Origin of the sequence: Paraburkholderia flava (assembly GCF_004359985.1) — a bacterium.
In the GTDB taxonomy this organism is placed as follows: domain Bacteria; phylum Pseudomonadota; class Gammaproteobacteria; order Burkholderiales; family Burkholderiaceae; genus Paraburkholderia; species Paraburkholderia flava.
The window spans coordinates 113,697-344,382 of sequence record NZ_SMRO01000001.1 but is presented as its reverse complement, the minus strand read 5'-3'; the positions used below and the strand labels follow the sequence as shown (position 1 = coordinate 344,382).

The following is a 230,686-nucleotide window of genomic DNA, read 5'->3' as shown; positions in this document are numbered from 1 at the left end:
TCGTGAAGCGGACCTGATAGCCCTTGTTGTTTTTCGCCAGTTCGTGAGCGAGCGTGATGTTGATGTTCGTCAGATCCCCACGAATCGCCGACGACTGGTTCACCGCGCTGGCGATCGTCGCGCCGGTGTCCACGTCGACCAGTTCCGCGTACAGCGTCACGTACGCGCCGCCGCCTGCGCTCAGATCCTGCGGCGCACCCGGGCAGTTCGTCACGAACGAGTCCGTCATATGTGCCCACGAATAGACGACGATGTTGCCGTTGCGCGGCATCTGCGGCACGTTGCGCGTGACGACGGATTGCCAGTAACCCATCGCGTTGTTGAACACCGGCGCGCCGGACGGAGCCACGGTACAGGGGAAATCGGAGGTGCCGGGCTGACCCACTGCAATCGCGCAGGCGGAATCCATCGGTACCGACGTCGGGTTGATTTCCGACTGCGTCTGCCATGTGGGACCACCGCCTGACAGAGTGCTTGTGCAGGTGAGTACGCGGCCGGTCGCATCGGTCGTCACTTCGGTGGTGCTGGTCGAAGGCTGCGGACACGGCGCGCCAAGCGTGCCCGAATTGCCGAGCTGAAGATTGCCGTTCTGATCCACCGCGAGCGCCTGCCAGTTCGCGCCGTCGTAGCGGTATGCGCGGTTTGTGTCGGTGGCGATGACGATGTCGTCGGCATAGAGCGACTTCGGGTCGACGTTCGCGAGGTCCGCCTCTTTTGCGACCGTGCCGCGCCAATGGAACGACGCCTGCGGCATCCATTTGCCGGTTCCGCTGAGGCAGGTCACGACGTTGCCCGCGCTGTCGGCGGCGACCGCTCCGGTATTCGCGCATGCCGCGTAATCGGTCTGTACCGACAGGATGATCGGCACCTGCATCGTGTTCGCTGCGAGATCGTTCGGCACGGAAACGCGGTACAGGTAGTCGGAATTCTGCACCTGGTTGCCGTTGTAGTAGACCTCGCTCGCGAGATGCCCCGTGCCGGTTTTCGTCGTCGTGCACGATGCGCCCGCCGGGTTCGGCGACGTCAGCGTCCATGCACCGAACGCGCCGATCGCAGAACCTGCCGCATTGTTGGTCGCGGGAATCGAACCGCCGCCCTGTCCCGAGTTCGCGGCGATGTAGCCGAGTTCCGAATCGGCGATCGTCGTACCGCCTTCAGTGACGAGCAACCCGACCAGCGCGCCGTTCGAGTCGGTGTAGACGAGCAGACAGGGAGTCTGTCCGTACGGATTGGTTGTCCGCATCGCGGCGGGCAAAAACTTCGACAACTGATACGCGCCGCCGCTGTTGAACGGCACCACGACAGGAACAGTCGGCGAGGCCTGTTGCGACAGCGTCGCTGCATTCGTCTGGATCAGTTGCTTCGCGGCCACGCCGATCTGCTGCTGGTACATCGCCGTCTGCTGTCCGCGCATGTCCTCAAGCGACGAGTTGATCATCGCGACCACGCCGGTGACCATCAACGCGGAAATCGCGAGCGCGGCGAGAATCTCGATCAGCGTGAAGCCGCGCATCGAACCACGCATGCGGACACGCGAGAGATCTCCGCTCGTACCGATGCGCACAACGCGACCGGTCCACTTCCCTGCCTTCAGCTTTCGCATACCCGTCTTTGTCCGCTGCATCACGCGGACCCGCCGTGTCCGTTCTGCCCGTACAGGAATGTCTCGTGCGTCGACGCGTTCCTGTATCCGTTCGTCAGCGGTCTGAAATCAGGATCCGTCAATTGAAATGCATGCCGGACATCCACCGACTACTCATGGTCTTTACGGCAGTAAAAGCGCTTCCTTTAGTAAAAAAATCGTTGCGTCGATTGATGATTTTCGCTTCTCATGCAGCCACGCAAATGCGTTAGCAAACGGTCGAAAAATGTATTGCCGTCAATACGAAAATTCAGCTTGAAAAGCGAAGCGATAGGGAATGAATGGACGCGACGATGCTATCCGCCGAATTACAGCGGATAGCATTCGAAATCCGGAGATCACTCGCTCAGGACGTGAAGCCGCCGTCGGTGAGAATCGTGCGACCCGTGACCCAACGCATATCATCGGATGCAAGCGATGCGATCACATCCGCGACATCGGCCGGTTCTGCGAGACGTCGTAGCGGCGTCTGTTCGGCAAGCGTTGCGCGGACCGCGTCGGGAATATGTGCAGTCATGTCGGTACGCGTCACGAACGGAGCCACCGCGTTCACGCGAATGTTCCGCGGCCCGAGTTCGAGCGCGAACGCACGCGTCAGCGTCTCGACAGCGGCCTTGCTCGCCGAATAGATGCCGTTCTCCGCATGCGGCGCGCTCGCAAGATTCGACGACACATTGACGATTGCACCGCCGCCGGCGCCGAACAGCGGCGCGAACGCCTGCGTCATCAGCACGACGCTGAGCGTGTTCTGGTTGAACTGTTCGGCAAAAAACGCGGCATCCAGATCGCCGATCGCGCGCTCACCATAGACACCCGCGTTGTTCACGAGCACATCGATCGTACCGAAGCGCTGCGCAACCGCCGCCGCGAGCGCGCGTACCGACGCAGTATCGGACACGTCGGCCTGAAACGCTTCGGCGCGTCCCCCGGCGGCCGCGACTTCGGCGACCACCGCTGCTGCGGCCTCGCGCTGCTTCCTGTACACGACCGCGACGGTCGCGCCGCGTGCGGCAAGCGCGCGTGCGGTTGCCTTGCCGATACCGCGCGATGCGCCGGATACCACCGCTACTTTCTGCTGCAGATTCATCATGACTCTCCGTTGACGGGCGGCTCACCTGCCTGCCCCTTGAGAGTCAATGTAGCGATGCACCCCGCGAACGTCGAGACGTGGCCGCGGAACGCGGCGTGCCGCAAATGGAACGCCGATGGGGAACGTTTATCGGGCTGTCGTGAGAGGTTCGGTACCGGCGGTCGGCCAGCGTGCCTGCAGAAAATCGAGCAGCACGCGTGCGGCCTGCGTCATCCCGCGACGCGACGGATACATCGCATGAATCGTCACCCCTTGCGAGCGCACATGCTCCAGCACGCGCACCAGACGGCCGTCGCGCTCGGCGGCTTCGCACAGATTGCACGGCAGTTGCGCGAGACCGGCGCCCGCCATCGCGAGTTCATGAATCGCGAGCAGATTATCGACGGCGATGACCGGCACGACGCGCACCTCGACCGGCTCGCCCGCTTCGCCGACAAACTGCCATGGCCTCGGCGCAACCAGCGTGCCTTGTGCGAGGCACGGAAAATCGGCGAGTGCGTCGAGCGACTGGGGTGCTCCAGCGGCGAGCAACGATGGATGCGCATAGACCGCAGATCGGGAGCGAGCAATCGATCGCGCAACGACATCTTCCGATGCGAGCGGCGCCGCCGACGCGCGAATCACGATGTCGATACGCTCTTCGGTCAGATCGACGAAGCGGTTCGACAGCGACAGTTGCACACGTACACGAGGGTAGGTTCGCGCGAATTCCGCGAGCAACGGCGGCAGTATCGTTTCGCCGAGCAGTAGCGAAGCGTTCAGGTGCAGGATACCGCTCGGTTCGTCGCGTGCGTGACTGGTCAGTTCGCGAATCTGTTCGACCTTTGCGAGCGCTTCGCGCGCCTGCGCGGCGACTTCCTCGCCGACCGGAGTCAGGCCAAAGGCATGCGTGGAACGATGCAGAAGCCGCACGCCAAGCGCCGTTTCAAGCATCGCCACGCGACGCGACAGCCGCGACTTCGCGATACCCGTGCTGCGCTCGGCCGCACTGAAACCGCCGGCATCGACGACCTGCACGAACAGGAAGAGATCATCCAGATGTTCCATGAGCGGCACCGCCCTCGCGTGTCGGCGAACCTGTCGGCCACCGCGCGCCAGGACGCGTTATTCGTTTTCGTCGAAGTAGTGGCCGAACTTGGCCTGCTTGGTGCGGATGTAGCGCTCGTTTTCCTCGCGCATCGGAATCGCGAGCGCGACCCGTTCGCAAACCGGAATGCCGTGCCGCACGAGCGAATCGAATTTCTCCGGATTGTTGCTCATCAGCCGGACCGACGTGACCTTCAGTAGACGCAGGATGCCTGCGGCCGAATTGTATTCGCGCGCATCGTCGGGCAGGCCGAGATCCAGATTCGCCTCGACGGTGTCGCGCCCCTGCTCCTGCAGCGCATATGCACGGATCTTGTTGCTCAGACCAATGCCGCGCCCTTCATGGCCACGCAGATACAGCAGCACGCCGCAGCCCTCGGCCGCGATGTAGCGCAGCGCGAGATCGAGCTGTTCGCCGCAGTCGCAGCGATACGAACCGAACACGTCGCCGGTCACGCATTCGGAATGCAGACGCGTCAACACCGACTGCTGGTTCTCGATGTCGCCCATCACGAGCGCGAGATGTTCGGCACCGCCATCGACGACGCGAAACACGTAGGACTTGAAGGTGCCGTAGCGCGTGGGAAGCGTGGCGGTGGCATCGAGAACGACGCATTCGCCGGTGGAGCAGTCCGCGATTGACGGATCTTGAGACGTGGGCATGGCGTTGAATGGTGAAGCGGACATAAACCGGCGAGTCGCCGGGTACCGTTGGGAACTGGAGTGTACCGCTAATCGATCGGACGCACCGCCCGGCCGCGCGGCCCCTGCCTTAATGCACGCGACAGGCACGCGACGCGCGCGCCGCTGCCGCCTATACTGGAGCCGTCTGTCCTCACCACGGCGCGTCACACGCTGGCGTGCTGCACTGCGAAAACGGAGCCGCCCCATGACTAGCGTTTCCCAGGTACTCAAGTCGAAGCCGAACCATGACGTCTACACGATCGCCGCATCGGACTCGGTGTTCGACGCGATCAAGCTGATGGCCGACCGGCAGATCGGTGCGCTGATCGTCACCGACGGCGACGCGATCGCCGGCATCGTCACGGAGCGCGACTACGCGCGCAAGGTCGTACTGATGGAACGCTCGTCGAAGGACACACCGGTGCGGGACATCATGAGCAAGGCCGTGCGCTTCGTACGGCTCGACCAGACGACCGACGAATGCATGGCGCTGATGACCGATCACCGGATGCGTCATCTGCCTGTCATCGATCGGGAGAAACTGGTGGGGATGGTATCGATCGGCGATCTGGTGAAAAACATCATCGCCGAGCAGCGATTCACGATCCAGCAGCTCGAGCAGTACATCTCCGGCGAGCACACCTGAACCGTTTCGCAGCAAAAAAAGCCCAAGCCGTGATGGTTGGGCGAAGCCACCTTGCGGCGGCGGAGGTTCCTGGAAACTTGTAGCGGCTGCGGACAACGTATGAAGCAACGTCCGCCTGCCGTGCATGAATGGTCAGCGCGCATGCGTCGCGCGAGATCCAGCGGGGCGCCATTCATCCGACGCGCCCGCTGGAAACCTGTATCTGCTTACCTGAGTACTTCGCTGGTTACTTCGCGTGCACTGCGTACGCGACGGACATCAACCTGCCCGCCGCATGGCTGCGCCAATCAGTTACCGAAGTAGATCGAGCGTTGCGGGCTAGCCGGTTGCACGGCACCCGATTGCGACGAACCGTTCGTCGACGAACCATAGCCGCTCGTGTCCGCGACCGGCAGTTGCGCTTGCGCGATACCGGATTGCACATCGACGCGATGTTCGGCGGCCTGGATGTTAGCGGGGTATTGCGCGTCCGACGATTGCGCCGGGTTGTAGCCGGCCTGTTCGACCTGAATCAGCTCCGAACGCACTTGAGCACGCGTGAGGCCTTGATCGGCCGATTGAGCGAACGATGCAACCGGAGCTGCAAGAACGGTGGCGATGAGTGCTGCCTTGATGAACGTCTTCATGATAATTACCTCCAGATGTTTTTTCTGCTCTGCTTCTCACACCATGTGGAAGCGAGTGACTTCAGTGTAGGAGGCAGAGCATCAAGGGAAAACCCTTAATCGGGAGAAACATATTTGCCAGATCGGCAACAATGCTTGAAGAGTGAGCCTATCCGCCGGATAGCAACGCAGCAGCGCGCAATAATTGCAGAGATGTCAGACGAAGGAAAATACTGCCGAACCGCGACCGCGTCGGGCATTCATTCGTCGAGCGAAGCACCCGGGGGCGGCGGCACGAGCAACTTGCGCGGCCCGCTGACGAACGGACTCCCCACTTCGTAAAAACGCAGCAGCCGATGCATCTCGCGCGACAGACCGATCCGTTTCGTCGCGCCCACCTCCGGCACGCTTGCGGGATTCGTCGCGAGCCTGCCGATCCACAAGCCGTGTCCCGCACATAGATCCGTATCATCGAACGACGGACCGATGCCGAACGCCATCGTCAGGCGGCCGGGGCCGCGCGCGAGATCGAGACGCTTGATACCGGGACGGCGTGCCTCCATCGCGGCGATGCCCTCGAGCGGCTCGACCGCTCGAATCAGAATCCCCGCGCCTACGTCCTCAAGCTCGCTCGACATATTGAGCATGTACGACAGCCCATACGTAAGCCGCACATACGCATGACCGCGCGCGAGAAACATCGAACCGTTGTACGGGCGCCGCCCTTGAAACGCATGGCTCGTCGAATCGCCGAGCGGGTACGCCTCGGTCTCTACGATGCGTCCGCTCAACCGTCCTTCGGGCAGATCATGAACGAGATACTGGCCGACCATGAAGCGCGCCAGCTCGACGGTATCGATCGGGAGATCGTCGCGGGTCAGCGCGACGATGGGAAGCAGCGAAGCATTCATGCGGATCGGATCGGTGAAGAAATACGGCGGACGATTCAATGAAACCTGGCAATACATACCAGCGGCAAACCAGCGGCAAACCAGCAACCCATCGATGCACCACATCAATACGCTCACAATACCCGAGCGCAATGCTCGAATCGAAGCACGCGTTTGCCGATTGGAGTATCTTTATTCGCGGCCCGCAACGGTAGACACCGCAAGCCTCTCACGTCGATCGCAGTTAGCTGCAGTAGCACTCGCTGTGGCGACATACAAGAGGATTGCCGTCGACCCACGCGGCGCGCGAACCGCTTCGCGCGCATCGGCATGCAACAGTATGCCGTCGGTTCAGCTGCAGTTTCCCCGTGGTGTAGTGCACCGGCCCACTGAAGGGTCCTCGCGACGCATGACAAAGGAGAAAACAGATGAAGGTAATCAACGCAGTCAAGATCGTCGGTAGCGCGCTCGTCGTGCTGGCATCGCTCAACGCGTATGCACAAGCGAGCGACACTGACGCCGCAGCGTCGGCGACGCCTGCCGCTTCGGCGAAGGCTCAGAAGAAAGCAGTCCGTTCCGAAAACCGCGCACTGCAACACAAGGTGCGTACCGCGCTGACCAAGGCAGGTGGCATCAGCACGTCGAACATCACGGTCCGCGCACGCGGCGGCGACGTGACGCTGCAAGGCTCGGTGCCCGAACAGGGACAAAGCGACAAGGCCACCGAAGCCGCACAAGGCGTGGCCGGCGTGAAGTCCGTGAAGAACGCACTGGCGATCCGTCCGCAAGGCCAGTAATCCATCCTCGGCATCACAGGCTGCCGCCGTTCGCAACGAACGGCGGCAGCCTCTCTCTCCCTTCTGCGTCAAACTATCCGCCGAACGTCCGCAGCAACTCGCGTGCGATCACGATCTGCTGGATCTGCGTCGTGCCTTCGTAGATGCGAAACAGCCGCACGTCGCGATAGAACCGCTCGATCCCGTACTCGCTCATGTAGCCCGCGCCGCCGAAAATCTGCACTGCACGGTCCGCGACCCGCCCGCACATCTCCGTCGCGAACATCTTCGCGCACGATGCCTCGCTCGTGACCCGCTCGCCCGCATCGCGACGCTTCGCCGCATCGACGATCATGCAGCGCGATGCGTAGATTTCCGCCTGGCTATCCGCGAGCATCGCCTGGATCAGCTGGAATTCGGCGATCGGTTTGCCGAACTGCTTGCGCTCGAGTGCATAGCGCACGGCATCGGAGAGCATCCGCTGCGCGGCGCCGGTCGCGACCGCCGCGATATGCAGACGTCCCTTGTCGAGCGTCTTCATCGCGGTCTTGAAGCCGACACCTTCCCGCTCGCCGATCAGGTTTTCCGCCGGCACCCGGCAGTTGTCGAAGATCACGTCGCAGGTATGCGCGCCCTTCTGACCCATCTTGCGATCGGTCTTGCCGAGCGACAGCCCCGGCGTACCCGCCTCGACGACGAACGCGGAGATCGCGTCGGCACCCTTGCCCGCCGGATCGGTGCGGGCCATCACGGTGAACACGCCGGCCTCGGGCGCGTTCGTGATGAAGCGCTTCGTGCCGTTGAGCACGTAGTGATCGCCGTCGCGTACGGCGGTCGTGCGCAGCGATGCGGCGTCCGAGCCCGCTTCCGGCTCGGTCAGGCAGAACGAGCCGATCAGTTCGCCGGACGCAAGCCGTGGCAGGTATTTTTCTTTCTGCGCGGGCGTCCCGTCGAGCACGATGCCGGTCGACCCGATACCGTTGTTGCTGCCGATCGCCGAGCGAAACGCCGGCGACGTCATCCCGAGTTCGATCGCCGCGAGCACTTCTTCTTCCATCGTCAGGCCGAGTCCGCCGTATTCTTCAGGCAGGCAGAGCCCGAACAGACCGAGTTCGCGCATCTCGTCGAGCAGCGCGGCGGGGATCTGGTCAGTCTCGGCGACGAGTTCCTCGTTCGGGACGAGTCGCTCCCGGACGAATCGCGAGATGCTGTCCAGCAACAGGTTCAAGGTTTCCTGGCTACGAATCACAATGGCTCCTTCGATGTCTTTCCCACCCGCCCCGGCGAACGGTAAAAAACAAATATTCCTTTTATTTTAATATATTAGCGTCGATTCTTGAGATAATAGATCAACTCTGTTTCGCCGCTTCCACTTCTTCACCCGAGTCACTTCAACCCAGGACATTCCGATGACAACGACCTCGACCGCGCTGCCTCGCTGGACGATCGCCGTGCCGATCGCCGCATGGATCGTCCTCGGCGTATCGCTCGCACTGCCCGGCAACGGCTGGCTGCTCGCGCTGGTCGCGCTCGCGCTGGCCGGCTCGGTGTTCGCGGCGGTCCATCATGCCGAGGTCGTCGCGCATCGGGTCGGCGAGCCGTTCGGCACGCTGGTCCTCGCGATCGCGGTCACGGTGATCGAGGTCGCGCTGATCGTGTCGGTGATGCTCGGCGCGGGCCCGGAGAAAGCCGGGCTCGCACGCGACACCGTGTTCGCGGCGGTGATGATCGTGTGCAACGGCATCGTCGGGTTGTGTCTGCTGGCCGGTGGTCTGCGGCATCGCGAGCAGGACTTCCAGATCCGCGGTGCGAGTGCCGCGCTGTCGGTACTCGCGGTGCTGTCCGTGCTCACGCTCGTCATGCCGAACTATACGAGCACCGAACTCGGCCCGGTGCTCACGCCGTCGCAACTGGCGTTCGCGGGGATCTCGTCGCTGGTGCTGTACGGCGTGTTCGTGTTCGTGCAGACCGTCCGGCATCGCGACTTCTTCCTCGCCGACAGCGTACGGCCCGGCGACGAAAACGCGCACGCGGCGCCGCCCAGCAATACCGTGACGACCCTCAGCAGCGTGCTGCTGGTGGTGTGTCTCGTCGCGGTCGTGGTGCTCGCGAAGCTGCTGTCGCCGGCCGTCGAACGCGCGGTACTCGGCGCCGGCTTGCCCGAAGCCGTGGTCGGTGTCGTGATCGCCGCGCTCGTGCTGCTGCCCGAAGGGCTCGCCGCGTTGCGCGCAGCACGTGCCGACCGCCTGCAGACGAGCCTGAATCTCGCGCTCGGCTCCGCGCTCGCGAGCATTGGACTGACGATCCCGACCGTCGCGGTGGTCTTCCTGTGGACCGGCCAGCCGCTCGCGCTCGGTCTTGGTGGCAAGGAAACGGTGCTGCTGTTCCTGACGCTGCTGGTCGGCACGTTCACGCTGAGCACCGGACGCACCAACATCCTGCAAGGCGCCGTGCATCTGTCGCTGTTCGCCGCGTATCTGTTTCTGTCGCTTGCACCTTAGCGCGTCAGCAAGCGCGGGTACGCTCGCTAATCCGCCCAGTGCGCGGCAATCCAGTCGTGGAACAGCCGCACCTTCTGCTGATGCGCGACCGCATCCGGATAAACGAAGTAGTAGCGCGCGCCGGTCGTCAGTACCGCGTCGAACGGGCGCACCAGCCGCTTCGCGGCGACGTCCTCGTCGATCAGCGCGAGATCGCTGATCGCGACGCCGAATCCCTGTAGCGCCGCATTCGTCGCGAGATCGAGCGTATCGAAGCTCGGGCCGAGCGACGCGTCGATATCGCTGACGTCGACGTAATCGAGCCACATTTTCCAGTCGCGATGATCGCGTGTCGGATGCAGCAGCGTGTGACGCGCGAGATCCGCAACCGACGCGAGCGGCTTGTCCCGCAACAACTCCGGCGTGCAGACGGGCGTCAGGCGTTCCTCGAACAGCGGCACCGCCTGGACGTCCACGCCCGGCGACGTGCCGTAGATGATCGCCGCATCGAACGGCTCGCCCTGGAAATCGACGTCGTGCTGCCACGTCGTCGTGATCTGCACGTGCAGTTCCGGGTTGCCCGCCTGGAAGCGCATGATCTTCGGCAGCATCCAGCGCATCACGCAGGTCGGCACCTTCAGCGCGAGGTCGGTGCGCTGTCGTGTGAGACGCAGCGAAATTTCCTCGATGCGCGCAAAGCTCTCCTTGACTGCGGGTAGCAGCAGTTCGCCTTCGGCGGTGAGCGTCAGCCCTTTCGCGTGCCGCTTGAACAGCGGGAACCGGTAGTACTCCTCGAGCGCGAGAATCTGCCGGCTGACCGCGCCTTGCGTCAGACACAGGTGATCCGCCGCGCGCGTGAAGCTGCGATGGCGCGCGACCGTTTCGAAGATCTGTAGCGCGTTTAGTGGAGGAAGTCGGCGCATGGCGAGCGGGGCATCGGAGTCTCAGGTATCAGGAAAATTCATCGCGACGCTGAGCAGGGGAGATCTGAGTGCGCGGGCAAACACACCCGCAACGCCGGCTGACGGCCAGCCCCTGCGAGGCCGGATCACGATCAAGCATACGCGAACCGAAATCCCGTCGCGACCGGCACATCCCCGACGTGCCATGCGCAGCGCTCATGTCAGACGAAAAACTTCCCGCGCGGATATTGCGCCAACACGCATGAGCGCTCGTCATGCCCCCCATGCGCAGATTTCGTTTGTTCGTCGATTTTGGCAAACCTAGAGTGCACGCACGCGTCACCTGAACACTCAGGCGACACCGAAGAAACCCACCTCTCACGAAGCCCGAGGACCGACCGATGCGCTCCCCTTCTTTGATCCGACGTGCCCGTCGGTTTGTCCCGGCGGCCACTGCTGCTGCCGTGCTGTTGTCGTCCTTCGTGCCGATGGCTCACGCGGACGCACTCGATACGATCGCGAAGTCCGGCGTCGTGCGCATCGGCGTGTTCGAGGATTACCCGCCGTTCGGCTCGATCGGTCCGGACATGAAGCCGCAAGGCTATGACATCGACGTCGCTGACCTGATCGGCAAGGGGCTCGGCGCGAAGGTCGAACTCGTGCAGGTGACCGGCGACAACCGGATGGCCTACCTCGCCGACCACAAGGCCGACCTGCTGCTGTCAGTGGGTCAGACGCCCGAGCGTGCGAAGGTCATCGATTTCTCGCAGCCGTACGCGCCGTACTACCTCGCCGTGTTCGGTCCGAAAACACTAGCAGTGAAGAACGCGAACGATCTGGCCGGCAAGACGATTTCGGTCGCGCGTGGCACGCTTGAGGACCTGAGCGTCAGCAAGATCGCGCCCGCCACCGCGACGATCAAACGCTTCGACGATCCGAACGGCGCCATTTCTGCATTTATTTCTGGTCAGGTACAGTTGCTCGTGGTCGGCAACGACGTCGGCGCGACGATTCTGGCGCGTCATCCCGCCAACGATCCCGAGCAGAAGTTCTCGCTGTTCAGTTCGCCGGATCACGTCGGCCTGAACAAGAACGAGCCGCGTCTGCTGCACAAGGTCGACGACACCATCGCGCGCGCCCGCAAGGACGGCACGATGAACGCGATCTCGCAGAAGTGGCTGCGTGCGCCGCTGCCGGCCGACCTGTAACTCCGCGCACCCCGACTGGCCCTCTGACGATTTTTCCAACATGACGTACGCGTTCGACTTCAGCGGCTTCGGCCCCTATGCAGGCATGCTCGTGCGCGGCGCGGGCGTGACGCTCGGCCTGACCGCGATCTCGACGGCGCTCGGCGGACTCGTCGGTGTGGCCGGCGCGAGCGTCGCGGTGGCCGGCCCAAAGTGGGCGCGTGCGCTAATCGCGGCGTACGTCGAGGTGATCCGCAACACGCCGTTTCTCGTGCAGCTGTTCTTCGTGTTCTTCGGGCTGCCGAGCCTCGGCATCCATATCGACGAAATCCAGGCTGCCATCCTCGCGATGACCGTCAATCTCGGTGCGTACGCGATCGAGATCGTCCGCGCGGGTATCGATTCGATTCCGCTCGGCCAGGTGCAGGCCGCGCATGCACTCGGGCTGCAGGGGCGCCAGGTGTTTCGCTACGTCGTGCTGCCGCAGGCGATCGCCAATGTGTTCCCCGCGTTGCTGAGCCAGGTGCTGATCGTGATGCTCGGCTCGGCGGTCGTGTCGCAGATCTCGGTGCCCGATCTGACCTACGCAGCGAACTTCATCCAGTCGCGCAATTTCCGCTCGTTCGAGAGCTATCTGATTATCACGGTCGTCTATCTCGTTCTGTCGATCGTGCTGCGGCAACTGATGAGCCGGCTCGGTCGGGGACTGTTCGCTGGCCGTGCGGCGCGTGTTTCGTCTACGGGTCCGGGCGCATCGAGAAGCCCGTTCATGCGACTCATCATGCGCAACAACGGCGCTCAACCGCTGCCCACGACGGAACGCCCGCAATGATCGAATTCACGCTGTGGGACATCGCCCGCAACCTGCTGCTCGCGGCGCGCTGGACATTGCTGCTGTCGTTGATCGCGTTCGTCGGTGGTGGCGTGGTGGGTCTCGTGCTGCTCGCCGCGCGCGTCTCGCCGGTCGCGTGGCTGCGTCGCGCGGTGATTCTCTACGTCGAGCTGTTTCAGGGCACGCCGCTGCTGATGCAGCTGTTCATCGCGTTCTTCGGTTTGCCGCTCGTCGGCATCGACGTGTCGCCATGGCTCGCGGCAACGGTCACGCTGACGCTCTACACGAGCGCGTATCTCGTCGACATCTGGCGCGGCTGTGTCGAAGCAGTGCCGCGCGGCCAGTGGGCCGCAGGCGCGAGTCTCGGGATGACGTTTGGCCAGCAATTACGCTACATCGTGTGGCCGCAGGCGTTGAAGATCGGCGTTGCGCCGACCGTCGGCTTTCTGGTGCAGGTCGTGAAGAGCACGGCGCTCACGTCAATCATCGGCTTCACCGAACTGACGAAGACCGGCACGATGATCACCAACGCAGCGTTCCGGCCGTTTCCGATCTACGGGATGGTCGCGCTGCTGTACTTCGCGATGTGCTTCCCGCTGACGTGGTACGCCCGCGTGCTCGAAAAACGGCAGAAGGTCGGGCAGCATCGCTGACGCTACCCGACCTGTTTCCGAAGCACCGCCTTATCGCGCCGCCTGGGTCGACTTGCGCAGCTTCGCCACATCCCCCGCCGATACTGCCGGCGCATGGTTGTTCCACCCCGCGCGGATGAAGGTCAGCACGTCGGCGATCTGCTGGTCGTTCAGCACCGGTGCGTACTTCGGCATCGGGTACGGCGCCGGAATGCCCTGAATCACCAGATCGCCGGTACCATTCAGCGTCACGTTGACGAGCGACGACGGATCGGTTTCGAGCACGTTCGGATTGCCCGCGAGCGGCGCGAGCATCGGCGCGAAGCCGCGTCCGTCGACACCATGGCAATGCATGCAGTACGCGGTGTACACACGGGCGCCCGCATCGTTTGCCGGACGCGCGAGCGACACCTTCGTCGCCTGCGCATCGTACGTGTACGGCGCCGCGCCGTTGCCGCCCACCGGCGGCAGCGACTTCAGATAGCTCGCCATCGCGGTGACGTCGGTATCGTTCATCGCCTGCGTGCTGTTGTTGATCACGCTCGTCATCGAACCGAACGCCGACGCATGCTGGTTCGCACCGGTTTTCAGGAACAGCGCGACGTCCTGCTCGGACCAGCGCCCGAGCCCGGTGTTGTGCGCGCCGGTGAGGTTCGCCGCGAACCAGCCGTCGAGCAGGCTGCCGCTCAGATAGCTGCTGCCGGTTTCGTCGAGTGCCTTCTCCTGGAACGCGACGCCGCGCGGCGTATGACATGAGCCGCAGTGGCCGAGCCCCTGGATCAGATACGCGCCGCGATTCCACGCAACGTCCTTTCCGGCCTTGTCCTGGTACACGCCCTTGTCGAGGAACACCATGTTCCACAGCGCAAGCGGCCAGCGCATGTTCATCGGCCACTTGATGTCTGACTCGCGGTTCGCCTGCTTCACGGGGGCTACACCGTGCATGAAGTACGCGTAGAGCGCGCGGGTGTCGTCGTCGTTGACCTTCGCGTACGACGGATAAGGCATCGCCGGATAGAGGTTGTGACCGTCCTTCGCGACGCCTTCGCGCAGCGCGCGCGAGAAGTCTTCCTCCGTGTAGCGGCCGATGCCCGTGTCCGGATCCGGCGTAATGTTGGTCGTGTAGATTGCGCCCATTGGCGTGGTCATCGGCAGGCCGCCCGCGAACGGCTTGCCGCGCGGCGCCGAGTGACATGCGACGCAATCACCGACCTTCGCGAGATACGCGCCGCGCTGGACGAGCGCATCGTCGACCGATGCATTGCCGTTCTGCGCAAACGCGGGCCATGCGGCGCACGCGATGACAGCAGCGAAGACAGCCGAGCCCGCAAGCTTGAATGTGCGATTCATGTCTGTCTCCTTCACGCGGTTTTCAACTGCGCACCGACCGGCAGATGATGCAGCCGCGTGCCCGTCGCTGCGTAGATCGCGTTCGCCAGTGCCGGCGCGAGCGCGGAGGTGCCCGGCTCGCCGATGCCGCCCGGCGCCTCGCCGCTCTTCACGATATGCACTTCGATCGGCGGGGTCTGGTCGATCCGCAGCATCCGGTAGTCGGTGAAGTTGTTCTGCTGCACGCGGCCGTCGGCGATCGTGATCTCGCTGTACAACGCAGCCGTGATGCCGAAGATGATGCCGCCCTGCACCTGCGCCTCGATCGTGTTCGGATTGACCGTCATCCCGCAGTCGACTGCGCAATAGACGTGGTTCACCGTCACTTCGCCCTGATCGATCGTCACGTCGACGACCATCGAGAAGAAGCTGCCGAACGCATGCATCACCGACACGCCGCGCCCTTGCCCCTTCGGCCGCGCGGTGCCGTCCCAGCCGGCCGCTTTCGTCGCGACGTCGAGCACATTGAGCGCGCGCGGCGATTTGCCGAGCAGATCGCGCCGGTACTTCACCGGGTCCACCTTCGCCTGCGCGGCCAGTTCGTCGACGAAACTCTCGACGACGAACGTCCCACGCGTCGGTCCGACGCCGCGCCAGAACGCGGTCGGGATCGTCGCAGGTTCCTGGCGCACATAATCGACCAGTTGATTCGGCAGGTCGTACGGCAGATCGGCGGCGACTTCCACCGCATCCGGATCGAGCCCGTTCTTGAATGCCGGCGGCGCGAAGCGCGCCATGATCGACGAGCCAACGATGCGGTGCTGCCACGCAATCGGTTTGCCGTTCGCGTCGAGCCCCGCCGAAATCACGTCGTAGTAGTACGGGCGGTACATGTCGTGCTGGATGTCTTCCTCGCGCGTCCACACGACCTTGACCGGCACGCCGATCACCTTGCCGATTTTCAGCGCCTGCGTGATCGCATCCACTTCGAGCCGTCGCCCGAAGCCGCCGCCGAGCAGAAAGTTATGCACGATGATCTTGTCGGCCGGCAGCCCGGTGACGGCCGCGCCTGCATCGCGTGCGCGCGTCGGCACCTGCGTGCCGACCCAGATTTCGCACTGATCCGGCTGCACGTGCACCGTGCAGTTGATCGGCTCCATCGTCGCGTGCGCGAGGAACGGCTGCTGATACACCGCATCGACGCGCGTCTTCGCGTTCGAGAACGCCTTGCCGACATCGCCTTCCTTGCGCGCGACCGCACCGTTGCGCTGCGACGCCTGCGCGAGTTCCGCGACGATCTGCTTCATCGACAGATTCGCGGCCGCGCCTTCGTTCCATTTGATGTCGAGCGCAGCGGCGCCGCGTTTCGCGGCCCACGTGTGATCGCCGATCACCGCGACCGCGTTGTCGACCTTCACGACCTGACGCACGCCGGGGATCTTCTTCGCGTTCGTATCGTCGACGCTCGCGAGCATGCCGCCGAACACCGGACAGTTCACGATCGCCGCGTAGACCATCCCGGGCAGCCGCACGTCGAGTCCGAACTGCGCCGAGCCGTCGACTTTTTCCGGCGAATCGAGCCGCTTCACGGGCGTGCCGATCAGCTTGAAGTCCTGCGGTTTTTTCAGCGGCACGTTCTGCGGTGCCGGCAGTTTCGCAGCGGCATTGACGAGCTGGCCGTAGCCGATGCTGCGATTGCTTGCCGAGTGGATCACCTGGCCGTTTTCCGCGTGGCATGACGCGGGATCCACCTGCCACTGCTGCGCGGCTGCGCTGACGAGCAGCACGCGTGCGGTCGCGCCGGCGCGGCGCATCGGTTCCCACGCGTAGCGGATCGACGTCGAGCCGCCGGTCAGCTGGCCGCCGAGGTTCGGGTCCATGAACAGCTTTTCGTTCGGCGGTGCGTGGTCGATCGTCACGTTGTCGAGCGACACTTCGAGCTCTTCGGCGATCAACATCGGGATCGACGTGTACACGCCCTGACCCATCTCGACCTTCGGGATCACCATCGTGACCTTGCCCGCCGTGTCGATCTGGATGAATGCGTTCGGTGCGAATACGCCGTTTTGCGGCGACTCGTCACCGTCGCCGCCGATCACGCTCTTGCGTGCGGCCCCTGTGGCCTGGTCGCCCTGACTGAGCGCCGGCAGGCTGAAGCCGAGCAGCAGACCGCCACCCGTCGCGACGCCTACCGTGACGCCGAATTTGAGGAAAGTGCGCCGCGTAATGCTTGAGCCGCGTGAGCCGCGCGAGTCGCCGTTCTGTGCGTCGAGGAGTCCCTGAGACATATCAGGCCTCCTTCGCGGCTTGCTTGATCGCCGCGCGGATGCGGTTGTACGTGCCGCAGCGGCAGATGTTGCCCGCCATTGCCGCATCGATGTCCGCATCGGAGGGGTTCGCGTTCTGCGCGAGCAGCGAGGCCGCCGACATCACCTGCCCCGACTGACAGTAGCCGCACTGCACCACGTCGAGTTGCCGCCATGCCACCTGGACTTTTTTGCCGGACGGCGTATCGCCGACCGCTTCGATGGTCGTGATCTTGCGATCGCCGACCGCAGCGACCGGCAGCACACACGAGCGCACGGCCGCACCGTCGAGATGCACCGTGCATGCGCCGCACTGCGCGATGCCGCAGCCGAACTTCGTGCCCGTCAGGCCGACGATGTCGCGGAGTACCCACAGCAGCGGCATATCGGGAGGCGCGTCGACGGTGTGAGTCTGACCGTTGATGGTGAGCGTTGTCATGAACTGCTCCGATTGTGGGTTATGGGTTGTTGTTGGGTTGTTATCGATCGAATGCCGCGACTCAGTGAAGTCCGATGCATTCGATACCGGCTTTGTACGCCGGACTAAACTAAAACTCGGCGCCTCGCGATTTTTATTCCGCGAGAAATGCCAATGGACGTATCGCGCCGAATTACTATCGAGATACCGTGCATACCGCGAAGAGGCGCGATGATTGTAGCGCTGCGGGAAAGATAACGTCGACCGCTCTCGCATATCGTGTGCGGCGTGGCGTTAATGCGGCACGCTCGGACGCGTATCCGGATGCGTTACCATCGGCAAATGATGTCGCATGCATCGACGTCGCGCGAGCATCGGCCGTCGATGAAAAATTGTTGCTTCGCTGTCGAAGCGTTTCGTTTTATCCGCACGGAGTCCGTCATGAACGCATCCCACGCCACGCAGTTTCTCTCGGACGTTCGCAGGCCGCTGCTGACGCTGCACAAGTCGATCCTCGATCACGAGCGCGCGGCCTACGAGAAGGAATTCGGTCCGACGACGCCGGCTGCATTCCTGCAGGTGCTCATCAATGGGTCGGGGTTTCGGTGGATCGCGCCGCTATCGACGGTGATCGCCAACGTCGACGAAATACTCGACGACCGCGAAGCCACCGACGACGATCGCCTCGCCGCCGCGCAGGGCGTCGCCGCGCTGTTCGATCCAAACACGCCGCAGAATGCGTTTCTCGAACGCTACCTGCCGCTGTTGCAGGCAAGTCCTGCGGTGCTGCATGAACACGGCATCGTCACGCAGGTGTTGCGCACGATTCAATAGCGTTTTGGTGGCGTTTCAAGCGCGCTTTAGAGCAGTCGATACGCGAGCCGTGCCGCCGCGCGTGCGGTGAGGCGGTCGCGATCGTGTAGCGGGTTGTATTCGGCGATATCGGCTGCGCGCACTTTGCCGGATGCCTTCAGACGTCGCACCATCGCTTCGACCACCGACAGCGGCACGCCGAGTGCCGCCGGTGCCGACACGCCCGGTGCGATCGCGCCGGGCAGGACGTCGAGATCGATCGTCAGGTAGATGTTGTCGGCTGCTTCGATGAATTTTTCCAGTTGCGCGAGGCGCTGCGGCAGCTGCGGTTCCTGCATGTCCGTGTCGAGCATGTACTGAACGTCGAGTTGCTGCGCACGCGCGAACAGCGAAGCGGTATTCGCGAGATCGCTGATGCCGAAGCACACATAGTCGAACGGCACGCCGCGCGATGCGCAATCGCATGCGATCTGATCGAACGGTGTGCCTGAATTCGCTGGGCGCTTCTGGCGTAGATCGAAGTGCGCGTCGAAGTTGACGATCAATAGACGTTGCGTGGGCGCTTCATTGTCGAGGTGCCTGCGCAAGCCGCTATACGTGCCCCACGCCACCTCATGACCGCCGCCGAACACCAGCGGCGTTGCACCGCTCGCGAGTACCTCGCCGACGACGTCTGCCAGTTCGGCCTGCGCGTGTTCGAGTTCGCCGTCGTCGCAGAGCACATCGCCCGCGTCGGCGATGTGCAGTGTTTCTTTCGCCGGCAGACTGGCCAGCGCGCGCCGCAATTCCTTCGGCGCGTGTGCGGCGCCCACCCGTCCCTGGTTGCGACGCACACCTTCGTCCGAACAGAAGCCGACGATCACCGGCCCCGCGCTGTGATCCGAAGCCGCATCGAAACGCACCACCTGATCGAACACCCGTCGCGTATCGCCAGGCTCGCCGTCGTCGCGACGGCCGCTCCAGATCGTCTGGTCGAACGGAACTCTCATGCGCGCGACAGCACCGCCTGCAAGAACGCCCGCGTACGCGGTTGCGTCGGCGCCGAAAAGATCTCCGTCGGCGGCCCGGCTTCGACGATCGCGCCACCGTCCATCACGACAACCACGTCGGCGACCTCTTTCGCGAAACCCATTTCGTGCGTGACGACGACCATCGTCATCCCTTCGCTCGCGAGCAGCTTCATCACCTGCAGCACCTCGCCGACGAGTTCGGGATCGAGCGCGGACGTCGGCTCGTCGAACAGCATCACGCGCGGCTGCATTGCGAGCGCGCGCGCAATCGCCACGCGCTGCTTCTGTCCACCGGACAGACTCGCGGGCATCGCGTGCGCCTTGTGCGAGAGCCCCACTTTTTCCAGCAACGCGAGCGCCGCCGCTTCCGCATCGGCCTTGCTCAAGCCGCGCAGCATCCGCGGCCCGACTGTGATGTTATGCAGCACGGACAGATGCGGAAACAGATTGAACGACTGAAACACCATCCCGACTTCAGTACGCAGCGCATTCAGCGAGCGCTCCTTGAGCATCGCGCCGTCGTCGACGAGCCGATGGCCGCAGATATCGACAGTGCCGCCCTCCGGCTGTTCGAGCCCGTTGCAGCAGCGCAGAAACGTGCTCTTGCCGGACCCGCTCGGCCCGATCACGACAACGACCTGCTGCGGCTCGATGTCGAAGTCGATACCGTTCAGCACGACGTGCTCGCCAAACGATTTGGTCAGCCCGCGAATCCTGACGATGGGTTCGGACACGGCATTCATTGCACCATCCCTCCTACGCGCAACCGGCGTTCGACCCGGTGCAGCGCGTAATTGGTCGCCTGCGTCAGCACCAGGTACACGAGCGCGATGGCCAGATAAACTTCGAGCGAACGGTACGACACGCTGATGATTTTCTGACCTTCATGCATCAGGTCGTCGATGGTCAGCAGCGACACCAGCGCCGAGTTCTTGATCAGCGCGATGAACTCGTTGCCGAGCGGCGGGATCATCCGCACGATGGCCTGCGGCAGGATGATCGTGCGCATCGCCTGCCCCGACGACATGCCGATCGACCGCGCCGCTTCCATCTGCCCTCGATCCACCGACTGAATCGCACCACGCACGATCTCCGACACATACGCGGCCGAATACAACCCGAGCCCCAGCATCCCGCACACGAAAGCGGGCAACAGGATGTTGAATTGCGGCAGGCCGAAGAACAGCAGGAACAGCTGCACGAGCAGCGGCGTACCGCGAAAGAACGTCAGGTATGCGGTACACAGCCCATAGACGATGCGCCGCTTCGGCGCGAGCCGGCCGATGCCGATCAGCAGGCCGAGCGCACAGCTCAATGCGAGCGCAGCGGCGGTGACTTCGACCGTTACCACCGTGCCGTGCATGATGTCCGGCCAGCCGGCGATGACCGGTGAAAAATCGAGTTCCATGTGCGTGTCTCAACCCGTTAGCAGTTATCGAGCGGGTTATTGCGCGTCGGCGCCGAACCACTTGTGCACGATCGCTGCATACGTGCCGTCGGCCTTGATCTTCGCGAGCGCCGCATTGAGCGCGGTCTTAACCTGCGGATCGTCCTTGCGTACGGCGATACCGTAGGCCTCGGTGGTCAGCTGCTTGTCGAGCACGCGGAAACCGCCACGCGTCTTCACCAGTTGATACGCAGCCGGCTTGCCCGTCACCGCTGCATCGGCCCGGCCGATGCTGACCAGATCGAACATCTCCTGATTCTTTTCGACTTCGACGCGGTTGATCTGCGGGAAGTTGTCGCGCAGGAAATTGACCGACTTCGTGCCGACCTGCACGGAGACCTTCTTGCCGTTCAGATCCGCAACCGACTTGATCGGCGAATCGGCCTTGACCAGCACGACGAGGCCGCCAGCGAAGTACTGATCGGTGAAGTCAACGACCTTTGCACGCTCGGGCGTGATGTAGATCGCGGAAATCGCCGCGTCGAAGCGATGCGCGATCAGCCCCGGAATCAGGCCTTTGAAATCGATGTCGGTCCATTCGACACGCTGTCCCATGGTCTTCGCGAGCGCGTTCATCACGTCGATGTCGAAACCGGTGCGCGCGCCGTTCTCCGTGTATTCCATCGGAGCGAACGTGGCGTCGGTGGCGACGCGCAGCACGCCTGCGGATTGCGCCGATGCGGTCGTGGAAAAGCCGGCGAATGCAGCAGCAAACGCGATGCACGACACGGACAAAAGTTGTTTCAGCTTCATCGTGGGTCTCCTTGTGATTCGGTTCGGGAAGTAAATCGAAACCGGCAACGCGACATCAATCCGTTAATCGGCCTGCATGTGTGCGGAAATCGCGCGGGCCGTGCGTAACGCCCCGTCGATAAACTGTCTTTCGTGTCCGGCTGCACGCGTCGACGGCGCCATGAGTGTGATCGACGCGCTGCTGGCCGCGCCGCGTCCGCCGCGATGAAAGATCGGTGCGCTGACACCCCACACGCCGGGATCGACTTCGCTGTCGCTGACCGCGTAGCCCTGCGCGCGAATCCGTTCGAGTTCGGCTTCGATCGCCGTGCGGCCGGCTGCGTCGTGTTCGAACGCGCTGTCGAGCGCTTCGGCGCGCGCCTTGTCCCCCATGAACGCCAGCAGCGATTTCGCGGATGCCCCCGCCTTCAACGGCACCGCACGCCCCTTCTCGAATGAGCAGCGCAGCGAATGCTGGCTGTCGACCATCTCGAGACACATCACCTGATGTTTTACCGCGACGACGAGACCGATACTCTCCTGCGACGCGTGCGCGAGTTGCCGCATCTCGTTGCGGCTCGCTTCGACGAGCAGCGAATTGACGTCGAAGCCGAGCGCGAGCTGCAGACTGATCGGACCCGGCGCATAGTGCCCGGCGTTTTCGGCGACGAAGCCCCAGCGCTTGAGCAAGGCGATCTGCCGGTAAAGGGTGCTTTGCGCGAGCCCGGTGACGGCCAGCAGATCCTTCACCGACATCGCCTTGCCATGACTGGCTAGCGCAGCGAGGACAAGCAGCACGCGCTCTGCTCCGGTAACCATCGGTTCCGCGTTCACGATGAATCCATGCACAATGAATAACGCAATCAAGAATGCCAGAACGTTCCCGATTTTCAAAAATCGATTTCCCGCACGATGGGAATAAGGCGAGAGGGTTTTCCCGAGTTTTTTTGTCAGGACCTCTGGCATGCGGGCGAGCGTTGCGCCGGCGCATGTCGACACACAATGCCCGCGACTGCTAACGTCAGTCCGTGATCTTCTTGCCGGAGCCGTTCACGATGAAAGACTGGCCGCTCGACCAGCATTACCAGTTCCGCAACCAGACCGTCCGCTATCGCGTCGAAGGCAGCGGACCGCCGCTCGTGATGGTCCACGGCACGCCGTTCTCGTCGTATGTGTGGCACCGGATCGCGCCGCATCTCGCGCGCGTGCGCACGGTCTATCTGTACGACCTGCTCGGCTATGGGCAATCGGAAATGCTCGCGGGCGAGGACGTATCGCTCGGCGTGCAGAACGTGCTGCTTGCCGAACTGCTCGCGCACTGGAAGCTCGACGGCAGCGAACTGCCGGATGTCGTCGCGCACGATTTCGGCGGCGCCACCGTGTTACGCGCGCATCTGCTGAACGGCTGCGACTACCGTTCGCTGACGCTGATCGATCCGGTCGCGGTCGCGCCATGGGGTTCGCCGTTCGTGCGTCACGTGCGCGATCACGGTGCTGCGTTCGAAGGATTGCCGCCGTATATTCACGAGGCCGTCGTACGCGCGTATGTGCGCGGCGCGGTCGCGCGAACGCTTCCCGACGACGAACTCGCGCCCTACGTCACACCATGGCTCGGCGAAACAGGACAGCCCGCGTTCTATCGGCAGATCGCGCAGATGGACATGCGTTACACCGACGAGATCGAATCGCGCTACCCGCAACTGCGCTGCCGCACGCAGATCCTGTGGGGCGAAGACGATGGATGGATTCCGCTCGAACGTGGCCGTCATCTGGCGAGTGTCGTGCCCGATGCGCGCTTTCTGCCGGTGCCGCATGCGGGTCATCTGATGCAGGAAGATGCGCCTGAAGCGATCGTCGCTGCGGTGCTCGATTTCCTGCGCTGAAACGCTATACGTTGCTGCGTTAGCCGGCCGCGCGTACCGCGCTCAGCTTGCGCCACATGGTGGTCTTACTGATGCCGAGCGCGCGGCACGCGGCATCGCGATCGCCACCGCATGCGTCGAGTGCTGCGCGGATCTGGTCGGCCTCGACGTGACGGCTGCGCTGACGCAGCGTTTGCTCTGCGTGCGTGTGCGAGTGTGCGTGCGTCGTCGTTTCGACGAATACCTCAGGCGCAATCGCGCGCAACGTGTCGTGCGTCAAAACCGGTAGCGCCGATGCAGCGGATAACTCCACGTCCGCGAGTTCGACGGCAATGCGTTCGATCACGTTCTGCAGTTCGCGCACGTTGCCGGGCCAGCGATAAAGGCACAGCGTTTCGCTCACTGCGTCGAGCACGCTTGACGCATCGTCATGCGTCCGCAGACGGGCGGCGAGCCGCGGTTCGCGTCGCGCCGCCTGGACCAGCAATTCCGCCGCCAGCGGCGCAATATCCGGTAGACGTTCGCGCAATGGCGGCAACGCGAGGTTCAGAATGTTGAGCCGGTAGTACAGATCCGCGCGAAACGTGCCGGCATCGACGGCAACGGTCAACGCGCGATGTGTCGCCGCAATCACGCGAATGTCGACACGCATCGGTTCCGTCGAACCGAGCCGCACCACCTCGCGCTCCTGCAACACGCGCAGCAGCCGGCTCTGCAACGGCATCGGCATCTCGCCGATTTCATCGAGAAACAGCGTGCCGCGATGCGCCGCCTCGATCAACCCTGCCTTGCCGCCGCGTCGCGCGCCGGTGAACGCCCCCTCTTCGTAGCCGAACAGTTCGCTCTCGAGCAGCGCTTCCGGAAACGCACCGCAGTTGATCGCAACAAACGGAAAGTCGTGCCGCGCGCTCAACCGGTGGATCCCCTGCGCGACCATCTCCTTGCCCGTCCCGCTCTCGCCGTGCACCAGCACCGTCGCATCGGATTTCGCGTAGCGGCGCGCGAGCTGCCGCACGCGCTCGATCGCCTCGCATTCGCCAACCAGATCGTCGAGCCGGTAGCGTGCGGCGAACTGCTGAAGACGCGGCCGCGAACGCAACGTCCGATCGAGCCGTTCGACCGCGCGCGTTTCGTGAAACGTCAGCACGCTGCCGGCGGTCGCATCCGGGCCCATGCCGACGAGCGGTCCGCGATGCACGATGTAGCCCGTGCCACGCACGGTCGCAAGCGCTTCGCCGTCCGCATCGGGCATCGCGGCGGCCAGATCGGGCGCGACTGCGGCGAGCGGTCGACCCACCGCAGCGCTTACGTCGATGCCGAACGCGAGCGCGAGCGGCTGGCTGATTGCTTCGATGCGACCTTGCGCGTCGAGTGCGACGACGCCGTCGCGCAGATGCTGCAGCACGTTGTCGAGCCGTTCACGACGCAGCGCTTCGCCGCGTGTCGCCTGCACGACTTCGAGCGCGGTATCGAACGCGCCGCGTACCGATGCGCGCGAGTAGAGAAACACCGCCTCCATCCCGGCCTTCGTCGCGAGATCGGTGACGAGACCCGAGCCGACGACCGTGCCGATGCCGCGATCGCGCAGATCGAACACGCAGGCCTCCGCATCCTGCGCGGACCGGTACGACGCAAACACGACGTCGATGCCATACGCGGCGACGAAGCGGCGCACTTCAGCGGGCGTCTCGCCGTGCGTGACGAACGCAACGGGCGTCTCGTCGCGACGCGATCTCGCTCGCGCGAGCGCATGCATCACGTCGAAGCCGGTCGAATGCACGAGCACGACCGGCACGTCGACGCGCCCTTTCAGAAACGTGCCGTTCAATCCCGCCGCGACCACGACGTCCGGTCGCTGGGTGCCGGCTGCCGCGATTTCGTTGACGGCATCTTCGAAACCGCGCGACACGATCTGCAGATCGGCGCGGCCGTCGTATTCGCCGACGATATCGCGAAACAGGTCGCGCAACCGGCTGATGCCGATCGCCCAGATGCGTGGACGCGGCGCGGTGTCCAGAGGTCGGTTCATGGCGTGCTGCCGGGGAAATGGGAGATGCCGCGATTATGAACCATCTTCCATAAACGAAACTCTTGATTTCATTTTTGAAACCACACAGAACGACCGGCCCCATACATATCCCGTCAAATCAGGCACTTACAGGCGCAACACTCATTGGCCCGGTCCTTGCACTAACAGGCCAGATCATCAAAGGAGACGTCATGAGCACAGCACATCGATCCCCGGCCAGCGCCGGCGCGCAGTTCCGCAAAGCCGTCGCCGAAGGGCAACCGTTGCAGGTCGTCGGCGCGATTACCGCGTACGCGGCGAAGATGGCCGAAGCGGTCGGTTTCAAGGCGGTCTATCTGTCGGGTGGCGGCGTGGCCGCGAATTCGCTCGGCGTGCCGGACCTTGGTATCAGCACGATGGACGACGTGCTCACCGACGCGCGCCGCATCACCGATGCGACGAACCTGCCGCTGATGGTCGACATCGATACGGGCTGGGGCGGCGCGTTCAACATCGCGCGCACGGTCCGCTCGTTTATCAAGGCCGGCGTCGCGGCCGTTCATCTGGAAGACCAGGTCGGACAGAAGCGCTGCGGACATCGTCCGGGCAAGGAATGCGTGCCGCTCGAAGAAATGGTCGATCGCGTGAAAGCGGCCGTCGATGCACGCACCGACGATCACTTCGTGATCATGGCGCGCACTGATGCCGCAGCGGTCGAAGGCATCGATTCGGCGATCGAGCGCGCGGTCGCGTACGTCGAGGCCGGCGCGGACATGATTTTCCCCGAGGCGATGCGCACGCTCGACGACTACCGCCGCTTCAAGGCCGCCGTGAAGGTGCCGATCCTCGCGAACCTGACCGAGTTCGGTTCGACGCCGTTCTTCACGACGACCGAACTGCGCGAAGCGAACGTCGACATTGCGCTGTACTGCTGCGGCGCGTATCGCGCGATGAACGCCGCCGCGCTCAATTTCTACGAGACCGTGATGCGCGACGGCACGCAGAAAGCAGCCGTCGACACGCTGCAGACACGCGACGATCTCTATCGTTATCTCGGCTACCACGAGTACGAGCAGAAGCTCGATGCGCTGTTCGCCGCACAGAAGTAATCGGCCCTACCGTTCAACACCTGCAGCAGGAGACATCATGAGCGAAGCAGACAACAACACGCCGGCCGCCGGCGCATTCAAACCGAAAAAATCCGTTGCGCTGTCGGGCGTGACGGCGGGCAACACCGCGCTGTGCACGGTCGGCCGTACCGGCAACGATCTGCACTACCGTGGCTACGACATTCTCGACCTCGCCGGTGCGTGCGAATTCGAGGAGATCGCGTATCTGCTGGTCCACGACAAGCTGCCCAACGCCGCCGAACTCGCTGCGTACAAGACGAAGCTGCATGCACTGCGTGGCCTGCCCGCGAACCTGAAAGCCGCACTCGAATGGCTGCCCGCATCCGCGCATCCGATGGACGTGATGCGCACCGGCGTCTCGGTACTCGGCACCGTGCTGCCCGAAAAGGACGACCACAATCTGCCCGGCTCGCGTGACATCGCCGACCGCCTGATGGCCTCGCTCGGCTCGATGCTGCTGTACTGGTATCACTACTCGCACAACGGCCGACGCATCGAGGTCGAAACCGACGATGAATCGATCGGCGGGCACTTCCTGCATCTGCTGCATGGACGTGCACCGTCGAAGTCGTGGGTCGATGCGATGCATGTGTCGCTGAACCTGTACGCAGAGCATGAATTCAATGCATCGACGTTCACCGGTCGTGTGATTGCGGGAACGGGCTCGGACATTTACTCGGCGATCACCGGTGCGATCGGCGCGCTGCGTGGACCGAAGCACGGCGGCGCGAACGAAGTCGCGTTCGAGATCCAGTCGCGCTACGCGAGCCCCGATGAAGCCGAAGCCGACATCCGCCGTCGCGTCGAGAACAAGGAAGTCGTAATCGGCTTCGGGCATCCGGTGTACACGATCTCCGATCCGCGCAACAAGGTGATCAAGGAAGTCGCGAAGAAGCTGTCGAAGGAAGCATCGGACACGAAGCTATTCGACATCGCCGAGCGGCTCGAGAAAGTCATGTGGGACGCGAAGAAGATGTTCCCGAATCTCGACTGGTTCAGCGCGGTGTCGTATCACCAGATGGGCGTGCCGACGGCGATGTTCACGCCGCTGTTCGTGATCGCGCGCACGGCCGGCTGGAGCGCACACATCATCGAGCAACGCATCGACAACAAGATCATCCGACCGAGCGCGAACTACACCGGTCCCGAGAATCTGAAGTTCGTGCCGCTGTCGCGTCGCGGGTAATCGCGGGCAATTCCATGCGGCACGCTGTTGCCGTTTATACGACGGCGTTGACACCTCTGTGTCGCGCCGCTGCTTTCTCTATTTCACATCATTCGCCATGAGCCATATCTCCAACGTTCGCCCCGAACCCGATCAAGTACTCGTCGATATCGTCGATTACGTGCTCGGCTATGCAGTCGACAGCACGCTTGCGCTCGAAACCGCGCGCAACTGCCTGATCGACACGCTCGGCTGCGGACTCGAAGCGCTCTCCTACCCCGCCTGCACCAAGCTGATGGGCCCGATCGTGCCCGGCACGATCGTCCCTCACGGCGCCAAGGTCCCCGGCACGCAGTTCCAGCTCGACCCGGTGCAGGCCGCTTTCAACATCGGCGCGATGATCCGCTGGCTCGACTTCAACGACACGTGGCTTGCCGCCGAGTGGGGTCATCCGTCGGATAACCTCGGCGGCATTCTCGCGACCGCCGACTGGCTCTCGCGTAACGCCGTCGCCGTTGGCAAGAAGCCGCTCGCGATGAAAGACGTGCTCGTCGCGATGGTCAAGGCTCACGAAATTCAAGGCTGCATTGCGCTCGAGAATTCGTTCAACAAGGTCGGCCTCGATCACGTGCTGCTGGTGAAGCTTGCGTCGACGGCAGTGGTCGGCCAGCTGCTCGGCCTCACGCGCGACGAGCTGATCAATGCGGTGTCGCTGGCGCTGGTCGATGGCCAGTCGCTGCGCACGTACCGTCATGCTCCGAACACTGGCTCGCGCAAGTCGTGGGCCGCAGGCGATGCGACGTCGCGCGCCGTGCGCCTCGCGCTGATCGCGAAGACCGGCGAGATGGGTTACCCGTCGGTGCTGACCGCGAAGACCTGGGGCTTCTACGATGTGCTGTTCAAAGGCAACGCGTTCAAGTTCCAGCGCCCGTACGGCAGCTACGTGATGGAAAACGTGCTGTTCAAGATCTCGTTCCCGGCCGAGTTCCACTCGCAGACCGCAGTCGAAGCGGCAATGACGCTGCACGGCCAGTTGAAGGCGAAGGGCAAGACGGTCGAAGACATCGCGAAGATCACGATCCGCACGCATGAAGCGGCAATCCGCATCATCGACAAGCAGGGGCCGCTGGCCAATCCGGCCGACCGCGATCACTGCATCCAGTACATGATCGCGGTGCCGCTGATCCACGGTCGCCTGACCGCTGCCGACTACGAAGACTCGATCGCGCAGGATGCGCGCATCGATACGCTGCGCGCAAAGATGACCTGCGTCGAAGACCCGCAGTTCACGAAGGATTATCACGACCCCGAGAAGCGTTCGATCGCCAACGCGCTGACCGTCGAGTTCACCGACGGCACGACGCTCGACGAAGTCGCAGTCGAATACCCGATCGGCCACCGTCGTCGCCGCACCGACGGCATTCCGCTGCTGGTCGAGAAATTCCGCACCAACCTCGCGCGGCGTTTCCCGGTCAAGCAGCAGCAAGCCATTCTCGACGTCTCGCTCGATCAGGCACGGCTCGAAGCCATGCCTGTTCACGAGTATGTCGATCTGTATGTGATCTGATCGCCGCTTGCGTGTGAAGAACCCCTGCCTCGGTGTGCGCGTCGCTTAGCCGCGCCGAGGCAGATAAGGCATCGGATCGACCGGCTTGCCGTCGCGGCGCACTTCGAACAGCACCGCGACGCGCGAGTTGTTCTCGTCGCCCATTTCGGCGATCTGCTGCCCTTGTCGCACGATGTCGCCGGTTTTCACCAGCAGCCTGCGGTTGTGCGCGTAGGTCGTCAGGAAGTCCTTGTTGTGCTGGACGATGATGAGGCTGCCGTATTCGTTGAGACCGGTGCCCGCATACATGACCTTGCCGTCGGCGGCCGCGAGTATCGGGTCGCCTGACTTGCCGCTGATCTCGATGCCGCGCGTCTCGCCCGGCTGGAACGACTCGACCACCTTGCCCTGCGCGGGCCACGTCAACGCAACGCCGTTCGCGTGACGAGCGGCCTGCGCCGCGACTTGCCGCGCGAGCGCCGGGTCGGTTTGATCAGCGGATGCGGAGGTGTTTTCGGTCGTAGTGGGCGCCGTTGCATGGCTCCCGTTCGCATCGTTGGCCGACGCCACGGCCGTCGCATCCGGCGACGATACCTTGAGCGTTTGCCCTGTCTTCAGTCGCGCCGAACGCTTCAGACCATTCCACGTCTGCAGGTCCGCGACGCTGCAACCATGGTTCTGCGCAATGCGGCTCAACGTGTCGCCGCGTCGCACCTTGTAGATTTGCGGGGCGATGGGTGCCGCTGCCTGGCTTGTGGCGATGGTCGTGGTCGCACTCACCGCACTCCCACTCGATGCCGTCGCGGACGATCCCACCGATACGCCCGACGCAGGCACCGTCGCACCGGTCTGCGCATTCTGCTGCCCGACGTTTGCGCAGCCGCTCAATACCGTCGCGACAACCGCGACACCTATACCTGCTACCCGCCACTTCGTGATGTCGAAACGACTTCTCACCATGTTCGACTCCTGCTCAATTCATCGGACCGGCCGAAATCCGGACGCGCGAAAAAGCGCGGCCGCGGTCGGTCGTCGTCATGCATCCAGTCCACTTCTTCGAAGAAAACGACGTTAACTCGGACGTTCCTCGTTTAAAGGGCCGGACTGGGATCTCACATTCCGGCGCCATTGTAAAATGCGTTTCACAAAAGTCTGGGCCGGAAAAACACTCTGATACAAATTGCCCGAATCCCGTGATCGCGTCGGACGCCGGGTTGCCGTGTGTCGCGGGCGTGACTTGTCACGGGTTTGCCTCGTATTTGTCTCGTTATCGGCAAACCCGCACTGCAACTTGAAAAGGCCTGAAGAAATCAGCTGTAGTACTGCCCGTGGTAGAGCACGTAGCCGACCGGATGATGGGTGAAATGCAGCACGGGCAGGATCGGATTGCTGTTGTCCTCGGTCGGGTAGGCGCTGGCTTCGGAGATGTATTCGCCTTGCGCCTCGATCGGTTGACCGGCCTGCAAGCCGGGGATTTCCTGTGCGAGCCCTTCGTTGTCGCCGAAGCGCACCGCGAGGAACACCTCCGTGCCGACGAGGTTCTCGTTACCCCCTTCGAACTTCACGACTTTGTCGATCTTCACGACGAAGTGTTGATGGTTCGCGCCGTGGTGATTCTCCGGACTCGCGAACACGCGGCTGATGGTGCCTTGAATACACGCGAGCGGCGCGCCGATCGAATGGACATAGCGATGATGCGGAAGAATCTGGTCTGCGCGATTGCTCATGAGGTCGTTCTCCGTGAGAAAGGAAGGTGGCACGTCGGGGTCCGGTACTACGACCGCTCAATTGCCGGATCGATCCCGATGATCGTGAATTGCGCGCGGCGTGATGTTCGGTACGTACCGGGTTTGCTGTCGAGATGTGACATCGGCGTGTTTGCGTGGTTGCAGGTCACGCCGTCTCGCGATCGCATTCGGTGGGATCACCTATTTGAAGTACGCGAGTTCAATGACCAACGTATGCGCATCGACAAGCTGCGTGAAACGGTGCGCGTCGATCGACGACATGACTCGCGAGATCAGGCGGATCGTAACCCCGCGAAATATTCCGTTCGGCCATGTCCCGTGCGCCAACGGAACTCGCGAACCGGCCACAGGTCACTTATGACAGCCTTGCGAACGACGTTGCCTCCGCGTCGTCGTTTGCGTCCGGTAGTGTGTCGCCCCCCGACGTCCCCGCTGTGCACTGCCCGCTTGCCACGTTGCTATAGTTATCGACCGGTTCGTGCCGGTGTGCTGCGCGTTTTCGCGCACCGCCACAACGAGCCGCTTTTGTTTGCCTCAGTTATCGCGCATGAAAACGTCGTCGTCACGCCTCGTCGAACTGGATTTTTTTCGCGGACTCGTACTGCTCGTCATCGTGGTCGATCACATCGGCGGCAGCATCCTGTCGCGCTTCACGCTGCATGCGTATGCGCTGTGCGATGCAGCCGAAGTGTTCGTGTTCCTCGGCGGCTTCGCGACAGCAACCGCGTACGCAGCGCTCGCCGAACGGCGCACCGAGGCCATCGCACGCCAGCGTTTCTTCGTGCGCGCGCTCGAGATCTATCGCGCGTTCCTGATCACGGCCGGCCTGATGCTGATCGTCAGCGCGATCCTCCTCGCGCTCAGCATCGACGCGCCGAACATCACCACCGACGACCTCGACGAATTCATCGCCGCGCCGCTCGCGGGCCTGCGCGACATCCTGCTGTTCCGCCGCCAGCCGTATCTCGCATCAGTGCTGCCGATGTACACCTTCTTCGCGTTGACCGCGCCGGCCGTGCTGCCGCTCGCGCGCCGCAAGCCGTGGTTGTTGCTGGCCGGCAGCGTCGCACTGTGGGCGGTCGCGAAGCCGTTGCAGGGTTATCTGCCGGCAGTCGAAGACGCGCACTGGGACTTCAATCCGCTCGCGTGGCAATTGCTGTTCGTGCTCGGCGTGCTGGCGCGCTGCCAGCCGGTGTATCAGCGCGTGAGCGCGCATCGCTTCGGCTGGCTCGTCAGCATCGCGGCACTCGGCCTTGTCGCGGTGGCGGCCTGGTACAAGCTATTCGTCGAGACCACGCCGCTCGACGGCGAGTTCAAACAAAATCTGGCGTGGTTCCGCGCGCTGAATTTCGTTGCGATCGGCTGGCTGGTTGCGAACCTGATCCGTATCGGCATCGCGAAAAAACTCGCGTTGCGTCTGCCGTGGATCGGTCTCGTCGGGCGCAAGGGCTTGCTGTGCTTCGTCGCGGGTGCGGTGATCTCGCTGGTCGTCGACTCGCTGCTGTACGCCGCGACGGACGGTTACCTGAACATCCCGCTCGGCCTGCTCGCGGATGCGGTTGCGATCGGTGCGTTACTGATGGTCGCGCGAGCGTCGGAGCCGTTGTCGCGTGTGCTGTCGTTCCGGTTGCGAGTGCCTGCGTAGATTTTGCGGCGTCTGCCGCCGGCGCGTTTATTTGCATGCGGGTTTCTGTCGACGCAAAGCAAACGGCACGCACGATGAATCGCGGCGATCGCGCCTCGCCCGCGAAATCAAGCCGACAAACTCGCTGCCCGCCTTCCTCTCCGCCGCCACCGAACTCACGCAGATCAACGCACCCAGTCGTTCCACAGCACGACCAGCACCGTCATCAACGCGGGCCCGATGAAGAGTCCGAGCAGCCCGAACGTCTCCGCGCCACCGAGAATACCGAACAGCACGAGCAGGAACGGCAGGCGCGTCGAGTTGCCGATCAGCACGGGCCGCACGAAATGTTCGGCGACAAACACGACGACAAAGCCAAACGCCGCGACGCCGATCGCTGCGGCCACCGCGCCCTGCATCATGAACAGCCACAACGCCGCGCAGCAAAACACGATCGGCGCGCAGAACGGCAGCATCGCGGCGACTGCGGTCACAAGCGCGAGCAGGGTCGCGTGCGGCACGCCCGTGACTGCGTAAGCAACGCCAAGCAGCGCGCCCTCGCCGAGTCCGACCACGACGAGCCCGGTCACAGTGCCGCGTACCGCGCCGGCCATCCGCTGCATCAACTGTGCGCCGTCGGCGCCGAACGCACGTCGCGCGCCCTTGATCAGCGAACCCGACAGCCGCGGCCCGGCCTGGAAAATCACGAACAGCGTGACCAGCATGAAGCCGAACAGCACGAGCCCGTGCGCCGCGCGCGCGCCGAAGTGCCGGCCGAACGTGACGACCGCCTGACTGTGCAATCCCTTCATCGCCGGCGATGCGCTGAGCGGCTGCGCGAGATTGGCCTGCCACCACGCGCCGATCTGTTGCGACGCGAACGGCAGATGCTCGATGAAGGTCGGCAGCGGAATACCGTTTTCCTGGATCGTCCGGAGCCAGATGCGCAGGTCGTGCGCTTCACCCGCGGCCTGCGCGATGCCAAGACCGACCGGCAGCACGACCAGCAGCGCAACCGCCACGGTCAGCAGCACCGAGATCAGCGTCGTGCGTCCCTGGAACCACCGATGCCCTTCGATCGCGCGCATCGCCGGCCACAGCGCGATCGCAATCACGCACGCCCAGGCGACGGCCGGAATGAAGTCGTGCACGATCCACAGCGCGAGCACGACCAGTACGCCGTACAGCACGGCCGATGCGATCTGCTGCATTTTGAGGCGGTCGGGATTGGCGGAGTCGTGCGACGAAGGACGGTGGATCATGAAGCCTCGGGTGATGTGCGTAACTGGCGGCACCGGTTTGCGAAGGCGCGGTACACTCCGCTTCGCCTGACGCATGACGGCAAGAGCGCCCATCTTAATGGAAGCGCCGCCCTCATCCTAACCGCTGGCGTACCCGCCGACCGTCTGCCTCCCAGCCGGCCGCAACTAGTCGTTACCGGCAGAACACTCTGTTGCGAAAATCCGATCTAATGCAATTAGTGTTCCCGGAGACCCGCATTCCTTCGTAGCCCGCCACCCGTTCCATCCCATTATTGCTATTTGGGGAACGGTGTTTCAACTCGCGCGCAATGGCTCTCCGTCTCCGGCAGGAATACATTCGGCACACCACACATATCCCCCGGAGCCGAACGATGAAGACCAGAGAGTCCATTCCCTTGACCGGCGCCAACGGCGTACGCATTGAGATTCTCGAACGCTCCGACACCACGCTTGTGATCCGCTGGGTCGAACCCGGCCGTTGTCATTACGGCGAACAGCGCTGGCGGCGCCGCTCGGCACATACGTCCGGCACCTGCGCGGTCTCGCGTCGCAAGATCCGTCGCGGCGACGCGGTGTTTCGACCGGCCGAACGTCCGGCGCCGTCGAATGCATCCGCGATGATCTCCGCTGAAATTCTCTGCGCGCTGACTGCCGAAGCCTGATTCTTCTTTTGCTGCGTGCGTGACTACGCTTGGTCCAGCCTCGTCAGTCGCGCCGTAGCACCGTCTCTATCTCGCGCTCCGCTTGCCATCACAAGCAAAAGGCCCGCTTGCACCATCGGTGCAAGCGGGCCTTTGAAACTGCCAGGCGTTCAGGCTACAGCAGACGCGCTCAGTTCACCTTCAACTGACCGCCGCGACCCAGCCCGCCCTTCACGTCCTGCGCCTTGTAGCTCTTCAGCGCGACGACCATCTTGTTCCACGCATCGATGAACGCAGAAACGGTTGCCTTGCCTTCCGGCGTTTTCGAGAAGCCACCGAGGGCGCCGCCCGCGCCGCCGCCGAATCCAGCCAGCACCGCACCGTAGCTGGTCGCCGTGGAGCTGCCTTCGGCCGCCGCGATCTGCACCGCCGAACGCACGTCGAACAGCGTCAGCGTCACGACCGATGCCTTCACCTGAGCGCTGCCGGCGATCGCCGCTATCGCCGCCCCCCCAGGGATCAGTCCGCCCAGCGCACCGGCCATCCCGCCGATCGGCGAGTTGCTGATGACGATCGACGGTTCCATATAGTAGTCGGCAGCGACGCGCTGACCTTTCTGCTGCTTCGAACCCGCGCGGTATTCGCCGGAGTTGCGCTGCAGATCGGTGATGCGCGACAGTCGCGCGTCCGTTTTCTGATTGCCGATCGACGTGATCACGAAGCAGTTCGACTGCTGCACCGCGAGACGCAGCAGCGGGTCGATGCTCGTGATCTGGGTCGCGCTGCCGAACGGCCCGAACCAGTCGGCGTTGCGACCGTCGTCGACCGCAATCGTGCCGAGCGGTGCCGCGCAACGTTGCAGCTGGTCGTCCGCGCCGGCGCTGGTCGCCCCGCCCGCCGCACCCGTGACGCCCAGATTCTGGTTCCCCGTGGTTACCATGCCTCCGCATCCAGCCAGAGACCCGATCAGGCCGATCGTGAATACGGCCTTCAAACCCGAATTTTTAGATAGGAGGTTCATATATTGATTGATGTAGTGATTGATCTCGATCTTCGACTTACTCGTCCTGCCAAGCCGAAATAAGCCCCTGTTGAAACGCAGCCATGGTCGTGGCCGCCTCCCGCCGCATGACGGGTACCGTCCGGTCGAGGATCAGTACCAGTACCACGCCGTCTGACGCCAATAGCCCTGGTACGCATAGCCCGAATACCAGTAGCCGGAATACAGCTCACGTTCTTCCTTGCGCCATTTGTAGTCGTCGGCGTCGGCCTTCTTGTCGGCTCTTGCCTGCTCGAGCAACTTCTTCGATTCCTGATCGCCACGGCCTGCGGCGAGCATCAGCCACTTTTCGGCTTCGCGCGGATCCGGGCCCATCTCCTCGAGACCGAACAGATAGAAGCTACCCAGTGCTTTCTGCGCAGGCAGGTTGCCGCGCTCTGCAGCCTTGCGCATCCAGACGAGCGCCTGATAACTGTCCTGACGCACGCCGTCGCCGCGGAAATAACGCAGGCCGAGATCGTAGGCGGCACGTGGCTCGGTATTGGCTGCCGTCTTGAGCGCGACGATGCGCGGATCGCTGGCTTCATCGGGTTCGTCGCTCGGCTGACGCGTCACCTGGTCTTTCGGACGATACGAGCATCCGGTGTCGTCGCACATCCGGACGAGATTGCTCGGCGGAGGACCTTGCACACAGGCGGTGAGAAGCAGAACGACGCACGATGCGAGAACGCGATACTTCATTTCTATCCCCGTTTCTTGTTGGCAATGCACGCCGACATTGCATCCAATACAAACATGACCTGCCGATGAACACGGACCACTATTTCCCGATCACCGGCGAATGCATTCACCACAGACGAGCTAAACCGGCAGACGCCGTACCGGTTTTGACGGTCGTCAGCTAATGTTTCCGGTGAAGTTGTCTACCCGTTCTTTCCTGATCCAAACCTGTTCAACTTATTCGTTTTTAGGCCGAAGACCGCTTCGAGATAGCGCGACAGTCCATGCACAATTCGCCATGCAGGCGAAAGGCCCGATATCGCACACGTCCAGCGGTTTTCCTCCGACTCCCCTTTTCAAGTTTTTCGCGTTTCGCTGCCCATCACTACAGGTATCGTGCATTCACGTTTACCAGCACTTCAAGCCTGTAGACCGTTTATTATCTTTTCAATTTGCCGCGAGAGTCTGGACCGTCATGCCTGCATCTATCGCAACTGGTGGACATCCGTCCCAAGCGTGGACGGATGTCCACCAGTTGCGGCCGCAAGCGTTGGAATAATTCCCAGCCTTATGTAGGACGGGATTGTACAGAATAATTTTAATTTTCAACATCCCGGAGAGCGAGATTTAATGCCTCTCTCCGTAAAGAACGTGTAGACATCCGAGCGCCACGTTTCCGCAAAGAAACCCGCCGTAAGGCGAGGCATCCTGCGCTTTTCTGGAGTTGATCCGTCAGTGCGCTGGCCAACCCATCGACGATAGAAATTAAATCAGTTGACCGAACGCATTCGCCAGGTGGAAGCGAAACACGATAACCGTTTAAAACCGTACGAATCCGGTTACGGATATTGAACGCGATCCGGCTCACCGAATAAACCTGCAACGCGCACACATTCGAACGATCGCGAGAAAACGGGACAGGGGAAAATACGCGGCACGACTCAATCGCTGATGCGACACCTGCCATTGCGACAGAAGGCATCAAGAGAACCTCGCACAACGCGCGAGGTCTCGATATCGAGCCGAAAGAGAAGATCGAAGGCTTCGATGCGCAAACGATTCAACGGCCCGTCACGCGTATCGCATCACGCGCGAGCGCGCGCCGCATCGAGCAAAAAACGGCAGACCTCATCGTGCATTCGCTGCACACCCGGGCTCATATCGATCGCGCGCCAGCATCCATGCACGAGGCCCTCGCCGATCCAGCTTCGCGCATCGCCACCCACCGCGCGAATGCGTTCCGCGAATACACGCGCATCGTCGCGCAACGGATCGTGCTCGACGCCGATCGACAGCACCGGTGGCAAGCCGTCGAAGCGATCCGCATCGAGCGGAAGCATCCACGTCGGCGGCAGCTGGTCACGAGGCAGATCGCCCCAGTAGTGGTGACGAAACGCATGAACGTCGGCGAGCGTGAGCATCGGTGCCTGCGCTTCGGTATCGCGTGCGGGGCGCTGTGGCTCGTAACCGAGCATCGGGTAGACGAGCGCGACGCCGGCAACGTGCCGCGTCGCGTGTGAGTCGAGATCGCGCAGCCGCATCGCGACGCTTGCAGCGAGGTTACCGCCCGCGCTGTCGCCGGCGAGCAGCAGCGGCGTGTCCGCAGAGAGCGACGCAAATGGCAGGCGCCCTTCGAGCGCCGCGCGCGTGATCTCGATGCAGTCTTCATGCGCAGCAGGCGACGGGTGTTCGGGCGCGAGCCGGTAATCGACTGCGATGACTGCAAGGCCGGTGTCCGCGGCGAGACGCGCGGTCACGACCTGATGACTGTCGAGCGACCCGAGCACAAAACCGCCGCCGTGAAAATAGAGCAGCGTGCCACGCGTCTGCCTCTCATTCGCAGCAGCCAATGATCGATACAACCGCAACGCAATCCGATGCCCGGCGCTCGCATCGAACATTCGATCCTCGACATGAACGCCGACAGGCAACGGCGGCGTAAACGCAGCGGCATAGCGATCGTAAACAACGCGTTGTTCAGCAGGCGACAACGTCGTCGCATGCGAGGGATAGATCGCCGCGGTACGCGCGATGAAAGCGGCGATTTCAGGTTCGAGCATGGCGTGACGTACTGGCGTACGTAACGTCAAACGGACCGCGCGACCGGCAACGCGATCGTACGACCCGAGTATTGCGCGGGCGGCGACGCAGCATCCGCATCCGCGAGCACCTGCACGTGCGCCGCCACGTCCGCATCGAACGCAACCGAACGCGGCCCGCTCGTATCGACGTGCAGCAGCATCTGCTCGCTCGCCGCGACCGGCTCCGCACGCTCGTCGGCAAACATCTCGAGATACAGATGCAGCCGCTTCGCATCGTGCGCCAGCAGCCGCGCGACGATGCGAACCTGCGCGCCGAGCTTGATCTCGTGCAGGTAGTTGATGTGCGCTTCGAGCGTGTAGATCGAGCGCTTGCGCGCAGTGCGGGTCGCGTCGTCAAGACCGATGTGATCGATCAACGCATCGGTCGCGAAGCTGAAGATCAGCATATAGAACGCATCGCGCAGATGGCCGTTGTAGTCGACCCATTCCGGCCGCACGGTATCGCGATAGATCTCCAGTCCAGACATCGGCGACATGCTCCTGTGGCGTAATCAGAAAAAATCACTCGTCGACGGCAATCCCATGACGCGCTTTCGCATCGCGGATCGCAGCAAGCACGCTCGTGATGCAGTCGTCGCGATAGCGTTCGAGCTGCTTGATCGAGCGCGGCCCGACCTGCTCTGCCGTGCCGTCGACCACACGCTCGATCAGTTCGTCGGTGAGCTGCGGCGCGACGAGCTTCGTCCACGGTAGTTCGAGCGCGGGCCCGAACTGCTGCATGAAGTGTCGCATGCCCGCATCCCCGCCGGCCAGCGTGTAGGTCAAAAACGTCCCCATGAACGACCAGCGGATGCCCGCACCGAAACGGATCGCGTCGTCGATCTCGCCGGTCGTCGCAACACCATCGTTGACCAGATGCAGCGCCTCGCGCCACAGCGCTTCGAGCAGCCGGTCCGCGACAAAACCCGGCACTTCCTTACGCACATGCAGCGGTCGCATGCCGAGCGAGCGATACACCTGCTGCGCTGCATCGATCGTCGCAGGCGACGTGCGCTCGCCGCCGACCACCTCGACGAGCGGCAACAGGTACACCGGATTGAACGGATGACCGACGACACAGCGCTCCGGATGCGCGGTACGCGCGTAAAAATCGGTCGGCAGCAGACCCGACGTCGACGAACCGATGATCGCGTCGGGTTTCGCCGCGAGTCCGATCTGCTCGTGCAGCGCGAGCTTCAGTGATTCGCGTTCGGGCGCGCTCTCCTGGATGAAGTCGGCGTCGGCGACGCACGCTTCGATCGTATCGACGAAGCGCAGTCGCGCCTGCGATGCCCCTTCAGCCAACCCGATCCGCTCAAGCGCGGGCCACGCGTTCGCGACGTTGTCGCGCAGTTGCTGCTCGGCGCCCGGCGCCGGGTCCCACGCGACGACGTCGAGTCCGTGCGCAAGCGCGCGCGCCACCCAGCCGCTACCGATCACGCCGGCCCCGATTGCCGCAAATGTCTTGATATCGACGATCACTGCCATGACTTTCCCGATCCTGTTCGAAGAGTGTTCTGACGCAACTTACCTATGCAAACTGCTCGACCGGCCGCCGCTCCAGCTGCCGCTCGCCACGCGCCGGCAACCCGAGCTTGCGACGCCCTTCGGCCGGCGTCAGCACACGGCCGCCCAGCCGCTCGATGATCTCCGCCGCGCGCTGAACCAGCGTGCCGTTGGTCGCGTGCACGCCCCTGTCGAGCCAGATGTTGTCTTCGAGACCGACGCGCACGTGACCGCCGAGCAGCATCGCCTGCGCGACCATCGGCATCTGCATCCGGCCGATGCCGAAGCCGGCCCAGTGCGCGCCCGGCGGCAGGTTGTCGGCCATCGCCTTCATCGTCGTCGTGTCGGCGGGTGCGCCCCATGGAATGCCGAGACAGATCTGGAACAGCGGTGGCGCATCGAGCAAACCTTCTTTCAGCAACTGCTTCGCGAACCACAGGTGGCCGGTGTCGAAGATCTCCAACTCCGGCTTCACGCCAAGTTCCTGGATGCGCTTCGCACCCGCACGCAATTGCGCGGGCGTCGACACATAGATGTAATCGCCGTCGCCGAAATTGAGCGTGCCGCAATCGAGCGTGCAGATTTCCGGCAGCAGCTCTTCGACGTGCGCGAGCCGCGTTAGCCCACCGACCAGATCCGTGTTCGCGCCGAAGCGCATCGGATCCTCGCCGGCACCGATCTCGAGATCGCCGCCCATGCCGGCGGTCAGATTGATGATCACGTCGGTGTCCGCCGAACGGATGCGGTCCACCACCTCGCGGTACAGATTCGGATCGCGGCTGCCGCGTCCGGTCAACGGATCGCGCACGTGGCAGTGCGCGACCGTCGCGCCCGCCTTCGCAGCTTCGATCGCCGCTTCCGCGATCTGCTTCGGCGTGACCGGAATGGCCGGATGCTTGCCGACCGTATCGCCTGCGCCGGTCACGGCGCAGGTCACGATGACTTCGTGGTTCATGCGAGAGATTCCTGTGTGTGCGTGTCTTGTCTTTTGAGAGCCGCTGAAAAACTCAGAGCCCGAGATACGTCTTCACCGCCGGCAATCCATCCTTGCCGTCGTACGTCTTCACGCCGGCGAGCCAGCTGTCGAGCACCTGCGGGTTTTTCTTCAGGTACGCCTTCGCGGCATCGGCGGGCTTGTCCTTGTTCATCACCGACTGCATCACGACGTTCTCCAGCTGCGTCGTAAAGCGCAGATTGCTAATGAGCTTGCCCGCGTTCGGGCAACGCGTGAGGAAGTCCGGCGCGGTCAGCGTATAGACGCGCGCTTCACCGTCGTTCGGACCGAACACGCCGTCGCTGCCGGTCAGATATTTCATGTCGAGCTGGATGTTCATCGGATGCGGTTCCCAACCGAGGAACACCACCCACTTCTTTTCGCGCACTGCGCGGTCCACGGTAACGAGCATCCCCGCCTCGCTCGATTCGATCAGCTTGAAGCCGCCGAGCCCGAACTTGTTCGTGTCGATCATCTTCTTGATCGCCGCGTTCGCACTGCTGCCCGGCTCGATGCCGTAGATCTTGCCGTCCAGTTCCGCGCGATGCTTCGCGATGTCGGCGAACGTCTTGAGCCCTGCGTCGTATTCGTAGGTCGGTACCGCGAAGGTCGCCTTCGCGCCGGTCAGGTTAGGCGGCTGCAGCACGTCGATAGCCTTCGCGTCGATGAACGGCGTGATCGCTTTTTCCTGCACCGGCCACCAGTAGCCGAGCGACACGTCGAGCTGTTTGCTCTTCAGCCCCGCGAACGAGATCGGCACCGACGCGACCGTCGTCACCGGTTGATAGCCGAGCCCTTCGAACACCGTGGACGCAAGCGCGGTCGTCGATGTGATGTCGGTCCAGCCGATGTCGGCAAAGCGCACGTTGCGGCAGCTGGCCGGGTCCTGCGCGAAGGCCGGCTGCAGCAACGCGGCGGCACACAGCAGACCGGCAGACAAGGCGGACAAAGTTCTGGCGCGTGGTTTCATGACGTTTCCCTCTGACACGTTTCGAGCGTGTTTCGAATCGGCCTACCGGACAGCAGACCGGTCGGATCGGTGATTGCGTGGTGTGCAGCAAAGGTACAAGGGCATATTGCCGCCAAAGCGACCATCAGCGACCCGTTCTTGCTCGCTTGCGACCATGAGGGAAAACCAGCATGCATCGCGCGAACCGCCTTCATCGAGGCACGCCGCCAATATTGACGGCGCTTGCGGGCATGCGCGCCGCTTGCTACGCTCGCCCCACTCCCCGCCTGGCCACCGCCGATCGCACCTGCCGCACGATGCCCGAAGACATCTCGTTCCTGCTGCTGCCGGGCTTCTCGGCGATCGGTTTCATGTCCGCCGTCGAGCCGCTGCGCGTCGCGAACCGCTTCCGCGAGAATCTGTACCGCTGGCACATCCTCAGTATCGACGGCGCGCCGGTCGCCGCGAGCAACGGCATCTCGCTGAACGCCGAAGCCGCGTTCGACGCCGCCGATCCCCGCACCGTCTTCGTCGTCGCGGGCTTCGATCCGCTCGCGTGCCACAGCCGCGCACTCGCCACGTGGCTGCGACGGCTCGCGCGTGCGGGCGCGACGCTCGGTGGTATCGATACGGGCAGCTTCGTGCTCGCGGAAGCGGGACTCTTCAGCGACTCGGACCGGCTCACGCTGCATTGGGAAGCGCTGTCGGCATTTCACGAGCGCTATCCGTCGCTGCATGCGAGCCAGGAACTGTTCGAGATTGGTGAAAGACGGATCACGTGCGCGGGCGGTACTGCTTCGATCGACATGATGCTCGACCTGATCGGCCGCAGTCATGGTGCGACGCTGGCGTCGGCGGTGTCGGAGCAGTTCGTCGTGAGCCGTATCCGGCAGCGCTCGGATCATCAGCGGATGGAGATCGCCGCGCGCTATGGCGTGCACAACCGCAAGCTGATCCAGGTGATCGGCGCGATGGAACAGCACATGGAGGAACCGCTCGCGCCCGATGCACTCGCGCAGGAGATCGGCGTCACGCGCCGGCAGCTGGAGCGGTTGTTTTGTTCGGCGTTGAAGGACACGCCAACGCATTTCTATCTGCAGCTGCGCCTGAACCGCGCACGCGAACTGCTACAGCAGACCGACATGACGATCACATCGATCTGCGTCGCATGCGGCTTCGAATCGCCATCGCATTTCTCGCGCACGTACCGCGCGAAGTTCGGGATGAGTCCGCGACGGGACCGGAGCGCGGTGCGGGTGGCGACGTAGAGAAACGTGCAGTGCAGCGATGTGCTTTTGATCTAAAAAAGCAAGCGGACGCCCATCGCGTCCGCTCACCTCATCAGGCATCAAACATCAAGCATCAGAACGAATGCCGCATCCCGACGCGCACATCGGCCTGGGTGCTCGTCGTCGACGGCGTGAAGCTGTAGCCGATCACCGCGTTCACGCCTTGCGACGCCTTCAGATAATCGCCGGAGATGTACACATCGGTGCGCTTCGACAGCAGGTAGTGAAAGCCCGCCGACACCTGGTTCCAGTGATGCCCTTCGAAGTTCGTGTACTGATAGCCGCCGATCGCGCTGAACGCCGGCGTGACCTGCCAGTCCGCGCCGCCTTCGAGCACCTTCATGTGCGACGACACACCGAATCCCTTGATCGTCGTGTACGTGAAATTGCCGTTCAGCGTGACGTTGCCGATCGCGTAGCTCGAACCGACGCCGAACGTGCCCTGCTTGTCGACAGCGAACGACGAGCTCGAGTACAGATCGGTGACCGCGCCGGTCGTCGCGTTGACGCTAACCGTCGGGCGGCCGAGGAACGTGCTCGTGCCGATCATCGCGTACGGGTCGAACGCGTAGATGCCGCTCGGGTTGTTCAGCTGCGTGTACGCTGCGCCGACCGTGAACGGACCGTTCGCGTAGTGCGCACCAAGGCTGTATGCGCTGTTCTGATGGAAGTTGCCCGCCACGTTGCCGAACGAGTACATACCGCCGAACATGAAGCCGCCGAATTCGTTCGACAGGAACTTCACCGAGTTCGGCAGACGGTCGCCGTTGAAGCGGTCGAAGTCGCCCTGGTGGATCGCGTAGCCGCTTCCCCAGCTCGAGATGTTGTACAGATAGACCATCTCTTCGGTCATGTCGAGCTGATCGCCGAACGACAGCGTGCCCCACGAATTCTTCAGGCCGACATAAGCCTGGCGGCCGAACTCCGCGCCGCCGAAGCCGAGCTGCCCGTTGCCGAGGCGGAATCCGCTTTCGAGTGCGAACACGGCGGACAGGCCGCCGCCGAGATCCTCGGTGCCCTTGATGCCCCACCGGTTGCCGTACGACACGCCATCGTCGAATTTAACGACGTGCGAGCCGCCGGTGTTGTTCACGTAGGTGATACCTGCATCCAGAATGCCGTACAGCGTCACGCTGCTTTGCGCGTGGCTGACGGCGGGGACGCTGGCGAGCACGAGGGCCGCGCCGGAGAGTGCTGCGGCATTCAGTCTTTTCATTGTGTGGTTCTCTCTTGCCTGCTGGATGGAAAGAGGATTCCGCCTCCAAACTCGCGGAACCGCCTGTCTTGCTGGAATGACGCGCTATCGGTGAAGCGGGTGAAGCGCTCGCCACGGGAAGCCACCACGCATAACCCACGGGCGATGACGCACAGTACAAATTCAAATTCCGGGCAATGCGACCGTAAGCGACGCCGATTGGTCTGATTGCGACAAGCGTGGTGAAAACGCATACGGACACCGGGCACATGAGCGCCGTCGCCCTTCGAAAAGCCGATGAAAAATGCCGCGTCACGGGGCAATGCGTGCCCGCGACGCGGCATGAGGATGCAGCGCTGCAGCGATACCGGATTAACGTATCCCGAGCTGCGTCTGTACCGCCTGCAGACCGTCCGCACCAGACGCGGTCGTCACGCCCTTCAGCCACCCCGACACGAGCGCCGGGTTGCCCTTGAGCGCCTGCAACGCAGCCGCATTCAGATCGACCTTGTTTTGCAGCACGTTCGCGATGATCTGGTTCTCGATGTCGACGTTGAACGTCATCTGCTGGAACAGACGCGCGACGTTCGTGCACTGGCCGGCATAGCCCGCGCGCGTCACGGTGTTGACGGTCGCGCCGCCGTAGTTCGGTCCGAAGTACGCGTCGCCGCCGGACAGGTACGTCAGGTGAAACTTCGTGTTCATCAGATGCGGCTCCCACGCGAGGAACACGATCCACTTCTTGTCACGCACTGCACGCTCGACCTGCGTGAGCATCCCTGTCTCGCTCGATTCGACGATCGACCAGCTGCCGAGTCCGAACGCTTTATCCGAGATCATCTTCTTGATGTTCTGGTTCGCAGGCGCACCGGGCTCGATGCCGTACACCTTGTCCTGGAACTGGTCCGCGTGCTTCGCGAGATCGGCGAACGTGTGAACGCCCGCGGCCGCCACATAGTCGGGCACCGCGAGCGTGAATTTCGCGTTGCTCAGATTCGCGTGCAGCACGTCGATCGAATGCTCGTCGACGAACGGTTTCACGAGCGGCCCCTGCGCCGGCATCCAGTTGCCGAGGAACACGTCGATTTGCCCTTTCTTCAACCCCTGATACGTGATCGGCACCGACAGGTTCGACACGTTCTGCTTGTAGCCGAGCGCTTTCAGCAACACGCCGGCCATTGCGTTGGTCGCGTCGATGTCGGTCCAGCCGGGATCGGCCATACGGACGTCGGTGCAGCTCGGTGGTTCGGCGGCGGACGCTGCGGGCACAAGACCCTGCACCAGGCACAGCGATAGCAGTGGCGATAACAGCGCGGTCCATCTTTTTTTCATCATGGCCTCCGGTTCGTAGAGTAATAGCGTGACATGCGGGATGGAAACTGCCTAACGCGTCTGGCTCACGACGCGCGGAAACCGCGCCATCGCTTCGAGCGTGTCGAGTTCGATGTGATTGCGCATGTAGCGCTGGCTCGCGTCGGTGAACGGCTGCCAGTCCCACGACTGGATGCGCCCCTGAGTCGTCGCCTCGAAGTGGAAACGCCGACGCCGCTGACTCGCGAGTACCGCTTCGTGCAGCGCCGGCAGATTCCAGCGACGCGCCGCTTCTTCGCGGAATGCGTCGAGTACGGCGGTTGCGTGCGGCTGTGTCGCGAGATTGTCGAGTTCGCGTGGATCGGCTGCGAGATCGTAGAGCTGGTCGGGATCGCTCGGCGTGTGGATGAACTTGTAGTTGCCGCGCCGGATCATCACGACCGGCGCGATCGCGCCTTCCGCGAGGTATTCGCCGATCGCTTCGTCGTGGCCGCCATCGTTGTTCAGATGCGGCACGAGACTGTGGCCGTCGACCGGGTCCGGCCATTCGCTGCGGCGCGTGCCCGTCGCGAGTTCGACGAGCGTCGGCAGCAGATCGACGTGCGACACCGACGCGGCCACGCGATGTGCGTCGAAGCGCTGCGGTGCATGGACGATCAGCGGCACGCGCACGCCGCCCTCGAAGCACGTCATCTTGTACCAGAGCCCGCGTTCGCCGAGCATCTCGCCGTGATCCGACGTGACGATCACGATCGTGTCGTCGGCGAGACCGGTCGCATTGAGCGCGTCGAGAATCTGCCCGAACTGCGCATCGACGTACGACAGCGCGCCGTAGTACGCATGCCGCGCGTTGCGCACCTGCTGCGCGGTCGGCGGCGTCACGTCGGCTTCGTAGACGTCGCGCAGCCGGCGCGAATGCGGATCGCTCGCGTCGCGCGACAGCTCGACCTGCGGCATGTCGATCTCGTCGTCGCGATACAGGTCCCAGTATTCGCGCGGAATCGCGTACGGATCGTGCGGATGGGTCAGCGACGCGACCAGACAGAACGGCCGGTCGTCGCCGCCCGCCGCGCGTTCGCGCGCGATGTCGTAGAGTTTCTGACGCGACGTGAACGTGACCTCGTCGTCGAAGTCGAGCTGGTTCGTCCGCACGCATGGGCCCGCGTCGAGCACCGAACTCATGTTGTGATACCAGCTCGGCCGCACGTCGGGTTGCGACCAGTCGGGCACCCAGCCGAAGTCGGCCGGATAGATGTCGGTGGTGAGGCGTTCCTCGAAGCCGTGCAACTGGTCCGGGCCGCAGAAATGCATCTTGCCCGACAGCATCGTGCGATAACCGGCCGCACGCAGATAGTGTGCGAACGTCAGTGTTTGCGCGGGAAATTCGGCGGCGTTATCGTATGCGGAGATCGCCGACGGCAGCTTGCCGGCCATCATCGAGAAGCGCGAAGGCGCGCACAGCGGGCTCGCACAGTACGCCGAATCGAACACGACGCCATCGCGCGCGAGCGCGTCGATGCGCGGCGTGCGCGACACGCGATGACCGTATGCGGCGAGCGCAAATGGCGTCATCTGGTCGGCCATCAGGATAAGGATATTCTGCTTTGTGTTAAGGCTCATGGGCGGGGTCGATTAGAATCGGAAGATCGTTTGACGGCTTTTTGATGTGTGCACGCGCGGCATGTGCACCGTGCGAAAGCGTCCTCACCGTCCTCACTATTGCCGCTTAATAAAGCGCTGGGTAGGCGTCGAACGCTTATGGGTCCATAAGGGGGGGTTATGCCGAGACAGGAGCGACTGCCGTCGATGCAGACGCTGTCGGCGTTCGAATCCGCTGCGCGGCTCGCGAGCTTCACGGCGGCCGCGCGCGAACTCGGCTCGACGCAGCCGGCGGTCAGCCAGCGCGTCGTGCAGTTGGAGACCGATCTCGGCGCGCCGCTCTTCGAGCGCGGTCCTCGCGGCGTGACGCTCACCGCAGAAGGCGCGCGGCTGTTCGAAGCGGTGCATCAGAGTCTCGACGCGATCCGCGTCGCGACCACCGACATCCGTACGCGCCGCGCGTCGGGTGCGCTCACGCTGCTCACCGATTTCGGTTTCGCTACCTACTGGCTGATGCCGCGACTGTCGCGTCTCAAGCATTCGATGCCCGACGTCGATGTGAAAATCGTCACGTCGCAGGAAGGCTTCGACCCACAACGCGATCACGCGGACATCGCGATTGCATTCGGCAGCGGCGACTGGTCGCCGTGCACATCGACGCGGCTGTTCCCGGAAGAAGTCACGCCGGTCTGTTCGCCTGCGTTCGCGGCCGCGCATCCGCACATCGCGAATGCCGCCGATCTCGCGTCGCTGCCGCTGCTGCACGTGCAGGCGACCGAACCCGAGCGTTGGCTCGCGTGGGATAGCTGGTTTGCTGCGCAAGGTGTCGAGCGTGCGCCTGCGGGCACGCTGAGTGGCAGCGGGTTGACGTTCAACAGCTATGCCCTCGTGATCCATGCCGCGCTGATGAACGAAGGCGTCGCGCTCGGCTGGACACCGCTCGTCGACGAACTCGTGAACAGCGGGCAGCTGGTGCGGCTGCTCGATACGCCCGTCGTCACGTCGCGTGGATATTTTCTGGTGTGTCCGCTGGCACGGCCGGAGGCTGCGGCGGTGCCGCTGTTTCGTCGGTGGTTGTTCGATGAGTGTCGGTGAAGCGCGTGCCGTTCGAGCAAGGCTCTGCTTTTACCGTTACGCAGTGACTGATGCGGTCGCCAGGCCCCTGTCGCGACACCCCAAACAAAAGTGCCGGGCAATACGTCACCCGGCACGCTTTCACGTCACCGCAGGTTTAAACCCCGCAGCAAACAGCTTCAGTTCGACTGCGTGAACTGAATCGCGGGCGCTGTCGTGCTCGTTCCTGCGGAAGCGGTACATCTGCCAAGCGTCAGATTATTGGTTTCGCCGGTCGTGCCGCCATTGCTCGGGCCGGCGCACGTCGGCGCTGCGCTGGACCCATCGGTCAACGCGACGTTCACGCTCATCGACGAGCCGCGATTGAAATCGGCTTGCGATCCGCCGGCATTGCCCACGACGTTGAACTCCGTCTGCGTCCAGCCGTTCGCGATATCCGAAATGGTGTCGTCGGTGGACGAGCTAAAAGCCTGCGTGCCGAACGTGGCCGTAGCCGTATCCCTTCCGTTCGCGTTAGCCGTGCCCGACAGTTTCAGACTGGCGAGGTCGGTAATCGGCAGGACCCGGTTCGAGACGACGGCGGCAGGGCTGTTCTGGTAGCAATCGTCTCCCGGACCGCTTTGATCGGGGCCACCGGAATTCCACCCAGCCGGGCAGGCATTGCCGGACTGGTCGGGATCGTTGCCGTAATTTTCCAGCCAGGTCTGGATGAATACGTCGGTCGTTCCGGTTTGTGCGGTGCCTGCCGCGTTGACGTCATTCGACACCAGCACATACTGCTGCCAGGAGAAGCAGCCCGACGTGTCGCCGGTCGCATAGCTCCCGCATGCGGCAGAGGCGAAGTCGAAATTCGTATTGAGCTGCAACGTATATTGATTCGTTCCGGCGTTGCCCCCCACGCCGCGTTCGGTCGTCACCCCGCTGACCGAAGGAAAGCTACCGACCGCCTCGCTGATGAGCGTCCCGGACGGCGCCTGAGCGGCATAGTCGGTTCCGTTCCCGACCACTTGCGTGCCTCGCGTGCCTGGCGTGCCATGCGCACTGCTCGCAAGGTCTCGCACTGCCGCATGGTCTACTGACCGCCGACCTGACCGGTAACCCGACACGGGACCGCATGCCACCTTGTCCCATTTCAGGCTCGGAAAGGATGCGCTATAACATCCCCCTCCTCGCGGCGCGTACTGTCTGACGTTTTCGCGCCAGCTCTCATGTGCCTGCGATTCGGCCTGAACCTGAGCCTGATCGACGAAACTGCTGGCTGCCTGCCCGGCAAAGGCGGACGACAGCGGAATCGCACTGATGAACAGACCCGCACCGGCGACGACGGCGGCGCGGACCATACTGTGCGTGACAAACCCTATCTTCGAGCGCATCTGTTTCTCCTGTAGACCACGACAAATTGCGGCTTTTTTTCCTGGACGAGCCAGGTCTCTCGACCTTCCAGACAACGCTCTGCCACAGAAGCCTCACGATAAGGATCTGGCCAGATAACGCAATTCTTTAAGGTCGATTTCTTGAAAACTTTGGAATTCGCCATTGCATTGCATGGCGATTTTTGGCAATACGGGACCTGCCGTCGTTATTCAGAAACAACGACGCGGGTGAATTTCGGTACCAGTTTTTCGATCCGCCCGGCATAGTCAGCCGAACCGTCACGCTGTGTATGCGTGACATGTGCTAATGATGCGATTCCATCGTTTTTTAGCGGGTCATTCGGTCACATACGCGCGCGGGTAATCAAGCAATCTTGCGTTAATCACGAGCTTCAATATCGCCTTTAATTGATACGACATTTATTAGTAAAATACAATTAATGTAAATCAACAATTCTCATTATACGAAATACAAACGAATTATTTGGTAAGTAATTTGTTTGAATTTTCTCCATGAATATAAGAAAATTCCCTGATGGGAAAGTTAGCAATAAAAGAAATCGGGCGTCAAACATTTTTAGATCGACGGCAAAACCACGAGTTGACGTTTCCCTGACAGATCACGAGGAGCAGCACGATCTCGACAGCGCTTTTCGGATCAAGAAGGCGTGAGGTCAGCGCCGGGAATTTACGATAAGTATCTCGTTTTATTTTTATGAGAATCAACAAGTTGATGCGCCGGTGTCGTCATCGGCCGGATGAAAAATATTCAGAAGAAAGGAGCGGCAACGCACCCATGAGCCGGCGATAGTCCCGGATCAAAAATCAACGGCCCCTTACAATCCCAAAATGGTCCCTATCCGGTTGGATAGGCCGGATCTACGCAGAAAATGAAGTGGGTTCTCGCCCGTTCCGGGCTCCGGAATTGACACCCAGCTACACAAAGCCGACACGAAACTCCCCTGTGAGATGCTGCATCACACGCATCTGTCATCTGAAGCCGCCACCATTCGGCGAGGACCGTACGGCCTCCCCCCGCAGTTCTGTCCACCACGATATTTATGAGACGAGCTCACCGATCCGAGCAACGAACTGTTCCAGTTGCGGCATCGCACAACGGGCGCCGGACAGAATAAGATAGCGGGGCCTCTGGATAACGAATCGACCAACAAGGAGTACGCATGAAAGAAGAACAGGTGCGCTCGAAGGCTTTCGCGATGCCGCTCACGAGTCCCGCATTTCCGATCGGTCCGTACCGTTTTGTCGACCGCGAATTCCTCATCATTACCTACCGCACCGATCCCGAGCTTCTGCGCGCAGTCGTCCCCGAGCCGCTGAAGATCAAGGAACCGCTCGTACATTACGAATTCATTCGCATGGCGGACTCCACCGGTTTCGGCGACTACACCGAAAGCGGCCAGGTCATTCCGGTCGAATTCAACGGTCAGGCGGGCGGCTATACGCTCGCGATGTACCTCGACGACCATCCGCCGATCGCCGGCGGCCGCGAACTGTGGGGCTTCCCGAAGAAGCTCGCGTCGCCCACGCTGCACGTGAACACCGATCACCTGCTCGGTACGCTCGATTACGGCAAGGTGCGCGTCGCGACCGGCACGATGGGCTACAAGCACCGCACGCTCGATATCGCGAAAGAACAGCAGCGCCTCGCGGGCCCGAACTTCCTGCTGAAGATCATCCCGCACGTCGACGGCACCGCGCGCGTCTGCGAACTGGTCCGCTACTATCTGCAGGACATCCAGATGAAGGGCGCATGGAGCGGCCCCGCGTCGCTCGAACTGGCGCATCATGCGCTCGCGCCGGTCGCCGAGCTGCCGGTGCTCGAAGTCGTCGAGGCGCGGCACGTCATCGCCGACCTGACGCTCGGCCTCGGCGAGGTCGTGCACGATTATCTGGCACAGTAGTTGGCCTGGTAGTCACGCCCCTCCACTCTTTCACTCGAAAACAGGAACACTACTCATGAGCAATCTGAACGGAAAAGTGGCAGTCGTCACCGGCGCCGCAAGCGGCATCGGCAAGGAAATCGCGCTGACGCTCGCCAGAGCCGGCGCAGCAGTCGCGATCGCCGATCTGAACCAGGACGGCGCAAACGCAGTCGCAAACGAAATCGTTGCCGCAGGCGGCAAAGCCATCGGCGTCGCGATGGACGTGACCAGCGAAGAAGCGGTGAACAGCGGCATCGACAAGGTCGCAGCCGAGTTCGGTTCGGTCGATATCCTCGTGTCGAACGCCGGCATCCAGATCGTCAACCCGATCGAGAACTACTCGTTCTCCGACTGGAAGAAGATGCAGGCGATCCACGTCGACGGCGCGTTCCTCACCACCAAGGCCTCGCTCAAGCACATGTACAAGGACGATCGCGGCGGCGTGGTGATCTACATGGGCTCGGTGCACTCGCATGAAGCGTCGCCGCTGAAGTCGGCGTACGTCACCGCGAAGCACGGTCTGCTGGGTCTGTCGCGCGTGCTGGCCAAGGAAGGCGCGAAGCACAACGTGCGTTCGCACGTCGTGTGTCCGGGCTTCGTGCGCACGCCGCTCGTCGACAAGCAGATCCCCGAGCAGGCAAAGGAACTGGGCATCAGCGAAGACGAAGTCATCAAGAAGGTCATGCTTGGCAACACGGTGGACGGCGTGTTCACGACGGTTGAAGACGTCGCGCAAACGGTGCTGTTCCTGTCGGCATTCCCGAGCGCCGCGCTGACGGGCCAATCGTTCGTCGTCAGCCACGGCTGGTACATGCAATGAAGCCACGCGCCCGCACCGAAAAGCAGGCTGTCGATCCGACCGACCTGCATAACGAGGTCGGGACGTCGCCGGTGCGCGCGCTGCCCTACGAGACCGTCGCGCTCGTGCTGCAGGGTGGCGGCGCGCTCGGCGCGTATCAGGCCGGCGTGTTCGAAGGCCTGCACGAAGCGGACATCGCGCTCGACTGGATCGCCGGCATTTCGATCGGCGCGCTGAACACCGCGCTGATCGCCGGCAATCCGCCGGAGCGGCGCGTCGCGCGGCTGCGCGAGTTCTGGGAAACGATCTGCCAGCCGGCGTTCTTCCCGGCACTGCCTGCCGCGTTCGAGTTCGCGCTGTTCAACAGCCACGAAGCGATACGGTCGATGTTCACCGCGTCGCAGGCGACGAGCGCGATCATGCAGGGGCAAAAAGGCTTCTTCGTGCCGCGCTTTCCGCCGCCGATCGGCTCGCTCCCCGCGGAGCCCGGCAAGGTCAGCTGGTACGACACGTCGCCGCTGCGCGCCACGCTGCTCGAACTGTGCGATTTCGACCGGATCAATTCGGGCGAGACGCGCGTGTCGGTCGGAGCGGTCAACGTCAGCACCGGCAACTTCGTCTACTTCGACAACACGCGGATCGAACTGCGTCCCGAGCATTTCATGGCATCGGGTGCGTTGCCGCCGGCGTTCGCGCCGGTCGAGATCGACGGCGAGTTCTTCTGGGACGGCGGCGTCGTGTCGAATACGCCGTTGATGGAAGTACTGCGCAGCACGCCGCGTCGCGACACGCTCGCGTTCCAGGTCGATCTGTGGAGCGCACGTGGGCCGGTGCCCGAAACGATGGCGGGTATCGCCGAGCGGACGAAAGATGTCCAGTACTCGAGCCGCACGCGTTTCGTCACCGACATGCTGCAGCGCGACCAGCGCTACCGCAACCTGCTGCGCCACGTGCTCGAACAGGTGCCCGAGGAACAGCGCCGCAATAACGGGTGGTGCAAGGAAGCCGAGGCGCTGTCGTCGAGCAAGCGCTACAACGTCCAGCATCTGATCTACCAGCGCAAGAACTACGAGCAGCACTACAAGGACTACCAGTTCGGCGTATCGACGATGCGCGACCACTGGGCCGCGGGTCTCGACGATATCCGTAACACGCTCGCAGTCCCTGACACGCTCGCGCTGCCGCAGAACGATGCGGGCTTTGTCACGCACGACATCCATCGGCGTAAGTAAGAGCCGGCCGGGCGCGTCGGCAGCCGCTGACGCGCCCATACCAGCGGCACGGCGCATCGATTCTATCCGCGGGCAATTCGGGCTGCTTTACTGTGGCATCCCCGCCTGCGCGCTACATACTCGCTATCGCAACACGGCCCAGGCGGGCACTCTCACGTGAAGCCGAGGACCGCATGCCCGCCATCGAACGCCCCCATTCCTTCGTGCTGACGCTGTCGTGCCCAAGCGCCGCCGGCCAGGTCGCCGCCGTCGTCGCACTGCTCGACCGCCGCCACTGCTACATCGACGAACTCACCGTATTCGACGACGACCTCAGCGGACGCTTCTTCGTGCGCTGCGTGTTTCATGGCGTCACCGATCACGCAGGCAGCGCGCAACCGCCGCTCGACGTCGATGCGCTGCGTCGCGAGTTCGTGCCGATCGCCACCGATTTCGGCATGACGTGGGCGATCCACGACGTCGATGCACGGCCCAAGGTGTTGATCCTCGTGTCGAAGCTCGAACACTGTCTCGCCGACTTGCTGTTCCGCTGGCGAATGGGCGAACTGAAGATGGACATAGTCGGCATCGCGTCGAATCATCCGGATTTCGCGCCGCTTGCCGAACAGCATGGGCTGCCGTTTCATCATCTGCCGGTCAGTGCGGACAATCGTGCGCAACAGGAAGAACAGGTGCTCGATCTGTTCGACTCGTCGGGCGCCGAGCTGATGATTCTCGCGCGCTACATGCAGATTCTCTCCGACGAAACGAGCCGCAAACTCTCCGGCCGCGCGATCAACATCCATCATTCGTTCCTGCCCGGCTTCAAGGGCGCGCGCCCGTATCACCAGGCGCATACGCGCGGCGTGAAGCTGATCGGCGCGACCGCGCACTTCGTCACCGACGATCTCGACGAAGGGCCGATCATCGAGCAGGTGGTCGAGCGGGTCGATCATTCGTATAAACCGGAGCGGTTGCTCGCGGTGGGGCGCGACGTCGAGTGCATCACGCTGGCGCGCGCGGTGAAGGCGTTTGTCGAGCGACGCGTGTTTATCAATGGGGATCGGACGGTGGTGCTGTAACTGCCGCTGTCGTCGACAAAAAAAGCCGGCCGGAGTCTATCCGGCCGGCTTTTTTTCAGCTTCCGCTCGCGGCTAGTTGTTCGAGAAAGCCATCCCATGCCGCGCTTTCAGGAAGTGCCTGAAATCGTCGAAGCTGATATAGCCGCTGCCGGTGCGATCGATCTGCTGGAAGTGATCGGCGATAAAACCCATTCCATGATCTTTCGCGGCCTGCTGCGTCAGCAGATGCGTCGACGGATCGGCGGCTGCGTCGAAACGCTGCTGCATCTGGTCGAGCACATGCTGGTGCAGCGCCTGCCCGCGTAGTTCAGGCGTGTCGTTGGTGGGTGGCGACGGTGGGGGGCGCAGCATGTCGCCCACTCTGACCATATGCGCATCGATCGACGCAGAAATCGGCGCTATCCCAGCCGCATGCGTCACCACCTGCGCGACCGCGCCCTGCGAGGCCAGCGACGCCACCGCGCAGACCATTGCAACCCGAGCCCATACCTTGTTCATGTTAGCGCTCTCCATGGTTAGCGCGACGCCACGTCGGCCACAGCAGCGGCCGGTGTAGCGGCGAAGAAGTTGTCGATCGCCTGCTTCATCGGGGCCCGTGAACTCTTCATCAGATAGATCATGTGGCCGCCGGGGAATTGCTGGAACGGCACCGACTGCGCAAGGTTCGCCCCCTGCAGGTCGAGCTCGGTCTGATGAATCGGGCAGACCAGATCGTCGTAGCCGCCGAACACCTTCATTTTCAGCGACGGATCGAGCGTCAGCACATCGACGATATCGCCCAGCGAACTTGGCCGACCCGACGTATCGGAACCATGCGAGAAGTTCCAGTCGTTGATGATGACCGACGGTTCAAGCGCATACGCGGACGCGTTCTTGTAGCTCAGGAAGTTAGGCAGATAATCGTTGATCGCGTTCTGGAACGCCGTGTCGTTGTACGAACTTCCATCATAGTTCGCTCCGGCGGGCGCGGCGACCAGACCGTTGTACATATCGATCGATCCTACGCCGTTCAGCAGGAAGTTCGCGAAGACATCGGGCTGCATGTTGAAGTTGCGCTTCCAGTTCGTCGCGGACACCGCCGTCCAGCCGTTGAGCGCAGTGGTCACGCTCGCAGGCGGTGTCGTGCCTCTCGTCAGATAGGCCTGGTTGGCCGGTGCGTACGTCTGGTCGGTGAAGGTCTTCATCCCGCTCACGTAGTCCGCCAGCGACAACTGACCCGGGTTGCTGATGTTCGCACCGCGTCCGTACGCGACGCCTGCATAGGAAGGCAGAAATCCGTTACACGTCACGCTGCCCGTCGAGCCGTATTCGTAGCAGTTCGTCTTGTAGCTGAGAATCGGCGAATTCAGCATCACGCCCGTCAACGCAGGGCCGCCCTGTCCCGGACTGCCCTGCTGTTCGAGCAGATCGGCGACGATCGGCGTGCGGATACCGCCGTACGATTCGCCGTACAGATACTTCGGCGACGTCTGTCGGCTGTTGACCTGCACATAACGGTTGATGAAGTCGCGGAACACGCCGGCATCCTTGTCCGTCGTCCAGAAGTCGCGATTCTTGTGCGGCGCGACGGCTTCCGAATAGCCCGTTCCCGTTGCGTCGATGAACACGAGATCGCTGTCGTCCAGCATCGTGACGTCGTTGTCGATCATCGGGAAGCTGGTGGGTTCGGTCGTGCCGAGCTTCAGCGAACCTTCGTCGATATCGAGCGTTCTCGGGCCCCATGAGCCGAGGTGCAGCCAGATCGTCGACGAGCCTGGGCCACCGTTCCAGAAGAACGTCACCGGCCGCGTGCCCGGCGGCTTGCCGTCGAGCGTGTAGGCCACGTAGAACACCGACACTTCCTTGTCGCCGGCCGACGTGATCGCAGTCAGGTGGCCCGCCGTTGCCGTGTAGTTGGCCGAGGTGCCGTCGAGCGATATCGTGTGGTGGGTGATGGCCGCTTTATCGAACGCGGCGGTCGAAGCCAGCGACGCCGTCGCGCTCGAACTGTAGCGGTTTGGATCGGTATACGGTTGGTCCGCAGCCAACGCGCCTGCGGCCGGTGCAGCCGCATTATCCTTCGCGCTGGCATTGAGTTTCGCGGCACTGGTGGAACTGCCCGAGTCTCCGCCACACGCGGACAAGCCGACGCAGGATGCCGCGATCAGCATCGCCAGACATTGGTTGTATTTCATTGGACGCTCTCGACGAGGCACGGTTGAACAAGGTCCTGCAGGCTTACAGCTTGCAAGATAGTTAGCCATCCAAATTGTTATTGCCGGGGTTTTTTATTGATTACGCGCGGTCGTGGCTAATCGAATCGTCATCTATCTGTGCAGTCGATGATTCGCCAGCAAGCCCACGTACACCGTTTATAGATTGCCGATTATGGGGACGCAAGGCGGATCACAATTATTGAGGATCGTTATGCTGGATCGCCGTGGATGGTGCGCCTGAATCCGAACCGGAAGGTCTTATGCCTTCCGGATGGATATCGCAGCGGGCTGCTGGCAGGCGCAGCCCGTGCGTTGAGTTTTACTGCGCGTTGTATTGCGAACCGTACTGCAAAAAGCCTTAATAAAACGGCTTCGCCAGATGATGCGACAGCCACACCACCAGCACGGCCAGCATCAACGCACCATACGGCAGCAACCGGCGCACGCCCGACGCTCCGTTCCCCGGCTGCATCTCCATGTCCTGCGTCATCCGTGCAGGGAAGCGGCCGCGATCCTGCCAGTAGTGGCGATACAGAAACACCGGCACGATCAACAGCATCGCGATCAGACCGTTGCGTAACGTGCCCTCGCCTTGCAGGTCCGCACCCGCGCCGATGAACGCAAGGTCGAGATAGCCGCACAGCGCGCCCGCTGCAAGCAGCCACGTCGGACAGCGGAACGGCCGGTCCGCGTTCGGCCGATCCATCCGATGAATCCAGCCCGACTGCAGATTCAGAAACACGAAGATCATGTAGCAGACACCCGACACCGACAGCACCGTCATGTAGTCGGACATCATCAACAGGATCAGGTTGAAGCCGAGATCGGTCCACATCGCGCGCGTCGGTGCGCCGTGTTCGTTCACGTGCGACAGGTAGCGCGGCAGCCAGCCGTCCACCGACGCCTGGTACAACGTGCGCGACGAGCCCATCATCGACGTCATCACGATCAGCAGAATGGACAGCATCAGCATCACGACGATCACGTTCGCGACGACCGCCCCACCGCCGACCATATGCGCCATCGCCGCGCCGACACCGGTGCCGTCGACGATCTTCGGATTCAGCATCCCCGCCGTGCCGAGCGCACCCTGAAACGCGAGCGGCACGAGCGTCATCACGACGAGACACAGCGCACCCGACCAGAAGATCGCCTTGACGGTATCGGTACGTGGATCGCGGAATTCGCGCGTGTAGCAGACGGCCGTTTCGAAGCCATACGCGGCCCAGCCCGCCATGAACATCGCGCCGAACGCCATCGTCACGCCGGTGCCGTTCCATGAACCGAACGCGGTCGCGGTCAACGCACCGTGCGAATCATGCGCGAGCGGCAACAAAGGCCACAAATGCGCAGCAGGCACGTCGCCAGTAACAAACGGCACGATGCCGACGATCAGCAGCGGCGACAGCGACGCGATGCCGAGCAGGCGCTGCGTTTTCGCCGCCTTCGCGGCGCCACTGTGCTGCAGCCTGAACGTGATGAGGAGAAATACGACGGCGATCACGAACGTCGCATTGATGCGCAGCGTGAGACCGTGTTTGACGAAACCGAGATCGAGCAGCGTGAGTTGCCACGTGTTGATCAGCGCGTCGGGCGCGAACAGCGTGGTGAGCGCGTAGTTCGCCGCGAGGCCGGTGCCGAGCGCGAGCATCGGCGACCACGCGACCCAGTTGCACCACACCGAGACCGGCGCGATCAGTTTGCCGTAGCGCACCCAGCCCATCGCGCCGTACACGGATGCGCCGCCGGACTTGTGCGGAAACAGCGCGGAAATTTCGGCGTAGGTCGCGCTCTGGATCAACCCCATCGAGATCGCTGCGATCCAGATCGCCCATGCAGGCTGACCGATCGTCGCGCACACGCCGCCTATCGTGAACAGAATGCCGGCTGGCACGCCGCTCGTCACCCAGAACGCGTCCTTCCACGTGAGGCCGCGTTGCAGCGTGTGGCCTTCGTCATGAGCAGTGCCGCGTTCGACACCCTGCGTGCTGCGCGCGCGCAGTCTTGCCTGTTCCATCCACGAGCCTCCTGTAAGCGCCTGTGCCCGGGCTGGAACGCATGCATCGCATGCAGCGGGGAGGATCCCGCTGCATCACAACGTCATCGGTTACTGCGCTCCGGCCACCCAGCTATCGACGCGATCCTTGTGTGCGGCGATCCACGCGTCGGCTGCGGCAACAGGCTTTTCGCCGTTCTGGGCCGCCAGCATCACGCTGTCGATCTCACCCGGCTTCCATTGAAACTTCTTCAGAAATGCGACCACGGGCGCGGCCTTCGTTTCGAGCCCAGGGTTGATCACGTTGTCGACGTGCTCCGACTCGCCGAATACCTTCTTCGGATCGTCGAGGAATTTCAGCTTCCACTTCGCGAACATCCAGTGCGGCACCCAGCCGGTGACGATGATAGGTTTATTGGCATGCATCGAGCGCGCAAGTTCCGCGGTCATCGCGCTGCCGGAACTCGGCATCAGTTGAAAGCTGAGGTTATAGGCCTTGATCGCTTCGTCGGCTTTCTTCATTACGCCCGCGCCCGCATCGATCCCGACGATGCGTCCGCCGAAGTCCGCCTTGTGCGCTTCGAGGTCGGCGATGCTCTTTTCCGGCAGGTCGGCCGGCACGATCAGGCCGATCTTCGCGTCGTTGAAGTTCGCGCCGAGGTCGGTCACCTTGCCCTTGAACTGTTCCCAGTACGCACCGTGCGTAACCGGCAGCCACGCGGACAGCGTCGCATCGAGGTCGCCGCGCGCGACGCCCTGCCACATGATGCCGGCCGCAACCGGCACCAGCTGTACCTGATAACCGAGACGCGTCTCGATCACGCGTGCCGCGACGTTCGACGTCGCGACGCTGTCGTCCCATCCTTCGACATAACCGATCTTGATCGTCGGTTTGGTGTCCGCGGTTGCGGTCACGCTCGCGCCCATCGTCGCGATCAGTGCGGCGCCGAACGCCCCGCACAGCAAGAGCTTTTTCAGGCTTCTCATGGTCGATCTCCTTGTAGCCGCAGCAGCGGTGGAGTAGTCAGCATCGCCAGCCAGAAATGACAAGGGATTATCGATTACGACATTCGCTTGTGGAAATGCGACGCGTCACTTTTCGACGACGAGGTCCGTCAACGGCTTGCTGCAGCAGAGCAGCACCATGCCCTGATCGATTTCCCGCTGACGGATGCCGCCGTTGTGCTTCATATCGACTTCGCCGGACACCAGCTTGACCTTGCACGTGCCGCACATCCCCTGCGTACACGATGCAGGCAGGCGCACGCCGGCCTGACGCGCGGCTTCGAGCACGTGCTGGCCGCTGCCGCACGTGATCTCGCGATTGCTGCGCGTGAAGCTGACGGTAAACGTCTGCTGTGTGACGTCGGCAGAGACGTCGCCGCTGGCCGGCGTATCGATCACCACTTCAGGCGCCGATGCGGTCAGAGTCTCGAACGAGAAGCTTTCCTCGTGATAATGCGCGACGTCGAAGCCGCCGTCGGCAAGGAGCGCGCGCACCGCCTGCATGTACGGCGCCGGGCCGCACGTGAAGATCTCGCGTTCGAGAAAGTCCGGCGCGATCGCTTTCAGCAAAGGCAGCGTCAGAAAACCGGTCACGCCATGCCAGTTCGTGCGTGGCCCGACGCGCTCGCACACAAACGACGTGCGGAAGTTGCTCTGGTTCGACGCGATCAGATCGAGTTCGCGCGAGAAGATGATGTCGTCGGGCGTGCGTGCGCTGTGCACGAACACGATGTCGCGGTCTTCGCTCAGTTCGTGATGCGCGCGGCTCATCGACATCAGCGGCGTAACACCCGACCCTGCCGACAGAAACAGATACTTGCGCGCTGGATGCCGCGCGCAGGTGAATTCGCCGGACGGTCCCAGCACGCGCACCGAGGCGCCCGCCTGCAGATTGTCGTGCAGCCAGTTCGACACCTTGCCGCCGGGCACGCGCTTCACGGTGATCGAGATCGTGTGCGGCCGCGTCGGCGACGACGAAATCGTATAGCAGCGGTTGATCGTCTCGCCGTCGATCTCGAGTTCGAGCGTGATGAACTGGCCCGGCTCGAACGCGAACGCGCGGCCTTGCGGCGAGCGGAAAAAGAAGCTCTTCACGTCGTGCGTCTCCTGACGCACCTGGCAGCAGACGAGCGTTTCCTCGACGTCGCTCGTCCAGCGCTCGGGGACCGAGGCCCAGAATTGCGGCTTCGTCAGCCTGCTCTCAACGGGTTCGAAAGTTGCCGCATCCCGCATCATCGTTTGCTCCACCTGTTCACGCTTCGATCTGCGCAGCAAGCCGCCGCACGTACCAGTCGCTGAATTTCTCGACGAGCCCTTCGGTGAACGGCGAGTACGGGCCCGGTTCATACGCGCTGCTCGACGCGCCGCGCTGCGAATATTCGACGAGCGCGCGATCCTGGTCGTTGGTCGCGTTCCACACGGCGGTCAGATTCTTCACGTCGTAGTCGATCCCTTCCTTCGCGTCCTTGTGCACGAGCCACTTCGTGCGCACCAGCGTTTCGCCGGCCGACAGCGGAATCACCGAGAACGTCACGATATGATCGCTCATGAAGTGATGCCACGAATTCGGCTGCGTCCAGAACGATAGCCCACCGAGATCGGCCTGACGGAATTCGCCGAGCAGCTTCTTCGATGCGACCTTCGCGTCGAGCGTCTGCGATTCGCCATCGCGGTCGAGCGGCAGACGCTGCGTGCGAAACCCGCTGACGTCCGACAGACGATCCACTTCGACCGAAGGCAGATCCATCGCTTCCCACTGCGCGGCGCGCTCGATGCACGTGCGCTCGAACGCGGCCATGCCCTCGGCATTCGCCGCCGACGGCTGATAACCGAAGCCGTATTCGTACAGCGAGATGGTCAGCTCCGGATGGTTCGCGACGCAGTGATAGCACTCGCGATTGTTCTCCATCGTGAGCTTCCAGTTGCCCTGCTCGATGATGTCGATCGTCGCGGCCACTTTGGTGTTCGGCAGATCGTGCGGCAGCAGATACGGTTCCATCGCGGCGCGCATCGCTGCGAAATCGGCGGGTGGTTCGTCCGCGAGGCAGATGAAGATCAGCCCGGCCAGGTTCTGCACGTGCACGCTCTTCAGACTGTGCTTGCAGCGGTCGAATTTCTCGCCCATGTGCTCGGCGAACATCAGCTGGCCTGTGAGGTTGTAGGTCCAGCTGTGATACGGGCATACGATATTGCCGACCGAACCCTTGTCCTCGTTGCACAGCCGCGCGCCGCGATGGCGGCACACGTTATGGAATGCGCGTACTTCCATGTCATCGTCGCGAACGATCAGGATCGAGTCGTGGCCGAGTTCGACCGTCACGTAATCGCCCGGCTCGGGGATGTCCGGCTCGACTGCGACCTGGATCCAGTGCTTGCGGAAAATCGCTTCCATGTCGAGCGCGAAAATCTCTTCGCTCGTGTAAAACGGCGCGTCCAGGCTGTAGCCCTGCTTGCGCCGATCGACCAGCGCGTGAATATCTGCCGATACTTTCATCGTGTGCTCCGGAAAGCTCAATGTAGTGTGTGCGTAGAGCAAAATCAGTAATCGATGAGCTGATGCTCGCGCAAATAGCCCAGAATCGCTTGTGCTTTTTCGACCGAACTCCCTTCAATTACGACGCTTCCGCCGCGGCTTTCGGTCGTGGTCGCGGACATCATCCGCGCATGGCCGGAGCGCTTTTCCGGCGCGGCGAGGCGCACGGGTTTGCGCTGCGGCGCGGCCAGTTTCCATTGACTGGCTTCGGGGTCGGCTTTCGTTGTGGCTATCGTGGCTGTCGTGGCCGCGTCGACCGAGCCCGCGCGCAGTCGCGCATACGCATAACGCGGTTGCGCCGGTGCGAGCGGATGCACCGCGACCACCGCCGGCAGCGGCGCCTGCACACGGCGGCGCACGCCCTTCGGCAGGAATTGCCGGACCGTCACGTGGCCGGCTTCGACGCTTGCGTCGACGGCGGCTCCGACGAGCGGATAACCAAGTGCATCGGCCAGGCGGTATGGCAGCATGCCGGTGTCGAAAGCGCCTTCCGCGCAGGTGCCGGTCAGCACCAGGTCGTAGCCCTGCACGCGTTTCGCGAGCGCGGCCGTCGCGTCGTCGTGCTCGCCGCACGCCAGCACTTCGACACGCGCGGCACCGAGCGCCAGATAGTCGCGCAACGCCGGGTTCGATGCATCACCCGCATGCAGCACGTCGAGCAGCGCGCCGTGCTGTTGCGCGAGCGCGAGCCCGGTTTCGAGCGCCGCTGCGTCGTTACGGCTGTAGCGTGCGACGCCGCTGACCGGATGACGACCCACCGACACCAGCACAGCAATCCTTGTGAGCTTGCCGTTCATGCGGCGACTCCTTCTGCAACGTTGGCGGTGGTCGCTTCGGTAGCAGACGCGCCGCGTGTGGACCGTGCCCGCGCCACTTCGTCGATCAACGCAGCGATGGTCGCCTGCGTATCGCCGACGATCGTCAGGTTCGCACGCTTCACGATCGGCGCGCTGCCGTCGAGATTCACCGCGATCACGTGACGGCAGTCCTTGATCCCCTGCAGATGCTGGACCGCCCCGGAAATGCCGAACGCGATGTAGACGCTCGCCTCGACGGTCTTGCCGGTTGCGCCAATCTGCTTGTCGCGCGGGAAAAGGCCGTTGTCGACCGCGACGCGGCTCGCTCCTACCGCCGCGCCGAACGCGCCGGCGAGTTGCTCGAATGCGGCGACGTCCGCGACGCCATTGCCTGCCGACACGATGAAGTCCGCTTCTTCGAGTGCGACCTGCGCGGCGTCGATTTCCTCGATGCCGAGATCGAGACACGCGCTGGGCGCATCTGAAAGCGCCTCAGCCGGCAGTACGAGTTCGATCCGATCGCCGGCGCCGACGAACGGCAGACGCGGATCGACCGCACCTGCCGCGAGCAGTACGAGGTCGGGCAGCGCGCCGGTCGCGAATGCCTGCTTCGCGTGCGCATGGCGGCCAACATGGGCGGCGTCGATCTCGACGACCTGCGTCGCGACGCTCGCACCCGCATAAGCCGCGTAACGCCGACCGAGATCGCCGTCGCCCGTCGCGTTGTCGGGCATCAGGATGCGCACCGGCGCAAGCTGCGCGACGCATGCGGCAAGCGCATGCAGTTCCCGTTCGGGCGCAAATGCACGTCGATCGAAACCCGTCAGCTCGACGATGCGGTCCGCACCGAGCGCAGCCGCATCGTCCTTCAGTTCGCCGAATACGACGAGCGCGACTTGCGTCTGGGCATCCGCGAGCAACGCGGCGGCGGCCAGCACCTGACGTGCGTGTTCATCGAGCGAGCCGCGATCGCTATGCGTCGCGACGAGGATCGTGTGCTGCGCAGGTTGCGTCGTACGCAACGCCTTTTTCACTGCGCCATGCGCGAGCGGCAAGCCGTGATGGTCGTCGTTCGATGCGCCGGCTTCGGCCTGCTCGCCGAGCGTGATCCGCCGCAAACCCTGCGCGGTGATCGTGTACGGCCTGCGCGGATCGATACGTTTGGGGGTCGTGTTCATCGCTTCACTCCAGCGCCGCTGCTACGAGTTCGGCCACGTCGAGCACTTCGGGACGCGGACCGACCACGCCTTCGAGCATCGCCGTGCAGTTCGGGCAGCCCACCGCGACGATGTCCGCATTGATCGCATTGGCGTCCGCGATACGGATATCCGGGATGCGTTGCTTGCCGGGAATGTCGGTCAGCGGCGCACCGCCGCCACCGCCGCAGCAACGGCCGCGCTTGCCGTGACGTTCCATCTCGACCACCTGAATGCCTATCGACTTCAACAGCTTGCGCGGTGCTTCGGTCTCGCCGTTATAGCGGCCGAGGTAGCACGGATCGTGATACGTGACGCGTCGGTCGCGCAGCGCTTCGACCGCTTTCGGCGCGAGCTTGCCGGATGCGACCAGTTCCGCGACGAAGGTCGTGTGATGCAGCACGTCGAAACGCGTGCCCAGCGACCGGTATTCGTTACGCAGGCTGTGCATCACGTGCGGGTCGGCGGTGACGATGCGTTTGAAGTTCAGCGTCGCGAGCGTGCCTGTGAGTTGCTTCGCCATCTGCTGAAACGTCGCTTCGTCGCCGAGCCGGCGTGCGACGTCGCCCGTGTCGGTCTCGTCGCCGCCCAGCACCGCGTAATCGACGCCCGCCTTGTTGAGCACCGTGACGAGCGCGCGCAGCGTGCGCTGGTAGCGCATGTCGAACGCGCCTTCGCCTGCGACGAGCAGCACGTCGACCGGTTTGCCCGGCTGTGCGACCGGTGCGTTCAGATCGACCGACCAGTCGTAGCGCGCAGTCTTGTCGTAGCCGCCCGCCGTGCCGGTTTCGCGCAGATTCGCGAGCACTTCGGGGCCCTTGCCCGGCACCGTGCCGAACACGAGCGTCTGGTTGCGGCGCATGTCGACGATCGCGTCGACGTGCTCGATCAGCATCGGGCACTCATGCACGCACGCCCGGCACGTCGTGCACGACCACAGCGTATCGGCTTCGATCAGGCTCGACACGATCGGCCGGTCCGGCTCGCCCCTATGACGACCGACCGGCAGACCCGGTGTCGGGCTGCCCGCATACGCGGCATCGGTGCCGCCGACCATCCCCGTGACGAGATCCTGAATCAGCTTCTTCGGATTCAACGGCTGCCCCGCAGCGAACGCGGGGCACGCGGCCTCGCATTTACCGCACTGAACGCACGCATCGAAACTGAGCAACTGGTTCCAGCGGAATTCGACCGGCTTGCCGACACCGTATTCGTTCTGTTCGAGCGACGGCGTCTTTAGCGCGGTGGGCGGAACGGCGTTCGCGGCGTTTGACCTACGCACGTCCCCGGGCACAGAAGACGAAGCAAAGCGCTCTTGCCGAGGATGAAATGCCAGATGCAGCAACCCCGCCAACGCGTGCTTCATCGGACCGCCACGTGCGGCGCCGAGCGTCATCGCGAACGCGCCGGCCGCGATCAGCAGCGCAAAGATGACTGCCAGCGCACCGGACATCGCACTGGCCGGCACCATCACGAACAGCACGAGGCCTAGTGCAAACGAACCGAGCAGCCAGGGCAACGTGTCCCACGGCCCACGCGACAACCGCGCCGGCACCGCCTTCGCACCGTGCCGCCGACGCCACACGAACACCACACCAACCAGCATCACCAGCGCCGCGAGAAAGATCAGGCGATCAAGCCACGGCGAGTACAGCGCGAGCCCGTAATTCAGGAACACCAGCGCGAACGCAGCAATCGCGCCGCCCGCAGTCGCAACGTGCGTCTTCGCGATGTACGGATCGCGTGCGACCACGTGATGCAGATCGACGAAATAGCGCTTCGGGATGGTCAGCAGATTCGTCCAGCCGAACGCGCCGGCCGGCGTCGCGCGGCCGAGGCGCCAGTACGACGCGCGCTTCGCGACCGCGAACGCGAGGCCACCGACCGAGACCCACAGCAATGCGGTGATGAGAAACGCCGGGCTCATCGTCAGAAGTCCTTGCAGAGACGCAGCGCATCGTAGATCGCGCCGTGGATGTTGTGCATCGAAATACAGTCGCCGACGCGGAACAGCAGGAAGCGGCCATTACCGAGTTCTTCCGACAGCGACGGCTGCGGTTCGGACGCGAACAGCTTGTGCACGTCCACCTGCCCGCGATTCACCGATTCCGCCTTGAGCTTCCAGTACAGTTCGTCGTTCGGCGTGCTGCCGTTTTCGATCACCACCTGATCGACGACGCGCTCCTCAAGCTCCTCGGTGTACTCGTTGCGCAGCACCGCGATTTTCTTGCCGTCTTCGTCGTACACGCGATCGAGCCAGTAATTCGGCGTATGGATCACGCCAAGCGCATACAGCCGCCGGTAGAAAATCGGGAACGTCGTGCCGCCGACGTCGTCGGCAATCTTCACGTCGGGCGTGACGATCTCGACCTTCGAGCCACGGCTTGCGATGAAATCCGCGACGCCTGCACCGGCATGCGTGCTGACGCCGTCGTAGACGAGCACATTCTGCTTCGGCTCGACGCGTCCCGCGAGAATGTCCCACGAACTGACCGCGAGCCCTTCGTCGACGCCCCACGCCGGAACCTGCTGCGTGAAACTCGAACCGCCGGTCGCGAGCACGACGATGTCCGGCTTTTCGGCCATGATCGTCTTGTCGTCGGCAGCGACGCCGAGACGCCGGTCTACACCGAGACGCTTCGTTTCCATATCGAACCAGCGGACGATGCCCGCCATCTGCTCGCGCTGCGGCGCCTTCGCGGCCAGCATGATCTGCCCGCCGACCGCATCGTTCTTCTCGAACAGCACGACGTCATGACCACGTGAGCGCGCGACGCGCGCCGCTTCGAGCCCTGCCGGCCCCGCGCCGACCACGACCACCTTGCGGCGCGGTCCGCGCGTTTTCTCGATCACGTGCGGCATCGTCGCTTCGCGCGACGTCGCTGCGTTCTGCACGCACAGCACGTCGAGCCCGTTGTACTGACGGTCAATACAGTAGTTCGCGCCGACGCACTGCTTGATCTCGTCTTCGCGGCCGTCGCGAATCTTGATGACCATGTGCGGATCGGCGATCTGCGCACGCGTCATGCCGACCAGATCGACCATTCCGTTTGCGAGCAGCCGCTCGGCCTGACCTGCATCGCGGATGCTTTGCGCGTGCATCACCGGCAGCTTCACGACTGACTTGATGCCGGCCGCGAGATGCACGAACGGTTCGGGCGGCAGCGCCATCGGCGGCATGCAGTTCGCAAGCGTGTTGTGCGTGTCTGCACCCGAGCCGATCACGCCGATATAGTCGATCAGACCGCTCTCGGACATCGCCTGCGCGATCTCTTTCAACTGCTCGTGATCGAGACCGTCCTCGTGGAATTCGTCGCCGCACATCCGCAGGCCGACGCAGAAGTCCGGACCGACTGCTTCACGCACCGCCTTCAGCACTTCGGTGCCGAAACGCAGACGATTCTGCAGCGAACCGCCCCACTCGTCGGTACGGAAATTCGTGCGCGGACTCCAGAACTGATCGATCAGATGCTGGTGCGCAGCCGAAATTTCGATGCCGTCCATGCCTGCCTGCTGCACGCGTTTCGCGGCCGCTGCGAAATCGGCGATGATGCGGCGGATTTCCTCGACCTCGATGATCTTCGCGTTACCGCGATGCACCGGTTCGCGGACGCCCGACGGCGTCATCAGATGCGGCCAGTGCTCGCCGTGAAATGCGGAGCGGCGACCCATGTGCGTCGCCTGAATCATGATCTTCGCGCCGTGGCGATGCATTGCTTCGGCGAGTCGCGCGAGCGGGTCGACGATCTTGTCCGTCGACAGGTTCACCGATTTCCACCAGCCCTGCGGACTGTCGATCGATACCGGGCTCGACCCGCCGCACACGGCGAGGCCGACACCGCCCTTCGCCTTCTCTTCGTAATAGCGGATGTAGCGGTCGCCGGGCAGACCGCCCGGCTCGGCATAAACCTCCGCGTGCGCGGTACTGACGATGCGGTTGCGCAGCGTCAGCTGATTCAGCGTCAAGGGTTTGAACAGATTGGGGTAACGCATCGCGGACGACCTCGGGCGTGAACGGTATGAGCCTGGACGATCAGGCGAGCGGCGACACTTCGAACACGCAATGCGCGTGATCTTCGGCCGCACACTGCACTTCTTTCGACTGCGAGCGCGGCGCGCTCTTACCTGCATCGCTAGTGTCATTCACCCAGTCCATCGCGCCGGCGAACCAGCCCGCGAACATGTAGCAGAGCTTGCCGTGCTTGCCAGGCTGTGCGAGCACGAACGACGAATTGCGCAGCTCGATGCGTGCATGCGCGCGTGCCGGGTCCGCTTCGATGATCGAGAAAAGACCCCAGCCGCGTTGCGACAAACGCTTCAAGTAATGCTCGAACACCGCCATCCCGGCGATGCCGTGCTGCTTCGCTTCCTTGTCGCACCAGTGATACGCCGACTTGTAGCCCGCCTTGTACAGGATCTCGGCATACGTATCGAGGCCGAGCGCTTCTTCGACCGCCGTGTGATTGTTGGTGAAGAAATGACGCGGCACGTACAGCATCGGCAGCGCGTCGGTCGTCCAGACGCCGGTGTCCTGATCGACATCGATCGGCAGTTGCGGTTGCATGGCGGGGTTGCTCCGTGGAAGCTAAAGCGGATTCATGAGGACTCGATGCGCGTCATACGCAGGCGCTGCGAGTCCGGTCCTGTGTTTTTTAGTGTTGGTACTGGCTATGCGTTTTCGCTGGAGGCTCAAGCGCCCCACACATCGCGGAACACGCGCACCCAGTTCTCGCCCATGATCTTGCGGATGCGCGTGTCGCTCCAGCCGGCGCGTTCCATCGCGGCCGTCAGGTTCGGAAACTCGCCGATCGTGCGGATGCCTTCCGGATTCACGACCTTGCCGAAGTTGGTCAAACGGCGATAGCGGCCCTTGTCGTGCGTGATCCAGTCGAAGAAATCGACCGTATAACCCTGCGTGAAATCGCTGCCGATGCCGACCGTGTCTTCGCCGACCACGTTCACCACATGGTCGATCGCCTCGACATAGTCTTCGACCGTCGCGTCGATGCCGCGCTTCAGGAACGGCGCGAACATCGTCACGCCGACGAAGCCGCCCGCATCGGCGATTTCCCTCAACTGCTCATCCGACTTGTTGCGCGGATGTTCCTTCAAGGCGGACGGCAGGCAGTGCGAGTAGCACACCGGCTTCTTCGAAAACGCGATCGCTTCGGAAGACGTATTCGCGCCGACGTGCGACAGATCGACCATGATGCCGACGCGGTTCATTTCGGTGATCACTTCGCGACCGAAACCGGACAGGCCACCATCGCGTTCGTAGCAGCCGGTGCCGACCAGGTTCTGCGTGTTGTAGCAAAGCTGCACGATACGCACGCCCATGTCGGCGAAGGCTTCGATGTAGCCGATGTTGTCCTCGAACGCGTGCGCATTCTGGAAGCCGAGAATGATGCCGGTGCGGTTCTCTTTCTTCGCGCGCAGGATGTCGTCGGTCGTGCGGACCAGCGTCAGCAGTTCGCTGTTCTCGCGGATCTGCTGCTTCATCAGCGCGATGTTGTCGACCGTCTTCGCAAAACTTTCCCACACCGACACCGTGCAGTTCGTCGCGGTCACGCCGCCTTTCTTCAAATCCTCGAACACCGAGCGGTCGAACTTCGAGATGTTCAGACCGTCGATGATGATGCTGCTTTGGTGCAGATTGCTCATGATGTGGGGCTCCGTATGCGTGTGGCGAGTGTCTAACCGGCGCGTATCGATAGTGTTATCAGTAAATCGGGAAGCGCTCGCACAGCGCGAAGATCTCGCGGCGCACGCGCTTTTCAGTGGCCGCGTCGCCTTCCGGGTGCTCGCGCAGCGCGTCGAACACTTCGAGGATCAACCGACCCACTTCGCGGAATTCAGCGACGCCGAACCCGCGCGTCGTGCCCGCCGGCGTGCCGAGACGGATGCCGGACGTGACCGTCGGCTTCTCGGTGTCGAACGGAATGCCGTTCTTGTTGCACGTGATGCCCGCGCGTTCGAGCGCCTGCTCGACCTGCGCGCCCTTCAAACCCTTCGGCCGCAGATCGACGAGTAGCAGATGGTTGTCGGTGCCGCCTGTTACGAGATCGACGCCGCCGGCCTTCAGCACGTCGCCGAGCGCCTGCGCATTCGCGAGCACGGCATCGATGTAGGTCTTGAAGTTGTCTTGCAGCGCTTCGCCGAACGCGACCGCCTTGCCGGCGATCACATGCATCAGCGGACCACCCTGCAGGCCGGGGAACACGGCGGAATTGATCTTCTTCGCGATGTCTTCGTCGTTGGTCAGCACGAAGCCGCCGCGCGGACCGCGCAGCGTCTTGTGCGTCGTCGACGTCACAACGTGCGCGTGCTCGACCGGATTCGCATGACGTCCAGCCGCGATGATCCCGGCGATGTGCGCCATGTCGACCATCAGCTTCGCACCGACGCTGTCGGCGATCGCACGGAAGCGCGCGAAATCGAGCGCACGCGGATAAGCCGAGAAGCCCGCGATGATCAGCGACGGCTTGTGTTCGTGCGCGAGCGCTTCGACCTGGTCGTAGTCGAGACGCAGCGTGTCGCGGTTCACGCCGTACTGCACGGCGTTGAACCACTTGCCGGACAGCGCGGGCTTCGCGCCGTGCGTCAGGTGACCGCCCGCGTCGAGCGACATGCCGAGCACCGTGTCACCCGGTTTCGTCAAGGCAAGCATCACCGAACCGTTCGCCTGCGCGCCCGAGTGCGGCTGCACGTTCGCGTACGCGGCGCCGAACAGCTGCTTGATACGGTCGATCGCCAGTGTCTCGACTTCATCGACGAATTCGCAGCCGCCGTAGTAGCGCTTGCCCGGATAACCTTCCGCGTACTTGTTGGTCAGCACCGAGCCCTGCGCTTCGAGCACCGCGCGCGACACGATGTTTTCCGACGCGATCAGCTCGACCTGCGACTGCTGACGTTCGAGTTCCTTGAGCAGCGACGAGCGCACGGGCGCGTCGCGCTCCGCGAGGGGCTGCGAGAAAAAGGGATTGGAGTTCGACATGGGGTGTCCGGGGTGTCCGTTAATCATGAAAAGCGGGGGCTGCACGGGTTGCCTCGACAGGCCCGGCAAGTGCGCGCTCGACTGCTCCGCTTCCCTTTACCGGCCTGCCGGCAAAGGCTGCCGACGGCTCTATTCTTCTCCGCCGTCATGCGTGTCAATTTACGAATTCAGACGCGTTCTTTGCCTTTTCCGCCATCCAGGTCCGTTTTGGACAAGTCGGACGATCGATGCGCGGGGGTTCGGACCCATGAGCATGGAGATCGCCTGCCGCGCGATACGCTCGTGTTGCGGTGCAATGCGATCGCACTGCCGATGTGCGTCCCGCTCCCGCGAACAGTGCCGCGACCGCACTTCGGAGGTGCGGCATCGAGGTCTCCGTATTCGGCAAGTCAGGGTTTAGCCGTATGGCATGCTTGTTGCCCTCGATCCCAGAATAGTGCCGCCGTCACCCCCACGTCGGCTGCAACAATCGAGACTTCAGTCGAAGGAACGCTCGTCCCCATGTCGCCCGACCGCACCGCGTCGCTGTCGCACTTTGCGTTCATGCCGCTGCCCAACTTCACGATGATCGCGTTCACGAATGCGATCGAAGTGCTGCGCATGGCCAACTACCTCAGCGGGCAAACGCTTTATCGCTGGTCGATCGTCAGCCCGGACGGCGGCCTCGTGTCCGCGAGCAACGGCCTCGCGGTCGACACCATCGCGGCCGATACAACCGACCATCCCGACATCGTGTTCGTCTGCGGCGGCATCGACGTGCAGCGCGAAACCACGCCGGCTCATCTGTCCGCGTTGCGCCGCTTCGCACGCGCGGGCGTTGCGCTTGGCAGTCTGTGCACCGGCACCTATGCGCTTGCAAAGTCCGGGCTGCTCGCGGGCTATGCGTGTGCGATCCATTGGGAAAACATGTCGGCGCTGAAGGAAGAATTCCCCGACACGCGTTTTCTGAAAGAACTGTTCGTGATCGACCGCGATCGCGTGACCTGCACCGGCGGCGTCGCGCCGCTCGACATGATGCTGAACCTGATCGCCGCGCGCGTCGGTACGCCGCGCGTCACGCAGATCGCCGAGCAGTTCATCGTCGAACACGTGCGCGATACCAGCGCGCAGCAACGCATGCCGCTCGTCGCGCGCCTCGGCTCGGCGAACAAGTCGCTGTTCGAAGTGATCGCGCTGATGGAGAACAACATCGAAGAGCCGCTGTCGCGCGAAGAACTTGCGCGGCTCGCGAACATGTCGCAACGTCAGTTGCAACGGCTCTTTCGCGAACACCTCGGCATGACGCCGACGCACTACTACCTCACGCTGCGTCTGCGCCGCGCACGCGAACTGCTGCTGCAGACCGACATGTCGATCATGCACATCACGATGGCTTGCGGGTTCCAGTCCGCGTGCCATTTCAGCAAGAGCTATCGCGACGCGTTCGGCACCGCGCCGACGCGCGAGCGGCGCAAGCAGGTTGCGCCATTGGCGCATGCGTTGACGGGCGGCATGGTCGCGCCTGTGGGGTTGATGCCGGCCTGACGGTTATCGTTCAGGCCGTGCCCATCACGTGCCTTTTCACGCAAAAGAAATCACCAGCCTCTTGCCGCACGCGACTGCGTATTTGCGCAGCGTCGCGAGCGACGGCGAATGGTTTTCGCTGGCAAGCGACGCTTCCAGACGCGACACCGCAGACGCGGTCGTTCCCATCCGTGCGGCAACTTCCGCTTGCGTCAAACCAGCCTCGGCGCGCGCGAGGAGGATTGCGCGCAGGGCTGTGTATTCGTCGCTCGATGCGTCGTAGGCTGCCTTGACAGCAGGCTTGCGAAGCGCCGCTGCGGTGTCCTGCACGGTGTGCGGCACCGGCTTGAATCCTTCGGCTTGCGCGCGTTTCGCTTTCGCCTTGACGTTGGTTCGGGTCATTGATTTATCTCCTTCAGACGTGTGCGGCCAGTGCGCAATTCGCTCAGCGGCGTTTCTCGGGTTTTCTTCACGAACGAGTGCAGGACGATCACGCTCCGGCCCACCTCGGTGCAGTACAACACCCGGCCGATGTCGCTGCCCTCCGGACGCAGTTCGAACAGACCGTCGCCCATCGCGCGCGAGTAAGGCATGCGCAAATCGGCGCCGAACTCCTGCATCAATTCAAGCAAGCGCAAATAGCTCGCGAGAATGCTCGCCGGAACATCAAGAACGGCGCGCTTGACGCGTTCGTTGTAGTAGTAGACGGTCCAGTTCATGCATGGAAAAGGTAATGGCAGATTTGCTAATGTGCCGCAGACGCCTGCCGTCGCGCAAACGCTGTCCCGTAGCCTGCCGCGGCGTGCTACGAATTCTCCGGACGACCTCATTGCGTGCTGCAGCGCCGACGCTCCTGGATGACCTCAAACTGCCCCGGAAAGATGCCCGGCATCGCGCTATAGTGGTGTGAACGACGCTCCGTTTTTCACCCGCTGACATCCTTTCCGCCCGAGGTCTCCATGGCAGAAACCGACACCGTCATCGCTGCACGCGCCCTCCACGTCGCCCCGCAGCAATTCTCACTCGACGTTCTGCTCGAGAAGTACGCGAAGGGCGACGAGCAAACCGTCGACGATGTATATCGGCGCGTCGCACGCGGCGTCGCGCAGGCCGAGCCGCCCGCGTTGCGCGATGCGGTCGAAGCCCGCTTCGCCGAGCATCTGCGCAACGGCGCGCTCGGTGCGGGCCGCATCATGAGCGCGGCCGGCACCGGCATCGCGGCGACGCTGATCAACTGCTTCGTGCAACCGGTCGGCGACAGCATCCAGGGCGTCGACGAGAACGGCCTGCCCGGCATCTACGTCGCGCTATTGCAGGCGGCCGAAACGATGCGTCGCGGCGGCGGCGTCGGCTACAACTTCTCCGCGATCCGTCCGAAGGGTGCACGCGTGCACACCACCAGTTCGTCGGCGTCCGGGCCGTGCAGCTACATCGATGTGTTCGACGCGTCGTGCCGCACCGTCGAAAGCGCAGGCTCGCGACGCGGCGCGCAGATGGCGGTGCTCGACTGCACGCATCCCGACCTGCTCGAATTCATCGAGGCGAAGCATTCGAAGGGACGCTGGAACAACTTCAACGTGTCGGTGGCGGTCACCGACGAATTCATGCGCGCAGTCGAAAACGACGAACCGTGGCAGCTCGTGCATCGCGCGGACCCGTCGCCGTCGGCACGCGCGGCCGGCGATCTGCGGCAGCGCGAAGACGGCCTGTGGGTGTACGCGGAAAAAAGCGCGCGCGCGATCTGGGATCGCATCATGCGCTCGACGTACGACGTCGCGGAGCCCGGCGTCGTGTTCATCTCGCGGATGAACGAGGACAACAATCTGCGCGCGGTCGAATCGATCCGCGCGACCAATCCGTGCGGCGAGCAACCGTTGCCCGCGTACGGTTGCTGCAATCTCGGTCCGTTGAATCTGACACGCTTCGTCGTCGATCCGTTTGCGCAGCGGCTCGGCGGCACGCCGTCTTTCGACTGGGACGCGCTCGCCGAAGCGACACGCACGCAGGTGCGTTTTCTCGACGACGTGCTCGACGTGACGCTGTGGCCGCTCGACGAACAGCACGCGGAAGCACGCGCAAAGCGCCGCATCGGCGTGGGCCTGACCGGCCTAGGCGATACGCTCGTGATGCTCGGGCTGCGTTACGACCGCGAGGAAGGCCGCGATTTCGCTGCACGTATCGCACGATTGATGCGCGACGAGGCGTACCGTGCGTCGGTCGAACTCGCGCGCGAACGCGGCGCGTTTCCGCTGTTCAACGCGGCGCAGTATCTGGAGGAAGGGACGTTCGCATCGCGATTGCCCGACGACATCAAGGATGCGATCCGACGTGACGGCATCCGCAACAGCCATCTACTGTCGATCGCGCCGACCGGCACCGTGAGCCTCGCGTTCGCGGACAACGCGTCGAACGGCGTCGAGCCCGCGTTTTCGTGGACCTACACGCGGATGAAGGTGATGCCCGACGGCGGCCGCGAATCGTTCGCGGTCGAAGATCACGCGTACCGTGTGTACCGCGCGCTCGGCGGCAACGTCGATGCGCTACCCGAGTACTTCGTCAGCGCGCTCGACATGTCCGCGCGCGACCATCTCGACATGATGGCGGCAGTGCAGCCGTTCGTCGACACATCGATCTCGAAGACCGTCAACGTGCCCGCCGATTATCCGTTCGACGCGTTCGAAAACCTCTACTTCGATGCGTGGAAAAACGGTCTGAAGGGACTCGCGACCTATCGCCCGAACGAGACGCTGGGCGCGGTGTTGAGCGTGACGCCTTCAGCAACGGTAGACGATGCGCTGACCGAAACCGACGTCGATCCACTGCGCGTCGCGATCGATCATCGTCCGAGGGGTGAGTTGCCGGCGATCATCGAGAAGGTCGAATACCTGACGCAGGCCGGCAAGAAATCGCTGTACGTGGCGGTGTCGTTCATCGAGGTGACAGGACGCGTCGGCGGCGAGGACGTGACGATCGAACGGCCGATCGAGTTCTTCATCCCGGTCGGCCAGCGCGACGAATCGCAGCAGTGGATCACCGCGACGATGCGCTCGCTGTCGTTGGCCGCGCGTGGCGGGTTCGTCGCGCGCAATCTGCAGGATCTGCGTAAGGTGTCGTGGGATCGAGGTCAGGTGCGGCTCGGCGACGTGCAGCGGCTCGACGGGCATCGCACGCCGCGCTGGCACGACTCGGAAGTCGCCGCAATCGCGTATGCGATCCAGCAGATTCTGCATCGGCGCGGCTTTCTCGACTCGGAAGGCGATCAGGTGCCGTCGCGGTTGCTTGCGAGTTTGCCGCGTGGGCAGTTGGTCGCTTCGCCAGTAACGCCGAACGACAGCGTACCCGCTGCTCACCACCAGCATGAACAAACACCGGCACAAGGCGCAGGCCCGCTCGAACTGCGCACGATGCTTGGTCGAAAATGCGGCACGTGCGGTGCGAATGCGGTGATCCGCAAGGACGGCTGCGATTTCTGTACCGCGTGCGGTGAAATCGGTGCGTGCGGATAGTTTCGGCCTACATACGCGGGCGTGCCCGCGCACGCCCGACGCGTGTCATTGCGAAGCTGGCATCACATTGAAACGCGACCCCGCGAGCGGCGATCCGTAACCCCCTGCCTGGGTGTTATTGGGCAGGCCATTTATCAGCTGCGCACGTGGATCGGTTGGGTTCAGCGGTAGCTCCCCGGCCTGGCGGTTACCGTGCGTCGGGTATTCGCTTCCGAGTGCCGCGTGCGGCATAAGCACGGGATTGTTCTGCTGCGCGTTGACGTTGTCCTGTTGAGTGAGACCCTGTGCGCGGGTCGTTCCCATGCCCAATGACAGGACGAGCGCGGCCGATACGCTCAGCGTGGCGGTGATGAATTTCATGGTGTACTCCTTCGATATGAAAAGGCCCAGGCTATCCGTCGCCGTTCGACGGATAGCAGACCCGAACCCCGTTACCTGTTTCGTCACTTCGGCATCAACACCTTGTCGACCACCATGATGACGCCGTTGCTCTGGTAGACGTCATAGGTAGAAATATCGGCGGTGTGCCCTGCCGCATCCATCACGACAATATTGTGCGGACCGTTCTCCGAGAACGTCAGCATCTCTCCATTGACGGTCTTCAGCTCCGCTTTGCCGCCCCCTTCCCTGATCGCCTGGTCGAGCTTGCGAAAATCGTAGCGACCCGGCAGCACGTGATACGTGAGGATGCGGGTCAGCGTCGCCTTGTTTTCAGGCTTGACGAGGTTGTCCACGGTTCCGGCCGGCAGCGCCGCGAACGCTTCGTTAGTCGGTGCGAAGACCGTAAAGGGTCCGGCGCCTTTTAGCGTGTCGACAAGCCCCGCAGCCTTTACCGCAGCAACCAGTGTGGTGTGGTCGGCGGAATTGACGGCGTTGTCGACGATATCTTTTGACGGGTACATGGCCTGCCCGCCGACCATCACGGTCTGGTCCGCGGCAAGTACGTTAGTCGCAATGACCGACAGTGCGACGGCGGCAAAGAAAGCGGTACGTTTCATCACAGGTCTCCTCAGCGCGCAGCGCTCGATTGCGCTGTGTCTGATTCATATACGGTGCGCCGCGTTTACTGGATTCATTCGTTCCGACAAAAAACGTAGAACCCATCCGAGTGTCTACGCATGTTCAATGTCCTCATCTTTCGTGGCGTGGAAGATTCCATCGATCTCCTGATAATTTTTTGAAACAGACTGCATCCAACGATTCACCCGATTCGTAAAGGCCGTTGAGGACTCGCTTTCCCTACGCGGTACGTTTTCGTTCTGTGCTGAACGGGAGGGAGTCTTTGCGTCCGCGATTTGCGTCATTGCATCGCGCTTGCTGTCCCGTTGTCTCCGCGCATGCATGTTGATCGTGAGTCTTGCGGCCTCTCTTGCGAAGTCTCTGAGGAGCATCGTCATGTCTGATGTCAAAACCGATTCAGCAGCGCTTATCGATGTGTTTGACCGCCGTGTGGAGCGTCGTTTGCAGCGCCGGCAGTTTTTCAGGAACGCAGGCGGGCTTGGCCTCGGGCTGGTGGGAGGCACACTCATCAGCGCGTGCGGCGGCGGCTCCGGCGTCGACGCGGCCGCCGCAGCAGCGCCCACCGATGCGGAAATTCTCAACTTCGCATTGAACCTCGAATACCTCGAGTCGCAGTTCTACTCGTACGCCACGACAGGCAGCGGTTTGCCGGCCACCATGATCACCGGTGTGGGTACACCGGGTGCGGTGATTGCCGGGCAGCAGGTCCCGTTCCAGGACCCGGTCGTTCAAGCCTATGCGAACGAAATCGCAAAGGACGAACGCGAGCACGTTACGTTCCTGCGCAGCGCGCTCGGATCGGCCGCCGTTGCGCAGCCGGCGATCGATATCGGCGGCACCGATCCGAACGGCGCCTTCTCGGTTGCGGCGCGCGCTGCCGGACTCGTCGGTTCAGGTACGGCGTTCAATCCCTACGCAAGCGACAACAACTTCCTGCTCGGCGCATTTATTTTCGAGGACGTCGGCGTGACGGCCTACAAAGGCGCGTCGCCGCTGATCACCAACAAGACCTTCCTCGAGGCCGCAGCCGGCATTCTCGCTGCGGAGGCGTATCACGCCGGCCTCGTGCGGACGGTGCTCTACTCGAAAGGCATCAACATGACGAGCCTCGTCAGCGCGGCCAATGCGATCTCTGCTGCGCGCGCGAGCCTCGATCAGGTCGGCAACGACGATCAGGGGATCACCGGCAGCACGCCGGGAACCTCGAACATCGTGCCGCTCGACAGCAACGGTCTGGCCTATAGCCGCGGCTACGGCAACGTGCTCAACATCGTGTACCTGACGAGCACCGCAGCGATGAAAGGCGGCTTTTTCCCGAATGGCGTGAACGGTTCGCTCAACATGAGCGCCTGAACGACGCGCACGCGGAACGCGCGGCGCCGGCTCGATGCGCCGCGGTTCCGACACTGCACCGGACAAGGTTGACGACGCACAGGAGCAGTCATGAACGAAGCGATGAGCCAGGCCGTCGTGCCCCAGACGCTGACCGAGCGGACCTGTTTCGACATTCGCGAAGCGCTTGCGGGACGCGGGCGTGGAGCCCGAACGGTGTTGTCGTTTGCCGGACCGGCGGTGGTCGCGTCGATCGCTTACATGGACCCCGGCAACTTCGCGACCAACATTCAGGCGGGCGCGGGTTACGGCTATACGCTGCTATGGGTGGTGGCGCTCGCGAACCTGCTCGCGATGCTGTTCCAGTCGCTGTCGGCAAAACTCGGGCTCGTCACCGGACGCAATCTCGCGGAGTTGTGCCGCGACTCGTTGCCGCGTCGCTGGGTGATCGCGATGTGGGGTATGAGCGAAATCGCCGCCATGGCGACCGATCTGGCGGAGTTCGTCGGCGGAGCGATCGGCGTGTCGCTGTTGCTGCATCTGCCGATGATCCCGAGCATGCTGATCACCGCCGCCGTCACCTACGGTCTGCTGCAATTCGAGAAGCTCGGCTTCCGGCCGCTCGAACTGGCGATCGCCGCGCTGGTCGGGGTGATCGGCCTGTCGTATCTCGCGGAGCTGGTCATTGCGCCCGTGCACTGGTCATCGGTCGCGTTGCACACGGTGACGCCGCGCATACCGGACAGTAATGCGCTGACGATCTCCGTCGGCATGATCGGCGCAACGATCATGCCGCACGTGTTGTTCCTGCACTCCGGATTGACGCAAAACCGGGTAAGACCGCGCAACGATCGCGAGTGCAAGAAACTGCTTGCATTCTCGAACGTCGAGGTCGCGGTAGCGCTCGGCGTCGCGGGGCTGATCAACATGGCAATGGTGATCATGGCGTCTAGCGCATTTCACGTCGGGCACGCGGACATCGCGAGCATCGAAACGGCATGGCGCACGTTGACGCCGCTGCTCGGCGGCGCGGCTGCGGGACTCTTTCTCGCCGCATTGATCGCGTCGGGTGTCTCGAGTTCAGTGGTCGGCACGATGGCCGGCCAGATGATCATGCAGGGCTTCGTCGGGTTCCGCATCCCTGTGTGGGTAAGGCGGCTCGTTACGATGACACCGGCCTTCGCGGTAGTGGCATGCGGCGTCGATGCGACGCGCGCGCTGGTGTTGAGTCAGGTGATGCTGAGCATCGCGTTGCCCGTTCCGATGATCGCGCTCGTATGGTTCACGTCGCGCGGCGATCTCATGGGGCGCTACCGGAACCGTCGCGTGACGACAATCGGTGCCGTGCTCGGGACGCTTGCCGTGCTGATGCTCAATGGCGTGTTGCTGGTGCGGCTGGCGGTGGGATGAGCGTGCGTGTGCGTCGAGACGCTTCTGTTTCGGCCATCGACAGAGAGGCGGCGGTTACGTTGAAATTTCCGGCGCGAGCAGGCTCAGGTTGAAGAGCGGGCGAGGATTTCTCGTTGCATCGCACGGCCGCCACCGCTCGCACAAGCAGCGGCAACGGCCTTGCGACATCAATACCGCTTACGCCGCCTTCAACAACCCATGCGGGTCGATCACAAACTTGCGCGGCGCCCCACCGTCGAACTTGCGATAACCGTCCGGCGCTTCATCGAGCGACACGACCGTCACGTTGACGATGTCCGCGATCGGCAGACGGTCCCACAGAATCGCCTGCATCAGATTGCGGTTGTACTTCATCACCGGCGTCTGCCCCGTATGCAGCGAATGCGACTTCGCCCAGCCGAGCCCGAAGCGGATGCTCAGGCTGCCCTTGCGCGCGGCAGGATCGGTCGCGCCCGGATCGTCGGTCACGTACAGGCCCGGAATGCCGATTGCGCCGGCCACGCGCGTGATGTCCATCAGCGAATTCAGCACGGTTGCGGGCGCTTCCTCCTGGCTGCCGTGACTGCCGTGGCCGTGCGCCTCGAAGCCCACGCAATCGACTGCGCAATCCACTTCGGGCTTGCCGAGAATCGCCGCGATCTGTTCGCCGAGCGTTGCATCGCGCGAGAGGTCGACCGTTTCGAACCCGACCGCGCGTGCATGCGCGAGACGTTCCGCGTTCATGTCGCCGACGATCGTGCACGCGGCACCGAGCAGCCGTGCCGATGCAGCCGCCGCCATCCCGACCGGACCCGCGCCCGCGATATACACCGTCGAGCCCGGCTTCACGCCGGCCATCACCGCGCCGTGATAACCGGTCGGCAGAATGTCGGACAGGCATGTGAGGTCGGTGATCTTTTCCATCGCGCGATCGCGGTCCGGGAATTTCAGCAGATTGAAGTCCGCATACGGCACGAGCACGTATTCGGCCTGCCCGCCGATCCAGCCGCCCATGTCCACGTAGCCATACGCGCCGCCCGCACGCGACGGGTTCACGTTCAGGCACACGCCCGTGTGCTGTTCCTTGCAGGTCTGACAGCGTCCGCACGCGACATTGAACGGCACCGACACCAGATCGCCGACCCGCAACGTCTCGACGTCGCGACCCACCTCGATCACTTCGCCGGTGATTTCATGGCCCAGCACGAGGCCGACTTCGGCGGTCGTGCGGCCGCGCACCATATGCTGGTCGGATCCGCAGATGTTGGTCGACACCACCTTCAGGATCACGCCATGGCCGATCGCGCGTCCGCGCGGATCGACCATCTTCGGATAGTCGATTGACTGGACTTCGACCTTGCCCTGCCCCAGATAAACGACACCGCGATTGCTGCTCATTGTTTCGTCTCCATGTTCGTCTGACGTCACGCATTGCGTCACGGCATTCGGCGAACGCCGCTCCTTCGAGCGTAGCCCGCGAGCGGGCGCCCTCAATGTGTGAAACCCGACATCGACCTGGCTCAAACCGACACAGCCCCGAAAACACGGTTTTTTGTTGATTGATCGATCAATAAAAAACCGCTAGCCTACGGTTTTCCTGCTGTTCGGTTCCTAACAGGGTTCGACACCATGCCCAAACTCGGCATGCGCGAAGTACGCCGCGCACAACTGATCGACGCCACGCTGCTCACGATCGATCAGGCGGGCCTGTCGGGCACGACGCTCGCTTCGGTTGCACAGCGCGCGAATATTTCGACGGGTATCGTCAGCCACTATTTCGGCGACAAGGATGGGCTGCTCGAAGCGACGATGCGCCACATCCTGCGCGATCTGTGGGCCGCGACGACGCGCCGCCGTATCGCCGCGAAAGCGCAGCCTCGCGCGAGGCTGCGCGCAATCGTCGCCGCGAATTTCGACGTGTCGCAGGTCAGCGGCCCGGTGATGAAGACGTGGCTCGCGTTCTGGACCGAGAGCATGCACGAGCCGACGCTGCGTCGCTTGCAGCGCGTGAACACACGGCGCCTGTATTCGAATCTGTGCGCCGAATTCGCGAAGGAATTGCCGCGCGGCGCGGCACGTCGTGCGGCGAGCGGTCTTGCCGCGATGATCGACGGGTTGTGGCTGCGCGGCGCGCTGTCCGGCGATCCGTTCGACACACGTGCGGCATTGCGTCTCGCGAACGATTACATCGACATGCTGCTTGTGCGTACTGCCTGAATCGATCACAGCCGCGGGCTCGCACACCGTACGCGGCCCACATAAGCGCGACAAGACCCGAGCAAGTGTTAAAGCCCTAACCCAGAGAACCACGATGCCCATCCACGACCTGCAACGTCTCTACATCGGCGGTGAATACGTCGATGCCACCGGCGGCGACACCTTCGATACCTTCGACCCCGCCACCGGCGAAAAACTCGCCACCGTGCAACAGGCGAGCGCAGCCGATATCGATCGCGCAGTAGCAAGCGCACGCGAAGGCCAGCGCGCGTGGGCCGCGCTCACGGCGATGCAGCGCTCGCGCATCCTGCGCCGCGCAGTCGATCTGCTGCGCGAACGCAACGACGAACTCGCGGAACTCGAAATGCGCGACACCGGCAAGCCGATCGCCGAAACGCGCGCGGTGGACATCGTCACCGGCGCGGACGTGATCGAGTATTACGCGGGCCTCGCGACTGCAATCGAAGGCCAGCAGATTCCGCTGCGCGCCGAGTCGTTCGTCTATACGCGACGCGAACCGCTCGGCGTGACGGCCGGCATCGGCGCGTGGAATTACCCGATCCAGATTGCGTGCTGGAAGTCGGCGCCCGCGCTTGCGGCCGGCAACGCGATGATCTTCAAGCCGAGCGAAGTCACGCCGCTGTCCGCGTCGAAGCTCGCGGAGATCTATGTCGAGGCAGGCGTGCCGCCGGGCGTGTTCAACGTCGTGCAGGGCGACGGCCGCGTCGGCGCGTTGCTCGCGAATCATCCAGGCATCGCAAAGCTGTCGTTCACCGGCGGCGTCGAGACCGGCAAGAAAGTGATGGCCGCAGCGGGCGGCTCGACGCTGAAGGAAGTCACGATGGAACTCGGCGGCAAATCGCCGCTGATCGTCTTCGAAGATGCCGATCTCGATCGCGCCGCCGACATCGCCGTCACCGCGAACTTCTTCAGCGCGGGACAGGTATGCACGAACGGCACGCGCGTGTTCGTGCATCGCTCGGTGCAGCAGGCGTTCGAAGCACGCATCGTCGAGCGCGTGAAGCGCATCCGGATCGGCAAGCCGTCCGATCCGTCGACGAACTTCGGCCCGCTCGCAAGCGCCGCGCAACTCGACAAGGTGCTGGGCTACATCGACAGTGGCAAGCGCGAAGGCGCACGCCTGGTCGCAGGCGGCGCACGCCTCGTGGACGGCGAATTCGCGCGCGGCCAGTACGTCGAGCCGACCGTGTTCGCCGATTGCCGCGACGACATGAAGATCGTGCGCGAAGAAATCTTCGGCCCGGTGATGAGCGTGCTCGCGTTCGACGACGAAGAAGAAGTAATCGCACGTGCAAACGACACGATCTACGGCCTCGCCGCCGGCGTCGTCACGGAGAACCTCGCGCGTGCGCATCGCGTGATCCATCGACTCGAAGCGGGCATCTGCTGGATCAACACGTGGGGCGAGTCGCCGGCGGAAATGCCGGTGGGCGGCTACAAGCAGTCGGGCGTCGGTCGCGAGAACGGCATCACGACGCTCGAGCACTACACGCGCATCAAGTCGGTTCAGGTCGAACTCGGCCGTTATCAACCGGTGTTCTGAAGGAGACCAGCATGGCGGCGAACGAGTACGACTACATCATCATCGGCGCGGGATCGGCGGGCAACGTACTCGCGACGCGGCTCACCGAAGACCGCGACGCAACCGTGCTGCTGCTCGAAGCAGGCGGCCCCGACTACCGTTTCGATTTCCGCACGCAGATGCCGGCGGCACTCGCGTACCCGCTACAAGGCCGGCGCTACAACTGGGCATACGAGACCGATCCCGAGCCGCACATGAACAACCGGCGGATGGAATGCGGGCGCGGTAAAGGACTCGGCGGTTCGTCGCTGATCAACGGGATGTGCTACATCCGCGGCAATGCGCTCGATTACGACGGCTGGGCGCAGCGTAAAGGTCTGGAAGACTGGAGCTATCTCGACTGTCTGCCGTATTTTCGGAAAGCCGAAACGCGCGACGTCGGCGCGAACGATTATCACGGCGGCGACGGCCCCGTTCACGTGACGACCAGCAAGCCCGGCGCAAACCCGCTGTTCGAAGCGATGGTGAGCGCAGGCGTACAGGCCGGCTACCCGCGCACGGAAGATCTGAACGGCTACCAGCAGGAAGGCTTCGGCCCGATGGACCGTACCGTCACCGCTAACGGCCGACGCGCGAGTACTGCGCGCGGCTACCTCGATCAGGCGCGCGCGCGGCCGAATCTCACGATCGTCACGCACGCGACCACCGATCGCATCCTGTTCTCCGGCAAACGCGCAAACGGCGTCGCGTACCTGCACGGCGACAAGGCCGTCACCGCGCACGCGCGCCGCGAAGTGCTGCTGTGCGGCGGCGCGATCGCGTCGCCGCAGATCCTGCAACGCTCCGGCGTCGGTCCGGCCGCATGGCTGCGCGAACTCGACATCCCCATCGTCCACGATCTGCCCGGCGTCGGACAGAATCTGCAGGACCATCTCGAGATGTACATGCAGTACGCGTGCAAGGAGCCCGTGTCGCTGTACCCCGCGCTACTGCTGCACAACCAGCCGGCGATCGGACTCGAATGGATGCTGCGCGGCACCGGCATCGGCGCGAGCAATCATTTCGAAGCGGGCGGCTTCATCCGCACGCGCGACGACGATCTGTGGCCGAACATCCAGTATCACTTCCTGCCGGTTGCGATCAACTACAACGGCACCAACGCAATCAAGATGCACGGCTTCCAGGCGCACGTCGGTTCGATGCGTTCGCCGAGCCGTGGCCGCGTGAAGCTGCGTTCGCGCAATCCGCACGAGCATCCGTCGATTCTCTTCAACTACATGGCCGAAGCACTCGACTGGCGCGAGTTCCGCGACGCGATCCGGATCACGCGCGAGATCATCCGGCAGCCCGCGCTCGATCGTTTTCGCGGCGAAGAACTAAGCCCTGGCGCCGCGCTGCAAAGCGACACGGAAATCGATGCGTTCGTACGCGCCCGCGCGGAAACCGCGTACCACCCGTCGTGCTCATGCGCGATGGGCTACGACGATATGGCGGTGGTCGACGGCGAAGGCCGCGTGCATGGACTCGAAGGGTTGCGCGTCGTCGATGCGTCGATCATGCCGCTGATCACCACCGGCAACCTCAACGCACCGACGATCATGCTCGCCGAAAAAATCGCCGACCGCATTCGCGGACGCACGCCACTCGCGCGGGTGGATGTGAAGTACTTCGTCGCGAATGGCGCGCCGGCGCGTGGCGCGTCGATGAAGCCGAACGCACCGCTGCGTGCGGGAGAAGCGGTTCACGCCGCAACCTGAAGCGCAGGTATGGAGGCGTCCATGACGCCCCCATACCATCCCGATGCCGGTTCCGTTCTATGTCTGCCAATAATGGTCGCTTCTACTGACTGGACTTGAGCCTCGACGCGGTCTGCGTTCGTGGCCCGTTTCACGTCCATCAGAGGATGCCATGCCGACCGCCGCTCCCCCGCCTCGTTCAACGTCTCCCCGTCCCACTGCCGCCGCGCGGCTCGAACGACTGCCGTTCTCCGGCTATCACCGCACGATTTTTCTGATCATCGCGGTCGCGTTCTTCTTCGACTCCGTCGATCTCGGCACGATGACCTTCGTGCTCGGCTCGATCCGCACGGAGTTCGGGTTATCGAGTGCGACGGCGGGTCTCGTTGCGAGCGCGAGCTTCTTCGGGATGGTGATTGGCGCAGCAGTGGCGGGCCTGCTCGCCGATCGCTTCGGACGACGTCCCGTGTTCCAGTGGAGCATGGTGCTGTGGGGTGCCGCGTCGTACCTGTGCTCGACCGCGCATTCGGTGGAGGCATTGATCGTCTACCGCGTGCTGCTCGGCATCGGCATGGGGATGGAGTTTCCGATCGCGCAGACGCTGCTGTCCGAGTTCGTGCCGACCGCTTCACGCGGCCGCCTCGTCGCGTTGATGGACGGCTTCTGGCCGCTCGGTTTCATCACGGCCGGCGTCGTGTCGTATTTCGTGCTACCGCAGTTCGGCTGGCGTAGCGTGTTCGCGCTGCTCGCGATTCCGGCTGTGTTCGTGCTGATCGTGCGGCGCATCGTGCCGGAGTCGCCGCGCTGGCTCGAACATCGTGGCCGGCTGCATCAAGCGGATTCGGTGCTCGCGCAGATCGAAGCGAAAGTGATGAAGTCGGCAGGCATTGCATCGCTGCCGGCGCCGTCAATGCTTGCCGAAGCGGTCGTCACGCGTACGCAAGGTGCGTTCCGCGAAATCTGGAGCGCCGCGTACCGGCAACGCACGATCATGGTGTGGGCGTTGTGGTTCTTCGCGCTGCTCGGCTTTTACGGCCTCACGTCGTGGCTCGGCGCGCTGATGCAGCAGGCCGGCGTCGCGGTGACGAAATCGGTGCTGTACACCGTGCTGATCTCGCTCGGCGGCATTCCCGGTTTTCTGTGCGCGGCGTGGCTCGTCGAGCGCTGGGGCCGCAAACCGACCTGTATCGCGTCGCTCGCAGGCGGTGGAGCGATGGCTTACCTGTACGGCCAGTGCGCATTGCACGGTGACAGCGTCGTCCTGCTGATCTGCACCGGCCTCGTGATGCAGTTCTTCCTGTTCGGCATGTGGGCCGCGCTCTACACGTACACGCCCGAGCTGTACGGCACCGGCGCACGCGCGACCGGCTCGGGGTTCGCGTCGGCGATCGGACGGATCGGCTCGCTGATCGGACCATATGCGGTCGGTGTCGTGCTGCCGGTGTTCGGTCAGGGTGGCGTGTTCACGCTCGGTGCGCTGTCGTTCGTGGTGGCTGCGCTCGCGGTGTGGATGTTCGGGATCGAGACGAAGGGGCTCGCGCTGGAGTCGCTGGCGTCGGAGGCGCAGGAGGAAGGTGCGCTCGCCGGCTCGACGAGTGTCGGCGTCGTGAAGCCGGGCAATCTTCGCTGATCTATCTAAGCCCATGGGTATCCACGATGTAGTGGACCATCGACGCAGCGCTCGATTGAGCGCTGCGTTCCGCTATCGCGCGGATATCTGCTGCATGACCCTCTGCCTACCCGCCCGATTCCCGACGGGCCCAGCGGCTTCTTCGAGTTGCCGCATCCCTGCGCTACGTTCCTGCAAGACTGCATAGAAACGATTTAATCGCATTCGGCGACTTATCCTTCAAATTGAAAGGCACCTTCTCGCTTTCAATCGGATTTATTTAATACTTTCCTAATCATCCGATCAATATTCGCCTGCCCATTAAAATATTCACTAAAAGCGAAGAAAATAGACTCGATAAATAGATTTTTCAAAATTTCACGTTTCACCAATAATGATTTTACATTCATTGAAAGATTAATAAATCTATAAAAAATAAGATCGCTCCCACGTCGTTGACCGCCCTGTTTCGGGGCATTGATCCTAAACACACCGCTCTTGCGTGTTGTTTAAGCTCGGGGAGAAGTTTCTGTTATGAACCGCACATACCGCTCCATCTGGAATGCGGCGCTCGGCGCTTGGGTTGCTGTTTCAGAACTTACATCCAGCCGACGAAAGTCGAATAAATCGGTTATAGCGACCGCGGTTCTGGCGATTATCTCCACTACCAATATTGCGCACGCCCAATATACGGCGGGCGGAGCAACGACAGCGACAGGATCCGGCGCGGTGGCGATTGGAACAGGCGCCGTTGTGAAGAGCGGTACTGCTTTTGGCGGTGTTGCGCTCGGGCTGAATGCGCAAGTCCAGAACACGACTTCCGGCGCCCCGGATGCGGGTGTCGCGATTGGTGGAAACTCACAGGCGAACAGCACGTCGTCCGCGGGTTCTTCCCCAGTCGCTATCGGTACGAGTACCAACGCCAGCGGTACCGGCTCGCAGGTTGCGATTGGCGACCAGGCAGTCGCCACGGGGAAGAATGCGGTTGCGATCGGCGGCAATGCATATAGCACCGGCACCTCGTCCACGGGGGACTACGCCGTTTCCATCGGCGCGGGATCGGCGGCATCGGGCGCCGGCGCACTGGCGTTTGGTGGCGATGCCACTGGCGGGGCCAACGCAGCGGGACAGAACTCTATCGTGTTCGGCGCGGGATCGAGTGCGACCACGGCAGGAACCAATGCCGTTGTCATCGGCCCGCATTCCACGGCGACCAACGCAAATGCGGTGGCGTTGGGCTCCAATTCGGTTACGGCTGCAGCCGTGGCGACGACCAGCGCGACCATCAATGGCGTGAGCTACGGGTTTGCCGGAACGACACCCGGGTCGACCGTCAGCGTTGGGTCGGTCGGAGCGGAGCGCACGATAACGAACGTGGCTGCGGGTCGCCTTTCGACCACCAGTACGGATGCGGTTAACGGATCGCAGCTCAACGCGACGAATCTGGCGGTTGGGTCGGTTGGGTCGAGTGTGGCTAGTTTGTCTAGCTCTACGTCGACAGGGATTAGCTCGTTGTCCACGTCGACGTCGACTGGGGTTAGCAGTTTGTCGACGGGGTTGAGTACGACGAACAGCAACGTCAGTAGCTTGTCGACTGGCTTGAGCAGCACGAATAGCAATGTGACGAGTCTTTCGAGTTCTGCGTCGACGGGGATTAGCTCGTTGTCTACGTCGACTTCGACTGGGGTTAGTAGCTTGTCGACTGGGTTGAGCACGACCAACAGTAACGTGGCCAGCCTGTCGAGTTCTGCATCGACGGGTATCAGCTCATTGTCCACGTCGACTTCGACTGGGGTCAGCAGCCTGTCGACTGGTCTAAGCACGACCAACAGTAACCTGGCGAGCCTGTCGAGTTCTACATCGACCGGCATCAGCTCTTTGTCCACGTCGACTTCGACTGGTATCAGCAGTTTGTCGACTGGTTTGAGCACGGCCAACAGTAACGTGGCGAGCCTGTCGAGTTCTACATCGACGGGTATCAGCTCGTTGTCCACGTCGACTTCGACTGGTATCAGCAGTTTGTCGACTGGTTTGAGCACGGCCAACAGCAATGTGAAGAGCCTTTCGAGTTCCACGTCGACGGGTATCAGCTCGTTGTCTACATCGACGTCGACTGGGGTTAGCAGTTTGTCGACGGGGTTGAGTACGACGAACAGCAACGTCAGTAGCTTGTCGACTGGCTTGAGCAGCGCGAATAGCAATGTGACGAGTCTTTCGAGTTCTACGTCGTCAGGCATCAGCTCGCTGTCGACGTCGACCTCCACTGGTATCAGCAGTCTCTCGACAGGTTTGAGTACCACGAACAGCAATGTCGGTAGCCTGTCGACTGGCTTAAGCAGCACGAATAGCAACGTAACGAGCTTGTCGAGCTCTACGTCGACTGGCATCAGCTCACTGTCGACGTCAACCTCGACGGCCGTTAGCAGTTTGTCGACGGGGTTAAGCACGACCAACAGCAACGTCGGTAGCCTGTCGACCGGTTTGAGCAGCACGAACAGCAACGTAACGAGCTTGTCGAGTTCCACGTCGACAGGCATCAGCTCACTGTCGACGTCAACCTCGACGGCCGTTAGCAGTTTGTCGACGGGGTTAAGCACGACCAACAGCAACGTCGGTAGCTTGTCGACCGGTTTGAGCAGCACGAACAGCAACGTAACGAGCTTGTCGAGTTCCACGTCGACGGGCATCAGCTCACTGTCGACGTCGACCTCGACTGGTGTCAGCAGTCTGTCGACGGGTCTGAGCACGACCAACAGCAGCGTCGGTAGCCTCTCTACAGGCATGAGCTCGCTGTCCACATCGACTTCGACCGGCGTTAGCAGTCTGTCGACGGGTCTCAGTTCGTTGTCGACGTCGACCTCGACCGGTATCAGCAGCCTGTCGACTGGTCTCAGCACGACCAACAGCAACGTCACAAGCCTGTCGAGCTCCGCATCGACCGGGATCACCTCGCTGTCGACCGGCCTGAGCACGACCGGCAGCAGCGTGTCGAGTCTGTCGACGGTCGTATCGGCCACACGCACGCACTACTACAGCGTGAACGACAACGGCACGCAGCAGGGCAACTACAACAACGACGGCGCGACCGGCGTGAACGCCCTCGCGATGGGCACGAACGCGAGCGCGGCGGGTGCCAGCAGCGTGGCGGCGGGCAACGCGGCGAGCGCGAGCGCGCAGAACGGAGTCGCGATCGGCAATGGCGCGACCGCGGCCGATGCCAACAGCGTGGCGCTGGGCAGCACCGCGAAGACCGCACCGTCGAACCCGACGGCGACGGGCACGATCGGCGGCCAGACCTACAACTACGCGGGCTCGACCCCGACCGGTGTCGTGTCGGTGGGCGATGTGGGCGCCGAACGGCAGGTGACGAACGTGGCCGCGGGCCGCGTCACGAGCACGAGCACCGATGCGGTCAACGGCTCGCAGCTGTTCGCGACGAATACGGCGGTCAATTCGCTGTCGACGGGTGTGGGTAATCTGTCGACTGGGATTAGCTCGTTGTCGACCGGGTTGAGCACGGCGAACAGCAACGTGACGAGTCTGTCGAGCTCCACGTCGACGGGGATCACCTCGCTGTCTACGTCGACTTCGACGGGTATCAGCAGCCTCTCTACTGGTCTGAGCACGACCAACAGTAACGTAGCGAGTCTGTCGAGTTCCACTTCGACCGGCATCAGCTCGTTGTCGACTGGCGTGAGTTCGCTGTCTACTTCGACGTCGACTGGCATCAGTAGCCTGTCGACTGGCCTGAGCACGACCAACAGTAACGTAGCGAGTCTGTCGAGCTCTACTTCGACGGGCATCAGTTCGCTGTCGACTGGCGTGAGCTCACTGTCCACTTCGACCTCGACCGGTATCAGTAGCCTGTCGACCGGTCTGAGCACGACCAACAGCAATGTAGCGAGTCTGTCGAGTTCCACTTCGACGGGCATCAGTTCGTTGTCGACTGGCGTGAGTTCGCTGTCTACTTCGACGTCGACTGGTATTAGCAGCCTGTCGACTGGGCTGAGCACCACGAACAGCAATGTGACCAGCCTTTCGAGCTCGACGTCTACAGGTATCAGCTCGTTGTCGACCTCGACCTCGACTGGCATCAGCAGTTTGTCGACTGGCCTGAGTACCACGAATAGCAACGTGACGAGTCTGTCGAGCTCTACATCGACAGGTATCAGCTCGCTGTCCACCTCGACCTCGACAGGTATCAGCAGCCTGTCGACGGGTTTGAGCACGACGAACAGCAATGTGACCAGCCTTTCGAGCTCGACGTCTACAGGCATCAGCTCGTTGTCGACTGGTGTGAGTTCACTGTCCACTTCGACCTCGACTGGCATCAGTAGCCTGTCAACGGGCCTGAGCACGACCAATAGCAACGTGACGAGTCTTTCGAGCTCGACATCTACAGGTATCAGCTCGCTGTCCACCTCAACCTCGACTGGCATTAGCAGCTTGTCGACGGGTTTGAGTACAACGAACAGCAACGTCACGAGCCTTTCGAGCTCGACGTCCACAGGCATCAGCTCTCTGTCGACTGGCCTGAGCACGACCAATAGCAACGTAACGAGTCTTTCGAGCTCGACATCTACAGGTATCAGTTCGCTGTCGACCTCGACTTCGACTGGCATCAGCAGCCTGTCGACTGGTCTGAGTACCACGAACAGCAACGTGACGAGCCTGTCGAGCTCAACGTCCACAGGCATCAGTTCGCTGTCGACTGGCGTGACTTCGTTGTCCACCTCGACCTCGACCGCCATCAGCAGCTTGTCGACTGGCCTGAGCACCACGAACAGCAACGTCACGAGCCTTTCGAGCTCTACATCGACCGGCATTAGCTCGCTGTCCACCTCGACTTCGACTAGCATCAGCAGCTTGTCGACTGGCCTGAGCACCACGAATAGCAACGTGACGAGTCTGTCGACCTCAACCTCGACTGGCATTAGCAGCCTGTCAACGGGTTTGAGTACAACGAACAGCAACGTCACGAGCCTGTCGAGCTCGACGTCCACAGGCATCAGCTCTCTGTCGACTGGTGTGAGTTCGCTGTCCACTTCGACCTCGACCGGCATCAGTAGCCTGTCGACGGGCCTGAGCACGACCAACAGCAACGTGACGAGTCTTTCGAGCTCGACGTCTACAGGTATCAGCTCGCTGTCCACCTCGACCTCGACAGGTATCAGCAGCTTGTCGACTGGCCTGAGTACCACGAACAGCAACGTGACGAGTCTGTCGAGCTCAACGTCTACGGGCATCAGCTCGCTGTCCACCTCGACCTCGACCGGCATCAGCAGCCTCTCGACCGGCCTCAGCACAACGAACAGCAACGTGACGAGTCTGTCGAGCTCGACGTCTACAGGTATCAGCTCGCTGTCCACCTCAACCTCGACAGGTATCAGCAGCTTGTCGACCGGCCTGAGCACCACGAACAGCAATGTCACGAGCCTGTCCAGCTCTACATCGACCGGCATTAGCTCGCTGTCGACTGGCGTGACTTCGCTGTCCACCTCGACCTCGACCGGCATCAGCAGCTTGTCGACCGGCCTGAGCACCACGAACAGCAACGTCACGAGCCTGTCGACCTCAACATCAACGGGCATCAGTTCACTGTCGACGGGTCTGACTTCGCTGTCCACGTCCACCTCGACCGGCATCACCAGCCTCTCGACCGGCCTGAGCACAACAAACAGCAACGTCACGAGCCTGTCGACCTCAACATCAACGGGCATCAGTTCACTGTCGACGGGTCTGACTTCGCTGTCCACGTCCACCTCGACCGGCATCACCAGCCTCTCGACCGGCCTGAGCACAACAAACAGCAACGTCACGAGCCTGTCGAGCTCAACATCAACCGGCATCAACAGCCTGTCCACCGGCGTCGTCTCCCTGTCGACTTCAACCTCGACCGGCATCACGAGTCTGTCGACCGGCTTGAGCACAACCGGCAGCAGCCTGACGAGCCTGTCCACGTCGACATCGACCGGACTGACCTCACTGTCCACCGGCTTGAGCTCGACCAACAGCAACGTCACCAGCCTGTCGACCTCGACCTCGACCGGCCTGACCTCGCTGTCCACTGGCCTGAGCACAACGAACAGCAACGTGTCGAGTCTGTCGACCGGTCTCTCGACCGCGACCAGCGGCGTATCGAGCCTGTCGACGGTCGTGTCGTCCACACGCACGCACTACTACAGCGTGAACGACAACGGCACGCAGCAAGCGAACTACAACAACGACGGCGCGACCGGCATCAACGCACTCGCGGCGGGCACCAACGCATTCGCGTCGGGTGCCAGCAGCGTGGCGGTCGGCAATGGCGCAACAGCCAGCATCGCCAACTCGGTCGCCCTCGGTGCCGGTTCCGTGGCGAACGCTGCAGCCGTACAGGTCCCCTCGGTCTCGTTCGGTTCGATGACGCTCGGCCCGTTTGCCGGCGCAGCGCCGGTCGGCGTCGTGAGCTTCGGCGCGCCGGGCGCCGAGCGGCAGCTCACCAACGTCGCGGCCGGCCGGATATCAGCCAGCAGCACCGACGCGATCAACGGTAGCCAGCTGTTCCAGATTGCCAGTCAGTTGAGCACGACCAACAACAACCTGGCCAGTCTGTCGACTTCGACGTCGACGGGTCTCAGCAATCTGTCGACGTCGACCTCCACAGGTCTCAGCAGCCTGTCGACCGGTCTCAGCACGACGGCCTCGACGCTGAGCCCGGGTGGCCCGAACCACAACCAGAACGGCGGCGACACATCGACGCAAGGCCGCACGTTCAACAACACGTCGGTCACCACGGTGAACGCCGGCAGTTGCGGTACAGCCAACGGCGTCGACACGACAACGTCGGGCACCTGCGCGCAGGCCGGCACGATCGCCGGTGTGAACGGCGCGACCACGACGACGGTCGCGAACGGCGCGACGGCAATGGGTTCGCAGTCGCTGGCGCAGGACACGAACACGACGGCGATCGGCTTCCGGGCGACCGCGCAAGGTCAGGGTTCGACGGCGATGGGCTTCCAGTCGCAGGCGACCGGCACGCAATCGACGGCGCTCGGTGCGAACTCGATCGCCAGCGGCGCGAACTCTGTAGCGATCGGCTCGGGCTCGGTCGCGAACGAGGCGAACACGGTGTCGGTGGGTTCGGCCGGTAGCGAGCGGCGCATCACGAACGTCGCGCCGGGCGTGAACCCGACCGACGCAGTGAACCTGCAGCAGTTGCAGAGCGTGCAGAGCAACGTCAACAACGTCGCGCGCGTCGCGTACTCAGGCATCGCGATGAGCATGGCGATGGCCGGAACCTACATGCCGACGCTGGCGCCTGGCGAACAGGAACTGGGTGTCGGTGTCGGCGGATTCCAGGGGTATGGCGCGCTCGCGATCAACTTCAAGGCGCTCTCCGACAGCGGAAGATGGTCTTACGGCGCGGGTCTCTCGACGACGGGTGCTCAGGTCGGAGTCAACGCCGGCGTAGGCTGGAAATGGTGAGGCAAAAGCGAATGTCGCTATGTCCGTGTCCGGATCTGGACCGCGGATGATCCGATAGTTTGAGAACGCATCGCTGTCCCGGCGATTTGAAGTAACGCCGGGACAGTGACTCAACATCCGGACTGCGACGCGCGACAAAAAAACCGCTGGCTCCGTTACGTCAACTCACCCGTCAGAAACTGCGCGCGTCCCCGGCCAAACGACCAGTCCGCGTCGTCGTTTTCGACGATGGACACGACCACGTCGTCCGGTGAGATACCGCATTTCGCTTGCAGGTTCTCGACGAGCAACCGATAGAACTCGACCTTCTGCGGCTCGGTACGCTTGCGGCTCACGGCAGTCAGCAGAACGACGTCTTTCGAACGCGGATACCCGAGCCCGGTGTCTTCGATCACCAGTTCGTTCGGTCGATGCTGTGCGACGCATTGATAGCGGTCGGTCACGGGGACGTCGAATGCCTGCACCATCGCCTGATGAGCTGCATCCAGCAGTGTGCGCAGCTGTTCGTCGGTGCGGCCTTGAATGATGTCGAATTTAAGCATCGGCATGTGAATTTTTCCTTGAATAAAGCGGTGTAAAGGCGACACGCCGCGATTCGATTCGGGTTCGTCTACTTCTCTACCCCGCTACTTGCGCCAGTAGTCATTCGCTGCGGCAATCGTCTTGAATTCGATCGCCACGACGTGGCCGACCTGTAAAAGCATGCTTGCGTCATTGGCGTACACGGCGCGCAGTTTCTCGCGGACAGTCTCGTCCGGCTGTGTGGCCTTGACGATTAACCGGGCCATCTTGACGGCAAGCTGCCGCCCTTCTTCAGGCGTTTCCGTGATGAGGGAATTGCCCGGTACGAGTGTGGTGTTCATGGTGACGTCTCCCGCGTGTTACCCATAATCGAACTACGTCGAGACGGCGAGGCCGCCTCGACCGCTAACCGCTATTGCTGACGACGCGCAAACGAAACCGGATAAGCAGCGGAACGCGCATTGATCATCGGATCTTCCACTTCGATACCGGGCGGCAGCGCATTCGGCATGAACAGCAGATGACGCTGCGCAAGCACGTTGTCGGCCACCGCCTTCGTGATCGAGATCGTGCCGAGTTCCACGGTGCGATGCGTGCTGGACCATGCGATCGACGGATCGTCGAGCTTGTCGCCCGGTTGCGCGATCTGCAGAACCAGCCGGAACCGGACTGGCCTGTGTGTCACACGCTGACGGATCTCGGATTGAAGAAAGTCCGGCGCGACCTTGGCCGCCGCCGCATCCGACAGATAGTGATCGCCGTCCATCGGCAGAAACTGATAACGCCCATACGTCACGACGCCTTTCGCATCGATGAATCTGAACGTGTTGACGCCGAAGTACGGCAACGTCGCATAGCTGGTAGGAAACGGCTTGTGCGCGGTCAGAAACGCCTTCGCTACCGGATGACTCGCCAGATAACCATCTAGCGGCGTGGGCTTCGGCGCGTTCGGGCCACTCGTTCCGATCGCGATCAGCAGGTCGCGGAAATCGTCCGCTGTGGGGGACGGAAAACCGTTGAACGAGTGCGCGACGATATCGCTGTCGCTGCCGTCGGGGAGCTTGAACTTGATCGCAAACCCACGCGGCGAAGCGAGTGTTTGATTGTCGGGAATATCCGGAATGCCGGCAAAGTTCGAGAACCGCACGATCACCGGAACCGCCGCCTGAAAATGCGGCGCCTTGCTCACCGTGCGTGCTGCAGCGCTCGGCGTAAAGGTGCCCTCGAGCACGATCCCCTTCGCGTGCACGGCGCGCGCATCCGGGTGTTTGCCGAACACGCCGTTCAACGCGTCGACGAGTTGCACGGGGGTCGATTTCTGAACAGCGGGGGAATTCGCGGTCTGGGCAGTCGCCATCTGCCCTATCGCAAGGGCAAGCAGAATGGCTAACGAAAAGCGCGGCACGGAGGGTCTCATGATCGGGACTCGTCAGGTGTATTGAGGGGGGACGGCAAGCGAAGTCTAGGGCACAACGACAATAATGACAATACTATTTGTCATTATTGTCGTTGTGCATCGCTGTGAACCCCCGCGGGCTATAATCGAAACCCACGCCTGCTGAACCACACCCCTTTCCCGTGACTACGAAGAGTGACGTCTTACGCGCGCTGCAACGAGAACCGCTGACTGTCGTGCAGCTCTGCGACCGTCTCAACGTGACGCGCACCGCAATCAATGTCCAGTTGAAACAGCTGGAAGCGGAAGGTCTCGTGCGGCGGCACAAGCCGCTGCAAACCGGCACTCCCGGCAAGCCGGCGGTCGTGTACGAAGCGGCTCAGGGCAGCGAGGACACGTCATCGAGTGCGTATCGCGTCTTTTTGATGGGGCTTCTCGCGACGCTTCGTCACCAGCTCGACGAGTGTCAGCTGAAGAGCGTGCTCACCGAAACCGGACGCGCCCTCGCCCGCGAAAACAATCTGCCCGCATCGACCGATTTCCAGACCAATCTTGCGCAGGCCATGGCGATCGTCGACGCGCTAGGCGCGCACACCGAAGCCGTTGCCGACGGCAACGCGATCATGGTGCGCAATTACAGTTGTCCGGTAGCGGGCGCGGTGCGCGAAAACCCCTGCGTTTGCAGTGCGATGGCCGCTTATTTTTCTGAAGCGACCGGGCGGCCGGCGAGCGAGCATTGCTTGAGGGATGGCCGGCTGATCTGCCGGTATCGAATCAAGAACAAGTAGCTTTCTGCGAACGCTATTCGTCCGCAGTGGTGGGATTCAGATCGGCGTCAGCACCGGCTCGCCCGCGAAATGCCGCTGGGCGTTCGCAAGAAAATGGCCCACCGACGCGCCGATCGCTTCCGGCGACGTGCCGCCCACATGCGGCGTCAGCACGACGTTCTTCAAATGCACCAGCAGTTGCGGCGGATGCGGTTCGCCTTCGTACACGTCGAGTCCCGCGCCGCCGAGCGTGCCCGCTTCGAGCGCCGCAGCCAGCGCCGCGGTATCGACGACACTGCCACGCGACACGTTCACGAGAAAACCCTGCGGACCGAGCGCATCGAGCACCGCGCGATCGATCAGATGCTGCGTGCCGGCGCCGCCCGGCGTCGCGATCACGAGGAAGTCGCTCCACGCGGCGAGATCGCGCACGTTGTCGAAATAGCGTAGCGGCGAGCCTTCGCGCGGCTTGCGGTTGTGATAACCGGTTTCGATGTCGAAGCCCGCCGCGCGACGCGCGACTTTCATCCCGATGTTGCCGAGACCGACGACGCCGAGCCGCTTGCCCGACACGTTGGGCCGCAGCGGCAGCTTGTCCCGCCAGATGCCTTCGCGGGTCGCGCGGTCGCGCTGCGGGATGTCGCGCACGACGGCGAGCAGCAACGCGAACGCGTGATCGGCGACGCAGTCGTCGTTGGTGCCCGCACCGTTCGCGACCACGATGCCGCGCGCCTTCGCATGATCGACTGCGATGTTCTCGTAGCCTGCACCGAGCGCACTGACGAATTCAAGAGCGGGTAGCCGGTCGATCTCGTCGGCCTTCAGACCGGTCGTGCCGTTGGTCAGCACGGCGCGGACCGACGCGCCGTTGGAAGCATCGAATGCCTGCGCGCGTTGTTCGGGAGTCGGCGCATAACGGATGTCGTACGCAGCGTCGACGCTTGCGTAGCTGTCTTCGTTCAAGGGAATCAGAACCAGCAGAGTAGGTTTCATGACCGGGACGCGTGAGCCAGGGAAAGGAGACGGCGATGCACGCCAGTGTAGCAAGGCGGTGCTTCATTGCGCTTTCATCGGGCAGCCTCACGTGGGTCACGGCGCCCAAATAGGCCAGCCCATCAGGGTTCGCACATTGCGTGCTGGCCCATCGTTGCAGCCGCGTTCGCCCCGATGCGTTTCTTCACGCCCTTAACCCCGTTTAACCCCTATTCCCAGCCCCCGTCGAACGCGCCTTAAAATAGATGACCTTCCTTTCGCGGACCGCTCCATGCCCGATACCTCCTCCGCCGCACACGAACCGCCTCCCCGCTCGGCGGCCGGCGACGACTCCGAAATGTTCGATCTCGCGCCGGTCTCGCTGTGGCTCGAGGATTTCAGCGGCGTACGGGAGCTGTTCGACGTATGGCGCGCGGCCGGCGTGACCGATCTGCGCGCGACCATCCAGCAGGAGCCGCATCGTGCGGTCGAATGCGCAAGCCGCATCCGTGTCGTGAAGGTCAACCAGAAAACGCTGTCGCTGTTCGAGGCCGCGAATCTCGACGTACTCACGGGGAATCTCGCGGCGGTGTTCCGCGACGACATGCTGGTCACGCATCTAGAGGAGCTTTGCCAGCTGTGGGAGGGTGCATCGAACTTCATGAGCCAGACCGTCAATTACACGCTCGGCGGCCGGCGGCTCGACGTACTGCTGAAGGGCCACGTGCTGCCCGGCCATGAAGCACAATGGGATCGCGTGCTGGTATCAGTCGAGGACATCACCGAACTCGAAGGCGCGCGGCGCCGCATCGGGCAGGCGGAACAGTACACGCGCGGGCTCTTCGAGAATTCGCCGGTGTCGCTGTGGGTCGAGGACTTCAGTCCGATCAAGCGCCTGCTCGACGATGCGCGCGCAGCCGGCATCATGGATTTTCGGGTGTTCACCGACGTGCATCCGGAATTCGTCGATCGATGCATGCAGGAGATTCACGTGATCGACGTGAATCAGCACACGCTGCAGATGTTCGATGCACCCAACAAGAAAACGCTGCTCGCACGGCTGCCCGAAGTGTTCCGCGACGAAATGCGCCCGCATTTTCGCGAGCAGCTGATCGATCTGTGGGACGGCAAGCTGTTCCAGCAGCGCGAGGTGCTGAACTATTCGCTCGAAGGCCACGAGGTTTATCTGCATCTGCAGTTCTCGGTGATGCCCGGCCACGAGCATACGTGGGACCTCGTGCTGATCGCGTTGACCGACATCACCGCACGCAAGAAGGCCGAGGCGTACCTCGAATATCTCGGCAAGCACGACGTGCTGACGAAGCTGCACAACCGCTCGTTCTACGTCGACGAGCTGAACCGGCTGGAGCGCAAGGGGCCGTTCCCGGTCACGGTCATCATGGCCGATCTCGACGGGCTGAAACGCGTCAACGATCAGCTGGGCCACGCGGCCGGCGACACGCTGCTGCGGCGCGCGGGCGAAGTGCTCGCGAAAGCGATCGAGGCACCGGTGCAGGCCGCGCGGATCGGCGGCGACGAGTTCGCGCTGCTGCTGCCCGCCACCGACGAACGCGGTGGCGCCGCGATGATCGATGCGATCCGTCAACTGGTCGAGCTCAACAACCAGTTCTACCCGGGCACGCCGCTGAGTTTTTCGATGGGTGTGGCGACATGCCAGCGCGGCGACCGGCTGGAACTCATCGTGCAGCAGGCCGACATGCTGATGTACGAGGACAAGCGTAACCGCTACGCGGACGACACGCCGCCCGCCTCCGACGCATAACGCGTCGCCTGCTTCGATATAGTCAGGCGGGCTGCGCCGGGAAGCGCAGTTCGAAGCGCGTCACGCCCGGCTGCGGACACGACACGTGCGCACTGCCGCGATGCAGGTTCATGATTGCCTTCACGATCGCAAGACCCAGGCCGCTCGATTCGGTGAACTGGCTGCGTGCCGAATCGGCGCGATAGAAGCGATCGAAAAGCCGCTGCAACTGTTCTTGAGGAATCGGCTCGCCTTCGTTCTCGACGACGATCGTCGCACCGTGCACCTCCTGTCTACCCGTCAGACGCACGATGGTATCGCGCGCGCCGTAGCGCACCGCATTCACGACGAGGTTGTTGATCGCGCGACGGCACAGCATCGCGTTCGCCCACACGATGCCGTCGGCGGTCACCGCGAAACGCATGCCGCGCTCGTCCGCGAGCCCTTCGAAGTAATCCGCGATCTTGTGCAGCTCGTCGCCGAGCGCGACCGGCGCGCATTCGACGGATAGCGCTGCATCGTCCGCCTGCGCGAGAAACAGGATGTTCTCCGCGATGTGGCCGAGCCGGTTCAGCTCCTCGAGATTCGATTCGAGTACGTGCTGATATTCGGCGACGTCGCGCGATTGCGCGAGCGTGACCTGCGTCTGCCCGATCAGCACACCGACCGGCGTGCGGATTTCATGCGCGAGATCGGCGGAGAACTGCGACAGCCGCTGATATCCATCCGCGAGCCGGTCGAGCATCGCGTTGAACGCATGCGTGAGTTGCCGCAATTCGACGGGTGCGTCGTCGCTGTTCAATCGCACCGCGAGATTCGCGGGGCTGATCTGCGCCGCGTGCGACGCGATGTGCCGCACGGGGCGCAAGCCGCGCCGCAGCACCACGTACGCGAGCAGCGTCGCTGCCAGCATGCCGGCGAGCGTCGAAAAAAGGATGCGGTCGCGATACGCGGCGAGCATGCGCACTTCTTTTGTCATCGGATGGCCGGCAATGATCTCGACTTCGGTACCATCCTCGCGCGCGGACGCGGACGCGACCGCCCACTGCACGGTGACGCCGTCGGGCAGCTTCGTGTACTGGATATCGCCGAGCGTCGGCAGGCGGTTCGCGGCCAGCACATGCAACGGCGGCACTGCGATGGCACCGGGATTCACGTCGATGAACGGCGGATCGCCCGGCCGCCGGAACAGCAGTACGTCCTGCTCCGCGCCGAGCATCGACTCGAACAGCAGCGGTCGGTCCTTCAACTCGCTCACGGTGTACATTTCGCGAGTGAGCCGGCTGAAATGCTCGACGCGGCCAAGCAGCATCACGTCCGCATAGCGTTGGAGCGACAGTTCCGCCGAGCGATAAAAGTACGCGCCCAGCATACCCGTCACGACGCACGCGATCGCCGCGAACAGGATGGTGGTGCGCGTCGTCAGCGAGCGCGACGTCCACAGTTTCATGCGTCGGGGCCGAACGTATAGCCGATGCTGCGCACGGTGTGGATCAGCTTCTTTTCGAACGGGTGATCGATCTTCGCGCGCAGCCGCTTGATCGCGACGTCGACGACATTCGTGTCGCTGTCGAAATTCATGTCCCACACTTCCGACGCGATCTGCGTGCGCGACAGCGCTTCGCCCTGCCGCTTCACGAGCAGATGCAGCAGCATGAATTCCTTGTTGGTCAGTGGGATTTCGATCCCTTCGCGTGTGACCCTTCGGCGCAGCACATCGAGTTTCAGATCCGCGACTTCGAACACGTCGGCCTCGCGCACCACGCCGCGACGCAACAGCGTGCGGATGCGCAGTACGAGTTCGGTGAACGAGAAAGGCTTGACGAGGTAGTCGTCCGCGCCGAGTTCAAGGCCGTGAATCCGGTCGCTGACGTGATCGCGCGCGGTCAGAAAAATGACTGGCAGGTCGCGCCGCGTGCGCAGCGTACGCATGATTTCCCAGCCGTCGATGCCGGGCAGCATCACGTCGAGCACCACCAGTTCGTAGGGATGCTCGAGCGCCATGTGCAGACCGTCCGTACCCGTACGCGCGAGATCGACGGCATAGCCGCTCTCGCGCAGACCCTTTCTCAGGTAGTCGCCGGTCTTCGGATCGTCTTCGATGACGAGGATGCTCATGGTGCCAAACCGTTCGGGAAAACGCGTTATTCAATTCGCACTGCTTCGCCGCATTCTAGCCGTTGCCGCGCGGGCCTCGGCGAATCATGACGTTTTTGTCATCTGGCCGTCAGACGCATGAGCGCTTCGATCGCTAGTCTAGGGTCATCCTCCAACACCGGGAAATAGCCCATGAAGCTCGCTGCACACCGTTTTCTGCGCGCAGTTGCCGTTCCTGCACTGATGGCCGCTGCGCTCGCCGCGACCGCGCCCGCCGCTTTCGCTCAGGCCAAGCCGACCGGCGTGCGTGGCACCGTCACGGCCCTCAACGGCGACATTCTCAAGGTTCATGAGAACAGCGGCCAGGACGTCGACGTGAAGCTCTCGAAAGACACGCCGATCCGCGGCGTGACGCTCGCGAACATCGCCGACATCAAGTCGGACAGCTACATCGGCACGGCTGCGATTCCGCAGGCCGACGGTTCGCTGAAGGCGCTCGAAGTGCACGTATTCCCGGCCAGCATGCGTGGGTCCGGCGACGGCCATCGTCCGTGGGATCTGGGCGCGAACAGCTCGATGACGAACGGCACGGTAGGCAGCGTCGTAGTCAGCAACGGCCGCACCGTCACGATCAAGTACAAGGACGGCGAGAAGAAAGTGCTGATTCCGCAGGACGTGCCTATCGTCAACCTGACGGATGGCGATCGTTCGCTGCTGGTGCCGGGTGCGCACGTCGTGCTGTTCGCGCATAAGGAAGCGGATGGTTCGATGGCTGCGAACTTCATCTCGGCCGGCAAGAACGGCGTCGTTCCGCCGATGTAATGCCCAGCGCCGCTGCATCCCGCAGCGGCGCATTTCTCTTTGTTCCGTTCCATCATGGCAGCCCCCATCGAGCGTTTCGTCGCTCATCCGCTCGTCGTTCGCATCACGCACTGGATCAACGCATTCGCGACGGTTTGCATGATCGCGAGCGGCTGGGCGATCTACAACGCTTCGCCGATTTTTCCGTTTCGATTTCCTGTTTGGGCAACCGTCGGCGGCTGGCTAGGCGGATCGATCGCGTGGCATTTCGCCGCGATGTGGTTGCTGTGCGCGAACGGACTCATGTACCTGACCTACGGGCTCGCGAGCCGGCATCTGCAGCATCAATTGTTGCCGGTGACGCCGCGCGCCGTTGCACGCGATGCGCTGCTCGCGCTGCGTTTCAAACTGCCGCACGAAGCGGGCCGCTATAACGCCGTGCAGCGCGCGCTGTATCTGTTCGTGCTGCTGCTTGGCGTACTGCTGGTTGCATCCGGCCTGTCGATCTGGAAGCCGGTGCAGTTCTCGTGGCTCACGTCGCTGTTCGGCGGATTCGACTTTGCACGGCGCGTGCATTTCTGCGCGATGGCGGGCATCGTCGGCTTTGTCGTCGTGCATCTCGCGCTCGTGCTGCTCGTGCCGCGTACGCTGCTGCCGATGTTTACCGGCCGCGCGACGCGTCATATCAAGCACACCGATACGCAACAGGAACACCGGGCATGAGCGAACGCAATTCTCCTCTCACCACGGTCGAGCCTCGCGAACCTGACGAGCAGTCCAGCAAGCTCATTCAGCCCGCTACCGCCGATTCGATCCGTAACACACGCATCTCGCTTGCCGAGCACCGTCCGCAGCTCGAACGTCTGCAACGAAGGCTGTTTCTGCGCTCGACGCTATCGGCCGGCGCGCTCGCGATGCTGTCGGGCTGCAACATGCAGGACGGCGATTCAGTCGACAAGGTGCTGTGGGCGATGTCGCGCTGGAATGATCGCGTGCAGGCGTGGTTGTTCAGCGGCACGCGGCTCGCGCCAACCTATTCGGCCAGCCAGATCACGAAGCCGTTTCCGTTTAACGCGTTCTATCAGGAATTCGACGTACCCGAGATCGACGGTGCATCGTTCGCGCTGGAGGTGTCGGGGCTCGTCGCCGACAAGCAGCCGTGGTCGCTCGCACGATTGCGCACGCTGCCGCAGGTGTCGCAGATCACGCGGCACGTATGCATCGAAGGATGGAGTGCGATCGGCGAATGGCGCGGTGTACCGTTCCGCACGTTCCTCGAACGGATCGGCGCGGACACGACCGCGCGCTACGTCGGCTTCAAATGTGCGGACCGCTATTACTCGAGCCTCGACATGGCGACTGCATTGCATCCGCAGACGCAGCTCACGCTCGACTTCGGCAGCGAACCGTTGCCGCCGAAATACGGCTATCCGCTGAAACTGCGCGTACCGACCAAGCTCGGCTTCAAGAACCCGAAGCACATCGCCGCGATCTTCGTGACGAACACGAATCCCGGCGGTTACTGGGAAGACCAGGGGTATAACTGGTTCAGCGGGTTATAGGCCTTCTCAAGCAGGCCTTCTCAAGCGCTGCGATGCAAGCCTCCCGCTGCCAACGACACCTCACGCCGCCGTCACGTACTGCCGCTGGGGCGTCGTGCTGCGCGGCGGCGGCGCTTCGATCACGGGGCGCACGCGCCGTACTTCATCGACCGGGCTCCGACCGAACAGACGCTTGAACTCCCTGCTGAACTGCGACGCGCTTTCGTAACCGACGCGCGCCGCGGCCGCACCCGCACTCAAGCCGTCCTGCACCATCAAAAGCCGCGCGTGATGCAGACGCGTGGTCTTCACGTACTGCATCGGCGACGTCGCCGTCACGGTCTTGAACTGCGCATGAAACACCGCGACGCTCATGCCCGCTTCGCGCGCGAGCAGGTCGACGTCAAGATCGCCCTCGTAATCCGCGTGAATGCGCCGCAGCGCCTTCGCGATGCGGCCAAAATGATGCTGATGCGTGAGCGCCGCGCGAATCGCGTCGCCCTGCTCGCCCGTCAACACGCGGTAACAGATCTCGCGCACAATCGCCGGACCGAGGATGCGCGCATCGAGCGGCGACACGAGCGCTTCGAGCAGACGCTGTACCGCATCGCCGAGCGTTGGGTCGAGCGGCGTCGAGTAGATGCCGCGCGGTTCGTCGTGTGTCGCGCCGCGCGTGTCGTTGAGCATCAGCAGCAGTTCGGCGATCACGCCCAGATCGACACGGATCGAGATGCCGAGAAACGGCTCTTCGGCGCTCGCCTCGGTTTCGCATTCGAACGGCAGCGGCACCGACATCACGAGGTACTGCTGCGCGTCGTAGTGGAACGTCTTGCCACCGAGATAGCCGCGTTTGCGCCCCTGACACACGATCACGATGCTCGGCTCGTACATCACAGGCATGCGCGGCCTGGGCTGGTTCGAACGGATCAGTCGCACACCGTCGAGGCTCGCATGCGTAAAGCCTTCGGCAGGGGCGAGCGCGTCGAACAGTTTGACCATCTGCTGTTGCGCGGCCGCTGCTGGCGCAGGCGTGGTCGAAGGATTCAAACTCGGGGTCGAGGTCATCGCTAAATCTTCATGCACATAGAAACAGGCTTGAAATCTAGCATTAAATGCGTTGCATTGCCGCCCCATCGTAGAAATAGGCAAATCTTCAAGACATTCAGGTATTTCCCTGGTAGGACCCGCTCCCTACAATGGGAACCCTGTTGAGAAGCACTTTTCCTCGCCGCCACCGACACTCCAACGTTCCCTCGAACGCCGACGCTGATGCGTCCGGTGCGGCTCGTCTACGCCCTTTTCTTTTAACCCATCTGCCGGAGCAACCATGACCACGACCCAGGCCTACGCAGCACACGACCCTAAATCGAAGCTGGTGCCGTTCACTTTCGAACGCCGCGCGCTGCGCGAAAACGACGTGCAGATGGAAGTCCTGTTCTGCGGCGTCTGCCACTCGGACCTTCACCAGGCCCGCGACGAATGGAGAAACTCGGTGTACCCGGTGGTGCCGGGGCATGAAATCGTCGGCCGCGTGACGGCGGTCGGTGCAGGCGTCACGCGTCATCACGTCGGCGATCTCGTCGGCGTCGGCTGCCTCGTCGACTCGTGCCGCACGTGCCCGAGCTGCGAAGAAGGCCTCGAGCAGTATTGCGAGAACGGTTGGGTCGGCACGTATAACGGCGTCGATCGCGTGAACGGCGACATCACGCTCGGCGGCTACTCGACGAACCTGGTGGTCGACGAAGCGTTCGTGCTCGGCGTGCCGAAGAATCTCGATCCGGCCGGCGTCGCACCGCTGCTGTGCGCAGGCATCACGACCTACTCGCCGCTGCGTCAGTGGAAGGTCGGTCCGGGCCAGAAGGTCGGCATCGTCGGGCTCGGCGGCCTCGGGCACATGGGCGTGAAGTTCGCCCGCGCGCTCGGCGCGCACGTCGTGCTGTTCACGACGTCGCCGTCGAAGATCGAAGACGCGAAGCGGCTCGGCGCACACGAGGTGGTGATCTCGAAGAACGCGGAAGAAATGGCAGCGCACGCAAACAGCTTCGACTTTCTCCTCAACACCGTCGCCGCGCAGCACGACCTGAACCCGTTCCTCAACCTGCTCAAGCGCGACGGCACGATGACGCTCGTCGGCGCGCCCGAGCACGATCACCCGTCGCCGCAGGTGTTCGGTCTGATTTTCAAGCGCCGCCGGCTGGCCGGTTCGCTGATCGGCGGCATCGCGGAAACGCAGGAGATGCTGGATTTCTGCGGCGAGCATGGCATTACGTCGGATATCGAAGTGATTCCGATGCAGCAGATTAACGACGCCTACGAACGGATGTTGAAAAGCGATGTGAAGTATCGCTTCGTGATCGACCTCGATTCGCTCAGGCAGTAAGACCAGGTAGCCGGACACCGCAACACTCGTTTTTTTTGCAGGCCGTGCATTCGCGCGGCTTGCGTCCCGCTCCACGCCTTTACGTTGACTGCTGCGCCGGCGCGCCTCCCTGATGGGACGGTCCGTCGGCCGCAAGCCGTGTTTCTTTTCACTGGATGGCGCGACCGTTTCGCGCCGCGTGCCCGATGCATCGACATCGCGTGCATGCCGCTCAGTATTTCGCTTACCTGATTATTTGTCTGGTTTTGTCTGTTTCGTTCGCACAGGAGATGTCCCGTGATCGACCGCATTCAGGCGATGCGCACGTTTGTCCGCATCGTCGACACTCATAGTTTTACCCGCGCCGCGCAATCGCTCGACATTCCGCGCGCGACGGCCACCACCGTCGTCCAGAATCTCGAGGCGTTGCTCGGTACCGCGCTGCTCACGCGCACCACACGCAGTCTCAGCCTCACGACCGAAGGCGCCGCGTATTACGAGCGCTGCGCGCAGATTCTCGCCGACATCGACGAACTCGAAGCCGGTCTGCGCGGCACGACCGACGCGATCAGCGGACGTCTGCGCATCGAGATGCCCGGCGCCGTCGCGAACGCGCTGGTGCTGCCCGCACTCGACGATTTTCATCTGCGCTACCCGCAGGTCGATCTCGCGATCGGCATCGGCACCCGCAACGTGGACCTCGTCGCTGAAGCGGTCGATTGCAGCATCCAGTTAGGCGAGCTGCCCGACTCGGGGCTCATCGCGCGGCGGCTCGGTTCGCTCGATCACGTGACGTGCGCGAGCCCGGCGTATCTCGAACGTCGTGGCGTGCCGGTCGAACTCGATGACCTCGCGACGCATGTCGCGGTGAACTGGTTGTCGCAGGACAACGGCCGTGCAGCCGACTTTGATTTCGAGGTCGGCGACAGCGTGATCCGCGTGAAGGTAGATGGCTTCGTGAAAGTCAGCGACGAGCAGGCGTATCTGACCGGCGGCCTGCAAGGGCTCGGACTGATCCAGCCATCGCGGATCGCCGCGCAGCCTTACCTCGATTCGGGTCGGTTGATTGAGGTGCTGCCGCAATGGACGCCCGCGCCGATGACGGTGTCGGTTGCGTATGTGAAGAGCCGGCGCGTGTCGCCGCGTGTGCGTGCGTTCGTCGACTGGCTGGTCGAGTTGTTCGATCAGGCTGGGCACGTCGAGCGGGATATGTCGCGCGTGCGGCAACTGATGCGCGGCGGGTTGCACGCGGCTTGATTGTTTTGAATTGAATGTGGCTCACGCGCGCCGCGCTGCTTGCTCGGCGCGCGCGTGGTTCAAGCTCAGTTCGGCAGCTTCACCGGCACGGGCCGCGTCAGCAGATCGACGTAGTAATCGAAGAAGCGCACGTTGTCGAAACGCTTCACGATCGTCATTTTCTGCAGCCCCGCCGGCGGATTGCTCGCATAACCGGTGGCCTTACCATCATTCGCACCGACGCTCGTGTCGACGTCGACCCATCTGTCGACCGTCTGCGTCGCGAACGTCGGGTCCATCAGGTACGCGATGGTCAGCGTGTCCCAGATGTCCGTCGTGTAGTTCGGATTCGTTTCGAAACCGTTCTTGCCGTCGAATCCATAACCGTTCAGCTGCTTGAAGATCTGCGTGACGATGGTCTGCTTCGCCGGATCGTGCGTGACGCGATCGTACGTGGCCTTGTCCATCTTCACGGTATTGGTCACGTCGAGCGGCACGACGACCTGTTTGATCGGCAGACGCAGCACCGTGCGCGCCGCCTCCGGATCGAACCACCAGTTGAATTCGGCCGTTGGCGTCGTGTTGCCGGGCACGTCGATCGCGCCGCCCATGTAGATGATCTGCTTGATCATCGGCACGATTTCCGGATGCTGACGTGTGGCGAGTGCGATGTTGGTCAACGGCCCGATCGCGAGAATCGTCACTTCACCTGGGTATTGCTTCACGCTGTCGACGATGAAGTCGACCGCGCTCTTGCTCTGCAGTTTCGTCTGCGTCGCGAAGCCATCGGGTGGTGCGACGAGATCGGCATCGGACTTCGGCTCCGGCGAATTCCATGCACCGAGGTAACCGTCGCCGCCGGGGAATTGCGCGAGCTCGCTCTGGATCGTCGCGAAGTCGTGCGACAGCGCGTAATTCGCGCCCGAGTACACGCCGATGCGATCGCCGACACCCAGACGCTCGACTGACTTCAGCGCATCCGCGACGCCCTGCTTCAGCCACTGGTTGCCGGACACGACAGAGATGCCGAGCACCTGAATCTTCCCTTGCGCCTGCAGCTGAGCAGCCATCACGCCGAGCTGGCCGTCGTCGCTCATCGTGTTGTAGTCGCTGTCGATGATGACCTTCGGGGCCGATGCCGTTTGCAGCGTGCCGCCGCATCCCGCTATCGTCGCGGTCAGTCCCGCCACGCACGTCAACGCCACGATCAATTTCCTCACTCACGCCTCCTGTGTTGTCGTTACTGTTCGCGCGCACACCGCTCGAAGCGAATCGCGTGCGCGCGACAGGAACGTCCATCATAGACGTAATCGTCGCGCAAGCAAATCGTCATGCGATATACATCGGAGAGCATCGCAGTGCGATCGAATTACGCTTCGATGCGAGCGGAAAAGTAGCGGAGAGAAGAAGGCGGAATGCGCGCGAACGGCGCAAAGAAAAAGCAAACAGGTAACGCGCCCCAAGCGAGCGCTAAAGGAGTAAAAGAACGATCAGGGCTGGCGTGTTTGCGACGCGCTCGGACACGCAGCGTCCTTGCCCCAGTGTCCGTCGCACACGCGCCAGCGGCAGAACTGCTCCTCGAAGAAGCCCTGCTCGCTGCACTCTTTCACGCGTTGTGCGAGCGACGCAGTGGCCGGCGCAGGCGTACCGGCCCGCGATGCATGCGGAGCCGACTTGCCCGTCGCGCCGTTGTTTTTCGTGGGCGCGGGTTTCGCGTCCGCGGGCTTGGTGCGCGCAACGAGTGCCGCGAGCAGATCCGCATCCGAATCGTCGCGCGTCGCACCTGCCTTCGCATCGTGCGTCGACTTCTTCGCCTGTGCGACCGTCGTCGATGCGCCCGCATGATGTGCGTTCGCCGCTTCGTGCTTTGTATGCGACGCGTCGTGCTTCGTCGCATTGCTCGCAACCGTCGTCGACTTATCGTGCTTGACCACCGCCGTAGTCGCAGTCGTTGCCGCAGCGGACGCAGCAGGCGCCGTGTCGCTCGCATCCTGTGCGCCGCTCGCGAGCGCACGCGACAAACGACTGTCGTCGCCCGCACCGGATGCAGCGGCATCGGTGGAAGCTTTGGTGTCCTTGTCAGTGCTGTCGTCGGCGATGATCGTTGCGGCCTGCGATGCGGAAGCAGCGCTATCGGGCGCTTTCGCCGCGACCTGCGCGGTGCCGCTGGCAGGTGTCGCGACAGCCTTGCTCGCAGCGGTCGGCGCAGGCGTTGCAGTCGACGCACTACTCGCGACGACCTCGCTGTGACCCGCACGATGCTGAAGCTGCCATGCACCCCAGCCGCCCGCGGCAATCACCAGTAACGCGACAATTGCGATCGGTGCGCGCGAACGGCGCGGTTTGTCCGTCGGCGGCGCAACGCGGCCCTCCAGATTGGCGAGGATGCGCGAGCCATTGGCTTGCGCGCCTTTCTCCGTATCGGAAAGCAGGCTAGGCGGGGCTTTGGAATTTGAGTTGTCCGGCGCACTCATTCACTGTCTCTTTGAAACCTGCTCATTGAATTCAGGCTTATTTCGCCGCGATAATAGCGCAACCCCCAACTTCGGGGTGGCCTGATTCTAAGAGCAAGCTTTACAAAATACAATTGTTTCGAATTTCCCCGGGGGCCCTTTGATTGCCGTAGCACTCGTCGCTTATTTTGCCATTGCTGTCGCAGTGGCAGCCATTCTGCTATTACCGGCGGTGCGGGCATCGGTTTTCGGTGGCGTACTCAACCTGCATAATCTGCTCACCCGACGCGCGGCAAAAGGCGCTGCACAGGCGCGTAGTCAATTAGCAAAGTCGGCAAGAATTTCGCAATCGACACTTGGCGATATGCAAAATTTACTGGTGCGTCGGCGCTTGCTGATTTTTACGACCACAGGTATTCTTGCGACGCCGCCATTAGTCGCAATTGCATTACGCGGTAAACAGTTGTTATTTCAATATGACGACACCATCAGGGTGCCCGACGAAAAAATCGCCGCACTGTTGAACGGCGAGCAGCTCGTCCCGCCGCCGCCGTTGCCGCCTGAGGTTTTTGCGACCCAGGAGGTCGAACAGGTCCGGCCTGCGCTGAAGGATGCGAGTCGCGACTGGAACCTGCTCGACGCCGACTTCAGGACGCGTTTATTGCTCGTCTACAAAATGATGCGCGAGCAATACGGTTATGAGATGGCTTTGCTGGAAGGTTATCGCAGTCCGGAGCGGCAAAACCGGCTGGCGCAAATGGGGGGAGTCACCAATGCCGCCGCGTTTCAGAGCTACCATCAATATGGGCTTGCAGCGGACAACGCGTTTTTGCGCGACGGCAAGCTTGTCATTACCGAAAAAGATCCCTGGGCCATGCGAGGCTATCAGTTATACGGGCAGTGTGCCGAGCAGGTCGGCCTCGTTTGGGGCGGCCGCTGGAAATTGATGGACCTCGGACACGTCGAATATCACAAACCCGGCTTCGTAATGGGACGTAAAGGTTAAATGGCTAATCATCCGAAGCGGACAATAATGAGGTGAACATGGGGCGTTCATTCATTTTCCCCAGCGACGTGCAAAGCCCGCTCGCGACACCCACCCTTCGCAGATCCATGTGACGATGGCCGCCCATTCCGACGTCCACGCAACCAGCAGGCTTCTGCCTGCGCATCATTCTTCCAGGCGGCCGTGTGCGCCGGGCATGCTTTGGGGCATTGCATATTTCTCCCGCACTTTCGTCTATACGCTACGCGCGCTGCGTATTTCGCGCGTGACGATGCGTGATGACGTCCTGCGCGGACACGTATTCGCCACGCAAACCCGCTACGCTCGCGCGCGTGTCCACGCGAGCATCGTGACGGCAACGAGCGCCGTCCGAACGACAACGCGACCGCGGATGCACGCGGCACCCGGCGCCATCAAGAACAGCAACAGCACTTCCAGCACCAGGACCTGAACGGCATATGCGACGCTTTCTCAACGTGTTGACCCACCCCCGCACGCTTTCGATCATCGGGCTGCTCGCACTCGCGGCCGTGCTGTTCATCGCTGCCGACGCCCTGGACATTCCGCCGATGTGGCCCGCCGCGATCCTCGCGGCGATCATCGTGCTGTGGCTGCTGGTGTGGGTCGTCAAGCGGCTGCGTACCCGGCGCGCAAATCGTAAGCTCGGCGACATGCTCGAGCAGCAGGCGGAGGCCGCGAAGGTCGCGCCCGTCGCGGAACAAGGCAAGCAGGTCGAACTCGATGCGTTGCGCACGCGCCTCGTCGATGCGGTCAAAACGATCAAGACGTCGAAGATCGGCCAGATGTCCGGCGGTTCCGCGCTGTACGAAATGCCGTGGTACATCGTGATCGGCAACCCGGCCGCCGGCAAGAGCAGCGCGGTGCTGAACTCGGGCCTGCAATTTCCTTTCGCGGACAAGAACAGCGCGGTCATCCACGGCATCGGCGGTACGCGTAACTGCGACTGGTTCTTCACGACCGAAGGCATCCTGCTCGATACCGCCGGCCGCTATTCGGTGCACGAGGAAGATCGCAGCGAATGGCTCGGCTTTCTCGGGCTGCTCAAGCGGCATCGTCCTAAAGCGCCGATCAACGGCATCATCGTCACCGCGAGCATCGCGGAGCTGACGGGCAATCGCCCCGAGTTCGCGATCAATCTCGCGAAGAACCTGCGCCAGCGCGTGCAGGAACTGACAGAAAAACTCGAAGTGTTCGCGCCGGTCTACGTGATGTTCACGAAGGCCGACCTGATCACCGGCTTCACCGAATTCTTCAGCGGCAGCGATCGTCAGGAATACGACCGCGTGTGGGGCGCTACCCTGCCCTACGAACCCGACGAGCGGCGCGACGTCGTCGGCTTGTTCGACGAACGCTTCGAAGAGCTGTACGAAGGGTTGAAGGAAATCAGCATCGCGCAGATGTCGATCAATCGCGGCAACAAGCTGTCGCCGGGACAACTGAGCTTCCCGCTCGAATTCTCGACGATCAAGCCCGCGTTGCGGTCGTTCCTCGCGACGCTGTTCGAGACCAACCCGTTCCAGTACAAGCCGATTTTCCGCGGCTTCTATTTCACGAGCGCGTTGCAGGAAGGCGAAACCAACAGTGCCGCTGCGCAGCGCATCGCGACGCGCTTCGGCCTGTCGACCGATAGCCTGCCGAAAGGCAACAGCACGTTCTCGAAGAACGGCTTCTTCCTGCGCGACCTGTTCTCGAAGGTGATCTTCGCCGACCGGCAAACGGTCAGGCAGTTCGCGAGCCCCGCGAAGACGCGTATGCGCTACGCGACCTTCTTCGGCTTCGTCGCGGCACTCGCGCTCGCACTCGGCGGCTGGACATGGTCGACGATCGGCAACCAGCAACTCACCGCGAACGTGCAGGCCGACCTCGACAACGTCGTGCGCCTGCAACAGAACCGCAACGATCTGCAGTCGCGTCTGCAGGCGATGGACATTCTCGAGGACCGCATCGAACAGCTCGAACAGTTCCGCCGCGACAAGCCGCTGTCGGTGTCGCTCGGACTGTACCAGGGCGATCGCCTCGAACAGCATCTGTTGACGCAGTACTACAGCGGCGTAAAACAGATCCTGTTGACGCCGGTGTCGCAGAACCTGTCGTCGTTCCTGAAGGACGTCAACGCGCACCCCGACCAGCTCGCGCCGATGACGCACACGCCCGATTCCGGCGCGGTGCAGGTGTCCGCGCATACGGCGATGTCCGCGAACAGTCAGGGCGGGCTCTATAGCGATGCGTCGCCGACCAACGTCGAGGACGCGTACAACGCGCTGAAAACCTACCTGATGCTGTCGGACAAGCGTCACGTCGAAACTGCTCACCTGACCGACCAGATCGCGCGCTTCTGGCGCGGCTGGCTCGAAACGAATCGCGGCAACATGCCGCGCGACGAGATGATCAAGAGCGCGGAACGGATGATTACGTTCTATCTGTCGCGCGTGTCCGACGACGACTGGCCGATGATCGAGTCGAATCTCGCGCTCGTCGATCAAACTCGCGAAAACCTGCGTCACGTCGTGCGCGGCATGCCGGCGCGGCAACGCGTGTACGAAGAAATCAAGGCACGTGCATCGACCCGCTTTGCGCCGATGACGATTGCGCGCATCGTCGGCGAAGGCAATACGTCGCTGATCGCGGGCAGCTATGCGATCCCCGGCACGTTCACGCGCGACGCGTGGTTCAGCTACGTGCAGCCGGCGATCCGCGACGCCGCGACGAAAGAACTGCAGGCGAAGGACTGGGTGCTCAACACTTCGGCGACCGACGATCTGACGCTCGAAGGCAGCCCCGAGCAGATCCAGAAGACGCTCGTCGCAATGTACAAGACCGAGTACGCGCAGCACTGGCAGAAGTTCATGCAGGGCATCGCGGTGCAGAGCTTCGGCAGCTTCAATCAGGCGGTCGATGCGATGAACCGTCTCGGCGATCCACAGGATTCGCCGATCCGCAAGGTGCTCGAAACCGCTTACGACCAGACCTCGTGGGACAACCCGTCGCTCGCGAACGCGACGCTCAAGCGTCTGCAGCCAGGTGTGACGAACTGGTTCAAGCAGTGGTTCTCGCGCGCGCCTACTGGTCAGCTAACCTCGAACATCGACATCAACGGCAATCCGGTCGAACTGCCGGTCGGTCCGATCGGCCAGGAGTTCGCGGGCCTCGGGCGGATCGTCGCGGTGCATGACAACGCGTCGATGCTGCGCGGTTACATGGACACGCTGTCGAAGGTGCGCACGCGCTTCAACGTGTTGAAGAATCAGGGCGACCCTGGACCCGGCGCGCGTCAGCTGATGCAGCAGACACTCGACGGCAGTGGCTCCGAACTGTCCGACTCGCTGAAGTTCGTCGACGAACAGATGCTGACGGGTCTCACCGATTCGCAACGCAAGGCACTGCGTCCGCTGCTCGTGCGGCCGCTGATGCAGGCGTATGCGGTCGTGATCCAGCCGGCCAGCGTCGAAGTCAACAAGGTGTGGAACGCGCAGGTCTATCAGACGTTCCAGAGCTCGCTCGCGAACAAGTACCCGTTCTCGGGCGACGCGAAGATCGAAGCCGGCGCAAGCGAAATCGCGCAGGTGTTCGGTCCGGACGGCTCGATCGCGAAGTTCGTCGGCACGACGCTCGGACCGCTCGCGGTACGTCGCGGCGATACGCTGACCGCGCGCACGTGGGGCGACATGGGTCTTGCACTGACGCCTGACTTCACGAACGGCTTCGCGCGCTGGGTCGCACCGCTCGCGGGCGGTGCAGCAGCAGGCGGCGGCGCGGGTGGATCGAGCGAACCGCAGACCGTGTTCCAGATCCTGCCGCAACCGAGCACGGGCACGACCGAATACACGATCGCCATCGACGGCCAGCAGCTGCGTTATCGCAACACGCCGCCGCAGTGGACCAACTTCGTGTGGCCGAATCCGTCGGGTTCGCCGGGCGCGACGCTGTCGGCGACGACCTTCGACGGCCGCACGATCCAGCTCGTCAACGAGCCGGGCCGCTACGGTCTCGAGAAGCTGATCAACTCGGCGCAACGTAAACGTAGGCCGGACGGCACGTTCGATCTCGTGTGGACGCAGGGTGCCGTCACCGTCGAGGTCAGCATGCGCATCATCAGCACGTCGCAGGCATCGGGCAGCACCAGCGCCAGTGGCAGCGGCGATGCACCGCAGCAGCAGAGCCTGCGCGGTCTGCGTCTGCCGTCGTCGGTTGCTGATGTGAGCGCCGCGGCGAACGCGGCCAATGCGACGCCGGTCAGTGCACCGGGCCTCGCGCCGGCGCCGGTCAATACCGCTGCAAAACCAGGGAGCGCGCAATGACGCAGACCGTTCAGGCGCAGATCGCCTACTTCGGCAAGATCCCGTCGCGCGGCGACTTCGTGAAGAGCGCGCACAACCCGCAGCTGCTGCAGACGCTCGATCGCTGGATCGCGCAGGCGATGGAAATGCTCACCGACGATCCGCGCTGGAAGATCGTCTACGAGAGCGCGAAGCCGATGCACTTCGCGTTCCTCGGTTCGCGCAGCAAGCTGGCGATCGCGGGTCACATGGTGGCGAGTCACGATCTGTCGTCGCGACGCTTCCCGTTCCTCGCCGCGACCGCGCTCGAAGTCGACAAGCCGCTCGCGTTTCTCGCGCGCAGCCCGCTCGCGTTCGCGCGGCTCTGGTCGCGCGTCGCGTCGCAGATGCGGCCGCTGCTCGCCGCGACGGAACCGGCCGGCGCGCTGCAGGCGCTCGGCGACACGCAGGTGCCGATCGATATCGGCGGCGCCGGCAATCCGCACGACGGCACGTTCAACGATTTCGTCGAACACCAGACGTTGTCGGGCCTCGAACAGATGTTGCTCAACAGCGGCCATCCGGTGCGGCTGCGCGGCGCGATGCTCGCGCTCGGCTCGCTGCTGCGACCGGTGATGCAAAGCGGCTCGTCGCACCTTGAGCGCGGCCTCACGCTACCGCTGCCGGTCGATCCGTTCTATCGCAGTCTCGTCGCCGCGTTCTGGCTCGAACTGATCGCGCCGTTCGTATCGCAGGCCGATTTCGAACTGGCGATCTTCATCGGCACGATCGCGGAACGCGAGCGCCTCATCATCGGCTTCAACGGCGCATCGGCGAAAACGCTGCACAGTGTGGTCGATCCGCAGGCGTACGCGGCCCACAACATCGATATCGACGACCCCGAGTGGGTCAACGATCACGCACAGAACGACCATGGCATCAGCAAGCTCGTCAGCTACCTCGATCAACCGCAACTGTCGCTGCGCGTCAGCATCGACACGTTCCGCGAAGTCTTCATCGGAGAGTGATGCGATGACGACCTATCGACACCGCCCGCTGCGGCTCACTGCCGCTGCCCTGCTCGTCGCGAGTCTCTTCGCGGGCTTCTTCGCGAGCGGTGCAGCCTTCGCCGACGATGCGGGTCCGGCGCGCGTCACGCCCGTCGACAATAGTGGCGTGCAGGTACATACGACGATCCTGCCCGCAACGTCCGCGCCTGCCGCCGCGAACCCGGCCCCCGCGACCACCGAGATACCGCCTGCTGCGAACGCAGTCCCCGGTCAGGTTGTAGTCGGCGGCAAGGTGCCCGACGAAGCGACCAAGGCCGCCGTGCTCGCGCGGTTGCGCGACACGTACGGCGCAGGCAACGTGGTCGATCAGATCGAAGTCGGCGACGTCGCAACGCCGCCGAACTGGGCGAGCAACGTGCAGAAGCTGATCGGGCCGCCGCTCAGGCAGATCAAGAAGGGGCAGTTGAAGATCGATGGCACGCAGATCGACGTGAAGGGTGAAGTGCAGAACGAGTCGCAGCGCCAGCAGCTCGCGAGCGACATGGCGAACGCACTGAACCCGACCTACACGATCCGCAACGGGCTGCGCGTCAGCGCATCCGAACAGGGCGTGCTCGATCAGACGCTCGCGAACCGCACGATCGAATTCGAAACCGGCAGCGCGACGTTGACGCCGCAAGGCCGCGCGATTCTCGATCAGATGGCTGCGGTGCTCGCGAAGCTGACGACGAAAACCGTCGAGATCATCGGCCATACCGACAATGCGGGGAATCGCGCGTCGAACATCGCGCTGAGTCAGGCGCGCGCCGACACGGTCAAAGGTTATCTGGTCGCGAAGGGCATTTCGCCGCAGCAGTTGACGACGACCGGCGTCGGTCCGGATCAGCCGATCGCGTCGAACGATACGACCGATGGTCGCGCGCGTAACCGTCGCATCGAATTCCGCGCGGGATCGTAGAAAATCGTCCTGGCGGGCAACGCGCCCGCTCAGGCTTTCTCGTCAGGCTTCACACCGAGCAGCTCGCGAATGTGCGCGAGCGAGCCATCGTCCTTCACCACCGTCGACAGCCACTGGTGCAGCGGCATGTCGGCCCACTCGGCGGCTTTGTCTGCGAGATACGCAACCGGGCTGTGCGGCTCCGTCGCGCGAAAGAACTTCGCGACTGCGCGCAACTGGTCGACGGCTTGTGCGCGGGTCTGAATGCCGGCTACGGTCACGGTCGGAGCAGCGACGGGCGCATGTGAAGCGGATGTGTGCACGGTGTCCTCCGCGAGCGGCGTCTTGAAGCTGGGCTCATTGCGTTCCGCGATCTCGGGTTGTTTCGGCGCGGCCTTCTGCACGACGGCATTCGCATCGACACCGACGTCGCGTGCGAAACGCTCGGCGAGCCGATAGACGCCGTCGTACGCATCCTTGATCTGGCGAAAACTCGGTGCGGCATCGCCCGCACGCTTGTCCAGTTCCTGTTCGAGTCCCTGCAGCGTCGCCTCGAAATCCTTCAGGCCAGCTAACAGCGTCGTGTAGAACGATGCGGGCGTCGCGCGTTTAGACGCCTCGATCTGTTCGACCGATGGCTTGCCGCGCGCGATATCGTCCGCGTGCTCGGGGTCGCGCTTCACGGCCTGCGCAACGTGCGTCGCTACTTCCCAGTCGATCGTGCTGTACAGCGCACCCGACGCATGCGTGACCGGCATCGCACGCAACAGCTCCGCCGAACGCCCCACGAGCCATCCAACATTGCCGAGCCGGTACTCGGTGTCGTCGCCTTCGGGCAACGGATGCACCTGCTCCCAGAAGCGCTCGCACAGACCGGTCAGCAGCGCGTAGCCCTGCGTGAGCCCGGCAACGCCATCCTCGATCGCCCACGCTTCGGTGAGCCATACCGCGAGCCGCAGATCCTTCGTCTGACTCTGCAGCAGCGCGGTGCTGCGCTCGGCGACGAACGACCAGTCCGCTTCCTTGATGTCGGTCACCCACTCGCCCTGATCGAGCGACGGGTCCTCGAAACGCCGCGCGTTCTGGATCGCGTCGAAGTCGGACGAGAACAGCAGATCGTCCCCGCACGGCGAGGTTTCGTTGATGGGCGCGAGCAGCGCAGTGAGATCGGTCGTCATGACGGAGGCCATAGAAATCGGTTGTAACGTCAGCGGTTGTAACGTCGGGCCGGCGCGTGCGTCAGGCCACCGTGTACTGGAACGCGCCGGACTCGTCCGCGCGCACCGAGATGCGCGCGATCGCCGCGCCCTCCGCGATGCGCTCCAGCACTTCCTGCGCGACTTCCGGCAACAGCGTGCCGTTCAGGATGTGATCGACATTGCGCGCGCCCGAGTCGACTTCCGTGCAGCGTGCGAGCACCGCATCGACCAGCGATTCGTCCCAGTCGAACACTGCCTTGTGATTCGCCTCGATGCGACGGCGGATCCGTTCGAGCTTCAGTTCGATGATCTCGACGAGCACGTCATCGGAAATCGGATAATACGGCACGACCTTCATGCGGCCGAGAAACGCGGGCTTGAACGCCTTGTACAACTGCGGACGCAGCGTTTCGGTCAGTTCGTCGGCGTCGGGCAGTTCCTCCGCGCTCTTGTTCAGACACGCCTGCATGATCGCCGTCGACCCCACGTTCGACGTGAGGATGATCAGCGTGTTGCGGAAGTCGATTTCGCGACCTTCGGCGTCGTCCATCGTGCCCTTGTCGAACACCTGGAAGAACATTTCGAGTACATCGGGGTGGGCCTTTTCGACTTCGTCGAGCAGCACGACCGAGTACGGATTGCGCCGCACGGCTTCGGTCAGCACACCGCCCTCGCCGTACCCGACGTAGCCCGGCGGCGAGCCCTTCAGCCCCGATACGCTGTGCGCTTCCTGATACTCGCTCATGTTGATCGTCACAAGCTTGCGTTCGCCGCCGTAGAGAATGTCGGCGAGCGCGAGCGCGGTTTCGGTCTTGCCGACACCCGACGGTCCGACGAACATGAACACGCCGCGCGGTTTGTTCGGGTCTTCGAGATTCGCGCTCGCGGTGCGCACGCGTTGTGCGATCGCGTCGAGCGCATGGTCCTGGCCGATCACGCGTGCAGACAGCAGCGACTGCAGATTCAACACGGTCTGGATTTCATTCTTCACCATCCGGCCGAGCGGGACGCCGGTCCACGCAGCGACGATTTCCGCGACCACGTGACCGTCGACCTGCAGCGGCACCATCGGTTGGCCTGCCTGCAATGTTTGCAATTCGGCTGCGCGCGCCGCGAGCGTTTCGCGCGCACGCTCCGCTTTCTGTGCGGCTTCTGCGTCCGCGCTGCCACCGCGTGCCGCGTCGATATCCGCGCGCAGTGCGCCGATTTCCGTCACCAGCGCGCGTTCCTTGTCGTAGCGCGCTTCGTCGGAGGCTACTTTCTGCAGATCGGTTTCGCGCAGCGCGCGCAGTTCGGTCAGGCGTTCGTCGTGTACCGCACCGCTCGCCTCTTCACGGTCGAGCGCAGCGATTTCCGCATCGATGCGTTCGATGCGCTTTTTCGTGTCGTCGATCGCACCCGGCGTCGAACTGTGCGCAAGCGCGACTTTCGCGCACGCGGTGTCGAGTACGCTGATCGCCTTGTCCGGCAGTTGCCGACCGCTGATGTAGCGATGCGACAGACGCACGGCCTCGGTGATCGCGTCGTCGAGCACGCGTACGTTGAAGTGTTTTTCCATCAGCCCGGCCATGCCTCGCAGCATCGCGGCCGCGAGCGTTTCGCTCGGCTCTTCGATCTTCACGACCTGAAAACGCCGCGCGAGCGCCGCGTCTTTTTCGAAGTACTTCTTGTACTCGCTCCACGTCGTCGCGGCGATCGTGCGCAGTTCGCCACGCGCGAGTGCCGGCTTCAGCAGATTTGCCGCATCGTTTTGTCCAGCCTGTCCGCCGGCACCGATGATCGTATGCGCTTCGTCGATGAAGAGAATGAGCGGGTGCGCGCTCTTCTTCACTTCGTCGATCACGTTCTTCAGGCGGTTTTCGAACTCGCCTTTCACGCTCGCGCCCGCCTGCAACAGTCCCATGTCGAGCACGTGTAGCGCGACGCCGCGCAATGGTGTGGGGACGTCGTCGGCAGCGATGCGCAGCGCGAGCCCTTCGACGACCGCCGTTTTACCGACACCCGCTTCGCCGGTCATGATCGGATTGTTCTGGCGACGGCGCATCAGGATATCGATAGCCTGACGGATTTCCGCTTCGCGGCCGATCACCGGATCGATCTTGCCTTCGCGTGCACGCTGCGTGAGGTTCGTCGTGTACGTGTCGAGCGCGGGGGTCTTTGTCGGTCCTTTTTGCGCGGCGTTTTCGCCGCTGGGGACGGACGCGTCATCGCCGTTGCTCGCGGTTGTGTTTGCATCACCGCCGCGTTCGACTTCCGCAGAACCCGCCGTCAGTTCATCGAACTTGTGCTTCAGATCGGTCACGCGCACGCGCGTCAGCAACGGCGACATGCGCTGCGCGAACTGCGCGAGATCAGGTGCGGTCAACAGTGCGAGCAGCAGATGCCCGGAGCGAATGCGACCGATCTGCGAATCGAGCGACGCGATCAACCATGCCTGTTCGAACAGCGCGATCAGATGCACCGAGAACACCGGCGTGCGCGTATTGCCGGTCTTCAGGTGTTCGAGTTCGCGTTCGAGATCGGCGCGCAGCGCGTGCGCGTCGATGCGGCTCGCGGCGATGACGAGCGATACGTCGCTGGCCGATTCGTCGAGCAACGTCAGCATCAGGTGCTCGAGGTCGACCTCGTAATGCCCGCGCGACAGGCACAGACTCGCGGCGCGTTCGGCCGCCTGCCGGCACGTGGTGTTCAGTTTCGCGATCAGGGTTTTTAGCGGCGTGCTCATGTCGTGCGATCCAGGGTCCGGTCCAGCATGAAGATCAATGAATGACGTGCAATTCGTAGCGTGCGTCGGCGCGGTCGCGATCGGCGTCCTGCGTGCAGAGGAACGCATCCCATCCGAGTCGCGCACCGGCGCCCAGATGGCTCGGTCCGACTTCCACGCGCCGCAGCACCAGCGATACTTCGTATTCGAGCGTCACTCCGGCGAGCAGCGTCAGCATGCGCTCCAGTGCAACCGCGCGCTCGGCGCCGGGTAGAAACGCCTCGTAGTCCTTTTTCGATAGCGGGCCGATCACCAGCCGCGCGCGCATGTCGCGTTGCCATACGCGCTCGCCGGCAAGCGCGGTCGCGCCCAGCACCGCATTCACCTGGCCGAGCACGGTCAACTGATCTTTCGGCACCTCGTACCATTTGCCGACGAACTGATCGACGCGCACGGGCACCATGAAATAGTCCGACAGCGTGCGCTGCAGATACGCGGCCGACACCGGACGATGCCGCGCCGCAAGCGCGTAGCCGGCAATTGCCTCGTCGAACAGCGCACCCGTGCCTTCCTGCAGACTGTCGCGCGACTCGTCGTTCGCAACACCGGCAAGCGACAGCAGCAACGGCAGATAGCGTTCGTCGCGATCCAGCTCGTAGTGAAACGGCAGGCGATACTTCTTCCACGCGGCGTAAAACAGCGCAGTCGCGCGATTCGAAAAGATGTCGAAGAATTCTCGCGCGGCGCGGTCGCGCTTCAGTTGCTCGCGCGCGACCACCTGTTCGGTGTAATGCAGCGGCAATGCGCCCTGCCCGCCAAGCAAACCGAAGAACGCGGGCGTCAGGTCGACACGTGTGATTTTGCCTTCTGCAAGCGCCTCGAGCCGCTTGCCCTGATCTTTCAGCGCGATGCGGTCGTCGCTGTACGACTGCGCACTTTCTATCTCACTCGGCGGAAAACCGAGCGACAACGTGTTGCGGAATCCGATACGCCGCGCGACGACGTCGCCCGGACGCGTCTGTCCGGCTTGCGCGTCGTCGGTGAACCAGCGCTCGAGCATCCGCACCGCCTGAAAAAATTCGAAGCGGTACGGCTCGTCGAGCAGCCGCTCGATTACGCCAGGATCGATTCGCCGCTGCGGGGCTTGCATCGAAGGATTTCCTCACCAGTGCGTTGGGACAGCACGATCAGTTGCACAAAACTGTTCAGGTGAACATACAGCCCGAAGAACATATCGATCACGCGGACGAACGCGCCGAGACTCGTGCCGACGAAATGCTCCTCGTCGATCGTCAGGCGGATTTCGATGCCGCGCACGAAGGTCGCGAACGGTTTGCCGGGCAGCCACTGTACGGCCGCGTGCTGCTCGATGCCGGTGATGCCGTCGATGTGCCGCGCGGACACCGCAGTGCGGCGCAGGTCGTACAGCACCAGCATTTCGCGCAGCGCGGCGAGACCGCTGCTCGCGAGCGACACGTGGTTCAGCGCGAGATGCGAGATCAACCGCCAGTGCGCGGCGCGGCCGCGCTCGAAGCGCACGCTCGGCGTAGGCCTGCGCAACATCGTAATGTTGCCGGTCAGCGAACCGCCTTCGAGAAACAGATCGCCGCCTTCGAGTCCCACCGCGAGTCCTGCCGGCAAATCGCGATTCGTGCAGGTCAGGTCGATGCTCAGCGTGTCGGTTTGCGGCGACGACGGCTCGAAATCGATGTCGACGATCGAGATTTCCGTTTCGTAGCCGGGACTTTTCTGCGCGACCCAGTCGTTACGCCGTGCGAACCAGTAGTGGCCTGCGCGCGACGCCTCGCCGTGATGCAGCGAATAGAACGGCCGGAACTCGATCACCGATTCCTCATGCGCCTGCTGCCGCACGAGCTTCACCGAATCGATCGAATAAACCTCATAGGCAAACGCACGACGCGCTTCGGCAATGACCGGGTACGAGATCGACTGATGGCTCACACGAATCGGCTCGCCGTGCTGCTTGAACAGATTGACGACCGGCGTGCAGAAGAGCCGGAAATGATGCGCCGACAACCCATCGAGCAACCGCGCAACGTGCGAATCGCTGCGAACTTCTTTCAGCACGATGTGCAGCGTCATGCGCTGACAGCGACCGCTCGCGCGCGTCATCGCGGGCAGATCGAAATCGATGAAGTTGAATTTGTCGGGAAACGCGAAGTATTCGGTCAGCAGGCGGTACGCCGGGTGCGACTTCGCCGGATAGTCGATCAGCGCGTCGGCCTCGTCGTAGCCGGCCTGTATGAACGGCAGTCCGCGCAGCGGCGTCCATACGCCGCGCCGGTCACCTTCCACGTACGCGGCTAGCGCGTTGACGAACAGGCAATCGGACAACGCAGCGATAAACGACTGCTCGCCGTGCAGGTGGGTACGCAACTGATCCACTTTCATCGCGGACAGATCGAGTTGCGGCGACGTCGATTCGAACGTCACGGAGACGATCGCCGTCGCGTTGCCCGGCAGAACAGTCGCGCTCGGCGCCATCGCGACCGACGTGTACTTCGCCTCGGAAATGCGGATCGGCGCGAGCGTCACATCGTATGCGGTGCGAAAGCGGCACTGCACGCCGCGAATCGGACGCGACTTGAATTCGGTATCGCGTTCGATCGTCACCGGTTCGGTGAGATGGCTCAGCGCCGCCGACGTACCCAGCTGCGCGATCGAACACGAAGGAAACGGCCGCAGATAGTGCGGATAAAGCACTTCGAGCAGTGCTTCGGTGAACTCAGGGTAATCGTCGTCGAGCTTCTTGTTGATGCGCGCGCCGAGCAGCGCGAACGATTCGATCATGCGCTCGACGTGCGGGTCCTCGCAGTGCTCGCCCGACATCGCGAGACGGGCCGCGATCTTCGGATAGCGCTCGGCGAAATCGCGCGAATAGCGGCGCAGAAAGGCAAGTTCGCGCTCGTAATACGGCAGCAGTTCTTCCATCAGTCGTCCCCGAACCCCCGAACCATCCCGGTCGAACCCGCCGCCGCTGCCGTGGCGCGGAGTGCAACCGGCGGAATTAAAGCTTCGCGCGCGAGCGCGTCACCGAATACTGCAGCGTCGACGGTTGCAACATTGCGTCGAAACTGACCGGCTCTTCTGCCGGATGTACGACCAGCAGCGCCTGGATCGCGAAATTCAGCGCGTTGGTGGATTGCTCGTTCAGCTCGAGCGTCACCGCGACCTGCTGCAATCGCGGCTCGTGCCGCTCGATGGCCTGCTGGATCGACTTGCAGATGAACGTGCGGTCGTAGTGACTCGCGAGGCTCAGCCCGGCAAAGTCGTTCAATCCGTAGGTCAGCACCGAACGCCGGCACTCGGGCAATGCCGCCAGATCGTGCTCGGTCAGTGCGATCCGCGTGTTCAGGATCGCTTCGACGTCGCGAGCGACGGTGCTCTTCAATTCTTCCAGCGACAATTGCCGCATGGCCGGGGATGCCGGCAAATGCGGTTCATCGTCGAACAGCTTGTCGAGAAAACTCGGTTCGAATCGCTTCATCTGGCGGTGCAGAACCGGTGCGACACAATACGGCCGCGACGCACTGCGAGTGTACGCGGCGGCCGTCTATGCATCAGACCGCGTAGGTCTTGTCGTTCTTCGTGAGGCTCCACGCGCCTTGCGCGTTGCCGCCCTGGTTGCCGCCGATCTTCTGCTGCGTGTACTTCCACTGAACGGCGGCGTACTTCAACGCGAACTCTTCGCTCGGCAGTCCTTCGCCGACGACGCTCGGAGCAATGCTCGAAATGATCACGTATTTCAGCTTCACTTCGAGGTACTTGATCCGGTTGCCTTCGCCGTCCGAACGCATGAAGTCGATCGTCACTTCGTCGAACGTCGTGCCGCCGGAAGCATGCTGATACATCAGCGGGCTGACCACGTCGATGTCCTTCGTGAAGCGCATATCGCTGTGTTCGCAGCGTTCGGCCGTATGTCCACCTGCCGTCGATGCGGTAGCGGAACGCGGTTGCAGGATCAGATGGCTAAACGAATCGAGTTCGATCCAGCCTGCGTGGTCCTTGTCCTGCGACTCGCCCTTGATAGCCGGATTGCCGAATTTTAAGTAGAGATCCTTCATAATGCATCGACTCCCCAAAGAGGTGGTTTTGACAGCCCGCCCGGGCGGCCGGCCCGGGCTTATTGACTTCGTTTAACAACAATCAGGCGTTCGCCTGCTTCGGCAGATCGGCAACGAGCCGAAGTGAAATCGACAGTTCGTCGAGCTGGAAATGCGGCCGCAGGAATGCGACCGACCGATATGAACCGGGCTTGCCCGGAATTTCCGATACCTGAATCGACGCCTCGCGCAGCGGGAATTGCGCCTTCTGTTCCTGCGTCGCGTTGTCGTCGAGCAGAACGTATTGCGAAATCCAGCGGTTGAGGAACACCTCGACGTTTTGCGCGGACGCAAAGCTGCCGATCTTGTCGCGCATCATCGCCTTCAGATAATGCGCGACGCGCGACACCGAGAAGATGTATTGCAGCTGTGCCGACAGCACCGCATTCGCGTTCGCGCTGTCCGTGCTGTACTTCTTCGGCTTCTGCACCGACTGTGCGGCGAAGAACGCGGCGTAGTCCGAGTTCTTGCAATGCACGAGCGGGATGAAGCCGAGGTCGGCCAGTTCTTTTTCGCGGCGGTCGGTGATCGCGATTTCGGTCGGGCACTTCAGTGCGATCTCGCCGTCGTCGGTCTTGAACGTATGCGTGGGCAAATCTTCGACAAGACCGCCGCCTTCGACACCGCGAATCGCCGCGCACCAGCCGAAGTCGTCGAACGCAGCTGTCAGACGCGCGGCAAACGCCCAGGCCGCGTTGCACCACAGGTACTTGCTGTGATCGGTGCCGTCCACGTCCTCGACGAAATTGAAGCCTTCAGCAGTCGCACCGTCTTTCGGATTGAACGGCAGACGGCCGAGGAAGCGCGGCAGCGTGAGGCCGACGTAACGCGAGTCTTCCGCGTCGCGGAACGACTTCCACTTCGCGTATTCGACGGTATCGAACACCTTGCCCATGTCGCGCGGCTTGCCGAGATCGGCGAACGTCTCGAGGCCGAGCAGTTCGGGCGAAGCAGCGCTGATGAACGGTGCGTGCGCAGCGGCCGCGACGTGCGACATCTGCTCGATGAAGTAGACGTCCTCCGGCTGACGCGTGATCTCGAAGTCACCGATCAGCGCGCCGAACGGCGCGCCGCCGAACGTGCCGAATTCTTCTTCGTACACCTTCTTGAACAGTGCGCTCTGGTCGAATTCGATCGCGGTCTTGAAGTCGCGCACGATGTCGCGCTTCGGCGCGTGCAGCGCCTTGATCTTCACGGTCGCGCCGGTATTGCTTTCCTTGCACAGGTAATCGAGCCCGCGCCACGTGCTTTCGAGTTTCTGGAATTGCGGCGCATGCATGACCGCGCTCAATTGCGCGGAGATCAGGCGGTCGAGTTCGGCGACGCGTGCATCGATTGTCGCCGACAGGTTGTCCGATACCACCACGGTGCCGTCGAGCACCTGATGCACGAGCTCGCCGATCAGATCTTTTGCGCGCGCGTGTTCGGAATCGGATTTCGCGACCTTGCTTTTCTCGACGATGTCGTCGAGCAGCGAGGTTCCGGCGCTAGCCTCTTGTGCGCCAGCTGCCTGGGTTGCCGCCGTTTGCTGAGTCATCTCACACCCCGTGCCTATTCGCCCTGCTTGTCATGATCCGGCTTGTCGCCGTGCTGGTCGTCCGCGCCGCTTTTCGCAAGCGCCTGCAGTTGCTGCGTATTCGACAGCACTTCGCTCAGCAGATCTTCGAGCTTGTCGTTGCCGGCGAGCTTGTTGCGCAGATCCGCGAGCTTCGAACGCGCGTCGAGCAGACGCTGCAGCGGTTCGATCTGCGCGACGACTTCATCTGGGCTGAAATCGGCGATCGAGCGGAATTTCAGATCCACCGCGAACTTGCCACCGCTTTCGCTCAGCCGGTTTTCGACCTGGAAAGCAGCGCGCGGCTCGATGGCCTTCATCACGTCGTCAAAATTATCGCGATCGATATTGACGAATTTGCGGTCGCGCAGTTTCGGCTGCTCGACCTCCGACTGACCGGCCAGATCGGCAACCACGCCGACGACGAACGGCAGCTCCTTGATTTCGATGGCATCGCCGCGCTCGACCTCATAGGTCAACTGAACGCGGGGCGGCCGCACTTTTTGCAAGCGCTTCTGAATGCTTTCTTTCTTGGCCATCGTCGGCTCCCCTGCTGCAAGTAAACTAACTAGCGTGTGATATCAGCGATGAAACTCAACGAAGCGCGCTGAACGGATCGGATGCACCGCCGCCTTGCGCTGCCTTCGGAGGCGGCGCAGCCGGCGTCGGCGGAGCGATCGGCACGGTTGCCGTGGTGGCGGGCGCAGTGGTCGTCGCGGGCGACGTAGCGGCCGCGGTTTCTTCGGGCTTCGCGCCCCTCACGACGTGACGCACGATGCGACGCTTCTTGACCACCGGCTTCTCGGTCTGATCGGGCGGGAACAATGAAGCTTCGCCGAGCGTGTCGCGCAGCTGCTTCGCGAGCGCCTGCGCATCCGACTTCGCATCGCCGGCAAGCGACGCATCCTGACGCAGTTCGCCGAGCGATTGCGTCGCGACTCTCAAGCCGGCAACCGCGAGCACGCTCTTCGCCTGACGATCGGTCTGATCGCGTTGCAGCGCTTCCTGCGCGGCAACGATCGCCTGTCCGTAGTGACCTTGCGCAAACTGGATCTGCGCGATGCGCGACCACGGCTCTTCGCGCGTGGGATCCGATTTTGCCAATTGCTGATAAAGCCCCATTGCGCGATCCTGATCGCCGCCCTTGGCGACCGTATCGGCATCGGAGAGACTCTTATTGAATGCCTCCGGCGTCGGTGGCGTATTGTTTGCCTGCGTTGCACACCCGGCCATCACCGCGCATGCCAACACTGCCCCAGATACTTTTACAAAAAGACGCTCTTTCATCGTTTTTCACCGACGTGCGATTTTTTAATTCAAGGAAAAACCAGAGTTTTGCTTTGCTAGAAGTGCGCGGGTATAGTACAGGCCAATTTTTGATAATTCAACTTTCGTGTGAACCGGGTCGAAGCTCAAAAAAATCAGGTTCAGGTTAACTGGCGATGTAAAGAAGAAATAGTTTCCGGAAACAAAACTCCGTGATTGCCGATCACGGAAAAAATTTCCGGCAACTTTACCGGACGGTGCTGCCAAGCATGCAATTTGCATCAACGCCCTCCTTTCCTTCTGCATGAAGACGAAGCTTTCCGTTTGCTTTTCTAACGATCTTTAACGCCTTGACGGGAGACGACAGGCCCGACACGCCTGTCGATATAAATGAATCTGGCTTTAATCCGTTATACAGCGCGTTATGCGACGATCCTCGTGGCGAGCGTGCCGCTTCTCGCGGGCTGCGCCGCAGCCATTCCAGCACTCGGCACCGCGGCGCAGGCGGTGATGCAGGCTACCGGCCTCACCAAGCCGGATTTGCCCGACGCGCAGAAGCCGCCGCGCAATATAGGCTTGACGCTCTATGCGGCGCCGAACCTGAATGCAGCCACCGACAACAAACCGCTTGCATTGGTGGTCCGCCTCTATTCGCTGAAAGACCCGACCTCGTTCCAGCAGGCCCCATTCGATACCTTCACCGATCCGAACAAGGAAAAGACGACGCTCGGCGCCGATCTGCTCAATGTCCGCGAGGTGACGCTGATTCCCGGCCAGCGTTACAACGTGACCGAAAAGGTCTCGCGCGAAGCGCAGGCATTCGGTATCGTCGCGCTGTTCCGCGATCCGGCGATGCAGCGCTGGAAATTCGCTTTCGATCCGGCGAAGTCGGAGAAATCCGGCATAATGATTGGCCTTCATAACTGCGCAATGACCGTAACCAGCGGCACGGTGATACCGGTCGAACAGGGAATGCCGGCACAACCGCTCAATTTGCTTTCTTCGGTCAGTTGCGGTTAAAGATGTCGCTGTAATGTCATTTAACACTTTTTGCCGATTCATCGTTCTATGTATGGATCGGCAGTTGGCCCGACGCATATAACAGGTTTGAGATGAGTTATTCAGCCAAGGTGCTCTGGGGGGAAGGCCTTTTTCTCAGGCCGCAGCATTTTCAGCGTCAGGACGCCTATCACGAAGCTCGCCTGTTCGAGTCGATTCAGGCGATCCAGCCGTACAACTGGGGCGTGCGTTCGGTGCGCCTCGATCGCGACGCGCTTGGCAGCAACGTGCTGCGCGTCAGCGAGCTGTCGCTGGTGTTTCCGGACGGCGCGCTCTACTCCGCGCCGCAGGCCGACGAGCTCCCCCCGCCGATCGCGCTCGATACGCTGCCCGACGGCATCAACGAATTCACGTTCTATCTGGCGCTGCATCCGGTGCGCGAAACGGGCGCCAACTATTCGGCCGACCGCAACGCAGGTTTCGTGTCGCGCTACGTTAGCGAGCAGTCGCCGGTCGCCGATCATTTCACCGATGCGGCCGAAGCCGACATCACGTTCCTCAAGACCAGCGTCAAACTGATCGCGCACAGCGAACCGCGCGACCAGCTGTTGTCGGTGCCGCTCGTACGCGTGCGCCGCACCGCGACCTCGGGCTTCGAGATCGACGATGCGTTCGTGCCGCCGTGCCTCGCGATCGACGCGTCGCCGATCCTGCACCAGCGTCTGCGTCAGCTGATCGATGCGCTGCAGGCGAAGGTCAATGCGCTGTACGGCTTTCACCGCGAGCCGACGAAAAACATCATCGAGTTCCGCTCGGGCGACATCGCGTCGTTCTGGCTGCTGCACACCGCGAGCGCGGCATTCGCGTCGCTCGCGCATCTGTACCAGCACGCCGCACTGCATCCCGAACGGCTCTTCCAGGAACTGCTGCGCCTGGCCGGCCAGCTGATGACGTTCTCGAAAGGCTACGCACTCGCCGATCTGCCGCCGTACCGGCACGACGATCCGGGCCCCGGTTTCGCACGGCTCGACACGATCCTGCGCGACCTGCTCGAAACCGTGATCTCGACGCGCTACTTCGCGATTGCACTGGAAGAAGTACGGCCGTCGTTCCATACGGGCCGTCTCGACTCCGGCAAGATCGACGACAAGACGATGTTCTACATCGCCGTCTCGGCCGACATGCCCACCGTCGAACTCGTCGAAGCCGTGCCCGCGCGCTTCAAGGTCGGTGCCCCCGACGACGTCGACAAGCTGGTGCTGTCCGCGATGCCCGGCGTGCGCCTCGTCTATACGCCGCAAGTGCCGCCCGCGATTCCCGTGCGACCCGGCGCATGCTACTTCTCGTTCGAAACGCGCGGCGCGCTGTATGACCGCATGCTGCAGGCCCAGTCGGCGATGATCTACGCGCCGTCCGGAATCAACGATCTCAAACTCGAACTGATCGCCGTCACATCATGAGCTACGCGCCCTCCCTGTTCGGCGACGGCAACCAGCCGGCCCCGAATCCCGCCTCCGCCCCGCTCGCCGAGCCCAGCTACCAGGTCCGGTCGCTGCTCGACCTGCTGTATGACGGCTTCTTCATGCTGTTCCTGCTGAAGAACGGCCGCGAGCCTGGCGACGCTGCCGAGTTCGGCTCGCGCATCCAGCAGTTTCTCGGCGACTTCGAACGCGGCGCGAAAAAGCTGAACGTCGCAGCCGAAGATGTCTACGCGGCAAAATTCGCGTTCTGTGCGGCGATCGACGAATCCGTGTTGTCGTCCACGTTCCGCATTCGCACCGAATGGGAACGGCGTCCGCTGCAGCTCGTGCTGTTCGGCGAGCAGCTGGCCGGCGAGAAGTTCTATCACTACCTTGAAGAGTGCCGCGCGCAGGGTGCTGCGCGCCTGCAGTCGCTTGAGGTGTTCCACATGTGTCTGCTGCTCGGTTTTCAGGGCAAGTATCTGCTCGAAGGTCCGGAGAAGCTTGCTTACCTGACCGCGCGGCTCGGCGACGAAATCGCGCACATGAAGGGCAAGCGCGCGCCGTTCGCGCCGCACTGGCCGCTGCCCGATCAGGTCGCGCACCGGTTGAAGCGCGAAGTGCCGTTGTGGGCGATCGGCGCCGTGTTCGCGCTCGTCGGGATGCTCGGGTATCTCGGGCTGAATACGTATCTGCGCGACTCGACGCTGCATGCGCTCGCGCCGTATTCGCAGGTCGTCAAGCTCGGACCGCAGTCCGCGAATCTGACGATCTCGCTGCCGTAAGCGTATCAAGCAAAGGCGATGCGCAAGCCGCATCGCCTTTTTCATTCTCCGCACTACCCCGTGCGCCACACCTCCCGCAGCATCGCGAGTCCTTCGCGAATCTCCGTCTCGTCCACGCCGCCGTAACCGAAGCCGATGCCGCTGCGTGCGCCTGCGCCAACGCTATAGGCCGACAGCGCTTCGAAGCGCACGCCGCGCTCGAACGTGCGTTGCAACAGCCGGTCGACGTCGCGCCGTCCTGGCCGCGCGAACGCGGAGAGATGCAGCCCCGCATCGGATGCGATCGGTTCGAGCAACCCGTCGAAATCGCGCTGCAAGATTTCCAGCAGCAACCGCCGACGTGCACCATAAACGTCGCGCATCTTGCGCACGTGCCGCGCCAGATGCCCTTCCGCGATGAAGGCCGCGAGCGTGTCCTGTGCGGGCACCCCTGTATGCCATTCGGTACGCAGCTTCAATGCGATCAGCGCAGGCTGTGCCCACGACGGCGCGACCACATAGCCGAGCCGCAGCGACGGCAGCAGACTCTTCGAAAATGTCCCGACGTAGAACACCGAGCCCGAGCGATCGAGCGTCTGCAATGCATCGAGCGGCCGCGCGCCTAATCGAAACTCGCCATCGTAGTCGTCCTCGACGATCACTGCGCCGTGCGTCCTCGCGAAGTCGAGTAACGCCACGCGTCGCCGCATCGACATCGCCGTGCCCAGTGGAAACTGATGCGACGGCGTCACGCATATCACTCGCGCATCGGCAGGCAGACGGTCGACCACGAGCCCTTCGTTATCGACCGGCACCGGCACCACGCGTGCGCCCGCGAGCGCGAACGCCGAGCGCATCGGCGGGTAACCGGGGTTCTCGATCGCGACGGTGGTACGGCCCGACGTCACGAGAATCCGTGCGAGCAGATCGAACGCCTGTTGCGCGCCTGCGGTGACGATCACGTCGTCGGGCCGGCACGCGACCGCGCGTGCGAACGCGACGTGCGCGGCAATCGCTTCGCGTAGTGCCGTGCGGCCCTGCGCGTCCGAATAGATCGCAGGCGCACGCGACAGCGCACGCAACGCGCGCCCCGACAAACGCTGCCAGATGTCGAAGCGAAAAAAGCGTTTCTCCGGCACGCCGAACTGAAAGTCGTGCGGCTTCGGCGTCGGCATCGGTTCGTAGGCCGGCAGCGACTGCGCACGCCAGTACGCGTTGAGTCGTGGATCGCCCCGCCCGGTTGTGCGCGTCGCAGTCGGAGCAGTCGATCGCATCGCGCGCTGCGGCAACGCATCCGCGACAAACGTACCGGCCTTCCGACGCGTGACCAGATAGCCCTCGCTCAGCAACAGATCGTACGCAGCGACCGCCGTATTGCGCGAGATCCCGCACGCGTCGGCGAATGCGCGCGTCGCGGGCAGCCGCAGACCGGGCGCAAGCCGCCCATCGAGGATCGCCGTGCGCAGTTGCCGGTGCAGTTCGCGCAGCAGGTTGCGCGAATCGCGCGGCGGCAGGGTCAGCGGGAACTCGAACGGCCCATATTCTGGTTCCATAAAATTTCCCATTTATGGTTCTTTATGCATACCAGAAGAATGCCTATTGTGGAGCCGTGACACAAGCTCTGATCCCCCGAAACAACACCGAGGAGAACAACCATGAAGCGCACCGATCTCGCCACACTAATCGGCGTCGCCGCGTTGTGGGGCGCGTCGTATCTGTTCATCCGCATGGGCGCCGGACAGTTCGGCGCGGTGCCGCTCGCAGGTGCCCGTGCGGCACTTGCGGCTCTGCTGCTCGCACCGGTGCTGGCACTGCGCGACCGCCAGGGTCTGCGCGATCTGCGCAAGCACTGGAAGCCGATCGCACTCGCGGGCATCACGAATTCCGCGCTGCCGTTCGTGCTGTTCAGCTTCGCCGCGCTGACGATTCCCGCCGGCCAGTCGTCGATGTTCACGGCCGCGACGCCGCTCTTTACCGCAGTGATCGCGCGCTTCTGGCTGAGCGAAAAGCTCGATGGCATGCGCATCGCAGGGCTCGCAGTCGGCTTCGCGGGCGTGCTGTGGCTCGTGTGGGACAAGGCGGGCTTCGGCCATTCAGGACACGGCGCACACGATGCGCACGCGCACGCCACCACGCTCGCCATCGGCGCATGCCTGTGCGCGACGCTGCTCTACAGTTTCTCGGCGAACCTGAGCAAGCGATACCTCGACAACGTGTCGCCGCTCGCGATCGCAACCGGTGGCCAGATCGTGTCGGCGATCGTGCTCGCGATACCGGCCGCCGTGCTGTGGCCTGCTACGTCGCCGGCGCCGCGCGCCTGGGCCGCATTGTTCGTGCTTGCACTCGCGTGCACGGCATTCGCCTACGTGCTGTTCCTGCGATTGATCGCACGGGTTGGCCCCGGCCGCGCGATGACCGCGCTGTTTCTGATTCCTGCGTTCGGAGTGTTGTGGGGCGCGCTCTTTCTCGGCGAGACGCTCACGCTTACCATGATTGCCGGCTGCGGCATCGTGCTGATCGGCACTGCGCTGACGACGGGTGTACTGCGCACATCGTTTCGCAAGCCTACGACTGCTAAACCGCGCACACTGCGCAACGATCAGCCCACATGCCCCGCATCCGGCACATGAAATACCGCGCGCGCAATCTCATCCACTGAGTCCCCTGCGCACTCGACGTCCCGCACGCGCCTCGCGCGTGCACGCGCTTCACCGACCACACGAGCCAGCGTCGCCGCACTCATCCGTGCGGCGACGCCGCGTACATAGTCGTGATGCCGCGCATCGAGCGGCGCATGCAGATGTTCGGCCTGCAGATAACGGATCAACGCGATCCGCCGGTGGCCGAGCGCCATGCTTTGTTCAAGCAGCGTAATCGCGGCCTGTGCATCGCCCGCGTCGTACGCACGTCTGACGAGTTCGGAGGTGCGGGCGCGCGGCATCGAACGAATCAGTCGGACGACAGAAGCGCGCCGCGTGCGCACCACGCATCGTAATCCGCGCGAGTCCAGTCGAGTTCAACGCCGAGCCTGCGCGTCCTCTCGCGAATCTTCGGCTTATGCAGCGCAAGCGTCAGCGCATCGAGCGCGGGCCATTCGCGAAACGACAGCACTGCGAGTTCGACCACGAGCGTTTCGAGCATCCGCGTGTGCGGTTTCGTCGCGAGAAATGCGGTGACGCGTTCGCAGTAGCGTTCGTAGTCGATCATCGCGTGAACGTCGCCCTCCGACGGCTCGCAACGATACGCGAGGCTCGCATCGAGCACGACCGGCTGAGGTGCCTCGTACTCGTGCGGATAGAGCCCGATGCGGGTCGACACCTCGAGCTCGTCGACGAACACACGCCAGCCGCGTCCCCGGCCCGCAGCAGGCGCGAGCCGATCGCGCGACGCCATTTCGACGCGCGGTGCGTCGACCGGCTTCACGACATCAGCGGCGCGGCCGCGTCGAGCATGATGCGCACGAAGTAGTCGGCGAAGCTGCGCCGCACGACGAGTTCATACGCGTTGTCGCCAGCCGGAATCAGCACGATCGACGCCTTGAAGTAGTGACTCTGCGCACAGCTACCCTGGCCGAACACGCGCGGATGCAGATCCAGCGGACAGCCGCGCGCGAGCACATCACGCACCTTCTCGCCGCTCACTTCGAGCACGGTATAGCCGCTGCCGATATCGACCGCCGACGCAAACTGCCCGGCCAGCGCCGCAGCCAGCCGCTTCTCCAGCGTCGACGCCTGTTGCTGCTGCGAACGCACGAGCCATTCGTCCGGCCCGAGCCACAGGATGTCGTAGCCGTTGCCACGCGCGACCGTGTTCGGCTTCGCGGGCGGCCGGCAACCGGTCACGCTTTCCACCGCGCTCGCGAACGCTTCGTCGGATGCATCGCCGCGCAGATTCACGAGATCGCGGAACGGCCGTTCGTCGAGACGGAATTTCTTCGATGCGGCCGTGTGATGCGCCTTCATCAGATCGTCGACACCGACGAGCGGCGACTCCGACCACACGTCGCCTGCCGCGCGCTGCACGACGGCCGAAGCCGCACCGGGCGCATTGCTTCTGGTTTCATTCCACATGTTGACGGACTCCTTCGGTGTCGTAGAAAACCGGGCTCGCGATCTTCGCGGTGACCTGCCGGCCGCTCGCGAGCGGAATCGTCACGCTCTCGCCCATTTTGTCGAGGCCGCCCTTCACGACCGCGAGGGCGATCGAACGCTTCAGGATCGGGCTGTAGTAGCTCGACGTCACGTGCCCGAGCATCGGTACCGGCACGTTAGCGGCGCCCGCTCCCAGCCCCTGCGGCACGATCTGGCTGCCTTCCGGGATCACGAATTGCGCGTCATCCGACAGCAGGCCGACGAACTGCTTGCGGCCTTCCTTCGCAGTATCGGAACGCGTGAGCGAACGCTTGCCGAGAAAGTCCTTCGACTTCGCGACCAGCCCGCCCATCCCGAGATCGTTCGGCGTGATCGAACCGTCCGTGTCCTGCCCGACGATGATGTAGCCCTTCTCCGCCCGCAGCACGTGCATCGTTTCCGTGCCGTACGGCGTGATATCGAACTCGGCGCCTGCGGCCATCAACGCTTCCCATACGCCGCGACCCAGATTCGCCGGCACGTTCACTTCGTACGCGAGTTCGCCGGAGAAGCTGATCCGCATCACGCGCGCACCGACGCCCGCCACCGTGCCTTCGCGATACGACATGAACGGGAACGCAGCGTTCGCGAAGTCGATATCGCTGCACACCTTCTGCAATACCTTGCGGCTCTTCGGGCCGACCACGGCGAACGTCGCCCAGTGATCCGTGACCGATGCGAGCCGCACTCTCAGGTTCGGCCACTCGGTCTGCAGCCAGCGTTCGAGCCATGTCAGCACGCGCGCGGCACCGCCGGTTGTGGTGGTCATCATGTAGTGCTGGTCGGCGAGCCGTACCGTGACGCCGTCGTCGAACACCATGCCGTTCTCGTCGAGCATCAGCCCATAACGACACTTGCCGACTTCGAGCTTGCTCCACGGATTCGTGTAGACCCAGTTCAGCAGTTGCGCTGAATCGGGGCCCTGAATGTCGATCTTGCCGAGCGTCGACGCATCGAGAATACCGACGCCGTTGCGCACCGCAAGGCATTCGCGCGCAACCGCCGCGTGCAGATCCTCACTGCCCTGCGGGTAATACCAAGGACGCTTCCAGTTACCGACGTCCTCGAATGCCGCGCCGTGCTCGACGTGCCATTCGTGAATGCAGGTCTTGCGGATCGGATCGAGCAGATCGCCCAGCTCGCGGCCCGCGAACGTGCCGAACGTAACCGGTGTGTAGTTCGGCCGGAACGTGGTCGTGCCGGTTTCGGGAATCGTCTTGCCAAGCGCATCGGCGAGAATCGCCATCCCGTTGATGTTGCCGAGCTTGCCCTGATCGGTGCCGAAGCCCATCGCGGTGTAGCGCTTCACGTGCTCGACCGATTCGAAGCCTTCGCGCGCAGCAAGCAGGATGTCCGCCGCCGACACGTCGTTCTGGAAATCGACGAACTGTTTCGGCCCACGCGGCGCTGCATCGCGACTGCCGACGAGCCACAGCGGCTGCAACGGTGCTTCCGCGATCTCGGCTGCGTGCGGCGCCTGCGGACGCGGTGCGTCGAAGCCGGTTGCCTTCGCTGCCTCGACACCTGCATCGACCGCGAGACGCAGTCCACGCGCCAGACCAAACTCGCCTGCCGCCGCGCCGATGCTCGACTCGGCCTGCATCGCCTTGCCCGGCACGAAGCACACCTTGTCGTCGTTCCAGTGCGCCTTGCCGCCCGACTGCGCGAACAGATGCAGCACCGGGCTCCAGCCGCCCGACATCGCGAGCAGATCGCACGGCAGATCCGCCGCGCGTGCGCCGACCTTGCCGTTCGCGTACGCAGCAACTTCCACGGATGCGACCCGCAGCTTGCCGTGCGCGACCGTCACGACCGAACCGTTCAGCACCTTCACGCCGTGACGTCGCGCGGCAACCGGCAACGCACCCTTGCTTTCACCACGCGGATCGACAACGGTGACTTGCGCGCCGCACGCCTTCAGATCGAGCGCGCATTGATAGCCGTCGTCGTTGTTCGTGAACACGACCACCGTGCGACCCGGCAGCACACCGTAGCGATGCACATACGTCGACACCGCCGACGCGAGCATCACGCCCGGCAGATCGTTGTTGCCGAAGACGATCGGACGCTCGTGCGCACCAGTCGCAAGAATCACGCGCTTCGTGCGGATTTTCCACAGCACTTCGCGCGAGCCCTTGCGCATCGACACCGGCAGATGATCGGTCAGACGCTGCGTGACCGTAACGAGGTTGTGATCCTGATAGCCGAACGCGGTGCTGCGCGAAAGGATCTTCACGTCGGGCATCTGCGACAGTTCCGACTCGACTTTTTCGACCCATTGCAGCGCGGGCCGTCCGTCGATTTCCGCGCGGCACGACAGCAGGCTGCCGCCGAGTTCGCGCTGATCGTCGACGAGGACGACGCGTGCACCGGCGATCGCCGCCGCATGCGCCGCAGCGAGTCCCGAAGGTCCGCCGCCCACCACCAATACGTCGCAATGCGCGTAGCACTTGTCGTAGCGATCGGCGTCGAGCGCTTCCGGTGCCTTGCCGAGACCCGCGGCTTCGCGGATCTTCTCTTCGTACTTCGGCCAGAACTTACGCGGCCACATGAACGTCTTGTAGTAGAAACCGGCCGGCAGGAAGCGCGAAAACTTCTGGTTGATCGCCATGCGATCGTGCTCGATGCTCGGCTCCGCGTTCACGCTGCTCGCGACGAGCCCCTGGTACAACTCGATTTCGGTCGCACGCGCATTCGGCACCGTGTACGCGCCGCGCTCCAGCTGCACGACGGCATTCGGTTCCTCGACACCGGCCGTGACGATGCCGCGCGGCCGGTGGTACTTGAAGCTGCGCGCAACGAAGTGCACGCCGTTCGCGAGCAGTGCCGACGCGAGCGTGTCGCCCTGAAAACCCTGATACGTGCGGCCGTTGAACGTGAACGTCAGCGGGATCGCGCGGTTGATGCGCCCACCGGCGCCGAGGCGGTCTTTCTGGCTCATGGTGTGTTGCCTTTGGGAGCGTCGTGGGTAGCAGAATCTTCGGCGCCGCCGCCGAAGGTTTCGTAGCCGTGGAACTGGTAGGACACCGTGTCGCGCGTCGCCATGAACCAGCGACGGCAGCCCTGCGTATGCAGCCATTGCTCGCGGTGCACGCCGCGCGGGTTCTTGCGCATGAACAGGTAGTCGCCCCACTCTTTGTCGTTGAGCTTCTCCGGCTCGAGCGGACGCATGATGTCCGCTTCGCCGCCGCAGCTAAATTCGGATTCGGCGCGCGGTCCGCACCACGGGCATTCGATCAGCAGCATGGGTTATCTCCGTTGTGCGTGGGGTTAGTGGGCGACCGCGGCGGCGCCGTGTTCATCGATCAGATGGCCGGTGTAGAAACGGTCCAGCGAGAACGGCGCGTTCAGCGGATGCGGTTCGTCGCGAGCGATCGTGTGCGCGAATACCCAGCCCGAGCCCGGCGTCGCCTTGAAGCCGCCGGTGCCCCAGCCGCAGTTGAAGTACAGCCCCTTCACGTCGGTCTTGCTGATGATCGGGCACGCGTCCGGCGACACGTCGACGATGCCGCCCCACTGCCGGTTCATCCGCACGCGCGAGAACACCGGGAACATCTCGACGATCGCCTGCAGCGTCCCTTCGATGATGTTGAAACTGCCGCGCTGGCCGAACCCCGTGTATTGATCGACGCCCGCGCCGATCACGAGATCGCCCTTGTCGGACTGGCTGATGTACGCGTGCACCGCGTTCGACATGATCACCGTGTTGACCACCGGCTTGATCGGCTCGGACACGAGCGCCTGCAACGGATGGCTTTCGAGCGGCAGCCGCACGCCGGCCATGTCGGCGAGCGTCGACGTGTTGCCCGCTGCGACCACCGCGACCTTCTTCGCCTTGATGAAACCCTTCACCGTATCGACGCCAGTCACCGCGCCGCCCGAGCGGCGAATGCCGGTGACCTGGCAGTTCTGGATGATGTCCACACCGTGTTGATCCGCACCGCGCGCGAAGCCCCACGCGACCGCATCGTGACGCGCGACGCCCGCGCGTCGCTGGATCGATGCGCCGAGCACCGGGTAGCGGCTGTTCAGGTTGATCGTCGGTTCGATTTCCTTGATCTGCGCGGGCGTCAGGAATTCGGCATCGACACCGTTGAGCCGATTCGCGTTGACGCGCCGCTCGGTGTCGCGCACGTCCTGCAGCGTGTGCGCGAGATTCATCACGCCGCGCTGGCTGAACATCACGTTGTAGTTCAGATCCTGCGACAGCCCTTCCCACAGCTTCATCGCTTTCTCGTACAGCGCGGCCGATTCGTCCCACAGGTAGTTCGAGCGCACGATCGTCGTGTTGCGCGCGGTGTTGCCGCCGCCGATCCAGCCTTTCTCCAGAATCGCGATGTTCTTCACACCGTGTTCCTTCGCGAGGTAGTACGCGGTCGCGAGACCATGCCCGCCGCCGCCGACGATCACGACGTCGTATTCCTTCTTCGGCTCGGGGCTACGCCATTGCCGCTCCCAGTTCTCGTGATACGACAACCCGTTGCGGAACAGACTGAATATCGAATAGCGGCTCATGGGGTGCATCCTCTCGTTAGCTTCAGCATTCGATGACGTTCACGGCGAGACCGCCGCGCGACGTTTCCTTGTATTTCGTCTTCATGTCGGCGCCGGTTTCGCGCATCGTCTTGATCACGTTGTCGAGCGACACGTAGTGCTGGCCGTCGCCCTTCAATGCCATCCGCGACGCGTTCAACGCCTTGATCGCGCCCATCGCGTTGCGCTCGATGCACGGAATCTGCACGAGCCCGCCGACCGGATCGCAGGTCATGCCCAGGTTGTGTTCCATGCCGATCTCGGCGGCGTTCTCGACCTGCGTCGGCATGCCGCCCATCACGGCGGCCAGCGCGGCGGCAGCCATCGAGCACGCGACGCCGACCTCGCCCTGGCAGCCCACTTCGGCACCGGAGATCGACGCGGTTTCCTTGTAGATGATGCCGATCGCGGCAGCGGTCAGCAGGAAGTCGACGATGCCGGCATCATTTGAGCCGGGCACGAACTTCACGTAGTACTGCAACACGGCCGGGATCACGCCGGCTGCGCCATTGGTCGGCGCGGTGACGACACGGCCGCCGGCCGCGTTTTCTTCGTTGACCGCCATCGCATACAGGTTCACCCAGTCGAGCATCGACAGCGGATCGCGCAGCGATTCTTCGGAACGCACGCGCAGTTGTGTCGACAGATCGGCCGCGCGACGCTTCACGCGCATCGGGCCCGGCAATTCGCCGTGCACCTTGCAGCCCCGCTCGATGCAGGCCGCCATCGCGCGCCAGATCGCGAGCAGCGCGTCGCGCACTTCGTGCTCCGGACGCGTCGCACACTCGTTGCGCAGCGTGACCTCGGCAATCGACAGACCGCTTTCGCGGCACACGCGCATCAGATCGTCGCCGGTGCGGAACGGGAACGGCACGTCGCCGCCCGCGCGGACGCCGTTCACACGATCGCCGTCGCGATTCACGACGAACCCGCCGCCGACCGAGTAATACTCTTTCTCGACCAGCAGCTGGCCGTTTTCGTCGAACGCCTGAAAGCGCATGCCGTTCGGGTGGACGACACCGGTACCGGCCATCAGCTTGCGGTAGAACGTCAGATGCTCGCGCTCTTCAAACTGCACCGGCTGCTTGCCGAGCAGGTTCAGCGACTTCTGCTCGCGGATCTGCACGAGGCGCGGCGCGATCAGATCGGGATCGATCGTGTCGGGCAGATGCCCTTCGAGGCCCAGCAACACCGCCTTGTCGGTGCCGTGGCCCTTGCCGGTCGCGCCGAGCGAGCCGTACAGCTCGATCTCGACGCGGCGCACAAAACCGAGCAGATTCGCATCCTCGACGTGCGACGCGAAGCGGCACGCCGCAATCATCGGACCGACCGTATGCGAACTCGACGGTCCGATGCCGATCTTGAACAGATCGAAGACGCTGACGTTCATGGAAACTGCCTCGCGAGTATGGGTGGACCGGCAGCGCGGCAGGCCTGGTGGGACACCGCACGCGCATTTACCAATGTGGCGCCAGTACACCAAAGCGTAAAATCCACCGATAGAACAAAAACGGCATCGACGTGGGACGGCACCGCCACCGCGCCGTTCCGGCGGCCCGCCGTTCGTTTCCGCGATGGTTCGCGGCGGAAATGCGCAAGTCGCGGCGGGCCCGATCGGCGACGCTAGGACCATCGCGCGCGCGTACCTGCGTGCGCGCGACGACAGCCCCGACTTCGTACAGGTTTAACCCCGCTGGCTCACCCCGGCCCTCGCTTCACGATGAAAACCGCAGAATCCTTACCGCTGACCTCGATCGACGCCGCCCCGAAGGAGCGCATCCGCTTCGGCATCGTGCTGCTGCCGAACTTCACGCTGACCGCGTTCTCCGGTTTCGTCGACATGCTGCGGCTGTCCGCCGACGAAGGCGACTACAGCAAGCCGGTGCGCTGCTCGTGGAGCGTGATCGGCGACACGCTCGCGCCGGTGCGCGCGAGCTGCGGTATCCAGATCACGCCGTGGGAAACCTTCGCGAACGCGGAGCCGTTCGATTACGTGGTGGTCGTCGGCGGGCTGCTGCATTCGGGTCCGCAGGCCAGCGACGAAACGCTGCAGTTCATCCGCCAGGCCGCGCGTCACGACGCGACGCTGGTCGGCATCTGCACCGGCGTGTTCGCGCTGATGCGCACGGGTGTGCTCGACGGCCACCGGATCTGCGTGAGCTGGTTTCACTACTGGGATTTTGTCGAGCGCTTTCCGGCGCTGAATCCGGATGCGCTGATCGCGGACCGGCTGTTCGTGATCGACCGCAGGCGTATCACGTGTTCGGGCGGCCGCGCGTCGATCGACGTCGCCGCCGCGATCCTGCTGCGGCATTTCGAGCACGCGACCGTGCAGAAGGCGTTGCGTATCCTGCTCGTCGGCGAGATGCAGAAAGGCAACGCGCCGCAGCCGCATCCGCCGGGGCTCGAACCGGCCACGCATCCGAAGGTGAAGCGCGCGATCCTGCTGATGGAACAGCACGTCGGCCGCTCGTTGCCACTCGAGGAACTCGCGCACAAACTCGATCTGTCGCCCCGGCAACTCGAACGCTTATTCAAGGCCGAAACCGGCAAGAGCCCGCAGACCTTCGCGAAGCAGGTTCGGCTGCGCACCGCTTCATGGCTGCTGACGAGTTCGGATCGCACCGTCGCCGACATCGCATCGAGCTGCGGATTTTCGGATGCGTCGCATCTCGGCCGCGAATTCCGCAAGCAGTTCGGCGTGCCGCCGGTGATGTACCGTGAACAGCAAGGCGCGGCCGCCGTCGAAGAGACGGCGGCGTTCAACGAGACGTTTCCGGGGCGCGTCGACGTGTATTGAGGTGCTGTTTAGAAGCGCGGTCAGCCCGCGCGTGCGGTGTAGGTATGCTGGCCGCGTTCGGCCGGCACCATCAGACTCTCGACAAAGCGTGCGATCTCCGGATCGGTGACAAAGCTCGCTGCCGATTGCGCCGCGAGAATCGCCCCGCTTTCCTGCGGCCGCGCGATCGCGTAACCCTGCACATAGTCGACGCCGATCTCTTTCAACGCGGTCAACGTACCAAGATCCTCGACCCATTCCGCGATGCTGCGCATGCCGAGGTTGCGAGCCAGCGCGACGATCGCCTCGACGATCGCGGTATCGGCCGGATGCGCACACATCGTGCGAATGAATTCGCCGTCGATCTTCAACGCATCCGCCGACAGCTCCTTCAGATAACGGAACGACGTATAGCCCGCGCCGAAATCGTCGAGCGCGATCTTGCCGCCCATGTCGTGCACGCGCGCGATGAAGCGCCGCGTGTTCTCGAGATCGTGCAACGCGACGCTCTCGGTGATCTCGAGGCACAGGTAATGCACGATCGCGCTATAGCGGCCAAACAGCGCGAAGATATCCTCGACGAACTGCTCGTCGTTCAGCGAACCGCCGCTCAGATTCACGCAGACAAAGCGCGTGTTCGCGAGCTGCGCGGCGTTCGCGTCGAGCCATTCGAGCGTCGTCGTCATCACCCAGCGATCGATCGCCGCGATGTTGCCCGACTCCTCGGCGGCGACGATCACCTTGCCGGCCGGCAGCGTCGAGCCGTCCTGTGCACGCAGCCGCAGCAGCACCTCGAAATTCAGCGATGCTGTCGGCGTACTCAGCGACATGATCGGCTGCATCACGAGAAAGAGCCCAGCGGGCACGCGGTTCTGTCCGAGCGATTCGACCAGCAGCCGCTCCTTCGCGCGCTCCTCGAACGCGGCGGCGCCCTTGCGATACGTGACGAGCCGCGCATGCGCGACGCGCTTCGCCTCGCGGCATGCGCGGTCCGCGTGCGACAGCGCGTCCTGCACGCGCACGCCCGGCGAGCATTCGATCAACCCGATCGACGCCTTCACCTGGAACGAGCGCCGCCCGACCTGATACGGCGCCGCGCTGAGCGCCGCGATCAGTTCGTGGCATTTCGCGATCGCGTCGTCGATCGGCGTATCGGTCATCACGCAGACAAACTCGTCGCCACCGATCCGACCGACCGGATAACGGTTCTGAAACAGCCCGCGCGTGCGCGCGGTGACCTGCTTGAGCACTTCGTCGCCGGCGCGATGGCCGAACAGATCGTTGATCAGCTTGAAGCGATCGAGATCGATATACGCGAGCGCCCACGGCTTCGTCTGCGCACCCTGCGCGGCGATCGCCTTCTCGACGCCGCGACGGTTCAGCGACGCGGTGAGCGGATCGTGCTCGGCGAGGAAATGCAGCTGCTCGATCGCCTTCGCGCGTTCAGTGACGTCCTGCAGCGAGCCTTCGATCCAGCCGTTCGAACGCGTCGCCTTCAGCGAATAGCGGCGCACAGCACTGTCGTTTGCGCCACTCGCCGCGCCCGCAAGTTCCAGTTCGCCTTCGCTGCCCTGATGCGCGAGCGTCTGCAGCGCGGCCCACGCGCCGGCTTCGAAATAATCGCCCCAGTGGCGCGTGCCGTAGTCGGTGCGGTGCAGATCGAGCATCGTGCGCAGCGCCGGGTTCGCGCGGACGAAACGGCCTTCGCCGTCGAGCGTGAAGAGACCGATCGGCGTGACGTCGTAGGTATTGCGCAGTTCGGTCTGCACCTGGCGGCGACGCTCACGCTCGGCGCGTACCTGCTCGGCGATCGCGAACGCAGCCATCATGCTCGACGACAGCGCGGTGATCACCGGATTGATGCCGCCGAACAGCAGCTTGATGCCGAACGCGGCGCCCAGTACCTCGGAGAACGTCGCGAACAGCACCACCGCCATCGACGCGACGTACCACATCACCGTGCGCGAACGCGCCATCCAGACGAGCCGCGTCAACAGGAAGATCAGCACGCTCATGCCGAGACTGCTCAGCACCCACAGCACCGGAATGAAATGCTCGTAGCTCAGCACGCACGACGCGATGAACAGCAGCACGCCGTTGTACTGGACGATGCGCAGCGTCCACCGGTAGCCGACTACTTTCAGTTCGCGGCGGAACAGCCGGCCGAACAGCGCGACCGTCAGCAGGTAGTAGATCGCGAACGTGATCTGCCGCAGCAGATGCATCGCCTCCGGAGGAATCTCGCGGCCGATCCACTCGGTGTCCCAGCCCATCGCGTTCGCGCACAACCGCAGGTTGCCGACGAGCCACACGGAGAAGATCACATAGGTCAGTTCGCGATTGATCAGCGCGGTGACGAACACGAACACCGCGAGCGTCAGCAGACCGCCGGCGATCAGCGCGGAGCTTTCCTGGAAATCGAGCGCGGAGCCGGCCAGACTCTGGCTGTCCCACGCGAAGGCGTTGATGTACGCGGGACCGGAAAAGGTGCCGCGGCAAAGAATGGGCTGCGCGACGCTCAGCGTGCCGAGTTCGAGCGAGAAGCCCGCCTTGACCGGGCTGATGCGACCGCTCGTCGCGAGCCGGTCGGCGGTACCGAGCGGCGTTAGCGTCGTCGCATCCCAGCAGGCCAGGGTTTGCGCATGACGCGACGGCAACTCGATGAAAACCGGACGCGCCGGCTGCAACGCCGGCGCGTCGAACGTGAACCAGATCGGGGTTTCGGCGAGCTGCGTGCTATAGCGGCGCGTCGGCCCGGCCTGTTGCAGTTGCGCGAGCGCCGCGGCCGGCGCCAGCGCCGCGTGCTCGTCGTGGACGGCGCGCAGCGTGACGGGCAGCGCGCCGCTCGACTCGAAACGGTGCGGCGACCACACCAGCACCGCTAACGTGGCGGCCGCGATCAGCAACGGCACGAGATAGATCGAGAAGGCATACAGCAGCCTGTCGGTCCCCGCACGCATGTCCCTCGATCGCGAAAAAAGTGCCGCCGCTTTCATTAGTGGTGATCCCCTGATTCGCCGTGGGCGTCGCGGGTGCCGCGACAGCGGCAGCGAAACCGCTTCGGTTTCGCCGTCGCCGCGCAGGGTTGGCCGACATTCCGGGTTATCTCGTTCTGATTGGCTGGGCAATTTCCGAATCCCTTGGGCATCGTACCGTTTCCGGCTCCAAAGATAAATGCATAGGATTTAGATCGATATCCGGATGCGAAGTTTGAAACACGAACCGGTAAAGCGGATGCCGCACTTCTGCCCAGCGTTGTCGAGCGACTGCCACCGGCTTTGCCATCACACGATGATGTAATCCGCCCACATGCGCCATCGGCAAAAACTCCTCTTTACCAAAAACATCGACGAATAACATGGCTTCGTATTCCCGGTCTAGTGGCGAACGCGCGGTGATGACCATCCAGTCGATCTGTTCCTGTCCGCAGTACATGAACAGTGCCTTGCACAACGCGATCTTCACCATCCGGCCGATCGTGCCGCCGGCGACGCCGAGCCGCGTCGCTTCCGCGAGCCGGGTTCCGCGCAGCCAGTCGGGCAACGTGACGGACTGTTCGAGCGCGAGCGGTGCGAACTCGTTGGTCTGGATACGCATCGTGCCGAGCGGGCCTCCATCGAGCTTCGACTCGGCAAGCAGCACGATCGTGCCTGGTTCACGATCGCTGCGTTCGATCGCCATCTTCTCGGCGAAATCGGGTAGATGACGGCTATAAGCGAGACGACGCATCTGCACTGCTTTTTCAAGGCCGTTGTCGTCGGCGACGATACGGACGGTGAACGGCATTCTTTCCTGTTGCAGTGACGCGGATGAGGATTCAAGCTGTCCGGCGTCGGCGTGTTCGCGACGAAATTCGGCAGGTAAAACTGCAGGATTAAGGCGATCCATTATGTGGCCTCTTTTAAGTGACAAGATAGTAGAAACGCCATGCCACACGCTATAAAACGCGTAAAAGCATGACGGGCCTAGCCTCTCACGAAGTCGGATAATGGGGTGAGCGCTACCGAATTTTTCGAAGCAAATTTCTACGGTTACGTAAAACGCGAACTGCGCTAATCGTGCTCAAAAGGAAAGCCGCCAATTAATCTGATAAAAAGGCCCAGAAAAATGAGATGCGAAAAATGAGACGCCGAAAATGAGAAATGGGGCGCATCCAGCCGGCAGATTCGCCGGCGGCATGCGCCCCATTTGCTTGCGGCAGGCGGGCTAGCGTCTAGCCGGCCCGCGTGCCTGCTTGCGGACTCAGGACTCTTCCGCCCAGACCGAGTTTTCGCGTGCCATCAGCGTGGTCGACGCCGACGGCCCGAAGGTGCCCGCCGTGTACGGACGCGGCTTGTCGGCCGACGCTTTCCAGCCGGCCAGAATCGGATCGGCCCACGCCCACGCGGCTTCCAGCTCGTCGCGCCGCATGAAATGCGTGAGACGGCCGCGCACCACGTCGATCAGCAGACGCTCGTACGCTTCGGCGCGGCGCTCGGTGAACGCCTGCTCGAGATCGAGATTCAGGTTCACCGGCAGCATGTGCATGCCGCTGCCGGGTTCCTTCGCGAGCATCTGCAGCTGGATCGACTCGGCCGGCTGCAGTGTGATGACGAGCCGGTTGCCGTAGCTGCGCGGACCGCTCGGGATGATCGAGAACGGCAGATCGGCGAACTCGATGACGATCTCCGACACCTTCTTCTGCATCCGCTTGCCGGTACGCAGGAAGAACGGCACGTGCGCCCAGCGCCAGTTGTTGATGTGCGCACGCAGCGCGACGAAGGTTTCCGCGCGGCTGTCGGGCGGCACGTTGTCTTCCTGCAGATAACCCTTCACCGGCTCGCCGCCGACCGCGCCCGCCGTGTACTGCCCGCGCACCGTGTCACGCGCGATGTCTTCGGGCGTCATCACGCGCAGCGAGCGCAGCACCTTCAGCTTCTCGTCGCGGACTGCGTCCGGGTCGAGCGATACCGGCGGTTCCATCGCGACGATGCACAGCAGTTGCAGCAGGTGGTTCTGCACCATGTCGCGCAGCGCGCCGGTTTCGTCGTAAAAACCCGCCCGGCTGCCGACGCCGACCGTCTCGGCCACGGTGATCTGCACGCTCTTGATGTACGGCGCCTGCCACAGCGGCCCGAAGATCGCGTTGCCGAAGCGCAGCACCATCAGGTTCTGCACCGTTTCCTTGCCGAGGTAGTGGTCGATCCGGTAGATCTGCTGCTCGTTGAAATGCTGACCGACCGACGTGTTGATGGCCTGCGCGGATGCGAGATCCGAACCGAGCGGCTTTTCGAGCACGACGCGCGAATGCTCGTCGATGAGCCCGGCAGCCGACAGGTTGTCGCAGATCGTCGTGAACAGGTTCGGCGACGTCGCGAGATAGAACACGCGGCGCACGTTGGGGCGCGAGACCTGGGCGAGACGCGCGTAGTCTTCCGCCGAGCCGACGTCTACACGCACGTATTCGAACAGCGCGAGAAAGCGGTCCCACGAGGCTGCGTCGAACGCCTTGTCGCCGACGAACGGCTTCGACTGCTCTTCCATGAAACCCAGATATTCGTCGCGCGACCACGGGCGGCGGCCGATGGCGAGGATGCGGGTATCGGCCGGCAGGTTGCCGTGCTGGTGCGCCATGTACAGCGCGGGCAACAGCTTGCGGGCCGACAGATCGCCGCCGCCGCCGAAGATGATCATGTCGAGCGGCAGGTCGGGCGAAGCAGGAGCGGTCTGGTTGGTCATGGTGCGGTTCGCGACGTCGTGGGAAAAGGAGCAAAGGGCTGCGCAGAGAGCGACCACGCGAGAACCGCCACGGGCCGTTTTTGCAAGACGCCTATGGTGCAACGTTTTGAGAATGTTTGCACGGCACCAGACGCTATCCGGGCAATACTTTTTGCCCGGAGTGGGGCCGATTCTCTCGTTGTACTGTCTTTTCCTTTTCCTTCGCCTTCGCGTGTTCCCGCGTTACCTCACGCGCCGCCGGCTGAGAGCGTCGCGTGCGCGACGCGGCAGGCGGCAAGATCCCACGCCGCACAGCCGACCGATTTGAAGACGACCGGCCGGTCGGCTGGTTGTTTAGTCGCGTCCGAGATGCCCGTCACCGTGTTCCAGTCGATGCCCGCCTGCAGAAAGTCTCCTGCCTCGTGACGCGCGCCCGCCAGATCGTCGACGAACAGCGCGCTGCCGAGCACCGTGCGTGCGCCCAGCTCGATCATCTCCGGCGTGAACGCGCCGACGCCGATCACGAGCCGGCCTGCGCGCGGTGCTTCGTCGTAGACAGCGGCACGGCTCGTCGTTAACGCGATGACCAGATCGATCGACTCCGGCGTTACTTCGCCATTGCCATCGCCTGCGAGCGGTTCGAGGTTCGGCGCCTGCGCGCGATGCGCGTCGCAGAACGCCTGCGCGCGAGCCAGCGTGCGGCTGCTTACGCGCAGGCGAGCATCGGGATACAGCTCGGCGAGCGCCGCTGCGTGATTCGCCGCCTGCGTGCCGGTGCCGATCAACAACACGTCGCGTGGGGCCGACTGACTTAACGTCTCGATGCCGAGCATCGACATCGCGGCGGTGCGTCGTCCGGTGACGGTCGGGCCGTCGAGGATGAAACGCGTCTCGCCGGTGTCCGCATCGAACGCCATCACCTGACCGTGGATCGTCGGCAAGTCCCGCTCGCCGTTGCGCGGGCAGACGTTGACGAGCTTGTGGATCGCGAGATCGGGCGCGGTGGCCGGCATCGACAGCAGGATGCCGCCGTCGTTCAGCGGCACGACCAGACGCTCGGGGCTGACGATGCGGCCGGCCGCGTAGTCGGCGGTCGCGGTGCGCAAAGCGGCGACGAGTGCCGGGTACGGCGTGACGCGCGCGGTCGCGGCGGCGTCGTGGATCTGTACGGTCTGGCGGGTCATACGGAGGTGCTCCTTGTCTGTTCTGTGGTGCGATCGTCAGGACCGGCGATCGATGCGCCAGTCTCCACGCTCACCGCACCAGAAACCCATACGTCAACGGATCGCGTTCATCGACGATCCAGTTCGCGAACCCGCAGATATGCGCGTCGCCTTCGATCTCCGGGATCACCGCATCGAACCGATCGAGCTTCGTCTCGCGCAGCACGCGACCGCGAAACACCGTGCCGATCACCGATTCGTTGACAAGCGTCGCGCCCATCGCGAGTTCGCCGCGCGCATACAGTTGCGCGACGCGTCCCGCCGTCCCGGAGCCGGTCGGCGAACGATCGACCTCGCGGTCGGCAAAGATGCAGCAGTTCGCCTGCGTCGAGCCGGGGTGGCGCGGCGCGTTGTCGACAATCGTGCCGTAGATGTGATTGATCTCGGGAATCAGCGGATGCTCGACCTTGAATGCTTCGTTCGCCGCGCGCTTCACTTCGGCGCCGAACTGGATCAACCGGTCGACCATTGCTTCGCGGATCTCGAGTCCGAACGGCTCGCCCGACGCGTAGAAATAGAACGCGCCGCCGAACGCGATGTCGCCGCGCACCTCGCCGAACGATGGCGTCTGCACGCTCACGTCGCGCTGCCACACGAACGACGGCACGTTGACGAAGCGCACGCCGCCCGTGTGATCGCCGTCCCAGCGGACGAATGCTTCGATGAACCCGCACGGCGCGTCGATGCCGACGCGCGTTTCCGGCTCGGTGCGCTCGACCCAGCCGAGCGCGACCGCCGCCGTGGCGAGCGCGATCACACCGTGGCCGCAATGATCGCTGTAGCCCTCGTTGTGGACGAAGATGATGCCGAAGTCCGCGCCTTCGGAGACCGCATCGGTCAGGTAGCCGCCGTACATGTCGGCATGGCCGCGCGGCTCGAGCATCAGTGCGCGGCGCAGATGGTCCGCGTGCTCCTTCAGCCACGCGCGGCGCTCGACGATGGTTTTGCCCGGCATCTTCGGCAATCCGCTCGTGACGATCCGGAACGGCTCGCCGCCGGTGTGCACTTCGACCGTGCTGATCACGCGATTCAGTTTCATGGCGCTTTCATCCCCTCGCGCGTCCCGACGATTCAATCATTTTGTTCTCCTCGCTGCTGTCTTATACTGGACCCAAATCTAGACCACATTGGATTAATCAGCAACCAGTATCAAAATAATCGCGGCGATCTGGTTTCAATCCGGATCGGCCGGGGTCCCCCGTTCTGCAAACCAGGCGACATGGTCATGACATCCCCTGCGCTCGACGGCGCGTTTCGTCCGAAGCAGATCTACGAGCAGGTGTCGGAGCGCATCCGCGCCGATATCCGCAGCGGCCATTTCGCGTCCGAAACGCGGCTGCCGTCCGAGCGCGAGCTGGCCGCGCGCTTCGGCGTCGGCCGGCCCGCGGTGCGCGAGGCGATCGGCGCGTTGCAGAACGAAGGGCTCGTGCAGACGCGGCGCAACTCCGGCACCTACGTCTGCGCGGACGCGTTGCAACGGCTCGCGGCCGCGCCACCGGAAGGTTCGCCGATCGCCGATCCCGACTTCAGCCCGACGTCGACGCTCGACGTCCGCTTGATCCTCGAACCAGCGATCGCCCGACGCGCCGCCGCGCACGGCCGGCGCGATCCGCTCGCCGAGCACTATCTCGCTCAGATGGATTCGATTGCGGACGTGTCCGACGCGGGGCAACGCGCGCTCTGGAACGATAGCGACCGGTTGTTTCATCGACAGCTCGCGGTAATGACCGGCGACGCGCTGCTCGTGAAGATCGCCGACGAGGTCGCGAAGACGATGGACCAGCCGCTGTGGAAACGCCTGAAGGACGACGGCATCGACGATCCGGGCCGGATCCGTCTGTATGTGTCGGAGCATCGGCTGATCTACGAGGCGATCGTCGCCGGCGATGCGGATGCGGCGGCCTTTTATGTCGAGCAGCACATCATGCGGGTGCGGCGGGATATCGCGCCTAAGTAGCGCTCACAGGCGCCGTAGAGGGTGGCCGAGGTTTTGGGTCGGTTATAATGGTTAACACCTAGGTAATAACCCTCTCATACCCATTATGTCCAGCCAGCCCGTTTCGCCCACCACTCTCGTTCCTGCGCGCTCTGCCAGAACGTCGTTTTCCACCATGCTGCGCAACGTCGCTCGTGACATGTGGCACTCGTATCAACGCCACAGCCAGTATCAGGTGATGCTGGCCGCGGGCCGCGATCATGGCGTGCCGGACGATGCGGTACACGGTCGTCGCAGCCGCTGAATACCACTAACGCTCAAGCCCGCGTGAGCGTCATCCCACGCCGCGCGTAGAAGCGCCCGAACGTGTCGAACGGCAGCCACGCATCCGCCTGATACGGCGCGACACCGGATGGATTGTGGAACCACACGCCGTTGTCGTCTCGTCCGTGCAGTAAAACCAGATGACCGCCGCGCCTTTCGTTCCGCCGCTCCGGATAGCGAATCTCCGGACTCACCGAAACGATCGCCAGCGTGTCCCGATCGAGCCGCGCCGCGATGTCTTCGATCGAAATCTCCGTCAGCACATCGACGCGCACGCCGAATGCCGTGCGGACCCAATCGGCGAACGGCCGATAGATCAGCCCATCGACACCCCCATCGTCGCGCATCCGGTAGATGTCATGACGCAGCGCTTCGTCGAGCAGCATCGCGCGCGATGGATGCGCGATGTGCCAGTAGTCCAACACCGATTCGAAACAGGTCAGCCCGCACAACCGGTCCGCCCAGAAGCGATAGCGCTCGGGATCGGTGAAGCCGCTTCGCTGCCACTCGGGATCGTCGCAGGGGTCCGCGTCGTCATCGACGATCGCGCGCACCCAGCCGGGGCTGCCCCACTGCGTGTAATAGGGGACGTCGGTGTGACGCAGTCCGACATCGTCAACAGTAGATGCGGAAGGAACCGCACCCGCTGCATCGTTCATTGCATTCTTCATTCGTCGTGGTGTTCCTGAATCGCGAGCCGCGTGTCGCTCCATTCTGCCTGCAACCACTCACCACTTCTCCGCAAACGGTCGGATCGTGTAGTCGAACGTCCACGCGGACGGATGCTGATGAGCGATATGAAACACCTCGTCGGCGATCGCATCCGGCTGCGTGAAATACTCGTCGCGCGAGAACGGCCAGCCGGGCGGCGGCTCCGCCCAGGCCGGCCGGGTCCGGCCGCTCTCTTCGAGCCACGCGGCGTCGATCACCGCATCGATCATCAGATAGCCGACGTGAACGCGTTTCGGTCCGAGGTCGCGGGCCAACGCCTCGGCGAGCACGCGTTGCGCGGCCTTCGTCGGCGCGAACAGCGCGTAGTTCGGCTTGCCGCGCACCGACGCCGTGTTGCCTGTTACGACGATCGCGCCTTCACGGGCCGCGATCATGTCGGGCGTACAACGACGCGCGAGTTGAAGCAGCGCCGTCGTGTTGACGCGGAAGTTGCGCTCGAGCGTCGCCGCGTCGCCATCGACAAACGTCGCGAACGTCTCCGACACTGCGTTGTGAATAACAACCGAGGGTGCGCCCATCTCCGCACGAACCGCATCGAGCGTACAGTCCAGCGCATCGAGATCGCCGACGTCGCACACGTACGCGCGGCTTCCGTCGATCTGCGCTTCGAGCTGCGCAAGCCGCTCGCGATTACGCGCCAGCATCGCGACACGATAGCCATCGCGTGCAAACCGGCGCGCGATCGACGCGCCGGTCGCGGCTCCCACTCCGGTAATCAGACACACGCGACTCATGCTGCGACCGATACCGCCAACGTGTGGATCTGACCGAACTGCGTGCGGATATCGACCTTCTGCCCCGCTTCGAAATCCCGCCGCAGACTGTTCCGGGTATCGGTACGCGGCACGCCCGGCCAGTCGATCGTCAAACGATTTAGACCGCCGCGCACGACGCCCGCGCCCGCCTGAACCCGCAGCGAGCCCCACTGGTCGTCGAGCGTTGCCTGCGTGACCGGTTGACCGTTCAGCTCGACCGCGATCTGGCCGGTGCCGACCGCGTTCGGAATCCGCGCGGTGAGTTCGATCGACAGATCGAGCGGCGACGTGCACGAGAACGTGAACTCGCTCGTCAGACCGTAGGACGCCGAATACGCGCGGCGATACCAACGATTGCGGTCCGTCAGCTCGGTCCAGTGCGATTCCAGCAGATCGATTGCCTCAACCGCGCCGAGCGACAGATCGGGATCGGCGGGCTGTGCGTCGAATTCGGGAAAGACTTCCCCAATCGCGGTGAGCAGCACCTGCTCCTTGATCACGCCGCGCGCGAGCGGGCTGTAACCGACGAGGCACACTTCGGCGATATCGTTCTTCACCAGTTGATCGAAGGTCGGCAGCAGAACCGGCGGCGTCTTGCGGCTATACGCGTCGTAGACGAGCTTCACGCCGGTCTGCGCGATCGACGGATCGTAGTCCTTCGCACGTTGCAGGTGATGGCGGCAGATCTCCGGGTTCTGCCCCCAGTGCGCGTTATGGATCGCGGCGAGCAGATGCGCCCACGCTTCGTGCTCGGGTGCGGGCTTCGACGCCGCGTCGATCAGATCGTCGAGATGCGCGGTGCGGTTGAACAACGCCGGCAGCAGTTTCTCGGCAGTTGCCGCCATCGCGACACGCATCCCTTCCGACGTGTGATGGCAGAAGTCGAGGTACAGACGCCGCCCCGGAATCTCATGCTCGTAGCGATCGCCGAACAGCTGCGGCAAGTCCACGATCGTCGCGCCGCGCTGCGGAGCGACGCGGCGGATCGTCTCCGCGACATTGACGAAAATGCCCGGTACGACGCGCGTATCGTCGATGATGTCGCGGCTCTGGCGCAGCGTCCGGTACACGTCCTGGTTGCGTTTGCCGGCGCCCTGCTGCGCGCGCGCAAGCAGATCGAGACTCGCCGACGACGTGCCGCCGTCGAGATCGATTGCCGTGCGGATCGACTGCTCGGCAGCGGTGAAGTCTTTGTTTTGCAGCGCGTCGGTTGCGGAACGGTACGCGGCTACCCAGCGTTGGGTGTCGTCTGCCGACATCAGCGGAACGTCGAGCGCGCCGACCGGTGCGCTGGCCCAGTCCGCAACGTTGATCTCGGGAATCACGAACACGACCGGCACCTTCAATTGCATCAGCGACGACGTCAATTGATCGACGACCTGCCCCGCGAAATGTTCGAGACTCGCCAGTTGGCGATTCAGCAGCTTCGAGAAGCCTTGGGGTTCCTCGATCAATTCACCGTCGGCGATGAATGCTTCCGTCGACGTGCTGGCCAGCGACCCCACACGCCAGTTATTGCCGGCGAACACGACGACAGCATCCGGCTCCAGCAGATGCGCCGACGCGGCGAGCTTCGACAACCACCACGGATCGCAGTTGCTTTGCGCGAGGTCGATGATTTCGACCGGCTCAGCAGATGCTGTGATCTGCTCGCGCAACACTTTCGCCGGGCTGTACACCGGGTCGAAGAAGAAGCCGCGCGCGACCGATTCGCCGAGCAGCACGATGCGCTTGCTCGCGCCCTTAGGCGGAATCCGTTCGACGTCGGCACAGAAGCGCCACAAGTCGATGTGCTTGCGGGCGCGCACGAATTCACCCGAGCCTTCGACCTCTTCCTCCCAGATCCCGACCGAGCGCTTCGCCGAGTGCTGTCCCTTCAGGCTCGCGAAATCTTCGGCGAGCGCTGCGAACGGACCCGACCAGTGATCTCCGCCGGGCGCGTCGTTGGGCTTCGTCTCTTCGCCGAGCAACTGCAGCACGGAGAGCGCTGCGTTGTCCTGTTTGAGCAACGCGGCAAACCGGTCGCTCAGTTCCTGTCGCATCGAATTGTCTTTCATGGTTGGAGCTCCTGAGTTTGCAAGACCACAAAGGGGTACTTCCGGTACGGGAACCGACCGTTCAGCAACAGCCGGCGAAATCCAGCGACACATGAAACAGCACGGCGAACAGGTACCTCACGCCCAGCCCGACGCCAGCAACGGACGATCGACCGGGTCCGCCTGTTCATCGAACGGCATGCGTCGACCTTCGACCAGCGTCGCCGCCGGACGACGCGACGCGAGCAGCGACAGAAACGCGGCGCTTCCTGTGCTGTAGTCGTCGGTGTCGCGGCGCTCGAACATGCACAGATCGGCTTTCATGCCCGGCGCCAATGCACCGACGTCGGCAAGTCCCAGCGCGCCCGCTGCGGACCGGGTCAACGCGTCCGCATAGCAGTCGAGCTGCGCGGCCGGCGCATGCGCGACGACACGCGCGAGCAACAACCGCACCGCTTCGCGCGGCACGTGCAACGCGGCGCGGCGTTGCGTGAAGAGCGGCGCATGCGCACGCCAGCGGCTCGCAAAACTGCCGACACCCGGCTCGCCGAACGACACGGTGCACTGCGCGCGTGCCAGCACCGACGCTTCCCGTCGATCGATGCGCGTCGCGTCGAACACCGTCACGTCCTGCTCCTGCGGCAGCAGGTACGCGATCAGCGCGCTTTCCGAGCAATAGAAACGGCTGCGGAATTCGAGCGCTTCGTCGGCGTTCGTCGACAGCCGGATGCCGATGCGCGTACCCAGCATCTTCGCGAAGCGCGCGACCTCGACAATCTCGGTCGCCGACATCAGACGGCCGCTCGCGAGCACGGGCAACACCTTGATCGGACCGGCGGGATTCACCGCAGCGACTGCACGCCCGGCCCGTCCGCGCGACGCGGTCAGCGACCAGTCGAGCAACCCGTTCACCTGCTCCAGGTTGCTGCCGTCGAACTTCAGCAGCGCGACCGTGCGTGCCGACGTCGCGGGCCAGCGGCGCGTATCGCGTGTGCTTGCGCAATACACGCCGACGGTCGTCATGCACGACGGCAGCGAATCGATCGCGGCGGGCGCGGAGCGATCACGCAGCGCCTCGATCCCGACGATGCCCGGCGTGCAGACGAACGCTTCCCCATCCAGCCCGTCGTCAAGTGTCGACGTGCCGGCGGGCAGCACCGCGCGAATCCGCGAGCCCGCGATCTCGACGTCGCGACGCCGGAACGTATGCGTCGCGCTGTCGAAGCTCAGGGTTCGCCGGATGACCCAGGACCGGTCGCCTGATGGAATCTGGATGGACATGGTGGCCGCCCGATGCGCCGGATTACAGGAACGTGTAGACGTTGACCGATTCCGGCGCGACGCGCTTCTTCGCCGAACGCGCGCTGAAGATCTCCTTCAGCTTGCCCCACGTCTCGAGCTTGAAGCCGCGATCGACGATGTAGTCGCCGATCACGAGCGCATCGATGTCGGACACGACGAAGCACCAGATTGCATCGACCGGATCGAGCACGATCGCGTCGCCGCGCATGTTGAACGACGTGTTCAGCAGGATCGGGCAATCGGTCAGTCGGTCGAATTCCTCGAGCAGCGCGTGAAAGCGCGGATTGCTGTTCTCGTTGACCGTCTGCACGCGCGCGGACCCGTCGACGTGCGTGATCGCGGGCAGCGTCAGCTTCGAGATCACCTGGCAGGTTTCGAGCATGAACGGCGACGCGTGGTCGAGTTCGAAATGCTCGGCCGCTTTCGATTCAAGCACGGCGGGCGCAAACGGCCGGAACGCTTCGCGCATCTTGACGAGCGCGTTGATCCGGTCGCGCATCTCCGGACGTCGCGGGTCCGCGATGATCGAACGCGAACCGAGCGCACGCGGACCGAACTCCATGCGCCCCTGGAACCAGCCGATCACCTTGCCGTCGGCGAGACGCTTCGCGGTTTCGGCAATCAACGCATCGGGTTGCTCGGTGCAATCGACGATCGACGCCTCCGGAAAAATCGCGCGTACCGTCTGGCTGATTTCGTGATTCGAGTAAGCCGGTCCGAGATAAACGTGCGGCAGCGTCTTCAGCTCGGGACGCTGCCCCGTGAGCCGCGTATGTGCGACGGCGGCCGCGCCGAGCGAGCCGCCCGCGTCGCTCGCAGCCGGCTGCACGAACAGTTTCTTGAATGGGCCTTCGCGCAACACGCGGCCGTTCGCGACGCAATTGAGCGCGACGCCGCCGGCCATGCAGAGATTGTCGACCGGATGCGTGTCGTGCAGATAGCGCGCCTTCGCGAGCAGGATGTCTTCGAGCGTGCGCTGCAGGCTCGCGGCCACGTCCTTATGGAATGCTTCGAGATCCGATTCCGCTTCGCGCGGCGGTTCGCCGAACAGCTCGGGCAGAAGATCCGAATACATCCGCTCGCCGTTGAGAAAATCGAAGTACTCCATGTTCAGCCGGTACTGTCCGCGATCGCTCATGTCGAACAGACGGCGCATCTGCTCGACGTACTTCGGGTCTCCATACGGCGCGAGCCCCATCACCTTGTACTCGGCGTCGTTCACGTCGAAGCCGAGATACGCGGTGATCGTGCTGTAGAGCAGACCGAGCGAGTTCGGAAATGCCACCTCTTCGAACAGTTCGATCGACGCATCCTTGCCGTGACCGTAGGTGGTCGTCGCCCATTCGCCGACGCCGTCGACGGTCAGCAACGCCGCTTCGGGAAAACCGGAGAAGAAGAACGAGCTGGCCGCATGCGACAGATGGTGATCCACGTATTCGATCGGACCGTCGAAACCGAGGCTCTGGCGAATGTCGCGCTCGGGGCGCGCCGGGTCGATCTTGAAGCGACGCTTCGGATTGCGCAGCAGGTCCATCACGTTCGTCGCGATCTGCCGGGACGCCTTCTTGTACGGGTCCTCGTAGTACGCGATGCAGTCGATGTCCTTGATGGTCACCTTCGCTTCGCGCAGGCAATAGCGGAATGCGCCGGTCGGAATGCTGCTGTCGTGCTTCACCTTGGAGAAACGCTCCTCTTCGGCGGCGGCGATCAGCCGGCCATCCTTGATGATGCAGCACGAAGCGTCATGGTAGTGCGCGGACACGCCAACGATTATGCTCATGAAGTCACCAGTCTCGTGTTTTGAAAAGATAAAGGAACCGCGACGTGCGCCCGGCTAGCGGCCGGTGAAACTGTCGGCGCGTGCGCCGCGGCGTGATCGCCTCGCGGCGAAACTCAGGACCCGAGCTTGTCGAGTGCCTTCTGCAACGACCCGAAAATGCGCGGCACGTCGGCCTCTGACGTGCGCCAGTTCGTGAAAGCGACCCGCAGCCCCCACGTTCCGCCATACACCGTGCTCGTGATGAACACGTCGCCGAGATCGCGCACCGCACGCACGTATGCGTTGATGCGCGCCTCGTCGGGCCGCTCGGCCAGCGTGAAGCAGACGACGTTGAGCCGCGTCGGCGCGAGCAGACGGAAACCCGCCTGCCCTTCGACGCCTTCGATACGTCTGCCGAGCGCCTGCGCGAGTTCGATGTTGCGGGTCACGATTTCCGCGTGTCCGGCACGGCCGTATGCGGCGAGCGAGAACCACGTCGCGAGTGCGCGCAGACGGCGCGAGTTCTCCGGCGTCAGATGCACGAAGTCCGGGTTCTCCGCCGGCACGCCGAGGTACGCGGCGCTGTTCTGGAACACGCGCACCTGCAGATCGCGGCGTCGCGTGAATTGCACGGCAGCGTCGTACGGCACGTTCAGCCACTTGTGCAGATCGACGCAGATCGAATCGGCTGCATCGAGCCCGGCGACGAGCGATGCGTACTTCGGCGCCAGCGCAGCGAATGCCCCGAACGCGGCATCGACGTGCAGCCAGAACGGATAGCGTGCCTTCAGCGCGTGGATCGCGACGAGGTCGTCGAAATCGACGGTGTTGACGGTGCCCGCGCTCGCGACGACGATCGCTGGTGCGCCGTTCAATGCGGCGAGCGCGCTTTCCAGCGCCGCTATGTCGATCGCTTCGCGCTCCGGCAGCGTCGCGACTTTCTGCACCGCATTGCGCCCGATGCCGAGTACCGACAGCGACTTATAGATGCTCGAATGCGCGGTCGCCGACAGCACCTTCACGTCGCCGAGCGCAGCGACACCCTGCTCCGCTACGCGCACGTTCTTCTGTTCGCCGAGCCATTCGCGGCCGATCGCCAGCCCGACGAGATTCGACATCGTCGCGCCGGTGACGAACACGCCCTGCTGCGCGTCGCTCAGGCCGAACAGGTCACGCAACCGCGCGATCGTTTCGCGCTCCAGGTCCGGCGCCGAACTGTCGATGCCCGCCGTCGGATTCTGGTCGTAGATGCTGGTGAGCCAGTCGCCTGCGAGCGACGCCGGTGTCGCGCCGCCGGTGACGAAGCCGAGATAGCGCGGCCCCGCGCTGCCGGAAAAACCCGCGGCCCAGCGGGTCGCGAATTCTTCCAGTGCGCCTTCGAGCCCCGCGCCCTCCTGCGGCAGCCCGCGCACCGTGGCGGGCGGCGGAGCGAGCGCGGCGGGACGGTCGTCGAGCGTGGCGAGCGCCGCGACAGCATGGCGTCGCGTGCGTTCGAGAAGCGAATCGATGTTGGCAAGATCGGAAGCGAGTGTCGGATGCATGGTGTGTTCGAACCTCATTGGCGTGGGTGAATTCGTGGTCCAGCGATCCAGCTTATCTGCGTATGGAAACAAACGCACCGGACCACGAGACACGGCGCGCGTCAGTGGAGCCGTCGGTCCATCACGTCGCGTGCGCCCGCGTAGTATTCCTTCTCGATCTGGTAGCGGATCAGACAGCCTTCGCACAGATCGCGGATGATCTGCGGATGACGGCGCGCAAGCGGCATCAGCACACGCGCGACCAGTTGCTTGCCGTGATTCGCATCGACCGGAACGTGCAGCTCGTGGTAATAGCGGAATTCCTTCGGCACGTCGTGGCGCTGCATGCCCTTCAGCATCCGCGTAAAGCGATACGGCACGGTCTGTTCGAGCAGCGTCAGCGCGCCGAGCAGGCGCCCTACGTGCTGACGGCGCAGCGCGTACATCAGCAGCAGATTGCCGTTTTTCAGCGCGGCGATCGGCATTTCCGCTTCGAGATCGAGATCGCCGAGCTGCGCGCGGAAGAACGGCGACGCCCGCATGAACGTGCGCGTATGCATCTCGTCGAGTTCGCCAAGGCCCATCTCGTCCCAGTAGTTTTCGGCGAGCGCGAGCTTCATGTCGCCGTCCATGCCGAGCTGCGACAGCGCGATGATGTCGTCGAAGCGACCATCCACCTGTGCTTCCAGACTGACGAACAGCGACAGCTGCGGCAACGATGCTTCTTCGGCAAGGAAATCGAAGAACGGCGAGACTTCCTTGCGATGCACGTTGCGCAGCGCGACATACCACTCTTCGAACTGCTCGGCATCGGCCGGCACGTCGCCGAGGTCGATGCGCGACGCCTCGTAGTTGCTCCACTCGCTTTCGAGCGTCTGGATCCGGATGTAGTCCGCGAGCAGCGGCACCGTCTCCGGCGCGCTCGGCGGCGCGAGTTCGCGCAGATAGAACGAGTTGAGCGCCATCTGGCCGGCGAGCGTGTTGCTGTCGAGGGTCTCGGACCGTTGCTGTTCAGTAGTCACGGGTTGCTCCTGTGTATCAATCGGTTGACGAACGCGCGTACCGGCATGCGCGACGGGTTTTACTGACACGCGGTGCGCGCCGCATGCGGCCACGCGCAAAATCGTTTGACGCCGCTGTCGCGCAGCGTCGTGCTGACATCGAACAGCGAGGTGATCCAGTCGCGCGTACCCTGCCAGCGGTCGTGCGCGACGATGCCCGCGAGCGGCGTTTCGTGAGCGGAGTACGTGATGCGTCGCGCGATCGGCGCACCGACCGGCAGCTCGACCCAGCGCACGAGCGACGGATCGCCACGGAATGCATCGATACCGGCGATGCCGTCGTAGGTTTCGTCTTCGAGCGTGTGACCCGGAAAGACGAACCAGCCGTACCATTGCGCCTGCGTCTGAGTAGACGGCAATGCACGCGACGGTTTGCCGTCGAGCAGGATGCGCAGTTCCTCGGACGGCATGTGCACGCCGGTCGCACATTCGAACGTCGCAACGACGTCCGCGCCGCCGACGCGATTGCCGACTTCGAGAAACACCAGTTCGTCGCCGCTCTCGATCGCCTCGAGATGGAAACTGCCCTGCCGGATGCCGACCGCCTTCAATGCAGCCTCGACCCACGCGCGCGCCGATGCCGACACAGGAAAGTGATACGACCCGAGCGGCTGGCCCTTCGCATACGCAAGACAGGTGCCGATATAACGGCTCGCGGTGACCGTCAGCACGTCACCCTGCGCGACGAGACCGTCGAAATGCAGGATCTCGCCGCTGACGAATTCCTCGACCTCGTACGCGTCGGTCAGCTGGATTTCGGCATCCAGACGCGCGACGCCCGAGCGGTGTCCACGGATCGCGGCGGCGGTTTCCTCGAGCGTGTCGAAGATCACGACGTCCTCGCTCGATGCGCCGCTCAACGGCTTCAACACCGTGCGACCGCGCCATGCCGGCGTCGACGGCGACGCGATAAATTCGGGCAAGCCGACGAAGCGCGGCACGCGCAAACCCGCTTCATGCACAGCCGCTTTCATCGCGACCTTGTCGCGCACCAGACGCACTTCGTCGGGCATGGCACCCGGCACGTCGAGCCATGCGCGCAGACGTGCAGCGTCGATCAGATCGTATTCGGACAGCGCGATCACGCGATCGAAGCGACGCGGCGTCTGTGTGAGCCACGCCTGCGCTTCGTCGAATACGCCCAGCTTGCCGGGCCGCTCGACCTGCTCGCAGCGCAAACCAGCGGGCAGCGTGGCGAGCAGACCGGCGACGCCGAAATAGGTCACCTCGTGGAGATCGTGATCGATGCCGCGCGCGTATTCGATCCGCGGATAAGGCACGCGATGCAGGATGAGCAGTTTCATGTTCGTGCTCCGGTCAGGCGGCAGCGGCCAACGGTGTCGCGGCCGGGACGATTGCGTTGGTCGGCGTGAAAATGTCGCGCGCCTCGGCGAGTACCGACAGCCACGTGGCACGCACTGTGGTCACGACGGTGCGCATGTCGGCCGCATCGCTGTCGACTGCGAAGCACGCCTGCGCCGCGAAGTCCGCGTTATCGCGCGGCAACGCCGGAATGAAGCGCTCGGTTTCGCCGAGCCAGCCGAACTCGAGACGGCGCATCGCGTCGAGACCGAGCAGCGCAGCGGCCCGCGCCAGCGTGCGGTCGAACAGCTGTGCGCCTTCGTCGAGCGTCGCCGGCAGACACGTGCCGTCCGACGGCACGCCGAGCATCACGGTCGCGGCCTGCTTGCCGACCGGCGCGAGACGCGGCTCGCGCACGACACCGAACGCCGCATCGACCCACAGCGCGTAGAAGTCGATGCCGTACACCTCTTCCGCGATCGTCCAGATCTTCATGCCGGCGGGCCGCCGGTTGGGTTCGACGATCGCCGCTTCACGGCCTGCGTCGTCGAGCTTGATCTCGTTGTGGAACGGTCCGCGCAACTGGCCCACCAGCACGTTCGCGAGCCGGCCGCTGCGGGTCAGCGTCGCGCGCTCGGCCCCGCTGATCTGCGCCGGCAGGATCTGCGCAACTTCGACCGGATAGCGGCCATGCGCGCTCACTTTCTCGGTCACGAATTCGGTCGCACCAACGCCGTCGAACGAGAATTCACGCGAGAACGGAATGAAGGTTTCGCAGATCGCACCGCGCGACAGATACGGCTCGACCGCCGCGAACGCCGCTTCGAGGCTGTCGCCCCGTTTGACGACCACGACGCCGCGGTTATTGCCCTCGCACGAAGGCTTGACGACGAAGCCGTCCGGATGCCGCCCGGCGAATTCGCGCAGATCCTCGACGCAGTCCACCTCGACGCAGTCCGGCACCATCACGCCCTGCGATTCGAACAGATCGCGAACCCGCGCTTCGCTCACGCGGTAATCGCGCTTGCTGTACGCATTCGCCGCGAGCACAGCCGAATCGACCGGCAACGCGAGACGTTCGAGCAATGCGGCGCCGCTTTGCACCGCGTTGTCGGAGAACACCATGCCGGCGCGCAACTGCTCGCGCCACGGCTTCAGATAGCGCAGTGCCTGCTCGACGAAATCGTCGGCGAGCGGATCGAGATCGATCAGATACTCGCAGAGTTGCGCGTCGCGCTCGCTCGGGTTCGCGCGGACCAGGACGATCTTCGCGCCGTAGCGGGCCCGCGCATACGCCGCGATATGTGCGACGTCGGACACCCTGCTGAGGTTGTAATCGATGATCAGTAGTAACGGTGGATTTGCATTCACGATCGAGTCTCCAGTGCAAGCGACAGGTTCTGGTAGCGCACGTCAATGGCGGTCGCCGATTCCTCCAGCAGGCTGGCGAGCACGACGTCGCGCTCTTCCTGCGTCATGCTCCACAGCAGCTGGCCGAGGAAGGTTTCGCGCGGCGTATCGGGCACCACGTCGCCCGGTTTCAGCAGGATCTGCTCGATCAGCGGCCGACGTCCGCCCTGACGAAGCTCGATGTGTTCGACGCGGCCGGCCTCGGCAAAATAGACGCGGAAAAACGTCGCGAGTGCGGTGGGCGGTGTGCCGTCGAACGCATACGACAGACGCTGCAGCCGGCTCATCAGCGCGCGATACTCGCCGCCGCCGGGTTGTTCCAGCAGCGTGTCGAGCCACAGCTCGAGCATGCTGGCTTCGCCGTTCAACGCCTTGACGCTGTGCGAAATGAAACTGCCGCCCACTCGCGGGTTGACCTCGATCAGATCCCAGCGCGCGCCGTCAAAACGCGTCTCGATGTGAAAGCAGCCCCAGTCGAGCCGCAACTGAAAACACACCGCGCGCAGCCAGTCCAGACCCGCCGCGAGATCGCCGCCCGACAGGGAAGCCGGCGGGCTCGTGCACGCGTCTTCGAGCACCGTGCCGTTCGCTTCGGTCAGCTCGCACTTCTCGTGCACCGCCATCACGAACGGATGCCCTTGCGACATCAGCACCTCGAAGCTAAATTCGGTGCCGGCGAGATAGCCCTCGGCAATGAATTCCACGCGCTTGCCCAGTGCCGATGCGTAGACCGTGTCTTCGCGCGCGCTTGCCGCGATCGCCTCGAGCGTGGCCCACGTCGTGTCGGAGCGCAGACGGAACGCACCATAAGAAGCGATGCCGCGCGCCGGCTTGATGAACCACGGCGCCGGGTCGCGCTTCAATGCATTCAGTACGTCCGGCGTGACGAGGCACGCCGAGACGCGGGACAACCCTTCGCGGTGCAGCTCGTTACGCACGGCCAGCTTGTTGCGCAGGAAATCGACCCGTTGTGCGGGTAGATCCCTGACGCCGAGCAGACTGTTGGCTTTCGCCATCAGCGCCCGATAGCCTTCCCATACGCTGATGCATGCGCGAACGGTATGACCCGCAGCCTCAAGCGACGCGATGGCGTCCTCGACGTCCGTGATCTCCAGCACATGCGAATCGCTCGACAGGACCACCGCTGCAATATTGCGCAGCGCTTGCAACCTTTTCTCGCCGTGTTCCTGCAGGGGCTGCGAACTCAGCACGAAAGGCTGAAGACCGCGCGCCCTGATCGCCGCGATCAGATCTTCCGCGAACGAAAAGCCGCAATGACTAAGAATGAGAACGCCGTTGGACGACATCGCTTTGTCTCCTCTCACAAGGTTCAGGCCGCGGCCTTCAGGCTCGACCCGATCTTGTCTTCGTAGAGTTCCTTGAAGTACAGCGCCAGCACGGTCTGATGCTCATGCAGGTAGTGCTTGAGCGCTTCGACTTCGTCTTCGCTGCGCAGCAGATGACGGATCGCGGCCCAGACTTCACCGGGGTGATCGTCGTTAATGTCCGTGTGCGAATGCGCGATCTGGCCGGTGATGTTGGTCTCGCCCACCGAGTCCTTCAGCGCCTTCAGCTTGCGCGGCTCGAGCTTCACGTTCACGTACTCGACGAGGTACGAATAGGCGATCACGCCGAGCGGACCTTCGTGGTCGAGCAGGTACGAGAAGTAGCCGGTCAGCAGCTTGGTCGACAGATACGGTTCGGTCGCGAGAAACTGTTCGCGCGTCACGCCGGCACGTTCGAGGTCCTGTATGAACAGCTCGTCGTGCAGCATCTCTTCGCGCTCGTAGTTCGCCCAGATCTGTGCGGCTTCAGGGCTCTGCTTCGCGACCTCGGCCAGCGTCTTCGATTCCGACACGCGCAGCATGCGGATGCGCCACGCGGTTTCGATCAGATGACGCTGGTAGTAGTCGGAATTGATGTCCTTGCCTTCGAGGTGCGCCGCATACGGCACGGTCTCGTACCAGTTCTCGATCTGCACATCGATAATCGAATCGATTTCCTGCCGCAATTCGACCGATCTCTTTGCGTTGATAAAAGGCGTACGATTACCCAGACCGACGTTTTTAACCCGGTTCTTCATAACAAACTCCTTAAGTTAGCCATGATTTACTACGCGAGGACCTGCGCAGCGACTACCTAATTAACAGGCGTCGCTGTTTTAATGGTTACTGCGCCGTTGACACTGCATTGACATGCGAGTCTGAATGCATCCCCTGCATATCCGAGCGTTTCGAGAAAATCTTTTTCGTCGCTTCCTTTACTGCCGAGGTGATTAATACCATCGAGCACCTGAATAACACAGGCGCCACAGGCTCCCACCTTGCAGCCAAATGGAATCGACTCCTGGTCATATAATTCGAATTCAAGTTCGACCAGAGAGCTTCCGGCAGACAATAATACCTCTACACCCTGAGGCATAAGCGTCACGGTATGCATGGACTACTCCAAACCAGTTAGCGTTACTTGCTGGGACGCACTCGTTTACGCGCGCAGGACAAAACGCGGCAGGTGCTTTAAATCGTTTAGATTCACTATATAACGTACAGTTGCAATTTGCAACTTCACCACGGAATATTTTTTGTGTCGCCCAGAAGATATTGATCTTCGTTTGATACTTTCGTCATACGAATGCAGTGGTTTTAATTACTTACCGTAACTTTCTGTTTAAATAACGAGATTTACCCAATAAGCATTTTCCAGTATTCGATCGACATAATTCGACTCTGACAGAAAGACGTTAGCGCAATCTGCGCTTTTCAACATATTCGCGTTTCGTAGAAATGATGGATATGCAAAATGAGTTATATGTAAATCGCGGATGCAAATACGCCGTATATCGTGCTGCATTGGACGGCCGATGCCGGCCGGTCACGGATGCGGAACTGAAATGGAACCGGGTGGAGCGGGAATATGGAGTAGCGGATGCTGCCGGCGCGACGCGTTGCAGCTGCGCGAGCCAGCCGACCGTGTGCGATTGCCGGGCCGATGCCCCGACCCTCACTGCTATTTCAGCGCGCCGTCCGGAAGGAGCGAACGAATCGAACCGCGCACTCTCTGGTTATTTGCCCTGCACGTGTTCGCACGTATCGTGTTCGTCGTGCCCGTCGTTATCGTCATACTCGATCTGCTTGAGGACCGTATCGGCAGGACCGAGCAGACGTCCGTCCTGCGAACGAAGTTCGAGTCGCTTGACGGGCAGACCCTGCTCGCGATCGACCAGACAGACCTGCAGTTCGCGCGGCTCGAAGAAATACTCTTCGCCCCATTGCCGCAGCGCGACCAGAAGCGGGAAGAGTCCCTGCCCCTTCTCGGTCAATACATACTTTTGATAGGCGCTGCCGTCGGACGCCGGCGCGGTGGTCATGATGCCGTGCTCGACCAGATTGCGAAGGCGCGTAGTGAGGATGTTCTTCGCGAGACCGAGATTCTTCTGGAATTCACCGAAACGCTCGAGGCCGTCGAAAGCGTCGCGAACGATCAGCAGAGACCACCAGTCGCCGATCGCATCGAGAGGCCGCGCTATCGGACAGGGCATCCCTTTGTGGCTTGTTCGCTTCACCATGGCGGCTCTCCAGTTTTCGCACAACACACTGGCCCAGCCATCTTCGACCGAATACATCGCACCGACATATCCGTCGAACACCAATACTCGATCTTCATCAAGGCATCGGGCCACGAATGCACCGCAACCTCTAGCGATTCGGAATCACACAAACTGCGGAGCAAGTAGTTCTATTATAAAACTTCTTGCGATCCAGGACAAAACCCCTGTTATCTGCGTGCACAAGGGCCTCGCCATATACGGCACGCCGCTCAGTTGAGCTTGAAATCGGTGAACCGGATCCACACGAGCAGCTGGTTGCGATCGGGCTGCCCATCGACGCCGCGGTGATACGCACGCCGCCGCGTCGGAAAACGCAGCCCCTGCACGTCGACGAAGTCCGACACATAGTGCGCGACGCGCGCGCCGCCGGACAATTCCAGGTGGTAGTCCTGACGACGCAGCAGATAGTCGGGACCGAAATAGAACTGCTGTTCCGCGCTATGACTCGCGATACCCGTAGGCAGCACCACGTTCAGCACGCGCCACACTTCGCCGTCTTCGTACCACGGCGCGATTTCCTTGACCTCGACGCCGTCGCGCGCGAGCAGAAACGGAGTCGCGAGGTACGTCCACAACGCGTAGCCGTTGAAATACGCCTGATGCAGCACGTCCCAGTACGCGTACAGTCCGTAGCCCGCGAATGCGGCGCGCGGATCGACGAGTTCGCCGACGATCTGCCGGTCGGTGTTCTCGATCACCACGCGCTCGGGGACAAACGTCATCTTGTGATTCGGCGCATCGTACGGCGCGATGCTCGTGCGTTCCTGCGCCGTGTCGATCGTGACGTTGCCCCATCCGTGATTTTCCGGAATGCCTTTCGACGTCCAGAAGCGGCCACCGGTCGCGCTCTTCACCGCCAGTGTCGAAAACGAATTCCAGCGGTCGAGGCCGCCGTATGCATCCAGAACTTTCTGCAGAAGATCGTCCATCAGACGCTCCATCAGATCGAGGTTTGAATGTCGCGTCGGCATGACCGGGCCCGCAGGGTCCGCAGTCATGCCGATCGCAGAAATCGCAGAAACGTGCCGGCTGCAATTACGCGAACTGCGCCGCCTTCTGCCGACCGAAAATCACGAGGCTGATCGCACCCAGCACCCACACACCGAGCCCGCCGTACAGCATCACCCAGCCGAACCCATGCACCAGCGCGGACTGCACCGTCGCATCGAGCGCGTCGACATGCAGCAGTGCCGGGAAACGTTCGGCGAGCGAATCGATGCTGCCCGACGCGATGTGTTCGGCGACCGCGAGACGTTGTGCATCGTCGAACGTTTGCGGCAGCGCGTTCTTCAGGTACGCGGCAATCCCGGCCACGAGCACGGAGCCCATCACGGCGATGTTGATCGCGAGGCTGATCAACCGTGCGCTGATGTCCATCCCCGATGCCATACCCGCACGATTCGGCGGGACCGAGCCTGTCGTCGTGTTGGTGGTCGGCGTGTTCGTCAGACCCAGACCGATACCGGCAATCAGCGAACCCGGCAGCATCGTGAAGCCGCTTGCGTGTTCGGCGCTCGCACCGAAACGCATCAGGATGAAACCCAGACCAATCGTGAACATGCCCAGCGGAATCACGACACCCGGCTGATACCGATGCGACAGACGTTCGGCAAGCGGCGGCATCACCAGCGTCGGCAGCGTGTAGGCGAGCAGCGAAAGACCGGCTGACAGGATGTCGTAGTGCAGTGCACTCTGGTAGTAGATCGGCAGAAAGATGATGAACGGCCAGAAGCTGAAGTTCATCCCGATCGAGCCCATGATCGCGCCGGAAAACTTCCGGATGCCGAACACCGAGAAGTCGAACATCGGATGCGAGTTAAGCCGCTCGACCACGATGAACACGATGAACACGACGATCGTCGCGGCAATGATCAGGAGCCCGGTGGGACTTCCGAAGCCAATCGCCGAACCCTGCGTGATGTAGTACGACAGGCCGAACACCGCAAGCGACAGCGTGATCATGCCGAGGAAGTCGAGCTTCTTCGCGTCGGGGTCGTTCGATTCTTCGACACTGTTGATTGCGAGGAAGAACGTGACCAGCGCGAGCGGCACGTGGACGAGGAACACCCACTGCCAGCCGGCCAGTTTCGCGATCACACCGCCGATGATCGGCCCGAAGCCGAGACCGAAGCCGAGGAAGATCCCCCAGATGCCGAACGCTTTCACGCGTTCCGGGCCTTCCTTGAACTGCGTCGACAGCACCGCGATCAGGCAGATGAACATCGCGCCGCCGCCCATCCCCTGCACGAAGCGCGCAGCGATCAACAGCGGTGCGCTTTCAGTGAGCCCGCAGATCAGCGATGCAATCCCGAACACCACCAGCGCACCGATAAAAAGACGCTTTCTGCCATACCGGTCCGCCAGCGTGCCGGCGGCCATCAACACCGTGGTACACGCGATGGTGTACGCGTTCATGATCCATTGAACGTCGCGGAAGTCCGCGTGCAGCAGTTTTTCGAGCGTGGGCAAGATCACGGGGACGCTCGAAATTTCCAGCGCGAACATCAGCTGGGCAAGGCAGATCGCAGTCAGCGCGATCGTATTTCGACCAGAGCGGGCATAGGAGATATCCATTATTCACTCTTCAAAGTTCATGTTTAACGAACCGGGATAGCCATCGATCAGGACTGCGCGATGGCCCCCGCCGCCGAGGCAACTAGTTTCAAAAAACAACTGATCGGATGGTAGTTGATGAAGTATCAACTTGCAACCAGATTTTGCGGGGAGCGGCGGCGGCCGAAAAAGCCGGCACAAGATTGCCTGGGCAGGGGTTTCAGGGAAATCGACGGTGCGCTACGCGGCGCGTTCTCAGGCTTTGGGAATTCCGGCGCTGGGCAGGCCGCCGACGTTTTCACATGGCGAAATGTTGGCGGTCTTTTTTCCCTACCCGATCATGCAGGGTGAAAACCCGGGCGGGGAACCCCCTACCAACGCACCAAAAAGCCGCAACAAGCCATATTTTTGCGGTACATTTGCTGTCCGCCGGGACCCGCAGGTGCCGGAAATCGGTATCGCTCTGTCCCGAGCGGCTCCGTCTCGAGCGGCTCATCGGCTACCCTTTTTACATCGACGGGCATTTTTCGCAGCATGGCCAACGAAGCAACCTCACCCGACTCCCTCGCGGTCGCCGAGCGCGTGCGCGAGTTGATGAGCCGGCACGGCATCGGCAAACGCCAGCAGACCACCGAACTCTGCCGCATTCTCGACCTCAGTTTTTCGCAGGGGCATCGCAAGCTGCGCGGCAACAGCCCGTGGACGCTGTCGCAGATCAAGAAGGTCGCCGAAGTATTCGGCGAGCCCGCCGCGCAGCTGTTCGGCGCGCAGTCGCTCGATCCCGGCATGGTCGGCGCGATCGCGCAGGAAGCGGTGTTTTCGGTCGGCGCGATCGAGATGGCCTGTACCGCGTGGGTCGGCGCCGCGCTCGAACCGGGCAGCCGCCCCGAATTCGTCGCGTATTCGAAGCTCGGTCAGTGGCGGGTCGTGCGGCACGACGGTGCGCTGTATCAGAACGCGTACGAAGTCCACAAGATCGAGATCTATCCGCGTCGCGCGGAAACCGACAAGCCGTTGATCGCCGTCGTCGACGACGACCAGTCGTCCGCCGACAACCTGCGCGACTATCTCGAACACAGCGGCTTCACCGCGCTCGCGCTGTACGGCCTCGCCGCCTTCGCCGACGCCTTGCAGACCCAGGTGTTCGACGGCATCGTGATCGACTGGCTGTTCGGCAACCAGACCGCGGCGGCTGCGATCCGCGCGGTGCGCGCGTCCGAAAACCCCGATGCGCCGATCCTCGTGCTGACCGGCGAACTGCTGACCGGCAAGGCGAGCGAATCGGAAATCAGCGCGGTGATCCGCACGTACGACGTCGCGTGCTATGAAAAACCCGCGCGCATGGCGATCCTCGTCGCCGATCTGTCGAAGCGTCTCAATCGGGCTTAACGTCAGTCGGGCTTAACGTCAGTCACGCGTAGCGTCAATCGTGCGCGGCAACGCGTGACGCTGCGCGAGCGCGCGCTCCACCGCATCGCGCAGCACGTCGTAGTGCAACGGCTTCGCGAGGCTGTCGAAGAACGCGTTGCCCTTCCCGCCCGCTTCATCCGATTCGTCCGGCGCATACGCGCTGACCGCGATCACCGGCGCGCCCGCCGCCGGCCCGCTGCGCGCCTTGAAATCCGCGACGAACGCATAGCCGTCGCGCCCCGGCATATGCAGATCGAGCAGCACGACGTCGCAGCGATGCGTATCGAGCCACGCGAGCGCATCGTCCGCATTGCCCGCCGTCGCCGCATCGCAGTGCATGTGTTCGAGCATTTCGCGCAGCGACTCGCGCACGAGTTCGTTATCGTCGACGACCAGCACCTGCGGCCGTGCATCGCCGTGCTGCGGATGCTCGACCGGCTGCGGCGCGTGCGCGGGCGGCTCGATGCGCCAGACCGGCAGCAGCACGGTGAACGTCGTGCCCTCGCCGAGCCGGCTGTCGATATCGATCGTGCCGCCGAACAGATCCACCAGTCCCTGCACGATCGCGAGCCCCATGCCCGCGCCTTCGAAGCGCCGCGAGCGCGACGAATCGAGTTGCGTGAACTCCTTGAAGATCAGCGGAATCTGCGCATGCGGCACGCCCGGCCCCGTATCGCTGACGACGATCGACAGAATCGCCGGCGCGCTCGCCGTATCGAGCGCGAAGCGCACGTGCACCGCGCCCTTTTCCGTGTAGCGGATTGCGTTGGTCACGAGGTTGTTGACGATCTGGCGGATGCGGTGCGGATCGGAATCCACCAGCGCGGCGACGTCCTGCGCATCGCCGTCGAGTGTGAGTCCCTTTGCGATCGCGGCAGCCTGATGCTCGTCGACAATCGACGCCAGCAGCTCGCGCGGATCGACGTTTTCGTTGCGCAGTTCGAGCTTGCCCGCACCGAGCCGCGCGTAATCGGTCAGATCCTTCATCTGCGCTTCGAGATGACGCGCGGCCGTTTCGAGCCGCTGGATCACCTTGCGGTCCGCTTCCGAATGGAAGTTGAAGCCGAGCAGTTCGATCGACGAAACGATCGCGTGCAGCGGCGTGCGCAGTTCGTGACTGATCATGCCGAGAAACGCGTCCTTCGCGAGACTCGCTTCGCGCGCGGCGCGGCTCGCCTGATGCTCGGCTTCGAGCGCCGCATGCTGCTGACCGATCAGGTTCGTACGACGCCGGCCGTTCAGTACGAGCAACGCCGTCGACGCCGCCGACAGCAGCAGCAACACCAGCCCTGCGACGAACAGTAGCCGCCGCTTGACGATGAAATCATGGTTTAGCGCTTCGCGATCCGCGACGTCGGCGAAGCGCCGGCTCAGCGCGAGATCGTTCACCTCGCCCCAATGCGCGCGCAGCAGCGTAATGATGCTGCCCGCGCGTTCCGGGTCGTGCGGCAACGCATCGAGGTCCGGCCCGATCGTCTCCAGCACGCCGCCGAGCGCACGCAGTTCTTCCAGTTGCCGCTGCGCGAGCGCCTTCTGGCTGTCGAGCATGCGCGTCGACGCGGTCATCACACCGACCTTCGACTGCACGACTTCCAGCCGCAACTGCAGCGTCGAATAGTCGTTGTCGACGCCGGTCTCGTAGAGCAGCAGCTGGTTTTCGAAACGCGCATACGCGATCTGCAACTGCGCGGCATCCCAGTAGAAGCCGTCGTAGGTGGTCGTGAGCTGCTGGGTTTCGCGCGGATTGAGCAGATTCGCGTACAGCAGATAGCCGATCGCGGCCACCGGCGCAGCGAGCGCCGCAAGCCACACGATGACGTACAGCGGGCGCCGCAACGGGCGCCGGATCATTTGATGATGAGCGACTTGATCTGCCATACGAACTTCGAGTCAGCGGATGCACCCACCAGTTCGGGGTACGCGTCGCGCGGATAGATCAGGAAAAGCGGCCCGTAGTTGCTGGCCTTCAGCCGCGTGCCGTTCATGCTGTACGCGACGATCGCGCCGTAGTGGTCGGCGTCGGTGACGGGCACGGTGTACGTGTAATCGTCGAGCGTGTGGATTTCGACCTGCGTGCCGGTCGCACCGACCGCCTTCAGGATGTCGCCGAGCAGCGGACCGGTGAAGGTCGACTTCGGCGTCCACGTGGTGGTCGTCGTGATCGAATGCGCAGGCAGCGCGAGCAGATCGGCTTCGCTGAAATGGAAGACCTGATGCGTCGCATCGTTGGTGCGCGCGATCTTGCCCTTCACGTCGAGCGACAGCGGCGCGGCCTGGGCGGAGGTCCACGCCGCGCATGCGAGCATCGCCCAGAATATCCACCCGCCGTTTTTTGTGATCTTCATCGGACCCGTTCCTGTATTCGCTTCGGCGCACATCATGTGCCTATCGCGGCGCGCCGCTCTCGTACTATCGCGATCGTGGCAGCGCAGACCGCTCCAACCGCATGCATAATATCGCCAATCCCGAGTCGTCTCAAAAACGTAGCGCGGCCGCCCAGGCTGTGGCGATGCGCTTCGCACCGAGCCCTGCGAGTCATGAACAAGCCGGTCCTTCCTCTGACTTACGAACAGCTCGATCACTGGATCGAGTCGCTGCAACCCGCGCTGGCGACAGAAAACTTCGCGGCCGTGATCGGCATCCTGCGCGGCGGCGCGCCGCTCGCACTGATGGCGTCGTACGCCATCGACGCACCCGTCGCGTTCCTGCGCTACGACCGCCGCGCGCGCCATGCAATGTGGGATTCGTCGCTGCCGATTCCGCCGCACGGCTCGAAGGTGCTGCTGTGCGAGGACATCGCGGGTCGCGGCTTCACGCTCGTCGACTGCATCGCGTTCCTCGAACAGCATGGCCTCACCGTGAAGACGCTGGCCGGTGCATTCGACGGCGTGAGCCGGATGCGTCCGGACTACGCCCGCGAGGCGCGCGGCTATTTCGCATTGTTCCCGTGGGAACGCCAGGCGTATGCGGCGCGTTATCGCGCGGACTGGCGGCGCAGCGAAACGGGCCTCAGCGAGCATGAGTCCGACGACACCGAACACGCCGCGCAGATCACCTATGCACTCGATCTCGACGGCATCCTGCTGCCCGACGTGCCGCCGTCGCACTACGAAGCGGATCTCGCGGCCGCACTGAACGAACGCGACGCATTGCGGCCCTACGCCGCGCTGCCCGGCGTCGATCTCGAACGGGTCCGCGCGATCGTCACAGGACGGCCGGTCACCGATCGCGATCGCACGGCCGCGTGGCTCGAACGACACGGCTTCGGCCATCTCGACCTGTTGATGCGCATGCCGGAAACGCATCCCGACACCTCGACCGGCGCCGCCGCGCACAAGGCTGCGGCCGCATTGCGCTGCGGCGTCACGCATTTCGTCGAGAGCGATCCGGTGCAGGCGCTGCTGATCGCGCGTCAGGCGCCGCTGTTGCGCGTGATCTGGTGGGATGCCGCGACGCGTTCGGGTACGACCATCGGCGCGTCGCCTTGGGGTTGAAGCGCCTGCGGTGCCGCGCTATTCCCCAGTCTGCAGATGCGCAGCCGCTCGTTGCGATGCGACGACGATCAGCTTCATCGTCGCGCGTGTCGCACCGACAAACAGCTTGCGCGCGATCCGTTCATCGAATGCATCGAAGTCGACTTCAGTCAGGATCACGCACGGCGCCGCCTGCCCCTTGAAACGATAGATCGATTCGAGCAGCACATCGCCCTCGCGATACTCCGGGTTGCCGAACAGATCGTACTTGCCCGTGAAGCTGCGCAGCCGATGCGGGCCGAGCTGGTCGAGCGACGTCAATGCCGAGCCCTCGCGGCCGCGAAACGACAGCACCGCAATGTCCTGCCGACGAAAACCGAGCGCAAGCGCCTGAGTGATCGCGCGCTTGGTCGCCTCGATGCAACTCTCCGCCGCGTTCGCTTCGTCGTAGACAGACACCGACACCGTCGAGCCATCGAACGGACTCCCCGACGCGAGCGTCGCAGCCAACGGCACCGACGCCCCGACGATATCGCGCACGTAATCGAGAATGTCGCGCGGGCTGCGATAGTTGGTCGTTTCCTTCAACACGGTCCAGCCGGGCAGTTCGACCGGCGGCCGCATGTACAGATTCTGCAGCGGATCTTCGAGCCACCACCACGCGGCGCCCGGCTTCAACAAGCGTTCGAGCGTACTCACCCACGGCTGCTGAAAATCCTGCCCCTCATCGACGATCAGCACGTCATATTGCCAACGCTCGTCGATCGGTGTCTGCGCGAAAATCGCTTCCAGTTGCGTGAACACGTCGGGCGAATCGAAGTCCGGCGTGCGGCCCGCTTCGCGCGCGACCCAGTCGCATAACTGGTGATAGTTCGTGACCTTCGCCTCGGACGGCGCGACGCGCGCGATGTGATCGGCGAGCGGCCGGTTGAAGCACACGTACAGCGGCTTGCGCCCCTGCGCGACCGCGTCCTTCATCACCTGCACCGCGAGCTGCGTCTTGCCCGAGCCCGCTGTACCGATCACGCGCAGCCGGAACGGCGAGAATTCGAGCCGCCGCGCCCATGTCGCGAGCCCGCCTGCGAGTCGCGTGACGAGCGTGCCCGCCTCGCCGACGAGCGCACTCGCGTCCGGCGTCAACGCGAGTTCGTCGGCGAGAAACGCGTGGATCTTCGCGGCGCACGGCAGACGCGGTTCATCGGCGGGCAGCACGTCGCGGATCACCGAGATGAAACGGTCCTTGCGTGTCGCGTCGACGATCCGCGCCGGGTTCACGCCCGCGATCGCCGCGTCCTTCACCGCGTGGTCGGGACAGTACAGCAGTTCCTCGATGAAATAGGTGCCGGCACCGAACGCGGCCGTGAAGCGCTGATGCAGACCTTCGATCGTGCGTGCGAGTCCGATCGCGACATTGCGCTCGGTCTGCAGATGCACCTTGACGAGCCCCTTCGGCGTTTCGCGCAGAAAACCCGTGCGCTGCTCGACGATCATCGTGCGGCCGGACGGCCCGACGATCACGAAGTCCGCTTCGCCGAACACCGAGAAGCCTTCGTTCAACCGCGTCCAGTGCACGCCGTGATAGACGGTGTAGCCGGCGGGCAGCGCGTCCCTGAACAACGCAAGCGTTTCGCGCTCGCGCGCGGCGGCGCCGGTGGCGGCGAGGTGCATCCAGTCGTCGGGGACAATACGGGCCATGCTGTGCCTCGTCACGTTCGGGTGCGCACATTGTACGCAACGGGTAAGACATGCGGCGCGGCTCAGCGCGGCTCGGGTTACGGACAGTTTTCAGTCGCCGGGTTCCGCTCGTTCGTCATGCGCATCGTGTATCGTTACCCGCTGAACGCCGCGTCACCTGCGCGGCTTCCGGAACATTCCAACGGAGACATTACCGGATGATCACACTCTGGGGACGCGCCAATTCGGTCAACGTCCAGAAGCTCCTGTGGTGCTGCGACGAGCTGGCACTCCCTTACGAGCGCATCGATGCCGGACTGCAGTTCGGCCGCAACACCGAACCCGACTATCTTTCGATGAACCCCACCGGCCGCGTGCCGACACTGGTCGACGGCGACTACGTGCTGTGGGAATCGAACTCGATCCTCCGTTATCTGGTGATGCAGTACGCGCCCACGAGCGTGCTGTATCCCGCCGGCCCGCGCGAACGCGCGAGCGTCGACCGCTGGCTCGACTGGGCGCTGTCCACGCTGCAGCCCGCTGAACGGCCGGTGTTCTGGACGCTGGTCCGCACGCCCGTCGCCGAACGCGACATGGCGAAACTCGCTACCGACATCAATGCCGTCGCCGTGCTGTGGCGGTTGCTCGACACGCATCTGCAGGGTCGCTTCTTTATCGAAGGCGAGCACTTCACGCTCGCCGACATCGTGCTCGGCGCGTACGCGAAACGCTGGTTCGGTCTTGAAGGCGTCGAGCGGCCCGCGCTGCCGAATCTCGAGCGCTGGTTCACGCGGCTCGGCACGCGCACGGGCTTCAAGAAGTACATCGACTTCCCGCTTACCTGAGCATTCACTTCGACACCCATCATGACCATCACGCTTCACGCCTGGGGCACGCCGAACGGCCGCAAGATCAGCGTCGCACTGGAAGAAATGGAATTGCCGTACACGGTCGTGCCGGTGAACATCGGCAAGGACGAGCAGTTTGCCCCCGACTTCCTGCGCATCAGCCCGAACAACAAGATCCCGGCGATCGTCGATAGCGACGGTCCCGACGGCCAGCCGATCAGCGTGTTCGAATCCGGCGCGATCCTGCTGTATCTCGGCGAAAAGACCGGCCGTTTTCTGCCGAAGCCGCTGCGCGACCGCGTGCCGGTGCTCGAATGGTTGATGTGGCAGATGGGCGGCTTCGGTCCGATGCCCGGCCAGGTGCATCACTTCGCGGGACTCGAATCGGAAACCGACCGCCGCTATGGTCTGAAGCGCTATTCGGACGAGACGCGCCGGCTGTACGGCGTGCTCGACCGGCGGCTCGCGCAGCACGAGTTCGTCGCGGGCGAACTGTCAGTGGCGGATTTCGCGATTCTCGGCTGGGCGTGGCGCCACGAGCGCCATAAGGTCGATCTCGCCGAATATCCGAACGTGAAGCGCTGGTACGACACGCTGTTCGCGCGACCCGGCGTGCAGCGCGGCTTCGCGGTCAAGCTCGACTGAGGCCGCACTGCATCGCTACGCCTCGCCCCGCGAGGAATCCGCGTTCGACCTTATAATCAGCGGATGAAGAACGCCAAGCCCGCCACGGCCGCCCCTTCGGCGGCCGCCTCCGAAGATCATCACGACGGTCACGCCCACACGCACGCCGGTTCCGGTTCGCGGGAACAGGCGCTGGCGCTTGCCGAAGAGTATTGCCGCGAGCGCGGCGAAAAGCTCACGCCGATCCGTCGCAAGGTGCTCGAACTGCTGCTCGAATCGGGTCGCGCGACCAAGGCGTATTCGCTGCTCGACGAGATGCGTCAGATCCACCCCGGCTCTGCGCCACCTACCGTGTATCGCGCGCTGGATTTTCTGCTGTCGGCGGGGCTTGTACACCGGATCGAATCGATCAACGCGTTCACCGTGTGCCATGACCTGACGCAATGCCAGCATGGGATTCTGGTCGTGTGCCAGCAGTGCGGCAACGTGACCGAACTGCATCAGCCGAAGCTGCGTCAGGCGCTCGTCGCGCAGATCCTGGATGCGGGCTACCGCCTCGCCAGCGACGAAATCGAGTTGAAGGGGTTGTGCGCGGATTGCGAAGCGGCTGAGGCTTCCGGCGCTGCGCAGGCAAGCGGGAAGGCGCTCCCGGCCGCGCATCGGTAACTGCGCGGTAAACAACGTCGACACCGCCCGGTTCTTGTATACACCGGGCGTTTCTTTGAGCGCGTACCAGGCAGCCGGACAAACAGGCTACCTCATCGCCGCTCAGTGCAACCCGGACGCTCGCGCGTCGATTGCATCGTGCAGCAGCGTCACGAGCTCATCGGGTTGCGCCGGTTTCGTCATGAAGTGCTGGAACCCTTCGCCGATGCTGCGCAGACGATAGGTGTCGTCGGTGTGGCCAGTCAGCGCAATCGCGACCGATGGCGCATGATCGCCGCGAATCTCGTGATCGCGCAGGCGCTGGATCAGGTAGAAACCGTCCATCGCGGGCAGATCGAGATCGCAGATCACCGCATCGGGCTGTTCGCGTACCGCCGCTTCGACCCCTTCTTCCGCATCCGCGACCGCGACGACGCGGGCCCCTTCCGATTCGAGCAGCGAGGTGAGCGACGCCCGGCTATGCGGGTCGTCTTCCACCAGGACAATCGTCGTTCGCTCGAGTCTCAACGCTCCATTCATTTTGCCAGGTAGCTGCATTCGTTGTTGCATGATGTATTGCGCAATGCGCCATGAGGGCCGCGGTATGCTGCGCGCGCAGCAAGGCGTGCCCAGCAGTGGGTAAGACCCGGTAAGGGCCGATCCATTCCGGGTACCGCCTATGTTCTCGGACCCGATTCCGCGCGCCAAGTTGCAATTGTGTCACGCCGCGCAGGCTAGACCCGGAACAAGGCACGCACATGAAAAACGACGACGCCGATAACGCTTTTTACGGGCCCACGTACACAAAGCCGCTAGCTGTTACCGTCCGCCGCGCCGCGCTAGCTGGGCTGCGTCGAAATCGTACGATCGGGCGCTTTGCGGTACTCGACATCGTTCTTTGCATTCTCATTGCGTCGACTTCCGGAACTCGATCGTAGATAGCACGTGGCGTGCCTCGTCCGGTGCGATTTGTCTGAGCAAGTATGTGCCGGTCTAATGCGACGACACGTAGATCGACGGTGGCCCCGCATCCGGCAGCGCGAAATTGCGTTTCATCCGCGCGACCTCTTCGGTCGGACTGCCGCCGAACAGCCGCTTGAACTCGCGGCTGAACTGCGACGGACTCTCGTAGCCGACCTGCGCGCTCGCCGCCGCCGCGGTCAACCCGTTGCGCGCCATCAACAGACGCGCCTGATGCAGCCGCGTCGACTTGATGTACTGGATCGGCGACGTGTTCGTCACGCTGCGGAAATGCGCATGGAACGTCGGCACGCTCATGTTCGCCTCGGACGCGAGCGTCTCGACACTGAGCGTCTGCGCGAAGCTGCCGTGAATCCGCTGGAGCGCACGCGCGATCCGGCCAAAATGGCCATGCCGGTTCAGCGCCGCACGCAGCGAACCGCCCTGCTCGCCGATAAACACCCTAAAGTAGATCTCGCGCACGAGCGCCGGCCCGAGCATCGTCGCTTCGAGCGGATCGCGCATCGCTTGCAGAAAGCGCAGCACACTCGACGCGAGCGGCGCATCGAGCCGCGTCGACGCCATCCCGCGCGGCTCGGCCGCGACGCTTCCTTCATGCTGGTCGAGTTGCAGCAGCAGATCGGCCGCGACGTTGAAGTCGAGCCGCAGATAGATCGCGAGCAGCGGCTCGCGCTCGGTCGCATCGGTCTCCATCGAAAACGGCAACGGCACCGACACCGCCAGATAGTGCTGCGCGTCGTACAGGTACAGCTCGTCGCCGAGATAACCGCGCTTGCGCCCCTGGCACACGATCACGATGCCCGGATCGTAGAGCACCGGCGTGCGCGTGAGCGGCCGGTTCGAACGCAGGAAGCGCACGTGCGGCAGCGCGCACACGTTGTAGCCCTCCAGCGGCGCGAGTTCCAGCAGCAACGCGATCGTTTCGCGACGGACGTCAGCGGGTATGTCGGTGGAAGTCAGGGGATCGATGGCCATCGTGCGGACATGAATGCATGGAATGCAGCGAGTGTGACACGCACGTGTGCGGTTTTCCAGCCGCTCATAGGATCAGGCAAGCATCGCAGACGAACGGATATTCGCGCGCGCGACGTTGGCGATCATCATGCGTCACATGTTCAACACCTTCAATAAGGAAGCCGATCCGATGAACGCATCCTCTACATCCTCCAGCAAGACCTTTCTGATTACCGGCGTGAGTTCCGGTTTCGGCCGCGCGTTCGCACGCGCCGCGCTGGCCGATGGCCACACGGTTATCGGCACGGTGCGCAACGAAGCCGCCGCGCGCGAATTCGTCGCGCTCGACGCGGCGCGCGCACATGCGGTCGTCCTCGACGTCACCGCATTCGACGAAATCGAGCCGTGCGTCGAGCATATCGAACGCGAACACGGCCCGATCGACGTGCTCGTCAACAACGCGGGCTACGGTCACGAAGGCATCCTTGAAGAATCGCCGCTCGACGCGATGCGGCGGCAATTCGACGTCAACGTGTTCGGCGCGGTCGCGATAACCAAGGCCGTGCTGCCCGCGATGCGGCAGCGGCGCAGCGGACACATCGTCAACATCACGTCGATGGGCGGCACGATCACGATGCCTGGCATCGCGTACTACTGCGGCAGCAAGTTCGCGCTCGAAGGCATCACCGATGTGCTCGCGCAGGAAGTCGCGGGCTTCGGCATCAACGTCACCGCCGTTGCGCCGGGCTCGTTCCGCACCGACTGGGCCGGCCGTTCGATGGTCCGCAGCGAGCGCAGCATCGCCGATTACGACGCGTTGTTCGAGCCGGTGCGCGCGGCCCGCGAAGCCAAAAGCGGCAAACAGGCCGGCGACCCCGACAAGGCCGCCCGCGCACTGCTGACCGTGATCGACGCGCCGAATCCGCCGGTACATCTGCTGCTCGGCAGCGATGCGCTCACGCTCGTACGCAGCGGGCTCGCGAAACGCGAGGCGGAGATCGCGCAGTGGGAATCGCTGACGCGCTCGACTGACTTCTGATCTTTATTGCGGAACGCCCGACAGGGGCGTTCCGTTGCATGCTGTCCGTGACTTCTGCCGCATTGTTCGCGCCGCGCGCGCGACGCACAGTAAGAGCGTCAATTTCGCGAGCCCCGCGCCGCGCGAATGTCCTCCTACTTTTCGACAGAAGCCCGACATGTCCCTCCGACTCTCACACGCCCGCGCGTATCGCGCGGACATCGCGCAACTGCGCCGCGCGGCTCGCGAAAACGGCGTGCGCACGAATCCATCCGACGTTCCCGTCGATATCCCCAACGCACCGCGTGGCTACACGCTGTCGCTGATCGTCAATCTCGCATGCGAGCCGGATCGCGCGCTCGATGCGCCCACCGCATCGCTCGATCTGCTCGGCTTCGTGAATCGCCACGGCACGTTCTGCTTTCGCCGACACCCTCCACTGTGGGCGCCGCCCGCATCGTCATTCGATCTTGGCGTCGACGGGTCGTATCGGCTGCTCGGTTATGCGGATGCGCCGTTGCCAGGGATCTCGTCGGCGAATCTGATCGGCTCGGCGATTTTGCTGAGCCGCTTCCACGGACCGGTGCCAATTGTGCCGGGCATCGTCGCCGATGCGCTCGCGCGGTTGTCGATTGCGGTATCGGAAGCGCTGCGCTTCGTCGCGACCGAAAGCGCGGTAGCCGCGGCGCTCGATAACGGCGTCGGCTATCACCCGAGTGCATCGGGTCATCGACGCCGCTTCGATGCATGGGCCGCCGACGGACATCCGCTCGCGCGCTGAATCCGTTTGCGCGCCGCGCTTATTTTTCGCACGGCCGCGCGTTCAGGAGTTCACGATGAAACTCTTCCGTGTGATATCGGTTCGCTGCGATTGCGGCGCGAAGCCGCCACGTCTCGCGCAGGAAACGCTCGCCACGTATACGACGCGTCTGCAGAAAATCCAGCGCTGGCATCTGCATCGCGCGACGTTGACCGCGCTCGACGCGATCGCAAAAGAAGCCGACGACAACGCATCCATCGAACGCGAGGCAGCGGTCACGTTCATCACCGCGCCCGAGTTTTACTGGAGCACGCCGTGGCATGCGCTGCGCAACATCTGCGAAGTGCGCGAACTGCCTGCGTTGCAGATCGACCCGGTGCGTCGCTGCGTCGCGAAGGTGGCCGCACAGTTTCCATGCGAGCGTTACGGCAAGCTGGTGTTCTTGCCCGGTACGGCCGCGATGCTGTTCGACGCACCGCCCTCCGATGAAGCGCACACCACGCCGCTGTTCGAATCGCTGAACTATCTGTACGCAGCGACGAACTTCATCGCGCCGCTTGCGACGCAGGCGACGCACGGGCTCGATGCGAATCTGCCGCGAGCTGTCGCGTGGCCGAAGCGGTCCATGTCGTCGATCGATTACGGCCTGCGTGAGCGCGAGTTCGACACGCCGCACACGTGGACCCTCACGCTGGGCGACGGCACACGGATCGATGTGCTCAAGCCATCGGACACCGATCCACCCGCGCACGACGGACGCATCGCCGATATGTTCGACAACCGGCTCGACGACGTGCCGCTGTTCGGTGTCGATGTCTGCATAGATTTTCATCGGCAGAAAAACAACGCTCGCGAACCCGCCAGCGATTTCACGCTCCCGCCTCCCGACGATCCACACCACGTGCTCGATTTCGTGCTGTCGTATGGGATTGATCTCGACGCCCGCTGCTTCGACATGCCGCCGTCACTGCGCTACCTCGTCCACAACGACGGTCGCCGGCAGAAGGAAGTCGCCGTGCTCGCGATCGACGAACGCGAGCACACGTGGAGCCGGTTGCCCGACGCATCGGCCACGCGTCACCTGACGCTCGGCGAACGCAGCCATGTGTCGATTCACGAGTTCCTGCTCGATGCAGCCGATGCATCGCCGCGCGAACCCGCAACGGACCGCTGACATGCGCACCCATCCTTTCATCGCGTTACTCACAGCGCCGTTCCGCGCGCTGCTGCATGTGCTGCGTGTCTTGTCCAGAAGCCGCACAACACGCGTCGCCGCTCCGCTCGCACTTCCATCCACCGACGCCGACACGCATCCCGCCCTCGGCGCACTGACCGTGCAGCTCTGCGAGGAATGCGAAGCGATGGCGCGCTACGCGTTGCATCACGGCTTACCCGTCGCCCCGGAACTCATCGCGCAGTTGAGCGTGCTGATCGAACGCGCGACCCGGCGCACCGGCAACGGTACACACGCGGCTCATGCTGCGCACGGTGCGCACGGCACACAGCACGCGCTCGCCGCGATTCATCGCAAGCTCGCAGCGGCGATTTCGCCGGCCACGCCGCAGGCGGTCACGCTGCTCGACACGCAGCACCGCAGCGGTCATCCGTTCGCATGGCTCGGGCCCGTGCCGCTGATCCGGCTGCTGACCGTGTCGTCGATCGCGTTTCTCGTCGCGGTCGTCGCGACCGGATTGTCGCCGGACGTCACGTCGGAAAACATCGACCGCGGCTTCCTGCAGGAGCACGGCACGCGGTTGCTGTGGAACGCGCTGTTCCTGCTGTTCTGCGCGGGACTCGGCGCGTCGTTCGCGACGCTGTTCCAGGCGCACCGCTACGTCGCCGCGTCGACCTACGATCCGAAGTACGACGCGTCGTACGGCGCGCGGTTGATTCTCGGCGTGATGGCCGGGTTGATCCTCGTCGAGATGCTGCCGCCGCACACGTTCGATCAGGGCAGCATGCACAGCTTCGGCAAGCCCGCGCTCGCGATGCTCGGCGGCTTCTCCGCGACGGCCGTGCATCGCGTGTTGCAGCGGCTCGTCGAGACGCTTGAAACGCTCGTGCGAGGCGATCGTTCGCGCGACGCCGATGCCGCGCTGCGCACGCATCGCGCGCAGTCCGCGACCGATCGCGCGCAGTGGCAAGGCGAACTCGCGGCGAACCTGCTCCAGTTGCAGCAGTCCGCCGACGGCGACGCATCCGTCGATGTGTTGCGCCGACGCCTCGCCGATTTCACGCGCGCGATGCTGGTCGCCGAACCGACGCGCGGAGCGTCGAGTGACGGGGACCACGCGCCGGAGTGATGCAACCCGCCACAGCAACGTCGCGCGTGCGCGCAGCACGGCACGCGGCTTCATACGCCTGTTCATATCGTGTCTCCTCCTCTGCCGCCTCTCGCTACATCAGCGATCGCAGCCGCCGTCGCCGGGTCACCGGTCGACGGCGTCATCCACACGGTCTGCACGCTGCGTGCAAGGCCCACAGACGCCTCTCATACGCCCATGAGCCTTACCGCAACGTCAGTGATGCGCGACCGTGCACAGCGGCGTCACGGGCGTACGCGTCACCTCCGAAGCCACCTGACGCGACAGCCACAGCGCGGCTTCGGTCCGGTTGCTCACGCCGATCTGCCGGAACAGCGCGTACAGATGATTCTTGATCGTGCCTTCCGCGACGTTCAGCACGCGGCAGATCTGCTTGTTCGACTTACCCTCCGCGAGCAGTCGCAGTACCTCGCGCTGTCGCGGCGTCAGTCGTTCAAACGCACGTTCGTCGCCGATCGGTCCGTGCGACGGTTCCGACTGCGTGCCGATCGCGTAGCTCGGCGGCACGTAGATCGCCCCCGACGCGACGCGCGCGAGCGCATCGGCGAACTCGTCGGCACTCGCGTGCCGGTCGACGATGCCCGCCGCGCCGGTCAGCAGCGCATCGGCGATCGCCTGTCGACACACCGTGCGCACGACGAACAACCAGGGCACCGTGCCGAGCGCGTCCTGCAGCACCTTCGGCCAGCCCATCTGGGCCGCACGCTCGTCCCATTCGATCGTCACGGCACCGACCGTACCCGCGGGTAAATCCGTACGAATCCGGTAAATATCCTCGGGGTGCTGAGCGGACCAGACCTGCCAGCTCGAATCGCGTTTCCATAACACATCGGCAACTCCTGCAACGAACAGCGGCGGACTATCGATCATCAGGACGTTCATTTGCGCATTTCCCCTCGGTGGCGAGACGCTGGATTGAAGTTTATTCACGTCTCTTCGGCTCGCTTTTACCGCCGTTTTAAGAGCGGCGCACTAGGCCCGTCGATCCGTGTCGAATGTTCTATTACGGGGAACCGGTCATTTCTTCCAGAATTTCGGTACCCCTTTCATCGGCCGCCAGGCATGACGGATGGGCTCTCCCTGCCCCCGCGCAGTGTATGTAATTTGAATAAAGACAGCGAATCCACGCTGCTCATATTTTTTTGATATGGAGTTTTTTATGGACGCGAATTTTATCGGTTCCGTGATTAACGCTTTGCCGATGGATCAAATGATTGCAGGGCCATTGAAAGCGATGATTACCGCGCAGACTCAGGCGGCGAAAAGTTACGCCGATTTTCTGATGCAGGTGTGTATTCAGGACGGCAAGGCAGTCGCCGTGCAATTCGATTACGACGAAACGCTCGTCGATGAAGGCGGTGTGTCGAAAGGCGTCGTGCAGAAGACGATGCGCATTCCGCTGCTCGCCGCGATCGTGCATCCGATCATCGCGATCGAGGAAGGCACGATCGACTTCGAGATGGAGATCACGCAGTCGGAGAAATCGTCGTCGTCGACTGAAGGCAGCGGCGAGTTCCAGGCGAAGTTCGGCTGGGGTCCGGTGAGCGTCAGCGTGTCGGGCCGCGTGTCGCACAAGTCGGAGCAGACGCGCAGCACCGATACGCGCGCGAAGTATTCGATCCATACGCAGGTGAAGCGTCAGCCGCCGCCCGAAGCGTTGATGCGCGTGATCGATTTTCTGACCGATGCCGCGACGAAGCCGGTCGTCACCGATGCGAAGCAGAAGGACGTGAAGCCGCTGCCCCCGACGCCGACCGACGGCAAGCTGATCGGCGAGAAGCAGGACACGAAGGGCACCGGCGACGCAGCAGCACAGCCGGCCGCTCAAACTGCCACGCAGCCGTAAGCGCGGCGCACCGACGCGGACCTCATCATGTTCAGCTTCTTCAGGCGGCGGCGCGATGCGCGCGCCGCATCTGCTCCCGCTTCCGCTTCCGATGCATCGCAGGCGGGCGGTGCGCAGGCCGCGGCGGTGCCGCCCGCTTCTGCTTCCCCGTCTGTCGCCGCGCCCGTTTCTTCGCAGGCAGAAGCGCCGCACGTCGTGTCGGGCGATTCGTCGCATGACGCGCACGCATCCGAAGCACCTGCGAGCGATCCTCCCGCACCACCGTCGCCGCCCTCTCCACCATCGAACGATCCACCGCCCACGAGCGCAGACCATCCGCCCCCGCGCGGTCTCGCACTCGACGAAATCGCACGCGGCATGCAGCACGCGGCAGCCGCCGCGAATCAACTGCTTTCGCATCAGTACACTGCGATGCTCGACCAGTTCTTCGATGCACGCGAGGACGGACTGCTCGCGCCGCGCGCGGTCGAAGTCGCGCTCGATGCCGAGCACACGATGCCGGTACCGCTCGTCGCACTCGCGACGCCGCGCGGTCTCGCGCTCGACCGGATGGTCGTGCATCTGACCGTGCGCGGCGACTTCACCGAAGCGTTGCCGGCCGGCGGCCCCGTCGCGGGCGACGATCAGCGCGGCCGCTTCTACGTGACGCTCGCACCACCGTCGACGCGCAAGGACGATCAAGGCAACGCCGGCCGACGCGACAGCGAGCACATCGACATCGAGATGCAGTTCGTCGCGCTCGCGCCGCCCGAAGCGATCATGCGCGTGATCGACGAATACACGCATCGGCTCGTGCCGCGCCCGCGACACGTCACCGGCGATGGTGCCGGCGATGGCAACACCGGCGGCGACAGCAGCAAAGCAAGCAACCCTACAGACAAGGAGCCTTCCGATGACTGACAGCCCCAATCGCACCGGTTCCGCCGGCATCGAACTGATCAAGCAATTCGAGGGACTGCGGCTCGCCCGCTATCTCGACGCGGTCGGCAAACCGACGATCGGCTTCGGCCACCTGATCCTGCCGCACGAACGCTTCGACCGGCCGATCGAAGCGGGCGCCGCCGAAGCGTTGCTCAAACGCGATCTGCGCAGCGCGGAATTGCAGCTGGTGAAGCTGCTGCGCGTGCCCGTCACGCAGCAGCAGTTCGATGCGCTGATGGCGTTCGTCTTCAACCTCGGCGCGGGACGATTGCGTTCGTCGACGTTGCTGCGTTACCTGAACGCGGGTGCTGCTGCGAAGGCGGCCGATCAGTTTCTCGTGTGGAACAAGGCCGGCGGTAAGCCGCTCGCCGGTCTCACGCGACGACGCCAGGCTGAACGCAAACTTTTTCTCTCGTAGTTCTTCGCTCGTTTTCTTCCGCATGCGCCGCGCCTTTTACGAAGGCGCGGCGCTTTCGTTTGCGCGTTCGCATTCCTCACGCGCATGCCCATGCGCCAGGCCAGGCCGTCGGACACGGGTCGTCGTCCGTACCGTCCGCCCTATTTTTCGCACAAGTCCCCACACGTACGCTGCAAGCACGCTCTTCACCCCAACGCAAACACCCGACAGCGCACGACAGGAGACATCGCATGAACGCGGCAGCCGTCCCGAACGAAGCAGCACCGGTATCAAACGATCGACTGCGCGCAACTCGCGTGCGCTCATGGGCCCAACGTCTGCGCGTACTCGCGTTGAGCACGGCTTACGTGTGCGGCGCGATGTCCGCATCGCTTGCTCATGCGGATACAGCCGCACCGCTGCCCGCGTACGGCGCGGATCTGCAGCGCACATCGGTATCGGGTCTGTCGTCGGGTGCGTTCATGGCTGCGCAATTCGACGTCGCATATTCGAGCCGCTTGATCGGCGCAGGCATCGTCGCGGGCGGCGCGTTTCGTTGCGCGCTCGAATCGTCGCTGGTCGCGCCGGCTGCCGCTGCAGTGACGCTGTGCATGCAGCCGCTCGGCGCGGCACCCGACGCAACGACATCGTGGAAAGACGCACAGGTGCTCGCAAAGACCGGCGACATCGACGACCTCGCGAACCTGCGCCGGCAACGCATCTATCTGTTCAACGGCGCACAGGACAAGGTCGTGTCGACGCGCGTCGTCGACGAAGCGCGGCACTTCTACGACCTCGCCGGCGTGCCGAAAGCGAACGTGTCGTATCGCAAGGATCCGAACGCGGGCCACGCGTTGATCACGAATCATCCGATCGATGCCGCGTGTGGCGCGAACGCGATGCCGTACATCAACAACTGCGGCTTCGATCAGGCCGACGACATCCTCACGTGGATCTACGCGGCCCCCGGCACGAAGCTCAATCCGCCCGCCGTGCAGGCCAGCGGCACGCTGCTCGCCTTCGATCAGCGCGAGTTCGATCGCGACCGTCGCGCATCGCTCGCGGACACCGGCTACGTCTATCTGCCCGCCGCCTGCGCGAGCGCGGCGTGCGCAGTGCACGTCGTCTTTCACGGCTGCGAACAGGGTGCGTCGTTCGTCGGCGAGCGCTTCGTGCGCGGCGCCGGCTACAACGAAACCGCCGACACCAATCGCGTGATCGTGCTGTATCCGCAGGTCGATAAATCCGTCGCGAATCCGATCGGCTGCTGGGACTTCTGGGGCTATACGAGCGCCGACGCGAACATCCCCGACTTCTATGCACACGACGCGCCGCAGATGGTCGCGGTGAAACAGATGATCGATCGCCTCGGACAGCCGCGTCCGTAGCGAGCCAGCGATCAAAGAAACCACGAACACAACCACACGCGCATCCGCACTCAACCCGCACAAGGAATCGTCATGTTCTCCAACTTCATCGCACAGTGGGAAAACGCCAATCTCACTGCATTCCAGCTGTTCGGCAAGGTCGTCGCGCAGTCGGCGAATCCTGCCGGTCTTGCCGGTGCCGCCGCCGACGTCGGCACGTGGCGCGCGTTCGTGCGCACCGTGCTGCAGACCAGCCATCACTATGCGACCGCGTATCAAAGCGCCAACGACGAAAGCTGGCGCACGCAGCGCGACCGCCTCGGCCTCAAAAGCTCCGCCACCGCGATGAAAGAACTGGCCGCGATTCACGCGGATCTCGCGACGCGTCTCGCGCAGGGTCACGTGCAGCACGCAGGCGCACTCGCCGATGCCGCCGCGCAGTACCTCGACAACGTGGGCCGCAGTCGCAACAGCAACGACGCCGCGATGGCGCTCGGCACGCTCGCGCAGGACATCCAGGCACAAAGCCGCTCACACGCGACGCATCTCGCAATGCTGACGGGCGGTCTGCAGCCCGCGCTCGTGCAATGGGCCGAGAAGCATCTCGCCGACGACTCGACGGAGCAACCGGCATGAACATCTCGCTGCGTTTCATCAACAAGTCGAACGATCGCGGCTCGAGCGAAGTCGTGCTGTTCCAGCGCAACGTGATTCCCGACTTCGACGAACTCGCGATCGCGTGGAAAGTGATCCGCTACTGCGGCCACGGCTGTCTGCATCCGTTCGTCTACTCGACCGACACCGAAGTGTCGATCGGCGACGACTACGGCAACTACTCGCCGCGCCTCATGGCCGACGACGGCGACTGCTTCACCGTCAGCCCGCATCCGACCGGCCGTGGTCGCCTCGCCCGTGACACGACACCCGCACAAGGCCCCGCGCACTCCGACATCGAGGTCGCGAACCGGATGCGGCGCGGCGCGGTGAACGTCAACGCGTACAGCGCGGGCCGGCTGATCGCCGCGAAGCAGGCGGTCGCGCCTGGCCAGAAAGCGGTGTTCCGTTTCACGCCTGCGTTGTGGATCGCCGCGGCCTCGCAGGTGCAGGAAGGTCATGCGCTGAACTCGGCGGTGCTGTCGAGCGAGAACACGGAGTTCGTGCTGACCGGTGTCGTGTCGGCGGACATCGTAATGACGGGCGGCGGCAGCGACGCGAATGCAGAGCCGTTGCGCTTCGCGCTCGAAAACGTCCTGCGCCGCTGACGGCCCGCGTCGACATACGGCACCGACATAGCGCCCAACAGCGCCCTGTTCTTCGAATTGCTTTCACGACCCGTTCATCCGGATGGGCCGGTGGCAAGGTGCGCGGCAAACCGATTGCCGTCTTTCAACTCAAGGAGCAAGCAAGTGGACATCCAGCTGAACTTCGTGAATCGATCCAACGATGCCAACAACTCGAGCATCGTGATCTTCCAGAAAAACGTCGCGACGGATTTCGACGAACTGGCGATCGCATGGAAGGTGATCCGCAACTGCGGTCAGGGCGACAACCACCCGTTCAAGTTCCCGATGACGATGACCGTCAGCGCGAGCGACAGCTACGGCAACTACATGCCGCAGCAGACGGCGACGAACGGTCAGGTGTTCCAGATCGTGCGCTCGACGTCGGGCGATGTGCTGCAGCTCGGCAGCGATCCGGGCAGCAGCTCGGAAGTGCAGGTCCGCAACGACCTGGCTGCGGGCGCCGCGAACGCGACCATCTACAAGGACGGCAGCCCGCTCGCGACGAAGACCTCGATCGCGCCGGGACAGAAGGCCGTGTTCCAGTTCAAGCCGACGCTGTGGATCGGCGTCGCGTCGCAGATCGAACAGGGCCAGTTGCTGAACTCGGCGGTGATCTCGGACATCAACACGGAACTGTCGCTGCTCGGTATCGCGAGCGCCGACATCGTGCTGACGGGTGGCGGCCCCGGCCCGCGCTCGCTGCCGTTCACGTTCCGGCTCGAAAACGTCGTGATGGCGTAAAGCCACGCGTGCGAGGCAGCGGCAGCGCGTCTGCCGCTGCTCATTCCATCCGTTAAGGGTAAGTCATGGACATCAAACTGAATTTCATCAATCTGTCGAACGACGTGAACAACAGCCAGGTCGTGCTGTTCCAGAAGAACGTATCGACCAGCTTCGACGAGCTGTCCGTTGCATGGAAGGTGATCAGCAACTGCGGACGCGGCGACAACCATCCGTTCGTATTCCCGATGCGCACCGCCGTCACCGCGAGCGATTCCGACGGCAACTTCATGCCGCAAAAAGCCGCGCAGAACGGCCAGATGTTCAGCGTCGCGCGCTCGACGTCGGGCAACGTGCTCGCGCTCGCCGGCGCATCGACGAGTTCGCGCGAGATCCAGCTGCGCAACGACCTGCGTTCGGGCGCGATCACCGCGTCGGTGTTCAAGGACAACCGGCTGCTCGCGAAGAAAACCGGTGTCGTGCCGGGGCAAAAGGCCGTGTTCGAGTTCAAGCCGACGCTGTGGATCGGCACCGCGTCGCAGATCGAACAGGGCCAGGTGATGAACTCGGCCGTGATCTCGGACATCAACACGGAGCTGTCGCTGCTCGGCATCGCAAGCGCCGACATCGTGATGACGGGCGGCGGCGCGGGCACCGCTGCGGCGCCGTATCAGTTCAAGCTCGCGAACGTGATCATGGGCTGAAGCGGGAAACCGGAGATTGCTGCCGGTTCCACGCTGTACTCCCCGCCGTATTTCTCGCTGTACTTCTCCAGCCGCCGCCGGCCCCAGCCGGATCGCGCGGCTTTTTTTACGCGAAAACCCTAATCAAGTCCTCTCGCGCGCTGCCGTTATGCAGACACGGTGCCTGCCAGAGCGGGCGGCGCGGCGGTGCCCATTGCCCGCCCCCGCTTCCGGCAAGGTCGCCGATATAAGAGTTCTGAGAGAAAACCTGACTTTCCTGCTGCGGCAGGAGACCGGGTTCCTGCCACCACGTCACGTTCAACGAGGGGAACGCGATGGAAATTGCTACGTCCGAACGCAATCTGGAATTGCACGAACTGCACGCCGTCAGCACGGCGCTCAACCGGGTCCAGGCGGTCATCGAATTCGACCTGTCCGGCACCATCCTGCATGCCAACGATAACTTCCTGAACGCACTCGGCTACACGCTCGCCGAAGTTCGCGGCCAGCATCACCGGATATTCTGCGAACCCGAATACACGCAAAGCGCGGCCTACCGGCAGTTCTGGGAAAAACTCGCACGCGGTGAATTCGATCAGGGCGAATATCGCCGGATCGGTCGCGACGGCCGCGAGATCTGGATCAACGCGTCGTACAACCCGGTGCTGGACGAAACCGGCAAGCCGTACAAGGTCATCAAGTTCGCCACCGACGTCACTGCCGCACGACGCCAGACCGCCGAATACCAGGGCAAGGTCCACGCGATGGACAAGGCCCAGGCCGTGATCGAATTCGATCTGCATGGCACGGTGCTGTCGGCGAACCAGAATTTTCTGGACGCGCTCGGTTATCGGCTCGACGAAATCGTCGGTCAGCATCACCGGATTTTTGTCGACGATGCGCACGCGGCGAGCCCTGAATATCGTGCGTTCTGGGCGAAGCTGAATCGCGGCGAGTTCGACTCCGGCCGCTACCGGCGCGTCGGCAAAGGCGGTCGCGCGGTATGGATTCAGGCGACCTACAACCCGATTCTCGATGCGAGCGGCCGGCCGTACAAGGTCGTCAAGTTTGCGTCCGACGTTACTGCGCAAGTTGAACTCGAAGAACGCGTGAAGCATCGCGCGGAAGACGATCAGCGCAAGGTCGCGGACCTGCTGGACGTGGTGAGCCGCGCGGCGTCCGGCGATCTGACCGGCGCGATCGCGACGACCGGCGACGAACCGATCGACCAGCTCGCAGCCGGCATCAAGCGAATGATGGAAGACCTGCGCGGCGTGATCGGCAAAGTGGTCGATTCGGCGAGCGGTTTCTCCGGCTCCGCGCAGGACATCTCGGGTCGCGCGAACACGGTGGCGAGCGGCGCGCAGCTGCTCGGCGCTACTGTCGAGGAAATGAACGCGTCGATCGAGGAACTCACCGCGTCGATCAACTCGATCGCGGAAAACTCGCGCAGCGCCGACCATCTCGCGAAAGACACGCAGCAGGAAGCCGAACGCGGCGCGAAGGCGATCGCGCGGTCGATCGAATCGATGGAGCTGATCAACAAGTCGTCGGAAGACATCAGCGAAATCATCAAGGTGATCGGCGAGATCGCGAGTCAGACCAACCTGCTTGCGTTCAACGCGGCGATCGAAGCGGCGCGTGCGGGCGAACACGGGCTCGGCTTCTCGGTCGTCGCGGACGAAGTGCGCAAGCTCGCCGAGCGTTCGTCGCAGGCGACGAAGGAAATCTCGAAGCTGATCAACGAGTCGGTGAAGCGCGTTGCACAGGGCAGCGAGATCTCGCGCAACGCGGGCGAGGCGTTCGACCGCATCGTCGCGGGTGTGAGCCGCACCACGCACGCGATCTCCGAGATCTCGTGCGGCGCGGACGAACAGCTGGTGGCCGCACGCGAAGTCAGCACGGCGATCCAGCAGATCGCGGAGGAAACCGAGAAATCGGCGGCCGCCTGCGACACGATCGCCCGTGCAACCGGCACGCTGATGCAGGGCGCGCAAACGCTCGACCAGACCGTCACGCGCTTCGTCGTCTGACAGGTACTGCCCATGACGACCGATCTGGACGCCGATCAGGCGACCCGGCACGCGCTCATCGAGCAGGTGCGCCGTCATACCGGCATCGCGATGAACGAGCGCAAATGGCCGTTGCTCGAAGGCCGTTTGCGCCGTCGTCTGCAGGCGCTCGCGCTGCCGGACTATCGCGACTATCTGCGGATTCTCGAAGCGCTGCCGGGCGAAGTGAAGGACTTCGTCGATGTCGTGACGACCAACGAGACGTCGTTCTTCCGTACGCCGCGCATCTGGGACTACCTCGCCGCGCACTTCCTGCCGCAGTGGCACGACGCGCATCCGCACGCAACGTTGCGGATCTGGTCGGCGGCCGCGTCGAGCGGCGAGGAGACGTACAGCCTCGCGATGCTGTGCGAGGAGTTCCGCGCACTGCGGCCGGGCTTTCGCTATCGCATTCTCGCCACCGACATTTCCGAAGGCATCCTGCGTCGTGCTGCCGACGGGTTCTATCAAGGCCGCAGCGCGGACAGTCTGCGGCACGCGCGACCCGATCTGCTCGAACGCTACTTCGATACGCAGGACGGTGGCATTCGCGCGCGTGCCGTGTTGCGCACGAACGTCGCGTTCCGGCCGCACAACCTGTACGCGCTGCCCGATGCGATCGGCAGCGTCGATCTCGCGCTGCTGCGTAACGTGCTGATCTATTTCGATGCTGAAGGACAGCAGACCGTGCTCGAAAACGTGCGCCGCACGATGACGGTGGATGGCGTGCTGATCGTCGGCGAGTCGGAATCGTTGAGCCGCTTCGAAACGGGGTTCGCGTTCGAGCAGCCGCTGGTGTACCGGAATCAGGCGGCTAATCATGGATAAACCCGACGTAGATACCCCGCGTGAAATCCAGGTGCGGATGTGCGCGCTCGCAGTAGGCAGCGGCAACGACGTACTGCGTGCGACGCTCGGTTCGTGTGTCGGCATCGGACTGCTGTGGCGCGAGCGTGCGGTGTACGGTCTCGCGCATTGTCTGCTGCCGCATGCGTCGCATCCCGAGCTTGTCAGCGCTGCAGACATAGCAACATCCAGTGCGAAATACGTCGTCGATGCCGTGCCCGCGTTGCTCGCGGCAATGCACGCGACGCTCGCGCCGCGCGATGCGCTCGAAGTCGTGCTCGCCGGCGGCGCGAACATGATGCATCACGTGCCGACGCCGAAGCACGGCCTGATCGGCGAGCAGAACGTGCAGGCCGCGCAGCGTCTGCTCGCATCGCTTGGCTTGCGTGTCGTGCATGCGGATGTCGGAGGCGAATGCGGCCGGCAACTGTCGATCGACTGCGCGCAGCACACGTATGCGGTCAAACGGATCGCGCGTTCGCACTGACGCGCGCGATCTTCACCGAACCCGACGAGGAACGCTCACATGGAAAACCGCCCCGCCGCCGTCGAGCTGTATGGTTCGTTCCAGCTCGACACGACCGAACTCGCGCTGCCCGTGGCCGCGCTGCAGGAAGTCGTCAACTATCCGGCTACCGTGACGCGGATGCCGCTGTCGCCCGCGCATCTGCTGGGACTTTTCAACCTGCGCGGCACGCTGATTCCGATTGTCGATCTGCGTCCGCTGCTCGGCCTGGCCGGTTGCAGCGTCGACGCCGGCCGCAAGGTCGCGATCGTCGAGCTGGGCGATATGCGCATCGGTCTGCTGTTCGATGCGACCGGCGAGATCCTTCGTGTGCCCGCCGAACAGAAGATCGATCTCGCGACCACTGAGCCGGGCCGCGCGGTGATCTGCGGTGCGTTGAAGCTGAACGGCGGTGAACGCATTCTGCAGATTCTGTCGGCGGCGGCTTTGCTGGGGTTGCCCGATGTGCCGCAGCCTCAGTCGTCGCGTGAAGGCGCTCGCGATGGTCGGCTCGCGCAGCAGACACAGCACGCGCAGCGTCGGCAAACCGTGTCGTTCGTCGTCGCGGGTGCGCACCTCGCGCTGCCGATGGCGGCCATTCAAGAGATCATCCGCGTGCCCGCGCTGCATCCGTCGCCGCTCGCGGACGCGGTCTGCGTCGGCATGCTGAATCTGCGCGGCAGCACGGTGCCGGTGCTCGACTTCGCACGCTTCGTCGGGTTGGTCGACGCGCCGCCGCCGGGACGCACAGCCATCTGCGAACCCGGCACACCAGGCGACCTGCGCCGCATCGTGATCCTCGCGCAGCGCGACGCGCACGTGGGTCTGCTCGTGGACGAAGTGCGGAGCATCGTCGGCTATCGCGACGACGAACTGCTGCCGATGCCCGCGTATGCGCGACGCGACGTCGCGCTGTTCGCGGGTTGTCTCGATCGCGCAGGACTCGACAGCATCCTGCTGCTGAACGCGGACGCGCTGCTTGCCGACCCGCAGATCGACGCGCTGGTGACCGGTCATCGCGAGCTGTACCGCGCAGCGGACCGCGCGCGAACCGATGCCGAAAATGGAACCGGCCGCCACGGACGCCGTCGCGGCCCGCGCGAAACCTACGTGACGTTCCGGCTCGGCCATCTGCTCGGCGTGCGGATCGGCCAGCTGCGCGAAGTGATCGGCTATCCCGCCGACGTCGTGAAGACGCCCGGTGCGCCGCCGTTCGTGCGCGGCGTCGCGAACCTGCGCCGAGAACTCGTCACCGTGATCGACGTCCGCGCGATGCTCGGCATGCCGCCGTACGCGGACCTCGATGCGGCGCGGCTGCTGATCATCGAGCATCGCGACGGCAAGGTCGGGCTCGTCGTCGATGCGGTCGACAACATCGTGACGATCGACGGCGGCGACCGGATTCCGGTGCCGTCGATGCTCACCGGACAGGCCGTGGCAGGTCTGCGCGGCAGCATGAAAGAAGTCGTCGAGGTGCCCGGCATCGGTACGTTGCTGCTGATCGACCTCGCGACGCTGTGCGAACACGCGACGCTCGAAGCGTTTGCTTGACACTTGTTCAGAACTCGCTTGACGTCATCGTCACGCGAGTCACAACTAAACACGCACACAAACCCAACTAAACACGCGGACAAAAAAAAGCCGGCCTGGGGCCGGCTTAAGGGTTCTGGTTATTCCGAGGGCTACCAGAACCTGAGAGACAGTACTGCGTCAATTCGATGCGGCGCTCGCCCGCTGTCCAACTAATGGGCAAGCGACTCGCGCTTCGCGGCAAAGTATATCCGTGTCGCATGAATTAGTTAAGTTGCAGACCTTTCTGTTCATTTCCCCGCCCATCCGGCACGGGTCGAATGTTCGTCGTTTGTGCTAACCAATCGATGCTCCTACGACAACGTGCGAATCGATTTGCTGATGCCGCGCGCGCAGTCGATCACTGCGGGTGCGAGACGCTGCTGCGCATCGGCGAACGTCCATCGACTCGTCGGTGCGACCACGTGGACCGATGCAACCGGTCGACGTTCGCTGTCGAGCACCGGAGCAGCAATCGTCATGTCGCCGATGAACAGCTCCTCGCGATTCGACGCATAACCGTTGCGACGTGCCTGCAATAACAGCGCTTCGAGTTTGTCGAGATCGGTGGTGGTGTGTTGTGTGCGCGGTGCGCTCGCTCGCTTCGAGCAACACGCGCGCATCGGTCTCGGGCAATGCGCTCGGAAACGCGTGACCCGATGCCGTGCAGTACATCGGAATGCGACTGCCGATCGGCATATGGATCGGCACGAACCTCATGCACACGAAGCGCGCGACTGCTCTATCCGCAGCTCGAAGGCGTCGAGTACGAGTATCGCTGGGCCGGACGCATCGCGATCAAACCGATTCCTCTGCACGCGCTGCAGCGCGGGTACATCAACGCGGGCGTCGCGTGGTACGGGTTGCTCGACGCGTTGTCGTAATCGTGTTGGCACTTTCCTGATCCGCACGGGTCACAGGGTTCGGCTACGGCTTCAGCACAAAGAATGAGCCGCAGTCTGCCTTGCGTCCCCACGCGCGCGTCACGCGCCTTCGATCAGGAGCCTCGCATGCCCACGCAGTCGAAATCGAAACCCCGCAAGAAGGCGAATGAAACCAGCCAGAAAGACTCGCGTAAAACAACCGCCACACCGCTGACACCGAATCTCGCGACCCCGCATCTGCCGCTCGGCATCCGCAGCCTGAGCGCACCGGTCTTCTCGCAACCGCAGCCCACCGCCGACCCGACCGTGTTCCGCATCCAGCATGCATCCGACACGGCCGCGTACAAGGAAATCGACAAGCTCAATGCCGAACACAAACTGTTCCCGCTGCCGTTTCCGGCGCCGCGCGGCGGCGTCGAGCCGCAGCTGTCACTCGCCGACGTGCTCGGCGGCAACACGGCCGCAGTGAAACGGATCACGGCCTCCGGGCAACTCGTGTTTCATGCGATGGGCGATTGCGGCAATACGGGCGGCCCGTCGACGCAAAACGAAGTCGCCGACAAGATGACCGCCGATTTCACCGAAGCCGACGCAGCCGAAGTGCCGCAGTTCGCGCTGCTGCTCGGCGATGTCGTGTACAGCTTCGGCGAGGCGCGCTACTACTACGACCAGTTCTATGAGCCGTATCGCGACTACCCTGCGCCGATCCTGTCGTGTGCGGGGAATCACGACGGCATGGTATCGCCGGAAACGCACGCGACGAGCCTCACCGCGTGGCTCAACAACTTCTGCTCGGAAAATTTCACCGTGACGTCCGATGCGGGTGGCCTGTCGCGCACCGCGCAGATCCAGCCCGGCGTGTTCTTCACGTTCGACGCGCCGTTCGTGCGCGTCCTCGTTCTCTATAGCAATACGCTCGAGGACCCTGGCGTGATCGCGAACCCGCAGATCGGCAACAGCCAGCTCGACTACCTCGATGCGGCGCTCGCGCGCGTGAAGGCCGAGAACTACCAGGGCGCGCTGCTGATCGCGGATCATCATCCGCCGTATGCGCTCGGCCAGCATGGACCGAGCGCCGACATGCTCGCGCAGATCGACGCGTTGTGCAGCAAGCACGGCGTATGGCCGCATGCGTTCCTGTCGGGACATGCACACAACTACCAGCGTTACACGCGCACGCGCAACGCGGACGGCACGCAGATTCCGTATGTGGTGTGCGGCAACGGCGGTCACGGGCTCATCAAGCTGACCGCGAAAAACGCGCCGCCGCTGCGTGCGCCGCAGGTTTTTCAGGCGGCGACGGGCAAGGTCGATCAGGTCGTGCTGGAAAACTACGACGACAGCAATTACGGCTATCTGCGGATCGTCGCAAACGCGTCGCAATTGCGGATCGAATATCACTCGGCCAGCGATGCAAACGCGAAAGCGCCGAACGATTACGTGAACGTCGATCTGACGCAGCGCACGATCGCGCATTTCGCCGCGCGCGATCACGGACGCCCCGCACAGGCGAAGGCAATCCGCGCGCTTCTACGCAAAAAGTAGCGCTAGAATGCGCGCATGACGACCTACATCGCCCTCCTTCGCGCCGTCAACGTCGGCGGCACCGGCAAGCTGCCGATGAGCGAACTGCGCTCGATCTGCGAATCGATCGGCTGTACCGACGTGCGCACGTATATCGCGAGCGGCAACGTCGTGTTCGCGAGCAGGCTGTCGAAGGCGGGCGTGAAGAAGAAGCTCGAAGACGCGCTCGAAGCGTGGGCGGGCAAGCCGGTCGGCGTCGCGATTCGCACCGGGCCCGAAATGGCTGCGGTGCTCGCGGCGAATCCGTTTACATCGGCCCCGCCGAATCGCACGGTCGCAATCTTTCTCGATGGCGCCCCGGCCGCCGACGCGCTCGAACACATGAGCGGCCAGCACAACGAAGAAGCCGCGCTCGGCGTGAACGAAATCTACGTGCACTACGGCGACGGGATGGCGAAAACGAAGCTGAAGATTCCCGCCGCGAAGAACGGGACGGCACGTAACATCAATACGATCACGACGCTTGCCGAATGGGCGGCGGAATGAACACGTAGCGAGTACCTGAAGCGCGTGGAACCGCAGCGCTGGTAAGTGACCTCATTACGCCGATCGGTGACACCAGACGAAATTCATTTCGTCCCGGTAGTCCGAGCCCTGCCCGAGTGGCACAGCAGGCGCACCATGCATGCCCCTTCGTCGATTACCGGACGCTCGTGCGTGTCAGATAGTAGGTGCCGTCGGGCTCGACGTTATGGCCGAAGCCGCACGCGCCGGGCGATCCGAGCGTACGGACCTTCAGGGTTTCCGGGGCGCTCAACTGGAATTCGATCAGGCACCGGTCGGCGCCGGTGTATTTGTCGAGCGTCACGATCCGGTGCGTGGCGTCGATCGGGCCGTCCTGGTCGGGATTGATGGCTACACGCGCTTCGCCGGCGAAGAAGCGGACCGTCGCCACGAGGTCGCCGACGTTTGCCGACAGGTCGCCGTTCTGCATCACGACCGGATAGATGAACGAGCCCGAAAGCGTGTAGGTATCGGGCTTTCCGGGCATGGGCGTCAACGAGATTTCGTTGTTACTGCCGAGCGACACATAACTTTCGAACGTTGCACCCGTGGCGGGAATGCGCGCGACGATGTTGCGGCCGCTAAGCGCGGTGAGCCGCTCGTGCGCGACGGCGATGACCCGGCTCAGTACAGGCGACTTCAATGCAAGAGCCTGCTGATTGATCGCGAAGTGATACCACGCGCGTGCAGCCGCGTCGTTGCCGCTTTTCGCATCGACGTCGCCGTGGTGGATCTGCGCCATCGCGACACGGGCGCTGGCCGAGTTGGCTGCGTTGTCGCTACCGGCGATGATCGAGTCGGCTACCGCGAGCGCCAGTTCGGTATCGACGATTTTTCGCGCTTCCTCGATATGACCCGCTGCAAGCGCAGCCACGCCCGCTGCCGCGCACACTTCATTCGAACGACAGGGCAGGCTTTTGTCGGCGAGCAGGCTCTCGCGATAACGCCCGGCGAAGTCTTCGGCACTCGCCGCATATCCTGACGCGCTGGCGCCGAGCAACGCAAGCGCAATGATCGCGGTGCCATAGCGGCGCGATAACGACGGCGCAGATTTGGAGCGGAAATTATTTTTCATTCGAGCGCCAGATTACCAGACCGTCCCTATTGCAGCAGAACCGCAGCGGTTCTTCCACTTTCGCTAACGAGGATTCACAGCCAGCAGCTTGTGAATCTCTTCCTTGTGCATCTGATAGAACGCCATGTTCGCCGGGCTCACGTCCTTCGAGTCAGGCATCCGCCCGGCCATCTGCGGATTCGTGCTGCGCATGTCCTGCAACCGCGCACTCCCGATCACGATGCTGCCCAGCACAGCTTGCCGCGCGGTCAAACCATGCTTTTGCAAGATTGCCATTTCACCGGGAGACTGTTCGACGCTGGCTGTGAGCGTGTCGATCATGGATCCGCCTGCCGGCGTTTTCTTCGGTGTCTGCGCCGGTTGCGCGCTATGACCTTGCGCATGCACTTCATGGCTGGCCGCGCCATAGCGTTGCAGAAAATCTTCGGTCAACGTGAAGTGCAGGACCTCGTCCCGCTCAGCTTGAGTGAAAGCATGCGCCGCGGTCGAACCCAGCACCGCCATGCACAATACGAATGCCCACAGCGGAAATCCTTTCCTGCGGATCCATCTATTCAATTGCTCAGATATCCTGCTCATTCCGTTCCCTCCCGATAGGTGCGTGACCGGACTCTTCATCGGAAAGCCGCATGAGGAGCCGTTAGACAGGTGCGCGACATTTCGACGCGCAACACATGTCAAACGACGCAAGCTTTTTATTTGTAATAAAGCGGGGACTTGTGGGCAGGTTTCGCAGTGCGCGAATTTCTGTAAAGCCTTCATGCTTCTGGCAAGCGCACACGTCATGCATGCGGCTGGCATGTTCTCCCGTTGCCGCGAGCAACGAGGTCCCGGTGCAGAAGTGTCAGCGTGAAAGCAGCGCTCAGGCCGCACCCAACGCCGCCACCAGCAACTCCTTCAAACTCCCCACCAGCAGCGAATCGCCGCTGCCATGCGACGACGCCACCGCTACCCCGAGCACGGGCAGCGGCGGCAAACCGGACTCGCCGTCGAGAATCAGCAGATCGGCGGGCACTGCGCCTTCGGCCAGCACCGCGATCGCGATGCCTGCGCGGACCATCGCGAGCAGACCGTCCTTGCTCGCGCTCTCGCATGCGACGTGATACGCGATGCCCGCGCCGTCGAGCGCGCGACGCGCCGCCTGATGATCGAGCGTGTCGGGCTCCGACAACGCGAGCGCCAACGACCCGTCGCGCTCCGCGACGCGCGCATGCGCACCGACCCACACGAGCTTTTCATGGCGCACCGGTGTTTCGCCGTGATCGCCGGGTGCGAGCGAGATCAGCGCGAGATCGATTCGCTTGTCGTGCAGCATCCTGCGCAAATGCGTACTCGGCGCACACACCAGATGCACCGCGACGCGCGGATGACGCGCGGCAATCTCGCGCAGCAGTACCGGCAGGAATGCGATGCAGTAATCGTCGGGGCAACCGAGACGCAGCGCACCGGCAAGACTGCGGCCGGTCAACTCAGCCAGTGCCGCATCGTGAATGCGCAGCAGTTCGCGCGCGTGACGCAGCAGCGTTTCGCCGCGCGCGGTCAGCTCGACGCCGCGCACCGTGCGCAATAGCACCTCGCCGCCGGCAACTTCTTCGATGCGCCGCACCTGCATGCTGATCGCGGACTGCGTGCGCCCGACCTCGGTCGCGGTGCGCGTGAGCGAACGCGTGTCGGCGATCGTGACGAAGGTTCTGAGCAGGTCGATGTCGAGATGGGGCATGTCTTCAGGGAAAAACTCATAACGGCAATCAGGGCCGTGAATGGCAGCCATCAACAGTATTCGTTTCCAGCGGCTCGGCGTTCCGTTCTAGCATCCGGGCATGCGGTGCTTCGATCGAAAGCGCCGCTCCTTCCGCGCAACCCTAGCATCAGGAACCGCCCTCATGACCGTACTGACCGACACCGCCTTCTGGTCCGCCGCGCAGCGCCATCTGATCCGCTACGGCGGTTCATTCTCGCCCGTCATTATCGAACGCGCCAGCGGTTCATACATGATCGATTCGACCGGCCGGCAGATTCTCGATTTCACGTCCGGCCAGATGAGCGCGGTGCTCGGCCACTCGCACCCGGAAGTTGCCGAGGTCATCGCGCACAGCGCGCGCGAGCTCACGCACCTGTTCAGCGGCATGCTGTCGCGGCCGGTCGTCGATCTCGCGACGCGTCTCGCCGACATCGCGCCCGCCGGCCTCGACCGGTCGCTGTTGCTCAGCACCGGCGCCGAAGCGAACGAAGCAGCGATCCGGATGGCAAAGCTCGTCACCGGCAAGTACGAAGTAGTGAGCTTCGCGCGCTCGTGGCACGGGATGACGGGCGCGGCCGCGTCGTCCACGTACTGCGCGGCACGCGCGGGCTACGGGCCGGCGGCAGTCGGTTCGTTCGCGATTCCAGCGCCCTACCCGTATCGTCCGGCGTTCGAGCGCAACGGACGCTACGACTGGAACGCCGAACTCGACTATGCATTCGATCTGCTCGATCGCCAGTCATCGGGGAGTCTTGCCGCGTTTATCGCCGAGCCTATCTTGAGTTCGGGCGGGTTGATTCCGCTACCCGAAGGCTATCTGCGCGCGCTGCAGCGCAAATGCGTGGAGCGCGGGATGCTGCTGATCGTCGACGAAGCGCAGACCGGTATTGGTCGCACGGGCCTGATGTTCGCGTGCGAACACGACGGCGTGACACCGGACATTCTCACGCTGTCGAAGACGCTCGGTGCGGGCATTCCGCTATCGGCCGTGCTGACCACCAGCGCTATCGAGGAACGCGCGCACGACAACGGCTTCCTGTTCTACACGACGCACGTGTCGGACCCGCTGCCTGCGGCGGTCGGCGTGAAGGTGATCGAGATCGTGCAGCGCGACGGTCTGGTCGAGCGTGCGAAAGTGGCGGGTGCGCGGCTGCGGCACGGGCTACTCGACATGCAGCAGCGTCATCGCTGCATCGGCGACGTGCGCGGCGAAGGGCTGCTGCTCGGCATCGAGATCGTCGCCGACAAGGACAGCAAGGCGCCCGCGCCGGAACTGTCGGCCGCGATCACCACGCGCTGCCTCGAACTCGGGTTGCATATGAACATCGTGCAGCTGAAGGGGATGAGCGACGTGTTCCGGCTCGCGCCGCCGCTGACGATCAGCGACGCCGAAATCGATCAGGCGCTCGATGTGATGGATCGGAGTATCGCGGATAGTTTGCGGCGCTAAGCTTCGACACAACACGCTGCATGCTCGTGCACGCGCAGGCCGCACGTCTTTGAACGTGCCCTGCGCGCCCGCGACACATCAGCGCACCGTCCTCCATTGGCCGTAACGCGCCACCGCATTCTCATCGAACCCAAACCCAAGACCCGGCGCATCGTGCAATACGATGCGCCCGTTACGCTGAACAAGCTGCCGATCGATCAACCGACGGAAGTTCAGCACCTGATCGTCCCAGAAGAACTCGACGTAGCGCGCATTCGGTGTTGCAGCGACGAGCGGCGCATGCACGTCGTGGAACCAGTGCGGACACATCGTCACGCCGTAGCTCGCAGCAGTCGCCGCGATACGCCGCCATTCGGAAATACCGCCGCACACCGCAGCATCGGTCTGCAGGATCGCCGCGCCGGCCTTGTCGAGCAGTTCCTTGTGATACCAGCGCCCATAACCGATTTCACCGGTGACGATCGGCACGCGCGTGAGCTTCACGAGACGCGCGTGATTGTCGATATCGTCCGGTGAAAACGGCTCCTCGATGAAGTACGGATCGTATTGCTCGATGCGTCGCACGTATTGCAGTGCCTCGGTCGCATCGGTCCAGCCGTTGTTGATGTCGAGCATCAGTTCAACTTCGGGGCCGACCGCTTCGCGCGCCGCGCGCACGCGCGCTTCTTCCTCGCGCGGCGACAGACGCCCCGCTTTCATCTTCACCGCCTTGAAACCCATCTCGACGTAGCTCGCCATTTCGTCGCCGAGCATCTGCGGCGTCTTGCCTTCGAGGTAGTAACCGCCGCTCGCATACGCGGGCACCGATTCGAGGTGCACCGCACCGAGCAGCTTGTGCAGCGGCAACTGCTGCGTGCGCGCGTTCAGGTCCCATAGCGCGGTATCGAGCGCGCTCAGCGCGCGCATCACGGTACCCGCGCGGCCCTGCAGCAGCGACTCCTGATACATCTTCTGCCACAGCCCTTCGACTGCATACGAATCCTCGCCGATCAGCACCGGCGCGAGCAGCTGTTCGACCGCGACGGTGAACAGTTCGCCGGCCGCGCTACCTACGTAGCAGAAGCCGATCCCTTCGACGCCGTCGGTCGAGCGGACCTTGACGAGACCATAGTGACGCGTCGACACGGTGCGGGTAGCGAACGACGTGACGCGATCGAGCGGCACGCTCGCCGCGCACACCGAGACCGATTCGATTCTGGGCATGACAACACTCCTCCGGTTGATATCAGCATGGGCCGCGCGATGCGCAACCATCGGCATGAAGTGTGATAGCCGCCCTTCGTCAAAAACAGTATCCTTTGGCTTCTTTAAAAGATAAAACTTTTATCGATGGACTCGCGCTACCTGCAGAGCTTCGTGTATGTCGTCGAGCTGGGATCGATTGCGGAGGCCGCGCGCCGGCTCGATCTGACGCCCGCCGCGGTCGCGCAGCGCGTCAAAATGCTCGAAGAGGAACTGGGCGCGAAGCTGGTGCGACGCTCGGGCCGCACCGTCGGCACGACCGAGGCCGGCGAGCGCATTCTCGATCGCGCGCGGGCCGTGCTGCACGACATCCGCGATCTGAAGTCCGACCTCGACGACGCGCCGGAACTCGCCGGACAACTGCGCCTCGGCGGCACCCCGACGATGATGACGAGCCTGATTCCCGACGTGCTGTCGCGATTGCTCGCGCGTCATCCGGGCATCGACATCTATCTCGAACCGGGCACATCGATGGATCTGTACCGCAAGGTCGTCAGCGGCGATCTGGATGCGGCGACGATCGTGCAGCCGCTGTTCGAACTCCCTAAAAGCTGCGACTGGCACACGTTCCGCGAAGAACCGCTGGTGCTGCTCACGCCTGCATCGATGAAGGTCACCGATCCGCACGCGGTGCTCGCAAACGAACCGTTCCTGCGCTACGACCGCAACGTCGTGGGCGGCCAGCTCGCCGATGCGTACCTGCGGCAGCACGGCATCCAGCCGCATCAACGCTGCGAACTCGACGGACTCGATGCAATCGCCGTGCTGGTCGATCGCGGCATCGGCGTGTCGCTCGTACCCGACTGGATGATGAACCGTTACGCGGGACTGTCGCTCGCGCGCTGGCCGCTGCCGCATCCGTTTCCGAAACGCGTGGTGGGGATGTTGTGGGGGCGGTCGTCTGCACGTATTCGGCTCGTGCAGGCGTTTCTTTCGACTGCGCAGGCTTTGCAGTTTTGATGCGTCGCTCACGCGTGTTCGTGCGAGAGCATAGTTTTACTGAGGTCTGAAGCAAGCGTTACGCGACGCATCGCCTCGCGCGCGGCCGCGATAATGCAGACACTTCCCTTTGCCCTGGATCGCCCATGACCGACACGCTGCCTCCTGCTCTTCCGCCGGCCGATGCCGATGCTAACGTCGAATCGACTGGTCTGCGCAAAGGTCTGACGAACTACGGCGATAACGGCTTTTCGCTGTTTCTGCGCAAGGCGTTCATCAAAGGCGCGGGTTATACGGACAGTGCGCTGGATAGACCTGTGATCGGCATCGTCAACAGTGGCAGCGCGTACAACCCGTGTCACGGGAACATGCCGCAGCTGCTCGAAGCGGTCAAACGCGGCGTGATGCTGGCGGGCGGCCTGCCGATGGATTTCCCCACCATTTCCATTCACGAATCGTTTTCGCAGCCTACGAGCATGTATCTGCGGAACCTGATGTCGATGGATACCGAGGAGATGATCCGCGCGCAGCCTATGGATGCGGTCGTGCTGATCGGCGGCTGCGACAAGACGGTGCCCGCGCAGTTGATGGGCGCGGCGTCGGCGGGCATTCCGGCGATCCAGCTGATTACCGGCTCGATGCTGACGGGCTCGCATCGCTCCGAACGCGTCGGTGCGTGTACCGATTGCCGGCGCTACTGGGCGCGTTTTCGGGCGGACGATATCGGCGAAGAGGAGATCGCGGACGTCAACAATCAGCTGGTGGCAAGCGTCGGCACCTGCTCGGTGATGGGCACTGCGAGCACGATGGCGTGCATCGCCGAAGCGCTCGGCATCACGATGCCCGGCGGCGCATCGCCGCCCGCCGTCACCGCCGACCGGATGCGCATCGCCGAACTGACCGGCGCGCAGGCCGTGGACATCGCGCGCAACCGGCTGACGATCGACCGCATCCTGACCGCCGATGCATTCGAGAATGCGATGCGCGTGCTGCTCGCGATCGGCGGCTCGACCAACGGCATCGTGCATCTGACCGCGATCGCGGGGCGCCTGGGCTTCGACGTCGATCTCGACGCGCTTGATCGGATGGGTCGCGAAACGCCGGTGCTGCTTGATCTGAAACCGAGCGGCCAGCATTACATGGAGGACTTCCATAAGGCGGGCGGCATGGCGACGCTGCTGCGCGAACTGAAGCCGCTGCTGCGACTCGATGCGCTGACTGTCACCGGTCGCACGCTCGGTGAGACGATCGATGCGGCTGGGCCCGGTTTTGCGCAGGACGTCGTGCGGCCGTTCGCTCGGCCGATTTATCCGCAGGGCGGCATCGCGGTGCTGCGCGGCAATCTCGCGCCGGGCGGCGCGATCATCAAGCAGTCGGCTGCGGATGCGAAGCTGATGGAACACGAAGGCCGCGCGGTCGTGTTCGAGGACGCGGAGGATCTCGCGGCTCGCATCGATCGCGATGATCTCGATGTCACGGCCGACGATGTGCTTGTGCTCAAGCGGATCGGTCCTAAAGGTGCGCCTGGGATGCCGGAAGCGGGCTACATCCCGATTCCGAAGAAGCTCGCGCGGGTTGGTGTGAAGGACATGGTGCGGATTTCCGATGGGCGTATGAGCGGCACTGCGTTCGGGACGATCGTGCTGCATGTGACGCCGGAAGCGGCGGTTGGTGGGCCGCTTGCCTGGGTGCGGGATGGTGACCGCATTCGCTTGAGCGTTGCGGCGCGCGAGTTGACGCTGCTTGTTGCCGACGATGAACTTGCGCGGCGCGCGCAGGCTGCGCCGGTTGTTGAGCCTGTCGGTGAGCGTGGGTATCGGAAGCTGTTTTTGCAGACGGTGACGCAGGCGGATCAAGGTGTCGATTTTGATTTTCTGCGTGCCGCTCGGATGCGGGGGGTGACGCCTCGGGGTGAGTGATACTTGCGCCTGTAGCGCGCCATGGTTAGCGCGAGAGTGGCAGAAATTAAGTAGAACAGCGTCTTTTATTCAGAGTTGCGCAAACCCGCGTTTTGCCACCGGCGCTAGGGATGCTAGCGCAGCGGCCGCCATCCAAGACAATTTCAGCGAACGCCAGTGCCCCCGTAGAAGCAGCACTTATCTTTGTTTGGTCCTTCTCGTTTCTTTCAAACAGGGCCCTTAGCCACACTTTTGCCGTCCGCGCTCACTTATCGAACGTCAGGTCGTTGGCGCGCGGCTGGCCGGATAGCGTACATAAATGGCATCTTTCTTCTCCGCTGTACTCGGTGCCAAACCCATTTATCAAACCCTGTGATCAATCAAACGTGCGCGTGCGTGCCACCACTCGTCGCTGCCGTCTCGCAGAGCCATGCGCACTCGATTAAGGTAGCGCCGACCACGCCAACTGTCTGCCGCGAGATCGACAAGCTTCGACCACAGCTTGTCGTCATCGACCACCGTGCCAAACTCAAGCGGTAGCAGTTCATGATCGACGAAGCGGGTTACTACCGCTCGGCGCAGCCGCTCGCACCGGTCCCAGTCACGCCAAGACCCGACCCATGGGAGACGACGCTCGGTCGTCTGCCAAGCCACACCCGATAGTCGCCCGAGTGCCAAGGCTTCGTGGAGACGCTGCACCGACAGGAACAGCAGACGCCCGGGCGACTTGGAGCTCCATCCCATTGCCCGACAGAAGAGAAAGGACGCCAGGGCGTCCTCGCCGGCCAGGTCTCCCGACGTCCGGCTGTTGTGCATCGCAGTGACCCAAGGATCCTCGTCGATGCTGTTCGGCACCGCATCTGGATCGAGGATTTTCGCGAGTTCTATGAGCTGCGACCTATCCTGAAGCGTGCCGTCGGCCATGCAGTCCGCCAACTCGTCCGTCCTACTGACCAGGACGCGCAGCCAATGCAACAGAGATCCGGATTCAGCGTAGCCGGCGAGCGCTCGAACGAACGAATGCACTCCGAACCGATCGACCACCACTGAAGCGCAGTCGCCTCGCCCGCCGGCAACCATCGCGGCGATGATAGCCACCGCGCGATCCTGATGCACTTCGTGCGATCGGAGCAGTTTCTCCACGTCGATGGACTGTATCTGCCAGAATTCCCATTTCTCCAGAAGTTCAGGCCGCACTTCAAGGATGACTCGCGTCGCTTCCGGGCTTCTCGCTACGGCCTCCAGTAGCTCATCTGCAGTTGCATTCGGCAACGCCGCGTCGACCGCGACTCGCAATGGATCCCCGTCTGGCATCGATTCGCCTAGCAAGTCAGGCATCCACCGCAGAAGTGCTCTGCCCACGACAGCCGGATCGATACCCAGCAGATTGTGGTCGGACCGAACCTGATCGAGTGCGAAACGGGATAAGCGCTCATCGATCAGATTCGGACGAGAGAGCACTATTGTGGCAGCCGACGCAAGGGCCATCCTCCCCTGCCCTGGTCCGAGGCACTCCACCTCAGAGATGGCATCCGCAATGCTCTCTGAGCCTGCGTCTGGACCAAGCGCGGCAAACAACTTGGTGAGCGGCACCATTGCTGCACGGCCGTTGCTAAGGTCGGCGCCCACGTCGCGCAGGAAGGGGCGCAGCCCTGACTGCAATGGCTGCTCCAAATCGTCAAGCAGAGGATCGAGCCAGTCACTGCTCTCGATGCTTGCTGCCGCGACACCGTCAGGCATGCGCGTACGACTAATACGCGAGCCGCCGATTATTTGTAGGTCGAACACATCGGTGGAGGTCGAACGGTCGTCCACTGCGAAAGTGCAGAAACGGAATGCGCGCCGCAACCGTGGCCACTGTTGCATCCAGATCGCCGTGATCAGTCCTTCATCGTCGCCTACTCGTTCCTCAACAATTCGGCTTCTCGGTTTACCGTAGAGCGCGCCGACCAACTGTCTGGCGCGGATAAGACCTGAGCGGGAGACGGCAGAGGGAGACCGCGAGATCGCGATCTCAATCGGTGGCCCAAACGTCGACGTCGCACCACCAGAAGGGCGCACAAACGTCCCAAGCAGGTCGTCCGCAGTGGCAAGACGCGCAAGGTCGGCAAAGTCGATAAGCAGCGAATGAGTCCACACACAGCCAGGTCGGCTCATCTCAGGGGCAGGCCATGTCCGCGCAAGCACGTACATCCCCACCTCCGACAACGGATACCCGGTCAGATATCCTTTGGCCGGGATCCGAATACCGCTCCCCGAGGCATCGCTCAGCACGAGCATGGCCCGTGCAACAGACTGTGGGAGCTTCACCGAACCTTCGATCAGCCGATGCCCCTCACGGTAGCCATGAAGCGTCTGATGAACCTTAATGCGGAAGCTCTTTAGTTCATCAGCCATTGTAGGGGCTCGGTAAGATCGTTCGACTCCTTCTCGCCGAACACAAGCCGGATGCGGTTTGCGGGGATATCAACTTCACGCAGGCGATCGGCGTCTCTTCCCTTTCTCGGTGAGTCTCTTTTGTTCGGGGTGGCTTTGTCTTCACTATCCTCCGCGTTGTCGGCGTTTCCGTCGTACTCACCACCCTGGGCGCTGACACCATAGACGCGGCTGCACCATCCGTCACGACCCGCTTCGAGATATTGGGCGAGCAACGGCAGTTTCGCGTCAAGGAAAGCCCCCGGTGTAAGCCCCTCGCCTTCAGCTTTGTCCCACGCGCTGATCATGATGACGATGCGACGGCCGGCACCACCGACTGGCGCATGCGAGATTTGCTGAAGGAGATCAACTAGCTGTACCTGAGTCGGCGCGAAGCTAGGCTCCCATTCCTTTGGCAGAGCTTTCTCCTTCCGCGTCTTGGTCACTCGTCGTTGAGCCACACGTTCAGTGAGCCACGCAGCAGCCTTCACCTTGTTGCCGTTCAGGAGCAGCATTATATTTCCGATAGCGAGGCTCTCGCCCAGCGAACGGCCAAGCTCACGTTCCTCCCACATAGCGAGGAACTCCTCGCCGGGGGCGTCAGGCATGGCGACATGGACCACCCGCCCATCTTCGTCCTGGAGATTCATTTTCACTGCGCTGAGGCCGGTCAGCCGGGTACGCGCCTGCTCCTTAGCGCTGCGCCAAACCTTGACGATCTTCCGGAGGTAACTTTGATCGTTGTCCCCGATCGAGTGGAAGCGAAGTACCTTAGGCACCCGCCTCTCGTTAACTAGTTCCCACAGCGCCGCCAGGAACGTCGTCTTGCCGGATGCGGGCAAGCCGACGATGGAGATTGAGAACGACTGGTTTTCGGAATCAGCCACGGTCCGTCCCCTCGACAACCAGTCGATCGAAAACCCGGCCGCTGCTGAAATGCACGCGGATCCCTTGCGGCACCGGATTTGGCCTTATCCAGAAGGCCAACAGAGCCGCCAAGCCCTTACCGCGTTCGGTGGTCGCGTCTTTGGGCGAGGCGCAGGTGACGAAAGACGCAATTTCGCCAAAACTTCTACCAAAGCTGTTGTTGATATTTTCGACGACTGCCTGGAAGTCGTGCATGACGCGATCCTTTCGCGCCGATACCTGGACAACGTCGTCCTTGGTTAGGACAATCGCAATGTTTGGCTTTCTCGCGAAAGCACCGTTTTCCACCATTCCTTGAAGGATCAACGGTATCGCACCCATTGTGTCAGCCCGTTCGACCGGAGACGCGAGCCGCCGTCCGTCGACGAGGATGGTGATGACGTCAGCGCGCCGCAATTCGAACATCGCCGAAGCATTCGACGCGAGATCGGCGACCTCCTCATACTCCTCTCCCGAACGATCAGCTATGAGGAGGGACCGCAATTCGCCATCTTGACGCACATCAACGTGGTAAAACTGGACCTCGCCCCGCTTGGTACGTTCTGAGTGCGCCTCGTCTCGATTGGATGCCACCCTGGCATCATGACAGATCAGTTCGAGACCGTGCAGCGTGGACGAGCCGGCAAAAAGCGCCCCCGACACGGGACCATTTTGAAAAAGATCGTACAGACCGGCGATGACACTGGTCTTGCCGGAGTCATATGCGCCGATGACGCCTATCATTCGCGAAGGGAGGATCGTGAGGACGCGATTAGCGCGCGGCGTTTGGAGCGCGGACGCGTCCTGAAGCCGGATGCCATCGAATGTGTTCTCTTGGTGCTCTTCGTGGCTGGATGCGTCTCCTGCTTCTGCTCCTAGTTCACGCCCGTAGTAAGGACATCGGCTGAGCTCCTCGTATCCCTCAAGGCACTTTCCGTCTCCGGCCACCCGGCACTGACGGTTTGCGCAGATCACGTCTGTGTCAGTCATCGCAGATCAACTCAGCCAGAGAATTTCGCGGTAGAAGAGTTCGGCAAGCGCAATCGGTGACAGGGCTGCGCCAGCGTCGATGCCCGTCGCCGCCGCCCACCCTGCTTGCCAGCCACCGTCTGCCCCGGTTTCTTCCCGGCGCGCCAGCGCCGCGTGGATCGGCGAACTCGCAGCTGAAGGCGTGCGGCCCCTTAGTACCGCGGACGTCCATTCGTCCGACACCGCGTTGACTGCATCAACAATCGTTACCTCGCCAGTCGTATTAATCCCGGCTCGGGACAAGAGCGCGGGCACCACTTTCGGCCCTGGATAAATCTTCGTCAACGAAGCGAGATCACGTGCGAACACCAGTGGTTTTTGGATTGAAGGCACCTCACTGAACGCCTTGTTCGGTATCAATGACCGGCCGCCGAATACCCAAGACAGCATATCCAGTTCCTCGTCCGCCATCTTGTTCGCACTAACGACCGTCTCAACAGACTTGTTAAACCTTTCGGTTAGCTCGTAGAGAGTATCGTTCAGCGTACCCCGGAGACTTTCGAACAGGCCTTTGAACGTGTGCGGCTGGTTTGGCTGCACCCCGGAGAAATCCGGTTCGAACTCGAATTCAGGCACCTCGACCTTCACGTTACTCAAGTCCGGCCGCTTGCGACGTGCGGCCGAAAGCTGCGTTAGCGTGTTCTCCGCCGATGTGACGAGGTCGATGGGCAAGTGAGCCTTGCGCGCTCCGCCACAGGCCGTTGTCGTTATGGCCATTGCTGAGCGAGAGTCCGCTGTGGAGAGCTGCAGCAGGGCGGCGGCCGCCAAGACTTGATCCTGCCGGCCACCGGGCTCGAACGAGGGATCGATATCCGAAAACGCTTTGTGGAATTCGGCATGGGCTTTTTCCAGTTCTTCCTGCCGGTGTCCGCCGGCAGGCACTTTCGTCCCGAATGCGAGGCGGACGAGTATCTCGACCTTGGGAACTGACCAGGCGCCTACAAACACTTCGATACCGGCCCAACGCTGGTCACGCTCAGCGCCATCGGTTGATATCTCGGAAAACAGCTTTGGAAATTCCTGGTGCATATGTTCCAGTCTCCCTCTTTTAGCTTATTCACGCTCGGCGACCATCTGGTCGAGCCGGTCGATAAGGTTGCGTTCGGCCGCCCGGATGAGGGCCACGCCATAACGCTGCGCTTCGGGCAACTGGACCTCCTCCTTTGTAATCAGCCCAAGTTCGAGAGCAATCTCTCGTCGATCACTGCCGTCCAGATCCCAGAAGCGATCGACCAGATGCCTAGTCCTCTTGTCGCCCATAGATGCCTCCGCGTCAGTGACCGTGGAAGCCACCGCCTCTTCCACCACAGCTACGCCCACCGATCCTTGTTTCCCCATCGCAATTTCCGTTTCGGCACAAACGCGCAGTGCGTCCACCGGGAACGGTATCGAATGGCGATGTACCTCGTCGCCACGGTCGTCAGTCCTGATCGGGTAGAAGGCCTCCGGGCTCGTCTGAAACTTGTAAAGATGGCTTCTGATGTCGATGCGCCGTTCCGCACCTTCGCCAAGGACTTCCAGCTCAATGATGTTGTAGCCTGGCTCGAACTGCCGTTCCGAGCGCGATGGGTTCACCGCTCCGGCACTCCAACGAATGTTTGTCTTCCCTTCAGAGATCCGCTGCCGGTGCTTATGGCCGAAGACTTGGAACATCGCGCGCGCGTTGAGCATGTCCTCGACGTCGTCACCGTCAATAAGCCAATCCGGCGGATGATGACAGATCGTGAGATTTACCACGTTTGGCGCCGGATCGAGCGTCGTCTGCAGTGGACTTAGGTAGAGTGCGCCCCGTGGATCGTCTTTACCGTTGCGACCCGACAGAAGCGTTGAGGTCAGTCCATGGATTCGGATCTTCACGCCGCGGCCGAGATCGCGCTCCTGCTTCCAATAAAGCCGACCCGGATAAACTTGGCAGTTCATCTTGCTAGCGAAGTCATTGTAGGCAAGGTGGCCGTGAAAAAGCGCCTGACCGGTATCACTATGGGAAAGCTGCTTCTCCAGCATCCATTCCCGCGAACCATCATCGGCGGTGGCGATCATCGCGTGCGCATTCATCGTTGGCGCGTCCTCGCACGATTTGCGGTTCACGTCGTGATTGCCAGGCACCACCCAGATGCTGTCCCTGTCGCACCCGCAGATTGCCGCCAGGTCGATCAGCCATTGGCGCGCCTCGACGTACTCCCGCGGATCTGCCTGGTAGGCGATGTCGCCTCCAACGAGGATTGCGTCGATTGAACCCAGCGCCTCGGTTCGCTTTGCCAGATCGCGTTTGAGGCGCGTCCGATAGGGTCGGTCCCGGTCGGTTGCTGGATCAAGGCACTGGGGCGCGCGGAAGTGGATGTCAGAAAGGTGAAGTATGCGCATTATTTGTTTTTAGCACTTCCCAATGCCTCTTGGGCGATGGTACGGATTACCGTCGGAATACACGAAAACCATTCGCCCTTTCAAACCATCGAAGAGTGGCTAGAGTATCGGATCGAAATAGCGTTACCGCCATCGACGTCGGATCGGCCAATACCTCACGATTTGCCGAGACGGAGTCGTGCACGAAAATCCTCTCCCAATCCTGCAGCGACGTTATGATTTGCTGCGTCAAGGAAGAAACTTTCTATTACGTATTACCAGCCGAACTGCCCAATATTTTGCGCGTTGCTACTCCTTCAGCGAGCGGTGCCTAGTATATCAGCGTCCGTGGGCTCGGAAGGCGAAGGTCTCTACGCCATGGGCGGCCTCGCCGAGCAATCATGAGGCAATCACGTCGAGAAATTCGTCGGCAATCTCGTCCCGTCATGCCGATATTACTGAGTCGAACGCTTTGAGAATCAAACGACGGGGTAAGGGGGCAAGCTGACGCCTAAACGTCCGACTGACAGTGTGCGCGAATGACCGTTTATGGCCGAGAACCGCAGCACAAGCTTTGTCACGTAATCGCACAGCTGAAGCACCAATCGCACCTACCTTAGCGCCCTACCGCACCCGGCCTCAGCCCGCTCGCTCAACCTCACCGAACACAAAAAATATTAACGAGTGAAGCAACCGGACAGCACTTCTTCGCAAGTCTGCACCACGCAATACTGCGCTGGCGATTCCAGACCTTCACGAAGGAGCCACCCCGATGCCCTCCGAAACTCCCGCACTACGCGGCGTACTAGCCCCCGTCCTCACCCCATTCGAAGCAGACGGCACACCGTCGGCAGCCCGCTTCGTCCGCCACTGCCGCACGTTGCTGAATGACAACGTCGGCCTGGCCGCATTCGGCACAAACTCCGAAGCAAACTCACTGAGCGTACGAGAAAAACGCGAACTACTCGACGCGCTAGTCGAAGCCGGCCTGCCGACCTCACGAATGATGCCAGGCACCGGCGCCTGCGCGCTACCCGATGCAATCGAACTCACACGTCACGCGGTCGCGCAAGGCTGCGCCGGCGTGCTGATGCTGCCGCCGTTCTACTACAAGGGTGTCGGCGACGAAGGCCTGTTCCGCGCATTTGCGCACGTGATCGACGCGGTCGCCGACACGCGGCTACGCATCTACCTGTACCACATCCCCGCCGTCGCACAGGTAGGCATCAGCGCCGCGCTGATCGAGCGTCTGCTGCACGCATACCCCGGCACAATCGCAGGCATCAAGGACAGTTCCGGCGACTGGGAAAACACCTCGATGCTGATCGACACGTTCCAGCCCGCAGGTTTCGACGTATTCGCCGGCAGCGAGACGTTTTTGCTGCGCACGCTGCAGCGCGGCGGCGTCGGTTGCATCACGGCGACCGGCAACGTGAACGCGGCGGCAATCGCGAAGCTCGCACGCGAATGGCGCAACGACGACGCAACCGCACAGCAGCAGGCACTCGACACGACACGCGCCGCATTCCAGCGCTTCCCAATGATCGCCGCGATGAAAGCCGCGATCGCCTTGCAATCCGGCGACGCGAACTGGGCTACGGTGCGCGCACCGCTCGTCGAACTCGATGCGGCGGCACGGCGTGATCTCGACGCGAGCCTCGCGCAAATCGGTTTCAGGATCGCGAATGCGGAGGCGCTTGCAGTGCAAGACCCGGACGACATCCCAACGATCGCGCAAAACACCGCATCGCGTGCAGCCGAAAAAGCCGCAGAACGCGCACACGCGAGCCACTAACCACCGCACAACGTACCCCCGAACCGCTCGCAGCACGACTAACATAAACGCCCGCCGACACGCACGAGCGGGCCAGGAGACAACCTTGCTGATCCGCACTCCGCTTTCCCCGACACTCGGCGCGACCGATGCCGACCTGCTGTTTCGCCGCGTCGCGTGGCGCTTCATGCCGTTGCTGTTCGCGGGCTACGTCGTCGCCTATCTGGACCGCGTAAACGTCGGCTTCGCGAAGCTGCAGATGCTGAACAGTCTGCATTTCAGCGAAGCAGCGTATGGGTTAGGCGCCGGGCTGTTCTTCGTCGGTTACTTTCTTTTCGAGGTGCCGAGCAATCTGCTGCTGCACAAGCTCGGCGCGCGGCGCTGGATCGCGCGGATCATGGTGACGTGGGCCGCTTTGTCGATGGCCACCGCATGGGTCACGACGCCCGCGATGTTCTACGCGGTGCGCTTTCTGCTCGGCGTCGCCGAGGCGGGTTTCTTTCCGGGGATGATCCTGTACCTGACCTACTGGTTTCCGTCGCATCGACGCGGCAAGATGGTCGCGCTGCTTATGGCGGGCAATCCGGTGTCGGGTCTCGTCGGCGGGCCGTTGTCGGGCTACATCATGCACGCGACACACGGTGCCGGCGGCATGGCCGGCTGGCAGTGGCTGTTCGTGCTCGAGGCGCTGCCGTCGATTGCGCTCGGCATCGCGATCTTCTTCCTGCTCGACGATCGCGTCGCCGACGCGCATTGGCTCGATGACGGCGAAAAACGCATGATCCAGAACGAGATCGATACGACCGCCGCGTCGCGCACGCACAGTTCGGTCAGTGCGGTGTTTCTGTCGGCACGCGTGTGGCTGATGTGTCTGATCCTGTTCGGGATCGTGATGGGCTCGTATGCGATCGGCTTCTGGCAGCCGACGATCATTCGTGGCACCGGCATCGACGACCCATTCGTGATCGGCCTGCTGACGATGATTCCGTACACGGCCGCGTTGATCTCGATGATCGTCGCGGGCCGCAACGCGGACCGGACGCGCGAGCGCCGCTGGCACGTCGCCGGCCCCGCGCTGCTGGCCGCGTGCGGTTTCGTGATCTGTGCGCTGAATGGTCAGCACGCGGTGCTGTCGATGGTCGGGCTCACGCTCGCGGCGGTCGGCGTCGTGACCGCGCTGCCGATGTTCTGGGCGCTGCCGACTGCGTTTCTCGGCGGCACGGGAGCAGCGGCCGGCATCGCGTTGATCAACTGTACGGGGAATCTGGCGGGCTTCATCAGCCCGGCGGTGATCGGCTGGTTGAAGACGGTCACGCACACGCTGTCGTCGGGGCTGTTTGTGGTGGCTGCGTCGCTGGTGATGTCAGCGTTGCTGATTGTCGTGCTGGTGCCGGCGCGGCTGGTGAATCGTTGATTCCTTCGACGTTGCGATGCGTGCGATGTATCGCACGCATCGCGTTACGGCACGCTCTTACTTCGCGAACAACGACGCCATATTCGCAAACGCCTTGATCTCGACCGCGTTACCCGACGGATCGAGGAAGAACATCGTCGCCTGTTCGCCGACTTCGCCCTTGAAGCGGATGTGCGGCTCGATCACGAATGCGGTGCCCGCAGCCTTCAACTTGTCGGCCAGTGCCTGCCACTGCGGCACCGACAGCACGACGCCAAAATGACGCACCGGCACCGCGTCGCCGTCGACCGCGCTGGTCGAACGATGGCCTGCTTCGTCGGGTGCAAGATGCGCGACGATCTGATGCCCGTAGAAATCGAAATCGACCCACGCATCGGAGCTACGGCCTTCCGGGCAACCGAGCAGATCGCCGTAGAACTCGCGCGCGGCAGCGAGGCTGTGGACCGGAAAAGCCAGATGGAACGGCGGAATGACGGCGGCGTTTGCGCTCATGACGGACATCCTGATAGCTGAAAGTGGGAACGTACGGGTTTCTCTACACCCGATAAGGATAAAGTCTAGGCATTAACGAAATTGCTGAAAAGCGATATATTTTCGATCTGACATCCACAGAAATCGATCAATCGCTCATGCTCCGCGAACTCAAAACCTTCGTCGCCGTCGCGCAGCACGGCACGTTCGCCGCTGCCGGCGAGCACATCGGGCTCACGCAATCCGCTGTCAGCGCGCAGATGCAACGGCTCGAAAAGCATCTCGGTTTCGCGCTGTTCGAGCGCACCGGCCGCTCGGCGACGCTCAACGACGCGGGCCGCGAAACGCTCGCGCTCGCCGACGATCTGCTCGCGCTGTACGCGCGCCTCGGCCGCGACGGCTCCACCGCTGCCGACCCAGGCGGCATGCTCAACGTCGGTGCGATCGCATCGGTGCAGGGCTCGTTTCTCGCGGATGCACTGGTGCGGTTTCGTGGCGCGTCGCCGGGCTGGCGTGTGCGGGTCGTGCCGGGGGTGTCGCTGAATCTGCTGGGTCAGGTGGATGTCGGCGAGCTCGAACTCGCGGCGATCATCAAGCCGCCGTTTTCTTTACCGCCGGAACTGGAGGTTCGCACGCTCGCGCGCGAACCGTTCGTGTTGCTGGTGCCGTCGAAGCTCGCGCGTCGGCCGTGGCGCGAACTGCTCGCGTCTGAGCCGTTTATCCGCTACGACCGGCGCTCGTTTGGCGGCGCGCAGGTCGAGCGCTTTTTGCGCAGGCTGCGCGTGAATGTCGCCGATGCGATCGAACTCGACGAGTTGCAAGGTATTGCGCAACTCGTCGCGCGTGGGCTTGGGGTTGCACTTGTGCCGCTTACTGCCGGACCAGGGCCTGCTGCGCTGCCGCGTGGCGTGACCGCGCTCGATCTCGGCGCCGATACGTTCATGCGCGAGATCGTGCTGGTGGAGCGCCGGCGACGCGATGGGCAGACTACTGCGGCGAACCGGCTCGGTGACTGTATTGTCGAAGCGGCTCAGGGCGCTGCGCCGCGAGAAAAACGCACACGTGCGAGATCGAGGGTGCGCAGCCGCTGAGAAGCGGCCCGCAACGCGACTGATCCAGCAACCTGACCATGCGTTGCCGTCTCCCTTAGCGCGACAGAGATCAACCCAGCAACGATCCGCAAACGCGCACCACCGCACGCGCAATCTCGCCGCGCGCGACGGCACCGCGCAGCGTGTCGATGTCGCCATGCACCCAGCGATCGCGTTCGAGCGCCGCGGGTATGCAGGCCCGCACGGCATCCCACGCGACCCGCGTGCCCTGTCCGACCGGATAGGCCGCGAGGTCGCGCTCGATGAGATCGAGTGCCTGGCACGCGAGCATCATCTCGGCGGCGACGATGGTCTGCGTGTTCTCGACAATCGTACGTGTGCGTCGTGCCGCGTAGCACGAGTTGCTGATGTGGTCTTCGGTGTTGCCTTTGGCCGGCAGGCTTGTCGCGCTCGAAGGCGAGCAGAGGCCCATGTTTTCGAGCACGAGCCCTGTGCCCATGCTCTGCACACACGAGAAGCCGGAGTTCACGCCCGGCTGCGTCGCGATCAGCCCCGACGGAATGCCGAAGTTGCATGCAGGGTCGACCAGCCGCGCACTGCGACGGTCGCAGATCGCGCCGAGATCGGTCACGGTCAACGCAAGCAGGTCCATCGCCTGCGCGACGTATTGCCCATGAAAATGCCCGCCCGAGATGACGCGGTACGTGTCGTCGGTGTCCGGAAAAATGAGCGGGTTGTCGGTGGCGCTATTGATCTCCGTCTGCAGAATGCCATCGACGTAATCGAGCGCATCGAGCACCGGGCCATGCACCTGCGGCGCGCAACGCAGCGAATACACGTCCTGGATGCGCGGTGCGATGGGCGGCACGTGCGGTGTGCCGGCATCGGCGGGGTCGAGCCCCGGTGTTCCCCATAGCCGCACCTGGCGCGCGGGTTCGGTGCAGCGCAAAGTACCGTCGACCACGCGACGCAACGCCTGCGCAACACGGCGCTGCCCCTTGTGCGGACGCGCCTGCATCACGCGGTCGTCGAAGCACGAAAGCTCGCCGCGCAACGCTTCCAGCGACAACGCCAGCGACACCGTCGCGTCGTCGAGCAGCGCACGCGCATCGTGTGCCGCGAGGATCGCAAAAGCCAGCGACGCGGTCGACCCATTGATCAGCGCGGACGCATCCTTGCCGAGCACGTCGAACGTGGGTGCAAGACCCGCGAGCGCGAACGCGTCCGCGGCGGGCATGATCTGCGAACGGAACTCGACACGGCTCTGTGCGAGGCCCATCATCGCGCCGCTCATCAACGCGAGCGGCGCAAGATCGCCGCTGGCGCCGACACTACCCTTTGCAGCGACAACCGGTGTGATGCCGTGATTGAGCATCGCCAGCAACCGGTCGAGCACCTCGATCCGCACGCCCGAGTAGTTGCGCGCAAACGCGTTGACGCGCAGCGCCATCATCGCGCGCACGACCTCGTTCGGCATCGGCTCACCCGCACCGGCCGAGTGCGCGAAGATCAGGTTCCGTTGAAACTCCGCGATCGATGCGACGCCGATGCGCACGTTCTTCAGCGCGCCGACGCCGGTGTTGAAGCCGTACATCAGCGGCGCATCGTCGGTCATCCAGTGGTCGTCGATGTAACGGCGGGTGGCTTCGAGTTGCGTGCGTGCATCGTCATGCAGCGCGACGGCGGCGCCGTGTCGTGCGATCGCTACGATGTCTGCGGCGCGCACCGTCGCGCCATCGAGCACCACCTGCTGCGGAAAATCGCCTGTCATGGAACCGCCCTTTCGATTTTCGATAAGTGTGATTGAACTGCGCCGGGTTTTCCGGAGGCTGTTTCGCCTGGGTCACGCCGCCGCAGTGGACCCAGTAAGTTGCTCATAATAAGCAGCTTCGGTGGCATTGTCAGGTTGTTCGAAATCGCTTTATCACGGTCATCGTTCTCCGGCCAATGAGGTTAGCTTCCCCCAAAGAAAGCGGCCCGGACGCAATGACGTCCAGGCCGCGAAGCTTCACGCATCATCCGATACTTCCGTAGGGCGTGGCCTACACGCCGAAGACGCCCCCTACTTCTTCACCCCAAACTCATGATGCCCGCCGAAACCAAACCGCATCGCCGACAACATCCGCTCCGCAAACGACTCATCGTCGCGCGACCGGAAGCGCGTGTACAACGCGGCCGACAACACTTGCGCAGGCACAGCCTCTTCGATCGCAGCCTCGATCGTCCAGCGCCCTTCGCCGCTGTCCGCAACCTCGGTCGAGTACTTGTCGAGCGTGCCGTCCGACGCTAACGCCCCGGCCGTCAGATCGAGCAGCCATGACGACACCACGCTGCCGCGCCGCCACACTTCGGCGACGTCCGCGAGATCGAGCGTGAAGCGTTCGTTTTCCGGCAATTCGGTCGATGCCTTGTGCTTCAGAATGTCGAAGCCCTCCGCATACGCCTGCATCAACCCGTACTCGATGCCGTTGTGGACCATCTTCACAAAGTGGCCTGACCCGGTCGGTCCGGTGTGCATGTAGCCGTTCTGCACGCGCGCGTCGCGTCCTTCGCGGCCCGGCGTGATCGGCACGTTGCCCGCGCCCGGTGCGAGCGTCGCGAGAATCGGATCGAGGCGTTTAACTGCATCGTCGTCGCCGCCGATCATCATGCAGTAGCCGCGCTCGAGTCCCCACACGCCGCCCGACGTCCCGACGTCCACGTAATGAATGCCCTTCTCGCGAAAGCGCGCGGCGCGGCGGATGTCGTCCTTGTAGAAGCTGTTGCCGCCGTCGATCACGATGTCGTCCGCGCCGAGGATCGGGTACAGGTCGTTCAGCGTGTCCTCGGTGATCTTGCCGGCGGGCAGCATCAACCAGATGACGCGCGGCGTCGCGAGCCCTTTGACCAGGCCGGCGAGATCGTCCGAGCCGGTTGCGCCTTCCTTGACGAGCGTCGCGGTGGCCTGCGGGTCGTGATCGTAGACCACGCACGTGTGGCCGTCGCGCATCAAGCGCCGTCCGATGTTGCCGCCCATCCGCCCCAAGCCCACGATACCGATCTGCATGATGCCCTTCTCCTTTTCTTTGCGTTTCTCTGCGTGACAGAATGGATTGATTCGATGTCCGACGCTAAATTCGATCGCTCACTTCGATTGCCCGACGCGTTGAAGCTGCTGCTTCGCCGCTTCGTAGACATGTTCCGGCGTGAAGCCGAACTTCGTCTGCAACGCCTTCAGCGGTGCAGATGCGCCGAACGTATGCATCGCGATCAACGCGCCGAGGCGGCCCACGTAGCGGTCCCAGCCAAACACGCCGGCCTGTTCGACCGCGACGCGCGCATCGACGGCGCTCGGCAGCACGGATTCCTTGTACGCGTCGTCCTGTTTCTCGAAGATGTCCCACGCAGGCATCGACACGACGCGCGCGGCAATACCCTCGCTTTTCAGCTTCTCATACGCGGCGACGCACAGCGACACTTCGCTGCCGGTCGCCATCAGGATCACGTCGGGGCGACCGTTGGGCGCATCCGCGAGCACGTAGGCACCGCGCCGCACGCCGGTGGCCGGCGCGTATTTCTTGCGATCGAAAGTCGGCAGCGGCTGACGCGACAACACCATGCACGCAGGTACGCGCGGATTCGCGAGCGCGACGCGCCACGCTTCGGCGACTTCATTCGCATCGGCGGGACGCAATGTCGTGAGGCCGGGCACCGAGCGCAACGACGCGAGCTGTTCGATCGGTTGATGGGTCGGGCCGTCTTCGCCGACGCCGATCGAATCGTGCGTGAACACATGCACGGCGTTGACCTCCATGATCGCGGCGAGCCGGATCGGCGGCTTCATGTAGTCGCTGAAAATCAGGAACGTCGAGCCGTATGGCCGCAGGTTCGACAGCGCAATGCCGTTGACGATCGCGCCCATCGCGTGTTCGCGGATGCCGAAATGCAGATTGCGGCCACCATAGCTGTCGGCTTCGAAGCTGCCCGCGCCTTCGAACTTGAGATTGGTTTTTGTCGAAGGCGACAGGTCCGCTGCACCGCCGATCATCCACGGCACGCGCTGCGCGATTGCGTTAAGCACCTTGCCCGACGAATCGCGCGACGCGATGCCCTTCTCGTCCGCATCGAACGATGGAATGTCGCGGTCCCAGCCTTCCGGCAGTTCGTGCGCTTCGATCGTGCGGAATTCGTCGGCTAGTGCGGGGTACTTTTTTGCGTACGTTTCGAAGCGCGCTTGCCACTCCTCGCGTGCGGCCTTGCCGCGTGCACCGAAGCGCTGCTGGAACTGCTCATAGACGCCATCAGGCACGAGAAAACTCGAATCCTCGGGCCAGCCGTAGAAGCGCTTCGCGAGCTTGATCTCTTCGACGCCGAGCGGTTCGCCATGCGCCGCCGACGTGTCCTGCTTGTTCGGCGCGCCCCAGCCGATGATGCTCTTCGCGACGATCAACGTCGGCGCATCGGTATGCGCTTTGGCCTGCGTAATCGCAGCTTCGAGTGCAGCTGCATCGTTGACATCGTCGACGTGCAGCGTATTCCAGTGATAACCGCGAAAGCGCGTCTCGACGTCGTCGCTGTACGCGAGATCGGTATGGCCTTCGATCGTCACGCGGTTGCTGTCGTAAATCCAGATCAGGTTCGACAGTTTCAGATGACCGGCGATCGATGCAGCTTCGTGCGAAATACCTTCCATCATGTCGCCGTCGCCGCACAGCGCATACACGCGGTAGTCGAACAGCTTCGCATCCGGTTGATTGAAATGCGTCTCGTACCAGCGCGCGGCCATCGCCATGCCGACGCTGTTACCGAGCCCCTGGCCGAGCGGCCCCGTCGTGGTCTCGACGCCGGTCGTCATTCGATATTCGGGGTGGCCCGGCGTCTTGCTGTCGAGCTGGCGAAACTGTTTAATGTCGTCGAGCGACACGGCGGGCTGACCGTTCGGCCGCCCCGCTTCGTCGACGGCCTGCACGCCGGTCAGATGCAGCAGCGAATACAGCAGCATCGATGCATGCCCGACCGACAGCACGAAGCGATCGCGATTCGGCCACAACGGCTCGGTCGGGTCGTAGCGCAGATGGTTTTGCCACAGGTGATAGCCGACCGGCGCAAGTGCCATCGGCGTGCCGGGGTGACCGGAGTTGGCTTTCTGAACCGCATCCATCGACAGCGTGCGGATCGTGTCGATGCAAAGACGGTCGATATCGGAGGATGAAGCGGTTGAAGCGGATTCTGCGGAGGTGGACGGCATGCTGCGACTCCTTTGCTGTGACATCGGGCAACCGGCGCAGCAGGGAGCCACGCCGGCACAAGCGGAGTAACTCAGCAAGTGTAATGCCATGCGCGGCGCACGGGGAGCGAATCGGGCGGATCGCGTGTGGGCGTGCGTGCGGCCCGGCTCACGGTGCTTGATGCATTCGGTAATGCATGGACAGGCAGCGAGCAAAATCGGCGTAGCGATGGAAAAACTTGCCGCACGACTTCGACACGTCAACCCGCTCCTGTCCCTCGATCAGAACTACATCCCCGCAATGCCACTAAAAATTAACCGCCGATTTGACTGACTGAAGTGCTGCGTTGTTCAGAAACACTTCGAAGGCCTGCGCTGCTCCGCCACCAAGCGGTGCACTCTGAATGGTCGTGCCGTCGTTGACCAGATTGCCGACATAAATTCCGCCGGCCGCCTGATAGAAAACGAGGTGCGCCGGTGTCGCCGACGATGACAATACTGCGTTCGATACCCATGCCCTGGCGCCGGCCACGGTACTGATCTGCCCATCGGAAAGCTGGTAGGTCGTGCCGCCGGATGTGTACGGAAAGAACGCTTCGAGTGTCGACGCCGCGGAGCAAGGCGTCATGTTCACGCCTGTCGTTCTCGGTGCGACGCAATCTCCAACCGTCAACATATCGCCGACGGTTTGCCTCACGACTTTCACATAAGCCGAACCGGGTTGCCAGACGGCCTGTTTGTTATAAAGCGAGCGGCCATTGACGGTATTGGTCAGAAGCCCAAAAGCACTGTACGAAACGAGTTCAGCTGGAGCGCTCGATAATGCTCCTGATAACGGCACAACGGTATAGCTCGTGCCAAGCAGAGTCTCGACGGCCGTCTGTCCATCCGTGGCGAAAAACTTGTTTGATACGTTCGCGCCTGAATAACTGACCTGGGCCGGCTCGGGCGAGGATGTCAAATAAACTGCGCCATTGATCAGATACCGGGCGGGAACACCGTTAGTCGGTAAGGCCAGGCTCGCTACCTGCGAGTGATTGATCGTCAGAGTCTGCGGCCCGTTCGCTGCACTCTGCGAAATGCTTGAATCGACGCTGTAAAAATAACTGCTGGCGTTAAAAGACGCGACACCCGTCGGCGACGTCGTGAAACTCAGGCTGCCCGACAGAGCGTGAAAACCGCCATTGGCCGCAAGGGCGACGCTCTCGTAATTTTGCTGGACCGCACTGAGATTCGATGTGCCCGAATTACCCGAGTCTCCCGATGAACCGCCCCCGCATCCCGATATCAGCACGACAGAAAGAAGAGCAACGGGATATTGAGCCGGGCAGAAAAAGCGTTTCTTGATTTTCATTCGCTTCCTTTCTATCTAATTATTTTGTGCGCTGAAGACACTGGGCTATTGATCTATTTACCCAGTCCGGTCGGAAGCATATCCGACTCAAGCGAATCTCGATATATTCGAAGCGGTGGTTTTTTGATCCCGTTGAGAAAAATATGCGTCACTCCCAGATTGCCGCCTGCACTGTAATCAAACTGAACGACTCGTTCGGCTGATTGAAAGTGAAACGCGGCCGCGCCCCCAAAAACAAAAGGCGCTCCGCGGAGCGCCCTTCATCACACATCGCAACCCGCGAACTAGAAATTGAAGTTGTCGATATTGCTCGAATCAAAGGTCGTCGGCGGTCCGAGGATCACCTCGCCCTTCGGCCCGATGGTCCGCTTGCCGAGCTTGCCCGCATCGAACGATTCGCCTTCCTTGCCGGTGATCGTGCCCGACGCGAGATTCGCAGCGGCATATGCAGCGAGGTAGCCGAGCTGGCTCGGGTCCCACAACTGGAATGCCTTCACGGTGCCGTTCTTGACGAATGCGCGCATCTGGTTCGGCGTGCCGAGCCCGGTCACCGCGACCTTGCCCTTGCTCGACGACGTCGAGATGTAGCGCGCGGCCGCCGCAATGCCAACGGTCGTCGGTGAAACGATCGCCTTCAGGTTCGGATACGCCTGCAGCAGACCCTGCGTCTCGACGAACGACTTCTGGTCGTCGTCGTTACCGTACGCGATTTTCACGAGCTTGATCTTCGCGTATTCGGGCTTCTTCAGTTCCTCCTGCATCCACTTGATCCACGTGTTCTGATTCGTCGCGTTCGGCGTCGCCGACAGGATCGCGAACTCGCCCTCGCCGCCCATCAGCTTCGACACGAGCTGGATCTGGCCACGGCCGATCCCCTCCGCGTTCGCCTGGTTCACGAAGATCTGTCGGCCGTCGGGTGCGGTGTCCGAATCGAACGTGACGACCTTGATGCCCTGCGACATCGCTTTCTTCAGATACGGCACGACCGCGTTTTCATCGTTCGCGGCGATCACGATCGCGTTCTGCCGCTGCGTGATCAGCGTGTTGATGTACTGCACCTGCGACGACGCGCCCGCATCCGACGGCCCGACCACCTTGCCGTCGCCCTTGAATTCCTTGATCGCGGCCATCCCGCCGTCGTCGGCGATCACTTCGTACGGGTTGTTGATCTGCTTCGGCAGGAACGCGATTTTCAGGCCGTCCTTGATACCGGCCGCGCCCGCTGTCGAGCTGAGGCCGAGCAGCAGCGCGCAGAGCGCCGCGCTGGCCGCTGCCGTGCTCATCGAACGTAGTGGTCTGAACATGAAGTGTCTCCTCTGTGGGTAATCGGACGGATGCCCGATGGTGTTTGCGGTGTTTTTGCAGCACCGCTGTTCACGGCGAGCCCGCCGCAATCAGTCGCCGGTCGCGCCGCGCCCGCCAGCGCGCGGCGAGATTCGGAATCAGCACCGAGGCGAGCAGCAGCGCACCGGTGACGATGGTCAGCACTTCGCTCGACACGTCGACGAGCGTCAGCGCATTGCGCAGCACGCCGACGATCAGCAGCGACAGCAGCACGCCGATCATCGAACCGCGTCCGCCGAAAATGCTGACGCCGCCGAACAGCACCGCCGCAATCACCGACAGCTCGAAGCCCTCGCCGTTGTCGCCGCGTGCGCTCGTGAAGCGCAGCGTGTAGATCACGCCCGCGAGCGCGCTGACCGCGCCGGACAGCACGAACAGCTTGAGCCGCACGCGCGCGACATCGATGCCGGAGAACGCGGCTGCTGTCGGGTTCGCGCCGATCGCGAACAGGCTGCGGCCAAACGCGGTGGCCTGCAGTAGCACCGTGAACAGCACCGCGCAGACGATCACGATCGCGAACGGCAGCGGGATAAACGTCGAACCGAGCGAATTCATTCCGAACGCGGTGTACCCCGCCGGAAAATCCGCGACCGCCTGATCGCCGAGCAGCACGTACGCCAGCCCGCGAAACAGCGCGAGCGTGCCGATCGTCACCGCGAGCGAAGGCAGGTTCAGCTTCACGATCACGAGGCCGTTCAGCAGCCCCGCAAATGCACCTGCGATGATCGACAGCGCGATCGCTGCGGGCATCGGTATGCCCATGTGCCACAGCACGCCGAGCAATGCGCTCGACGCGCCGAGTACCGATGCGACCGACAGATCGATGTCGGCGGCGACGATGATCAGCGTCATCGGCAGCGCCATCAGCGCGACTTCGGTGAGATCGGCGAGCACGTTGCCGAGATTCGCGCCCGACAGGAATTCGGGCGACAGCACGCGGCCGAGGATCAGCGCTAGCACGAGCAGCACCGCGAGCAGCGTTTCCCAGTGCAAGGGAATCGACGGCCGGCGAAAGCGCAGACCAGCGTCAGGTTTAACGGGTTCAGCCATGATCGCGTTTCCTCATCATCCGTTTCGCCACCGAGCGCGCGAGCAGCGTGTCGGCGGTAATCGCCGCGACGATCAGCGCGCCCTGGATCGCCTGCTCCCAGAACGGCGACACGTGCAGCACGACCAGCGCGATGCTGATCACGCCGAGCACCAGCGCACCGAGCGTCGCGCCGAGAATCGTGCCGACGCCGCCGTTGATCGCGACGCTGCCGACCACCGCCGCCGCGACCACCTGCAGTTCGATGCCTTTCGCGGTGCTCGCGTCGACCGTGCCGAAGCGCGCGAGCCACAATGCGCCCGCAAAACCTGCAATCGCGCCGGAAATCAGGAAGCCCATCATCACGCGACGCTCGACCGCCACGCCTGCGAGCCGCGCGGCCTCGGGGTTCGAACCGATCGCGTAGTGTTCGCGGCCGCCGCGAAACTGCTTCAGATACATCGCGAGTCCGAGCAATACGACAGCCGCAATCAGCGCGAGCACCGGAATGCCGACGAGCGTGCCGGTCGCGAGTCGCGAGAACGCTTCGGGCAGACTTGTCGCGTTGATCTGGCCGCCGTGTACCCACGCGTAGTCGGCGCCGCGAAAGATGTACAGCGTCGACAGCGTCGCGACCAGCGACGGCACGCGGCCCACTGCGACCAGCAGCGCATTGATCCCGCCCGCGACGAGACCGACCGCGAGCCCCGCCGCGAGCGCGACCAGCACCGGCATGTGCGGGAACGCGACGTACAGACTGCCCACCGCGTACGCGCTGACGCCGACCGTCGAGCCTACCGACAGATCGATGTGACGCATCAGGATCACGACCGTCATGCCCGCGGTGAGCAGGCTGATGATCGACACGTTGAGCAGCACGTCTCTCAGGTTCTGCAGATTTAGAAACTGCGGTTTCGCGAGCGCGGTGCCGCCGATCAGCAGGATCAGCACGACGAACAGCGTCGTCTCGCGGCTTGCAGCGATGGCGGCAGCGAAGCTACCGGCACCGCTGCGGCGTGTGCGTTGTTGTGCAGCGCCGCTCTGCGGATCGAGTGCGGCCGGGCGAGTGGTCGAGTCGCGCATCATGCCGCGTGCCCCAGCGGTGCGCCGTTCTGTCCAAGCGCCGCGTTCATGATGCGTTCCTCGGTCGCCTCCGCACGCGATATCTCCGCGCTGATCCGGCCTTCATGCATCACCAGCACGCGATCGGCCATGCCGAGCACTTCCGGCAGTTCGCTTGAAATCATCAGCACCGCCATTCCTTCGTGAACCAGTTCCGCTAGCGCGCCGTAGACCTCGGCTTTCGCCCCGACGTCGATGCCGCGCGTCGGCTCGTCGATGATCAGCACCTGCGGATGCGTCGCGAGCCATTTGCCGAGCACGACCTTCTGCTGGTTGCCGCCCGACAGCGTGCCGACCGGTGCAGCCGGATCGCTTGCTTTCAGTTGCAGGCGCGTGCCCCAGCGCGTCGCGAGTTCGGTTTCGCGGCGTGCGGAAATCAGCCCGAAGCGTACGAGCCGTCCGAGTACCGTCATCGATGCATTGCGCGCGATGCTCAGTTCGAGCGCGAGGCCTTGTTGCCGACGGTCTTCGGGAACAAGCGCGAGACCCG

195 protein-coding genes and 4 pseudogenes (2 of these 199 only partly in view) are annotated in these 230,686 nt (G+C 63.1%); 77 read left to right on the top strand and 122 right to left on the bottom strand.

Going from position 1 to position 230,686, the window contains the following annotated elements; all coding sequences use genetic code 11:
- The 4 genes from pilV to ribA form a co-directional block, all read right to left on the bottom strand.
- A protein-coding gene (pilV, locus tag E1748_RS01495) for a shufflon system plasmid conjugative transfer pilus tip adhesin PilV (RefSeq protein WP_166653489.1) crosses the window boundary here: on the bottom strand, nt 1–1,603 show its 5' portion. It extends 125 nt beyond the left edge of the window; 1,603 of the gene's 1,728 nt are visible here — the first part of the coding sequence; it begins with the start codon at nt 1,601–1,603; the stop codon falls past the left edge of the window.
- A gap of 385 nt (nt 1,604–1,988) precedes the next feature.
- Nucleotides 1,989–2,729, bottom strand: coding sequence for an SDR family NAD(P)-dependent oxidoreductase (locus tag E1748_RS01490; RefSeq protein ID WP_133647184.1), 741 nt, complete (start codon nt 2,727–2,729; stop codon nt 1,989–1,991).
- 129 nt (nt 2,730–2,858) lie between these two features.
- Nucleotides 2,859–3,779, bottom strand: coding sequence for a LysR substrate-binding domain-containing protein (locus E1748_RS01485; RefSeq protein ID WP_133645387.1), 921 nt, complete (start codon nt 3,777–3,779; stop codon nt 2,859–2,861).
- A 57-nt stretch (nt 3,780–3,836) separates the two neighbouring features.
- Entirely contained in the window at nt 3,837–4,481 is a 645-nt protein-coding gene (gene ribA / locus E1748_RS01480) for a GTP cyclohydrolase II (protein WP_133645386.1), read from the bottom strand.
- Between the two features lie 226 nt (nt 4,482–4,707).
- On the opposite strand from ribA, the gene E1748_RS01475 reads away from it, so the two are divergent.
- Nucleotides 4,708–5,148, top strand: coding sequence for a CBS domain-containing protein (locus tag E1748_RS01475; RefSeq protein ID WP_133645385.1), 441 nt, complete (start codon nt 4,708–4,710; stop codon nt 5,146–5,148).
- 287 nt (nt 5,149–5,435) lie between these two features.
- On the opposite strand, the gene E1748_RS01470 is transcribed toward E1748_RS01475, so the two are convergent.
- Nucleotides 5,436–5,774, bottom strand: a complete 339-nt coding sequence (locus E1748_RS01470) for a DUF4148 domain-containing protein (RefSeq protein WP_133645384.1) — start codon at nt 5,772–5,774, stop codon at nt 5,436–5,438.
- A gap of 239 nt (nt 5,775–6,013) precedes the next feature.
- Nucleotides 6,014–6,664 (bottom strand): DNA-3-methyladenine glycosylase, encoded by a 651-nt coding sequence (locus E1748_RS01465; RefSeq protein WP_133645383.1) that lies wholly within the window; start codon nt 6,662–6,664, stop codon nt 6,014–6,016.
- A gap of 407 nt (nt 6,665–7,071) precedes the next feature.
- Between E1748_RS01465 and E1748_RS01455 the strand changes: the two genes are divergently transcribed.
- On the top strand, nt 7,072–7,440 hold the full coding sequence (locus E1748_RS01455) for a BON domain-containing protein (protein WP_133645382.1): 369 nt from the start codon (nt 7,072–7,074) through the stop codon (nt 7,438–7,440).
- A gap of 73 nt (nt 7,441–7,513) precedes the next feature.
- Here the strand turns inward: E1748_RS01455 and E1748_RS01450 are convergent, their stop codons facing one another.
- Nucleotides 7,514–8,668 (bottom strand): acyl-CoA dehydrogenase family protein, encoded by a 1,155-nt coding sequence (locus E1748_RS01450; RefSeq protein WP_133645381.1) that lies wholly within the window; start codon nt 8,666–8,668, stop codon nt 7,514–7,516.
- 160 nt (nt 8,669–8,828) lie between these two features.
- Between E1748_RS01450 and E1748_RS01445 the strand changes: the two genes are divergently transcribed.
- Nucleotides 8,829–9,920, top strand: coding sequence for a calcium:cation antiporter (locus tag E1748_RS01445; RefSeq protein WP_133645380.1), 1,092 nt, complete (start codon nt 8,829–8,831; stop codon nt 9,918–9,920).
- A gap of 26 nt (nt 9,921–9,946) precedes the next feature.
- Here E1748_RS01445 and E1748_RS01440 read toward each other — a convergent pair whose 3' ends face one another.
- Entirely contained in the window at nt 9,947–10,822 is an 876-nt protein-coding gene (locus E1748_RS01440) for a LysR substrate-binding domain-containing protein (protein ID WP_133645379.1), read from the bottom strand.
- 380 nt (nt 10,823–11,202) lie between these two features.
- Between E1748_RS01440 and E1748_RS01435 the strand changes: the two genes are divergently transcribed.
- The 3 genes from E1748_RS01435 to E1748_RS01425 are packed head-to-tail and all read left to right on the top strand — an operon-like array spanning nt 11,203 to nt 13,473.
- Nucleotides 11,203–12,009 (top strand): transporter substrate-binding domain-containing protein, encoded by an 807-nt coding sequence (locus tag E1748_RS01435; protein WP_133645378.1) that lies wholly within the window; start codon nt 11,203–11,205, stop codon nt 12,007–12,009.
- Between the two features lie 40 nt (nt 12,010–12,049).
- Nucleotides 12,050–12,820, top strand: a complete 771-nt coding sequence (locus E1748_RS01430; protein ID WP_133645377.1) for an amino acid ABC transporter permease — start codon at nt 12,050–12,052, stop codon at nt 12,818–12,820.
- Entirely contained in the window at nt 12,817–13,473 is a 657-nt protein-coding gene (locus E1748_RS01425; protein ID WP_133645376.1) for an amino acid ABC transporter permease, read from the top strand. Before E1748_RS01430 ends, E1748_RS01425 begins: the two co-directional genes overlap by 4 nt.
- 30 nt (nt 13,474–13,503) lie before the next feature.
- Here the strand turns inward: E1748_RS01425 and E1748_RS01420 are convergent, their stop codons facing one another.
- From E1748_RS01420 to E1748_RS01410, 3 genes are read right to left on the bottom strand one after another with little or no spacing between them, the layout of a single operon-like run.
- On the bottom strand, nt 13,504–14,802 hold the full coding sequence (locus tag E1748_RS01420; protein ID WP_133645375.1) for a cytochrome c: 1,299 nt from the start codon (nt 14,800–14,802) through the stop codon (nt 13,504–13,506).
- Between the two features lie 11 nt (nt 14,803–14,813).
- A complete protein-coding gene (locus E1748_RS01415; RefSeq protein ID WP_133645374.1) occupies nt 14,814–17,069 on the bottom strand; it encodes a xanthine dehydrogenase family protein molybdopterin-binding subunit in 2,256 nt (751 codons plus the stop codon).
- 1 nt (nt 17,070) lies between these two features.
- On the bottom strand, nt 17,071–17,526 hold the full coding sequence (locus E1748_RS01410; RefSeq protein WP_133645373.1) for a (2Fe-2S)-binding protein: 456 nt from the start codon (nt 17,524–17,526) through the stop codon (nt 17,071–17,073).
- A 420-nt stretch (nt 17,527–17,946) separates the two neighbouring features.
- On the opposite strand from E1748_RS01410, the gene E1748_RS01405 reads away from it, so the two are divergent.
- On the top strand, nt 17,947–18,339 hold the full coding sequence (locus E1748_RS01405) for a hypothetical protein (RefSeq protein ID WP_133645372.1): 393 nt from the start codon (nt 17,947–17,949) through the stop codon (nt 18,337–18,339).
- Nucleotides 18,340–18,365: 26 nt separating this feature from the next.
- Here E1748_RS01405 and hutG read toward each other — a convergent pair whose 3' ends face one another.
- From hutG to E1748_RS01380, 5 genes are all read right to left on the bottom strand, one after another.
- On the bottom strand, nt 18,366–19,307 hold the full coding sequence (gene hutG / locus E1748_RS01400; protein ID WP_133645371.1) for a formimidoylglutamase: 942 nt from the start codon (nt 19,305–19,307) through the stop codon (nt 18,366–18,368).
- Nucleotides 19,304–20,071, bottom strand: a complete 768-nt coding sequence (locus tag E1748_RS01395; RefSeq protein WP_133645370.1) for an amino acid ABC transporter ATP-binding protein — start codon at nt 20,069–20,071, stop codon at nt 19,304–19,306. The genes hutG and E1748_RS01395 overlap by 4 nt, the downstream gene beginning before the upstream one ends.
- Nucleotides 20,068–20,736 (bottom strand): amino acid ABC transporter permease, encoded by a 669-nt coding sequence (locus E1748_RS01390; RefSeq protein WP_133645369.1) that lies wholly within the window; start codon nt 20,734–20,736, stop codon nt 20,068–20,070. The genes E1748_RS01395 and E1748_RS01390 overlap by 4 nt, the downstream gene beginning before the upstream one ends.
- A gap of 36 nt (nt 20,737–20,772) precedes the next feature.
- Nucleotides 20,773–21,528: a transporter substrate-binding domain-containing protein gene (locus tag E1748_RS01385; RefSeq protein WP_133645368.1), complete on the bottom strand. Its 756-nt coding sequence runs from the start codon at nt 21,526–21,528 to the stop codon at nt 20,773–20,775.
- A 63-nt stretch (nt 21,529–21,591) separates the two neighbouring features.
- A complete protein-coding gene (locus tag E1748_RS01380) occupies nt 21,592–22,326 on the bottom strand; it encodes an IclR family transcriptional regulator (protein WP_133645367.1) in 735 nt (244 codons plus the stop codon).
- Nucleotides 22,327–22,562: 236 nt separating this feature from the next.
- Between E1748_RS01380 and E1748_RS01375 the strand changes: the two genes are divergently transcribed.
- Nucleotides 22,563–23,390 (top strand): alpha/beta fold hydrolase, encoded by an 828-nt coding sequence (locus E1748_RS01375; protein WP_133645366.1) that lies wholly within the window; start codon nt 22,563–22,565, stop codon nt 23,388–23,390.
- Between the two features lie 19 nt (nt 23,391–23,409).
- Here the strand turns inward: E1748_RS01375 and prpR are convergent, their stop codons facing one another.
- Nucleotides 23,410–25,398 (bottom strand): propionate catabolism operon regulatory protein PrpR, encoded by a 1,989-nt coding sequence (gene prpR / locus E1748_RS01370; RefSeq protein WP_133645365.1) that lies wholly within the window; start codon nt 25,396–25,398, stop codon nt 23,410–23,412.
- 191 nt (nt 25,399–25,589) lie between these two features.
- Here prpR and prpB point away from each other — a divergent pair, with 191 nt between their 5' ends.
- The 3 genes from prpB to E1748_RS01355 all read left to right on the top strand — a co-directional run bounded on the left by prpB (nt 25,590) and on the right by E1748_RS01355 (nt 29,239).
- A complete protein-coding gene (prpB, locus tag E1748_RS01365) occupies nt 25,590–26,486 on the top strand; it encodes a methylisocitrate lyase (protein ID WP_133645364.1) in 897 nt (298 codons plus the stop codon).
- A 37-nt stretch (nt 26,487–26,523) separates the two neighbouring features.
- Complete coding sequence (prpC, locus tag E1748_RS01360; protein WP_133645363.1) at nt 26,524–27,693, top strand: bifunctional 2-methylcitrate synthase/citrate synthase; 1,170 nt, start codon at nt 26,524–26,526, stop codon at nt 27,691–27,693.
- A 97-nt stretch (nt 27,694–27,790) separates the two neighbouring features.
- Nucleotides 27,791–29,239 carry a bifunctional 2-methylcitrate dehydratase/aconitate hydratase gene (locus E1748_RS01355; RefSeq protein ID WP_133645362.1) on the top strand — a complete coding sequence of 483 codons (1,449 nt, stop codon included), beginning with the start codon at nt 27,791–27,793 and terminating at the stop codon, nt 29,237–29,239.
- Between the two features lie 45 nt (nt 29,240–29,284).
- Here E1748_RS01355 and E1748_RS01350 read toward each other — a convergent pair whose 3' ends face one another.
- Both E1748_RS01350 and E1748_RS01345 read right to left on the bottom strand, forming a co-directional pair.
- Nucleotides 29,285–30,178 carry a peptidoglycan DD-metalloendopeptidase family protein gene (locus E1748_RS01350; protein WP_205965187.1) on the bottom strand — a complete coding sequence of 298 codons (894 nt, stop codon included), beginning with the start codon at nt 30,176–30,178 and terminating at the stop codon, nt 29,285–29,287.
- 350 nt (nt 30,179–30,528) lie between these two features.
- On the bottom strand, nt 30,529–30,945 hold the full coding sequence (locus E1748_RS01345) for a hypothetical protein (protein ID WP_133645361.1): 417 nt from the start codon (nt 30,943–30,945) through the stop codon (nt 30,529–30,531).
- 568 nt (nt 30,946–31,513) lie between these two features.
- Between E1748_RS01345 and E1748_RS01340 the strand changes: the two genes are divergently transcribed.
- The gene (locus E1748_RS01340; protein WP_133645360.1) at nt 31,514–32,611 is read left to right on the top strand and encodes an OpgC domain-containing protein; all 1,098 of its coding nucleotides are present in this window, start codon (nt 31,514–31,516) and stop codon (nt 32,609–32,611) included.
- Between the two features lie 164 nt (nt 32,612–32,775).
- On the opposite strand, the gene E1748_RS01335 is transcribed toward E1748_RS01340, so the two are convergent.
- A complete protein-coding gene (locus E1748_RS01335; protein WP_133645359.1) occupies nt 32,776–33,852 on the bottom strand; it encodes an AI-2E family transporter in 1,077 nt (358 codons plus the stop codon).
- A 371-nt stretch (nt 33,853–34,223) separates the two neighbouring features.
- Here E1748_RS01335 and E1748_RS01330 point away from each other — a divergent pair, with 371 nt between their 5' ends.
- Nucleotides 34,224–34,514, top strand: a complete 291-nt coding sequence (locus E1748_RS01330; protein WP_133645358.1) for a DUF3331 domain-containing protein — start codon at nt 34,224–34,226, stop codon at nt 34,512–34,514.
- A 169-nt stretch (nt 34,515–34,683) separates the two neighbouring features.
- Here E1748_RS01330 and E1748_RS01325 read toward each other — a convergent pair whose 3' ends face one another.
- From E1748_RS01325 to E1748_RS01295, 7 genes are all read right to left on the bottom strand, one after another.
- Complete coding sequence (locus tag E1748_RS01325; RefSeq protein WP_133645357.1) at nt 34,684–35,514, bottom strand: hypothetical protein; 831 nt, start codon at nt 35,512–35,514, stop codon at nt 34,684–34,686.
- Nucleotides 35,515–35,646: 132 nt separating this feature from the next.
- On the bottom strand, nt 35,647–36,234 hold the full coding sequence (locus E1748_RS01320) for a tetratricopeptide repeat protein (RefSeq protein ID WP_133645356.1): 588 nt from the start codon (nt 36,232–36,234) through the stop codon (nt 35,647–35,649).
- A gap of 1,064 nt (nt 36,235–37,298) precedes the next feature.
- The gene (locus E1748_RS01315; RefSeq protein ID WP_133645355.1) at nt 37,299–38,273 is read right to left on the bottom strand and encodes an alpha/beta hydrolase; all 975 of its coding nucleotides are present in this window, start codon (nt 38,271–38,273) and stop codon (nt 37,299–37,301) included.
- A gap of 26 nt (nt 38,274–38,299) precedes the next feature.
- A complete protein-coding gene (locus E1748_RS01310; protein WP_420819286.1) occupies nt 38,300–38,782 on the bottom strand; it encodes a thioesterase family protein in 483 nt (160 codons plus the stop codon).
- Nucleotides 38,783–38,816: 34 nt separating this feature from the next.
- The gene (locus E1748_RS01305) at nt 38,817–39,782 is read right to left on the bottom strand and encodes an L-carnitine dehydrogenase (RefSeq protein ID WP_133645353.1); all 966 of its coding nucleotides are present in this window, start codon (nt 39,780–39,782) and stop codon (nt 38,817–38,819) included.
- Between the two features lie 43 nt (nt 39,783–39,825).
- Complete coding sequence (gene cdhC, locus E1748_RS01300; RefSeq protein ID WP_133645352.1) at nt 39,826–40,755, bottom strand: 3-dehydrocarnitine:acetyl-CoA trimethylamine transferase CdhC; 930 nt, start codon at nt 40,753–40,755, stop codon at nt 39,826–39,828.
- Between the two features lie 52 nt (nt 40,756–40,807).
- Entirely contained in the window at nt 40,808–41,764 is a 957-nt protein-coding gene (locus tag E1748_RS01295; RefSeq protein ID WP_133645351.1) for a choline ABC transporter substrate-binding protein, read from the bottom strand.
- Between the two features lie 296 nt (nt 41,765–42,060).
- Here E1748_RS01295 and E1748_RS01290 point away from each other — a divergent pair, with 296 nt between their 5' ends.
- Entirely contained in the window at nt 42,061–43,011 is a 951-nt protein-coding gene (locus tag E1748_RS01290; RefSeq protein ID WP_133645350.1) for a GlxA family transcriptional regulator, read from the top strand.
- A gap of 94 nt (nt 43,012–43,105) precedes the next feature.
- Here E1748_RS01290 and E1748_RS01285 read toward each other — a convergent pair whose 3' ends face one another.
- The 3 genes from E1748_RS01285 to betC all read right to left on the bottom strand — a co-directional run bounded on the left by E1748_RS01285 (nt 43,106) and on the right by betC (nt 47,158).
- On the bottom strand, nt 43,106–44,248 hold the full coding sequence (locus tag E1748_RS01285) for a porin (protein ID WP_133645349.1): 1,143 nt from the start codon (nt 44,246–44,248) through the stop codon (nt 43,106–43,108).
- A gap of 351 nt (nt 44,249–44,599) precedes the next feature.
- Nucleotides 44,600–45,562 (bottom strand): choline ABC transporter substrate-binding protein, encoded by a 963-nt coding sequence (locus E1748_RS01280; protein WP_420819285.1) that lies wholly within the window; start codon nt 45,560–45,562, stop codon nt 44,600–44,602.
- A 48-nt stretch (nt 45,563–45,610) separates the two neighbouring features.
- Nucleotides 45,611–47,158: a choline-sulfatase gene (betC, locus tag E1748_RS01275; RefSeq protein WP_133645347.1), complete on the bottom strand. Its 1,548-nt coding sequence runs from the start codon at nt 47,156–47,158 to the stop codon at nt 45,611–45,613.
- Nucleotides 47,159–47,317: 159 nt separating this feature from the next.
- On the opposite strand from betC, the gene E1748_RS01270 reads away from it, so the two are divergent.
- A complete protein-coding gene (locus E1748_RS01270; protein ID WP_133645346.1) occupies nt 47,318–48,232 on the top strand; it encodes a choline sulfate utilization transcriptional regulator in 915 nt (304 codons plus the stop codon).
- 158 nt (nt 48,233–48,390) lie between these two features.
- Here E1748_RS01270 and E1748_RS01265 read toward each other — a convergent pair whose 3' ends face one another.
- Complete coding sequence (locus E1748_RS01265; protein WP_133645345.1) at nt 48,391–49,584, bottom strand: hypothetical protein; 1,194 nt, start codon at nt 49,582–49,584, stop codon at nt 48,391–48,393.
- Between the two features lie 1,181 nt (nt 49,585–50,765).
- On the opposite strand from E1748_RS01265, the gene E1748_RS01260 reads away from it, so the two are divergent.
- The 4 genes from E1748_RS01260 (at nt 50,766) to purU (ending at nt 54,619) form a co-directional block, all read left to right on the top strand.
- The gene (locus E1748_RS01260) at nt 50,766–51,506 is read left to right on the top strand and encodes an acetoacetate decarboxylase (protein WP_133645344.1); all 741 of its coding nucleotides are present in this window, start codon (nt 50,766–50,768) and stop codon (nt 51,504–51,506) included.
- 55 nt (nt 51,507–51,561) lie between these two features.
- The gene (locus tag E1748_RS01255) at nt 51,562–52,347 is read left to right on the top strand and encodes a 3-hydroxybutyrate dehydrogenase (protein ID WP_133645343.1); all 786 of its coding nucleotides are present in this window, start codon (nt 51,562–51,564) and stop codon (nt 52,345–52,347) included.
- Nucleotides 52,344–53,558, top strand: coding sequence for a DUF3734 domain-containing protein (locus E1748_RS01250; RefSeq protein WP_133645342.1), 1,215 nt, complete (start codon nt 52,344–52,346; stop codon nt 53,556–53,558). The genes E1748_RS01255 and E1748_RS01250 overlap by 4 nt, the downstream gene beginning before the upstream one ends.
- A gap of 173 nt (nt 53,559–53,731) precedes the next feature.
- The gene (purU, locus tag E1748_RS01245; protein ID WP_133645341.1) at nt 53,732–54,619 is read left to right on the top strand and encodes a formyltetrahydrofolate deformylase; all 888 of its coding nucleotides are present in this window, start codon (nt 53,732–53,734) and stop codon (nt 54,617–54,619) included.
- Nucleotides 54,620–54,691: 72 nt separating this feature from the next.
- Here purU and E1748_RS01240 read toward each other — a convergent pair whose 3' ends face one another.
- From E1748_RS01240 to E1748_RS01180, 13 genes are all read right to left on the bottom strand, one after another.
- Entirely contained in the window at nt 54,692–55,117 is a 426-nt protein-coding gene (locus tag E1748_RS01240; protein ID WP_133645340.1) for an EF-hand domain-containing protein, read from the bottom strand.
- A 17-nt stretch (nt 55,118–55,134) separates the two neighbouring features.
- Nucleotides 55,135–56,793 carry a S10 family serine carboxypeptidase-like protein gene (locus E1748_RS01235; protein ID WP_166653488.1) on the bottom strand — a complete coding sequence of 553 codons (1,659 nt, stop codon included), beginning with the start codon at nt 56,791–56,793 and terminating at the stop codon, nt 55,135–55,137.
- 379 nt (nt 56,794–57,172) lie between these two features.
- Nucleotides 57,173–58,831, bottom strand: coding sequence for a trimethylamine N-oxide permease (locus E1748_RS01230; RefSeq protein WP_133645338.1), 1,659 nt, complete (start codon nt 58,829–58,831; stop codon nt 57,173–57,175).
- Between the two features lie 90 nt (nt 58,832–58,921).
- Nucleotides 58,922–59,797 (bottom strand): glycine betaine ABC transporter substrate-binding protein, encoded by an 876-nt coding sequence (locus E1748_RS01225; RefSeq protein ID WP_133645337.1) that lies wholly within the window; start codon nt 59,795–59,797, stop codon nt 58,922–58,924.
- A 105-nt stretch (nt 59,798–59,902) separates the two neighbouring features.
- Nucleotides 59,903–61,051 (bottom strand): FAD-binding oxidoreductase, encoded by a 1,149-nt coding sequence (locus E1748_RS01220; RefSeq protein ID WP_133645336.1) that lies wholly within the window; start codon nt 61,049–61,051, stop codon nt 59,903–59,905.
- Between the two features lie 16 nt (nt 61,052–61,067).
- Entirely contained in the window at nt 61,068–62,309 is a 1,242-nt protein-coding gene (locus E1748_RS01215) for an aromatic ring-hydroxylating oxygenase subunit alpha (RefSeq protein WP_133645335.1), read from the bottom strand.
- A gap of 44 nt (nt 62,310–62,353) precedes the next feature.
- On the bottom strand, nt 62,354–63,145 hold the full coding sequence (locus tag E1748_RS01210) for an electron transfer flavoprotein subunit beta/FixA family protein (protein WP_133645334.1): 792 nt from the start codon (nt 63,143–63,145) through the stop codon (nt 62,354–62,356).
- Nucleotides 63,142–64,323, bottom strand: coding sequence for an electron transfer flavoprotein subunit alpha/FixB family protein (locus E1748_RS01205; RefSeq protein ID WP_133645333.1), 1,182 nt, complete (start codon nt 64,321–64,323; stop codon nt 63,142–63,144). Before E1748_RS01205 ends, E1748_RS01210 begins: the two co-directional genes overlap by 4 nt.
- A 4-nt stretch (nt 64,324–64,327) precedes the next feature.
- Nucleotides 64,328–66,268, bottom strand: a complete 1,941-nt coding sequence (locus tag E1748_RS01200) for a (Fe-S)-binding protein (RefSeq protein WP_133645332.1) — start codon at nt 66,266–66,268, stop codon at nt 64,328–64,330.
- Between the two features lie 2 nt (nt 66,269–66,270).
- Entirely contained in the window at nt 66,271–68,334 is a 2,064-nt protein-coding gene (locus E1748_RS01195; protein WP_133645331.1) for an NADH:flavin oxidoreductase, read from the bottom strand.
- A 40-nt stretch (nt 68,335–68,374) separates the two neighbouring features.
- Nucleotides 68,375–68,905, bottom strand: a complete 531-nt coding sequence (locus E1748_RS01190) for a DUF5943 domain-containing protein (protein ID WP_133645330.1) — start codon at nt 68,903–68,905, stop codon at nt 68,375–68,377.
- 125 nt (nt 68,906–69,030) lie between these two features.
- Nucleotides 69,031–70,002, bottom strand: a complete 972-nt coding sequence (locus E1748_RS01185; RefSeq protein ID WP_133645329.1) for a dipeptidase — start codon at nt 70,000–70,002, stop codon at nt 69,031–69,033.
- 58 nt (nt 70,003–70,060) lie between these two features.
- Nucleotides 70,061–71,335 carry a serine hydroxymethyltransferase gene (locus E1748_RS01180; protein WP_133645328.1) on the bottom strand — a complete coding sequence of 425 codons (1,275 nt, stop codon included), beginning with the start codon at nt 71,333–71,335 and terminating at the stop codon, nt 70,061–70,063.
- A gap of 468 nt (nt 71,336–71,803) precedes the next feature.
- Here E1748_RS01180 and E1748_RS01175 point away from each other — a divergent pair, with 468 nt between their 5' ends.
- Entirely contained in the window at nt 71,804–72,859 is a 1,056-nt protein-coding gene (locus E1748_RS01175; RefSeq protein WP_240766461.1) for a GlxA family transcriptional regulator, read from the top strand.
- A 36-nt stretch (nt 72,860–72,895) separates the two neighbouring features.
- Here E1748_RS01175 and E1748_RS01170 read toward each other — a convergent pair whose 3' ends face one another.
- The gene (locus tag E1748_RS01170) at nt 72,896–73,240 is read right to left on the bottom strand and encodes a helix-turn-helix transcriptional regulator (RefSeq protein ID WP_133645326.1); all 345 of its coding nucleotides are present in this window, start codon (nt 73,238–73,240) and stop codon (nt 72,896–72,898) included.
- Nucleotides 73,237–73,557 (bottom strand): type II toxin-antitoxin system RelE/ParE family toxin, encoded by a 321-nt coding sequence (locus tag E1748_RS01165; RefSeq protein ID WP_133645325.1) that lies wholly within the window; start codon nt 73,555–73,557, stop codon nt 73,237–73,239. The genes E1748_RS01170 and E1748_RS01165 overlap by 4 nt, the downstream gene beginning before the upstream one ends.
- A 240-nt stretch (nt 73,558–73,797) precedes the next feature.
- Here E1748_RS01165 and E1748_RS01160 point away from each other — a divergent pair, with 240 nt between their 5' ends.
- The gene (locus tag E1748_RS01160) at nt 73,798–76,344 is read left to right on the top strand and encodes an adenosylcobalamin-dependent ribonucleoside-diphosphate reductase (protein ID WP_133645324.1); all 2,547 of its coding nucleotides are present in this window, start codon (nt 73,798–73,800) and stop codon (nt 76,342–76,344) included.
- A gap of 45 nt (nt 76,345–76,389) precedes the next feature.
- Here E1748_RS01160 and E1748_RS01155 read toward each other — a convergent pair whose 3' ends face one another.
- On the bottom strand, nt 76,390–76,647 hold the full coding sequence (locus E1748_RS01155; protein ID WP_420819308.1) for a hypothetical protein: 258 nt from the start codon (nt 76,645–76,647) through the stop codon (nt 76,390–76,392).
- A 140-nt stretch (nt 76,648–76,787) separates the two neighbouring features.
- Nucleotides 76,788–77,342, bottom strand: coding sequence for a fasciclin domain-containing protein (locus tag E1748_RS01150; RefSeq protein ID WP_133645322.1), 555 nt, complete (start codon nt 77,340–77,342; stop codon nt 76,788–76,790).
- Between the two features lie 397 nt (nt 77,343–77,739).
- Here E1748_RS01150 and E1748_RS01145 point away from each other — a divergent pair, with 397 nt between their 5' ends.
- Both E1748_RS01145 and E1748_RS01140 read left to right on the top strand, forming a co-directional pair.
- A complete protein-coding gene (locus E1748_RS01145) occupies nt 77,740–78,717 on the top strand; it encodes a ferritin-like domain-containing protein (RefSeq protein ID WP_133645321.1) in 978 nt (325 codons plus the stop codon).
- Between the two features lie 90 nt (nt 78,718–78,807).
- Entirely contained in the window at nt 78,808–80,106 is a 1,299-nt protein-coding gene (locus E1748_RS01140; protein WP_133645320.1) for an Nramp family divalent metal transporter, read from the top strand.
- Between the two features lie 177 nt (nt 80,107–80,283).
- On the opposite strand, the gene fdhA is transcribed toward E1748_RS01140, so the two are convergent.
- A complete protein-coding gene (gene fdhA, locus E1748_RS01135) occupies nt 80,284–81,483 on the bottom strand; it encodes a formaldehyde dehydrogenase, glutathione-independent (protein WP_133645319.1) in 1,200 nt (399 codons plus the stop codon).
- 231 nt (nt 81,484–81,714) lie between these two features.
- Between fdhA and betI the strand changes: the two genes are divergently transcribed.
- The 5 genes and pseudogenes from betI to E1748_RS32130 form a co-directional block, all read left to right on the top strand.
- Nucleotides 81,715–82,302 (top strand): transcriptional regulator BetI, encoded by a 588-nt coding sequence (betI, locus tag E1748_RS01130; protein ID WP_133645318.1) that lies wholly within the window; start codon nt 81,715–81,717, stop codon nt 82,300–82,302.
- A gap of 94 nt (nt 82,303–82,396) precedes the next feature.
- A complete protein-coding gene (gene betB / locus E1748_RS01125; protein ID WP_133645317.1) occupies nt 82,397–83,866 on the top strand; it encodes a betaine-aldehyde dehydrogenase in 1,470 nt (489 codons plus the stop codon).
- Between the two features lie 11 nt (nt 83,867–83,877).
- Nucleotides 83,878–85,602 carry a choline dehydrogenase gene (gene betA / locus E1748_RS01120; protein ID WP_133645316.1) on the top strand — a complete coding sequence of 575 codons (1,725 nt, stop codon included), beginning with the start codon at nt 83,878–83,880 and terminating at the stop codon, nt 85,600–85,602.
- Between the two features lie 151 nt (nt 85,603–85,753).
- The gene (locus tag E1748_RS01115; protein WP_133645315.1) at nt 85,754–87,211 is read left to right on the top strand and encodes an MFS transporter; all 1,458 of its coding nucleotides are present in this window, start codon (nt 85,754–85,756) and stop codon (nt 87,209–87,211) included.
- A 513-nt stretch (nt 87,212–87,724) separates the two neighbouring features.
- A pseudogene (locus E1748_RS32130) lies at nt 87,725–88,627 on the top strand (ESPR-type extended signal peptide-containing protein); the annotation flags it as partial.
- A gap of 1,628 nt (nt 88,628–90,255) precedes the next feature.
- On the opposite strand, the gene E1748_RS32125 reads toward E1748_RS32130, so the two are convergent.
- Nucleotides 90,256–90,471 (bottom strand): hypothetical protein, encoded by a 216-nt coding sequence (locus tag E1748_RS32125; protein ID WP_476703860.1) that lies wholly within the window; start codon nt 90,469–90,471, stop codon nt 90,256–90,258.
- Here E1748_RS32125 and E1748_RS32120 point away from each other — a divergent pair.
- Both E1748_RS32120 and E1748_RS32115 read left to right on the top strand, forming a co-directional pair.
- Nucleotides 90,380–90,622: pseudogene (locus E1748_RS32120) on the top strand (hypothetical protein); the annotation flags it as partial. The gene E1748_RS32125 and the pseudogene E1748_RS32120 sit on opposite strands and share 92 nt — an antisense overlap.
- 2,661 nt (nt 90,623–93,283) lie before the next feature.
- Nucleotides 93,284–94,657, top strand: coding sequence for a YadA family autotransporter adhesin (locus tag E1748_RS32115; protein ID WP_476703861.1), 1,374 nt, complete (start codon nt 93,284–93,286; stop codon nt 94,655–94,657).
- 155 nt (nt 94,658–94,812) lie between these two features.
- On the opposite strand, the gene E1748_RS01105 is transcribed toward E1748_RS32115, so the two are convergent.
- From E1748_RS01105 to E1748_RS01095, 3 genes are all read right to left on the bottom strand, one after another.
- Nucleotides 94,813–95,205: a tautomerase family protein gene (locus E1748_RS01105; protein ID WP_133645314.1), complete on the bottom strand. Its 393-nt coding sequence runs from the start codon at nt 95,203–95,205 to the stop codon at nt 94,813–94,815.
- A gap of 78 nt (nt 95,206–95,283) precedes the next feature.
- Nucleotides 95,284–95,520 carry a hexameric tyrosine-coordinated heme protein gene (locus E1748_RS01100; protein ID WP_133645313.1) on the bottom strand — a complete coding sequence of 79 codons (237 nt, stop codon included), beginning with the start codon at nt 95,518–95,520 and terminating at the stop codon, nt 95,284–95,286.
- A 71-nt stretch (nt 95,521–95,591) separates the two neighbouring features.
- Nucleotides 95,592–96,536, bottom strand: coding sequence for a catalase family peroxidase (locus tag E1748_RS01095; RefSeq protein ID WP_240766226.1), 945 nt, complete (start codon nt 96,534–96,536; stop codon nt 95,592–95,594).
- Between the two features lie 221 nt (nt 96,537–96,757).
- On the opposite strand from E1748_RS01095, the gene E1748_RS01090 reads away from it, so the two are divergent.
- The gene (locus E1748_RS01090; RefSeq protein WP_133645311.1) at nt 96,758–97,363 is read left to right on the top strand and encodes a helix-turn-helix transcriptional regulator; all 606 of its coding nucleotides are present in this window, start codon (nt 96,758–96,760) and stop codon (nt 97,361–97,363) included.
- A gap of 36 nt (nt 97,364–97,399) precedes the next feature.
- On the opposite strand, the gene E1748_RS01085 is transcribed toward E1748_RS01090, so the two are convergent.
- On the bottom strand, nt 97,400–98,335 hold the full coding sequence (locus E1748_RS01085; RefSeq protein ID WP_133645310.1) for a 2-hydroxyacid dehydrogenase: 936 nt from the start codon (nt 98,333–98,335) through the stop codon (nt 97,400–97,402).
- Between the two features lie 271 nt (nt 98,336–98,606).
- Between E1748_RS01085 and E1748_RS01080 the strand changes: the two genes are divergently transcribed.
- Nucleotides 98,607–100,097 carry a sensor domain-containing diguanylate cyclase gene (locus E1748_RS01080; protein WP_133645309.1) on the top strand — a complete coding sequence of 497 codons (1,491 nt, stop codon included), beginning with the start codon at nt 98,607–98,609 and terminating at the stop codon, nt 100,095–100,097.
- Nucleotides 100,098–100,119: 22 nt separating this feature from the next.
- Here the strand turns inward: E1748_RS01080 and E1748_RS01075 are convergent, their stop codons facing one another.
- Both E1748_RS01075 and E1748_RS01070 read right to left on the bottom strand, forming a co-directional pair.
- Nucleotides 100,120–101,526 (bottom strand): heavy metal sensor histidine kinase, encoded by a 1,407-nt coding sequence (locus tag E1748_RS01075; protein WP_133645308.1) that lies wholly within the window; start codon nt 101,524–101,526, stop codon nt 100,120–100,122.
- Nucleotides 101,523–102,194, bottom strand: coding sequence for a heavy metal response regulator transcription factor (locus E1748_RS01070; RefSeq protein ID WP_133645307.1), 672 nt, complete (start codon nt 102,192–102,194; stop codon nt 101,523–101,525). Before E1748_RS01070 ends, E1748_RS01075 begins: the two co-directional genes overlap by 4 nt.
- Nucleotides 102,195–102,365: 171 nt before the next feature.
- On the opposite strand from E1748_RS01070, the gene E1748_RS01065 reads away from it, so the two are divergent.
- Genes E1748_RS01065 through E1748_RS01055 form a run of 3 tightly spaced genes read left to right on the top strand, consistent with a single transcriptional unit; the run spans nt 102,366 to nt 104,536 of the window.
- Nucleotides 102,366–102,995: a hypothetical protein gene (locus E1748_RS01065; protein WP_133645306.1), complete on the top strand. Its 630-nt coding sequence runs from the start codon at nt 102,366–102,368 to the stop codon at nt 102,993–102,995.
- Between the two features lie 54 nt (nt 102,996–103,049).
- Entirely contained in the window at nt 103,050–103,697 is a 648-nt protein-coding gene (locus E1748_RS01060) for a cytochrome b/b6 domain-containing protein (RefSeq protein ID WP_133645305.1), read from the top strand.
- A complete protein-coding gene (locus tag E1748_RS01055) occupies nt 103,694–104,536 on the top strand; it encodes a molybdopterin-dependent oxidoreductase (RefSeq protein ID WP_133645304.1) in 843 nt (280 codons plus the stop codon). Before E1748_RS01060 ends, E1748_RS01055 begins: the two co-directional genes overlap by 4 nt.
- A 60-nt stretch (nt 104,537–104,596) precedes the next feature.
- Here E1748_RS01055 and E1748_RS01050 read toward each other — a convergent pair whose 3' ends face one another.
- Nucleotides 104,597–105,514: an AraC family transcriptional regulator gene (locus tag E1748_RS01050; protein ID WP_205965223.1), complete on the bottom strand. Its 918-nt coding sequence runs from the start codon at nt 105,512–105,514 to the stop codon at nt 104,597–104,599.
- Nucleotides 105,515–105,842: 328 nt separating this feature from the next.
- Between E1748_RS01050 and E1748_RS01045 the strand changes: the two genes are divergently transcribed.
- Nucleotides 105,843–106,895, top strand: a complete 1,053-nt coding sequence (locus E1748_RS01045; RefSeq protein ID WP_133645302.1) for an NAD(P)-dependent alcohol dehydrogenase — start codon at nt 105,843–105,845, stop codon at nt 106,893–106,895.
- Between the two features lie 276 nt (nt 106,896–107,171).
- The gene (locus tag E1748_RS01040) at nt 107,172–108,131 is read left to right on the top strand and encodes a LysR family transcriptional regulator (RefSeq protein WP_133645301.1); all 960 of its coding nucleotides are present in this window, start codon (nt 107,172–107,174) and stop codon (nt 108,129–108,131) included.
- Between the two features lie 65 nt (nt 108,132–108,196).
- Here the strand turns inward: E1748_RS01040 and E1748_RS01035 are convergent, their stop codons facing one another.
- Together E1748_RS01035 and E1748_RS01030 are read right to left on the bottom strand one after the other, a co-directional pair.
- Nucleotides 108,197–109,330: a nucleoside hydrolase gene (locus E1748_RS01035; protein ID WP_133645300.1), complete on the bottom strand. Its 1,134-nt coding sequence runs from the start codon at nt 109,328–109,330 to the stop codon at nt 108,197–108,199.
- Nucleotides 109,331–109,600: 270 nt separating this feature from the next.
- A complete protein-coding gene (locus tag E1748_RS01030) occupies nt 109,601–110,584 on the bottom strand; it encodes a hypothetical protein (RefSeq protein ID WP_133645299.1) in 984 nt (327 codons plus the stop codon).
- A gap of 139 nt (nt 110,585–110,723) precedes the next feature.
- Between E1748_RS01030 and E1748_RS01025 the strand changes: the two genes are divergently transcribed.
- The 4 genes from E1748_RS01025 to E1748_RS01010 all read left to right on the top strand — a co-directional run bounded on the left by E1748_RS01025 (nt 110,724) and on the right by E1748_RS01010 (nt 117,814).
- Nucleotides 110,724–111,569: a M15 family metallopeptidase gene (locus tag E1748_RS01025; RefSeq protein WP_133645298.1), complete on the top strand. Its 846-nt coding sequence runs from the start codon at nt 110,724–110,726 to the stop codon at nt 111,567–111,569.
- Nucleotides 111,570–112,027: 458 nt separating this feature from the next.
- Nucleotides 112,028–115,888, top strand: coding sequence for a type VI secretion system membrane subunit TssM (gene tssM / locus E1748_RS01020; protein WP_133645297.1), 3,861 nt, complete (start codon nt 112,028–112,030; stop codon nt 115,886–115,888).
- Nucleotides 115,885–116,874: a type VI secretion system-associated protein TagF gene (gene tagF / locus E1748_RS01015; protein WP_133645296.1), complete on the top strand. Its 990-nt coding sequence runs from the start codon at nt 115,885–115,887 to the stop codon at nt 116,872–116,874. Before tssM ends, tagF begins: the two co-directional genes overlap by 4 nt.
- Before the next feature lie 4 nt (nt 116,875–116,878).
- Nucleotides 116,879–117,814, top strand: coding sequence for an OmpA family protein (locus E1748_RS01010; protein ID WP_133645295.1), 936 nt, complete (start codon nt 116,879–116,881; stop codon nt 117,812–117,814).
- A gap of 29 nt (nt 117,815–117,843) precedes the next feature.
- On the opposite strand, the gene tssA is transcribed toward E1748_RS01010, so the two are convergent.
- The 10 genes from tssA to E1748_RS00960 all read right to left on the bottom strand — a co-directional run bounded on the left by tssA (nt 117,844) and on the right by E1748_RS00960 (nt 128,923).
- The gene (gene tssA, locus E1748_RS01005) at nt 117,844–118,971 is read right to left on the bottom strand and encodes a type VI secretion system protein TssA (protein WP_133645294.1); all 1,128 of its coding nucleotides are present in this window, start codon (nt 118,969–118,971) and stop codon (nt 117,844–117,846) included.
- Nucleotides 118,972–119,032: 61 nt separating this feature from the next.
- Nucleotides 119,033–121,717, bottom strand: coding sequence for a type VI secretion system ATPase TssH (gene tssH, locus E1748_RS01000; protein ID WP_133645293.1), 2,685 nt, complete (start codon nt 121,715–121,717; stop codon nt 119,033–119,035).
- Nucleotides 121,718–121,751: 34 nt separating this feature from the next.
- Entirely contained in the window at nt 121,752–122,846 is a 1,095-nt protein-coding gene (gene tssG / locus E1748_RS00995; RefSeq protein ID WP_133645292.1) for a type VI secretion system baseplate subunit TssG, read from the bottom strand.
- Nucleotides 122,810–124,648 (bottom strand): type VI secretion system baseplate subunit TssF, encoded by a 1,839-nt coding sequence (gene tssF, locus E1748_RS00990; protein ID WP_133645291.1) that lies wholly within the window; start codon nt 124,646–124,648, stop codon nt 122,810–122,812. Before tssF ends, tssG begins: the two co-directional genes overlap by 37 nt.
- A 76-nt stretch (nt 124,649–124,724) precedes the next feature.
- The gene (gene tssE / locus E1748_RS00985; protein ID WP_133645290.1) at nt 124,725–125,204 is read right to left on the bottom strand and encodes a type VI secretion system baseplate subunit TssE; all 480 of its coding nucleotides are present in this window, start codon (nt 125,202–125,204) and stop codon (nt 124,725–124,727) included.
- A gap of 73 nt (nt 125,205–125,277) precedes the next feature.
- Nucleotides 125,278–125,781 carry an Hcp family type VI secretion system effector gene (locus E1748_RS00980; protein ID WP_133645289.1) on the bottom strand — a complete coding sequence of 168 codons (504 nt, stop codon included), beginning with the start codon at nt 125,779–125,781 and terminating at the stop codon, nt 125,278–125,280.
- 82 nt (nt 125,782–125,863) lie between these two features.
- Complete coding sequence (gene tssC, locus E1748_RS00975; protein ID WP_133645288.1) at nt 125,864–127,357, bottom strand: type VI secretion system contractile sheath large subunit; 1,494 nt, start codon at nt 127,355–127,357, stop codon at nt 125,864–125,866.
- A 14-nt stretch (nt 127,358–127,371) separates the two neighbouring features.
- On the bottom strand, nt 127,372–127,914 hold the full coding sequence (tssB, locus tag E1748_RS00970) for a type VI secretion system contractile sheath small subunit (RefSeq protein WP_133645287.1): 543 nt from the start codon (nt 127,912–127,914) through the stop codon (nt 127,372–127,374).
- A gap of 55 nt (nt 127,915–127,969) precedes the next feature.
- Nucleotides 127,970–128,662, bottom strand: coding sequence for a tetratricopeptide repeat protein (locus tag E1748_RS00965; RefSeq protein ID WP_133645286.1), 693 nt, complete (start codon nt 128,660–128,662; stop codon nt 127,970–127,972).
- Between the two features lie 24 nt (nt 128,663–128,686).
- Nucleotides 128,687–128,923 carry a hypothetical protein gene (locus tag E1748_RS00960; RefSeq protein WP_133645285.1) on the bottom strand — a complete coding sequence of 79 codons (237 nt, stop codon included), beginning with the start codon at nt 128,921–128,923 and terminating at the stop codon, nt 128,687–128,689.
- A 108-nt stretch (nt 128,924–129,031) separates the two neighbouring features.
- On the opposite strand from E1748_RS00960, the gene tssJ reads away from it, so the two are divergent.
- The 3 genes from tssJ to icmH all read left to right on the top strand — a co-directional run bounded on the left by tssJ (nt 129,032) and on the right by icmH (nt 131,885).
- Complete coding sequence (gene tssJ / locus E1748_RS00955) at nt 129,032–129,661, top strand: type VI secretion system lipoprotein TssJ (RefSeq protein ID WP_133645284.1); 630 nt, start codon at nt 129,032–129,034, stop codon at nt 129,659–129,661.
- A gap of 92 nt (nt 129,662–129,753) precedes the next feature.
- Nucleotides 129,754–131,100, top strand: a complete 1,347-nt coding sequence (gene tssK / locus E1748_RS00950) for a type VI secretion system baseplate subunit TssK (RefSeq protein ID WP_133645283.1) — start codon at nt 129,754–129,756, stop codon at nt 131,098–131,100.
- Nucleotides 131,097–131,885 carry a type IVB secretion system protein IcmH/DotU gene (icmH, locus tag E1748_RS00945; RefSeq protein ID WP_133645282.1) on the top strand — a complete coding sequence of 263 codons (789 nt, stop codon included), beginning with the start codon at nt 131,097–131,099 and terminating at the stop codon, nt 131,883–131,885. The genes tssK and icmH overlap by 4 nt, the downstream gene beginning before the upstream one ends.
- A 53-nt stretch (nt 131,886–131,938) precedes the next feature.
- Here the strand turns inward: icmH and pdxR are convergent, their stop codons facing one another.
- On the bottom strand, nt 131,939–133,417 hold the full coding sequence (pdxR, locus tag E1748_RS00940; RefSeq protein ID WP_133645281.1) for a MocR-like pyridoxine biosynthesis transcription factor PdxR: 1,479 nt from the start codon (nt 133,415–133,417) through the stop codon (nt 131,939–131,941).
- 102 nt (nt 133,418–133,519) lie between these two features.
- Here pdxR and E1748_RS00935 point away from each other — a divergent pair, with 102 nt between their 5' ends.
- Complete coding sequence (locus E1748_RS00935) at nt 133,520–134,494, top strand: DMT family transporter (RefSeq protein WP_133645280.1); 975 nt, start codon at nt 133,520–133,522, stop codon at nt 134,492–134,494.
- A gap of 59 nt (nt 134,495–134,553) precedes the next feature.
- Here the strand turns inward: E1748_RS00935 and E1748_RS00930 are convergent.
- The 7 genes and pseudogenes from E1748_RS00930 to E1748_RS00900 form a co-directional block, all read right to left on the bottom strand.
- Nucleotides 134,554–134,805, bottom strand: a pseudogene (locus tag E1748_RS00930) (hypothetical protein); the annotation flags it as partial.
- Between the two features lie 8 nt (nt 134,806–134,813).
- Entirely contained in the window at nt 134,814–135,287 is a 474-nt protein-coding gene (locus E1748_RS00925; protein ID WP_205965186.1) for a dihydroneopterin aldolase, read from the bottom strand.
- Nucleotides 135,284–135,934, bottom strand: a complete 651-nt coding sequence (locus tag E1748_RS00920; RefSeq protein WP_133645279.1) for a sarcosine oxidase subunit gamma — start codon at nt 135,932–135,934, stop codon at nt 135,284–135,286. Before E1748_RS00920 ends, E1748_RS00925 begins: the two co-directional genes overlap by 4 nt.
- Nucleotides 135,924–138,935, bottom strand: coding sequence for a sarcosine oxidase subunit alpha family protein (locus tag E1748_RS00915; protein WP_133645278.1), 3,012 nt, complete (start codon nt 138,933–138,935; stop codon nt 135,924–135,926). Before E1748_RS00915 ends, E1748_RS00920 begins: the two co-directional genes overlap by 11 nt.
- Entirely contained in the window at nt 138,932–139,240 is a 309-nt protein-coding gene (locus E1748_RS00910) for a sarcosine oxidase subunit delta (protein ID WP_133645277.1), read from the bottom strand. Before E1748_RS00910 ends, E1748_RS00915 begins: the two co-directional genes overlap by 4 nt.
- A 24-nt stretch (nt 139,241–139,264) precedes the next feature.
- Nucleotides 139,265–140,509, bottom strand: coding sequence for a sarcosine oxidase subunit beta family protein (locus E1748_RS00905; protein ID WP_133645276.1), 1,245 nt, complete (start codon nt 140,507–140,509; stop codon nt 139,265–139,267).
- Nucleotides 140,510–140,531: 22 nt separating this feature from the next.
- Nucleotides 140,532–141,917: an L-serine ammonia-lyase gene (locus E1748_RS00900; protein WP_133645275.1), complete on the bottom strand. Its 1,386-nt coding sequence runs from the start codon at nt 141,915–141,917 to the stop codon at nt 140,532–140,534.
- 330 nt (nt 141,918–142,247) lie between these two features.
- Between E1748_RS00900 and E1748_RS00895 the strand changes: the two genes are divergently transcribed.
- A complete protein-coding gene (locus tag E1748_RS00895; RefSeq protein WP_133645274.1) occupies nt 142,248–143,327 on the top strand; it encodes a GlxA family transcriptional regulator in 1,080 nt (359 codons plus the stop codon).
- Nucleotides 143,328–143,347: 20 nt separating this feature from the next.
- Here the strand turns inward: E1748_RS00895 and E1748_RS00890 are convergent, their stop codons facing one another.
- The 5 genes from E1748_RS00890 to lhpH form a co-directional block, all read right to left on the bottom strand.
- Complete coding sequence (locus E1748_RS00890; RefSeq protein ID WP_240766225.1) at nt 143,348–146,266, bottom strand: EAL domain-containing protein; 2,919 nt, start codon at nt 146,264–146,266, stop codon at nt 143,348–143,350.
- A gap of 142 nt (nt 146,267–146,408) precedes the next feature.
- Complete coding sequence (locus E1748_RS00885) at nt 146,409–147,194, bottom strand: N-acyl amino acid synthase FeeM domain-containing protein (protein ID WP_240766219.1); 786 nt, start codon at nt 147,192–147,194, stop codon at nt 146,409–146,411.
- A 354-nt stretch (nt 147,195–147,548) separates the two neighbouring features.
- Nucleotides 147,549–149,024 carry a glucose-6-phosphate dehydrogenase gene (gene zwf, locus E1748_RS00880; RefSeq protein ID WP_133645272.1) on the bottom strand — a complete coding sequence of 492 codons (1,476 nt, stop codon included), beginning with the start codon at nt 149,022–149,024 and terminating at the stop codon, nt 147,549–147,551.
- A gap of 227 nt (nt 149,025–149,251) precedes the next feature.
- Nucleotides 149,252–150,187, bottom strand: coding sequence for a bifunctional Delta(1)-pyrroline-2-carboxylate/Delta(1)-piperideine-2-carboxylate reductase (lhpI, locus tag E1748_RS00875; RefSeq protein WP_133645271.1), 936 nt, complete (start codon nt 150,185–150,187; stop codon nt 149,252–149,254).
- A 70-nt stretch (nt 150,188–150,257) separates the two neighbouring features.
- Nucleotides 150,258–151,265, bottom strand: coding sequence for a trans-3-hydroxy-L-proline dehydratase (gene lhpH / locus E1748_RS00870; RefSeq protein ID WP_133645270.1), 1,008 nt, complete (start codon nt 151,263–151,265; stop codon nt 150,258–150,260).
- Nucleotides 151,266–151,445: 180 nt separating this feature from the next.
- Here lhpH and E1748_RS00865 point away from each other — a divergent pair, with 180 nt between their 5' ends.
- Nucleotides 151,446–152,183: a FadR/GntR family transcriptional regulator gene (locus tag E1748_RS00865; protein ID WP_133645269.1), complete on the top strand. Its 738-nt coding sequence runs from the start codon at nt 151,446–151,448 to the stop codon at nt 152,181–152,183.
- A 296-nt stretch (nt 152,184–152,479) separates the two neighbouring features.
- Here E1748_RS00865 and E1748_RS00860 read toward each other — a convergent pair whose 3' ends face one another.
- From E1748_RS00860 to E1748_RS00790, 15 genes are all read right to left on the bottom strand, one after another.
- Nucleotides 152,480–153,145 carry a C39 family peptidase gene (locus E1748_RS00860; protein ID WP_133647179.1) on the bottom strand — a complete coding sequence of 222 codons (666 nt, stop codon included), beginning with the start codon at nt 153,143–153,145 and terminating at the stop codon, nt 152,480–152,482.
- A gap of 69 nt (nt 153,146–153,214) precedes the next feature.
- Nucleotides 153,215–153,952 (bottom strand): SDR family NAD(P)-dependent oxidoreductase, encoded by a 738-nt coding sequence (locus E1748_RS00855; RefSeq protein WP_133645268.1) that lies wholly within the window; start codon nt 153,950–153,952, stop codon nt 153,215–153,217.
- The gene (locus E1748_RS00850; RefSeq protein ID WP_133645267.1) at nt 153,949–156,030 is read right to left on the bottom strand and encodes a hypothetical protein; all 2,082 of its coding nucleotides are present in this window, start codon (nt 156,028–156,030) and stop codon (nt 153,949–153,951) included. Before E1748_RS00850 ends, E1748_RS00855 begins: the two co-directional genes overlap by 4 nt.
- A 117-nt stretch (nt 156,031–156,147) precedes the next feature.
- Nucleotides 156,148–157,290 (bottom strand): hypothetical protein, encoded by a 1,143-nt coding sequence (locus E1748_RS00845; protein WP_133645266.1) that lies wholly within the window; start codon nt 157,288–157,290, stop codon nt 156,148–156,150.
- Nucleotides 157,291–157,312: 22 nt separating this feature from the next.
- On the bottom strand, nt 157,313–159,091 hold the full coding sequence (locus tag E1748_RS00840; protein ID WP_133645265.1) for a carbamoyltransferase family protein: 1,779 nt from the start codon (nt 159,089–159,091) through the stop codon (nt 157,313–157,315).
- Nucleotides 159,092–159,204: 113 nt separating this feature from the next.
- Entirely contained in the window at nt 159,205–160,611 is a 1,407-nt protein-coding gene (locus E1748_RS00835; protein WP_133645264.1) for a pyridoxal phosphate-dependent decarboxylase family protein, read from the bottom strand.
- Nucleotides 160,612–160,712: 101 nt separating this feature from the next.
- On the bottom strand, nt 160,713–161,612 hold the full coding sequence (locus tag E1748_RS00830) for an iron-containing redox enzyme family protein (protein ID WP_133645263.1): 900 nt from the start codon (nt 161,610–161,612) through the stop codon (nt 160,713–160,715).
- Between the two features lie 59 nt (nt 161,613–161,671).
- Nucleotides 161,672–162,955, bottom strand: coding sequence for an ATP-grasp domain-containing protein (locus tag E1748_RS00825; RefSeq protein ID WP_133645262.1), 1,284 nt, complete (start codon nt 162,953–162,955; stop codon nt 161,672–161,674).
- A gap of 13 nt (nt 162,956–162,968) precedes the next feature.
- Entirely contained in the window at nt 162,969–164,324 is a 1,356-nt protein-coding gene (locus tag E1748_RS00820) for an ATP-grasp domain-containing protein (protein ID WP_133645261.1), read from the bottom strand.
- The gene (locus tag E1748_RS00815; protein ID WP_133645260.1) at nt 164,321–165,670 is read right to left on the bottom strand and encodes an ATP-grasp domain-containing protein; all 1,350 of its coding nucleotides are present in this window, start codon (nt 165,668–165,670) and stop codon (nt 164,321–164,323) included. The genes E1748_RS00820 and E1748_RS00815 overlap by 4 nt, the downstream gene beginning before the upstream one ends.
- Nucleotides 165,671–165,693: 23 nt before the next feature.
- A complete protein-coding gene (locus E1748_RS00810) occupies nt 165,694–166,446 on the bottom strand; it encodes a hypothetical protein (protein WP_133645259.1) in 753 nt (250 codons plus the stop codon).
- Nucleotides 166,447–166,502: 56 nt separating this feature from the next.
- Nucleotides 166,503–166,802 (bottom strand): 2Fe-2S iron-sulfur cluster-binding protein, encoded by a 300-nt coding sequence (locus E1748_RS00805; RefSeq protein ID WP_133645258.1) that lies wholly within the window; start codon nt 166,800–166,802, stop codon nt 166,503–166,505.
- Nucleotides 166,803–167,424: 622 nt separating this feature from the next.
- A complete protein-coding gene (locus E1748_RS00800) occupies nt 167,425–167,928 on the bottom strand; it encodes a winged helix-turn-helix transcriptional regulator (protein ID WP_133645257.1) in 504 nt (167 codons plus the stop codon).
- 251 nt (nt 167,929–168,179) lie between these two features.
- Nucleotides 168,180–168,899: a hypothetical protein gene (locus E1748_RS00795; protein ID WP_133645256.1), complete on the bottom strand. Its 720-nt coding sequence runs from the start codon at nt 168,897–168,899 to the stop codon at nt 168,180–168,182.
- Nucleotides 168,900–169,005: 106 nt separating this feature from the next.
- Nucleotides 169,006–170,544 (bottom strand): MFS transporter, encoded by a 1,539-nt coding sequence (locus E1748_RS00790; RefSeq protein ID WP_133645255.1) that lies wholly within the window; start codon nt 170,542–170,544, stop codon nt 169,006–169,008.
- 513 nt (nt 170,545–171,057) lie between these two features.
- Between E1748_RS00790 and E1748_RS00785 the strand changes: the two genes are divergently transcribed.
- Nucleotides 171,058–171,912, top strand: coding sequence for a helix-turn-helix domain-containing protein (locus E1748_RS00785; protein WP_133645254.1), 855 nt, complete (start codon nt 171,058–171,060; stop codon nt 171,910–171,912).
- An 18-nt stretch (nt 171,913–171,930) separates the two neighbouring features.
- Here the strand turns inward: E1748_RS00785 and E1748_RS00780 are convergent, their stop codons facing one another.
- Entirely contained in the window at nt 171,931–173,811 is a 1,881-nt protein-coding gene (locus E1748_RS00780) for an ATP-binding response regulator (RefSeq protein ID WP_133645253.1), read from the bottom strand.
- A complete protein-coding gene (locus E1748_RS00775; RefSeq protein WP_133645252.1) occupies nt 173,781–174,278 on the bottom strand; it encodes a putative pterin-binding protein in 498 nt (165 codons plus the stop codon). The genes E1748_RS00780 and E1748_RS00775 overlap by 31 nt, the downstream gene beginning before the upstream one ends.
- A gap of 192 nt (nt 174,279–174,470) precedes the next feature.
- Between E1748_RS00775 and E1748_RS00770 the strand changes: the two genes are divergently transcribed.
- On the top strand, nt 174,471–175,427 hold the full coding sequence (locus E1748_RS00770; protein ID WP_133645251.1) for a phosphoribosyltransferase: 957 nt from the start codon (nt 174,471–174,473) through the stop codon (nt 175,425–175,427).
- Nucleotides 175,428–175,445: 18 nt separating this feature from the next.
- Here E1748_RS00770 and E1748_RS00765 read toward each other — a convergent pair whose 3' ends face one another.
- On the bottom strand, nt 175,446–177,101 hold the full coding sequence (locus E1748_RS00765) for an ATP-binding domain-containing protein (RefSeq protein WP_133645250.1): 1,656 nt from the start codon (nt 177,099–177,101) through the stop codon (nt 175,446–175,448).
- Between the two features lie 197 nt (nt 177,102–177,298).
- On the opposite strand from E1748_RS00765, the gene E1748_RS00760 reads away from it, so the two are divergent.
- The 3 genes from E1748_RS00760 to E1748_RS00750 all read left to right on the top strand — a co-directional run bounded on the left by E1748_RS00760 (nt 177,299) and on the right by E1748_RS00750 (nt 179,218).
- The gene (locus E1748_RS00760; RefSeq protein WP_133645249.1) at nt 177,299–177,925 is read left to right on the top strand and encodes a glutathione S-transferase family protein; all 627 of its coding nucleotides are present in this window, start codon (nt 177,299–177,301) and stop codon (nt 177,923–177,925) included.
- A gap of 21 nt (nt 177,926–177,946) precedes the next feature.
- A complete protein-coding gene (locus tag E1748_RS00755) occupies nt 177,947–178,573 on the top strand; it encodes a glutathione S-transferase family protein (protein ID WP_133645248.1) in 627 nt (208 codons plus the stop codon).
- A gap of 63 nt (nt 178,574–178,636) precedes the next feature.
- The gene (locus tag E1748_RS00750; protein ID WP_133645247.1) at nt 178,637–179,218 is read left to right on the top strand and encodes a Fur family transcriptional regulator; all 582 of its coding nucleotides are present in this window, start codon (nt 178,637–178,639) and stop codon (nt 179,216–179,218) included.
- A 102-nt stretch (nt 179,219–179,320) separates the two neighbouring features.
- Here E1748_RS00750 and E1748_RS00745 read toward each other — a convergent pair whose 3' ends face one another.
- Together E1748_RS00745 and E1748_RS00740 are read right to left on the bottom strand one after the other, a co-directional pair.
- Nucleotides 179,321–179,767: a response regulator gene (locus E1748_RS00745; protein ID WP_133645246.1), complete on the bottom strand. Its 447-nt coding sequence runs from the start codon at nt 179,765–179,767 to the stop codon at nt 179,321–179,323.
- Between the two features lie 423 nt (nt 179,768–180,190).
- Nucleotides 180,191–181,153 (bottom strand): AraC family transcriptional regulator, encoded by a 963-nt coding sequence (locus E1748_RS00740; protein ID WP_133645245.1) that lies wholly within the window; start codon nt 181,151–181,153, stop codon nt 180,191–180,193.
- A 136-nt stretch (nt 181,154–181,289) separates the two neighbouring features.
- Between E1748_RS00740 and E1748_RS00735 the strand changes: the two genes are divergently transcribed.
- The 4 genes from E1748_RS00735 (at nt 181,290) to E1748_RS00720 (ending at nt 185,213) form a co-directional block, all read left to right on the top strand.
- The gene (locus tag E1748_RS00735; protein WP_420819306.1) at nt 181,290–182,171 is read left to right on the top strand and encodes an oxidoreductase; all 882 of its coding nucleotides are present in this window, start codon (nt 181,290–181,292) and stop codon (nt 182,169–182,171) included.
- 157 nt (nt 182,172–182,328) lie between these two features.
- Complete coding sequence (locus tag E1748_RS00730) at nt 182,329–182,931, top strand: ribosome-inactivating family protein (protein WP_133645244.1); 603 nt, start codon at nt 182,329–182,331, stop codon at nt 182,929–182,931.
- Nucleotides 182,932–182,986: 55 nt separating this feature from the next.
- On the top strand, nt 182,987–184,084 hold the full coding sequence (locus tag E1748_RS00725) for a hypothetical protein (RefSeq protein WP_133645243.1): 1,098 nt from the start codon (nt 182,987–182,989) through the stop codon (nt 184,082–184,084).
- A gap of 70 nt (nt 184,085–184,154) precedes the next feature.
- Nucleotides 184,155–185,213: a hypothetical protein gene (locus E1748_RS00720; protein WP_420819305.1), complete on the top strand. Its 1,059-nt coding sequence runs from the start codon at nt 184,155–184,157 to the stop codon at nt 185,211–185,213.
- A gap of 216 nt (nt 185,214–185,429) precedes the next feature.
- On the opposite strand, the gene E1748_RS00715 is transcribed toward E1748_RS00720, so the two are convergent.
- A complete protein-coding gene (locus E1748_RS00715) occupies nt 185,430–186,116 on the bottom strand; it encodes a response regulator transcription factor (protein WP_133645242.1) in 687 nt (228 codons plus the stop codon).
- A 277-nt stretch (nt 186,117–186,393) separates the two neighbouring features.
- Here E1748_RS00715 and E1748_RS00710 point away from each other — a divergent pair, with 277 nt between their 5' ends.
- From E1748_RS00710 to E1748_RS00655, 12 genes are all read left to right on the top strand, one after another.
- Nucleotides 186,394–187,080 carry a DUF2589 domain-containing protein gene (locus E1748_RS00710; RefSeq protein WP_133645241.1) on the top strand — a complete coding sequence of 229 codons (687 nt, stop codon included), beginning with the start codon at nt 186,394–186,396 and terminating at the stop codon, nt 187,078–187,080.
- Nucleotides 187,081–187,107: 27 nt separating this feature from the next.
- A complete protein-coding gene (locus E1748_RS31675) occupies nt 187,108–187,980 on the top strand; it encodes a DUF2589 domain-containing protein (protein ID WP_240766215.1) in 873 nt (290 codons plus the stop codon).
- Nucleotides 187,973–188,419 (top strand): lysozyme, encoded by a 447-nt coding sequence (locus E1748_RS00700; protein ID WP_133645240.1) that lies wholly within the window; start codon nt 187,973–187,975, stop codon nt 188,417–188,419. The genes E1748_RS31675 and E1748_RS00700 overlap by 8 nt, the downstream gene beginning before the upstream one ends.
- A 230-nt stretch (nt 188,420–188,649) precedes the next feature.
- Nucleotides 188,650–189,786: an extracellular catalytic domain type 2 short-chain-length polyhydroxyalkanoate depolymerase gene (locus E1748_RS00695; protein ID WP_338119557.1), complete on the top strand. Its 1,137-nt coding sequence runs from the start codon at nt 188,650–188,652 to the stop codon at nt 189,784–189,786.
- A 72-nt stretch (nt 189,787–189,858) separates the two neighbouring features.
- Nucleotides 189,859–190,401: a hypothetical protein gene (locus E1748_RS00690; protein ID WP_133645239.1), complete on the top strand. Its 543-nt coding sequence runs from the start codon at nt 189,859–189,861 to the stop codon at nt 190,399–190,401.
- Nucleotides 190,398–191,027: a hypothetical protein gene (locus tag E1748_RS00685; RefSeq protein WP_133645238.1), complete on the top strand. Its 630-nt coding sequence runs from the start codon at nt 190,398–190,400 to the stop codon at nt 191,025–191,027. The genes E1748_RS00690 and E1748_RS00685 overlap by 4 nt, the downstream gene beginning before the upstream one ends.
- 144 nt (nt 191,028–191,171) lie before the next feature.
- The gene (locus E1748_RS00680) at nt 191,172–191,789 is read left to right on the top strand and encodes a hypothetical protein (RefSeq protein WP_133645237.1); all 618 of its coding nucleotides are present in this window, start codon (nt 191,172–191,174) and stop codon (nt 191,787–191,789) included.
- A gap of 65 nt (nt 191,790–191,854) precedes the next feature.
- Entirely contained in the window at nt 191,855–192,472 is a 618-nt protein-coding gene (locus E1748_RS00675) for a hypothetical protein (protein WP_133645236.1), read from the top strand.
- A 314-nt stretch (nt 192,473–192,786) separates the two neighbouring features.
- The gene (locus E1748_RS00670; RefSeq protein WP_133645235.1) at nt 192,787–194,484 is read left to right on the top strand and encodes a methyl-accepting chemotaxis protein; all 1,698 of its coding nucleotides are present in this window, start codon (nt 192,787–192,789) and stop codon (nt 194,482–194,484) included.
- A 12-nt stretch (nt 194,485–194,496) separates the two neighbouring features.
- Entirely contained in the window at nt 194,497–195,330 is an 834-nt protein-coding gene (locus E1748_RS00665) for a CheR family methyltransferase (RefSeq protein WP_133645234.1), read from the top strand.
- Nucleotides 195,323–195,835 (top strand): chemotaxis protein CheD, encoded by a 513-nt coding sequence (locus E1748_RS00660; RefSeq protein WP_133645233.1) that lies wholly within the window; start codon nt 195,323–195,325, stop codon nt 195,833–195,835. The genes E1748_RS00665 and E1748_RS00660 overlap by 8 nt, the downstream gene beginning before the upstream one ends.
- Nucleotides 195,836–195,874: 39 nt before the next feature.
- Nucleotides 195,875–197,404 carry a chemotaxis protein CheW gene (locus E1748_RS00655; RefSeq protein ID WP_133645232.1) on the top strand — a complete coding sequence of 510 codons (1,530 nt, stop codon included), beginning with the start codon at nt 195,875–195,877 and terminating at the stop codon, nt 197,402–197,404.
- A gap of 332 nt (nt 197,405–197,736) precedes the next feature.
- Here the strand turns inward: E1748_RS00655 and E1748_RS00650 are convergent.
- Nucleotides 197,737–198,160: pseudogene (locus E1748_RS00650) on the bottom strand (IclR family transcriptional regulator); the annotation flags it as partial.
- On the opposite strand from E1748_RS00650, the gene E1748_RS00645 reads away from it, so the two are divergent.
- The 3 genes from E1748_RS00645 to E1748_RS00635 all read left to right on the top strand — a co-directional run bounded on the left by E1748_RS00645 (nt 198,082) and on the right by E1748_RS00635 (nt 200,376).
- Nucleotides 198,082–198,306 carry a hypothetical protein gene (locus E1748_RS00645; protein ID WP_133645231.1) on the top strand — a complete coding sequence of 75 codons (225 nt, stop codon included), beginning with the start codon at nt 198,082–198,084 and terminating at the stop codon, nt 198,304–198,306. The pseudogene E1748_RS00650 and the gene E1748_RS00645 sit on opposite strands and share 79 nt — an antisense overlap.
- A gap of 126 nt (nt 198,307–198,432) precedes the next feature.
- Nucleotides 198,433–199,851, top strand: coding sequence for a metallophosphoesterase family protein (locus E1748_RS00640; protein ID WP_133645230.1), 1,419 nt, complete (start codon nt 198,433–198,435; stop codon nt 199,849–199,851).
- Between the two features lie 15 nt (nt 199,852–199,866).
- Nucleotides 199,867–200,376, top strand: coding sequence for a DUF1697 domain-containing protein (locus E1748_RS00635; protein ID WP_133645229.1), 510 nt, complete (start codon nt 199,867–199,869; stop codon nt 200,374–200,376).
- Nucleotides 200,377–200,530: 154 nt separating this feature from the next.
- Here the strand turns inward: E1748_RS00635 and E1748_RS00630 are convergent, their stop codons facing one another.
- From E1748_RS00630 to E1748_RS00620, 3 genes are all read right to left on the bottom strand, one after another.
- Complete coding sequence (locus E1748_RS00630) at nt 200,531–201,469, bottom strand: hypothetical protein (RefSeq protein WP_133645228.1); 939 nt, start codon at nt 201,467–201,469, stop codon at nt 200,531–200,533.
- A 63-nt stretch (nt 201,470–201,532) separates the two neighbouring features.
- Nucleotides 201,533–202,087, bottom strand: coding sequence for a hypothetical protein (locus E1748_RS00625; protein ID WP_133645227.1), 555 nt, complete (start codon nt 202,085–202,087; stop codon nt 201,533–201,535).
- A 244-nt stretch (nt 202,088–202,331) separates the two neighbouring features.
- Entirely contained in the window at nt 202,332–203,189 is an 858-nt protein-coding gene (locus E1748_RS00620; protein ID WP_166653487.1) for a LysR family transcriptional regulator, read from the bottom strand.
- A gap of 163 nt (nt 203,190–203,352) precedes the next feature.
- Here E1748_RS00620 and E1748_RS00615 point away from each other — a divergent pair, with 163 nt between their 5' ends.
- Nucleotides 203,353–204,660, top strand: a complete 1,308-nt coding sequence (locus E1748_RS00615; protein WP_133645225.1) for an aspartate aminotransferase family protein — start codon at nt 203,353–203,355, stop codon at nt 204,658–204,660.
- 78 nt (nt 204,661–204,738) lie between these two features.
- Here E1748_RS00615 and E1748_RS00610 read toward each other — a convergent pair whose 3' ends face one another.
- Nucleotides 204,739–205,863 carry a mandelate racemase/muconate lactonizing enzyme family protein gene (locus tag E1748_RS00610; protein ID WP_133645224.1) on the bottom strand — a complete coding sequence of 375 codons (1,125 nt, stop codon included), beginning with the start codon at nt 205,861–205,863 and terminating at the stop codon, nt 204,739–204,741.
- A gap of 126 nt (nt 205,864–205,989) precedes the next feature.
- Between E1748_RS00610 and E1748_RS00605 the strand changes: the two genes are divergently transcribed.
- Both E1748_RS00605 and E1748_RS00600 read left to right on the top strand, forming a co-directional pair.
- Nucleotides 205,990–206,862 carry a LysR family transcriptional regulator gene (locus E1748_RS00605; RefSeq protein ID WP_133645223.1) on the top strand — a complete coding sequence of 291 codons (873 nt, stop codon included), beginning with the start codon at nt 205,990–205,992 and terminating at the stop codon, nt 206,860–206,862.
- A 125-nt stretch (nt 206,863–206,987) separates the two neighbouring features.
- Entirely contained in the window at nt 206,988–208,760 is a 1,773-nt protein-coding gene (locus E1748_RS00600) for an IlvD/Edd family dehydratase (protein ID WP_133645222.1), read from the top strand.
- A 342-nt stretch (nt 208,761–209,102) separates the two neighbouring features.
- Here the strand turns inward: E1748_RS00600 and E1748_RS00595 are convergent, their stop codons facing one another.
- Genes E1748_RS00595 through E1748_RS00575 form a run of 5 tightly spaced genes read right to left on the bottom strand, consistent with a single transcriptional unit; the run spans nt 209,103 to nt 215,453 of the window.
- Nucleotides 209,103–211,136, bottom strand: coding sequence for a GAP1-N1 domain-containing protein (locus E1748_RS00595; RefSeq protein ID WP_133645221.1), 2,034 nt, complete (start codon nt 211,134–211,136; stop codon nt 209,103–209,105).
- Complete coding sequence (locus E1748_RS00590) at nt 211,121–212,041, bottom strand: TRAFAC clade GTPase domain-containing protein (protein ID WP_133645220.1); 921 nt, start codon at nt 212,039–212,041, stop codon at nt 211,121–211,123. Before E1748_RS00590 ends, E1748_RS00595 begins: the two co-directional genes overlap by 16 nt.
- Complete coding sequence (locus tag E1748_RS00585) at nt 212,034–213,050, bottom strand: TRAFAC clade GTPase domain-containing protein (protein ID WP_133645219.1); 1,017 nt, start codon at nt 213,048–213,050, stop codon at nt 212,034–212,036. Before E1748_RS00585 ends, E1748_RS00590 begins: the two co-directional genes overlap by 8 nt.
- 6 nt (nt 213,051–213,056) lie before the next feature.
- Entirely contained in the window at nt 213,057–214,118 is a 1,062-nt protein-coding gene (locus E1748_RS00580; protein WP_133645218.1) for a GTPase-associated system all-helical protein GASH, read from the bottom strand.
- Nucleotides 214,119–214,142: 24 nt separating this feature from the next.
- Entirely contained in the window at nt 214,143–215,453 is a 1,311-nt protein-coding gene (locus E1748_RS00575) for a metallophosphoesterase (protein WP_133645217.1), read from the bottom strand.
- Nucleotides 215,454–216,204: 751 nt separating this feature from the next.
- Here E1748_RS00575 and E1748_RS00570 point away from each other — a divergent pair.
- Both E1748_RS00570 and E1748_RS00565 read left to right on the top strand, forming a co-directional pair.
- Entirely contained in the window at nt 216,205–217,227 is a 1,023-nt protein-coding gene (locus E1748_RS00570; RefSeq protein ID WP_133645216.1) for a dihydrodipicolinate synthase family protein, read from the top strand.
- A gap of 85 nt (nt 217,228–217,312) precedes the next feature.
- Nucleotides 217,313–218,620, top strand: a complete 1,308-nt coding sequence (locus tag E1748_RS00565) for an MFS transporter (RefSeq protein ID WP_240766214.1) — start codon at nt 217,313–217,315, stop codon at nt 218,618–218,620.
- A 57-nt stretch (nt 218,621–218,677) separates the two neighbouring features.
- On the opposite strand, the gene E1748_RS00560 is transcribed toward E1748_RS00565, so the two are convergent.
- Nucleotides 218,678–219,112 (bottom strand): VOC family protein, encoded by a 435-nt coding sequence (locus tag E1748_RS00560; protein WP_133645215.1) that lies wholly within the window; start codon nt 219,110–219,112, stop codon nt 218,678–218,680.
- A 137-nt stretch (nt 219,113–219,249) separates the two neighbouring features.
- On the opposite strand from E1748_RS00560, the gene E1748_RS00555 reads away from it, so the two are divergent.
- The gene (locus E1748_RS00555) at nt 219,250–220,182 is read left to right on the top strand and encodes a LysR family transcriptional regulator (RefSeq protein WP_133645214.1); all 933 of its coding nucleotides are present in this window, start codon (nt 219,250–219,252) and stop codon (nt 220,180–220,182) included.
- A 70-nt stretch (nt 220,183–220,252) separates the two neighbouring features.
- Here E1748_RS00555 and E1748_RS00550 read toward each other — a convergent pair whose 3' ends face one another.
- The 8 genes from E1748_RS00550 to E1748_RS00515 all read right to left on the bottom strand — a co-directional run.
- Complete coding sequence (locus E1748_RS00550) at nt 220,253–221,914, bottom strand: HAL/PAL/TAL family ammonia-lyase (protein ID WP_133645213.1); 1,662 nt, start codon at nt 221,912–221,914, stop codon at nt 220,253–220,255.
- Nucleotides 221,915–222,205: 291 nt separating this feature from the next.
- Nucleotides 222,206–223,189 (bottom strand): phosphogluconate dehydrogenase (NAD(+)-dependent, decarboxylating), encoded by a 984-nt coding sequence (gene gnd / locus E1748_RS00545; RefSeq protein ID WP_133645212.1) that lies wholly within the window; start codon nt 223,187–223,189, stop codon nt 222,206–222,208.
- A 78-nt stretch (nt 223,190–223,267) separates the two neighbouring features.
- Nucleotides 223,268–225,370 (bottom strand): transketolase, encoded by a 2,103-nt coding sequence (gene tkt, locus E1748_RS00540; protein WP_133645211.1) that lies wholly within the window; start codon nt 225,368–225,370, stop codon nt 223,268–223,270.
- Between the two features lie 286 nt (nt 225,371–225,656).
- Nucleotides 225,657–226,703 carry a hypothetical protein gene (locus E1748_RS00535; protein ID WP_133645210.1) on the bottom strand — a complete coding sequence of 349 codons (1,047 nt, stop codon included), beginning with the start codon at nt 226,701–226,703 and terminating at the stop codon, nt 225,657–225,659.
- Nucleotides 226,704–226,987: 284 nt separating this feature from the next.
- Entirely contained in the window at nt 226,988–228,007 is a 1,020-nt protein-coding gene (rhaS, locus tag E1748_RS00530; RefSeq protein WP_133645209.1) for a rhamnose ABC transporter substrate-binding protein, read from the bottom strand.
- Between the two features lie 70 nt (nt 228,008–228,077).
- Nucleotides 228,078–229,097, bottom strand: coding sequence for an ABC transporter permease (locus E1748_RS00525; RefSeq protein WP_133645208.1), 1,020 nt, complete (start codon nt 229,095–229,097; stop codon nt 228,078–228,080).
- Nucleotides 229,090–230,160, bottom strand: a complete 1,071-nt coding sequence (locus tag E1748_RS00520) for an ABC transporter permease (protein WP_133645207.1) — start codon at nt 230,158–230,160, stop codon at nt 229,090–229,092. Before E1748_RS00520 ends, E1748_RS00525 begins: the two co-directional genes overlap by 8 nt.
- A protein-coding gene (locus E1748_RS00515) for a sugar ABC transporter ATP-binding protein (RefSeq protein WP_133645206.1) crosses the window boundary here: on the bottom strand, nt 230,157–230,686 show its 3' end. The gene runs 1,000 nt beyond the window's last position; 530 of the gene's 1,530 nt are visible here — the last part of the coding sequence; its start codon lies off the right edge, out of view; it ends in the stop codon at nt 230,157–230,159. The genes E1748_RS00520 and E1748_RS00515 overlap by 4 nt, the downstream gene beginning before the upstream one ends.

What these genes read in the sequence shown, in the direction of transcription:
- E1748_RS00685 (WP_133645238.1), top strand. Translation starts at nt 190,398, where the DNA reads ATGAACATCTCGCTGCGTTTCATCAACAAGTCGAACGATCGCGGCTCG.
- prpB (WP_133645364.1), top strand. Translation starts at nt 25,590, where the DNA reads ATGAGCACAGCACATCGATCCCCGGCCAGCGCCGGCGCGCAGTTCCGC.
- E1748_RS01415 (WP_133645374.1), bottom strand. Translation starts at nt 17,069, where the DNA reads ATGTCTCAGGGACTCCTCGACGCACAGAACGGCGACTCGCGCGGCTCA.
- E1748_RS01230 (WP_133645338.1), bottom strand. Translation starts at nt 58,831, where the DNA reads ATGGAACAGGCAAGACTGCGCGCGCGCAGCACGCAGGGTGTCGAACGC.
- E1748_RS01220 (WP_133645336.1), bottom strand. Translation starts at nt 61,051, where the DNA reads ATGATGCGGGATGCGGCAACTTTCGAACCCGTTGAGAGCAGGCTGACG.
- tagF (WP_133645296.1), top strand. Translation starts at nt 115,885, where the DNA reads ATGACGCAGACCGTTCAGGCGCAGATCGCCTACTTCGGCAAGATCCCG.
- E1748_RS01340 (WP_133645360.1), top strand. Translation starts at nt 31,514, where the DNA reads ATGAAAACGTCGTCGTCACGCCTCGTCGAACTGGATTTTTTTCGCGGA.
- tssF (WP_133645291.1), bottom strand. Translation starts at nt 124,648, where the DNA reads ATGGAAGAACTGCTGCCGTATTACGAGCGCGAACTTGCCTTTCTGCGC.
- E1748_RS00915 (WP_133645278.1), bottom strand. Translation starts at nt 138,935, where the DNA reads ATGAGCCAGAAAGACCGCCTCGGCGCCGGTGGGCGCATCAACCGCGCG.
- E1748_RS00770 (WP_133645251.1), top strand. Translation starts at nt 174,471, where the DNA reads ATGAACAAGCCGGTCCTTCCTCTGACTTACGAACAGCTCGATCACTGG.
- E1748_RS31675 (WP_240766215.1), top strand. Translation starts at nt 187,108, where the DNA reads ATGTTCAGCTTCTTCAGGCGGCGGCGCGATGCGCGCGCCGCATCTGCT.
- E1748_RS00785 (WP_133645254.1), top strand. Translation starts at nt 171,058, where the DNA reads ATGGCCAACGAAGCAACCTCACCCGACTCCCTCGCGGTCGCCGAGCGC.
- E1748_RS00760 (WP_133645249.1), top strand. Translation starts at nt 177,299, where the DNA reads ATGATCACACTCTGGGGACGCGCCAATTCGGTCAACGTCCAGAAGCTC.
- E1748_RS00935 (WP_133645280.1), top strand. Translation starts at nt 133,520, where the DNA reads ATGAAGCGCACCGATCTCGCCACACTAATCGGCGTCGCCGCGTTGTGG.
- E1748_RS00815 (WP_133645260.1), bottom strand. Translation starts at nt 165,670, where the DNA reads ATGTCGTCCAACGGCGTTCTCATTCTTAGTCATTGCGGCTTTTCGTTC.
- E1748_RS00755 (WP_133645248.1), top strand. Translation starts at nt 177,947, where the DNA reads ATGACCATCACGCTTCACGCCTGGGGCACGCCGAACGGCCGCAAGATC.
- E1748_RS01305 (WP_133645353.1), bottom strand. Translation starts at nt 39,782, where the DNA reads ATGGCAGTGATCGTCGATATCAAGACATTTGCGGCAATCGGGGCCGGC.
- E1748_RS00735 (WP_420819306.1), top strand. Translation starts at nt 181,290, where the DNA reads ATGTTCAACACCTTCAATAAGGAAGCCGATCCGATGAACGCATCCTCT.
- E1748_RS01325 (WP_133645357.1), bottom strand. Translation starts at nt 35,514, where the DNA reads ATGAACCTCCTATCTAAAAATTCGGGTTTGAAGGCCGTATTCACGATC.
- E1748_RS00835 (WP_133645264.1), bottom strand. Translation starts at nt 160,611, where the DNA reads ATGCATCCGACACTCGCTTCCGATCTTGCCAACATCGATTCGCTTCTC.
- hutG (WP_133645371.1), bottom strand. Translation starts at nt 19,307, where the DNA reads ATGAGAGTTCCGTTCGACCAGACGATCTGGAGCGGCCGTCGCGACGAC.
- E1748_RS00570 (WP_133645216.1), top strand. Translation starts at nt 216,205, where the DNA reads ATGCCCTCCGAAACTCCCGCACTACGCGGCGTACTAGCCCCCGTCCTC.
- cdhC (WP_133645352.1), bottom strand. Translation starts at nt 40,755, where the DNA reads ATGAACCACGAAGTCATCGTGACCTGCGCCGTGACCGGCGCAGGCGAT.
- E1748_RS00625 (WP_133645227.1), bottom strand. Translation starts at nt 202,087, where the DNA reads ATGAAGAGTCCGGTCACGCACCTATCGGGAGGGAACGGAATGAGCAGG.
- tkt (WP_133645211.1), bottom strand. Translation starts at nt 225,370, where the DNA reads ATGCCGTCCACCTCCGCAGAATCCGCTTCAACCGCTTCATCCTCCGAT.
- E1748_RS00795 (WP_133645256.1), bottom strand. Translation starts at nt 168,899, where the DNA reads ATGGACGATCTTCTGCAGAAAGTTCTGGATGCATACGGCGGCCTCGAC.
- E1748_RS01430 (WP_133645377.1), top strand. Translation starts at nt 12,050, where the DNA reads ATGACGTACGCGTTCGACTTCAGCGGCTTCGGCCCCTATGCAGGCATG.
- E1748_RS00840 (WP_133645265.1), bottom strand. Translation starts at nt 159,091, where the DNA reads ATGAGCATAATCGTTGGCGTGTCCGCGCACTACCATGACGCTTCGTGC.
- E1748_RS01240 (WP_133645340.1), bottom strand. Translation starts at nt 55,117, where the DNA reads ATGAACAAGGTATGGGCTCGGGTTGCAATGGTCTGCGCGGTGGCGTCG.
- E1748_RS00725 (WP_133645243.1), top strand. Translation starts at nt 182,987, where the DNA reads ATGAAACTCTTCCGTGTGATATCGGTTCGCTGCGATTGCGGCGCGAAG.
- E1748_RS00655 (WP_133645232.1), top strand. Translation starts at nt 195,875, where the DNA reads ATGGAAAACCGCCCCGCCGCCGTCGAGCTGTATGGTTCGTTCCAGCTC.
- E1748_RS01285 (WP_133645349.1), bottom strand. Translation starts at nt 44,248, where the DNA reads ATGAAAAGACTGAATGCCGCAGCACTCTCCGGCGCGGCCCTCGTGCTC.
- E1748_RS01115 (WP_133645315.1), top strand. Translation starts at nt 85,754, where the DNA reads ATGCCGACCGCCGCTCCCCCGCCTCGTTCAACGTCTCCCCGTCCCACT.
- betI (WP_133645318.1), top strand. Translation starts at nt 81,715, where the DNA reads ATGCCCAAACTCGGCATGCGCGAAGTACGCCGCGCACAACTGATCGAC.
- E1748_RS00900 (WP_133645275.1), bottom strand. Translation starts at nt 141,917, where the DNA reads ATGAACGTCAGCGTCTTCGATCTGTTCAAGATCGGCATCGGACCGTCG.
- tssC (WP_133645288.1), bottom strand. Translation starts at nt 127,357, where the DNA reads ATGACTCAGCAAACGGCGGCAACCCAGGCAGCTGGCGCACAAGAGGCT.
- E1748_RS00620 (WP_166653487.1), bottom strand. Translation starts at nt 203,189, where the DNA reads ATGCCCCATCTCGACATCGACCTGCTCAGAACCTTCGTCACGATCGCC.
- zwf (WP_133645272.1), bottom strand. Translation starts at nt 149,024, where the DNA reads ATGACCAACCAGACCGCTCCTGCTTCGCCCGACCTGCCGCTCGACATG.
- E1748_RS00800 (WP_133645257.1), bottom strand. Translation starts at nt 167,928, where the DNA reads ATGGTGAAGCGAACAAGCCACAAAGGGATGCCCTGTCCGATAGCGCGG.
- E1748_RS01095 (WP_240766226.1), bottom strand. Translation starts at nt 96,536, where the DNA reads ATGGCGACTGCCCAGACCGCGAATTCCCCCGCTGTTCAGAAATCGACC.
- E1748_RS01225 (WP_133645337.1), bottom strand. Translation starts at nt 59,797, where the DNA reads ATGAGAAGCCTGAAAAAGCTCTTGCTGTGCGGGGCGTTCGGCGCCGCA.
- E1748_RS01070 (WP_133645307.1), bottom strand. Translation starts at nt 102,194, where the DNA reads ATGAGCATCCTCGTCATCGAAGACGATCCGAAGACCGGCGACTACCTG.
- E1748_RS01455 (WP_133645382.1), top strand. Translation starts at nt 7,072, where the DNA reads ATGAAGGTAATCAACGCAGTCAAGATCGTCGGTAGCGCGCTCGTCGTG.
- E1748_RS01165 (WP_133645325.1), bottom strand. Translation starts at nt 73,557, where the DNA reads ATGAACTGGACCGTCTACTACTACAACGAACGCGTCAAGCGCGCCGTT.
- E1748_RS01140 (WP_133645320.1), top strand. Translation starts at nt 78,808, where the DNA reads ATGAACGAAGCGATGAGCCAGGCCGTCGTGCCCCAGACGCTGACCGAG.
- E1748_RS00555 (WP_133645214.1), top strand. Translation starts at nt 219,250, where the DNA reads ATGCTCCGCGAACTCAAAACCTTCGTCGCCGTCGCGCAGCACGGCACG.
- E1748_RS00715 (WP_133645242.1), bottom strand. Translation starts at nt 186,116, where the DNA reads ATGAACGTCCTGATGATCGATAGTCCGCCGCTGTTCGTTGCAGGAGTT.
- E1748_RS01180 (WP_133645328.1), bottom strand. Translation starts at nt 71,335, where the DNA reads ATGTCGAACTCCAATCCCTTTTTCTCGCAGCCCCTCGCGGAGCGCGAC.
- E1748_RS00775 (WP_133645252.1), bottom strand. Translation starts at nt 174,278, where the DNA reads ATGAAGATCACAAAAAACGGCGGGTGGATATTCTGGGCGATGCTCGCA.
- betA (WP_133645316.1), top strand. Translation starts at nt 83,878, where the DNA reads ATGGCGGCGAACGAGTACGACTACATCATCATCGGCGCGGGATCGGCG.
- E1748_RS01185 (WP_133645329.1), bottom strand. Translation starts at nt 70,002, where the DNA reads ATGAGCAATCTGCACCAAAGCAGCATCATCATCGACGGTCTGAACATC.
- E1748_RS01030 (WP_133645299.1), bottom strand. Translation starts at nt 110,584, where the DNA reads ATGAGTGCGCCGGACAACTCAAATTCCAAAGCCCCGCCTAGCCTGCTT.
- E1748_RS00700 (WP_133645240.1), top strand. Translation starts at nt 187,973, where the DNA reads ATGACTGACAGCCCCAATCGCACCGGTTCCGCCGGCATCGAACTGATC.
- tssJ (WP_133645284.1), top strand. Translation starts at nt 129,032, where the DNA reads ATGAATCTGGCTTTAATCCGTTATACAGCGCGTTATGCGACGATCCTC.
- E1748_RS01465 (WP_133645383.1), bottom strand. Translation starts at nt 6,664, where the DNA reads ATGAATGCTTCGCTGCTTCCCATCGTCGCGCTGACCCGCGACGATCTC.
- E1748_RS00675 (WP_133645236.1), top strand. Translation starts at nt 191,855, where the DNA reads ATGGACATCAAACTGAATTTCATCAATCTGTCGAACGACGTGAACAAC.
- E1748_RS01470 (WP_133645384.1), bottom strand. Translation starts at nt 5,774, where the DNA reads ATGAAGACGTTCATCAAGGCAGCACTCATCGCCACCGTTCTTGCAGCT.
- E1748_RS01080 (WP_133645309.1), top strand. Translation starts at nt 98,607, where the DNA reads ATGCCCGATACCTCCTCCGCCGCACACGAACCGCCTCCCCGCTCGGCG.
- E1748_RS00605 (WP_133645223.1), top strand. Translation starts at nt 205,990, where the DNA reads ATGGACTCGCGCTACCTGCAGAGCTTCGTGTATGTCGTCGAGCTGGGA.
- tssB (WP_133645287.1), bottom strand. Translation starts at nt 127,914, where the DNA reads ATGGCCAAGAAAGAAAGCATTCAGAAGCGCTTGCAAAAAGTGCGGCCG.
- E1748_RS00980 (WP_133645289.1), bottom strand. Translation starts at nt 125,781, where the DNA reads ATGAAGGATCTCTACTTAAAATTCGGCAATCCGGCTATCAAGGGCGAG.
- E1748_RS01155 (WP_420819308.1), bottom strand. Translation starts at nt 76,647, where the DNA reads ATGGGAACGACCCGCGCACAGGGTCTCACTCAACAGGACAACGTCAAC.
- E1748_RS00575 (WP_133645217.1), bottom strand. Translation starts at nt 215,453, where the DNA reads ATGCGCATACTTCACCTTTCTGACATCCACTTCCGCGCGCCCCAGTGC.
- E1748_RS00905 (WP_133645276.1), bottom strand. Translation starts at nt 140,509, where the DNA reads ATGAGCCGCTATTCGATATTCAGTCTGTTCCGCAACGGGTTGTCGTAT.
- E1748_RS00860 (WP_133647179.1), bottom strand. Translation starts at nt 153,145, where the DNA reads ATGAACGATGCAGCGGGTGCGGTTCCTTCCGCATCTACTGTTGACGAT.
- E1748_RS01010 (WP_133645295.1), top strand. Translation starts at nt 116,879, where the DNA reads ATGACGACCTATCGACACCGCCCGCTGCGGCTCACTGCCGCTGCCCTG.
- E1748_RS01435 (WP_133645378.1), top strand. Translation starts at nt 11,203, where the DNA reads ATGCGCTCCCCTTCTTTGATCCGACGTGCCCGTCGGTTTGTCCCGGCG.
- E1748_RS00535 (WP_133645210.1), bottom strand. Translation starts at nt 226,703, where the DNA reads ATGAAAATCAAGAAACGCTTTTTCTGCCCGGCTCAATATCCCGTTGCT.
- prpR (WP_133645365.1), bottom strand. Translation starts at nt 25,398, where the DNA reads ATGAACCGACCTCTGGACACCGCGCCGCGTCCACGCATCTGGGCGATC.
- E1748_RS00825 (WP_133645262.1), bottom strand. Translation starts at nt 162,955, where the DNA reads ATGAAACTGCTCATCCTGCATCGCGTGCCTTATCCGCGGATCGAATAC.
- E1748_RS00695 (WP_338119557.1), top strand. Translation starts at nt 188,650, where the DNA reads ATGAACGCGGCAGCCGTCCCGAACGAAGCAGCACCGGTATCAAACGAT.
- E1748_RS01315 (WP_133645355.1), bottom strand. Translation starts at nt 38,273, where the DNA reads ATGCTCGAACCTGAAATCGCCGCTTTCATCGCGCGTACCGCGGCGATC.
- E1748_RS01425 (WP_133645376.1), top strand. Translation starts at nt 12,817, where the DNA reads ATGATCGAATTCACGCTGTGGGACATCGCCCGCAACCTGCTGCTCGCG.
- E1748_RS01085 (WP_133645310.1), bottom strand. Translation starts at nt 98,335, where the DNA reads ATGAAACCTACTCTGCTGGTTCTGATTCCCTTGAACGAAGACAGCTAC.
- E1748_RS01150 (WP_133645322.1), bottom strand. Translation starts at nt 77,342, where the DNA reads ATGAAACGTACCGCTTTCTTTGCCGCCGTCGCACTGTCGGTCATTGCG.
- E1748_RS00810 (WP_133645259.1), bottom strand. Translation starts at nt 166,446, where the DNA reads ATGAAGAACCGGGTTAAAAACGTCGGTCTGGGTAATCGTACGCCTTTT.
- E1748_RS01075 (WP_133645308.1), bottom strand. Translation starts at nt 101,526, where the DNA reads ATGAAACTGTGGACGTCGCGCTCGCTGACGACGCGCACCACCATCCTG.
- E1748_RS00865 (WP_133645269.1), top strand. Translation starts at nt 151,446, where the DNA reads ATGGTCATGACATCCCCTGCGCTCGACGGCGCGTTTCGTCCGAAGCAG.
- E1748_RS01405 (WP_133645372.1), top strand. Translation starts at nt 17,947, where the DNA reads ATGAACGCATCCCACGCCACGCAGTTTCTCTCGGACGTTCGCAGGCCG.
- E1748_RS01050 (WP_205965223.1), bottom strand. Translation starts at nt 105,514, where the DNA reads ATGGTCAAACTGTTCGACGCGCTCGCCCCTGCCGAAGGCTTTACGCAT.
- E1748_RS01410 (WP_133645373.1), bottom strand. Translation starts at nt 17,526, where the DNA reads ATGACAACGCTCACCATCAACGGTCAGACTCACACCGTCGACGCGCCT.
- E1748_RS01390 (WP_133645369.1), bottom strand. Translation starts at nt 20,736, where the DNA reads ATGGAACTCGATTTTTCACCGGTCATCGCCGGCTGGCCGGACATCATG.
- pdxR (WP_133645281.1), bottom strand. Translation starts at nt 133,417, where the DNA reads ATGGAACCAGAATATGGGCCGTTCGAGTTCCCGCTGACCCTGCCGCCG.
- E1748_RS01375 (WP_133645366.1), top strand. Translation starts at nt 22,563, where the DNA reads ATGAAAGACTGGCCGCTCGACCAGCATTACCAGTTCCGCAACCAGACC.
- tssA (WP_133645294.1), bottom strand. Translation starts at nt 118,971, where the DNA reads ATGACGACCGATCTCACTGCGCTGCTCGCGCCCATCAACGAAACCTCG.
- E1748_RS01330 (WP_133645358.1), top strand. Translation starts at nt 34,224, where the DNA reads ATGAAGACCAGAGAGTCCATTCCCTTGACCGGCGCCAACGGCGTACGC.
- E1748_RS01350 (WP_205965187.1), bottom strand. Translation starts at nt 30,178, where the DNA reads ATGGTGAGAAGTCGTTTCGACATCACGAAGTGGCGGGTAGCAGGTATA.
- E1748_RS01160 (WP_133645324.1), top strand. Translation starts at nt 73,798, where the DNA reads ATGGCAGAAACCGACACCGTCATCGCTGCACGCGCCCTCCACGTCGCC.
- E1748_RS01200 (WP_133645332.1), bottom strand. Translation starts at nt 66,268, where the DNA reads ATGAGCCCGGCGTTTCTCATCACCGCATTGCTGTGGGTCTCGGTCGGT.
- E1748_RS01485 (WP_133645387.1), bottom strand. Translation starts at nt 3,779, where the DNA reads ATGGAACATCTGGATGATCTCTTCCTGTTCGTGCAGGTCGTCGATGCC.
- E1748_RS00580 (WP_133645218.1), bottom strand. Translation starts at nt 214,118, where the DNA reads ATGCACCAGGAATTTCCAAAGCTGTTTTCCGAGATATCAACCGATGGC.
- E1748_RS00765 (WP_133645250.1), bottom strand. Translation starts at nt 177,101, where the DNA reads ATGGCCCGTATTGTCCCCGACGACTGGATGCACCTCGCCGCCACCGGC.
- E1748_RS00850 (WP_133645267.1), bottom strand. Translation starts at nt 156,030, where the DNA reads ATGAAAGACAATTCGATGCGACAGGAACTGAGCGACCGGTTTGCCGCG.
- E1748_RS00895 (WP_133645274.1), top strand. Translation starts at nt 142,248, where the DNA reads ATGAAAACCGCAGAATCCTTACCGCTGACCTCGATCGACGCCGCCCCG.
- E1748_RS00630 (WP_133645228.1), bottom strand. Translation starts at nt 201,469, where the DNA reads ATGAAAAATAATTTCCGCTCCAAATCTGCGCCGTCGTTATCGCGCCGC.
- tssG (WP_133645292.1), bottom strand. Translation starts at nt 122,846, where the DNA reads ATGCAAGCCCCGCAGCGGCGAATCGATCCTGGCGTAATCGAGCGGCTG.
- E1748_RS01475 (WP_133645385.1), top strand. Translation starts at nt 4,708, where the DNA reads ATGACTAGCGTTTCCCAGGTACTCAAGTCGAAGCCGAACCATGACGTC.
- E1748_RS00665 (WP_133645234.1), top strand. Translation starts at nt 194,497, where the DNA reads ATGACGACCGATCTGGACGCCGATCAGGCGACCCGGCACGCGCTCATC.
- E1748_RS01445 (WP_133645380.1), top strand. Translation starts at nt 8,829, where the DNA reads ATGACAACGACCTCGACCGCGCTGCCTCGCTGGACGATCGCCGTGCCG.
- E1748_RS00660 (WP_133645233.1), top strand. Translation starts at nt 195,323, where the DNA reads ATGGATAAACCCGACGTAGATACCCCGCGTGAAATCCAGGTGCGGATG.
- E1748_RS01490 (WP_133647184.1), bottom strand. Translation starts at nt 2,729, where the DNA reads ATGAATCTGCAGCAGAAAGTAGCGGTGGTATCCGGCGCATCGCGCGGT.
- E1748_RS00610 (WP_133645224.1), bottom strand. Translation starts at nt 205,863, where the DNA reads ATGCCCAGAATCGAATCGGTCTCGGTGTGCGCGGCGAGCGTGCCGCTC.
- ribA (WP_133645386.1), bottom strand. Translation starts at nt 4,481, where the DNA reads ATGCCCACGTCTCAAGATCCGTCAATCGCGGACTGCTCCACCGGCGAA.
- purU (WP_133645341.1), top strand. Translation starts at nt 53,732, where the DNA reads ATGCCCGCCATCGAACGCCCCCATTCCTTCGTGCTGACGCTGTCGTGC.
- E1748_RS00520 (WP_133645207.1), bottom strand. Translation starts at nt 230,160, where the DNA reads ATGATGCGCGACTCGACCACTCGCCCGGCCGCACTCGATCCGCAGAGC.
- E1748_RS00965 (WP_133645286.1), bottom strand. Translation starts at nt 128,662, where the DNA reads ATGAAAGAGCGTCTTTTTGTAAAAGTATCTGGGGCAGTGTTGGCATGC.
- icmH (WP_133645282.1), top strand. Translation starts at nt 131,097, where the DNA reads ATGAGCTACGCGCCCTCCCTGTTCGGCGACGGCAACCAGCCGGCCCCG.
- E1748_RS00690 (WP_133645239.1), top strand. Translation starts at nt 189,859, where the DNA reads ATGTTCTCCAACTTCATCGCACAGTGGGAAAACGCCAATCTCACTGCA.
- E1748_RS00525 (WP_133645208.1), bottom strand. Translation starts at nt 229,097, where the DNA reads ATGGCTGAACCCGTTAAACCTGACGCTGGTCTGCGCTTTCGCCGGCCG.
- E1748_RS00595 (WP_133645221.1), bottom strand. Translation starts at nt 211,136, where the DNA reads ATGGCTGATGAACTAAAGAGCTTCCGCATTAAGGTTCATCAGACGCTT.
- E1748_RS00890 (WP_240766225.1), bottom strand. Translation starts at nt 146,266, where the DNA reads ATGCGTGCGGGGACCGACAGGCTGCTGTATGCCTTCTCGATCTATCTC.
- E1748_RS01145 (WP_133645321.1), top strand. Translation starts at nt 77,740, where the DNA reads ATGTCTGATGTCAAAACCGATTCAGCAGCGCTTATCGATGTGTTTGAC.
- E1748_RS01290 (WP_133645350.1), top strand. Translation starts at nt 42,061, where the DNA reads ATGCCCGAAGACATCTCGTTCCTGCTGCTGCCGGGCTTCTCGGCGATC.
- E1748_RS01065 (WP_133645306.1), top strand. Translation starts at nt 102,366, where the DNA reads ATGAAGCTCGCTGCACACCGTTTTCTGCGCGCAGTTGCCGTTCCTGCA.
- E1748_RS01210 (WP_133645334.1), bottom strand. Translation starts at nt 63,145, where the DNA reads ATGAACGGCAAGCTCACAAGGATTGCTGTGCTGGTGTCGGTGGGTCGT.
- E1748_RS00600 (WP_133645222.1), top strand. Translation starts at nt 206,988, where the DNA reads ATGACCGACACGCTGCCTCCTGCTCTTCCGCCGGCCGATGCCGATGCT.
- E1748_RS01385 (WP_133645368.1), bottom strand. Translation starts at nt 21,528, where the DNA reads ATGAAGCTGAAACAACTTTTGTCCGTGTCGTGCATCGCGTTTGCTGCT.
- E1748_RS00615 (WP_133645225.1), top strand. Translation starts at nt 203,353, where the DNA reads ATGACCGTACTGACCGACACCGCCTTCTGGTCCGCCGCGCAGCGCCAT.
- E1748_RS00745 (WP_133645246.1), bottom strand. Translation starts at nt 179,767, where the DNA reads ATGCAACAACGAATGCAGCTACCTGGCAAAATGAATGGAGCGTTGAGA.
- rhaS (WP_133645209.1), bottom strand. Translation starts at nt 228,007, where the DNA reads ATGTTCAGACCACTACGTTCGATGAGCACGGCAGCGGCCAGCGCGGCG.
- E1748_RS00645 (WP_133645231.1), top strand. Translation starts at nt 198,082, where the DNA reads ATGCCGTGCAGTACATCGGAATGCGACTGCCGATCGGCATATGGATCG.
- lhpH (WP_133645270.1), bottom strand. Translation starts at nt 151,265, where the DNA reads ATGAAACTGAATCGCGTGATCAGCACGGTCGAAGTGCACACCGGCGGC.
- E1748_RS01235 (WP_166653488.1), bottom strand. Translation starts at nt 56,793, where the DNA reads ATGAAATACAACCAATGTCTGGCGATGCTGATCGCGGCATCCTGCGTC.
- E1748_RS00855 (WP_133645268.1), bottom strand. Translation starts at nt 153,952, where the DNA reads ATGAGTCGCGTGTGTCTGATTACCGGAGTGGGAGCCGCGACCGGCGCG.
- E1748_RS01320 (WP_133645356.1), bottom strand. Translation starts at nt 36,234, where the DNA reads ATGAAGTATCGCGTTCTCGCATCGTGCGTCGTTCTGCTTCTCACCGCC.
- betB (WP_133645317.1), top strand. Translation starts at nt 82,397, where the DNA reads ATGCCCATCCACGACCTGCAACGTCTCTACATCGGCGGTGAATACGTC.
- fdhA (WP_133645319.1), bottom strand. Translation starts at nt 81,483, where the DNA reads ATGAGCAGCAATCGCGGTGTCGTTTATCTGGGGCAGGGCAAGGTCGAA.
- E1748_RS00910 (WP_133645277.1), bottom strand. Translation starts at nt 139,240, where the DNA reads ATGCTGCTGATCGAATGCCCGTGGTGCGGACCGCGCGCCGAATCCGAA.
- tssH (WP_133645293.1), bottom strand. Translation starts at nt 121,717, where the DNA reads ATGAGCACGCCGCTAAAAACCCTGATCGCGAAACTGAACACCACGTGC.
- E1748_RS01190 (WP_133645330.1), bottom strand. Translation starts at nt 68,905, where the DNA reads ATGCAACCGCAACTGCCGATCGATGTCGATCAGGACACCGGCGTCTGG.
- E1748_RS00780 (WP_133645253.1), bottom strand. Translation starts at nt 173,811, where the DNA reads ATGGCAGATCAAGTCGCTCATCATCAAATGATCCGGCGCCCGTTGCGG.
- E1748_RS00805 (WP_133645258.1), bottom strand. Translation starts at nt 166,802, where the DNA reads ATGCATACCGTGACGCTTATGCCTCAGGGTGTAGAGGTATTATTGTCT.
- betC (WP_133645347.1), bottom strand. Translation starts at nt 47,158, where the DNA reads ATGAGCCTTAACACAAAGCAGAATATCCTTATCCTGATGGCCGACCAG.
- E1748_RS00730 (WP_133645244.1), top strand. Translation starts at nt 182,329, where the DNA reads ATGTCCCTCCGACTCTCACACGCCCGCGCGTATCGCGCGGACATCGCG.
- E1748_RS01280 (WP_420819285.1), bottom strand. Translation starts at nt 45,562, where the DNA reads ATGATGAAAAAAAGATGGACCGCGCTGTTATCGCCACTGCTATCGCTG.
- E1748_RS00790 (WP_133645255.1), bottom strand. Translation starts at nt 170,544, where the DNA reads ATGGATATCTCCTATGCCCGCTCTGGTCGAAATACGATCGCGCTGACT.
- E1748_RS00920 (WP_133645279.1), bottom strand. Translation starts at nt 135,934, where the DNA reads ATGTGGAATGAAACCAGAAGCAATGCGCCCGGTGCGGCTTCGGCCGTC.
- E1748_RS00740 (WP_133645245.1), bottom strand. Translation starts at nt 181,153, where the DNA reads ATGGCCATCGATCCCCTGACTTCCACCGACATACCCGCTGACGTCCGT.
- E1748_RS01380 (WP_133645367.1), bottom strand. Translation starts at nt 22,326, where the DNA reads ATGGTTACCGGAGCAGAGCGCGTGCTGCTTGTCCTCGCTGCGCTAGCC.
- E1748_RS00635 (WP_133645229.1), top strand. Translation starts at nt 199,867, where the DNA reads ATGACGACCTACATCGCCCTCCTTCGCGCCGTCAACGTCGGCGGCACC.
- E1748_RS01055 (WP_133645304.1), top strand. Translation starts at nt 103,694, where the DNA reads ATGAGCGAACGCAATTCTCCTCTCACCACGGTCGAGCCTCGCGAACCT.
- E1748_RS01265 (WP_133645345.1), bottom strand. Translation starts at nt 49,584, where the DNA reads ATGCGCTCGAAGATAGGGTTTGTCACGCACAGTATGGTCCGCGCCGCC.
- E1748_RS00960 (WP_133645285.1), bottom strand. Translation starts at nt 128,923, where the DNA reads ATGCAAATTGCATGCTTGGCAGCACCGTCCGGTAAAGTTGCCGGAAAT.
- E1748_RS01060 (WP_133645305.1), top strand. Translation starts at nt 103,050, where the DNA reads ATGGCAGCCCCCATCGAGCGTTTCGTCGCTCATCCGCTCGTCGTTCGC.
- E1748_RS01395 (WP_133645370.1), bottom strand. Translation starts at nt 20,071, where the DNA reads ATGAATGCCGTGTCCGAACCCATCGTCAGGATTCGCGGGCTGACCAAA.
- E1748_RS00560 (WP_133645215.1), bottom strand. Translation starts at nt 219,112, where the DNA reads ATGAGCGCAAACGCCGCCGTCATTCCGCCGTTCCATCTGGCTTTTCCG.
- E1748_RS01170 (WP_133645326.1), bottom strand. Translation starts at nt 73,240, where the DNA reads ATGACCCGAACCAACGTCAAGGCGAAAGCGAAACGCGCGCAAGCCGAA.
- E1748_RS01250 (WP_133645342.1), top strand. Translation starts at nt 52,344, where the DNA reads ATGAAGCCACGCGCCCGCACCGAAAAGCAGGCTGTCGATCCGACCGAC.
- E1748_RS01215 (WP_133645335.1), bottom strand. Translation starts at nt 62,309, where the DNA reads ATGAAAGTATCGGCAGATATTCACGCGCTGGTCGATCGGCGCAAGCAG.
- gnd (WP_133645212.1), bottom strand. Translation starts at nt 223,189, where the DNA reads ATGCAGATCGGTATCGTGGGCTTGGGGCGGATGGGCGGCAACATCGGA.
- tssM (WP_133645297.1), top strand. Translation starts at nt 112,028, where the DNA reads ATGCGACGCTTTCTCAACGTGTTGACCCACCCCCGCACGCTTTCGATC.
- E1748_RS00845 (WP_133645266.1), bottom strand. Translation starts at nt 157,290, where the DNA reads ATGTCCATCCAGATTCCATCAGGCGACCGGTCCTGGGTCATCCGGCGA.
- E1748_RS01205 (WP_133645333.1), bottom strand. Translation starts at nt 64,323, where the DNA reads ATGAACACGACCCCCAAACGTATCGATCCGCGCAGGCCGTACACGATC.
- tssK (WP_133645283.1), top strand. Translation starts at nt 129,754, where the DNA reads ATGAGTTATTCAGCCAAGGTGCTCTGGGGGGAAGGCCTTTTTCTCAGG.
- tssE (WP_133645290.1), bottom strand. Translation starts at nt 125,204, where the DNA reads ATGAAGCGATTCGAACCGAGTTTTCTCGACAAGCTGTTCGACGATGAA.
- lhpI (WP_133645271.1), bottom strand. Translation starts at nt 150,187, where the DNA reads ATGACCCGCCAGACCGTACAGATCCACGACGCCGCCGCGACCGCGCGC.
- E1748_RS00710 (WP_133645241.1), top strand. Translation starts at nt 186,394, where the DNA reads ATGGACGCGAATTTTATCGGTTCCGTGATTAACGCTTTGCCGATGGAT.
- E1748_RS00550 (WP_133645213.1), bottom strand. Translation starts at nt 221,914, where the DNA reads ATGACAGGCGATTTTCCGCAGCAGGTGGTGCTCGATGGCGCGACGGTG.
- prpC (WP_133645363.1), top strand. Translation starts at nt 26,524, where the DNA reads ATGAGCGAAGCAGACAACAACACGCCGGCCGCCGGCGCATTCAAACCG.
- E1748_RS01045 (WP_133645302.1), top strand. Translation starts at nt 105,843, where the DNA reads ATGACCACGACCCAGGCCTACGCAGCACACGACCCTAAATCGAAGCTG.
- E1748_RS01100 (WP_133645313.1), bottom strand. Translation starts at nt 95,520, where the DNA reads ATGAACACCACACTCGTACCGGGCAATTCCCTCATCACGGAAACGCCT.
- E1748_RS01310 (WP_420819286.1), bottom strand. Translation starts at nt 38,782, where the DNA reads ATGTCTGGACTGGAGATCTATCGCGATACCGTGCGGCCGGAATGGGTC.
- E1748_RS01420 (WP_133645375.1), bottom strand. Translation starts at nt 14,802, where the DNA reads ATGAATCGCACATTCAAGCTTGCGGGCTCGGCTGTCTTCGCTGCTGTC.
- E1748_RS01255 (WP_133645343.1), top strand. Translation starts at nt 51,562, where the DNA reads ATGAGCAATCTGAACGGAAAAGTGGCAGTCGTCACCGGCGCCGCAAGC.
- E1748_RS01345 (WP_133645361.1), bottom strand. Translation starts at nt 30,945, where the DNA reads ATGAGCAATCGCGCAGACCAGATTCTTCCGCATCATCGCTATGTCCAT.
- E1748_RS01335 (WP_133645359.1), bottom strand. Translation starts at nt 33,852, where the DNA reads ATGATCCACCGTCCTTCGTCGCACGACTCCGCCAATCCCGACCGCCTC.
- E1748_RS00885 (WP_240766219.1), bottom strand. Translation starts at nt 147,194, where the DNA reads ATGGATCGCCTTAATCCTGCAGTTTTACCTGCCGAATTTCGTCGCGAA.
- E1748_RS01295 (WP_133645351.1), bottom strand. Translation starts at nt 41,764, where the DNA reads ATGAAACCACGCGCCAGAACTTTGTCCGCCTTGTCTGCCGGTCTGCTG.
- E1748_RS01440 (WP_133645379.1), bottom strand. Translation starts at nt 10,822, where the DNA reads ATGCGCCGACTTCCTCCACTAAACGCGCTACAGATCTTCGAAACGGTC.
- E1748_RS01105 (WP_133645314.1), bottom strand. Translation starts at nt 95,205, where the DNA reads ATGCCGATGCTTAAATTCGACATCATTCAAGGCCGCACCGACGAACAG.
- E1748_RS00585 (WP_133645219.1), bottom strand. Translation starts at nt 213,050, where the DNA reads ATGACTGACACAGACGTGATCTGCGCAAACCGTCAGTGCCGGGTGGCC.
- E1748_RS01355 (WP_133645362.1), top strand. Translation starts at nt 27,791, where the DNA reads ATGAGCCATATCTCCAACGTTCGCCCCGAACCCGATCAAGTACTCGTC.
- E1748_RS01270 (WP_133645346.1), top strand. Translation starts at nt 47,318, where the DNA reads ATGCCGAGACAGGAGCGACTGCCGTCGATGCAGACGCTGTCGGCGTTC.
- E1748_RS01260 (WP_133645344.1), top strand. Translation starts at nt 50,766, where the DNA reads ATGAAAGAAGAACAGGTGCGCTCGAAGGCTTTCGCGATGCCGCTCACG.
- E1748_RS00640 (WP_133645230.1), top strand. Translation starts at nt 198,433, where the DNA reads ATGCCCACGCAGTCGAAATCGAAACCCCGCAAGAAGGCGAATGAAACC.
- E1748_RS01195 (WP_133645331.1), bottom strand. Translation starts at nt 68,334, where the DNA reads ATGCGTTACCCCAATCTGTTCAAACCCTTGACGCTGAATCAGCTGACG.
- E1748_RS00750 (WP_133645247.1), top strand. Translation starts at nt 178,637, where the DNA reads ATGAAGAACGCCAAGCCCGCCACGGCCGCCCCTTCGGCGGCCGCCTCC.
- E1748_RS00670 (WP_133645235.1), top strand. Translation starts at nt 192,787, where the DNA reads ATGGAAATTGCTACGTCCGAACGCAATCTGGAATTGCACGAACTGCAC.